Origin of the sequence: Paenibacillus sp. AN1007, assembly GCF_040702995.1 — a bacterium.
Taxonomy (GTDB): Bacteria; Bacillota; Bacilli; order Paenibacillales; family Paenibacillaceae; genus Paenibacillus.
Window position 1 is genome coordinate 3533402 of record NZ_CP159992.1, and the last position, 230686, is coordinate 3764087.

Genomic DNA, 230686 nt, shown 5'->3' on the forward strand with positions numbered 1-230686 from the left:
GCACCTATATCTCGTGACACACCAAAACGTTCCGCCGTATTAATCGTAGCCATCTGGAATGCGGTTACCGGTTTCACGCCCTGCGAGATCGCCAATCGGACCACAAAGTCCATATGGCCTTCCTTCAGCAAAGATTCCGAGCTGCGGTCATCTGTCACCAGCATCATCCGGCGGGTATCCAGCCCAAGCTCTGTGCAGGCTTTGATTGTCTCCGCTACATCATGCCAGGCTGAGCCTTGGCGCATCTTCGCATACATGCCAAGCCGCAGCCGTTCCACCACATCTTCTTTAGTCACACATTCATGATCTCCAGTGACACCGCTCGCCGCATATGCAGGCAGACGCCAGTCATCCGATGCCCAAGTAAAATGTCCATCTGCCACTTTCCCCGCGCGAAGCGTCGCTTGAATCTCTCCGATCATCGTTTCATCTCCGTATACCACTCCCGGGAAGTTCATCACTTCGCCCAGACCAATCATGTCCGGTCCCCATGAAAGTGCCTCCGCGACTTCTTTGGGACCAATATAAGCTCCTGTCGTCTCCAGACCCGGGTGGGTGGAAGGCACACACGACGCCACCTGCATATAGGCAGCCATAGGCGTCGTGCGAGCTTCATCCAGCATAAGCCGCAGTCCTGGAAGTCCAAGCACATTCGAAATTTCATGCGGATCAAAGAATCCACCTGTCGTTCCGGATGGCAGTACAGCTCTTGCGAACTCCGACACCTTCATCTGCGTGCTCTCGATATGACAATGACCATCAAGCAATCCCGGCGCTATATACTTCCCTTGGGCCTCGATAATCCGGGTGTGTTCTCCGATGGTATGGCTCACGTCTCTGCCGACATATGCAATTCGTGACCCCTGCACGGCTACAGACATATCCGGCAAAATTTCGCCCGATATCACGTTCACCAGTGTCCCGCCCCGAATCACCAAAGTTGCCTTCATATCTCCCCGGGCTGTAGCGACCAGATCGGGAACGCAATCGGCCAAATGCGGCCGTTCAAAAGCTGTTTTGTTCAAATTAACTGCCTCCTCCATAGAGTCACCTGTTTTTCTCTCTTCAGATTTTTTGTTTCTCCTTCATGTAACGCTCCTAAAAAACAGATAATGTAACGCTCCAAAAAATTAGATTGTTACGATTATATGAGTCTGAGCTTCACGTGTAAAGAAAAATCACATTGATTGTATATGAAGACAATGAAATCAACCTGTTTTATCAATATTGACTAATTTGTGTATGCTTATTTCACAAACAGCTATATAAGACTTTTCTCTCTACAGCATGCACAAAAAATAAGCCAGTCAGAAGTTTGAATTCTGACTGGCCATACAGCAGGCTTATTCCACGTGAGAGGCAGGTATGCTGCTCATCTCATACCACTCTCCTGATTGTGAAGTAATAAACGGACTTGGTGCACCCAAAGAGTACACATGCAGCAGATGCATCGCCCGGGTACAGGCCGTATAGAACAGTTTGCGCTCCTGCTCACGGGAGTACGTCTGAGCTGACCCGTTATAGATCAAAACGGCATCAAACTCTACACCTTTAGCCAAATAGGCCGGAATAACATGAACGCCCTGTTCAAAAGCAAGTGTCGTTTTTTTGATAAGTTTGGGAGCGGTTTTCAGCTTTTGACTCAGCACGGCATGTACCTCTCTGCTCTCCTCAGCCGTCTTGCAGATTACCGCTGCAGACTCGTATCCCTCTTCAATCAGATGATTGAGATCGGCGGTGATTTGGTCGAAATGCTGTTCCAGATCTGCGGTCACGATAACTTGGGGTTTCTCTCCATTTCGGTTGAACGGGATAATCTTCTCTCCACTCGGAACCATGCCGCGCGTAAACTCAACAATCTCCATCGTAGAGCGATAACTGCGCGTCAGTTCAATCACCTCGGTATTTTCCGGTCCATACAGATCACTTAACGGTCCGGTCCCGCTGAGAACAGAGGAATGCGCATAAATCGCCTGATTAAAATCACCAAGTGCCGTAATCTTCGCGTGTGGGAACAACCTCTTCATAAAGGCCAGCTGAAATGCAGAATAATCCTGCGCTTCATCGATAATGACATGACGGATGCTTGAATTAATATGGAAGCCCAGCAGCAGTTCGCGCAGATACAGATACGGTGTAATATCCTCATAGGCCAGCTCTTGAAGCTTTAGTCTGCGCAGCGTCATCGTCGAGATTTCTTCCCAATGCGCAGGCAGGGGCTCTCTGTCCAGCAGACGAACCATCTGCGTCTGATCTTCGAACAGGTTCGCGTACAACTGGCGGATATCCACAAACCGCAGGGATTTGATCCATTTACGCAAAGGCTTGAGGCGGTCACTGACCACCATCCGGGCCAAAATCTCTCTTTCCTGCTGGAAATCGTCAAACGTATGTGATTTCCCTTTTTGTTTGCGTTTTAACCGTTGGTACGCACGCTGTAGATCCTCGGGTTCCATCAGATCCAGCTGCTGGTCGACCCAAGGTGCGTTAAGTTCGCCTTTACCAAATGCGGACAGCTCCTTCAGCAGCCAATCCCGCAGCATTTCGAGTCGGCTCACCAGTTTGACAGATGATCCGAAACTGTAGAATTTCTCCGCCATCGCTTCCGCATCCACAATGGCCTTCCCCTGAAAGCGTACCGGCTTGAACTTCATGCCGCCGGAAAGCATGTTTTCCTTGTAGCGGGTAATAACCTTCAGAAAGGATGCAGAAGACTTGAATCGTATGCTGGACATACGCGCATCGTAACCAGGTTCTTCGGTCCCTGTCAGCACATATTCGAGCTGGATAAAGGGGTCCTCAAGCTGGTATTCTCGTCCCAATCGACGTTCCAGATATTCCTGAAACGTCGTCTGCAGCATATTCTCTTCCCCAAGCTCGGGCAGTACCGTCGACACGTAGCTGTTAAACATCGGATTCGGTGAAAAAAGAACCATCTGATCCGCCTGCAGATGCTCGCGGTATTTATAGAGAAGATAAGCCACCCGCTGGAGAGCGGCAGAGGTTTTGCCGCTGCCAGCCGCGCCCTGCACAATCAGCATCCGTGTCCGGTCATTACGGATAATGCGATTCTGCTCCTTCTGAATGGTTGCCACAATACTTTTCATCTGTGCATCAGACGTACGGCTTAGCACAGCCTGCAGCAGCTGATCTCCAATCGTTACTCCTGTATCAAACATAAAACGGATACGGCCATCCCGAATGACGAACTGACGTTTCATCTCGATCTCGCCGCTGATTTCACCACTTGGTGTACGATAGGAGATGGGTCCTGGCGCACCGTCATAATAGAGGTTGGAGATGGGTGCGCGCCAGTCGTAGATCAGAAAGGACTCCTCTTTCTCATCCAGCAAGGACGCAATGCCCAGATAGATGCGTTCTGCATCGGGATACCCGTCCTCCTTAAAATCGATGCGGCCAAAATATGGCGAATGATGCAGTCGTTTCATTTTATCCAGAGCCGCGGCTGTATTCAGATGACTTCGTTCGCGGTCGGACAGCACCTGCGACTGCTGCCGCATACTCGTTGATGTCTCCCCGACATCATCTGCTTCACTGAAGTTCATCGTAACCTCATCCCAGAACTCTTTTCTCATCTCCACAACTTCGCCCCGGAAGGACCCTACTTCTTGTTCCAGTTCGGCGATTTTGCGCTCAATCTGATCCGTAACGGTATTAACCCGCTCCTGTTCCTTGTTCCACTGCTGATCTGTACTCATATGCTGTGTGCCCCTCTTTCCCCGGATTGTGTCCTCCAATATCCATTTGACAAGCCCGAAAAGGCAATGGTATAATTATTAGAAAGTAAACATTTTAATTTCATGTTAATTAATCCTAATTTTAAGAAAACCATTTTATATTCTACCAGTGACAGCGTCCCGATGCAAGCGGAGACGTTATTTGTTGTTTCCCCTAATGCTGCTTCTCTTGAAAAAACATAAGCTGTAATACCAATTACTAATGATGTGCACAAAATATCCCCATGACTGATCAATCTTCTGCCCTCTCCGGTTCTCCGCAGCGCATGAGTTCAGCTAATGCAGTATTACCCCTTTTTTCAATTTCCCGCTACTTCTTCAGATCCTCAATTGCTGCAGCCCAGCGTGCCAATGCTCCGTTTGTATCCTTCAATTGAAATGTAATACCTGACGTAATTTCCGCATAGGGTGCCTGATCGACACGAATATGAAGGATATTACATTCGTACCGATCCCGCGGGTGAACAGCGTCTGCTAACTCCGGCAGCAGACGGACCTCCAGCCGAACATGCAGTAAACGCTGTCCATGCACTGCAATTAACGCAGCCTTGCCCGTTTCCATCATGTTCATACTTGTCTGCGTACCCTGCCAGAGTGCCAATCGAAGGCGGCTCGGGCTCATGGCAACCACTTCGCCCATGCTGACCATGGCCAGATGCGGCCACTGCCCATCCGTTACCGTCAGCAGCTGCATCGCCTCATGCTGCTTGCTCTCCAGATTGCTTCCACTAAACCATTCCAACAGCGCTGCATCCAGCTGATCCATCTCCATCTCTTCTATCCCTCAATTCATTCAGAATTCAGTATCATTGTCATTCAGCATTGTGAAAATACATCATCGAGTCAAATATACGAACAGCCCGGACGCTGCTGTCCGGGCTTGGTTGTTCCTCTATTGTAGCTGATTTCAGAAGCTAAGGCCATTTGAGCCAGTTTAAAATATTGTCCTGGGACTCTTTGTCCTCACTCGAAGTGTGTACATGGTCTGCAAGCCGGTTCAGCCGTTCGAGCTGATAACCGTAATCGTATATTGCCGCGGCTACAATGGATAACCTTAACATGCCGTCCTTGTCAATATCAAACTGGGTAATGGCCTGTTCCATGAAAAAGTCATTTTCCGTTACAAACTGCGCAGCCTCTTCGCCATTCGGTTTTAACTTGTCTTCGAATTTGAGCAGTGCATGTTCATGAAACTTGATGACCCGTTCCAGATGGGTGTCAAAGAACATATCCATGTCCGGTGTCCGCTGTGCCTGAAAGTAATGACGTTCGACTGAATCCAGTACATCGTACCCCTTTTGCAGACTTAACAGCATCTGCTTATATACGACCATCTGACGGGTTTCACTGAATTTGGCACGTTTCATCTTCTTCTGCTCTTCTTCAAACAGGTGGTATTTGTCAGATAGAGACTTGATGGACCCGCCAAGATTGTTCTTCTCTTCCCGGAAAACAACCTCTTTAATCTCATCCGAGATCGACGTGCGGAGCAGCAGCGACATGCCGTTGAACACACTCTGGATCTGCTTCACGAACTGTACTTTGGGCTTGGGAGGAAACACAGAGATGTTGATCAGGAAAGCGGATATGATGCCTACAAGTGTAAGCAGGAAACGGTTAAGCGCAAAATGCCAATCCCCTGAAGCTTCCATAATCGATACCACCGTGACCAGTGTCAGACCCACCGTCTCACCCATATTTAATTTAAGACAGATCATAATAACCAGCACAATAATCAAGCCTACCGCGATGGGTTCATTGGACAATACCATGCCGCCCAGCAAAGCTACAATCGCGCCAAGCGTGGTCGTCTGCAGCTGATCGAGGAAATACTTCCAAGAACGATAGATGGAAGGCTGCATGGCAAATATCGCTGCGATGGCAGCAGGCACAGGAGATTGCGGATTCAAGAACAGACTGCTCAGATATAAAGCCAGCGTGACCGCTATACCTGTCTTAAGAACACGTGCTCCAAATGACACGGCATCTCCCTCCTTTTATGCGACCTGTTCGTTTACCTTTGATGATAATCATGTTCATTATTACCCCATATTTCTTTTTTTACCTGAATGAGTTCAGGAGAACGATTCATTGTACCATGAGAGCTTACGCCTTTGCTATCCCAGTTCCAAGATCCCACCCATATGCAGACAAATCTTGGGCCTAGGCCCATCTTCGCTGCTGCTCAAAAGCAGTAAGCGATTCAGTATTCGACATCTGCGGTATGTACAGCGGTTCTAAAAAAGCACCCCGCCCCGGTACAGGGGCGAAATGCTCCAAAATGATTTTAATTCAGGGATATTACGGAATACCGCGGTCTAACCATCCACGCTTTCCCATTCCCTCTTGAACTGCTCCACAAACTGCACCATATAATCATGACGCTGCTGAGCGAGCTGTTTGCCATAGGAAGTATTCATCAGATCTTTAAGTTTGAATAGCTTTTCGTAAAAATGATTGATCGTTGTGCTGCGCCCATTCCGATATTCCTCACGGGTCATCTGCTCCCGCGGCGGTAAGGAAGGATCATACATTTCACGCCCACGGGCCCCCGAAAATGCAAATGTACGGGCAATGCCGATGGCTCCCAGCGCATCCAGCCGATCCGCATCCTGCACCACCTGAGCTTCCAGCGAGCAAACTGCAGCACGTTGGCCGCCAGCATAGGAGATCGTGCTGATAATGTTCACTACCGCTTCCCGCATTTCAGGCGCCAGCGGCTGGGTATCCAGCCAGGCATGCAGCTTAGCCATACCGGCCTCCAGACTGTCATTCAGCTTCTCATCCGGCACGTCATGCAGCAGTGCAGCCAGTTCACAGATGAACAGGTCTGCGCCCATCTGATGAGCCAAGCGGACCGCTAGAGCAGTGACACGTTCAATATGGGACCAGTCATGCCCGTCGGAATGCCGGGATGCTTCTTGCTGCACAAAGGCACGAGCGGCGCATAGAACAGCTTCGTGAGTCGTGCTGCCGTCCCGGTTCACCTGCTCTTGTTCAGCTGGCGGGCCGTCAGCAGCTTGTGTGCCTTCGGCTTCCATAGATCGACGCGATGATTCCGATGACATCAGGACTCTCCGCCTTCACGTGGTTGTTCACGCGGTATACGTCTCGCCACACCTGTCCGGACTGCTGCTTCAATGACACGACTGCGCATTGATTTGACCACCTTATCGTTAAACACACTCGGGATAATGTAATAACGTGTACGCTCTTCATCCGAGATAGACGAGGCTATTGCCTGGGCTGCCTGCCAGTTTCATCTCTTCGTTGATTTCGGATGCACGGCAGTCCAGCACAGCTCTGAACATGCCAGGGAAACAGAGCACGTTATTAATCTGGTTTGGATAATCCGAACGTCCCGTCGCCATAACGGCAACTATATCTTCAACCAGAGCCGGCATGACCTCGGGCACCGGATTAGCCATCGCAAATACAATCGGATTGTCCGCCATTGTCTGCACATCTTCACGGGTCAACAGATTGCCGCGCGACAGGCCGATAAATACATCTGCTCCCCGAATAACTTCGCGCAGTGAACCTGTCTCCAGATCGGGATTAGTGCGTGACGCATATTCCGTCCATACTTCATTGTCGTACGAATTCGTGCGTACGATGGCGCCCTCACGATCCACCCCGATGAGCCGCTTCGCACCTGCAGATAACAAAATATTGCTGCATGCCACACCCGCTGCACCGATACCGCACACAACAATCTTTACATTATCAATGGATTTGCCAACCAGCTTGAGGGCATTAATCAAACCCGCATATAATACGACGGCCGTCCCATGCTGATCATCATGAAATACCGGAATATCCAGTTCTTCATTTAACCTGCGTTCAATCTCGAAACAGCGCGGAGAAGAAATATCCTCCAGATTAATGCCGCCAAACGCAGGTGATATCGCTTTCACTGTTCGAATGATCTCTTCAGTATCCTGCGTATCCAGACAGATCGGGAACGCATCCACGCCAGCGAACTGCTTGAACAGCATCGCTTTACCTTCCATCACCGGCATCGCGGCACGCGGACCGATATTACCGAGTCCAAGCACTGCACTGCCATCAGAAATAACGGCTACTGTGTTTCTTTTGATCGTGAGTGAAAAAGCTTTGCCCGGCTCCTCTGAAATGGCCGAACATACCCGAGCCACATCCGGCGTGTACACACGCGAGAGGTCTTCCCGGTTATGAATCGGCGTCTTGGGTGTCACTTCGATCTTACCGCCGAGGTGAAGCAGAAATGTACGATCCGATACGTTAACGATGGATACACCTTTGAGCTGGCGCACCCCTTCTATAATTTTGCTGTTATCCTGTGAATCGGTGACTGCGACCGTCAAGTCGCGCACGCTGACATCCTGATTGGTCGAAATGACGTCGATGGCAATGATGTCTCCTCCAGCTTCCGAGATGGCTGAAGCCACTTCGCCAAACTTGATATCTTTCGTTGTCATTTCCAGCCGAATAATAATGCTGTTGCCGTCCAGATTTCTCTGATTCATCTCAATTCCTCCCAGACAATGAAAGTCTTAAGTTGACAAGTTACGTGTTTGTCTTCGCTGCGCGGACACGATTATCCTTTATCTTGTCCAAAAAAGGCTCTCAAGCCCCATGTAGAACAAAATAAAAAGACTGCCCCGGCACCCTTTCCAAGGCCCAGGACAATCTATTTTACGGTGTCTCTATGTGCAGCATTCGTTTGTTCATCGAAATCACGTTCAACCTCATGTTTCCAGAGAACTCAAGTGCCCCATTCATATCTCTAGTCTATACTTACTTGCGATTGGCAGCTCTGCGCAGCACACGAATATCGTATGGATGCAGGTTCAAGACCGATTCAACCGCCTCTCCGCTTAACACATCGGTGTATGAATGACCGTCCAGCTGCACCTGTTTTTCGTGCTCCGTATAGTTCTGTACGAATACATAGTCGGAATCACCGTCCGTACGTACATGTGCGGTAGTTCCTGCACTCAGTTCTGACTTGAGTCCACGTTCCAGATCCAGTTCTGCAATCAGCTTGCCATAAAAATCATTATAAAATGGTGCTTTCATCCGCGCTGCCATATAGTATGCTTTTCCTGAACCAAGTTCGTTCACGGTTAAAGCTGGACGTCCCGCATAGAAATCAGAACGATATACCGCAAGAGATTTAGCACCTTCCAAATGAATCAGGTCGCAGAGCTCAATGGCATCATATTCTGTAGTGAGTCCAAGTTCATTGCCCTGCGCTGGAATAATTCCGTTCAGTTCACGATCATGCAGACCGTCGATCTCCTCGGACCAGATGCCGAGCGTTTTGCGAAGCGGACCCGGGAATCCACCGAGGAAACACAGATCATTCTCGTTCACAATGCCAGACCAGTAGGTTGCCACAAATGTACCGCCCTGCTCGACAAACTTCTCGATCCGTTCGCCTACCCCTTCCCGAACGAGGTAAAGCATCGGCGCCACTAACACTTTGTACTTGGACAGATCAGCTTCCATATCGATGACATCGACCGCTACACCCTTTTTCCAGAACGCTTCGTAGTGAGCTTCTACGGTCTGCTCATATTTCACCCCGATGTTACGCGGTCCCTGGGAGTCGTTCACGGCCCAGCGGTTCTCCCAATCGAAGATGATAGCCACTTCAGCCGGAACGGAAGTACCCACGATATCCTCCATGCTCTGCAGCGCTGTGCCTACATCGGTCACATCCTGGAACACACGTGTATGTTCTGTTCCTACATGGTCAACCACTGCACCATGCAGCTTTTCACTGGAACCACGGCTCTTTCTCCATTGGAAGTACTGTACACTATCTGACCCATGGGCTACCGCCTGCAAGGAGGACAAGAGATGCATGCCCGGACGCTTCAGTTTGCTAACATCCTGCCAGTTGGTTGAGCTTGGTGTGCTCTCCATCAGCAGGAAGGGCTGACCGCCTTTGATGGAACGTACAATATCATGCATCATGGCAATGCGTGATGCCTGTCTCGCATCGTCCGCTGCATCATGCCACGTCGGATAACTGTCCCAAGAGAGGAAATCGAGAATGTCAGCAAACTTCCAATAGTTTAATCCGCCGTAGAACTCCATCAGATTGGTCGTTACAGGCAAATTCGGATTTTTGGCTTTAAGCGGTTTCGTCTCATGTACAATGAAGTCAGCGGTCTGATCGGTGACGAAACGACGCCAGTCCAGATTCATCGCATGCACTTGTGTTTCACCGTGTGGTGCCGGCGATTCAACCTGACTCCAGTCCGTTACCGTATGACTCCAGAAGGTCGTCCACCAAGCATGATTCAGCTCATCTAAAGTTTTGTACTTGTTTTGAACCCAGCCGCGGAAAGCTTCCTGACAATAATCACAGTGACAATCGCCGCCGAACTCATTCGAGATATGCCAGCCGATCACAGCCGGGTGATCGGAATAACGCTCTGCCAGTTTGCTGTTCATTGCGGTTACTTTCTCCCGGTAAACAGGTGAGGTGTAACAATGGTTGTGACGGAATCCATGAAGATTGCGGACCCGATTCTCGGAGACACGCAGCACTTCCGGATATTTTGCCGACATCCATGCAGGTCGCGCACCACTTGGTGTTGCCAGGAATGCATAGATTCCGTTTGCCGCAAAACGATCCAGCACCTGATCCAGCCATTCAAACGTATAAACCCCTTCTTCCGGCTCAAGGGATACCCAGGAGAAGATACCGATGGACATCACATTACATTTCGCCAGTTTCATCAAACGAATATCTTCTTCCAGCACTTCCGGGTAACGGAGCCACTGCTCCGGGTTGTAGTCAGCACCATGCAGCATGTGCGGGGCTTTGGAACTTACGGGTGGAAATTTAAATGTCATTTTGAGAACTCCCTTGCTGTTGAATTCCATTTATTTGTTTCATTCATTATTTATACGTATGTCTTGTTGTCCAGCTCTTGTACGGAAGCTAAGGCTTTAAATGACTCCAGCTTGCGTCCTTTAAAATCAAACATCGTCAGGTTACCCCAGTTATTCGGGTGTCCTACAGACCATTCTTCTTTACTCGGAATCCACGCAGGCTCCCAGTAATAGAAACCATGTCCCAGATCGCCGGGAACTTCACGAATAATCTGCAGCATATCCTTCAGGTACTTCGTCTGTCCTTCCACTGTTGCAGGATATCCTGGCAGCAGCATATCCTCCTGATTCATAATCCACTCGATACCTTCGGGCTGCTCCAGCGTCCATGGGTATGCCGTTTCCACCACATTGATCGGTTTGCCGTAGCGTTTGGCCAGATCATTCAGATTGTCACGCAGGGCGTCCAGTGTTCCATGCCACCAAGGGTAATAAGAAAGACCAATCACGTCAAACTCGACGCCAAGCGCTTCAAAGCGATCATAAAATTTACGACTTTCGACATTGTCACCGCCGCGATCAATATGAATCATAATCTGAATGGAAGGATCAACCGACTTGACTGCCGCAATGCCATACTTCACAAGTCCGGCAAAACGCTGCCACTGCTCGTCCGTATCATGCTCTTCACCGCCGACACGACCCTCGTCCCATAACATACCTGGTGTAATCTCATTCCCGACCTGAACCATATCCGGCAGCGCATCGTGTTCTTTCAGTGTTCGAAGTACGTCTGCGGTATATGTGCATACGGCCAGTTTGAGCTGTTCATAGGACAGATTCTCCCAAGCTTTTGGTTTCCACTGATTAGCCGGATCGGCCCAGCGGTCAGAGTAATGGAAATCGAGCAGGAACTGCAATCCCTGTGCCTTGATTCGTTTCGCCACTTCTACGGTGCGCTCCAGATTACAGTATCCGCCGACAGGATCATTCCAGATGCGAAGACGGATGGCGTTGGTATCATTCAGTTTGAGAATGGTGAGCAGATCTTCTTCCCTGCCGTCTGCATCACGATATGTTCCCCCATGCTGTTCAATCTCGTCCATAAATGAAACATCCATGCCAAGAATGAATGGTTGTTTGGTTGATTGATTCAAAAATATCAGCCTCCAGTTATTAGGGATTCAGGCTCAGCCTTTAACTGAGCCCAGTGTCATACCTTTTACAAAGAAGCGCTGCAGGAATGGATACACAATGAGGATCGGTGCACTTCCGATAAAGATTTGGGCTGCACGTACCGTCGTTTGCGAGATCGTTGCCACTTCCTGCGGATTCATCGCCATCGTACTCATGTCACGTTTGATAATAACCGTCTGCATGAACGTTGCAAGTGGATAATCCTTCGCATTGTTCATATACAGCAGTCCGTCAAACCAGGAATTCCAGTGGAACACCATGCTGAACAGTGCAATGGTTGCAATGGAAGGCATGGAGATTGGCAGGAAAATGCTGAACAGCGTTCTGAAGTGGTTAGCTCCGTCAATCAATGCCGCTTCCTCCAGCTCTTTCGGAATACCGCGGAAGAAGTTCAGCATCAGGATGACCAGGAACGTGTTGACTGCACCTGGAAGTACCAGCACCCAGAAGGAATCCATCAGACCGATCTTCTGAATGACCATGTAGAATGGAACCAAACCGCCGTTGAAAATCATGCTGAATACGAAAATCCAGGAATACACGGTTCTGCCTTTGAATTCACTGTTTTCCTTGGACAGCGGATATGCCGCCAGGAAAGTAATAAGAAGCGTAATGCCTGTACCAATGACGGTACGCAGCAGTGAAATCCAGAGTGAGTTCAAGAAGATCGGATTGTTCATCGTTTTTTTGTAAGCTTCAAGGGAGAAACCTACCGGCCAGAGACTGACCAGATTGGCATCGGCTGCAGCTTTATTACTGAACGATACAGCCAGGACGTGAATCATCGGTACAATACACATGATGGCAATCAGAATGAGAAAACTGATATTGATGACGTTAAATATGCGGTATGATGGTGATTTATGATACATCGTAGTCCCTTCCTTCTCTGTTCATTCGGTTAGAATATGCGGTATCCGGCGTATTTTTTGGCCAGGCTGTACGATACGAGGATCAGGACCATACTGATGACGGATTTGAATAATCCGATTGCGGTTGCAAAGCCCATCTCTCCATTTTCCAGCGCCGAGCGATATACGAATGTATCAATGATGTCTCCCGTTTGATATACGAGCGGGTTGTACAAGTTGAAAATCTGGTCGAATCCGGCATTCAGTACGTTACCCAGAGCCAGCGTTCCCACAACCATCAACATAGGTACAAGCGACGGAATCGTAATATGAAGCGTTTGCTTCCAGCGGTTGGCTCCATCAATCTCTGCAGCTTCATACAATGCCGGGTTAATGCCAGCAAGAGCTGCCAGGAAAACAATCATGTTATAGCCGAATTCCTTCCACACATCCGTCACAATGATCGTCTGTCGGAACAAGCTGTTATCCCCAAGGAAGAAGTAAGGTCCAAGGCCAAAAGTACCGAGCACCCGATTCACCAGACCTCCTGTTGAGAGCAGATCAAGCAAAATTCCGCCCAAGATAACCCAAGACAAGAAGTGAGGCAGATATACCAGTGTCTGGATCGTGCGCTGAATCGCCATCTTGCGAACCTCATTGAGCAGGATCGCAAACACAAACGGGACGAACAGATTAAAAATCAGTTTGAGCACAGCAATGATCAGGGTGTTCCAGATGACCTGCAGGCTGTCCTCACGTTCGAATAAATATCTAAAGTTATCAAGCCCGACCCAATCCGAGCCGCTGATGCCAAGCCATGGTTTATAGTCCTGGAATGCCATAACGATTCCGCCCATAGGCACATAACTGAAAATAATCAGGAAAATGATGGCTGGCAACAGCATTACGTGGAATGGCCAAGTTCGTTTTAAAGTTCTCATGATTGCTCCCCCTGTAATTCTTCCTACTCAAGTACTCCCTGAGCGGCTTATAAGCAAATTATATCAACCTTCCCGCACCTCCAAACAGCGCATAAAAGCAATATAAATGGCACAAAAGCAACTACTTTGAACATGCATTGGAAAGAGGCACACTCAGGGCATTCAAGCCGCTGTTCACTGCATTTTTTTTTCATTCTGTAACGTTAGAAAACACAAAAAACGCACAGACTTGTATCGTCTATGCGTCTCTCTTGCTTTACCCTTTTCACTTGCGTAAATCGATTATTTTTTCACGCCGTCATACCACTCGTTCACTTCCTGAGTGATCTGATCGCCGCCGCCGGATTTCCATGTTTGAACAAATGTATCAAACGCATCGACCGGACTCTTGCCATAGATAATTTCATTAAACGTTTGGTTCTCGATTTTGTTGAGATAATCCAGCTTGGATTTCATCGTTTTGGTCGTAGGACCTGTGAACATGTTTTTGAAAGAGATATCTTTCTGTTCAAGCAGCACTTTCGCTGCGGCAGGTGTCTCTTTACCATAATTCGCGGCAACATCTTTTTCCAGCTTGGTTTCTGGCTCTTTGCCATTGGCCAGATTCAGCAAGGCTTTCATCTGTGCGTCCGGAATACGGGCGCCATCACGCACAAGCAAATAACGTACTACGTTGACATACCCGCCCTCAATGTCTTCATACCGTTTTTGTTTTCCGTTTGCATCTAATTCATAGTCATAGCCTTCAAACAGACCGTTATCATATTCACTTCCTGGTTTCGGATCTGCATAATTATCAAACAGATAGTTTTGATACGTAAAGAATGCTTCTGGATGTTCCATGTCTTTCTTGATCAAAGTAACACCATTGACAAATGCTGTACCATGGCGCATCGCTTTACCATCAGGGCCACCCGGGATCTCAATCGGTTTCCAAACTGCACCTGGGACATTTTTCACCGTATCGTTCAGCGGCCATCCGCTCATCCAGTATGGACCTGGAATAATGCCGGCTGTACCTGCAACTGCTGGCTCAGCCGTTTTGTTTTCATCCCACAGTGCTGCTTCTTGTGGAATATAACCTTTGGTCAGCCATTCATTCAGCTTGCTCAAACCTTGTTTCATACCAGGATTGATGGAACCATACTCCAGCTTGCCGTCTTCACCTACGTTCCATTGCTGCGGTAAGGCACCATATGCGCCAAAGATCCACGATGGATCTCCCATCCATGTGTTCATGGATTTCTTGAAACCAATGCTGAGTGGTGTGACCTTGTCTGGAGCCAATCCATCCGGATTTTTATTTTTGAACGCTTCCATTACGGCTTCGAGCTCGTCAATGGTTTTAGGTGCTTTCAGATTCAGCTTGTCCAGCCAGTCCTGACGAATCCAGAGCAAATAATCGTTGTTGTACGCGTAATCCAGTACCGGAATACCCATTCTTTTGCCGTCACGGCTGTATTGATTCCAGACTTCAGGATCCTGCTCCATCGCTTTTTTCCATGTGTCTGAAGCATATTTGTCGAACAACGGTCCTACTTCCTGATACATGCCAGAGTCAATCAAGTCTTGAGCTACGAGATTGTCTGGTTGACCAATCGTAACGATGTCAGGCATTTCCTGACCGGAGGACATGGCCAAACGAATTTTGGTTGCAAATGCACTGTTTGTATCGGTAACAGACCAAAGGGATTTGATATCAATACCGAATTTGTCCTTCGCCCATTTGGTAGCGACGTTATTTTCCATAGATTCGCCATTTTTAAATTTCAGTTCCGGGTCAATCCCCCATGCTGTTGTAATCGTTACTGCCGGATCATACTTTTCCTTGTATTCATTTTGGGACCCGGATGCACTTGGTTCGGCACCCTCTTTGCTCCCACTACCTCCTGAACATCCTGCAAGAACGACGGTCAGACAGAGCGTCGTAGCGAGAAGCGACAAGAATCTCTTTTTCGTCGATTGCGCTCTCATGTTGTTCCCCCTTAAATCGTTTTGGTTACCCTTTCATTATAGGCCTGTCTGACACATCAGCCTATGATACGAAATCAAGATTTCTGCACCTTTACCAACCTAAATACTCGAATCATGCTGCATTTATGTCTGATCCCGGAATTCATTCGGTGTCATACCATAATGTTTTTTGAACATTTTGCTAAAATATTGCGGATTTTGATACCCCAGTTCGCTCGTAATCTCGTATATTTTTTTATTGGTATGTTTGAGCAGATACAGTGCGCGCTCCATACGCATGCGAATCATATAGTCTCCCAGACCTTCTCCGGTCTCTGCTTTATAAATTTTAGACAGATACACCGGATGTAAATAAACTTTGTCTGCAATCATCTTTACGGAAAGGTCCTGCCCTGTGTCCCGGGTTACAAGTTCCTGCACCTGTTTGATTACATGTCTGCGACTTTGTACCCCCTCCTGATCCGACTGTTCCTCCTGCAGCTTCGCCAGCATGTCCATCGCCCAGCGCCGCAGCTTCACCGGAGATTGAATCAGCTGATGCGCCAGCACCAGATCGAAACCCGCATGATCAATCTCATGCACCAGATGTCCTTGTTTGTGAGCGATATACATAAAAGCATTCGTAACTGACAAGTACATTTCATACGCATGCTCTCTGGACAAACATACCTTCTCCACCCCGTCAAAGACTGTATTCAACTTCAGTGCCGCGGCATCCCACTGTTTGGTCTCCAGTAATTGAGGTAAAACAGGTGGTTTATACAGCTCCTCAAGTGCACGTGCAGCATCATTATCGGGGCGTTTGCCGAGGGTCTGCTCCATATCGATGTATAGAATCTGGTGTTCGCCCGGTCCAGATAGAACAAGAGATCCCAGACTTTTACGATACACGGTAGTCAGGTCGCTGAATGGAAACGGAGGTGTAATCACCATGGACAGATCACCTTGCAGAAAACGGACCACATGCTCGCGGAATGTCTCTGCAGCACCTTTTAAAGTGACATGATCCATACGGGAGCCTTCAGCTGGCTCCTGATTTTGCAGAAACATAACGAGACAATCATGTGGTCCACGGCCGAACCAGACATTGTAATGCTCTCCGAGCACTTCCTCTGCAATATTGCCCACAGCAAAATCCATCAAATCCAGTGACTGCTGATCCATTCCCGAGAATCGTCCCGCCAGACGAATCAGCATCATCGCAGCTGGCCGTTCAGGTTCCATATGAAGCTCATACTCCTTCAACTGCTCCCGAAGAGCTTTAGGCGTTATCTCCCGGCCAAGCAGTACATCATGCATCAGAATCTCCCGCAAAATTTTGTAATCGGACTTACGGCTGTACAAGAGCCGATGATACTTGTCAAACTCATCCCATTCATCACGCACGGAGGTAATCGCCGCAGATACGGAACTCATAAACTCATCATCGTTAACCGGCTTCAAAATATAATCCGCTGCATGCAGCTGAATCGCTTTTTTGGCATAATCAAAGTCACTGTGCCCGGTCAGTAAAATACATCGCACGTGCGGCCAGCGCCGATTCACCTCGGCAATCAGATCAAGGCCTGTCATTCCAGGCATACGAATATCTGTCACAACAATATCAACCGCATTCTCCTCCATAATTGCCAGAGCTTCCTTACCCGATGCAGCTCGCAGTACAGTGGATACTCCAAGTTCCCCCCAAGGAATCGTTAGCTCTAGGCTTTCCGTTACATACGTTTCATCATCAACAAGCAGGATATCGATCAATTGAATCCCTCCCCATTTCCGCTTCGTAAAATTAAATTCTGCATGTACACAGGAACTTACATATGATTACTTTTCTTGTTCCGCAGAGCGCTCCTCTTCTACCGGCCACGACAGAACTACACGAACTCCGCCCAGTTCCGATTCGGTAATGTGAATGCCGCCCTTCTCCCCGTACTTCAGCTGAAGTCTCTGATTCACGTTCCACAATCCGCAGCCCATCTCCTGATCCATCGAACCTGTAAGTTTGATCATCAGCGCTTCACGTGCCGCTTGTGTCATCCCTTGACCATCATTTTCAACAATCAGAAGCATTTGTCCATCCCGTTTCTCCCCGGACACTCTGATCTCCCCAGCTTCTGCGTCCGCTTCGATTCCATGGATGACCGCATTTTCAACCAAAGGCTGTACGATCAGCGGCGGCACTTCAATGTGCAGCATCTCCTCTGGCAGATCAAGCGTATAATGGATACGCTCCATGCGCATTCGCTGAATCTCCAAATAGTTGGTTACAAATTCGATCTCCTCGGATAAAGGAACCAGATCCCGCTCCTGCCTTGTTGTATATCTGTAGTACCTTGACAGATTGTGGGACATAGCCACAACGGCATCCACTCGCTTCAACTTCGCCATACTCGTAATGAACGAGAAACAGTTATAGAAGAAATGCGGGTTAATCTGTGACTGCAGCTGCTTTAACCGGGCTTCCCGAACATGAATCTGCTCCAGATATACGTGCTCAAACAACTGCTGAATTTTTTCCACCATGGAATTGAAGCGCTCGGACAGGAAGCTGAACTCATTGCGCCCTTTCGGCTGAATTCGTACCGAGTAATCCTCCTGCTTCAACCGCTGGAAACCGCGAATCAACTGTTTTACAGGCACCTGAACCTGCACATATAACAGATACGCAGCAACACAGCTCATCAGCAGCAGACAGATCATGGCTGAATAAAACAGGATATTCGACTGATGGATCGGTTTCAGGATATCCGACAGCGGCATGTAATCTACGAGATACCAGCCGGTTGTACTGGATTTCACGGAATTGACCATGTATGGCTCTCCGTCGATGTTTACCGTGCGGTTTTCTACGTCCTGCAATTTACGGCTGGATAATTCTTTAATCAGTTGATCTGTCAAAGAATGGTCTGATGTCCGATTGTAAATCACACCTGTTTCTTCACGAAAATAGAACGGGTCATGCCTGCCGTCCCCTTTAAATTTATCCAGCATATCCCGGATATTATCACTGTCAAACTCAAGCTTGATAATCGTTTCCGCATTTTCGGCAGGGTTCTCGATTCCATACGGAGATACCGTAATCCAGCTGAACATAAAACGTTCCTGCTGCCTATCCTTGACTTTGTGAACATCCCAGCCTGAAATGATATTTTGTTTTAACGCCTGCTTGTCATACGTGCGGGCATCCCGTTCCGAGATCACTCTGCCCAGTGATGGGGAATACAGATATAACTTGGTTTCCCAATTGGATGAGCTTTCTTGAATACTCAGCTTATTCTGAATTCGTTTGACCAGATTGATCGCATCCAGATCGAAATAGCTGCTCTCCGCGAATATGCGCCGGAAGCTGGCAATATCGGGGTCATGGATCAGCAGATTGGGCCATGAGGATAACAGCTCGATATGGGTATTGACCTGGTTTTGAAAGAACTCAAGCTGATTACTGTTTGAACGGTTAAGCTCGGCCCGCAGTACAGCTGTTGTTTTATGATTAGAGTACCAGTATAGGAGCACTACGGGAATCAGCATGATTAGAATTAAAATGACCATTTTGGAAAACAGATTTGTCCGGTATGACATGGAAGTTCATCTCGCTTCATCTAGATTTTGTCGTGACATTAATTGTAGTCATGCCAGCTGTAAATACAATCTATTTCTTGAACATGAGCTGCACTGCCCACTTAGATGCTTTAAAAAGTCAGAACTCCCCACTATTTATCGTAAGCGTGATCAACGCTGCGGAAAAGGAGATAATAGCAAGTTTTCAGCACTAAATTCAACTTCTGCGCATGAAAAAAGCCGGGGGCAGCCGGCTCTGTTCGTATATACCAATTTGACCATTCATTGTTTCTTCCTACAGATGATTCACGATACTGCTCTATGTACTTGAATCTAAAGTCTGTATCCGCCTACTATGGAATATCATAATCAAATACGGTATTGGTTCCATCCACCGCCACATCAAGTACGATATCATTCAGATTCCCACTAACCTGCAGCGGACAAGCTGCCATACCGGAAAATTCAAGTTTTCCTGTGAATGTCTTCCGGGGTTCAATCCGGATCGGTATCGCCTGCAGCTCAACCGACTGTAAGGATGCAGAAAGCGGATCATCCTGTTTACGATAACTTCCGGCCAAATCAGGCTTAACCATGGCGGCGACCGCCGAACTGCTGTAATTTTTCAGCGTCAGTTTACAGGTTGCCAGTGCTTGTCCATTCGATGAAACATCGTAAGTACACGAGCTGTCATTCTGCATATAAGATATACTGCTCATGCCCGTAGATCCCCATTTCACCACGTACATCAGCTTGTCTGTCATATAAGAATAACTGAATATGATGATCAGAACAGCAATCCATAACGTTCTTGCCATAAGCGGGAACTTGTGCATCATCTCCTTGCGTGTAAGGTAATATCCACAGGCCAGCATGCCAAGTCCAAAGTAGATCGTGATATGTACACCGCTTAAATAGGATGTTGTATACGGCGAAATGCCAATGGATAACAGCAGCGAATCGCCTACTGAAAAACCGAGATGATGTTTAAAGGTAAAGATGATCGCAAACAGCAGTAAAGTCCCAGAGAATGCAAGTCTGATTCTCCTCACGCAAACACCTCCTAATCAGCCACCTGATTATATCATATTTTTCCTATTTTTGATTTACAATCCAAACACAAAAAAAAGACGTTACCGTTTTAACGGTAACGTCCTTTATGATCTAATGAATGCAGTCCATGTTATTTTTTCGCCAGGAATGCATCCAGCTGCTCCTGTTTGGCCGCGATAATTTTATCGATGCCTGCTGCTTTTAATTTTTCCAGATATTTCGGAATCATTTCATTCGGGTCAACAGCACCCGAGGTCATCCCCGGCTTGAACTGTTTATTGACGTTATTTACAGCCGCAATTTCATTTTTAACCGACTGGCTGTTGAAGGTGAAACCAAGGGCAGGCGATTTCACGCCTTTGGCATTAAACTCTTTGAACTTCTCCCATTTCTGCGGATCTTCGTTATCCCACAGATAGTTCAGGAACTGGTTACCGAGCTGCCACTGTGCACCCGGATTGTAGGTACGGCTGTTGGCATCGACACCATCAGGCAGTTTGATGATATTATCCTGTCCTTCAACCTTCACATAGTGTTTACCCTCAATACCAAAGTTCAGCAGATTGTTGATCTCTTTGTCAGAGTGAAGCAGATTAATGACCTGCATCGCTTTTTCTGGCTGTTCAGAAGAACGGGAGATCGCAAGCATTGCACCCGATGCATCTCCTGTTGTAATCGTTGGACTGGTCATCTCAATTTGCGTGAGTGGGTGTCCTACATACCCTTCTTCTTCCTTGTCTTTACCTGGCTTCATACCATCGGTCCACATAAAGGCTTTTCCGGCTTTCGCCTGGTCTTTCGGGAATACGTTGGATGTTGCTGCATCACTGTTAATATAACCTGCTTGATACCATTTACGCGCAAGCTCGGCCGCTTCTTTGAATTCCGGTGTTTCCACTTCATTCAGCACGGTTGTCTCACCTGCTGTCTTAGAGATCACACCCGGTACAGAGGCATCACCGAGCCCCAGTCCACCGCATTGATTTTGATCGTGGCTCCAATCTTGGGCTCCATCTTTTTGTTAATCTCCGCTTCCACAAGTGCAACATCCTTCTGAGGTGTGCCCGGGTAGAATAAGGAAACCTCGTAAGGTTTTTCAGTATTGCCTGCATTCGGTGTACTGCCTTCGGCCCCCGGCGATGCTGTGCCCCCCTTGTCGGACGAACAGCCAGCAAGTACCAGAGCTAATGTCATGGCTGCCGCTGTCATACGTGACCATACCTTTAACGATTGAACCAATTGAACCCCTCCTGTTCATATGATGGACCCTTTACCGTTTAACCCCAATTCCAAATAAACGGTAAGCATTTCTATATATGCCCTTTCGTCTACCTCGGGTTGACCTTCCCCGCTCCCTAACCGGCTGGGTTATCCCTTCACAGCACCTACGGTCAGACCTTTGATGAAGTAACGCTGGAAGAATGGATATGCCAGTACGATTGGACCTATACCGACGACGGCCATCGCCATCTGCAGCGTTTTGTTCGGCAGATTAAGAATTCCGCCCTGTGACGAGATCTGTGAAGAAACGTTGGAGTTGGTTGTTAAATATTGAATATCGAGCAGCGTCCGGTACATAAGGTACTGAAGGCTGATCGTCCGGTTATCGGAAATAAAAATCATACTAAGATACCAGTCATTCCAATAGTTCAGCGTACTAAACAGGGCGACGGTTGCCATAACAGGCAGCGAAAGCGGTAATACAATCCGCAAAAACGTTTTCAACTCACCTGCTCCATCAATGCGTGCCGATTCCAGAATGGATACCGGAATAGAGTTGGCAAAGAAGGTACGCATGACCAGTACGAAGAACGGTGATAACAGCAGTGGTAATATAAGGGCAAAAATCGAGTTTTTCAAATCCAGCACGTTGACATAGACCAGATACCAGGGAACAAGTCCCCCGTTAAACAGCATCGTGAAGAAGATGAAAAAAGCGAACCAGCCGCGGTACGGCAAATCTCTCCGCGAAAGCGGATAGGCATAGAGCGCGGTCAGCGCAACACTCGTGATTGTACCTACGACAGTAACAATGATTGAGATTCCATACGAGTGAATGATCTGATCCATATCTTTGAACAGGAATTCATAGGCCGTGAGGCTGAATTTCTCCGGGATCAGCTTGTAACCATTCGCAATAACGGTTGTCTCGTCCGAGAAAGAGATGGCGAAGACCAGTATGATTGGCACGATACAGGCAATGGCGTAGAAGAGAAACATAAAGTGAATAACACCAGCGGAACGCCGGGATACAGCTAAGGGGTCACGTGTTTTCAAAACTGACTTGCCTCCTCTCAAAATAATGCATTATCTTTGTCAATCCGTCTGACGATGGTATTGGACACCAGCACCAGTACGAAGCCGACAATCGCTTGGTATAGACCTGCTGCAGATGACATCCCGATATCTCCACCGATAAGGAATGTTCGATATACATACGTATCAAGTACGTTGGTTACAGGGAACAGCGCGCCTGATTCCAGCGGGACCTGATAGAACAAGCTGAAGTCTGCATAGAAAATACGACCAATCTGTAGCAGTGTCATAATGACAATCAGCGGAATCAGAAACGGAATCGTAATAAAACGAATCTGATGCCACTTCGATGCACCATCCAGCACAGCTGCCTCATAGTACTCTTCGTCAATGCCCACAACAGCGGCCAGATAAATGACGGCATAATAACCGATATTTTTCCATGTATTCACGAGCGGCAGGATGTACGGCCAATACTTCGGTTCAGAGTACCAGTCAATTGGCTGACCTCCGAACATTTGCAGAATCGTTGAGTTCATAAATCCCGAATCCTTACCGAGGAAAGCGAGTACAAGATAACTAACTACGATCATCGATAAAAAATAAGGCAGGAGCATCAGCGACTGATACAGTTTGGACATCGCTTTGTTTTTGACTTCGTTGAGCAGAATAGCGAGACCCACACCGACAAGCAGATTGAGTGCAATAAACACGGTGTTGTATGCAAGCGTGTTTCGTGTAATCTCCCATGCATCGCTGGTGGAGAACAGGTACTTAAAGTTGTCCCACCCACTCCACGGGCTTCCCCATATTCCGTCCGCGTAGTTTACATTTTTGAATGCGATCAGAACGCCGAACATCGGCATATAATTGTTTACCAGCAGAAACAGAATGCCTGGCAGAAACATCAGGTAAAGCACCTTGTATTTGCCAAGATTGTGCAGCACGGACTTGCGTTTTCGAATTGTGCCTTCCGGTATCTCCGATATTCGTACGCCCTTACCCGCTTGGGGTTGTGTCTTCATAACGTGTTCTCCCTCACTCCTCTTGAATTCTTCCTCAGGATGAAGCTCCGTTGCGCCTCCTGTGGTTCAAGTATACGGCGGGGCGATCAAGTCCTCTATCTGCTGTGGTGACCTGTTCAATGATCAAATTATGACTTTTGTTCCATAAACAGCATACAAAAGGCGCAGCATGCTGCGCCTGATTACACGGTTCTGGATTGTTTGCGAAACTCCTGAGGGGTGATGCCGGTACATTTTTTGAACATTTTCGTAAAATGGGAGTAATTATAGTAACCGACCTTGCCTGCGATATCCGTCACCTTGACGGTGGATTGAGACAAAAGCGTTTTGGCCATGGCTACTCTGCGCTGCAGAATAAATTCGGATAAAGACATGCCTTTCTCCTTACGAAACAAACGGGACAGATAAGCAGGGTTAAATCCGGCAAACGCAGCCAGTTCCTCACGCATCAGCTCTTCGCCGATATGGTTTTCGATGTAAATACACAGCTGATCCACAATCGACATCGGATTCTGATCATTCGGGTACAGTACCGGAATGACACGATCAATGAGATCGAGTGTCCACTGCTTCAACTGCGGAAGCGATCTTGTAACCATGGCTTCTTCGGGCTCTCGCTCTCCCGGGTACAGGCTGCGGATCGACACATTATTCTGATGCAGCAGCGGATAGACTACGTGCAGCATCGCATGATAGTAAAGACGCAGCATCTCCGGGGACAGTCCTTCCTGGGCAGCAAGAAGCTCGAAGATTTCATGCACACGTTCGCGCAGATCATCTACTTTACCGGTCTCAAAAAGAACGGACAGTTCCGAGAACCACGGAATGGGTAAAAAGCGATCTTCATGATGCCGCTCACGCTCATCATAAACAAATACCTCTTCCAGTTCCTTAATGTTCCGCCGCTCCATGTCCATAAGGTCATTCAGCATGCCCTGCAGTTCGGTCACGGCTACCGGCGCCCCTACGTAACAGGACAAACGGCAGTAGAAGTAGGTGCCGCATTCCTGAATGTACCGTTCACAACGCTGCTCCGCCTCTCGGGCAGTGAGAATGACACCGTCCTGTTCGTAGGCCAGTACAATATTCAATCCGCTGTGGTCCTGAAACACTTCACCCGATTTGTCCCCCAGCAGTACTTCCTTGGCCGCATTACGGAGTGCGTATTCCAGCACCTCTTCGTCGCGCAGATTAAATTCACGGACCCATTCCTCCACCGATATGACGATAGGCAGTACGCGTGCCTTGGGATCAATCTCTGCACCATACAGTTCTGCAAGTTCCTGCAGCCGCTGCGGAGTTAGCGTGCTCCGCTGGGATACTGCATCCTTCCAGAATCGTTCGGTCAGCAGCGGTTTATGTGTTTTCCAACGTTTGTATACGATTTCGTAAACTTCATTCGTCCGTGTGCGCTGTTCCCCATCCCTGATCTTCTCCAAAGCTCGTGCAACTACTTTCAGCAGCTGGTCTGCAGGGGCCGGTTTCAACAAATAATCAAAACTGTTCAATTTGATAGCTGTCTGAGCATAATCGAACAGGGCGTGCCCCGTCAGAAAAATAGTCAGGATGGCTGGGTCATGCTTTAATACCCAGCTCTGCAGGTCCAACCCGGTCTCCCCAGGCATCTCGATGTCACAGATCAGAATGTCGATGGCATGTGTACGGATAACCTGTCTTGCCTCTTCGACATCACACGCACCAAACACCTGATCGATTCCGGCTGCCTTCCAGTCTACACCCTCCAGCATGGCCTGTAAGGCGTACACTTCATCATCCACGATCAACAGGTTCCGCATGAGTTCCTCCTTCTTGCTCTTCAGTCTGAGCAGGCAGATAAACGCTTACTGCAGCGCCTCCTTCTGGTCTATTCTCAAATATTAACCCGGCCTCATGACCATACTTTACGAGCAGGCGATGGGCAACATTCCATATTCCAATGTGCTGTCCCCCGGGGTCTTTGGCGTACTGCCCCTGCTGCAGCTGCTCCAGCATCCCGGGTTCGAATCCGACGCCGTTGTCCGTAATCTGAAGCCGAAGCACACCTTCACCCGTCAGGCCGCCCGAAGGTTCAGTGAGATGTGCGGTAATACGAATCACAAACGGCTGCATTCTGCGTTGAAAACCATGGATAATTGCATTTTCCACAAAAGGCTGAATCGTCAGCGGCGGCAGCACATAATGTCCGGCATTAGGACTGATATCCAGTTCGAAATCCAGCTTGCTCGGAAAACGAAGCTTCTGAATTTCCAGATAGTGCCGAATATGTTCCGTCTCTTCGTTCAGCGTAATCACACGTTTGCCGGCTCGTAAACTGGATCTGAAATAGTCAGCCAGATGACCTGCCATCTGCTGCACCAGTTCATGCTTTTGCAGAGAAGCCAAGCTGTGGATAATGTTCAGAGAATTAAGATAAAAGTGAGGGTTAATCTGCATCTGCAGCTGCTTGAACTCTGCCTCACGCGTACGCAGCTGCTCCTCATATACATCAATCTTCAGGTGCTGAATTTCCTGAATCATCTGATTGAAGCTGCGTGTTACAAACTCCAGTTCGGACGAGGATGGTGCCTCCAGCGTTACATCCAGTTCACCCCGACTAACTCTTCTCATCCCCCGAATCAAAGCATTCATCGGCCGAAACAGCAGCTGCCTCAGGAAGAACAGCGCCGTAATCAAGATGACAGCCGCCCCGATGGGAAGCAGCCTGATGATCTGCTGAAAAAACGGCAGGTTGCGCATCATATCTTCCTCTGGCAGTAATACGACGTAGTTCATCTCCGACATCGCAGAAGGAATGCCTACCATCAGATATTGACGAGCCTGCCTGCCAGGTTCAGAGATCACCTGATACGGGCTCTCCAACCCGGTCAAATGATCGGCCGCCAGCTTGATCTGCCCCGCGTTTAACGTAGAATCGGATAAAGCTCTGCCATCGGGTGTAACGATAACCGCTCCACCTCTGTCTCCCGATTCCGTAAACTGCTGTGAGTCATTCAGCGCATTCATATTGACCAGTGCACCGGCATAAAACTGCTGATTAATGCGCACCGTTTTCACAAGCGCATTAAACGATCCTCCGCGCACAATGCTCCATTCCGGCTTCTGAATATCTCCTTCCAGCTGACGCATCTGGGCAGGCATGTTGCGCTGTACCACGGATTTTTTAATATCATAATTGCCCGCGGTCGCCAGCAGCAGGTCATCATTCACAGCATCATACAAATAAAAAGAGTCGATAAGATTGTAGAAACCGATATCGGTCATAAATTTATTCATGATGCGCTGTTTGGCAATGATATAGTCTCCGCTTCCGTATTGAAGAAAAAACAGAGAGATAATATCAGGGTCACGCTCGCCCAAACTGTATAAATATCGATTCGTTTCCTGTAATACTCGCTCATTTTGTTCCACGTTTTTGGCGAGATGATTCATATTGGTAAGGGATACCTTATCCCGGACAACCTTCATAGCGTACACATTGTTGTAGTACAGCAGCAAAAATAGAGGAAGCATGATCAGTGTAAGTCCCACAATAAATTTAAAACGCAATGAACGGATCAGGTTCATAGATTACCGTCCTTTTGATTCAGACTGAGCTGCATTTTCTAATTTCTCCCTGAAGATGGCATGTATATTGTAATCACCTCTGTTTGACGCTGTCTATCAGGTTCGGTGACTCCCGGATATGTGTTCTTGTGACTTGATGCAAATCATATGCTCCCGCGACGTGCATGCCAGCATTTAATCATAATAATTCTCCGAATGTAAAAAAAATCCTGCTGTATATGTTGAACCAAAGACAAAGACGCTCACACCAAGTATGCGAAAGACAGAATAAGAATAATCTTTCAATCGCTGCGGCTCCTTGAACACCCGGGCTTGACATGCATAGGATATATCACGCCCGGGTCGGTGACCAGGGATATAGGGAGGCTGTCATCATGATGAATATTCAACTCGTCCCGCTGCATTATGTATATCTGGCATTTATTGTCCTGATTATCGCTGTTATGGTGCGGCGCAGAGATACCACAATCATCTGTGTCGCAGGCATTATGACCGTTGGACTGCTGGCAGCGGAAACGTTAAGCGGGTCGGTCGCCGGAATCTTCAACAGTTTTATCTACGCAGCGAAAGAATTATTAAGTACAATCTTTATCATTTCAATTATTGTTGCGATGAGCCGCGTTCTGATCCGAACAGGAATTAATGAAGTCATGGTCGCACCCCTCACCCGATTTATTCGTACGCCCTCAGCCGCATTCTGGGGTATAGGACTGATTATGATGGTGGTATCCTTATTTTTCTGGCCTTCTCCGGCAGTTGCATTGATTGGAGCCGTGCTTTTGCCTGCAGCCGTTCGTGTGGGTTTACCTCCGATTGGAGCCGCTATCGCCATGAATCTGTTTGGACACGGCATTGCCCTGTCAGGGGATTACATCATTCAAGGTGCTCCGAAACTTACAGCCGATGCAGCAGGCCTTCCCGTTACGTCGGTGATGGCTGCCAGTGTTCCTCTCGTCATCGTCATGGGTACGGTATCTACCCTTACCGCATTCTGGATGCTTCGCAAAGAAATGAAATCCACCCAAGGGAAGGTACAGGATTCTGTGCAGCAGCAGTCAGCATCTGAGTCACAATCAGAAACAAATGAATCTGCACCCTTCCAAGCGATGCCTCTTCGTCTGAGAAAAACATTCGCTCTGCTCATTCCGTTGTTATTCGCACTGGACGTTGTACTGATGTTTGTGCTTGACCTGCAGGGCGGGGACGCTACCGCACTAATCGGGGGAACCGCGGTTGTTATTCTGATTGCCGTTTCTATTACTGCACACCTCCTTAGCGGATCAGAGGAAACGACCCATTATCTCATTGAGGGATTTCAATTCGGATTCAAAGTATTTGGTCCAGTCATTCCGATTGCCGCATTCTTTTATCTTGGAGACGCTGCCATTACCGAGTTATTTGTAAACCCGCTTCCTGAAGGATCCCATGGCATCGTCAATGATCTCGGAGTGGCGCTTGCGGGGCTTGTGCCTTTGAATGACACCGTGGGGGCTGTTACCATGACTGTTACCGGAGCCGTGACAGGTATGGACGGCTCCGGATTTTCAGGAATTTCACTGGTTGGCTCCACGGCTTCCATGTTTGCCGGAACAGCAGGCTCTGCCCCGATGCTTACCGCACTTGGCCAAGTAGCCGCAATCTGGGTCGGCGGCGGAACGTTAATTCCGTGGGCGTTGATTCCAGCGGCAGCCATCTGCGGGGTCAGCCCGTTTGAACTGGCACGGCGCAATCTGAAACCGGTGATTCTTGGATTAATCGTAACTACCATAGCGGCTATTTTTCTCCTCTAAATGTGACGCGTGATCGAGACCAATCTCGCAGCAGACGTTGGGCATCCTGCTGACGCGAATTAACCGTCGACACATGTGCCATCACCACTGCAGTGGTATCCAGCCTGCCGCTTAACCTCATTGCGGACTATGGCCTGCGGATACCACATGTTTCACTCGGCCGACTTGCCCGCTTGTTAATCTCACTTTAATCCCATGAGGATGTGTTGGCGAATTGGTTAACAAGTCCTTAACGATTCCTCTCGTCAGTTTACCAGAAGATTGATCCTGCTTCAGTACGATATCGACCTCCAAACCAGGTCTGATGTCTGCTCTCTTTTGTCCATTCAACTTATTCACCTTCTCTTTATAGAAATCTCAGCAATGCAGCATCTGCCATTACATGAACGGTATGCAGCATGTTCTACACCTACGGCATTATCTATTCTAGACGTTTGAGCTGCAAAACAAAAGACTGCATCATACATGCAGATGCCCTGCAGCGGATCATGCCAAACAACCGCAGTCCGGCATTGCATCAAGGACCTGCGGTTGGAAATGGCATGACGGCATACGAGCGACTACTGCGGATCGATCCAGCCATACTTCAATAATGAAGAGATTGAAACTTACCTCCCCAGTGTTAAGGATGGCATTACGGCAGTGAAGAGGATAAACCATCCTTCGCAGCTTCACGGGCTTTCACCGCAAGAAGTTCCGATACCGTCACAAACTGATATCCCTGCTCCTGTAGTTTGGGAAGGATTGTTTTTAGCGCTTCAATGGTATGAGATTTGCCATCTACTTTGTCATGAAACAGAACAATATCACCATTGCGTGCATTATGCAGCACCTTCTTCGTAATGGCAGACACACCAGGTAAAGCCCAGTCCCGAGTGTCCTGATGCCAAGACCATAAAACAATGGTGTATCCTTTTTGCTTGGCCGCCTGAATTACCATATCGTTATAGTACCCTCCAGGAGGTCTGAACAGCATCGGGCGATGTGCACCTGCAGCTTCGATTGAAGCTTCTGCCGCTTCCATATCTTTCATGTACTTGTCTGCTGCTGTTGAGCGAACGGCATACGTATGGGCATACGTATGATTGGCAATCTCATGTCCTTCGAGCTGCTCCTGTCTGACGAGATCAGGATACTTTTCTGCCCATTTGCCGAGCACAAAAAAAGTTCCCTTAGCGTGGTATTGTTTCAACACAGCCAAAATCTGGGGAGTCTGCACAGGGTCTGGCCCATCATCAAAGGTCAGGGCGATTAATTTGTCCTGTGTAGGGACTTCCCATACGATCTCTCCCCGCTCTTCATAATACTGGCGATTCTTCTGCACGGGCTTGGCATACGCTGAACTCGCTGCACTGCTCTGCAGCATCACAGCCAGTATAAATAATGCGATGAATCGGGTTGCTTTCAGGTTCATGTCGTATCCTCACTTTGATTTTCATACGTCAAACTCTCCATTAGCATTGCCCGATTCGTGCAAACTCATGAATGACCGAATTAATCGTTTTTCAAAGCCGTCGCCTCCACATCATTGATGTAACGACGCAGCTTTGCCGCCGTATCCCGGGTAATTTCGCCGTTCTCATATAATTGCTGTACCGTATTGCGCTGCTCTTGAATCGCAACCATCTGAAGCTCCAGTTTATCCTGATCAAACGGATCTTCCGTCTTGTCCTGATTCCAGGCACGCAGTTTTGCGATTACTCGCTCATATTTGGCGATAACGGCAAGGGCAGCGGCACGGTTGGTATCATTCATCTGTGCGCGGATGGCTTTGATCGCTGCCTGTGATGTGCGCAGCTTTACTTTACGGAACAGTTCTGCATTCTCAAGCATAAACGGCTGCTCTTGTTTCCTCGAGCCGTTCGTGAACAGCTGGCTCAGCATACGCATAATCTCTTTCAACGAGTCGAGAAGCTGTGTATTGGTTCGGTTGGACAGCATCATCTCCTTGCGGTCGAGCCAGTGATCACATTTAAAAGCCGCTTCAGGCCCAAGAGCATTTTCAGCCTGCATCGTTTCTATCTCTCTGCGCTCGGCTCGGGTGGCCATCAGATTTATGGCTGTTTCCTGTTTTTGCATCACTTTACGATTATCCGCAGTAAACTGTCCTGTCACTTGTTTGATATATTTGGACAAGTCGGATACAACGGCCAATGCGGCAGCTTTATTTTCATCATTCATCTCGGATTTGACAGCTCGAATGGCAGCATTCAACATAATGTCCTGGGCTCTGCGTTCCGACTTCTTCGGTGTATTCTCATCTGAAGTTTTCCCGTCTCCTTTAGCCAACACGGGCAGCAGGACACTTGCAGCAATCAGAGAGAACAGAATAACACCCGCCGCCAAAAAAATAATTAGATCGCGCTCAGGAAACGGTGATCCGTCCTGAAGCACGTATGGAATTGAAAATGCCCCAGCCAGCGTTACCGCACCTCTCACTCCCGAAAGAGATAGAATTGTAATTTCCTTGAAGCGAGGTTTCCCGATAGCGGACTTGGCCCGCAGCCATTCATTACCCTGCCAGAACAAATAAATCCACAAAAAACGAAGCAGGACAAGCAGCAGTGAAATCAGCACAACATACCCAAGCACTTCAAAGTTATTAAATGACACATTGACAAAGATCGTACTCAGTACATCGGGTACCTGCACGCCAAGAATAACAAACACGAGACCGTTCAAAAGAAATAAAATTACGGACCAAGTGCTCGCAGACACCACCTGCATCTTGAGCTGGACCGATTCTGCACGGTCACGTTCAACCGCATGAATAATTCCGCCTGCAACTACCGCCAGGATGCCGGAAACTCCAATCTCTTCACTTACCAGATAGATTACGAATGGTGTCAGAATCTGCAGCAGCATATGAATGGTGACATCCTCCATACCAAGCCTGCGAATCCAGACTCCGAGACGGATAAAAAGGAAGGACATCAATGCACCCGCGAGCAGACCTCCTACAGCAATGATGATGAAACTAACCGATGCTTGAGCCAGTGAAAAAACGCCAGTCACCGCAGCAGCGATTGCAAATTTAAAAGCCACAAGGCCTGAAGCGTCATTCATCAATGCTTCGCCTTCCAGAAGTCTATGTATGCTTTTGGGCAGATGCACACGTCCGGCCATGGCTCCTACAGCCACTGCATCTGTCGGAGACAGGATAGCCGCGAGCGCAAATGCAGCAGGCAGCGGAATCGTCGGAATCAGCCAATGTATGGCATAACCAGCCACTGCAACGGTAACAAATACCAGCCCGAGCGCAAGCAGAAGAATGGGTGCACGCAGGTTCCACAGTTCATTTCTTGGCGTTCTTTTGCCATCGTTATACAGCAGAGGAGCAATGAATAACACAAAAAACAATTCGGGATTAAGGGGCAGATGGACGCCAGCAGGCAGCAGTGCAATGAGTACGCCTAGTGCAATCTGTATAAGCGGAACGGGAATAAAAGGTACGAAACGGTTCAGCACGTTGGATAAACCGATCAGACCCAGCAAAACAAGTACGGTTATAAATAACTCCATGATGACATTCCTTTCCGCTGCTAAAGTTACGAATGCTTTTTCATGAACTTTATTCTAACAAAAACATACATGACTATAACAATGTTTTCATATTCATATTTATTCTCATTTACCCATTTCAACAGCACTGATACGCATGTGCCGAAACATTTTTGATTGATGTTATATATAAGATGTACAATATGTTGAGGACCATACTCTGTCAGAAAGGAACGTTCAATTATGGCTTTTGGAATTAAACGACAGGAACTCGCAGCGTGGAAGGAACAAGTCGCCCGCGGCGAGATCGCTTTTCTCACTCATTTCTGGATCGATTCCCGTTTTCCAGGCATGACCAGCGTTACCAAAGTAGGCTGTGCAGATCTGAATCGTTTGGAACAATGGTGCCGCGAACACGGACTTGACCCCCGTTATATTCATCGAAGACAACCCTTCCCTCATTTTGATTTAATGGGCAGCAGACAGAAAGACATCCTAATGCAGGAAGGCCTGAGCGACCATGTATCCCGTTTTCACCTGTAATGCTGCTGAACGCGCAAAACGCCAGTCTTCACGGTTCATACCCGGTATCGGGATGAAACATGAGGACTGACGTCTTCAGATGTCATATCCAATTTAAATTTTTTATGCACTAACGATACGTCTGCTCTAGTGATCTCATTTTTTCCAGCAGCTTCATTTCTATTTTTTTGAGCATACCCAGCATTAACTGCTGCTCCTCCTCCGTAAGCGCTTGTAACAGCTCCCAAGTCATACGACCGCGGTTGACATTTAGCGCCGTGGCTAACTGCTCGCCCTCTTCTGTTAAAGACAGCCACACAATTCTGCGATCTTCCTCGCTGCGTTCCCGCTGAATCAGATTTTCACTTTCAAGCTGATTAAGAACGATCGTTGTTGCCCCGGATGACAGACTAAGCTGACGCGCTACATCGACAGCCATGCAGCGCTTTTCACGCAGGATCATACCCAATATATGGCTTTTTGTTGGATTCAGCTTACAGTTGGTTTCCGATTTTTGCTGCTGGTCCAATACTTTATTTTTATATCTGAAGAAGGCCTCCAACAATTGATCGACGTTTGCCAATTGCGAGTTTCGCTCCGTATTCGGGCTCATATATGTTCCTCCTGCCTTTCATCGTAACCTGCCTTATATTGTAACATATTTACACACATTTGGTTGTGAAAAAAAGAGAGCTGCAGTTGGAAGCTGTTTCTCCGATCATTCACATTAAAAATTACATATCAGCCTATTGTATATGTACAGCTGTTTGATTATAATAACGTATATCCTTTTAAGTTACTTTTAGTTACTTAATTATTTAAATAAATCTGTTGTAATAAAGTAAACTTTTTTTCTATCGTTATAGCTTTACCACTATACTGCAGGGGAATAATGAACATGAACTCAATAAAATCTTATCAAGCATCGGACGCCAGCGATACAGATGTCTGTATCGTCGGGGCAGGCCCCGGAGGCGCATTGCTTTCATATTTACTAAACCGGAAAGGCATTTCCTCACTGCTCATCGAACGGCAGCCGCATCTTCATAAATCGTTCCGCGGTGAGCTGCTGAACGCAGACGGCGAAGCCATCTTGAACAAGCACGGCTTGTATGCTCCGATTCAACAGCGCGGGGTACTGCCGCTGGAGCAGATACAATATTGGGAAGAAGGCAGCATCATCCATACGATTCATCCTGATGTAAACAAAGGGGAGAATCATGTCGGTATACACGTCCCGCAGGACCACCTTCTTGAAGCTATTACAGCTCAAACCGAAGGCTTGAGTCCGCTGCATCAGGTCCGGTTTAATACGGTCATGACCGGTCTGCTTCGAGACAAAAGCGGCAGGGTTGCTGGTATTAATGTACGGCAGAAGGGTGTTCCTGCCTCCATTCGAGCATCAGTCGTTATTGGTGCAGATGGCAGATATTCAGCAGTTCGCAAACATGCGGGTCTTGTACCCGATATCCGCAAGCACGGTTACGATCTGTTATGGGCACGCATCCCTGCACCAGCGGGATGGGAACCCGCTGTACGCATGGCTGGTATGGATGGGCAGCAGCTGGCCCTGTTTTCGCAATACGGCGGTTATGTTCAGATCGGATGGAATATTCCCGAGGGCGGGTATGCCAAACTGCGTGAAATGCCCTTTGCTCCCTTCGTAGGCAAACTGGTATCTGCCTTCCCTTGTCTTGCCGACGCTGTCGCTGCGCATATTCAGAACTGGAGTGACTTTGTACTGCTGTCCGTAGAGAGCAGTTATAGTTCCCGATGGGCGGAGGATAACGTCGTGCTTATCGGCGATGCTGCTCATACGATGACCCCGACAGGTGCCTTTGGACTGAATGCTGCGCTTGAGGATGCCGATGTCCTCTCTGAACTGCTGCTTCAGATGGCAGAGGGCCGTTTCGAATCTGCCGAGGTGCTGCAGCAGCTGCAGGCCATCCGCGGCCCGAAAGTACAGCAGCAGTTGGCTCGGCAAGTTGAGATGGAATCTTCTTTTCGGCAGCGTTATGAATCCTTCCGTTAAAGAGATGGGTATTCTGATTTCCTTTTAAAGATTTCACGCGCTCCGGGTGCTCACTGACATAATGACATAAGAAAGCCATGCCCCTAACAGAGGCATGGCTTTCTTGCTGCTTGCGGTTACAAGTGATCTGTTCATACAGGGGATACACAGCATACAGAAGCTTCATTCATGTTCATTCAGAATCACGACGCTGATCTTCCTTCTTAAATGCCTGTTCCTGATGCATCTCATAAGAGGGGTCGGATGACCGATTAGCGTGCTCATATACAATTCTCTCCAGATTGCTGACCCGGTGAAACATTTGTCTGGTTTTATAAATAACGTAGGTTATACCGATGATGAACAGCACGGCAATCACAAGAAACACGATCATTCCAGGAAAAAACACAAAAGACATGAATGTACATCCTCCTCTCTATGGTCATGTTTCCTTGTCCCGAATACACAATCGTATATTACTCTACGTAAATAAAACACAGGGGTTTCAAGCCTCGCCGCCATTCATCGCACTTACGCGAAGCTGTGTGAAAGGCAAAGCCTGCATCTCTGGATGACGGAGTGTTACCGTTCGGCTCTCTCCCGGGAGTAGATCAAAATAGTTATCACTGAAGCGAATTCGGCCCATAGGCAGTTCCAGCTTCACCATACGTGCAATGGCATCACACGCCGTGACGGTAACGGATTGTTCCTCTTCATTCACGTGAACACTGAGCTGAGTAGGCGGCAGCAGGACATCCTTAGGATCACGCAAAAAGTAACGATTCACGGGTGCAGCAAACCCCTCGGAAACCAGCTCCACCATTACCTCTTCGGGGCGTCTTGCACCCAGAATATCCGCTTCATCCACTGATACAGTGCACAATGAAGACTGCGGCTGCACCTTAACCCCATGTGCGCTGGAGTGCAGCACTTCTCCATGCAGATCATATATATTCAGCCGAAGTTGGCCGCTAATTTCATCTTGTGTATCGTTAACGATCCATAAGTCCAGCGGTTCTCCCGGCTCATGGTCCAGCGACATCAGGACCGGATGGAAGAACGTCTTGGCATAATAATAGGAAGCTTTAGGCAGCAGTTCATAATCAATCATCGACCAGCTTGTCCCCGGCCAGCTGTCGTTCAGCTGCCACACAAGCGCACCACGGTTACGATGATTGATCCGCCTGAAATGTTCAATACCATAGCGTAGGCCCTCTGCCTGAGTCAGCATGGAGAAGTTCATGTATTCCTGTATATTTTGCGGGAGGCCCGTATAACCTTCCATCAGCAGCATGCCTTTCTGGTGATTCGTATCTTTGTTCCGATAAGCCATCTCGGGGCTGCCCCAGTAAAACTGGTCTGCAGGCATATTTTTCTCCAATGTATACCGGTTGGCCGAAGCATGCATACCAAACTCACTGCTGAACAGAGCTTCATCTTTTTTATAATTTTTAAATGTGACTCCTTCAATGCTGTAATCCAGAATCGGTACTTCTCCGTATTTTCTCGGGTATACCGACCCGTGCCACACCTGCCAGTTATGACGATCCCCGGTGTCCGGATCATTCGCATCCTGTCCGTGACTTTCGCCATAAGGCGAGGATGGCCAGTACGGACGGGACGGATCAAGCTGCTCCAGCAGCTCCGGGATCAGTTCGTGATAGATCAATTCCCCATAGAATGGGCTGGTGATATCACCGCTTGCGGTTTTCATGTCATACAGCCAGTCAATCTCATTGTTGCCGCACCAGAGGGCCAGGGAAGCCCGGCTCCGCAGTCGAAGTACATTATTTGTGACCTCCTGCCGCACCAGATCCATAAAATCACGGTTAAAATCCGGAAACAGTGCATTGGCAAACGCAAAATCCTGCCAAACGAGCACACCTTGACGATCACACTCATCGTAAAATACGTCCTTCTCATAGATGCCGCCTGCCCACACACGCAGCATGTTCATATGTGCCTCCACGGACAGCTCAACCAGCTCTCTGTACCGTGAATTCGGGATGGTGCCAATCAGTTGATCCGCAGGTATCCAGTTCGCCCCTTTAGCATATATTTGGACACCGTTCAGGATAAAAGCAAAACGGTTCTCCCCCTGCTCATTGTTAAGCGCCAGCTCCAGTGTCCGTATACCAAAGGGCTGACGGTATTGATCTAAAGCCTGCCCGTCCGCATAGAGCGTAACCTCCAGTGTGTACAAGTAAGGCTCGCCCAGATCATGAGTCCACCATAAGCGAGGTTCGGAAACATGTAACACCGCATCCGTTTCCCCATCGGCCACAGGCCATGAATCGGCTCCTGCCACGGTGTCACCACGGTCGTTCAAGAGTCGAATATCACAAGTCATAACGACAGGTTGTGTACGCTTTTGCCTGTCGCGATAAGACAGCACAGAGCGCACAGCAGCCGTTATATGGACTTGAGCCTGTTCCTTGCTTATCCGTTCGGTCCGGGCATAGACATTCTCCAGCTTCGCAACCGTGCTGCGCTCCAGGCGTACCGCCCCCCAAATCCCCACGGTAACCATGCGCGGCCCCCAATCCCAGCCAAAATTCATCGCGGCTTTGCGCAGCCACGGACGTTCTTTGGTATACGAGGACCAGTCAAACAGCTCTTTGTCGCGGTGATGTAGATGGAGTGGGTCGAACCGAACCGCAATCGCATTCCAGCCATTTCGCACGACACGAGTCACATCAAACGTATGCGACATCAGCATATTAGCCGTTGTACCGATCTCATGACCATTTACATAGATCGAAGCAAACGTGTCCAGCCCTTCAAATACCAGCTCAATATGTTCCTCCGATGAGGCGTCCACATCTGTAAGGTTAAAGGTAGTACGGTACCACCACTCCTTCTGCTCGATCCAGCGGCTCTTGGCATCGTTATGCCCGAAATAAGGCGGATCGATAATGCCGCGCGCTGCAAGTGCTCCATGAACATCTCCAGGCACGGCTGCCCCGATCCAAAACCGGTCATCCAGTGCGGCTGCTGCAGCATCCATCGCCCCCTTTTCCCCAACCTCGTAATGCTGTATCCTCCATTGTCCTGACAAATCCTGACTTGAACGTCGAACGTTCACCATATCCCCTCGCTCCTCTCACCTAGCTGCCTGAAGATTTAAATACGAGTGCCTGTTCCCGGTATTCACTGGGGGTCTTGCCTGTATGCTTTTTGAAAAGTCTGCTGAAGTATTTCACATCGTCGTATCCGCTGACGGCTGCAATCTCACTCACTTTGGCTGGTGACACGGCGAGCATATCCATCGCTCGTCGAATTCGCATATCCGTGACAAAGTCTCCAAAGGTCACGCCCATTTCTTTTTTAAACAGCTCACTGAGGTGTCCCGGATGCAGATGAATCTGCCCAGCCACCTGCTGCAGACTGATATCCTGTGTGAGTGAAGATTCAATATAACCAATCGCCTTTTGCACATGTGCAGCCTGCCCCTGTCCCAAGCGGCTGTGATACGTATGCATCAGATCGTATAAATGGTGAAAAAGCTCATCACCCAGCGCCGCAGCATCCTTATCCGGCTCCGGCGTCCATGGCTTAAGCCGTGCAGGCTGTTCACGTCCAATAGCCTGCAGCGTTCGAGCGAACCAGCGGTGCCCGGCGATGAGAGCTGAGTGCAGACAGGCCGTATACGATCCGGGTGTAACATCAGATTCGGCAATCAAACTTGTAACGAGTTCACGAGTCCATACCGTCAGTGTGACGGGATCATTGTCCATCAGCAAACGGCCAAGTACCGTTTCCTCCTCCTGAGTCAGCACGGTCTTGCCGCCCTGCCGGTCGCTGATCTGCTCATACCGCCACACTTTGGCATTTGTGAGTCCGCGATAACGATAGGCCGCCAGCGCGGTCTGATAGCTGTGGTGAAGCTCAACAGATTTTTGAACAGGCTCACCCGCAGCAGCACGAAGGGAACATTTCAACCACTGTTCCACTCGGTTAATCCCATCCTCAAGCCTGTATCCACTTCTGTCCAGTGCTGCGGCATAAGGCAGTATACAGACAATATGCTGCTTCTCAACCTGTGCCACAGCGTCAGGCAGGACATCTTCGAGCATATTTTGCACAGCAAATCGAGCAGCGCATCCGAGGCTCGGTTCCAGCCTGATGCCTGAATCAGGACAACCTGTCTGCTTATGGATCGTTCACGGCAGCTCTCCTCCCGCATGGATGAGAAGATGTCCGCCTGATCTGTATCAAACTCCAAAAAAGCAGGACAGACACCAGACTCGGTATTGCCTTCAATTACCCAGCTCGCAAACAGCCTTTCCCGGTTCTCGCGTAACTGCTTTCCCTCTTGGGACTTCGCTGCCCAGCGTTCTGTAATTCTGCTCTTGGCCTGCAGCACGGTTTTGATAATCTCTTCCGGTTTACTCGTTTTGAGCAGATAGTCCGTAACCCCGTTACGAATAGCCTGCTGGGCGTAACTGAAATCATCATAACCTGATAAAATAATGACCTCCAGCTCCGGTAACAGATCCAGTGCTGCTTCTGCCAGTTCCAGCCCTGATCTGCCATTCATTCGAATATCCGTCATCAGGATATGTGGACGCTCTTCGCTTAAGCGTGACCAAGCTTCCTCTGCCGAAGCAGCAGGATGCAGCAGCTCGATACCAAGTTCGTGCCAGGCAATGACACTGGCGAGTCCTGTACGTATAATGACTTCGTCATCAACAATTAATAATCTCATGGCGATTCCTCCAGGATTGGTATGGAGAACGAAATCCGGGTGCCCTCGCCCTCTCTGCTGTGAACTTCAAGCAGCGCATCCCTTCCATAATGAAGCAGCAGCCGTTCATTCACATTGCGAAGACCATAGCCTCCTGCAGACAGAGGGTGTTCCAGCCGCTCTCCGTGTAAAGGACGATCAGATGAAATTAAACCGCTCTCATCTTCAGGAATCAGGCCTGCCTGCAGCTGCTTCAGCTTGTCCGCCGTCATCCCTGCCCCGTCGTCCAGCACCAGTACGTTCATTCGCTTGTACACATGATCCTTCTGAATCATTATGGTGATCGTGCCCTGATTCCCCGCCTTCTGAATCCCGTGAATCATTGCATTCTCCACCAAGGGCTGCAGCAGCAGTTTCAGCATCATTTGCTGCTCCAATGCAGGGTCAACAATGTAATGAAGCACAAACTGATCCGGGAAACGGATGGACTGCACCCGTACATAATGACGGATATGCGCGATTTCCTGCGCAACCGGGCAGTAATCCTGTCCCTGGTTCAGACTGATTCGCAGAAAATCACTCAGTCCCTCCACCATATCTGCAATTCGGTTTTCTTTGGACATCAGTGCAATCCAATGAATGGAGGAGAGTGTGTTATACAGAAAATGAGGATTGATCTGTGCTTGAAGCACACGCAGGTCTGCTTCTTTTTTGCGTGCTTCACCACGAATGATCTCTTCCTTCAGCATATCGATATGCGCACCAAGCAGATTGTAGCTCTCGCCGAGCTTGCCAATCTCGTCATCACTTTCCGATCGAAATAAGGGCAGTGGACGCTTTGGGTCTATTCGTGAGAGATGCCTGGTTAACAAAAGCAGCGGTCTCGTGATTCTGCGAACCGTAAACCAGACCAGGCCGCCGCTGATCAGGGCAGACAGGGCAACTGCAATAACAGTCAAAATCAAAATATAGCTATTCTCAGACCGGTATTGTTCGTAAGGAACCGTGCCAACCAGCATCCAACCCGTCAATTTCTCGGGATAATACAGCACGGTACGCCGCTGCTCTCCCTCGCCATACGTTGTCGTGCCCCCGCTTCCCTTCTGAATACGTGTCAAAAGTCCAGGTTCGATGTCAGACATATGAAGTCCGAGTCTGGACTTGTTCATGGAGGATAATATCTCTCCGGCGGTTCCGATCAGTTCCAGTCTGCCTTCACCCTTGCCCAATCCCAGTGCGGGCCAACCTTTCGAGATTACTTTTTCATCCAGACTGATCGCCAGCCAGCCCAGCGTGCGATAATCGTGAATGCTGCGGATTGGCCGAATTAACGTAATCACATTTTGAATGCCCGCATAATTTCGAACGGAATACACTCCCGTCCACCGTTTATCTGTTTCTCTACCGGTACTTTGGCCGGAAAAAGGCCCATAAAAGAGATCTGCGCCATCCGGCTCATACCAGGCAGCCGTTGAAAGGGCAGCGTCAAAACGCCCGGGGTAAATCGCAATGTTGGCGATATATTTTTTGGATGCGGCCAAGTTGGTCATTCTGCCCAAAATGTCTATACGATCGAGTTCATGATCCTCATTACGGCTCAGATACTGCTGTATATCCCGTTCTCCGATCAGGAAGATTGATAAATTTTCGGCATCCTGGAGCATATAGCGAAGGTTCGCCTCGACCTGCTTTAGCGTATCCATCCCCGATAATTTTGTTTTCTCCTCGGTAATCCGTGAAGAGAATAGAAAAGCAAATACTCCAAGTGCCAGCAGCGGCACAATCATTGAAGCTGTCACAACAATGGACAGCTTACGCTGCAGTGAAGATGTAAGCCAGCGAACCAACTCGGTTCCTCCTTTGGATGCGCTTTCGCTTACCCTTTGACTGCACCTGCTGTCATCCCCTTCATGACCTGTTCCTGAAAAATCAGATATACAATAATCGTTGGAATGACAGACAAGGTCATGGCAGCAAGTGTTAAACCATAATCGGTCTGATATCCGTCTGCAAAATTTGCAATGGCAAGCGGTAACGTTTTCAATCCGGTTTTATTGATAAATACAAGGGCAAAAGAAAAGTCATTCCACGCATGCAGAAAACTTAATATGGTCACGGTTGAAAGTGCAGGCAGCGACATGGGAAGCATGATCCGGGTGAAGAGCCCCCAAAGACCCGTTCCATCCATAAATGCCGCTTCTTCAATGTCACGGGGAATGCTGACCAGATAAGCTGTTAGCACAAAAATTGCCGTAGGCAGTGCAAACGCAGTATACGGCAGAATCAATGCCCAATACGTATTAAGCAGGGACATTTGTTTCATCAAAATAAATAACGGAACGAGCGTGCTGTGAATCGGAATAAGCATGCCTACAACGAAAAAGGTCATGATTAGTCCTTTCCAGCGAAACTGAAATCGTGCCAGTATGAACGAAGCCAGGGCTGCGATAAACAGTGTCAAGATTAGTGATCCAATCGATACCGTTAGCGAATTGCCAAAGGCAGTTCCAAGCTTCGAACTCTGCCAGGCATTCGTGAAATTGGCCGCATTCCAGTGAGCTGGTAGACCGAAGGGCCTGCTGTAGAAATCCTCATTTGTTTTGAATGCACTGATGACGAGCCAATAAAACGGATACAATGTTAAAATACCATAGACCGTCAGCAGCGTCCAAACGAATCCGCTGCGAATCCGGCGAACGGTATGTCCTGTGCGGCCTCGTGGTGCTGGCATAGGTACTGGTGTTCCTCGCATGAGCTTACTCCTTTCTATCGGTTCTCTTTGCGTTTGCGGCTGGTCACCCACTGGCTTGTTCCGATGAGCAGCAGGGAAATCAGAACAATCGTTGTCGAGATTGCACTGCCGAACCCATATCGGTATGTTGTAAAAGTCGAATTGTACATATATGTTGCCAGCAGCTCCGTCGCATGGGCAGGACCGCCTTTGGTCATGATGTAAACCAGATCAAAGGACTTTAGACTGCCGGAAATACACAATATAATGGCGACCTGAACCGTGCCCCATATCATCGGAAGGGAGATGGAAACCAATTTGCGTATTCCCGATGCGCCGTCTATTTTGGCCGCGTCATGGATTTCACCCGGGATGTTCTGCAGCGCAGAGATGAAGATAATCAGATAAAGTCCTACAAAACTCCAGAGGAGCGGCGGTACGAGTGAAAATATAGCGATCTTTGCATCCGAGAGCCACTGCAGCTTCCAGCTCTCCAGTCCCAGCGCATCCAGCAGGAAGTTAAGAATGCCGATCTGCGGATGATAGATGTACTGCCAGATCATCCCGATCACAACCGTAGACAAGACCATCGGCAAAAATACAGCCGAGCGTAAAAATCGCTGCAGCGGGCTGCTTTTATGCAGCATTACCGCCAGCATGAGCGCAAGTGGAATCTGGCCAAAAACCGAAGCCAGCACAAAAATCACATTATTTTTCAGAGCGCGCCAGAAGATTGTATCGTTCCAGATTTCTACATAGTTGTTCAAACCGATATACGTGGATGCTCCAATGCCCGACCAGTTGAAGAAGCCGTAGTACGCGGACCATACAACCGGCACAAACACAAACAATGCATAGATGATCACGGCTGGGGCCAGCCCCAGCATAATAAAACGCCGACTTCGCAATGCGTTCAATCTGTTCACTTCCCCTCTATTAGAAAACCCCTCCCCTGCCGGGAAGGGGAACGAACCTGTATTCGCAATAAGCATCCAGCACCGTCTATTGTTTCATCGCACCAGCTTGCGCTGCCTGAATTCGGCCTGCAATGTCTTCCGCTTTGCCGCCCATCAGCAGCTCCTGCAGACCGTTATTAATCACCTCAACCGTGGCTGACCCTAATTTGGAATCGTATACCGGCGTGATTTTCACTTCCTGCATCAGATCATACAGTTCCACAAACAGTGGATGTGCTTTCGTTTTATCAAGTTCAATCTTGTAACTGACCAGTGTGCTGCTGTCCAGCGTAGCTTTCTGACCATCCGGCCCAGCCAGTGCATAGAACAGCTCCATTGCAGCCTCTTTCTGAGCACCGCTTAGCTTTTTACTTACGCCAAGACCTGTTCCAACGACGCCTGACGTTGTTCTTGGCTCACCCTTGCCGCCTTCGATAGGAGGCAGAATCGTAATATGCGTACTGTTCAGCACCTCTTCCGGCGCATTGTTGACAAGGTTCGCAAGGGCCCATCCGCCATTCATCACCATCGCTGTTTTTCCTTGAAAATACAGCTGCATCATCTGCGTTTCATCGATGCTGTTAAATCCGTCCTGGAAAGCCTTGATACTGCCAAGCTCCTGCATTTTCTTCAACGCTTCGATAAATTCCGGGTCTGTGAAGCTTGCCCCATCCTGAGCCGCCGCTTTCAAAAACCAGTCTGTACCCGTCACCCGGTCAGCCAGCGTACTGAAAATAGTAGACTGAGCGACCCAGTTCGTTTTGTTGCCGAGAGCCATCGGGATGATTCCTTTTTCGTTAAACGAAGCGACCGCCTTCTCCAGTTCAGCCCAGGTTCCAGGCACCTTCACATTATGCTCTTTGAACAATGCTTCGTTGTAATAAATAAAAGAACTCGGTGCGAGATTCATCGGAACGGAATAAATATTTCCATCTACCGTATATCCATCCAGCGCATTTGGAATAAAATTGTCTTTCCATTCCGGCTTCGCATCCAGTTCCGCGTTGATTGGCTGTAACAGATCCCCTTTTACAAACTCTTTCGTCATCGCATCCGGCCACATCACAAAGAGATCCGGCATCTCATTTGCAGCAGCAACTGTACGCAGTCTTGTTTTCAGCCCATCCGTCGGCAGTCCTTCATCTACCACTTCGATGTCCGGATGCGCCGTGCGGAAATCTTCGATAATCTGGCGCATCGCCACTGCCTTGGCATCCTGCCCGGTCCAGTTATGCCAGATCGTCACCGCGACTTTGTCTCCACCGCCACCTGCTTCGGATGAATCACCACTTGTGCACCCTGCAAGAATTACAGTGAACAAGGTCAATGCCAGTACGCCTGCAAGCCATCTTTTCAACATTTTTATACTCCCCCTTGAGCATCGGATACCTGTAATTGTAAATGGTAACGCTATCATGATGGAAGGTGACGATCCGCGGATACAGGGGTGAATAATATCGGCTTCCCGCCGCACATCACAAAAAAAGCCCCCACCAGGAACATGTCAACAAGTTAAAAATCTACTCGATAACATTGCCCCAGCAAGAGCTATTCTACAAATGAAAGTAAGCTTATGAATATAACCATGCCGCATGATTAATGGAAGAAGAGATAAATAATTAGATGAGTTCATTGAGTCAGCTCGTCTGCTTGGCAGATCAATCTGTTATTGAAGACTGCTCTTTACAAGTGCTGCAAAAGCTTCAGAACCTTCGGCGGTGAGATGCACCCCGTCTTTCTCAAAATATTCGTCATGACCTTCACTTGCCTGATTCCAGTCGATCAAGGAAACGTTACTGTAACTGGAGGCAGCATCGTTCAGTGCCTTGTTGACTACCCGTTCCCAAGGTCGCGGTACACGTACGGTGACCAGATATACCCGGGTTTTATCCTTCAATCCATCAAGTACAGCATTTAAATTTCTGGAATTAAACGAACCATTCGTTCCGAGCTCCAGCACTACTTGGCTGCCCATTCGGTGATTACGCTTCAGACCTTTCAGAACATCCCCGGCCTGCCACATCTGGCGGCCAACATGGCCATCGACATAGACCCGGGATATGTTCTGTTCCAAATAAGGTTTGGCGTCCAGTATAACCGAATCTCCGATAATCGTATATTCGACTTTTCCATCCTGTATGACAGGTACTGACGGCTCATCTTTTTTGCCTGAATCCGATGCATTACCTGCAGGATTACCTTGCTTGGAACCGGAGGAATCTTGTGAATTCGAATCCGGTTTGTTCCCGGCTGAGCCATCCTGATCTCCGTTATCGCTGGGTGAATCACCTGGCTCAGGTGATTTCGAACCTGCTGCAGAACCAGTTTCCGGCTTGCTGCCTGCATCTGTTTTACCCTCAGACCCTGATTGGGCTTCTCCTTGGGTATCGTTATTCTTTTCTCCAGAATCTGAAGGTTTGGTTGTGATCGGCATCACATTCTGTCCCTGTTCCTCAGCCGTTTGATCTCCGTTTAATACGGTAGACATGGATACTGAATGGGAATCTGAATTAGCTGCTGCAGGAAGCACCGTCTGTGACACGGTATAACACAACAACAGAACTGTCATTAACAGACCTGTTCGTTTCCACCAGACATGACGGGGAATAAGGGAGGTCCGCCCTCTGCCCCATAACTTGGAAAAGGAATGACGGAATCCGTTATGCCGAATTGGATTTTCAATATATTTCAGCGACATGGAGGCAAGTACGATTGTCGCAATCACCTGCAGCAGCATGCGCACAGGATGTGCACCCCCGGTATCTACAGCTGGACTGGTCAGTACAATAACCGGATAATGCCATAGATACAGCCCGTACGAACGTTCACCGATCCAGCGCAGAGGTTTTGCACCAATCATACGTGCCAGCATGGATGAAGGGTGAGCAAGTACAGCTACGAGAACAGCAGCAGCTGCCGCCTGCAGCACCATCCCCCCCTGATACAGAAAGGAATCATACTCACTCGTGTTCAACATCATATAGATCAGCACTGCAAGAGCAGCAAGTCCAGTTCCATCCAGTACGAGCCGATTCAACCCGGACAGTGTGCTCGGCAGCTTACGGCTGGGCCAGACTACAGCTAATGCAGCACCCGCAAGCAGCGCGAATGCACGGGTGTCAGTTCCATAATATACTCGGCTTGGGTCCAGATCCGGATTATACATGATGGCCATTGCGCCAGCAGACAGTTCAGCCGCCACCACAATAAAGACGACCAGCCATCCTTTCCTCTTGAACAGCACAATGGCTGCAATCAGCAGCAGAGGCCAGACCAGATAAAACTGCTCCTCCACGGCCAGGGACCAGAAATGTCCAAAAGGAGATGGCGGACCGAAACTTTCAAAATAGGAAACATGGTGAAAGATATACCACCAATTGCTTATGTACGCAACACCGGACACGATATCCCCTCGCAGTGAAGCAAGCCGGGAGGAGTCTGTGCACAGCAGCCAGAGCATGACTACCGATGTCATGGTCAGCATACCAGGCAGCAGGCGTCTAAACCGCCTTAACCAAAAATCACCTAGTGCGATGCGCCCGTGCTCACGCCACTGAGATAATAAAATATCCGTAATCAGATAGCCGGACAGAACAAAAAATATACCTACACCGAGCAGACCGCCCGGAATAAAATCCAAGTTCAGATGATAAGCGATTACGCCGATTACCGCGATGGCCCGCAAGCCATCCAGCCCGTTCATATGTCTCTTCGTATTCACTGATTGTGACATGTGCGCCCCTCCTTGCTGCTGCGAGTCCACATCCATGGAGATCGGGGCATCCTGAATCTTTCAATCGTTCTGGTTGTTATTGACATACGTGCTGCACCTTCCATCTTTCATTTACAACATAAAGAAGACGAACTGCCTATAGATTTAGTTGTATAGATTATGAATTAACTATATTTATTCGCGTAATCACGATAACATTTAGCATTATACCCCTAAGAGTATCTCTACAATTTACAAGAATAGTTACAGACCCGTTTAAGGGATGTAACCTTTCCTGCCAGCATAACCAGCTGTAAAATCATACTCTATATTCAATGTTTAATATAGTGCTTTGGCTCGGCTGGACAAAATTACCTGAGGCCTGAAGGAATACAATATTGCCTGCACTCCGGCTCTCTTGAATAACCCGTTAAATCGAAAAAAGCTGCCGACTTGCTCAGCAGCCACTATCCATTATAAACCGATCCGGAACCGGATTGAAAGTTTTGCTCATAATTGCTTCTTCCAGCCTAGGACTCTGGAGGTGGAACGGATGAACCATTTCTTGTAAACGATTTTCAACATCAGGGCATGGAATCCAGCTTCCGCCTGTGAATCATAAAAAGAAATCCACCTGCTGCAGCAGCACCATATACGATTGGTGGAATGGTTACCCATAGCTTATAAAGTGCAGTCTGTGAATCATAATTAACCAGTACATTTATCGTATCATTTAGAGGAGGCAGCAGTACGATCAATGATTTGAATCCCTCTGGCAAAACATGTTCTATACCTTGAACTGAAAGTGTAATAACAATGAGAACGCTGAGCATTAAAAAAGACATAACACGAGAACGAATAAACTTGGAACTAAACCAGCAGGTCAAAGCGACTGCGAGCCACGATGAAACCATATGATAGATCAGGGACATGCCTAACTCTTCCATACTCGGGTTTCGATCAAACTTCTGAAACAGGGCTGGATAAAGAACGGCATAAATCGCCATAGGAATCGTAAAAAGCCAGCCATACAGCAATTTTGAAAGATAAAGTTTGACTAGACTGCCGCTGTGCAGTACAGTCACCGCTTCCTGATTTGTCGTTTCAATATCAATCAACGTATAACAAATCACAGCAGCAATAATAAATATAAATGTTGTGGAAAATGCATAACTAGCCATGACCGGGTTAGGAACGACACTATACACGAATAGGATACCCATAAAGAAAACAAAAACAGGCGGACCATAGCGATAAGAGCGCATGAAACAGGTATGTACATAGGATATGATTGAGATCATAAGCTCAGTTCCAGTTCCTTTCTTGTTAAGCTGACAATCTCTCCGCCTTTATTGATAAATTCGGGTAAAAATCCACGATAATCTTCATACATCAAGGTCAGGACCAGATGCCCGCTTTCACTGCTTTTATATGTAATGTCCGGGAAGAATTCAAGTAGGTGATCCATGATGTCCCGATCTATCATCCCTTCTAGTTCAAAATACACAGCCTTCTGTTCTGCAGAAATGCTTCTATTCTCCTCACTTAGTCTCCCTTGACGGATCCAATACGTGTTACTTTCCAATTGACCTGCTAATAAAGGATCATGAACAGCTGCCAAAATGGATGTCCCTTCATCTTTAATTTTCTTCAGAGAATGAACCAAATGCCCGGTGGATTCTTTATCCAAGCCCGAGAAAGGTTCGTCCAATACGAGAATATCCGGCGTCTTCATCATCGCCTGCATTAGATTTGTTTTTTGCAGCATTCCTTTTGAAAATTGACTCATCTTTACATGCTCATTTTGTTCCAGATTAAAAAAAACATGCAGCTCCCTGATGCGATCTTTCAGCTCTCTTTTAGGAATGTCAGATATTCTTCCCATGTGAGTTAAATACTCCGTCGAAGTCATTCTTAGTTTTGATAATCGGTCAGGTGTATATCCAATCACGATATCGGAATGCTTAAGCAGTCTCTGTCCGGACGTTAATGGAATTAGTCCACTTACCATTCGGAGCATCGTACTTTTTCCGGATCCATTGCCTCCTCTTACAATATTACATTCCCCTTGACGAATCGTGAGCGAAATATCTGTTAAAATCTCTCGACTACCATATTTCTTAGAAGCTTCTTTTAATGTTAGCAGCGCCTCCATGTTTCTATTTCACCACCTTGCAAAAATGAATACAAATATAGATTAACACAATAATACAAAATAAGTTATATAATGTATTTGATAGATTTAATCCTTCAGCCATTTCCTGCAAAGAAAAAGACGGGAGCATGAACACATGCTGCCGCGTCTTGGTAAATGGTCATACTTTATTGTATTGTCGATGCGTTGTTCGATGTTTTGTCCGATGTTTTGTTCGATGCTTAATTTGATGTTAAATCAAGCTCAGTTACACCTGCTGTACCCGCAGGTACCGCAAGTTTTGCAGCCCTCAATATTGATCAGGGACGCCGACCCGCATGATGGACATAAGTCAATCGATTTGTTAAAAGTATGCTGCTCCTCACCCACCGTGTCGTTTGAATATGAACTTGGTGTCTTTGTGCTGTGCAGTACTTCCTTCATTTCGTCCTTTTTCTCGTGCGGCGTTTCGACTGCATCTTCCGTGCGCTGCGCCTCATTCGTCTGCACATGGCTTTCCAGCGCTTTGGCCACGGCATCTGCAATGGATTCCACCCGATTCGCTCCGAAGCCAATCGCTCCTGAACCGCCGATGCCCTTTAGATGTTTGATCAACAGTTCCACCTTATGACCGTGATCTCCATATCTCAGGAATAGAGAACATACCCGGCCCAACGCCTCAGCCATAGCAAACACGTCCGAGCCTGCCTTGCCCACGTTAAGGAAAATCTCACCTGGTGTTCCGTCCAGATCATTAATCGTAATATAAGCCATACCAAATGGCGTATTGATCTTATACGTTGCTCCGCGCAGCACCTGCGGACGACGTTTGTACTGTTTGTCGACGACACCTGCAGCTTGCTCTGGCGAGACGGACGTCCTTGTACTCTGATCCATTGGCACCGAACGGGCTGCCGAGATAAGCTCAGCTGCCCGGTTTCTAAAGTCCTCTTTGTCCATCCCGATTTGGCTTGTTTTCTCATCTGTGTTCATGGAGTCTATTTTCTCGGCAGCCTCCGCGTTCTGGTCCACCGCCAAGGTTTCTTCTTTTTTGGACGTGGACAACACCTGCACATCCCTGCTGCCATCCCGGTAGATTGTTACCCCTTTACAGCCTAATTCAAAGGCCAGCTCATACAGCTTTGCGGTATCTTCTACCGTAAAATCAGCCGGACAATTCGCCGTTTTCGAGATCGAACTATCTACCCACTTCTGGATGGCGGCCTGAACGCGAATATGATTTTCAGCCGAGAGGTCCATCGCTGTGACATAATAATCTGGGAGAGGTTCACCGGGATGCTGCTCCAGCCAGTTCTGGGCAATCGGTACAAACTGCTCATCGTAACCGAGGCGGCTCTGACGGAAATATTTAAAGGCAAAATACGGCTCAATGCCGGTGGACGTGCCCACCATCGTTCCGGTGCTGCCCGTAGGTGCCTGAGTAATCAGCGTCACGTTACGAATCCCTTTGTCACGGATCGCCTCTTCAACCTCAGGGTACACTGCGGTCATCTGTTTCATGAATCCGCTTTGCAAGTAAGGTTCAATCTCAAACGCAGGAAACGCTCCTTTCTCTGCAGCCATCTCCGCCGAGGCCAGGTAAGCCTCTTTAGCCATGAATCCGTACAGTTTATCGAGAAAATCAAGCGACTCTGGGCTGCCATAACGGATACGAAGCTTAATCATCAGCTCCGCCAGTCCCATCGTGCCGAGGCCCACGCGGCGTTCACGCTGTTGATTTAACCGGTTTTCTTCAAAATGATACGGCGTCGCATCAATGACATTGTCCAGGAACCTGGCCGAGATGCGTATTGTTTCCGCCAGCTCATCCCACGCCACATCTCGATTCATTTCATCATAAAATTTGGACAGGTTGATCGCCGACAAGTTACATACTCCCCAACCTGGAAGGCCCTGTTCTCCACAGTTATGAGCCACAATTCCACCAGCAAGCAGGGAATGTGTAACTGGCTCTGTAATATCATATACCGTGACGTATTCTCCTTTTTCCAACGTTTTAACTCTCGACATAAACTTTTCCGGCTTATTTGACGGTTTTGCAATTCGCTCCAGAGCCTGTTGTTTCCTCGCAGCATAGTTAAAACCTATTTTTTCTTTGAAGCAAAGAAGATTGTTACCCGAGATAATTAACTCACAGTCTCCTTTACTCCGGTAATTCCTACATTTCCCACCTTTTGTCGTGTAATCAAATAAAAATTGTGGAGATTCAGTTCGAGCATAAATAGAACTATTAATTCCATAATTCAATAGCAGCAGCTGAACACCCTGAAGCAGCTTTTTGGAAGTGGAAGTTAAGCTTACTGAATGATGCGCTTCATCTCTTTCATATACTGCAGCATCCGCGCTAAACAAAGCCTGTAAAAATGCTGTCACCGTTTTTTTCGAAGAAGTAAATATCAATTCGGGTACCTCTTTCTCCGGTCCTTCTGATAAAGTCACCCCGATATCTGCCAGTTGCGAAACCAAGTGTTTCCTCCGCCAGCAGACCTGCTTTGTTCCATTTGTTCTTTGACCAATCTCTGCCCTTATTCCTGAAATTTTCTCGCCGGCATCAACAAGATGTGCTATAACCTCTTCATCATCAGCTCCGAAAACCATACCTACTGTCCCACGGGCAGAAACCCATCCATTACCGACGTACCATCCTAGAAATAATCCCCCTTCTGCTCCTAGTCGATCGTCCTCTGCAAATCTGCCTTCTCCTGACTGAATATACACATCGTCTTCGGAATTGAGGTTTTTGGCTTGTTTCCATCCGGATTTGGTGTACAGCTGATGCTCGGGAGTCACACTGATTTCAATTCCATTTTGTAAATGTATGGTAAGGGTCTCTTTCTTTCCCGTTGGAAACACGACTGCTGGTGTCATATGCAATCCAGGTATTTCATATGAATGACCACCAACAACATCGGCCTGTTTAATAAGCCGATGATCCGTCCCTACCAAAAAGGACTCTCCTGCTGTTCTTTTATACAGATCTTCAATGGTTATAAGCCCATATTGAGTCGTTATTCTTGTCTTAGGGTGGAAACACGGATTCGTACATATGATTGGATTGAAATACCAGCTGTTGGACATCTGGTTGTAGTATTCCATGAATACTACGCCAGGCTCCGCTGATTTCCACGCCGATTCAATAATGGTATGCCATATTTTGCGTGCTTTCACTGTACGGTATGGGACGATCTCATGGCCTGTTTCCTTCCATTTAGACAGATCGCCATCCCACACCGTGTCATAATCCGGATCACGGGTATCGGGAAAAACTAGCTCCCAATCATCGTCCTGCTTCACGGCTTCCATAAATGCATTGCTCACGCAGACGGACAGGTTGGCATTGGTCACCTGCCCCATCGTTTGTTTAACTGTAATAAAATCAAGCACATCCGGGTGCCAGTCATTCATCATCAGCATGAGCGCACCGCGGCGACTGCCGCCCTGTTCAATTAGCCCTGTCGTATAGCTGAACAATCCACCCCAGGATACAGATCCGCTGGACGAGCCATTAACCCCTTTCACCACAGCCCGCCGAGGACGAAGTGAAGACAGATTAATACCTACACCTCCGCCGCGCGCCATAATCTCGGTCATTTCGGTTAATGTCTTCATAATGCCGCTGCGGCTGTCCTGTGGAGAAGGAATGACATAACAGTTAAAGAGCGTCAGCTCATCACTGGCCCCTGCACCAGCAGCAATACGGCCACCAGGAACCAGTTTCCAATCGTCCAGCACCGCACGAAACTTCATCTCCCAATATGTCCGCTTCTCAGGGGTTGATTCAACGGAAGCGATAGCTTTCGCCAATCGATCCCACATTTCTTCCGGTGTCTTCTCTATAGTAAGTGTCAGTTTCTCGACATCCGTTTCTACAATTACATCGCTTCGTGTCCGTACTTTGACATGCGGCCCCTGTCGTTCCACAATCTCCCCGACTTCCTTCATTGGAAACTTGGGATCATCCTTCGTTAAAACAAGCACAACATCCCCGACTTTTGCATGATGCGGATCAGCGTCTTTCCATGCGTAACGATCCAGAAATATCTTTTCGCTGAGTCCTTCCAGCTTGTGCAGCGGCTTCATGTTGTTTGTAACAGCATGCGGCTTATTCTCCTGATTATCTTCTGGATGAACCATTTGTGTGTTGGATGTCATGGTTACACGCAGCCTCCCCGGAATAAATATTTCCACTGACAACGTTCTTCTCCTGCGAATAAAATATGAAAAATCACTACATATAGTGATATAAACCTATTATAGTGCACCATATATTGATTTTCCATCGAATTTCCATTATAAACTCTTTTGATCATGGTGCTGTACTCAACTAATTTCTCTAAATCCTCACGTTATCTCTTACGAATGTTGTGCAATTTACAGGACGATCTGATCCGTCTGATCGATAACATTCTCCGCAGCAAACGGAATTCCAATATGAGTTATGAACTGCCTCTCCTTCGTCCATACTATTACCTACGAATAAAACGTCATCTATATTTTGAATGAGCTTTTCACACGAGCTGCTTCGACGGCTTATGTCAAAGTGAAGTTCAACATCCATAGAATGGCAGGGGAGGTCCGCATCATGAACCGGAAAAATCCGCAGCATACCAATCAACCTGCAGCCGAGTTACCTGTACCTCTTGAGTTTGATCGCAGCTGGCTGACGCAGCTGGAATCGCGATTAGATAAAGGCGGCCCTTGGGGAGACTATCGGCTCTTTCAACTGGGCATTCAGGCTGAAGAAACGAATCTGATTCCTAACTTTGACGAAATTCAATGTCTAAAGCACCTGCAGGGTCTTACTCCACTTCCTCACCAAATGGATACAGCACGTAAAGTATTATTTGAAATGTCTGGCCGAGCCATTCTCGCCGACGAAGTCGGTCTGGGCAAAACAATCGAAGCCGGTCTTATCCTGAAAGAATATATGGTCCGTGGTCTGGTATCCAAAGTATTAATCCTTGTGCCCGCCTCTCTCGTACTGCAGTGGGTACGTGAACTGAATTCAAAGTTTGGCATTCCTGCAGTTGCTCAGAAAAAGGCCTACTCCTGGCAAAACGAGGTCGTCGTTGCATCGATGGATACAGCCAAACGTGACCCGCATAAGGATATGCTGCTCAGTATCGACTACGACATGATCATCATTGATGAAGCTCATAAACTCAAAAATAAAAAGACAACCAACTATCAATTCATGCTGCAGTTACGCAAAAAATACTGCCTGCTGCTCACCGCTACGCCGGTGCAGAACGATATGAGTGAGCTCTTCAATCTGATCAACCTGCTGAAGCCTGGTCAACTGGGTCGTCAAGGCGATTTTGCAGCCAACTTTGTCGTCGATAAGCGGGTTCCCAAAAATCAGGAACAGCTCAAGGATGAGCTGTCCAAAGTCATGATTCGCAACAGACGCGGCGAAGGTCCGGTGCAGTTCACAAAGCGTAATGTTTCGAACGTGGATCTGCGCCTCTCCCCGGAAGAACAGGCACTCTATGACGGGGTCACCTCGTTTGTTAAAGACCAGTACCAGGAGGCGGGCGGCAATCTCAGCAGCATGCTCTCCCTCGTAACCCTGCAGCGTGAAGTCTGCAGCAGCCGGGATGCGGTGTTCGTGACACTGGTGAATCTATCGAAAAAGCTTCCGCTTGATTCTCCGCTCCGGGATAAAATCTGGGAGCTTGTAGCACATATCAAAGCGATAAAAGAAAATACAAAAGCCGAGAAAACGATGGAACTGATTCGTAATATGAATGAGAAAGTCATTATTTTCACGGAATACCGGGCAACGCAGGAGTATCTGTTGAACTATTTTCGCAATAACGGACTTACTGCCGTTCCTTATCGAGGCGGGATGAACCGTGGCAAAAAAGACTGGATGATGGACCTCTTCCGTGGTCGTGTACAAGCGATGATTGCCACGGAAGCAGGTGGCGAAGGGATTAACCTGCAGTTCTGTCATCACATGATTAACTTTGATCTGCCTTGGAACCCGATGCGGGTCGAGCAGCGAATTGGCCGGGTCCATCGCCTTGGGCAGCAGAATGACGTTAATATTTTCAACCTGTCCACCAAAGGTACCATTGAGGAACATATTCTGAACTTGCTGCATGAGAAAATTAATATGTTTGAGATGGTCATCGGCGGGCTGGATGTTATTCTTGAGCGGCTGGAGCAAAAGGAATCGATTGAAAAAAGCCTGTACAAGATCATGCTGGAATCCCAGAACGAAGAGGATCTTCGCAGCAAAATGGACTCACTGGGGCAGTCACTGCATACGATTCGGCGCGAGGTTGCGGATGAGGTACCTCTAATAACCAAACTTGATCTTGGAAAAGGAGGCCGCTGACACCATGACGATGTCACCACATGAGATTCAGGCTTATGTCCTGACCTATCTTGAAGCACTGGATTGTCAGATCATGGAGCGCTCACCTGCCCATGTGACCGTTAAGCTCTCTCCGGAAGCCGACAAGGCATTAACCAATCGCCCTTACTATTGGGGGTTTGTGGAGCGTGTAGGCGTGGAGCCGGAGACGATGTCTTTTACGTTTGTTTTTGACCCGGAGGCCTATCAGCAGATGATGGAAGCTGCGGTAGCGAAGACCAAGGCCGCACAGCCCGCTCCATCTTCAGCTGAGACAAATTCCAATGCTCCCACAGAAACGATTCTCGGGCGTTATTTTGGCATCACACCCTCCATGCCGCAGCTCGGTCCCGGACGAATTTTACGGGAAGATGTCGTATATGGCAGCCGCAGGCTGCAGCAGATTTTTGCCGCGGCCCGTGAAGGCGGTGCCTTTGTCAATCTATTCGAACAGGCTGCGAAACGCCAAATTCGGGCCTCGGTTCCAGCCGTATATGAACCTTGGCTGGGCGTTTGTTTCAAAGTTGAGTTTGCCTGCGATCTGAAACGGGAAGAATTACACTTCCTCGGCATTTCATTACGCTCAGGTGAGATTATCGAGAACTTCGGCAGCAAGCTGAACCGGAGGGATCTCAGTCCAAGGCTGGCCGAGAACATGCATGCACAGGCACCCAAAATTTCGCTGGTCGATGCAGGCGCTGCACTTGAACTGCATCTGACCCGACACTTAAGCCAGCTGGACTATGGCTGGGCGGCCAAAGCCAAGGAACGGCTGCGAGCTCGAACTGGATGTTGTCGATGCCTATTACGAAGCCGTACTGCGTGAGGATATGCCCGAGGTTGCTGAAGCTGAAACGGAGAAGGAGAAGGAGAAGGATCGTGCACCATCCTCTGCAAACCGTACAAGTGCCCGCCGATCCGCCAATGTCCAAGCAGCCCCCTCGCCTTCGGCCGTTCCCTCTGTGAATAATCGAGTGCGCAGTGTACTGAAACCGGTCACTGCTGATGCGGAACTGGCGGCCGAACCTGCTGTTGAACAGACAGATGAAAGTACTGACTCCGAGCAGGAAAAAGCAAAACAAGCCGTTATCGACCGTGAAGCAGTGAAACTGCAGTATGAAACACGGCGGACCGAGATGATCTGGCAGTACGAACCCAAAGTGAAGGTTACAGCCATCAGCAGCGGCATGTTTCACTTAAGATAGACGAAGACACTACTTTTCCTGCAAATGCTGGCAAAAGTAGTGTTTATTCATTATGGGCGGAACGACAGGTTGCAGCATCCTTTGCATGTTCTCTCCTCTACAATGAAATCAGGAAGAAGGTGTTCATGTTGAAAAAAAATTCTGCCAGAGAACGGACCAGCATGCAGAAACGCATGCACGTTTTCCTGAGCGTGCTCATTGTCTTCGCCACCTTTTCGTTCTGGCCAACAGCTCACGCAGCCGTACCGGCAAACACTGCAGCACCCCTCGCTGTAGAGCAGTATGCACAGCTGCAGGCCAATGCACTCGGCACGTCCGATCCGGACTGGCTTGCAGCCAAGCTGGAATATTTCCCTTTGGGGCCCGGAACCCACGGCTGGCTTGTGTATGCGAGCGTACAAAACAAGCAGATCGGATATATGATTATCTCCATAACTGAACAAGGACAGCTCATCCTCAGCGAATATGGCCATGGAGAACAATCCCTGTACAATAACGAATTGCTCGGACAAGCCTTGGAACGACAGCATATAAATCTGAAAACACTGCAGAACGGCGGCTGGAAAGTTACTCGTCATTATGCTCCTCCTTTGCTGGCGTATTGGAAGGTGGCACGAGCGAATCATATGGATATGTATATTGATGCTTCTAACGGGGATCTGCTGCCAAACGCTGCGTTGGAACATTTGGAGACAAGCAGTTTATCAGAGCACGACAGCCTGAACAAATATCCGAATTCGCCTATCTATGCTGCTAAATCAACGTTTACGACAAGTTCTGTGCATGTACGGGAGCCATTCGACCCATCGCTTCAGCTGACATGGCTGACTTCAGAACCGCTGCGGATCTCTCAAGTCCAAGCACAAATTGTGGGAAGCAGTTCAGGTGCACTCGTTTTCGCAGCAGAAGAACTCAATCTATTCTATGGTGGTCCTCTGCCGGTAAGTGGACACCAACTTTGGCACGCAGAAACTTCACCTGAAAAAGGGTCGGATAACCTCATTAGTCCCGGTTCGAACTCGAACTCAGGTTCAGACTCCGATTTGAACTCAGACTCAGGTGCTGCTTTTTATGTCGGTCTGGGTGGTTCTAACTCAATTGAGCGATATGTACCCCTTAGGCAGCTGCTGCGAGACGGTGGTTTTTATATGACCAGGCCGTAAATTGCAGCACCCAGCTTCTTTTGCGAAACCATGAACTCTAAAGAACTCTAATCTCCTGCCAAACACAATCCGATATACTTTTTCCTTGCTTACCCACCGTCAAACACAAACATCCACAAAAAGACGCGTTCCTTTCTTTAAGGAATGCGTCTTTTTGTATCTTTTAATAGACAATCCAGGTTTACACAGTTACCTTGATCTGTTTTTCTTTTTGCGGACCCACAGCGATACAGCAAAGGGAATCATGCCAAACCACTTCATCGTCCAGGGTTCTTTCTTTCTGCTCTGCTCTCTCCGTTCTTTCCGCTCATCTTTAGGGGTGTCAATATAATGCACCACACGCTGTGTAATGTATTTGACAAGCTCATCACTTTTAGCCATACTGCAGCCTCCTTTGTTCCGCACAAATTCAGATGAAGCAGCGTTACTACTATTGTGCGCTGGAGGGGATTAATCTAAACAATTTTTTTGTGCATTGGTGTATGAAATTAACAAAAATGCACAGTCTAATGCCAAAGGTATCCACCCCGTCCCTGATCTGCTTCAAATCCCTATTTCCATGAAGGAGTGTACATTTTCATGTATAATCTGCTTGTCTTGACAGCGGCTCTGTTAATCAACTTTCTTTGTGTTCCCGCTATGCCTTCTGCTTCAGCAGCCATTCACACAGATCCTTCTGTCTACCAGCCCTCGATTATGCCTATGACAGATGGGGATGCATATCGCTCCAGCCATCACGCTTTTGCAGCACCCGTCATTTTGCTTGACGTTGGACATGGAGGCATTGACGGCGGCACGACTGAAGCAGGCGTTCTGGAGAAAGACATCAATTTGGCGATCAGTCAAAAAATATATCTGCTGCTTCGCAGCAAAGGTTATGCCGTCATCATTAACCGTCTCGGCGACTACGCACTCAGTGATGAGAACAGGTGGTTGAACAGCCGCTCACGTCATGTCAGGGATCTCGCTCAGCGCAAAAGTCTCAGTGAAGAAGTGAGTACGGATATTGTCGTCAGCATTCATGCCAACTGGAGTCCACGTTCGGCCACGCACGGACCTGTCGTTCTTCATCAAAAAGAAGGCCGAAGCTATCTGCTGGCACAATCCATTCAGGATACCATGAACCGCTTATACGGCACGCATCGTGAAGTCGTGTGGGGTAAGCCCTTTTACATGCTGAATTACGTGAAGCAGCCGGCAGTTATTGTGGAAACCGGCTTTTTAAGCAATCCAGCAGATCGGGCCAAAATCAGTAATCCGTTAGAACAAAAACGAATTGCCCAGTCTATTGCTGATGGGATCATTTATTACCTGTCGGTAGTGTAGGCGCTGCCTGCCAGTGCCACACATCCCGTACCAGATCTCCAATACCCACGAACTGCACCTGATGCTGCAAACGTGAGACGGACTCACAAATAACGGCTGAGGTGTTCAACCCCGTATGACCGACGTGCCCAATGACAACACAGCTTTTCTTATCTACGGCGCGTTGAACAGCCAGATCGAACTGCTTCCGAATATGTGCTTTTGAATTATGATCATCCAGAAATATGTCGTTTCCAACGGGCGGCATATTTTTGGTCTGAGCAAGCTCGCCCGCAACAGATCGAAAGTTAGTGCGGCTGTCGACAAAGAACAACCCACGTTCCCGGCATACATCCAGCACAATGGACATGATGCGTTTATCCGAAGTGATTTTGGAACCCATATGATTGTTCATACCAATGGCGTAGGGCACATCATCAATCGCCTTCTCCACTCGTTCCCGAACCTGTTCGTCTGTCAGATTGGAAGTGATCGCCCCTGGACCAAGCCATTCCGGTCTTCCCTTTTTAGGTTCCATCGGCATGTGTACAATCACATCCATCCCTTTTTTATGCGCTGCGACCGCATCTTGTTTCGTTGTTTGCAAAAAAGGCATCACGGCTACGGTCAGCTTCACCGGCATATCCAGAATCTCCGCCGTCCCCTTCATATCATTGCCAACATCATCAATGATGATGGCTATTCGATTGGGCTGAGGTGCTGTACTTGTCTCCGGCTGGGCCAAAGCCCCCCTTTCCCCTAACGCTCCGGCAGCACTTAAAATACATAGGAAGACCAAACATCGAAATCCCATTCCAACTGAAAAGCGGCGTCCTTTATTCTTACGCATCATCTTCTGATCCTCCTCCATACTTGGTGTTCTCATTGTTTGATTACTTGGGCACTTCTATGTAAGCTCGCACTCCCAATTCATTCTAAAAAAAATCTGAACAGAAAAAGTCTCCATCAGAGCTGAATCCAATACTTGTTAAACTCTTTTTACATATTCAACCCATCCAATAAGGGATGCTGCTTCTTTCATCTTCTCAGGTCACTTTAATGCAAAAAAAGCGATTTTTTTACAAATAACTGCAATTTGCAGGGTATTTTTTGTCCAAGCTATATGGTAAAATTTTCAAATCAAGACCAAGCACACAGTTTATGTGACGGAGGGGTGTGATGCGCGATACCATTTGCTGCCAAGCGGGCATTTTTATGTTTTTCTTGATCAGCTGTTGATGCAGTACTCAATCCGAGGGAGGGTAAAGTATGAAGATGAGATTGAAATGGAAAAAGTCAGTTAATATTTTGCTTGCCTGTTTAACCGCATTACCCCTGATGTTGACGCCGACGAACGTATCTGCAGCCAGTGATGCCAACATCAACTTGGCTTCAGAAAAGCAGCTCATCAAAGGTTTTGGCGGTATAAATCATCCAGTCTGGATTGGTGACCTTACACCGGCTCAACGTGAAACCGCTTTCGGAAATGATCAGAACCAGCTTGGGTTCTCTATTCTCCGAATCTCCGTCGATCCGAACCCCAATAACTGGGCTCTAGAAGTCCCAACAGCCAAGCGCGCAATCGAGAAAGGTGCGATTGTATTTGCATCACCTTGGAATCCTCCGAGCAGCATGGTGGAAACTTTCAATCGCAACGGCGATACCAATGCCAAGAGACTGAGATATGACAAATACGGTGCGTATGCTCAGCATTTGAATGACTTTGTAACCTTTATGAAAAATAACGGCGTGAACCTGTACGCGATCTCCGTGCAGAACGAGCCGGATTACGCTCACGACTGGACGTGGTGGACCCCGCAGGAAATCCTTCGTTTTATGAAGGAAAATGCAGGCAGTATTCAAGGTACCAAAGTTATGGCCCCTGAATCTTTCCAATACTTGAAAAATATATCTGACCCTATCCTGAATGATCCGCAGGCACTCGCCAATATGGACATCTTGGGAGCTCATACGTATGGAACGCAGTTCAAAGATTTCCCATACCCGCTCTTTAAGCAAAAAGGAGCCGGTAAAGAGCTGTGGATGACAGAAGTCTATTATCCAAACAGTGACAACAACTCCGCTGACCGCTGGCCAGAAGCGTTGGACGTATCGTACCATATGCACAATGCAATGGTTGAAGGCGACTTCCAAGCTTATGTATGGTGGTATATCCGCAGACAATATAGTCCGATGAAGGAAGATGGAACGATCAGCAAGCGTGGTTATAACATGGCTCATTTCTCCAAATTTGTTCGCCCTGGATATGTCAGAGTAGATGCTTCCAAAAACCCGGATACCAATACCTTTGTATCTGCCTATAAAGGCGATAACAAAGTCGTGATCGTAGCCATCAACCGCGGTACTTCGTCTGCAAACCAACGATTTGTACTGCAGAATGGTAATGCTTCCACCGTTTCTTCATATGTTACGGACAGCAGCCGTAATCTGGCGAGCCTTGCACCGATTAACGTTTCCAATGGCGCATTCACCGCGCAGCTTCCAGCACGGAGTGTGACTACATTTGTTGCTAACCTCACTGGTGGCGGCGGGAATGTAGGCACAGGTACCACTTATGAGGCTGAAACAGGAACAACGCTTACCGATGCAGTGATTGAGAACCTGTACCCAGGTTTCTCCGGTTCCGGTTACGTGAACTTTAACGCGTATACAGGTTCCGCAATTCAATGGAATGAAATCAACAACACGATTACCGGCACTAAAAATGTCAAGTTCCGTTATGCTCTGGAAAGTGGTACAAGAAACCTAGACATTTATGTTAACGGCACCAAAGTAATCAGCAACCAACCCTTTGAGGCAACAGGGAGCTGGTCAACCTGGGGTGAGAAAACCATTCAAGTGCCTATGAATTCAGGTACAAATACCCTTCGAATCGTAACCACAGGTTCAGAAGGACCCAATATTGATAACATCACGGTTACTGCTGCATTATAATCTTCATCCTAATATTGGTCTGCTTCATGCTCTACATCTTTCTATCATGGCAAAAAGTGGCCAAGCCCCGTTTCTGCAGTAGCTCGGATCGATGTGTGAACGAGCATCGCGCAGCTGCAGGACGGGCTCCCCTCATCGAATGACTGGCTTATGACCAAAAAGATTAAAAAAGCTCCTTCAGGACATGTCCTGAAGGAGCTTTTTTAATCTGATGCGGTCGAGAGGACTCGAACCTCCACGGGGGGTTAGCCCACACGGACCTGAACCGTGCGCGTCTGCCAATTCCGCCACGACCGCATATTCTAGTCTCACCAATTATTATCGGCGACAAGAAATAATATATCATGCGAGATCCATTATGTCAACACTTAAAACATCTAACAGGTTCGAACCAGATCTTAAGATCTGGTTCGAACCTGTTAGACTCTTCTTATACTCTTCCTTCAGAATGTAAATTCAATAAAACAAGCTTAAGAAGATTCCAAAAAACAGGTTACTACAGCTTGGAAGGCCAGCTGCCATACCAAGCATAACCTCCTCTTCTTTCCTTCTCGATCTCACTCAGCTTATATTTCACAATCCCGTCACGACCAACAAAAATAGGTCTGTCCGTACCAAGCTCATAGAAACGAGCCCAGATTGGTGAAGCGCTGGAATCCGCAATAATCCGGCTGTCTCCGTTCCCTCTCTCATATCGGTATCCTGTAATCTTCACTTTGTTAAACCAGGCTTCAGCGCCTTTAATGGATGCCGTTATTCTGGCATTGGGTGGTCTTGTCTTCAGAAACTTGACGATGTTTACACTCTCAGCAGCCGTTAGCGAAGGCACTTCGTAACTTCTTCCGCCTGCTGGTCTCAGCGTACTGGAATCATGCTGCTGACCCCAAACCGTCAATTTCCCGCCGGATGACACCTGCGTGTTCAAAATGGCGTCAACCCCTTTAGATACCGCATTTTTACTGCGATTCGCAAGTGAAGTATCGATAAAAGAAAAGTCCCCTTTCCGGCCTGCAACTTCATCGAGCATGAACATCACATTAATCATCGCGTCATCATTGTAAGTAATATGCTTATGATAGCCGGAGCTTTGATAGATTTGCGGCCAGCCGCCGTTGGAATACTGCATGTTAAGCAAAAAATTTATGCCCTTAATGGCTGCAGCCGAGTAACGCGGATCTTTATTTTTCTTGAATTCCTTCGCAAGTCTTCTAATCTCGGAGTATGTAGCTTTATTATCGATCGTTGATTTGGCCCATTCACCTGATGTCTGACCGTAATCTTTTCTCCAACCTCCGTCCGGGCGCTGATTTTTCAAAATATCAGACAAACTTGCGGTTGTGCCTGATGCATCAGCTGCGGATACGGATGCTGCAGGAAGAACGACCATTCCTGCTGTGGAAAAAACCATGGAACATGCGAGTACAAACGTCATCCACTTTTTGGCTTTCACAAAACATCACACTCCCAATTCATAAATTTTCCGTGCATTCTGGCTTACAACGGAATTATAAATCCCATTGTAAGCAATTTAAATACAAAATTTGTATGTATTTAATAAACTCATCATATGCAGCATCTCTTTCTTTGTCAATGTATGCGGCAGCATACGCTTATTAACTTCATTTCACCGGAACGGAATATTGCTTTTAACTCTTGACAAACTTGTTTATTATCCATTCTTACACCGATGAAACATTAATGACTATTTTGTAATCTTTAGTAGTCTGTTTTAAACATAATTCCGACTAAATTCGATAATTCCGCTAACATTGAGCCGCAAAGAAGACGTTAAAACAGGTTTGACAATTACGCATTTATGCAATATAGTTTCAAATAGTTACAAAAACTTAATTATTCATTTGCCGAGTTTCAGGATTGAAAACGGGGGAACCATTTTGGGTGAATTATTCTTATACATAGGAAATATAGGGAACCTTCTACCGAACCCTTAGCTAACTCCGTAGGCATCGAAGGGAGAACATTGATTTTGAAAAAACTGATTATCTCCATTTTTGGAGCTGCTGTACTATTTACATCTGGGGCAACAACCACTGAGGCAAGCACAATAAATACCGTAGTTAACAATATGACAGGCATCCCGTACAAATGGGGCGGCACAACGATGGCCGGTTTCGATTGTTCCGGGTTTATGAGATATCTTTTTAATAAATACAGCATTGAACTGCCGCGCACGTCACAGCAGCAGGCCAAAGCGGGGACACCCGTTTCCAAAGCAGGAATTCGCACAGGCGATCTGGTATTTTTTAACACAACCGGCAGAGGGATTTCACATACAGGGGTATACATTGGCGGAGGTCAATTCGCACATGCTTCCAGCAGCAAAGGTGTCAGCATCACCAAGCTCTCGAACCCTTATTTCAATGATCGTTATGTGACGGCAAGACGGGTAACAGGTCAGTTTATGTACAACAAAATGATCGGAAAATTATAAGATCACCCTATTCTGCAATACAAAAAAGGAGACACCGGTTCATTCCGGAGTCTCCTTTTCTTTTCCTTGTAAAGGGATCAAACGAACGAACTAATGCAGGGCCTTCTGCACCCGCATTGCTCCTTGTGACAAGGCATGACCGCCCCCTACAGCTCCAGCGACAGCTACAGTCTCCATAATCTCCTGATCCGTCGCTCCCTTGGAACGAGCCTCTTCTACATGATAGAACGTGCACACTTCATTATTGGCAAACAAACCGATGCCCAGTGCAATCAGCTGCTTTGTTTTGGCATCGAGCACACCGGGCTGAAAACACTCCCCCGTAAACTCGTGGTACGATTTCACCACGTCTGGGAGTACATCGCTTAAAGCGCCAATCTGATCCTTATAAGCATGAACTTTATCATTCATTAATGTCATGGCTTGCAGCACATCCTTTCGGCTGTAAATACAGCGAATTTTTCCACTGTACCTATGTTCTCTCGACTATGCCGCAATTATGCCATTCCACGATGGTAAATCCAAACATTTAATCATTCGCTCAGAACACTTTGGCGAGGTTCACTGAACAACTGGTAACGATAACGGCGATCCAGCTTCACCACACGGCGGTTCTGACGACGAATCAGCACCTGCTCATCATCCCAGGCAACGACGATGCCTGTCACATCATTCGACTCCAGTTCATCTCGCACAACTCTTACTTTCTCCCCTGATAAACGCAGGGCATCCAACTCTGTATCACTAATCATGTCCAGAACTCCTATATTCAAATTACCTTACAAAAAGAGACCTAAATGAAAAGTCATTTAGGTCTCACGTGACTGTATTGGACTGTCATGTCATTCGAAGAAAATGTCCCGACTGAGAGTTACCGCTGCGCGTGCTCTTTGCTGTCGTTCTTCTCGAACCAAAAATCTAGCACTTTGGCGGACATCACACGTTCTTCAAGGTACTCCACTTGGTGCGGTGTAAATTGTTCTTTCCAAGAGAAGGACAACTCTTCACACAAGCCTACAATCGTCAGTAATTCTGACCAGGCAACATAGCGTTTGTACCAGAAAAATTGAGGATGTTCAATCATATAGGGATAAAGGTCATCGAATTCCGTATGTTTACAATCCAGGGCACGTTCAAAATGAACTTTCGATTCCGCCAGCTTATCAATAAAAAATTGTTCCGTTGCCGGTTGGTTCCCCATGGTGCTGCCTCCTCTCCCTAACATACCCCCATTATAAAGGAAATCTACGGCCATGCAAAGCCATAGTTCAAAAATTAGGTCCTATTTTCTTCAAAAAGTCACATTTCATTATCGTCGAACTGCACCGTGCCATTGTTCAGCGAACGAATGCGTACAAGTGCTTCCACCGGAATGCCCTGCTCCCGAATCGTACGTGCACCAGCCTGGAAGCACTTCTCAACCACAACACCGAATCCAACCAGTTCCGCGCCAGAACGCTCGATAATCTTGATGACACCGCGGGCAGCGTCTCCATTGGCAATAATATCATCAATGAACAAAATACGGTCATTCTCATGAATGTATTCGCGAGATACCATGATGTCCGTTACGATTCCTTTCGTAAAGGATGGTACACGTTCGCAGTAGGCGTCAGGATCGGCCAGAAGCGTTTTTTTGCGGCGAGCAAATACCAAAGGAACCCCCAATTCATGCGCTGCGGCAAAGGCAACCGGAATCCCCGAAGATTCAACCGTAATTACCCGGGTTACCCCGCTTTCGCGAAACCGTGCAGCAAACTCCCGTCCCATTTCCATGGTTAATGCAGGATCGATTTGATGGTTCAAAAGCCCGTCCAGCTTCAAAACCTGATCCGATATGACGACACCTTCTTGTAAAATTCGTTGTTTTAATACGTCCATGATTTGACCTCCCAGCCTATCCTATGAGGTTTAAAGTATCATATATCCTGCTGCAAGTTCAAGCGAAATCAGGCACATGTCCATATCCCATCCATATTTTAGAATTGTAACTTATGCTGCTGTCATGACTTTAATAGGTCAAGCATAACTTGTACTATGGTACCCGCATGTCCAATCAATCAAGGGACCTGAAAGGGGTAACACATGAAACAGGCATTCCGGGTACTGCAGATTGCATTTACTTACATCGGAACCGTTGTCGGAGCCGGCTTCGCCACAGGGCAGGAGATACTGCAGTTTTTTACCCAGTATGGCAAGTGGGCCACAATCACCATCGGTTTGTCCACCATGCTCTTTGTCTGGCTCGGCACTAAAATGATGCTTATTGCGCATGATACGGGTTCCCGGTCATATGAAGACCTGAACAAACATCTGTTTGGCCACAAAGCTGGTAAATGGGTTACGTGGATAACGCTTATCGTTCTGATCGGGGTCAATAGTGTCATGCTTGCCGGAGCAGGCTCTGTTTTTATGGAGCATCTTGGTTTACATTATCAAACAGGGTTAATCATTACACTGGTTGGCACTTATCTGCTTCTGGGACGGGGCATGCAGGCTATTCTGCAAATGAACAGTATTGTCGTGCCCATGATGCTCCTGCTGTCCCTGCTTATGATTTTTAGTACGGTCCATCACCCTGGTGCACTGCGTTTTCTCACCCTGACAACCGACAGCAATCCCCTTCAGGTATGGATATCCCCACTGCTCTACACCGCATTTAACCTTGCTCTCGCTCAAGCGGTACTTGTTCCTGTTGGCAACCAGATCCGTCATCGCAATACATTAAAATGGGGCGGAATTGCAGGCGGAATCGGCGTAGGTTTTATGCTGATGGCAGCTCATTTTGCCATGTCGGCGCAGATGCCCGGCATCGTCCAGTTCGAGATCCCGATGGGCAGCCTTGCCTTTCAATTAGGATGGATTGTGCAGTCGGTATATGTCACGCTTATTTTTATGGAAATTTTCACGACGTTTGTGGCCGACATTTATGGTATGACCCTGCAGCTCAGACAGCATATTAACGTTCATCCCCGATTAATTACGCTCGTCATTATGATGCTGTGTTACTCCTTGAGCCAATTCGGCTTCAGTTCCCTTCTGTCCATCCTCTATCCGATTTTCGGATGTATGGCCCTCTTTTGGGCGGGCAAACTGATTATGGATCGCTGGGGCACATTACGTGGACGAAATACACCTAACTGATGGCGTCGAGGCCGTTTTAAGCCGATATGTTTATGTTATAATTACAATGATCCATGACTCTTGAAAAAGGACTGTTGTTATGAAAAAAACAGACAAGTTCGCCTCCTGAATTCGCTCTAACAAAAATTTAGGAGGCACATGAAAATGAAATTTAACAAAATCGATTTTGATGACTGGAATAGAACTGAGATCTTTCATCACTATATGAACCAAAATACGAGTTTTAGCTTAACGAAAGAAATGGATATCGGTGTATTATATCGGCTGATAAAACAAAAAAAATATCGATTCTATCCTGCTTTTATCTTCTTAGTCACCCAGGTTATTAATTCACACCAAGCTTTTCGGACGGGTTACAATAAGGAAGGATCTGTAGGGTATTGGGATAAACTAGAACCGCTTTATACGATTTTTGATCAGACATCCGAATCATTCTCTGCGATTTGCACTGAGGTAACCCATGATTTCAACACATTTCACCTGGCTTACCTTGATGATACGGAAAAGTATAGCGGTTCCGGCAAATTATTCCCCAAAACACCTATGCCTGAAAATATGTTTTCTCTTTCGATCCTTCCATGGACATCGTTTACTGGATTCAACTTGAATATTAACAACAACAACCGTTACCTTCTGCCCATTGTTACAGCAGGAAAATTTGAGAATAAAAACGATTCCATATACTTACCGTTATCATTACAAGTGCATCACTCCGTTTGTGATGGTTACCACGCAGCATTATTTATGAATGCTGTTCAGGAACTGGCGTTAAAACCGCATGATTGGATGCGGTAAAATTTCTTATATGTACAAAAAGCCGCTGTATCGCTACAGCGGCATGTTTCATAGTTCTGCTATACTCAGGCCTGTGCCTCAAATTGCAGATACATCTTTTTTAATTCATTCACTGATCTGCCGAGAGAGTAATGAGTCTTCGCTTTCTCACAAGCTGAACGAGCCAGTTCATAGCGGAATGCGGGGTCAAGCATCACTTTTTCAAGAGCATCAGCCAAGGCAGATGGATCTTCGGGTGGTACGAGCAGCCCGTTAATTCCATCTTCAATCTGTTCAGGGATTCCTCCCACATCTGTACCTATAAGAGCCAGGCAGCTCAATGCTGCTTCAGCAAACACTGAACCAAAGGCTTCTGCTCGTGATGGCAGTACAAACACATCAAAGAACGGCATAAATTCCTCAGGATGAAGCGTATATCCATAGAATATCGTCTCGTTGTAAATTCCCAGACGCTGTGCCAGCTCCTCCAAATCAGGTCGAATCGGGCCGTCACCGATAATATGAAGCACGTAATCATGACCTCTGTCCTTCAGTTCCGCACATGCCTTGAATAAAATATCCAAACCTTTAGCGGGAACAAGACGGCACACCGTGACCAGCTGCGGAACTGCATTTTCGTGAGGGATCGGCTTGAAGCGTTTCTCGTCAAAACCATTCGGGATAATTCCGATTTGGTCGGGATGTTTCACATAGGGACTCAAATATCGCCGGAATGAATCCGATACTGTCAACAGCCGTTCTGCGCGATGTTCCAGTTCCCCATAGATGGCAAGCAGGAACTGATGCTCCAATCCGTTTGGCTCAATCCGGCTGTTAAGAATAAGTTCTCGTTCGTAACTGGAGTGAATCGTTTGAATCAGCGGAGTTTCAGGAAAAACGGATTTCATTGCAAGTCCTGCAATAGGATGATGCGCATGAATCAGATCATAGGGCTTCTGAATACGAAGCTTGGTCCACCACAGGTAGTCGCGATACGTCTGTATATATTTCTGAACCACAGGACTATCTCCGTAGACGGTCCAATCAAACGTCTCAAAATGTACTTCCTCCCGGCCTTTATTACGAATACGTTTCGGCAAAGAAAACAGATCCATTTCCCATCTCGGGCTCGCAAACCTCTCCTGCAGGTATGGAATCATAGAGGATACACCTCCGGGCTGCTCCGGAGGAAAGAATAGAGCCTGTAACAATTTCAACGTCATTATCCCCCTCTCCAGCTTGATTTCTCTTCTTCTACATTCATTTATGATATATCAGAACATATGTTCAGTAAAGCGCGCTGGGTTTCCCACCTCAGTACTTCATAGGAAAAAATGTATTTTCATGCATTTTACTGTATACCATCACTGTTCATTATGACATAGAAAAGCTCGAACATCTACCATTTTGCTGTATGAATTACGAAGTCGTATATACAACATATTCAGCGAACGTTTCATGCAGAAGTCCATTATTTATATTACATACTCTTCTTGGCTGCAGGCAGATTATGGTCGTTATATCATTAAAGCCGGGCAAGCTTGTCAGCTTCCGGCTTCTTGTTTATTACATTTTATAACTAAAAATTCCATATTCTCTACAACTCAATCGATTTCTCGTAAATGCTGAATCCATCCTGCCCACCTGCATAACTGAAACCATTTCTTGCATAAAAGGCATTTAACGTCACGTTGTCAGCCCCGCAATCCAGTCGAACGAGAGACTTTTTTTCGAATTGTATCCCGCTGCTGGACCATTCCAAAATGGATTGCCCCAGACCTGTTCGAGCATACTTTCTTCGAATGGCCAGACGATGCAGATAAAGTGCTCCATCCTCGGCATGGGCCTTATCTCCCCACAGCTTGTGATCCCATGGACTTGGCTTCTGCATAAGAATGACCATTCCCGCGATCTCCGCCTCCTTTTTAAAAACAAATACATCGCCCCGCCGAATGGCGGAAGGTGTATCATGGGAATCCTGCCCTTGAAGCAGAGCATTCCATTGGGAGGAGCCCTGACTTTTCAGCCATGAAGCAGTTTCAACAAGCAGAGAGCGCACCTCTTCCGTATCCTCCGGCTGTGCCTGCACAGCTTGGAATCCGTTATTTATGTATTGGCTGCGTATTGTGAATGAATGCGTCATCATGCCCCTCCTTGTTCCATACTAAAGTATACGAAATTAACTAATCGTACTATACCGGGAAATCCATTTTTCGTCAAAATCAAATGAATAATCTATTCATAAAGTAATAAAAAAAGAAGGATAAAAGGCTGCCGCCTCTTACCCTTCCATTCTGGCTTCATCAATAATCTGATTGCGATACAGCATGGTGAGATGCAGCGAGTCAAATTCTATCTCTTTGTTCAACTCCCGCATCAGCACGTCCACCAGCGCTTTTCGCTGCACACTTGTACCAGGCACATCATAATCCATATAACCTGTCAAATCCGAGTATGACGTATCAATGGTCGCTGTACCTACCGGAAGTCCCCCACGCTCTTGAATGAACAGATCATATATTCTAAACTCCCTGTCCCTGCTGCTGAGCATGACATAACCCGCTTCTTCCGCATCTTCCAGTTCCGTATCTTCCAGATCCGTGAATGCAGCGTTTGGATCGAGCATTCTCTCATCTTCAACTTCTTCGTTGTCTTCATCACTGTCGTCCAGCAGCTCTTCGGAAAAATCACGATGCACCCACTCCAAAGTCTGCAGCTCATTCCCCTGATGCCACATTCGAATCGTGATTGTATCAATGATCTCCTCGTCCAGTTCTCTTACAAGCAGCTCTGCTGCAGCTTCCTGTATCGTTTCATCAGGTTCATCGTACCAGTGAATTTCTCCCCGTGCATCCGCTCCATACTGTTTTAGCGCGGCTTCTGCCAATTCTTCTCCCTCAGCATCATTGAACACATAGGTGGATATGTTACGACCGGCACTTACCATCTCCATCTCCAGCAGATGTTCGCGGTCTTCGTATGTAAAAGACTCATCCTGGAATGCAGGAATCACATTCGCACCTTCTGGCAGTGCATCATCGTAACGGATTTCGTCATACTCCCGATGATCTTCAGCAGATGCTGTACTCTGGGAAGACCACGCAGCCTGTTCATCCATATCCGATGGCTGCAGGACAGAATGCAGCGTGCCGCAGCTCACCAAAACTTCATAGTAAGATGAAGCTACCGCATCTGAAAGCGAACGGACATAAGCATGAACCTTGTCTATGATGATCTGTTCATCCGCATCTTCTATAGATTCCTGTTCCAACTGAAGGCTGCCCAAAAGACGTTCCCCTTCCCTGTATACAAGCAAGAGGGAACCTGCATATCGGTCATCCACCATAATATCCTGCACTTCACCATTTGCGGTGCGCAGATCCGTCATTATATCGATCTGTTTCATTGCCAGTCCTCCTCATTCCTAACGTATTCTCCTAGGATGTCCATGGAGACAATAGTTTATGAGGTGCTGTGCATTTTCGCAGGTCCAATACTTCGATATTCGTAGATCAGGCAGCAGGAAGAAGAAGGCGTTATACCGACAAAATATATTTATGAATAGCGTGCGCCACCCCTTCATCATTGTTGGACAAGGTCACTTCATCCGACGCTGCTTTCACCTCTTCAGGAGAGTTATCCATTGCGATTCCTTTTCCGGCAAACGTCAGCATCGTAATATCATTAAAATAGTTGCCAATCGCCATAATTTCGGAAGACGCAATACCTCTGGAATCTGCAAGCCTTTTGAGTGCTGCTCCTTTGGAAGCTTCAGGATGCATCAAATCAATGAAAAAATCACCACTGCGCGTCATATAATACGGCAGATTCCATGAAGACCATTCACGCTGAACCATATCCATCTGCTCGATTGGGCCAAACGCTGTAAACTTGGCAAGCGGTTCGTTCATATCTGCCCATCGCGGAAGCTTGAGCGGCTCGGCCAGAAAATTGTAGTACATCTGCCTTACCTGCAGCTCCAAACCTTCGGGTTGATCCACATAAAGTCCAAAGGCCGTATTAATATCAAAGTGCACACCATTCTCACGGCAGTACGTCATAATAGGGTCAAGCCCCTGGGTATCCAATGAAAATTGATGAATGACTTCCCGTGTCTCCACCTGCGCAGTAACTGCCCCGTTGTGAGTAATGACATAACCATCCAGCCCCATCTGTTTCATAAAAGGGATCGTATTTCCCGGGCCGCGGCCTGAACAGAGTACAATTTCGGCTCCTTGGCGCGAAGCCTGAATTAATGTTTCCTGTGTCCGTTCGGTCAGCTCGTGATGATCATTCAGTAATGTTCCGTCTACATCCAGCGCAATCAATTTGTACGTCATATGATATTCATTCCCATCTGTGTTTTTAGTTGGCTGCACCATGCTGCTGTAAACAAGTCAACTCAGCTGCAGTTAACTCGCGGTAGCTTCCCATCGCGAGATCAGAAGGCAGCTTTAATTCCCCCATCGCTGCACGTTTCAAGTAGATCACACGTTTATCGACAGCCTGGAACATGCGTTTCACTTGGTGAAATTTGCCTTCATGGATGACAAGCGATATCCGTGATACCGTGCCTGCTTCTGTTTCATCGTACCCAAGCACCGTCAATTCGGCCGGCATCGTCTCGTAACCATCATCAAGTCGTACTCCAGCCGCGAAACGCTTCACGTCCTCTTCATCCACTCTCCCCAGCACGTTTGCTTCATACGTTTTGGGGACATGCTTGCGAGGGGATAACAGGTCATGGGCAAGGGAACCGTCATTTGTCAAAATAAGAAGTCCCTCCGTATCCTTGTCCAGCCGCCCCACCGGAAACGGTTGAAAGATCCGGTCTTCCCTGCGCAGCAGATCCAGCACCGTTTTATCACGAGCATCTTCCGTGGCTGATACGACGCCCGGCGGCTTGTGCAGCATCAGATAGATCATTTCCCGGTAAATAATGCGCTCACCATCCGCTTCGATGATTTGATTTTCCGGATTAACCTGGATTCCACTGTCTTTTACCGCCCTGCCATCCACATAAATACGCCCCTGCTTCACCATTTTCTTGAGCTCGCTTCGTGTCCCTACACCCATATGGCTCAATATTTTGTCCAGGCGCTGCGTTTGTTTTCCTTTCCCACTCATATCGATGTCCACCTCCATCCCGCAGGATATTCATTCTTTAACACACCATCCAGCCATTTCCCCCAGCCAGCTGCATATCCATCAATACATACAAGAACATAACCCTTAGGGGCTGTTTCCGGGTGTACGTTAAGCCGCTGCTGCTCGATGTTCAGCGTTTCCCCTTTCAGGTATCTCACCGCTTCTCCGTCAGCAGAGGACAGATTTACGCTTCGCTGCGCCTCTGCTGCGTGCAGAGCGCAGGCCAGCGGATGAGAAGGCACAAATCGTCCATTCCTGATCGTGCCCATGAACCACCCGGGCCGAACAACCTTTAATCCTTCCAGACGATTAGCGCCTACTGCCGACTGGTACACCCGATCTCCATAGCATACCGTTTCCCCTTCAAGCTGCATATCCAGGTTATCTTTTATAAATTGACTGTACACCGTCAGCGGATCAGCTGCATTCGGATCAGCACCTCGTCCCTGTCCGCGTTCAGACCTTCGTCCTCCTGCCTCTTTTCCTTTCCTGCCAGGTTTACCCGCATGTTTGCCCGCACGAGTGCTTCTGTCACTGCCTTCTCTTGATTCTACTCGTAACAAACGTTCCTTTTTACGATCGGCTTTGGTTATGGGAAGCGAAGCCGATCGTAAAAAGGAACGATCCTCACTTGATTCATGCAGCAGCGCAGACTCATGCTCGTTTTGTCCAGCAGCATACCTTTCTTCATCACCTTCTTTATCGGACTCTTTCTTAAATTCATCAATACGTTTTTCGGAGCATCCTGTGCCAAGTTCAGTTACTTCACGATGTTTTAACACGGCAACGTAATGACCTTCTCCTTCTAACTTATGGGGCCACAATCGGGCTGTGCCGCGTGTCTGATCCAGTACTTCTTCTGTTTCGGCAGCCTTGATCGGCAGCATCTTGCGCACCCACTCCGGACGGCCCGCGGCAAAACCGGCTGTATTCGGAATATGCACCACCGCAAAGTCCCGATTCATCTTCAGAAACTCCGCAATCATCGCCTCATTTTCCTCCGGCGCAAAGGTGCAGGTCGAATAAACAATTGTACCTCCCGGAGCCAGAAGACGCGCTGCCGTTTCCAGAATATCCCGCTGCATCAGCACACATTTCTCCACGGAGTGATGTTCCCATGATTTCACCATGTCTTCGTCTTTGCGGAACATCCCTTCGCCTGAGCAGGGTGCATCAATTAGAATTTTATCAAAGTAATGGGGAAATGCATCCGCAATGCGCCCCGGAGACTCGTTCAGCACTACTGCATTTCTCACGCCATACAGCTCGACGTTTTTGGCAAGTGCTTTGGTCCGCTCGGCATGAATGTCGTTTGTGACAAGCACACCCCTGCCCTGCAGCTTGGCGGCGATTTGAGTGGATTTCCCCCCAGGAGCCGCACATAAGTCAAGCACGCGGTCTCCCGGTTGTACTTTCAACTGTTCAACGGGTGCCATCGCACTCGGTTCCTGAATGTAATACAAACCTGCATGATAATAAGGATGCAGACCAGGCTTCACCCCGTGAGATACATAAAATCCGGTTTCGCACCACGCAATGGGTCTCAATTCAAAAGGAGCAATGTCTTCAAATTGTTCCTTTGATATTTTCAGTGTATTTACTCGAAGTCCGGCATGCGGTGATTGTTCATACGATTTCATAAAAGATTCAAATTCTTCGCCAAGCAGACATTGCATCCGCTCTGCAAAACCCAAAGGCAGCTGTACAGCCATAGTTCCACTCATCCTATCCTGTTAAAATGACATATTGCTCTATGTTATCATATCCTGATTTTGCTTGCCTATCCTATCATGTGTATTCCACTACAGCGTGTAATGTAGTATAATGCTAATAGACTGTTTTATGAGCAAAAATTCGGTTGTTTATGCATATTACCCCAGCCTTGATTTTTGCCTCAACGATATCTTGATATGAATAATGGGGGATGAACAATGAATTCCAAGAAGAAAAAGAAGAGCGCCTCAATCCTAATATTTCTCGGTATTTTAGTCGTCTTGCTTGCTGCGCTTGTTCTCGTAAACCAACAGTCCAAAAAACAGATGGATAGTGTGAAAAACGCATATGGCATTGCCGCTTCCAAGCTTAATCCGGCTACACGGGAACTGCTTGATGATCCTAACTATCAACAAATTATTCTGCCAGCTGACTTGAAAGCCAGAATAGATAATAAGGACAGCTTCTTTGTTTATTTCTTCGCTTCCGACTGCTCGCACTGCCGTGCAACGACACCGCAGTTAATGCCGCTTGTGGACAGTGAGGGTATTAAGCTTCCGCAGTTTAACCTGCGTGAGTTTGAATCCGGCTGGACAGATTACAACATTGAATTCACACCAACATTGGTCTATTACCAGGACGGCGTGGAGAAAGACCGGATGGTTGGCGGTCTGAAAGAGAATGGAAGCGACAACGGTTATTCACTAGACGATTATAAGCAGTTTTTTGAAAAGTACAAAACCAGTGCGGCGCCTTCTAAAAGTTGAACCGCACTAACCAAAAACACCCCGATAATTCCTTCATTGGAATTGTCGGGGTGTTTTGTATACAAGACATAGGATACGTCATCCTAATTATTTGCATGTTTATTCGTATTCTCAGGGTCGTTCACTGAAGCAGCCTGCTGCAGCGCCTTCATTTTCTCTTCATATATCCGTCCTCTGGTCGGACTTCGCCGCTGCGGTACATTGGGCTTCAACTCCAGCGATCTGTTCTGCACCAATTGGGTAAGCGCACTATCCTCAATGGCGATGGACAAATCCCGATATTCGAGCAAACTCCATTCATTTTGCCGCAGCTCCCTAACGAGTTCACGAACATCCTCTCTCAGCTCTCCGAGCCGGATTCCGAGAACAACGTCTGGAAACGAAGCCAGCAAGTCGAGTGAACTCTGCAGCATCATGAGACCTCCGCGATAATTACCGTTTCTGTAATGATAGAGTCCCACCGCAATCTGCAGCAGTCCTTTATACAGCGGGTCACGGTCACATTCGAGCCACAGCTCCTCGAGCACCTCATGGCACTCAAAATAGTCCTGATCCCGATTAAAATAAATCAAATAATCAATGTAGAGCGGTTCATAGCTGCTCATCGGGATTTTCGCCCTTTCTGGCGTTGTTCAGAAGTTTCTTCACATCATCCAGCAGCACCTTAAGACCCTCCATATCATTCCGTTCCCAGCAGTCATTGAATCGTCGCTGTGCTTCAATCGCCTCATGAACGAGATGATAGAAATACAGCTGTTGAATGATGCTGAGTGTTCTAGACACAATATTAGAGTCATCCTCGAACGCCTTTTGTGCCTCCAAAATCTGCAGGCGAATCGCTGACATCTCATTATCCAGAACGAATGCAGCCTCTGCCGTTTTCTTCAATCTTGCTCTCATATCATCCGGAAGGCTTTCCCGGTATTTATAGCTTAAGGAATGTTCAATCGTTGCCCAGAAATTCATCGCCAGCGTCCGAATCTGAATTTCGGCAAGCACCTTTTTCTGACCCAAGGCTGTTTGTACCGGATACTCAATAATCATATGGAAACTGCGATAACCACTCTCTTTGAAGTTAGTAATATAATCTTTTTCAATAAGGACTGTCAGATCCTTCCTTGCCCTGATATATTCGGCAACCCGGCGAATATCATCGACGAACTGACACATGATCCGAATACCAGCAATATCCTCGATGCCTGTTTCCACATCATCCAGCGCCACATTGAGGCGTCTTGATTTTTCCAGAATGCTGGAGATTTTTTTGACACGGCCAGTAACGAATTCTATCGGGGCATACTCTTCCCGTTTCTTTAGTTCGGCCCGCATCGTCTTGAACTTGACCTTCAATTCCTCTACCGCTTGTTCATAAGGAAGTAAAAATGTACCCCAGTCTCTACCGTCCATGGTTAAGCCTCCTGTCTCTATAGCATCCCCTGTTCTTATCCATTATACATGATGTTTGCCGGGGGGAAGAGTCCCGATCCATAATACACTCTTCCTTGCTTCTATCATTCCAGTTCTGGGGATTTTATCGCTGCTTAACGGTGATCGGCACCGACAGCCTCTGAAATATGACTGTAACCGTCCCTCCGCAGTAATTCGCGCAGTCCCGCGTGAATGCGGCGGTTGACCTCTGGCCCTTCATAGATCAGAGCAGTATAGATTTCCACCAGACTTGCCCCGGCTTTAATTTTCTCATAAGCATCCTCACTTGTAAAAATACCGCCTGAGCCAATAATGGGAAGCCTGCCCTCTGTCTGTTTGTAAACCTGGCGAATAATCTCGGTTGAACGCTCACGCAGCGGCCTGCCGCTCAGCCCGCCTGTTTCCTTCGCATGCTGGTGCGAAAGACCTTCACGGCTGATCGTTGTATTCGTTGCAATAATACCCGACACCCCGCTTGCAGCAATCGTACTAACCATATACTCAAGTTCCTGATCATTGACGTCAGGCGCTATTTTGACAAGTACAGATTTGGCTGTTCCGCCAGCCTGAGCCTGTTGACTGTTCATCTCGCTCATCACGGCAGCAAGCAGTTCCTTTAATTCATTCCCATGCTGCAGATTACGCAGATCCGGCGTATTTGGTGAACTGATGTTCACTACAAACAGGTCAGCATAATTATATAACGCCCGAATGCACTTCGCATAATCCAGATGAGCTTCCTCATTTGGAGTTACTTTGTTTTTGCCGATATTAACCGCGACGGGAATCGGTCTTTCCTGAAGACGCGCAAGCTCGCCTGCCATTGCTTCTGCCCCCAGATTATTGAAGCCCATTCGGTTCACCAGGGCCTCATCTGGCGGCAAACGGAACAGACGCGGCTGTTCATTACCGGACTGTGCCAGAGGTGTTACCGTGCCCACTTCCATAAATCCGAATCCGATGGAGGAAAAGCCGGTTACAGCCTGTCCGTTCTTGTCCAGACCTGCAGCAAGACCAACCGGTGTAGGAAAATGACAACCGAACATATCGACTGCCAGATCCGGGGTTTCACGGACACCGTAAATCACACGCAGCCCGGACGGAACCGGACGGACCCTGCCCACACCACTAAGACCACCGATGATCAGATGATGGGCCTGTTCCGGGTCCATTTTGAACAATAAAGGTTTAGCAAGACTTTTGTATAACAAATCACTCACTCCGTTCTAGTCCGGTACGCCATATAGCCGCTCCCCGTCTCTTATATGTAAAAAACCTACACATAAGTCTAGCCGTTTCTTACTCAAAAAGAAAGACATTTGCGCATAGACAAACAAATTTCAAATCAGGCCTTATATACATAAGAAATCAACCCACCTACTGGAAATAACGATCTGAATTCTTTACAATGAGAGCAGGGTTACCTAGACCAGTTCGATACATATTAAGGAGGAAAAAACATGGCTCAGAAACGTAAACCGCCTGCACTGCAGCAAAAGAAAGAAGAAGTTAATCGCAAAGCCATCATATGGACAGCAGCCAGTGTTGGCGGCTTGATCATTATTATTGGTGCTCTGATTATTATTGCCAATATGTAGATGATGCAGCAGGACTAACCGAAATCCCTGCACATCTGACCTCGGCAAAACGGAAAATGGATGGACATGCCGAAATGCGCAGGATGAATTGCAGAACTAGTTTAACCAGTGATATGTCTTGTTAGGATTGTTCTGCTGGGGAACCAGTTTGTACGTATACCGCTGTTCGGTTTTTGGCACAGACGTAAGCTCTGGCAGCAGATCCTTACCGATGCGCACCGGAGTCCCCTGCGGAGCGAGAGCGAACAGTTCCTCTACATCCGCTTTGCGCATTCTCACACATCCAAGGGACTCGTCCAGTCCGATGCTATCAGGCTCATTAGTCCCGTGGATGGCATAATTCGTATTCGAAAGCTGCATACCTCGACTGCCAAACTCTCCATTGGAACGGCCATTCGGATTCACAACCTTGTCCGTAATGACGTACGAACCCTCAGGCGTCCGCTCTCCCCCAAGACCGACTTCATACATTCGAACGATCGTATCACCGCTAATCAGAGCGAGCCTGTGTTTACTCTTGTCTATGACCATCTCAAATGGTTTATCCAAAAACGGTTGCCCGCCAAGTGTATCAGCAAACGGAGACTCTTTGGCTTCGGGCGAGTCGGAAGTTTGCGTTTTCCCTTTCCCCCCGGAACTTCCGTCTTTCACTTGAACCTTATTCTGATGCACTGCCAACAGCTGCGGAAACATCTCGCTCATCTCGGCTGAAGTTTCTCCTAGAATGTTGTTAGGAAAAGGCTGTGCAAGGGCTGTAACACTCTTCGGCCACGTTTTGTTCTGTTTATGATAAGAGATGATTGCACTCGATAAAGCCGCTGCAGCTTCTTGTCTGGCTGTCCAGGCAAGGGCCATTCGTTTGATTTTGGAAGATACTTCAGGAGGTTTGCAGCTGCATTGTTCAGCATCATAACTCTGAGCCGTAAGCCTGCCTTTGGGGTTTGTCTGCATAATGTATTTCACCGGCATGTCCCGCTTCCAGACAGACCATGCATCCGCTGTCTGCATGCCTAGTACAGCCGTGGTTGTAACGCCAGCACCCGAACCGGACCATGCGGCAGCAAGTGCTGCACCTCCATCATTGCCCCCACCTAAGGCCGCCGCAGTGAACACACTGCTCTCCAATGAACCTGCTTTTGCTTCCTGCTTCTCGTCTACAGACTGCGCCTCCGGTGTGTCATTCTCTGGCTCCAAAGCTTCGGACAGGGCGTGGGAAGCCTTCATATTCGCTCCAGGGGCATCCGCTGGCGGCAGACCCGCTAACAGCAGAAGCATCAGCAGCGTCAGCCCCATTTTACGCCTGCGCCTCTTTTTCTCCTTTTGCTCCGACATCTCTACCAGCTTCTCCTGGTAATCCATCCATATATCCGCAGGAGCTTTACTGCGTTCAAAGGCTTCATACACTTCGCCCGCTTGCTGGAAACAATAATTGGCCTTTGCTTCCTGTCCTTCGCCCAAATACTCTTTGCCAAGCAGGTACCATGCCATTTTATTATCCGGATGTTTTTTGACATATGACCTCAGATCCGTATTCTGCATCTAATCCTCCACTTTTCCGCCTTGAACTTATAGAATGTTATATCGGCATCCAAGGGCAAAAAATGCATAGGACTTCAGCACCTGGTACTAATCATCCAGATCAAAAGAAAAAGCACATCTCATGTCTCCAGGACAAAAATGTGCTTTAATGTATATTATTTAAGAAAAGATTAACCTTCTTTATTAAAAGGCTCGTCCGCTACTTTAATCGAATCTGTAGGGCATCCATCGCAAGCATCCTGCATATCGTCGAACAAATCGTCAGGAATAGCTTTGATCCCTTGGTTAGCATCACCATCAAAAATGACTTCTGCCAAACCTTCATCGTCATAATCATAGATATCTGGAGCTGTCGCTCCACAAGCGCCACATGCGATGCATGTGTCTTTTTCGACCCAAGTATATTTACTCATTATACAATCTCTCCTCCTAGGATTCACCACGAACCGTGTTTTTATCTAGAAACATATTAATACAAAGTTAGAATAATTACAAATCAAATTACAGCAACCACAAATTTATATTATCCCTATTTAGTCCAAACTTTGCAAGTTATCTTTTTGCAATGACGTTCCCCTTACCTTATGGTTGCGAAGTAATGTGGAAGGATCATCGCCCAGCATGCCTGCAGTCACGACAGCATTCTCACCAAACTTATCCCGCAACTGGTCCATAATTCGAATCAAACTTTCCTTTTTCGGCTTTTGCTCATACTCGAACAAATCCAGCTGCACAGCCGATTCCTCACGCGGAATTAAATTTTGCAGCGTGATTCCAAGCATTCGTACTGGTTTTCCATTTCCCCAGTGTTTTGCAAAGAGCTGACAGGACTCACGATATATCACCGCAGCATCCTCTGTGGGAATATCCATCATTCTTGACCTCGTGATCGTTTTCATGTCTGGAGTACGAATCGTAATCTGAATGCCTTGACTCAGCATTTCGTGCTTGCGCAATCTACGAGCGACCTGATCACTGATGTTCAAAAATACCCGGTGGATATCATTCATCTCAGAGACATCAGCTGGCAGTGTCGTCGTATGGCCAATGGATTTATTGGCTTCACGCTCAGCCACTACAGGAGAGTGATGAATGCCGTTCGCCGAATTTTTGAGCCATGTTCCATTAATGCCGAATAAGTCTGTCAGCATTTTCTCATCGGATTTCGCCAGCTGTCCGATTGTATCAATGCCCAGCTTTTTAAGCTTCTCAGCCGTTTTTTTACCAATACCAAACATCTCGTTACACGGTCTGTGCCATAAAATATGCGGTACATCTCTCATTCGTAAAATCGATATACCGTTCGGTTTTTTCAGATCCGAAGCCATTTTGGCAAGCAGTTTGTTCGGCGCAATCCCAATGGAACAAGGCAGGCCAAGCTCATCCCGGATTCTCCGCTGCATCTGTTCTGCAATCTCGATGGGTGTACCGAATTGTTTCGAACCCGTAATATCCAGATAACACTCATCAATCGAGGTCGCTTCCAGCTGAGGAGTATAACTATAGGCAATTTGCATAAAAGCTCTCGAGTACTGCCGATATAGGTGAAAGTCTGGACGGATGACGATGAGATCAGGACATTTTTTCATCGCCTGCTGCACAACCATGCCTGTCGATATGCCTCTGCTCCGGGCTGTATACGAACATGTCACGATAACCCCTTTGCGAAGCTCACTGCTTCCGGCAACCGCCGTCGCCTTCCCTCTGTATAACTCCGGCTCTTCTGCTTCATGAACCGAACAGTAGAATGCATTCATGTCCACATGCAGAATCACTCGGCCAGCTGCCGGATAATACCCACTTACATCCATTGGAGGATTGCCGTCTGAAGACTTCACGCCCCCCACCCTTTCTACCCTCAAGATATTAAACCTGAGCGTTAACCCGCTGCATACATCGATATACTCATGTGTATCTTGGGCATTTCTCACTTCTCAAGTTATAAAGCCCCAAGTGTACAGCATCTATACATTATATCAAAATCGATATGTAAATTCATTGCAGATGGAGTTCTTACAATCGGGAATATCTTATTTTCATCTTCTACTGTTATTGCGAAAAATCGCCCTTAGAACCAGACCAATGCCCACAAGAAAGACAACTGCAATTAGAACATTCTCCCATACGATGGTCATCCGAATCCCCTTCCTTCCATATATATAACGTTTCATTCATAAAAAAATTTAACCTTTAATAAGGATACCATAAGAAGCCTGTTCAGCCTCCATCATGCTTCTCTTACACTTCATTCTGCAAATGTTTACGTTAACCTGCGAATTCGATGTAGCATTTGGCTATAATGGTGTTATAATAATTCATTATACAAATTCACGATTTTGGGACAAATCCATCATACCAGTTTAACACAGTGTAGCGGTGCTTCATCGAAGGGTTTATCCATTAACGTCCTTACCAGCTTCTCAACTACTCCATCAAAAACTGATAAAAAAGCGCTTTACCTTAAAGGAGGATCTTCATGTCAAAGGCCATTTCCATCTTCGACACGACTTTACGTGACGGCACACAGGGAGAGGGGGTCAGCTTGTCCGCAGATGACAAACTCAAAATTGCCAAAAAGCTGGATGATCTCGGTGCTCATTATATTGAAGGCGGAATTCCCGGCAGCAACACCAAGGATATTGAGTTTTTCAAAAGGGTCAAGGAACTGAATCTGAACGCCAAGGTTGCTGCATTCGGAAGCACTCGCCGTAAAGGAAGTATCGCCAGTGAAGATGCCAATCTGAAGCGAATAATTGAATCCGGGGCACAGGCTGCTACGCTGGTCGGAAAATCATGGGATTTCCATGTGCATACCGCACTGCAGACCACACTTGAAGAAAACCTATCCATGATCTATGATTCGATCGCCTACCTGAAGCAGAACGGCATGGAAGTCATCTTTGATGCCGAGCACTTCTTCGATGGATTCAAGCATAATCCCGAGTATGCACAAGCTGTCATGACTAAGGCCCATGAAGCCGGAGCGGATTGGCTTGTCATGTGTGACACCAACGGCGGAACGATGCCGCACGAAGTTCATGAGATCGTATCCAGTCTGCATCGGACACTCCCTCATGCACATCTCGGTATTCATACCCATAATGACTGTGAACTGGCTGTCGCTAACACCCTTAGCGCTGTACAAGCCGGGGCTCGTCAGGTTCAAGGCACGATGAACGGTTATGGAGAACGCTGCGGCAACGCCAATCTTGCTTCCATTATTCCAAACCTGCAGCTGAAGCTTGGTTACGAATGTGTGTCTGAGGATTCCATGAAACAGCTCACCAATGTCGCCCGTTACATCAGCGAGATTGCGAATGTGAATATGCCAATAAACCAACCTTATGTCGGCAATGCTGCATTTGCTCACAAAGGGGGAATTCACGTATCCGCTATCCTGCGGGATGCGCGGACTTATGAACATATCGTACCTGAACTGGTCGGCAATAAACAGCGCGTGCTTGTCTCCGAGCTGGCGGGTCAGAGCAATATCGTGTCCAAAGCACAGGAACTGGGACTGGAGTTTGATCCAAGCAGTGCGAACTCACGTCAAATCATCGAAAAAATCAAGGATCTGGAGCATCAAGGTTATCAATTCGAAGGTGCTGACGCATCACTGGAATTGTTAATTCGTGAAGCTAACGGAGATATGAAAGAACTGTTCACATTCGAATCGTTCAAAATGCTAGTAGAAAAAACGGCTGGCAAATCCGTTGTATCTGAAGCTTTTGTCAAACTTAATGTTGCAGGTACAAGTGTATATACCGCAGCAGAAGGAAACGGCCCGGTCAATGCGCTGGATAACGCACTCCGGAAAGCACTAGTACAGTACTTCCCTTCGCTCGCTCATATGCATTTGTCAGACTACAAAGTACGTGTACTGGATGAGAAGGATGCCACAGCAGCCAAAGTTCGAGTATTGATTGAATCCAAAAATACGGAAAATACCTGGAATACGGTTGGCGTATCCGAGAACGTTATTGAAGCAAGCTGGGAAGCACTTGTTCACAGCTTCAGGTATGCCCTGCTTCAGGAAAATATACAGAACGCACCGGATTCCCTTTCAGTTCCCACTCACGGGTTAATCAATCACTAGAAATCCAGCCATGCTGCCTGTTATTTCCCGGAAAATATAAAAAGCTTCTGCAGCCATAATCCATGGGGCAGAAGCTTTTTATATTACATGAGAACGAACGAAATTATAGGGTGTGTCTTGAAACCTACTGCAGTGTAGTTTCTATCCTCTTTTTGCCAACCGCTGCGTCACTTTCCATTGATGTGCACCTGTACGCCTGCGGTAAACTTCCTTGAGCGGAACGAAAGTTCAGTAAATCGGGCTTCCTTCAGCGTTTTCAAACACATCCTAGTTTGCGATCAGCTTTTTGATTTTTTTCTCCAGCTCTTTTTCAGGCAGTATCCCCAGTACGACCTCTTGAATGACTCCGCGCGAATCAATCAGTACATTTGTGGGAAAGGCTACCCCGTTATATTGGGCATACACCGTTCCTTTTTCGTCCAGCGGGATTGGAAATGTCAGCTTGTACTTATCCACAAACGCTTTCGCATCCCTAAGCTTGTCATATGAGGTGACATTCACACCATACAGATCCAGCTTATCTTTATATTTTAGCGCCAAATGGTTTAGTTCAGGAGCTTCCTGCTTGCAGGGCTCACACCAAGACGCCCAGAAGCTCACAAAGGTCGCCTTCTCTTTTGCCCCACCCACACTGTAAGTTCTCCCATCCAATCCTGTCAGCGAGAATGGCGGAGCCAGCAAGCCTGCCTTAGGACCCGTTTCTGTAGGCAGGGGCTCCTCCTGCTTGAAAACAGCAGCAATACCATTGTCCGCATTTTGAGCCAAAGCAATCCCAACAAGCAGGACGACTCCAAGCAGTATGTATATGTTACGTTTCATCATTCGCCACCCTCTTTGTTCATTCATAATGTCTCCACTTGTTTTTCAGCATTTCTTTATCATATTGTACCCTTTTCCCTTAAAATTTTACAATCCGGATGGAACAAAATAAAATGAAAAAGGACTCCTGCATCAGCAGGAGCCAAAGAGAGAGGGGTGAATACATGTGGCAGCACTTCATGGGCAGCAAAATACCCTAATGCTTCCCCGCTCGGTGGAACAGGAAATGTTCAGGCACATGCATCTTTCACTGCCGCAGGAAGCCTGCGGGGTTGTGCTGGGTGAATCCGCAGCGGGCGGCATACGAATCAGTCGGTTTCAGCCCATTCGTAACGTAGCGCCTGACCCGCTGCATCACTTCTTCCTGGATCAAACGGAATGGATCCAATGTTTTTTCTCTGAACTCACTATCGTTGGCATTTTTCACACTCACCCGCGCACACTGCCCATTCCTTCGCAAGAGGACCTGCAGGACCTCCCCAACTTTGCCGGAATGTTACAGACCTATTTAATCGGCGCACCTGATCCTTCAATTACACCTACAGGCGAAGCGGCACTCCATATGGTACTGAACGCTTATGAAATTAAATCGCAGGGAAAAATACCAGGCAGCAGCGCTGCTTCTTCATCCTTCTACAGCTTGGTACCCATGCTCCTATGCGTGACTTAACCGCGCATAGAGATCACCCAATGTCTCAATGTTTTTACGCTGCATATCCTTGAGATAACAGGACCATAACTGCGCTGTCATCTTGGCATCTTCAAGCGCATGGTGCCGCCCATAGATCGGAATACCTCTGGATTCGAGCAGTTCATCCAGACCATATCCCTGTCTCGTCGGTTCAAGCCAGCGGGCAAGCATCATCGTATCAATTAAACGATGAGTCAGCCTGACCTTGGATGTGCGCCATAACGCTGCGTTAAGGAAGGCCCGGTCATGCGCACTCGCATGGGCAACCAGCACATTTCCGCCAACAAAGGACATGAAATCGTGCAGCCCTTCAAGCAGCGTTGGAGCTTCTTCCGTCATCTGCTGTGTAATGCCTGTAAGTTCTGTAATATGCTCGGGTACTGCCGTTTTGGACTGCACCACCGTGTAAAACGATTCCTCTTCCAGTAGAGCACCGCCTCGAATACGTACCGCCCCAAAGGACAGAATCTCATCTCCATGCTGGGGAGAGAACCCCGTGGTTTCCAAGTCAAAAACAACTGCATCCAATTCGTTTAGAGGTGTATGCAGCACTTCTGGCCTGCGCTGCTCCCTCATCATGGAACGGATAAACGCCATATGCTGCGCCGTAGGGGCTCCCATAATGGAAGCGATAGCGGAAGGAACCCCTCCCTGTCGCAGCGAATTCCAAAATCCAGTACTGCCCCTTGCCGGCTCTCTCATGGACGTCTCCTTTCTGCAAAACGCAGCTGTCGCTGCAGAGCACGATGCACTCGCTTGACTAGTCCCAGTGTCTCTCTCAGATCATAATGGATCCGTTTCTGCTTCATCTGTTTCTCATCCAGAAAACCACTGCTCTGCTGCAGGTCCTGCCGGATGACAACAGGCGTGCTGCGGCGAAGCTTCAAAGCAGACATAAACGCGCGCTGGCACGCATCCATTAACGGGAATGGCACTGCTTCAAGCGAAGACAGTCTCTCCATTCGTTTTATCGTTGATGATTCCTGAACTCCGTGCTGCGAGCGCCAAAAACCTGACACTGTTGACCAGCGGAATATAGAGACCGTATTTTATATCAAATCCCCCGGCATGTTCACCAAACCGTTCTGTAACAACACGACCCAGTATGTTCAACGTCGCTTTATGTTTCACCGTATTACGAAGCACCGCATCGGAGAGCCCCGGCATCCGGCGGAACTGTTCGTAGAAACTCGCAAACCATTCTTCTGCCAGATCAGCCTCCCCTGCAATACAGCGCATATCGGAAGCAATGATCAGGTTGCGCACTGGCTCCCAGTTCAGATCAGAGCTCCACTCAAACAGCTGCTCTTTCCAGGATGCCAGCGTTTTACGCCAGAGCGGCTCCGAGCACATCACCTTGCCTTCACACTTGGCATAACCCAGTTCTTCCAAAAGATCAGTTATACGTTTTCCCAGTTCAGCAAAATACTCCTCTTTTCCTTCGTGCGGAGCATCACTGATAATCATGCCATTATCCTGATCACTCCATAATGTCGCCTCTTCCCTGCCGGAGCTTCCGAATACGATAAAGGCATAGGGGACGGGAGGCTGGCCAAAGCCCTCCTCTACCATCCCCTGAATGCATAACTCTACTGCTTTCCGTGCAATGCGGTCATGCAGTTCATTTACCGTCTCGTACCATTCTACCAGCGACAAGGAAGCGGACAGTGATTTCTGGAGCTCTCTCTGGAGGATGACGCGTGTCTGGCGCAGTTCATATGCAGAAGCCGCACCATCGATCCCTTGATAAGACCAGGAATGGTTTGTTATGGAGATAGGTTCCATCATATCCAGCCTCCTTGAAGCAATTTCAATCATGATTCACCTCAGGAGCTGAACGTACCGCCCGATTTGGATTCTGCATGCTTCATTTGCTCAGGATATCCATACGTACCGTGTTCACTAAGGTCGAGACCCATCGTTTCTTCTTCTTCAGTAACTCGAATGCCCATGACAGCTTTCATGCCCCCGAGAATAATGAAGGACATCACAAGAACGAAAGCAAATGCACCTACAAGACCTAACAACTGCACGCCCAGTTGGTGGAACCCACCGCCATAGAACAGTCCCGCTTGACCAACGCCTACTTTCTCGGCAAGTTCAGGTGTAGCGAACAAACCTGTGGAGATGGCCCCCCACATACCAGCGATACCGTGTACAGAGAACGCATAGATCGGATCATCAATGCCTTTACGATCAAAATATTGAGCCGTGAAGAATGTAATGATACCTGCAAGTGCACCGATAACCAGAGCTGCCCAAGGTTCTACAAAAGCACATGCCCCAGTAATCGCTACGAGTGCCGCAAGCACCCCGTTCAGCATGCTCGGGATATCTGATTTTCCAAGAACTGCCCAGGAGATCAACAGAGCAGCAACACCACCCGCCGCAGCAGCCACGTTGGTAGTCAGCGCCACATAACCGAAGAATCCTTCGCCCATGGCAGACAGCGTACTACCTGGATTGAAACCGAACCAGCCGATCCAGAGGATAATGACCCCGAGTACGGAATATACTTGGTTGTGACCTGGAATGATGTTAGGTTTACCGTCTTTGTTGTATTTGCCGATCCGAGGTTTCAGCAGGATAGTAGCTACCAGCGCAGCCGTTGCACCTGTCAAGTGGACAACGGTAGAACCTGCGAAGTCCTGCATACCCAGTTCTGCAAGCCAGCCGCCGCCCCATACCCAGTGAGCAACTACCGGATACATAATAATGGTGTACAGTGTACCAAACACAATATATACGCTCATCTTTGCACGTTCTGCCATACCCCCGCAGGCAATAGCCAGGGAAACAGCCGCAAATGCAAGGTGGAATACAAATTTAATCGTTAGCGGAACATCGGAGAAAGCGAGTGATTCGAAGGAAGCTGCCATGTTGTCTCCACTCATGAAGAAACCGGTTGTTCCAAAGAATCCGTTCCCGTTACCGAAACCTAGGCCGAAACCAAGCGCCCAGAATGCAATGACTGAAATGCCCAATGTCAAAATCGTCTTACCCGCAATGTGACCTGCATTTTTCATTCGTGTTGAGCCCGCTTCAAGGAGTGCAAACCCACCCTGCATAAAGAACACCAGCACTACAGCCAGGAACGTAAAAGCCGAGTTCAGGCCGCTTTGAAGTTCAATATTACTTGGACCCTCCGCAGCTGCGAATGCACTTACCGGAAAAGCTAATAAAGTAAGCATTGCTAACATTGAAACCAACCATTTCTTTCTCATGTACCCCACTCCCTCTTATGTTATGTTTATTAACATATCGTGAAACTCTTAATGTCATTATAAGCAGAAGTGAGGAAAGTTGACAAGAGTATTTTCATCATTTTCCTAAATATTTTATGGGAATAAAGTCTTACGTCTTTTTCTTGCACTTAAGTACATAATCACATGCTTTGAGCACATAGATATAGAAAAGAAGCAAGCTGCCCATCAAAGCATAACGTTTGACTGTACGGTTCATGATCATGTATCATACTTATTAGTAAGAATAATTGAGCGCGTTCCGTGTGAAGCGCTTGAGGAAACCACATTTCCCTACATTTGAACTTGCAAGCGAGGTGAATATCATTGGGGATATGAAACTTTTTCGAATTGGCGAACTCGCCAAAACAGCTGGTGTAAGCGAACGGACCATTGACTACTACACAAAACTCGGGTTAATTGCTCCCGAAGAGCGCACACAGAAAAATTATCGCCTCTATAGTCATGAAACCTTAACCAGACTCGAACGTATTGTACAGATGAAACAAGAGAAGTATAGTCTCGAAGAGATCAAACAATCTCTTGAAAAGTGGCGTCTGGTCAGCACAGAAGAACAAGTAGCAAGCAAACTGACATCACTTGAACTTCATGTGCAGCAGCTTGAGCGAGAAGTCAATGAACTGAAACCGCTGCTTGGAGAGATGAAACCTGTACAAGCACGCAAGATGATGGCAGGACTGCTCACCAAAAGCGCCGGTACGATGGAGGCATTAAAAATCTTGCTTGAGAACACCATGATGTAGCTTATTAAGAAAGCGGAGGAATGGATATGAGTTTTAATAACGGTATGTTCGTATTGATTATCATCGCCTTTTTGCTCTCTCTATGGGCGCAATTTCGCGTTAAAGGTACGTTTAGACGCTGGTCAGAAGTACCCAATCAGAATGGGATGACAGGTTACGATGCAGCCCGCCATATGCTTGATGCCAACGGCCTGCATGATGTGCCGATTGAACCCGTTCGCGGTTCCCTCTCCGACCATTACGATCCAATTAACCGGGTTGTACGTTTGTCAGAGCCTGTATATTACGAAAGGTCCATCTCAGCCCTATCCGTTGCCTGTCACGAAGTAGGCCATGCCATTCAACATAAGGAAAGTTACCCTATGCTGGCTTTGCGTCACCGGATTTTTCCCATCGTCAACTTCGCTTCCGGGCTCGCACCATTCTTGTTGATCGCAGGTTTTCTCTTTAACGCCATGAACCTGGTTGGAATCGGTATTATCTTCTTCTCGGTTACCGTTGCTTTCCAACTGATCACTCTGCCAGTCGAGTTCAACGCCAGCAATCGGGCAAGAGAGATTATGGTATCAGAAGGTTATATTCGTAATGATGAAGAAAAAGGGGTAGCCAAAGTATTGAACGCAGCAGCTTTGACTTATGTTGCCGCTGCATTGATCTCCCTTCTTGAACTGATTCGTTACATCGGAATCTTTAACAGCCGCGATTAATCATCCCGACTTTTTGAATCACTGCATAAATAAAGAAACAATACCCCCTCCATTATTTGGAGGGGGTATTGTTTTGCTGTAAACCAAAGTAATGAAGCAAAAACGAGCGGAAGGACTGAGCAACGAGAGGAAGTTTATCATCAGCTCGATGGATCAGTCCAATCGTTCTGGTTACTTTAGGATGCGAAATCGCCACATGAGCCGGTCGCAGCGGATTCGTCTGAAATAAGGCCATCTCCGGCAGCAGGCTGACCCCCATGCCCGCGGCAACCAAACCACGGATCGTGTCCGTCTCTTCGCCTTCAAACGCAATTTTCGGCGTAAATCCGGCCTCCAGACAGGCGTGCCATACAATCGGACGCAGCGAATAACCTTTGCTGAAGAGCACAAACTTATCATCCTTTAACTGCTCCAGCGCGATCTTTTCTTCTCCTGCTAGGGGATGATTCGGCGGTAAGATAGCATGCAGTTCCTCGGTAAGCACAACATCACCGGCTACCTGATCATGCTTTTCCGGAAAAGGGGAAATAAACGCTAAATCCACCTCAGCTGATAATACATCTCTGATCAGTGTCGGATACATCCCCTGCTTGAATCTGAATTTCACATTGGGATACTTTTGACGAAAAGCAGCTACTACCGATGGAATCAGATGAATGCCCAGACTATGCGGAAAACCGATCCGAATTTCCCCATGTTCCGGGTCAAGAAACTCATGTACCTCACCAACGGCTTTATCGAGATCCTTCAGAATGCCTTCAACCCGCTTGCAAAAGAGCTGCCCTACCGCAGTTAACTGCAGATTCCGTCCTTTTTGCATAAAAAGATCGACACCCAGTTCCTCTTCCAGCTGATGGATCTGCCTGCTGACCGCAGATTGTGCCACGTGCAGCTCTTCAGCCGCCTGTGTGACATGCTCCTTCTGGGCCACCTTAAGAAAATAATGCAACTGTCTTAATTCCACTTGCTCTGATCGCTCCAATCTGTTATACCCTACTATATCTTTGCCCGAACTCCATCTTGAGAACGCTCCAACTATTTCTTAAGCATTCGGGGTTTCCACAAGCGAATGATCAAACCATAAATAAAGAATCCCCCGATCAAACCGCCCAAATGGGCCATCCAGTTTACGTTTGACACTGCGAAGGAGAAAATAATCCCGAACAGCAGCAGTGTGTACAGCGTTTTGCGAGAGGTTTCATCCATAATCGTACGCTGGAACAAGGCTACGTAGAGAAATGCCCCATACACTGCATAGATTGCACCTGATGCTCCTACAGAAATCGTAATCTCGCCAGCCGAATTGTACCAAGCCACAGCAAGAAGGTTACCTACCACGCCTCCCCCGAGATAAAGAACACCGTACCTCAACGATCCAAGAAGCCGCTCCATCGGCGGAGCAAATACAATAAGCGCAAAACTGTTAAACAGGAGATGGCCAAAGCCAGCATGCAGAAAGATGGAAGTCACGTAACGCCACCAATCCTGAGCGAACAATTCATAGTTCGTCAGCGCGCCATACTTGAGCAGCACCAAACTGTTTGTCGAACCGCCATTGAAAGTTAACACGAAAAACATAACAACATTTGCAATCAAAAGAATCGACGTCAAAGGGAAGTACTTCAAATAACTTTTCCAATTTTCATAACGGATAAATATCATAGACTTTTTGCTTTCACTCCACCCTGTTAAGATCAAACCTTCTTTTCGAAACCAAGGAATGGTACATGTCCAGATTGGACAATGCCTTTCATAAAAGATTATAATGGATTTTGGCACGGATCACCAATTTATAAGGAGGAACATTATTTATGGCACAAGAACGCAAAGGCGCAGCCACGTTTAAAGGCAACCCTATCACATTGATCGGACCCGAACTGAAAGCGGGCGATCAAGCACCTGACTTCACTGTGAGCAAAAACTTGATTGAAGATGCATCCTTGAAAGACTTCGCAGGCAAAATCAAATTAATCAGCGTTGTTCCTTCTCTGGACACTGGCGTATGTGATGCACAGACTCGCCGCTTCAATGTTGAAGCTGCTGATCTCGGAGAGAACGTCGTTGTTCTGACCGTCAGCGTAGACCTTCCATTCGCACAAGAACGTTGGTGCGGTGCAGCAGGTGTCGACCGCGTGATCACGCTATCCGACTACAAAACACGCTCCTTTGGCGAGAACTATGGCGTTCTGATCAAAGAGTTCCAACTTGATATGCGTTCTATTTTTGTTTTGGATGCCGAAGACAAAATTACATATGTGGAGTATCTGCCTGAAATGACGGACTCCCCTAACTTCGAGCAGGCCATTGCTGCCGTAAAAGCTTTGCTCTAAAACAAGTTTTATATGCGCAGAATAAAAGCGAGGAAGGTCATCCTTCTCTCGCTTTTTTATCCTATCCGTTATTTCACTCGTTCACCTTATACTTGCTCAGTTTCTTATCCAGTACGGAGAATAAGTTCATAATTGTACGGTAGTTTGAACCAAGATCCCCCAGCGATCCGCGGGAAGCAGAATACATATCCACTGCGCTCCGCACAGGACTTACTGAAATGATAGAAACGGTGATATCCATTGTGCGTCCAAACGTTGTGCGTTTCTCCAGTATAATCTCACCCACCGAATGCACTTCGTGCAGCACTTTATAACCCGGAATTTTTTTTAGTGTTGAAGACACTTCTTCCCAGGCTTTATCTTTTGATAAATTGTAATACCGTGTTTTTAATTTGGGATCCTTGGCTCGATCGCTGGTTCCCTCCATACTTCGGATGATACCGACGAGCGTTCTCTTTAAGGTCAAGACCCTTCCTCCTTTGAGTGTAACCGTTCCATTTATGTATTCTAGTGTAACATTGTTCAAGTAGTAACAAAAGGGTAAGCATCATATTTAACAAAAATACATCTGTTCAACTGAACGTCAACACTGCTGCTTCAACGCCCTTTCTCGGAACTGTCCATAAATCAACATAAAAACACCCTAACTTCCTTGGTAAGAAGGAAAAGTCAGGGTGCTGTACATCATAAAAATTTAGAAACCCGCCTATGCCGTCCGGCTACATTGTCTTATGAACCTGCTTGGCAGGTGGGTGACTGCAAAAATGCGTTTGAAGTCCCCATGTCGTATAGACAGGGCTTTTCAGCAACACTTTGTGTTAATCTCCCGAAGACATCATCATTGGTTCAAAACAACGAATAACCGAAACGTACATCGCAGGATGTACAATTATTATATCCCTAACTGTGTAAAAAGTAAATGCCATACAGCCATGTTTTATTTATGCTGTGTAAATTCTTTATTGCCAGCAGGTTCAGAAACTTTCGCCTCTTCCTCATCATCAGCTGATTTCTCAGCCTGCGCTGCCGCCTCTTCTTCTTCCTTCTGCAGCTGCATCTTTTGCATCTGCTCCTGCATCTTGTTGTAAGTTGCATAGAAGTTAAAGAACGCAAACCAGGCCACAATACTCATAATGAAAAAGATGAACAATACCGGGTACCGCAATCCGAAATAGAACAGCAGCCCGCTGCCCAGCAGTGTGGAAAACACACGGAAAGGTCGAATCAGCGTCAGCAAAACTGCATTTTTGATAATGAGTCCGATCGACATGTGATAGTGCACGACCATCGAGAAGAAGTTAAACAAGGACACAAACAGCAGCAGGAGCAGCACGAGCATAATAATTCCGACAAGCTGCATGTTGCGGAACTGCGTCATATATACCGTATAATCCAGATACATAATAGCGAACAGCAGTGTGTAAAAAATACCCCCGATTAAACTTTGTTTGTAGTTTTCCTTGTAACCTGTGAAGAACGTACGGAAAATGGGTACATCTGTATCTCCCATATTCCATTTACGAACAACCGTGAACAAAGCTGACGTCGCCGGAAACAGTGTAAGCGGTGCCACAATGGCTATAGCCCAGTTCATTTGTAATGATTCGTTGGCGAGGTTCTGCTGCATCACGAGCAGTTTCATGATCATGAAAAACAAGAACGGCGACGAACAGATCGCCCACAAGAGATTGCTTGCGGCCAGTCTCGTAATCCATTCTGTCAGCCGGTAAAGCCCGCCCATAGCTCCTTTAAATTCCAAACATTTCTCCTCCTCCGTACCTTGCGTGTAACCTGAAGTCTAATATTAATATACCTTATTATATAGAGGAAAAGCCAGCACTTCCCGAAAGAAGATCACTCGAAACAACCCGGGTGAATCTAATAAATGGAAAGTCTATGAACATTTACAAAGTAAAAAAGATGGAGCAGCTTCCTGCCCCATCCTTATTACATGTTAGCCTTATTCGAAAGAGTTGTCTCTTGCCGGACGACGTCCTTCATTGCTGCTCGGACGCGGTTTGCGGTCACGATTGTAGCCGCCTTCTCTGCTTCCGCTTCCGCCGCTGTTGCGGTCACGGTTATAACCGCCACGTCCGCCTCCGCCGCTGTTGCGATCACGGTTGTAACCACCTCCGCCTCCGCCACTGCGGTTGCCGCTGTAACCTGATGGTTTACGTCCGCCGGAGCGAACATCTGGTCTGCGGCGTTTAGCACGGATTGGATCTTCAGGAGTCAGATCAACCTGAGCGTCTTTTTTGTCGCCTGTCAGAAGTTTCAGAGCTGCGGACAGCAATTGTACGGAATCGTACTGCTCCAGCATCTGAATGGCAATTCCTTTGTATTCATTGAGCTCACCGGATTGAACGATCTCGAGGAGACGTTCAGCTGTAACACGTTGTTTTCCTTCAACCGCTTCTGCCATTGTTGGCAGTGGTTTACGCGGAATACGGTGACGTGTTACACGCTCGATGAAGTGCAGGTGATCAATCTCACGCGGTGTTACGAAAGACCATGCAGCACCCTCTTTACCCGCACGACCTGTACGGCCAATACGGTGAACATAACTTTCAGGATCTTGCGGAAGGTCAAAGTTCACAACGTGGGTTACGCCGGATACGTCGAGACCACGAGCTGCTACGTCTGTTGCAACGAGTACATCAATGCTGCCGTCACGGAACTTACGCATTACCGTATCACGTTGATTTTGAGACAAGTCACCATGCAGACCGTCAGCTGAATATCCACGTTTTTGCAAAGCTTCAGCCAATTCATCAACACGACGCTTTGTACGTCCAAATACGATAGCCAGTTCTGGGGATTCCATATCCAGCAAACGGCTGAGAGCTTCGAATTTTTGACGCTCAGGAACTTCGATATAAGCCTGATCGATCAACGGAGCGCTGACTTGTTTAGGGATAACAGAAACGTGTTCTGGATTAGTCAAGAATTGTTGAGCCAATTTTTGAATGTTAGGAGGCATTGTTGCAGAGAACAGCATCGTTTGACGTTCGTCCGGAACTTGTTTCAGGATGGATTGAATATCCTCCATGAATCCCATGTCGAGCATTTCATCTGCTTCGTCCAATACAACAGTTTGTACATCATCAAGTTTGATTGTTTTGCGGTTGATGTGGTCAAGGAGACGTCCTGGCGTACCGATGATAATCTGTGGTTTTCTTTTCAATGCACGAATCTGGCGTACGATATCTTGTCCGCCGTAGATTGGCAGGGAGCGCAGACCTTTGAAGCGAGTAAGTTTTTCGATCTCTTCAGCGACTTGGATCGCAAGTTCACGTGTAGGTGCCATAATGAGGGCGCGGATTTTATCATCCGTCTTGGAGATTTTGCTGATCAACGGAATACCGAATGCTGCTGTTTTACCTGTACCTGTCTGAGCTTGACCGATCAAATCTCTTCCTTCGAGTGCAAAAGGGATTGATTTGGATTGAATCGGTGTTGCTTCTTCAAACCCGAGCTCAGTGATGGCCTGCAGCACCAGTGGTTCAAGATTGAAATCTGAGAAATTTAAATTTGTCAAAATTATTCATACTCCTTTTATATGGTGGACATGGTGGACAATCCACTTTGTTGTCTGTATTCTTAAGTAGCGTTAATATTTATAGGGTATCCCAATGGGACGAATTATTTTCACGAACGAACATAATTCCATGAATGGGTCCCCAACATAAGACTAAAACTACAATCATGCGTTTGAAACATTTCAAATTTTAGCTTTCGATTTGGGAAAAGTTTCCTACTCAAGAATATCCACAAATCATTATATCATAAAACTATTCTAGATTACCAGCAATCTGGTTTTAAATAAAAATGAGGTGATTAAATTGCCCAAAATAATTTGGCACTCTTTAGTGATCATTTTGGGTGCTGCAGCGATTGCCTGCGGCTTTAACTGGTTTTTGGTTCCCCATCAGCTTCTGAGCGGCGGAGTATCCGGAATTTCCATGCTATTAGGATACTTTACCAATCTGAATCTTAGTATAATGTATTTTGTTCTTAACATTCCTCTGCTCATTGCAGGTTGGTTTATTCTTGGACGACGTTTCATTATATTGAGCATTGTATCGGTAGCAGCCACATCCTGGTTTATTGGCCTGCTGCCTGTTTCTGTTGTCGCAACCGACCCATTGTTAAGCTGTGTGTTCGGCGGTGTACTGGTCGGGATCGGTACAGGCGTGTCTTTCCGGGTTGGCGGCTCTACGGGAGGGTTGGATATTGTCGGTTCTATATTCACAAGGAATCGTGACTTCCCGATCGGTACGGTTATGGCAGGGATGAATGGAGCCATCATCCTCCTTGCCGGTTATCTTAATAATAACTGGAACATCGCGCTCGCTTCCATGGTTTCAATCTATGTCACAGGGAAAGTGCTGGATCTTATTCACATCAGTCACGTTAAGGTCACCTTGTACATCATTACGAATGAGACTGAAGCGATGCTCAAAAAACTGCTCAGCCGCCCTCGCGGGGTTACTAAAATTAAAACCCAAGGGGCATACACCGACATAGAAAAGGATATGTTAATGACTGTGACAACACGTTATGAACTGGTTGAGATTAAACGAATCATCAAAGAAACCGATCCAAAGGCATTCGTTAACATTGTGGAAACCGTTGGAGTTATGGGCTCCTTCCGCCGCAGCTAGACACATGCCCGTTAACAATTCACAAGTTTGTGGTATAATAATGGTGCACCGCTCTTAAATATGTTGTATAGCAGGTTCATGACCTTTACTTTTCACAAGCCATATGCTTTCCCGATTCGCGCCGAATGACTTACCATTTTGGAATTCGAGTAGGAAAGGGTGATTATTGTGGATATGGAAACGGTAAAACTGTTTGAAATTGTCAACAAATGGTGCCCGGAAATGCTCCCTTTCTTGAAACCGAATGAACTCGACTCGCTGATTGTGCTCCGGGATGGGCTGGGCATCCTGGAACAGGGAGATGCAATGGAAATCGTTCAGTACAGTATTTGCGAGCATCAGAATGATGTGTATATTCAATAATTTTTTCAGATTGATCACGCCGCTTCTAGACGAGGATTCCCTTCGTCGGGAAGCGGTTTTTTATTTTTTCCACATGTTTCATAAAAGGAGGATTATGGTTAAAAGCCCAGAGGCTTTGCTGTATAATTTTATCAAAGAATTCACATGAAGGAGTGGTAAATATATGAATATACTGTGGGCTCTATTCGCTTTTGCCTTTGGCAGCTTCGGTGCTCCATCTGCAGTACAGGATCAGGCCGGTCATCCCCCTCCGGGTTCGCTCAGCAGCAGTTTAAACACGGCTATCATTCAATCGCAGCAGGATCAGGTCATCGTCGACGCTGACAACCCTCCCGCCAAAGTGGATCCCCAGCCCGATGCACCGGTTGTTAAAGGAATATACGTCACAGCGTACAGCGCGGGTGGCGCACGAATGAAGCAGCTCCTTGAGCTGACCGATCAGACTGAGCTGAATGCAATGGTCATTGATATCAAAGACGATCTTGGATACATAACCTACCCTTCTGAAAATAAAGCGCTGAACACAATGGGCGAAACCAAATCCTTCATCCGTGACATGGATGCTTTGATGAAAAGGCTGGAGAAACACGACGTTTATCCCATTGCACGCATCGTGGTGTTTAAAGATACGATTCTAGCCAAAAAGAATCCTGAGCTCTCCTTCCAAAACAAGGACGGCTCCGTTTGGGCCAACGGCAAAGGAGACAGCTTCGTGAACCCATACAGCAAGGAAGTTTGGGATTATAACGTTGAAATCGCCAAGGAAGCTGCGAAGCTTGGTTTCAAAGAAATTCAGTTTGACTACGTTCGATTTCCCGAGGGTTTCGAGACACGTGCGGACAAACTGAAATATACCCAGACCGACCAATCACGAGTGGACGTAGTCGCCGAATTTGTGCAGTATGCACGTAAAGAACTTGCACCACTTGGCGTTCGCGTCTCGGTAGATATCTTTGGTTATGCAGCCTCCGTACCGGCAGCCGAAGGAATCGGGCAGGACTTTGTGAAAATTTCGGAGAACGTCGATGTCATCTCGCCTATGGTATATCCCAGTCATTATTCAACCGGCTGGTATGGCGTGAAGGACCCTGACAAAGATCCCTACACTACCATTAAAGGTTCTATGAAGGACACTCATAAGAAACTGGACCCTACGAAAGAACTCAAACCGGTTATTCGCCCATGGATTCAAGACTTCACTGCAAGCTGGCTGGGCAGCGGACATTATATAAAATACGGCAAAAAGCAGATAGAGGAACAGATTCGAGCCATGAAAGAAATGGATGTGGACGAGTATCTGCTGTGGAATGCATCTAACCGTTACACGCCCGGAGTACAGTACAAATAATCGCACTTATAATTATGGTTACTATTATAGTAGAGTTCATTTCACTTCAAGCATCAAACCCAGGATAATATTACTGCTGCAGCCTCGTCCCGTTTGTAACGGAACGAGGTTTTTTAACCGCTCGACATCCTTCCATCCCTTAGGTGGAACCCTCTCCTTCCAACTGGACTATTCAAAACCGTAAAAATCCTCTACAATTAATAGCTGTCTGATGTGACATCAGCATGATAACGATATAGATCGCGAGGCAGTTTCTGTGAATATGACCACAACGAGTTTTGCGCAAAAAATCAAACAGTTTTTGATTATATTTTTGCCTATCTTCACCACTCAGATTGCCCTTTCGGCCATGTCTTTTTTCGATACGAATATGTCCGGAAAGTTCTCCCCCGCTGACCTTGCAGGCGTGGCAATCGGAACAAGTCTGTGGATGCCTGTGCAAACCGGTCTAAGCGGAATTTTGATGGGGATCACACCTGTCGTCTCTCATCTGCTCGGCTCCCGTCGCCACGATCAGATTGGACACAGCGTGATTCAGGCTCTTTATCTTGGTTTTGCCGTCGGCTTGATCGTGCTTGGTGCTGGCGCGCTTCTCCTGGGCCCTATTTTAAAAGGAATGCCGCTGGAGCCGCATGTTGCAAATGTTGCTTTTTACTTTTTGTGCGCACTCGCTTTCGGCATTATGCCGCTGTTCGGCTACACGGTGCTGCGCAGCTTCATGGACTCGCTTGGCCAGACACGAACCACTATGCTGATCACGCTGGTTTCCCTGCCCGTTAATATTTTACTGAATTATCTGCTGATCTTTGGACGCTGGGGCTTTCCTCAACTAGGAGGGGTTGGCGCAGGTGCAGCCACAGCTTTTACATACTGGCTTATTTTTCTGATCAGCCTCTTTTTCGCCCATCGAATGGAGCCTTTTGCCCAGTACGGGATTTTCCGCCAATGGTCACGGATCTCTTTTAGCAAATGGAAGGAACTGCTGGTCATCGGGGTTCCCATCGGGTTTGCAACCTTCTTTGAAACGTCCATCTTCGCCGCAGTTACTTTGCTGATGAGCCGATTCGATACAGTTACAATTGCCGCACATCAGGCAGCACTGAACTTTGCCTCGACGCTCTATATGTTACCTGTGAGCATCTGCATGGCACTCACTATTCTGGTCGGTTTTGAAAATGGGGCCGGACGACTCAAAGATGCCAAACAGTATAGTCTGATAGGCATCGGCGGCGCTGCCTTACTTTCTCTACTTACAGCCGTTGTCCTGCTCGTGTTCGGAGAACAGATTGCAGGTGTTTACTCTAATGAACAGGAAGTCATTACGCTGACGCAGCATTTCCTGATCTATGCGATTTTCTTCCAGATCTCAGATGCAATTGCTACTCCGACACAGGGAGCACTGCGCGGATATAAGGATGTGAATCCAGCGCTTCTGATTACTTTTATTGCGTACTGGATTATTGGTCTTCCCGTTGGATACTTCACAGCAACCTACACGTCACTGGGGGCCTTTGGATACTGGGTTGGTCTTATTGCCGGACTTGCCGTTGGAGCCACTGCGCTCCTGTGGAGGCTTTTCAGGGTACAGAAAAAGCTCGAGCTCATACGTAAGCTTTCTCTATCCTGACTTCTCATTTTTGATTATGCTGGGAAGGTACATCCTGTCAAAACCAAAAAAGCACACCCCGTTTGATGCGGGGTTGTGCTTTTTTGGTTAGAAGAATTATTGAGACAAGCGCTGCGCAAGCTCGTACGTTTCCATATCGAACACTTTTTTCGTATTTACGACTTTATCAATGTCCGTTAGAACGAGCTCGCCTTTAATGATGCCGCACCCTTTGTCCGTTTCGCCAGCAATCAGGCTTCGAACAGCAAAGTCGCCCAAGCGGCTTGCCAGGTTGCGGTCAAACGGTGTTGGTGTACCCCCACGCTGAATGTGTCCAAGAACGGTAACACGCGGTTCATACGTCGGGCAGCGTTCCATTAATTCTTTTGCTACATCTTCCCCTTTACCAACACCTTCAGCAACGATGATGATACTGTGACGCTTGCCATGTGCAAAGTTAGCTTTCATCCGCTCAGCTACCTCATCCATGTCAAATGGTACTTCCGGCACCAAAATCGTTTCCGCTCCCGAAGCAAGTCCGGCATGCAGCGCAATATCACCGCAGTGACGACCCATAACCTCGACGATGGAAGAACGTTCATGCGAAGACATCGTGTCACGCAGTTTGTTTACTGCATCAACCACGACGCTTACCGATGTATCAAAGCCGATGGTGTAATCAGTGAATGAGATGTCATTGTCAATCGTCCCTGGCAGACCCATGGTATTAATGCCAAGCTTGCTCAGTTTGTTCGCTCCGTGATAAGAACCGTCTCCTCCGATGACAATGAGACCATCAATACCGCGCGCCCGCAAAATATCTGCTCCTTTTTGCTGGCCTTCAGCGGTATAAAACTCTTTACAACGTGCAGATTGCAGAACGGTTCCCCCGCGCTGGATAATATCCCCTACACTCCGCAAATCCATTGGGAAAATGTCATTGTTCAAAAGCCCTTGATATCCGCGCTGAATACCAAACACTTCTAATCCGTGAAATAGTCCGCTGCGAACAACCGCACGAACGGCTGCGTTCATCCCCTGGGAATCACCACCGCTTGTTAAAACTGCGATTTTTTTTACTGCTGTCATGATGTTTCTTCCTCCTCTAGTTTCACTTCAGGCACCGCAATTACACGCCTGACTTACATATGCTTTCGTATCCAGCGGCTGAAAATGAAGAAAAACACGCGTGTAACCGGACTGTTCTTCATCAGACGTTTGGACACAATGCGAACTTCCTGCTGTTCGCTGACTTTGGGATCAGACAGGTAAATGGCTATTAGTCCTTCAATGATCATCCGGTGAAACGCAGTTCCCGGAATCTTCTGCACATCACTGCGAGCCATTTCCACAATAAAAGCAATTCGGTCCAGCATCATCTCTTCATTCTCGTAGTAATTGCAGAAATTGAGATCCCCTCCAACACGATCCTCATCCTGATCGATTAAATAATCGAGCATGATATGTAATGCGCATACGTGCGGGAAATAGGCAGTGTGAATTGAAACCGCCTGCTCTTCGGTCAGCTGATCATCACTTGCAGCGAGGAACAGCATAAATACACCCAGTGTAGAGCCAGTAGCAGCGGCAAATTCGTTCCAACGAAACTGAGGTGTGCGGTGACGATGCTCCGACCACCATTCGAGCAAGGCCGTTTCTCTCAGTTCCGGTTTGATGTGCTTATATACCTGCAGGTCCGTGTATAGGCCTGCCAGATCCTGTATTTGGGGCTTGGCTGACGCATATCCCGGCAGCTGACGGGTCAACTCCTGACATGTCGTCACCAGATTCCGCAGATATCCACCGTCATCCTGATCCTCACGGAGTTCATAGTAATTGACGGGCACAGCTTCGGGATCTACCGCATCAAGCATAGATTGATGAAGCAGACGAAAATCATCCGGGTCCATCGAAGTGCTGCGGTCACACAGATTGTCCAAATAATCACTTATGGTTTGATATGAAACGATCAGCGGAATAAGAATGTGCCTGTTCGGCATATCTGCCAAAGCATAGACAGTTCCACCCTCACAGTGGAATTGTTTATCTCTTAGACTGGCAAGGGCTTGCGTACGCAATTCCTCATTGGGAATCGTCTCGGCCTGAGCACGCCACGCATCCAATGCCTTACGCGTTTCCGGAATGGTGTATTTGTACACCCCTCTCATCAATGCCAGCGGTCCTCGCGGGTACTGATGACGTTTTCGATTTGATTGGCTCAAAATAAATGTGCCTCCACTTTGGTTGAATACGTATTAGAGCGATTTTAACCATTCCTATTATAATATGATCCCCTTAATTGTACAAATGATATGCCGCATAAACCGCGTAAAAAATCGCATCGCCACCTAAAGCTTTATGTTATACTATGCATATTTCTATCCATCAAAGGAGTCGTTGACATGTCGTCAGGTGAACCACTTTCGTGGAGACGGTTATTTTCTTTTTTTGTGCCGCTTGGCATCTCCGCCTCTCTCGTAACAATATCGCACGTGATTATCAACAGCACCCTGGCACGTTCTGCCCATCCCGAGACTGTTATTGCAAGTTATGCCATAGCCGGAAGTCTGCTGACCCTCACGGAGCGTCCCTCCACCCTGCTGCGCCAAACCTGTTCTGCGCTGGTTCGTGACCGCCTCTCTTTTCAGGCTTTGACATTTGTGACCAAAATATTTTTGGCCTGTGTGCTTCTGATCGGATTCCTTATTGTTTACTCTCCCGTTGGTACCGGGGTGTTTAAATATTTATTTGGCGTAAGCCCGGACCTGCTCGGTAAAGTCATCGACGTATATGAGATTCTGATGTATGTCAGTATTTTTTCAGTCATCCGTAATATCTATCAGGGCATTATTATCACAAATAACCGAACCAAATGGCTCACCATCGGGATGATATTTCGCTTGGCAGGTATGTATGGTCTATCCCTGTATTTCATCTATACAGACAGCATTAACAGCGGTCGTGTAGGCGCTATCATCTTTGCTGCAGGAATGATGATTGAAGCGCTTGTCAGCTATTTGGAGGGCAGCAGCATTATGCGCAAAATGCCAGCCAAACTCGAAGAACATCCTGTGGAGAACAAAAGCGATGTATACCGTTTTTATAAACCACTGCTGCTATCGAGCTTTGTAGCCCTTTTTATCGGACCTGTGATTAACATCGTGCTCGGCAAAACAACCGGGATTGCACTCGCAATCTCTTCCTTTGCTGTAGCCAGCAGTCTGATGCAGCTCATGCTGAGCTTTTTTACCTATATTCATCAGATCGTGCTCAACTTCTATCTAATTGATGCCAAACTCGTTAAAAAGTTCGCGCTTGTTACAGGTTTTATTCCGTTCGCTATGACTGTAACCATTGCGTACACGCCACTGGGGCCATGGGTATTCGAAAATATCATGAGCGTTCAAGGCCAGCTGCTGGAGCAAAGTCTCTGGACCCTCCGCGCGTTTGTGCTCTTCCCGCTGATCTCTCCTTTTCTGGATTTCAGTAATGGTCTAATTCTGCTCCGTGGTCAGACCAAGACGATGTTTCGTTCGCAAAGCGCGAATGCCATCTGCACCATTATTGTGCTGCTTATTCTGGTCAGCATTTTCCCGGCATGGAACGGCATAATCGGGGCAGCCGCCCAATCGCTGGGTCTGCTCGCAGAGCTGGTTATTGTATGGCTCGTGATCCGGCGCACGCAAAAAGAACCAACGATGTCTGTACCGCCTTCTCGCGGTTCTTCATCCCTGAAAGGCTAATCGTTCTCTGAATACCTGAATCGAATTCAAGATTGGAGTCTCTCATCATGAAATCAAGTTATACCGCCCGGCCAGATCAGAACTGGCTTCGGGCACTGATGTTTACCATCTTCGGCTCAACCGCATTGGTGGTATCCTACTTCCAGCTCTACTTCAGTCACCTTGGCTTTAGTGCCGCCGAGATTGGTTATCTGTACGGCATTGGTCCACTCATCTCCGTGTTCTCCAATATGTTCTGGAGTATGGCCAGCGACAAATACAAAACGGTACGAAAAGTAATGATCATACTGCTTGGCGGTCAATTCATTACCGGTGTCCTGCTTGCCAATGCATCATCGTTTGGCGAAGTATTTGTTCTGGTGACCCTATTTTACTTTTTCTATTATCCAGTCTATCCGCTTTCCGATACGATGGCGATTACAACGGCAAACAAATACGGCCGCAACTTCACCTCTATTCGGGTGTTCGGTTCGATTGGGTACGCTTTTTTCGCACTCAGCATTGGTTATGTTCTTGGCTCGTTTGGCTCCCAATGGACGATGTGGATCTGCATCAGTCTTGCCGCTGTAACTTTACTGATCAGCTTTCAATTGCGGGATCAGCCGTCGGGAGGCGGCAGCAGAATGGAATTATCGGGATTGTGGGCCATTCTGAAGCGAAGAGATGTTCTTACCTTCTTCGCCTGTGTGTTTCTGCTCGCCATGGGACATCGAATGAACGAAGCATTTCTGACGATTACCCTGAAAGACTTGGGCGCCAGTGAAGGATTGATCGGCTGGTCCCTGCTCATCTCCTCTGTGAGTGAAATCCCGATATTTTTGCTCCTTAGCAAGTATGGAAACAAGTATAAAGAGCTTCCGCTTCTGGCTTTTGCAGCCCTTATGTATACGATTCGTTTACTGTTTATGTCCGTCTCGCATACCCCCACTGCGGTTGTTCTTATACAGACGATGCACAGCGTAACCTTCGGTATCTTCTACGTCACCGCAGTTCGTTATATCACCCGGCTGGTCCCGGACGATTACCGTGCAACAGGCATGGCTCTGTTCACCATTGTCTGGTCGAGCGCATCCGGACTTCTGAGCGGAACCTTGGGTGGATTACTGCTGGAGCATACTGGACGTCAGACGTTTTATCTTACAGCAATGGCTTTTGCCATGGCAGCCCTGATCGGGTTTGGTATCAAACTGCTGCGTACACTAACCCATCGTTCGTCCTAGGTTTGGAAAGCCAAAAAAAGCACAGTCTCCGTTATGGGGACTGTGCTTGTGTTTGTTATATTCAGCTATAATCGATCATTTATAAGAAGTCCGTGCAAAACGGAAAAATCTTACAATTTAGTTACGTTAGCTGCTTGAGGACCACGGTTTCCATCAGTGATTTCGAATTCTACCGCTTGACCTTCTTCCAATGTTTTGAAGCCGTCGCCTTGGATTGCGGAGAAATGTACGAATACGTCCTCGCCGCCTTCAACTGAAATAAAGCCATAGCCTTTTTCTGCGTTAAACCATTTAACTGTACCTTTCAAATGAACAACCTCCTAAAAATATCGCCATCTATGGCGAATAACCTCATTATACTGTATGGGCTTCCATTTTGCAATTTATCTTTTCCGTAAATGATGAAAAAATTTGCTTTGCATCACAGGGTACGGTATCATTTTACCAAAACCGTTAGTTTGGAGACTACCTATGATAAAAAAACACGAAATATACAAAACAGACAAGTGGAATATGATGACTGTAGAAGTGCAAGGAAAGTATCTCGTTCTGCGGGAAATTTCCGAAGAATGGGGCGAAGAATGCCACACCTTCCTCAGCCGCCCTGCGTTAATGCACTGGGCTGAGCGTCGCTTTCCAAAGGAGGATTTCGAGAATCGCGAAGAGGAATGGCGTGCGCTGATGGCAGCCTTCAAGGGAGTTTAATCGATGCAGCTTGATTCAGGCAATGTTGTTATCTTTATTATCCTTGCCTTCGCACTCGGTTTTTCGCTCATTCTGGGACGTAATTCTGTCCCGGATCGTCTAAGAAGGGGAATGGCTCTGATCGCTACGCTGCTCGTCTGCTTCGCCTTTTTTCTAATCGTATATTACCTTTATAACATGGGAGCCTGATACAAACACTGGACGTGTCTGTAAGCAAATCAAGGCACTCAAATATTTCGGCTGTGCCCAGGTCATACTATACGAAGTTATTGGGAATGAATTGTTCTGAGTTACTCGTATGGTAAGGAGGAAGGCCGTTGAAATATGTGAAATCGTTGTCCGTTCTACTGGCTATTAGTCTGATCCCTTCGTCTCCTGCCGCACAAGCACAGGAGACGAAGGCGGCTATGCCCATATTTTCTGCACATAATCAAAGGAGGATTCCCATGAGTAAACTATTAAAACGTTCCGAAGTGCCTGCCGAGCATACTTGGAAACTGGAAGATTTATTTGCCGATCAGAAGGCTTGGGATCAGGAATATGAAGAAGTATCTTCTATGACGAAAAAAGCCTCCGAGTTTCAAGGCAAACTTCATCAGCCCGAGGCCCTTAGAGCATGCTTTGAATACGAAGACGAGATCAGTCTGAAGCTTGAACGACTTTTTGTATATGCCCGTATGCATCAAGATGAAGACACAGCTAACCCTACATATCAAAGCCTGTCCCAAAAAGCCCAGAAACTGGGTGTACGGGTAGGTGAAGCCCTTTCCTTTGTAACACCCGAGATTCTTTCTTTGCCAGATGCAGAACTTGACACACTTATCCAAAATGAAAAGCTCGCCGCTTATACCTTCACGCTGGAAGAGATGAAACGGGAAAAAGCCCATGTGTTAAGTCAGGCTGAAGAAGCCCTGCTTGCACAGGTCGGGAATCTGTCCCAAGCTCCTCAGACGATCTTCAGTATGCTGAACAATGCAGATCTCAAGTTTCCTCGTATCCAGGATGAACATGGTAATGAAGTCGAACTGACACACGGCAGCTACATTCAGTTTTTGGAAAATCCAAACCGCGAGGTTCGCGAACGTGCGTTCAAAGCCGTATACGAAACCTACGCGAAGCAGAAAAACACCATTGCAGCAGCATTAAATGCCAATGTGACTAAAAACATGTTTTACGCTAACGTACGGAAATACCCTTCCGTGATGGAGATGTCCCTCTACGGTGACAATATCCCGACCGATGTATATACCAACTTGGTAGACACGATTCATGAGAGTCTCCCGCTTCTTCACCGTTATATGGATCTTCGCAAAAAGCTGCTCGGTGTAGATCAGCTGCATATGTATGATTTGTTCGCTCCACTTGTGGATGAATATAAAATGGACATCACATATGACGAGGCTAAAAAGACGGTGAAGGAAGGTTTGGCACCGCTCGGCAAAGATTACGCAGACGCACTTCAGTCCGGCTACGATAATCGCTGGATCGACGTGTACGAAAATGAAAATAAACGCTCCGGCGCATATGCCTGGGGTGCTTACGGCACTCACCCTTATGTGCTGCTTAACCATAAGGACAATCTGAACAGCATGTTTACCCTCGCACATGAGATGGGACACGCGCTCCATTCCTATTATTCAGATACAACACTTCCGTATCGGGATGCGCAGTACACCATTTTCCTGGCTGAAGTTGCTTCAACTACAAATGAGGCACTGCTTATGGATTACATGCTGAATAAGTCCACTGATCCGAAGGAAAAACTGTACCTGCTTACGTATTACGCAGACCAGTTCCGGACTACGGTATTCCGTCAGACCATGTTTGCCGAGTTCGAGAAAATTATTCATGAGCGCGCAGAACAGGGCGAAGCCCTTACACCGCAGCTCCTGTCTGAAATTTACTATGATTTGAACGTGCAGTACCATGGCAAAAATATGGTCGTGGACAAAGATATCGAGATGGAATGGGCGCGTATTCCCCACTTCTACAACAGCTTCTATGTGTACAAATATGCTACAGGTTTCTCGGCAGCAACCAGCTTCTCCAAACAGATTCTAGAGGAGGGGCAGCCGGCGGTGGATCGCTATCTCGGATTCCTGAAAAGCGGCGGCAGTGACTACTCCATCAACATTTTGAAAAAAGCAGGTGTGGATATGTCTACGCCGCAGCCTATTCGTGAAGCGATGAGTGTATTCAAGGAATTAATCGAGCAGATGGAACAGCTAACCAAATAGGGCTGTGATCTCCTGTAATTAATATCCCTTGCCCCGGGCGGGCAGGGGATTTTATAATCAAGCAAGATGCAGTCTGCCTGAAAAAGGGTAATGCATCCTAGTTCGCAATTGTTCAACAACAAGGAGGCAGCATCATGAAAATGCAATGGGCGCTGATTGCAGGTCTTGTTTTTGCACTGCTCACAGGTATTTTCGCAGTCATTAATGTAGATTCTGTTCAGGTTAATCTGCTGTTTAATACCGTTCGGGTTCCCTTAATTTTACTCATTCTGGGCTGTACATTGATTGGTGGAATTATCGTAGGCTCATACGGAATTTTCCGTCAGTACCGACTGCAGCGTGAGAATAAACGTCTGCATCTGCGTGTATCTGAACTTGAAGCTGCTGCAGCCAGCGCGGCCGCACCTGTTTCGTACACCGACATGGATGCTGTTGGTTCAAACGAACCTGGACAAGACAACGAGCTGCACAATGACTCCATTCAGAGTCAACCCAAAGGAAACACTACAGGTACGTTGTAGAGAAATTGGACACAGCCTGCTGGCGGATCAGAATGGACATGCATTCTACCCCAGGCAGGCTGTATTCTTTTGGAAAACGGCGCCTGCAGGACCAAGGAGGAATATAACGATGAGTTTTACCATTAATGAATCTTACGTTCTATCATTTTTGAAAACACTACTTGATACACCAAGTCCCAGCGGGTACACGCACCACATCATTGAGATGATCCGCAAAGAAGCTGAAGCCCTGAACATCTCCTGTGAACTGAACAACAAAGGCGGAGCTGTACTCACCCTGCCCGGCGAAGACCCTTCCAAGACCATTGCACTAAGTGCGCATGTAGACACGCTCGGTGCCATGGTACGGTCCATTACCTCTTCCGGTACGTTAAAGCTGACCTCTGTCGGTGGTTTTACGATGCACAGCATCGAGAATGAATACTGCTCCATTCACACGAGAGACGGCAAGGTGTACACGGGAACGATTCTTTCCCTGCATCCGTCCGTACACGTATATCCTGATGCTCGTACGTTTGAGCGCTCTGAAAATCACATGGAAGTTCGTATCGATGAAATGGTCGCTTCCAAAGAGGATGTGCTGAAGCTGGGCATCCGTGTCGGTGACTTTATCTCTTTTGATGCCCGGGCTGTCATTACACCAAGCGGGTATATCAAATCTCGCCATCTGGATGATAAAGCAAGCGTGGCTGCCCTGTTTGGTATTCTTGAATCCGCACATCGCGAAGGCTGGAAGCCTGTACATAACGTTTCACTGCTGATCTCAAACTATGAAGAAGTTGGACATGGGGCTGCCTATATTCCGGCAGAAATCAGTGAGATGATCGCCGTGGACATGGGTGCTATGGGAGATGACCTCAGCTGTAAAGAAACCGATGTATCCATATGTGCCAAAGACTCTTCCGGTCCTTATGATTACGATATGACCAGCCGACTTATTGAGCTGGCTGAGCAGGCTGGTATGGATTACGCTGTCGATATTTACCCTCAATATGGCTCAGACGGCAGTGCAGCTTTGCGTGGTGGTAACAACATTCGCGCGGCTTTGATTGGCCCTGGAGTCCATGCCTCCCATTCTATGGAGCGAACTCATCAAAATGCGGTCATGAATACAGCACGACTGCTTGCCGCATACATTACTACAAAGTAAGGTACTCAATTCAAAGGATAAAAGGACACATCTTCTTTGCACACGAACACCGTGTGTAAAAGGATGTGTCCTTTATTGTTGAGCCAGGAACGAAGCGGATGATCATCCGTCAGGCATGCTCAACATACTCATGATATTGACGTTCCTGAATTTCAAGACGTTTTTCGTGATCTGAAATTTCACGTCGAAGTACGTGTATCGTTTGACGAACCATACTAAGTCCATGTTTCACCTGTTTTTCGGCACTGCGAATTTTGTCCTGAACCATCCAATCCACGAAAAAGTTATCGAAGAAATAGTCGGCAAACGACAATAAACCACCCAGATTCAAATCCGCGCTGACTGCCATCTCTACATCTTCCAGCTCCTTCTGAAAACGCCGCAAACGTTTGCCCGCATCCATAATCGCTGCTTGAGCATCATCCATACGACTGCGCTTGATATGCGTCGATATTGCTCCTCCGCCCATCATGTCATAAATGCCCCAATTGCCTGCCGATTCCAAAGCTTTCTCTGCACGTTCAAGTGCGTACAGCAGATACTCGCCTTCTCGGAGAGCTTCATGAAGCTCCTGCATCTCACTCGCCAGATGTTCACGTTCTTCGGCCAGATGCTGCAGTTCCAGATCCTGCTTAAGCAAGAGCTGCTCTTTCCTGCCCCATAATACCTTATAGTCACTCTCCCAGAACTGATAATTGCGCTGTCTCTGAAGTTCCATCTCCACTTGTACCCGCTGTTCCTGTACATCCTGCAGCATACGGTAAGCCGTATCATACGCCGCCTTGCTCTCCAGCAGTTCGAGCTCTTCTTTCTCCAGTCGTTCGCTCTTTCTTCCGATCAGATCATAGAAAAAGGAGGCAAGACTCATGCCGTTCAGCCGATCAACATCATTCTGTTCCTTTTGCAGGGCAGCCCTGCACTGCTCCACTTTCTCTTCCCACTGCTGATCCTCTTCTTGAAGCTTATGAAGACGCTTCTTCCACTTCTCATAAATTCTGCCTTTCTCTTTAAGGACAGCAAGCTGCTCATTCATTTCTTTATTCATCAATACGGCGTTTCTCTCCCTTCGGTGGAACCGTTTATTAATACAACGTATTGAGTTTTGATTACGTTTCATATTTATTCCCTAATCCAGATGGCTCTTCCATATCTGAAACCAAAACGCCCTCTCTTCAAAGCAGCAGGCTGCCGCTTTGAAGAGAGGGCGATGTTATGGATTTCGTCTATATTCGAGTCAGGATTTACTCTGCTCAATCTGTTCTGCTAGCTCATTCAGTATGGTCCAGCGCTCCATCAATTCATCCAGATGACGCTCAGCCTCAGCCTGCTCCGCCATTAATTCCTGCAGTCGTGCCGAATCACTGAAGGCTTCTTCCATCTCCTTGTTGATTCGGGACAGATTCGCTTCGGCCTTCTCGATGTTTTCATCGATCTGATCATATTCACGCTGCTCCTTGAAGCTGAACTTCAATTTGGGTTTTGCGGGAACTGCTGCGGGAGCTTCAGAACTTTTCACGATGGACGATTTCTTGACAGATCCAGCACTGCTTTCCTGATTTCCAGCGGCATTTTTCAGCATCCATTCTGCGTATTCGCTGTAATCTCCGACATGTACACGGATCGCACCGTTCCCCTCAAATGCCAATACTTTGTCTACTGTCCGGTCCAGGAAGTACCGATCATGGGATACAACAAACACTACACCCGGAAAATCATCCAGATAGTCTTCAAGTACAGCAAGCGTCTGAATATCCAGATCATTCGTAGGCTCATCCAGCAGCAGCACATTCGGAGCCGCCATCAGAATTCGAAGCAGATACAGACGGCGTTTTTCTCCGCCAGACAGCCGGGCAATCGGCGTCCATTGTGCTGTCGGATTAAATAAAAAACGTTCAAGCATCTGCGATGCCGTAATGAGTGAACCATCTGCCGTTTTGACATTCTCAGCCACTTCCTTGATGTACTCGATTACACGCATCGTCTCATCCATCTCCTGATGCTCTTGTGTGAAGTAACCGAGGTTTACCGTTGGCCCCAACACAACCTCACCAGCGTCGGGCTGCAATCGTCCCGAAATCATCTGCAGTAAGGTAGACTTACCGCTGCCATTCGGGCCCACGATGCCCACCCGGTCGCCAGGGACTGCAATATAGCTGAGATCGTCGATCAGCTTGCGACCCTCGATCGATTTGGAGAGATTTTCAATCTCCAATATCTTCTTACCTAAACGTGTGGAACCAACAGACACTTCCAGCGAGCCAGAACGCTGAACCCCCTGCTGATCTCTGAGTTGTTCAAAGCGATCGATTCTCGCTTTTTGTTTGGTTGTCCGCGCTTTGGCGCCCCGGCGAATCCACGCAAGTTCGGTCCGAAGCAGGTTTTGGCGCTTTTGTTCCGACGCCGACTCCCGTTCTTCACGTTCAGCCTTTAGTTCCAGGAAACGCGTATAATTCGCTTCATACCGGAACAATCGTCCGTGATCCAGTTCCAGCATGACATTGGCAACCCGATCCAGGAAGTACCGGTCATGCGTAATCATCAGCAGTGCACCGCGGCGCTTCTGCAGGTACTGCTCCAGCCAAACAACGGAATCATTATCGATATGGTTCGTCGGCTCATCCAGAATGAGCAGTTCACAAGGATGAATCAACGCCGAAGCAAGTGCAACCCTTTTTCGCTGTCCACCTGACAAAGTGCCCATAAGCGCATCGAATTGCTGTATGCCCAGCTTGGATAATATACTCTTCGCTTCACTTTCCATCTGCCAGAGCTGGAGATGCTCCATCTGTTGGTTCAGATGCATCAGGCGTTCATTCAGCGAGTTGTCCGAAGGGTGTAATTCCAGCAGCTCCATCGTTTCCGTGTATTCGCGTACCGTTTTCATCTCGGCACTATCACCCTCAAACACCTGCTGCAGCACCGTATTGTTCGGATTGAATTCCGGATTCTGCGCCAAAAACTGCACTCGCACATCATTACCAATCGAGATTTGTCCCTCATCTGCGGGCTCCAAACCTGCTATAACTCGCAAAAACGTGGATTTCCCGGTACCGTTCACACCCACTACGCCGATTTTATCCTGATCCGCCATACCAAAGGAAGCATCCTTAAACAGGATTTTCTCGCCATAACTTTTTGCAATCTGTTCTACCGTCATTATATTCATTGCCCGTTACCCACACTTCTCTATTATTTGAAATGCTCTGTCTCGCGTCTCCTAACTGCTTATACTCGCAGAAAGGAACGACATCCGTCTAAAAACAACGCCGCCGCAAAAGCGATTCGTTTGTTCAGATCCTGCTCATTAAAATCCGGATTCAGCATGATATCCATCTTCAGCCGATCCAGAATACCGATATACGCTTCTGCCAGCAGCACAGGCTCTGGGACGCCTGCACTTTCAAGAACCTTACATACCATGCTCATATAGTCGTTCATAAAAGCTTTCATAAACTTCATCAAATCCGGATCATTGTTGGGTGCCATAAAAAACAACTTGGTATGATTGCGGCGTTCATAATAATAAGTAAGATGTGTCTTTGCTATGGCGCCAAGTTTGTCGCCCGTATTCTCATGTGATTGCAGCGCATAGTCCAGACGGCTGATAAAGCTGTTGCAGTCCCGTTTGGATACCGCGACAAACAATTGTTCCTTGCTTTTAAAATATAAATAAATCGTGCCCTTTGCAATGCCAGCCTCATCCGCAATATCGGACATTTTGGTTTCGTAGAAACCCTTCGACCCGAAAATGCCATAAGCCGCATCCAAAATAGCCTCCGATTTGTCTCCCTGTACCATATTCAACCTGTATTCCCTCCCTATAGCGCGAAAATGATGCCTAACCCTATGGCCGTACATCCGCCGATCACAGAACTCAGTACGTTGACCAGATCATTACTCATCCAGGACCAGCCTCGAACCTGTTTTGTTGGCTCACCACAGTGTTCATGAACTTCGACCTCTCGTCCGCATACGGTGCAGCGATACATCTTCTGCACGGATGCACCAAGATAGGAATCCGCGAAAGCACCTGCCAGCCCGCTGATCAACCCAACCAGAATCCAGCCGAACCAGCCTGATTGTTCTATTCCGCTAAACCATGTGAAGACAAACGCCCCCGTACCAATCACAGCACCACCCAAGGCCGCTGCGAAGCTCCCTAACAGTGAAACTCCACCCGAGGCTCCCGGAGTCAACACTTTCCATGTAAGTACAGAACGAGGCGGCTTGCGGCTGAGACTTCCAATCTCCGTTGCCCAGGTGTCTGAGGTGACCGTTCCCATTACTCCGATAAAAGCATACAACCACGCCGGATGTGGAATAAACCAGTTAGCCAAACATAACAGCATCCCTATGCCGCCATTAGCCATAACTTGACCGGCATCCCGATTACCTGTCTTGGCATAAGACTTTTCCATCTCCTGCTTCCGATCTTTGCGAAACCGGGAAAGCAGCGTTGACGTGATGAAAAATAACAAAAGCGTGCCAAACCAGAGCAGATTGCCTGCCCCGTAATATATCGTACCCATCAAGATGGCTGCGGCACATCCAGACAGGGTTAGCGATTTTTTTGCATAAGCGGCCCCGGCCACCAGCGAAGCGCATACAGCGCCAATTATCCAATCCATAAACTCTCCTCCATGTGACACTCATACCGTGCACATGACGTTTTATATTTTTGAAAGTTAATTATACCACGGTTTGAGGCCAATGCCGAAACTGAACATGCAGCCAGGCCAAACCTTATATACTTTTAAGCTTCGCTTCAGGTTCACGGGTTACAATAAAGTTAGCTCATACAACCAGAACAGCTGCGATTCAGTTCGTACACAACGATAGAAACGAGGAACATGACGATGAATATGAAGAGAGTTTTTATACTGGGCACAATGATGATTACGATGTCTTTTGCCGGGTCTGCGTGGAGCAAAACAACCATCTCTCCCATTCCCGAGCCCAAATGGTCCATTGTTGATCTGAATAACAGCAGAGAGAATGAGGGCGACGAACTGCTTGCTGCACTGAACCAAGCTTCAGAGGAGGAACTGAAGGAGAAACTGTATCAAGGACACTCACTGCGAACGATTGCGGAGAGCAGCGGCGGGAATTACGCCAAAGCCATTGCCATTCAGATCAAACAGCTCCAGGCACAGCTGGATGAACGTCTTGCCAGCGGAAGCATCAGTTCCGAGCAGCACGCCCTTCAGTCCATGGAAATCGCAGGACTCATTACAGCCAGTGCAGATAAAGCCTATATCTAAGCAAGCCTTGGCTGGAATTATTTTTGAAATTGAGATTTTTCAAGGCAGCGCAATGCAAAAAGGAGCGTATTCACGCCCCCTCCGCTCACGTTAATCGATCCTGATATGAGTTTTTGCTTAACCCCTTGCAGGCGCTCTCGTTAATGGGTTACTCCGCTGCCTTGATTGTACATGCCCCTATCGGTTCTGAGCCCCATGACAGTTCAAGCACATCTCCAACCTGTGCGGCACCCACACCCTCGGGCGTACCCGTGAAAATAATATCTCCCGGCCCCAGGCCATAATGATGACCTACATAATCCACGATGTCCTGAAGGCTGAAAATCATATTAACTATATTGCCACGCTGAACCTGAACACCGTTCTTCGTCAGAGTAAAGTCCTTTTCGAGCAGCGCTGCTGCTCCGGGAAATGTCTGAAAAGATGTGACGGGCGCAGCGTTTTTAAATCCTTTCGCAGCCGTCCACGGGTGCCCTTTTTTCTTAATCACCGTCTGTACATCTCGCAGCGTAAAATCAATACCGAACGCATACGCATCCACCAGCTCATCTACCTGCACTCCGGACTCATAGTCCCGACCAATACGAATCACCAATTCAGTCTCATAATGAACCTCACCCTTGTCAGCTGGCAGTTCCAATGCTTCTCCGTTCAGAGGCACAACAGCATGAGAAGGTTTCATAAAAATCATCGGTTCTTCCGGTACTGCATTGCCAAGCTCCTCGGCATGAAGTTTATAATTGCGTCCTACACAATATACATTGCGAATATTAGTCAACATAGATCTGCAACCACCTTTACTGGATTCAATGTTTCGTCTTGTGCTGCGCTTGGGTTAAGGTCTGAAAAAGCGGCTGCTCGTCTCCTGGAATGCCTCTTCCCAAACATCAGGCCGATTCGTACAAATCATTACGTCTGGATCAATGGCAGCCAGCTTCTTCATAACTGCTTTGTCATCCACTGTCCAGGCCATCACTCGAATGCCTGCAGCATTCATTTCGCTCATGAGCGCTTTGTCCACATTGGTGTACCCGAGTGAGAGGAATGTGCAGTGCATTTGTTTCAGTGCTGCAAGCAGATCAGCAGGTTTAGCATCAATGATGAGGCCCGTTTGCAATTCCGGGGCAAGCTTCTTCACCTCAACCAGCGCTGCTGGTTCAAAGGAAGTAATAACGACATCATGCTGCATATGTCTTTTGCGGAGCTCATGAATTACGGCTGCAGGCAGGCCTGGATACATGTCCCCTTGTGTTTTCAGTTCAATATTTAACCGAACTTTGCCGCATGTACGATCCAGAACTTCGCTGAGGGAAGGAATACGCTCACCTGTGTAGTTCTTGCCTTTCCATGATCCTGCATCCAGCAGTTTCAGCGCAGCCCAGTCCGTATCCTTCACTCGTCCCCTGCCATTCGTCGTACGTTCCAACGTGAAATCGTGGATGACTACAGGCACACCGTCTCGTGATAACTGCACATCCAGCTCCAGCCATTGAACTTCCGGTCTTTCCATCGCCATACTAAATGCTGCCATCGTGTTCTCCGGTGCAGTGGAAGAAAACCCACGATGGGCTACACACAGATTGTTCATGATCATCTCTCCTCAGCAGTGTTTTCTTAGTTAGGTACCGCAGTTCCATCCGCGTTAACCCGAACGCCTGGCGACAGCTTCGCCATCTGTTCCAGCAGAAGCCGGTTTGCATCATCAAGCATGGGCACAGCCTGCCCAAGTGCAGCCTCGTACGGAATTACTTTCATGCTGCATGCTGCATCCCGGCTGCAGCTCGCCTGAAATACAGCTGTTTTCCAGGTTTCTTCATTCGTTGATCTCGTGAAAATAAAATTCCCTGTACTATAGGCAATCCATTTTCCCTTGTAGTACTCAAGCCCTTGCAAAACATGAGGGTGACCGCCGATGACCAGATCAGCACCGGCATCCACAAACGCATGGGCAAGCCGCGTTTGATCCGCATTCGGCGTACTTACACGTTCCACTCCCCAGTGGACAGCAACGATGACCAGGTCAGCTTTCTTCTTTGCCTCCTGTATCGCTGCTGCTGCTCTCGTTGGATCATAAGCTTCCGCCACACCAGCCCGATTACCGTCTGCCTTCCAGCTCGCTACCGGAACAACCCGACTGAAACCAAGCAGCGCGATCTTCATGCCTTTACGTTCGAAATAAGCAGGCTCGTAGGCCTCTTCAGCATTCATTCCTGCACCGGTATGAGCAATCCCATAATCCTTGAGATAACTCAGGGTATCCACCAGACCCTCTACACCTTGGTCCAGAATGTGATTGTTAGCCAAGTTAACGGCATCAAATCCTGCGGCCGCCATAGCTTGCAAAGCTTTGGGCGAGGATTTATAGACGTACGTTTTGTCCGCTGCGCTCGTACCGCCGTGGGTTACAGGGGTCTCCAGATTACCGATTGTCAGATCATCATCCTGAAACATGCTGCCCAGCTTGGCAAACGGATAGTTATAGCCGTTCTTCTCCAGCAGCTCTGCCACTTTACCGGAAAATTGAATATCACCTACAAAATGAATCGTGACGTTCTTGGACGGATCCGATGTTGGAGTTGTTCCTTTGTGATCCGCCTTCCCCGAGTTCCCTTGTTCCGAGTTTGCAGGTTTGGTTCCCGCAGCGGGTTTTTCGGCGCCTGTCCCCGGTGTTTCTCCTGCACCTTCTTCAGTACGATCTCCGGTATTATTGTCCGATGCTGCATCCGTCTTCTCATCAGCCGGGACGGAATTCTCATCCGACTTGTCGGCCGGTTCATCCTCTGGCATGGTTAAAGCATCCCCGCCCTGATTATCGATTTTCGATGGTGGCTCCTGCTGCACAACCTCTTGACTGGCAGGCTGTTCAGGCTGCTGGACACGTGTGTTTAGCATATAAAATACGCCGATAAGACCAATCGATGCAATCAATATGACATTGATGATTCTGATCTTTATATTACGGGTCCGCCTTACTTTTTTCTTCACTGAGCTTCGCTGTGATCTTGGGGGATACATAAGCAACTCCTCTTCTGTACAAAAGTTCCATATGCATACCATTATATCAAGCATATTCTGGATGTACACTTTTCCTTTTAAACTGCTTATCAGGATAAAAAAACAGCCGCCGCATCATTCAACACAAAAAAAGAAGCCGTCTCTTCTGTACATCCTGCTACAGTGAAGACGGCGAATATATACGATCTATGATTCACTTCGCGGTGAGCTGCGCAGCGGCCTGCACGGACATTTCTTTTGCTTGTCTGATACAATCCGGCAGCCCTACCCCTTCATATCCGGCTCCCGCGATGTAAACACCCGGAATTTTATCTCCAAGCTCTTGGCGAAGGTTGGCAAGCTGCTGCAGATGGCCGACAGGATACTGCGGCATTGATTTTCGCAATCTTGTAATCTCGGAGAAAATCGGTGCGGCTTGAATGCCCATCGTTTCTCTCAGATCTTTCATCACCAGCTCCGTAAGCGCCTCATCGGGAAGCTCCACATTCTGCTCATCCCCTGAACGGCCAACGTAACAGCGAAGCAGGACTTTGTCGTCCGGGCTGGTATGAAGCCATTTGGTCGATGTCCACGTGCAGGCCGTAATGTTGCGGCCTTCTTTTCGCGGCACCAGGAACCCTGAACCGTCGAAGACATGTTCCACTTCTTTTTTCTCAAAAGCCAGTACGACATTAGCAACAGATACATAATTGATTGCATCCAGCGCTGATGTATCCACATGTGGTTTTAACAGCCCAGAAGCCACATAGGTCGGCACGGTGATTACAACGTCATCTGCCTCCAAAAGTTGTCCGTTATCGAGTTCAACATGATATCTCGCATCCTGAGAGTTCAGACGCTGTAATGATACGGCTGCCGTATTCAGGCGCTGGTCCACATCATGCAGCTCGTGAACAAGTGCATGCACAAGACTCTGCAGCCCCTGGCGGAAGTTCAAAAACGCGCTGCGTTTGGTCCCCGTATGCGTTTCGGTTGGCTTGCGCCCAGTCATCATGCCCCGGATCAGACTGCCGTAATCCCGCTCTACCTCTCCAAACTGCGGAAAGGTCGCCTGCAGGCTAAGTCTCCGCATATCTCCTGCATAAATACCCGCAAGAAGCGGTTCGGTTAGATTCTCCAGCACTTCTGTGCCCAGCCTGCGCTCGATCATATAACCAAGAGATTCATCCTCGGTAGTACGCTTCGGCGGAATAACAAAATCCATCAGCGCCCGCAGCTTGCCTGCCGGCGAGACAAGCCCGCTTTTCAGAAAAGGCTTCAGCTCTGTCGGAATACCAAGCACCAGACCAGCTGGCATTGGGTGAAGCTTGCCGCGCTGCATAATGTATGTTTTCTTGGACTCCGGGTTCTGGCTGACCAGTTCATGATCCATCTCCAGTTCCTTCGCCAGGTCAATCATCGCCGTTTTGCGAGCAAGGAAGGAATCCGGTCCCTTCTCGATTACAAATCCGTCCCGGTGCAGCGTTTCAATCATACCGCCCATGGACGAGCTTTTCTCAAGCAGCGTGATTGCAGGTTCAACTCCAGCTTCCCTGTAATGTTTGCGAATATAAAATGCTGCGCTGAGGCCCGTCAGGCCCCCGCCAACAATAACAATACGGCGTTTCTTGTCTTCCATTAGTTATCAGACCCTTGCTGCCATTGGCTTATGATAGAGTCACTCAACGTCTCCATATACAAAGGATCACTATTAAGCGAGTCGATACGCATCAAACGCATATCCATTTCTTTCGCGATCGCTTTGGCTTCAATGTCGAGATCATACAGCACTTCCAGATGATCCGATACAAAGCCGATCGGTGCCACGAGTACATCCTCCACCTGTTCACGCGAAAGCTCCTGAAGTGTGTCCAGAATATCCGGGCCGAGCCACGGCTCAGCTGTTCGTCCCGCACTCTGCCAAGTAAACTGCCAGTTGGTAATCCCTACACGCGAAGCGATAGCTTCAGAAGTCTCCAGCAGTTGGTTCGGGTACGGGTCACCCATATCCACAATGCGTGCCGGCAGACTGTGAGCACTGAACAGCACCTTCACATCCCCGCGTTTCGCTCCCGCTTCCTCGAAAGCGTCCAGCTTCGCACTCACACGTGCAGAAAGAGCCTGAATCAGCTTCGGATGCAGATGATAGCTTTCGATAAAGGACATCTGAATGCCAAGTTCTTCGGCTTTCTCCCGTGCACGCTTGATGTAACTGCCCACACTCATCGTTGAGAAATGGGGGGCAAGCACTATGCCAATGGCGGTCTGGATACCGTCCTTTGCCATCTGCTCCACGCCATCCTCAATAAAAGGATATGCATGCTTCAATCCCTGGTAACAGCGGAACTCAGTGCCATTCCGGCGCTGATCCTGCTGCAGCGTCTCCTGAAGAGTTTTCACCTGGTTGTCCGTGTTTTCCCGCAGCGGGAAAACACCGCCAACAATCGCTTCGTACCGATCCGTCAGCTCTTTTAGCTGTTCAGGCTCCGGCGGACGGCCTCTACGGATATGTGTGTAATACGCTTCAACACTTTCCATATTCTCAGGTGTGCCATACGACATCACCAAAACACCTACAGTATTAGTCATTGCTTACCGTCACTCCCGTCTTCAAGGCTTCTGCTGAATACTCATGAATATAAGCGGTTAACTCTTTTAATTTATCAAGAGAAGCTTCGGGGAACAAGCCATGTCCCAGATTGAAAATATACCCCGGCTCCTTGATCCCATCATTAATAATCGCTTTTGCCTGTTCTTTGATTAAATCCATTGGCCCAGTCAGGATATACGGATCAAGGTTGCCCTGCACGGCGAATTTACCGCCCAGACGTCTGCGTCCTTCTGAAATGGAAACTCTCCAATCCAGCCCAATGACATTCGCCTGCAGATCCTGCAGGGTTGGCAGCAGTTCACCTGAAGCCACGCCGGGGAAATATATTTTCGGTACATTCAAATCGGACAATTCGGTAAAGATACGAGTAATCGTTGGCAGCACATACGTTTTGAAGTCTTTGGGAGAGAGAGCACCCACCCAGCTGTCAAACAGTTGAAATGCCTTACCGCCATTTGCGATATGGGCACGGATATATGTAATGACCATATCACCAAGCTTCTGCATCAGTTTGTGCCATAATTCCGGCTCACTGTACATCATCGTTTTAGTCCGGATATACCCTTTTGAAGGCTGACCTTCAATGAGGTAGCTCGCAATCGTGAACGGAGCACCTGCAAATGTAATCAGAGGCACGTCAAGTTCTTTGTCCAGAATACGAATCGTTTCCAAAATATGCGAAAGGTCTCCCTCCACGTCAATGGGACGAAGACGTTCCACATCTGCTGCCGAACGTATCGGATTATCAATAACCGGACCTATATTTTTCACAATGTCAAAATCAATACCCAGCGAAGCAACCGGATTCATAATATCGGAATACAAAATAGCCGCATCCACACCCAGTTTGCGCACAGGCATTAGTGTAACTTCAGCCGCCAGTTCAGGCTGCTGGCATATTTCAAGCAAGGAATACTTTTCTTTAATTTTGCGGTATTCGGGATCGTAACGTCCAGCCTGGCGCATATACCATACCGGCACACGGTCTACCTGCTGTTTAAAACTTGCCCGAATCAGACGATCGTTATAGCTCATGTAAGAAGCCTCCAATAGTTTTTGGACTCATAACTACCATTATGCCCTTTTTAAACAGCCGTAACAACCTTATGGAGATGTGTTCCAAGTGACAATACTATGACATTCGTTACACCCTCCGTCCATATGCCATTTGTGATATAATGAAAGAATCGACTTTTTTGAGAATTACAGAAAATCTTCGAAAGGAAGTGAAAGCACTTTGAAAACGTGGAAAGTCAACCTCATTGTGCTTTGGTTCGGACAGTTTCTGGTCAACGCGGGAATGACCATGATTACCCCGTTTCTATCTCTATTTCTTGCCAGGGATCTGGGTGTTGTGGGAGAACATGAGATTGGCATTTGGGCCGGATTCATTTTTGCCGCCAATTTCCTTACCTCTTTTTTATTTCAGCCGCTCTGGGGCAAGCTGTCCGATAAATACGGACGAAAAATTATGCTGCTTCGCTCCGGGTTCGGGATGGCTGTTGTCATTGCGCTGATGGGTCTTGCACAGAACCCTTGGCAGCTGCTGCTGCTGCGTCTGCTTAACGGGACCATCTCCGGTTTTAACCCGGCTGCCGTCGCCCTGATCTCAGGCACAACACCGAAGGACCGTATGGGTTTTGCCATGGGAATCAGCCAGTCCGGTCAAGTGGCAGGCACCATTCTGGGGCCGCTCATTGGCGGACTGCTTGCGGATGCCGTAGGATTCCGTCCCATTTTCTATATCACAGGCGGACTCATCTTTGCAGCTTCCATGCTGGCGATGTTCTTGGTTCGAGAGCAGTTCGACCGGCAAAAAGCCGCAAAACTTCCGGATCAATCGGTCTTGTCGGGGTTGAAGGAGCTCAGCAAATCACCTCAGCTTCCCGCACTCTTCGCTGTGACGTTCCTGCTGCAGTTTGCGATGATCAGCCCAATGTCTCTCCTGCCTCTCTATGTGCAGAAACTGCACGGGACGGCAGTAAATGTCGCTTTCTGGGCGGGGATGGTTGGCGCTGTCACAGGTTTATCCAATATGGCGATGTCGCCGGTGCTTGGAAAACTTAGCGATCGGATCGGCTCACACAGAGTGCTGACCTTTTCCCTGATCGGAACCGGAATTATGCTTATACCGCAGGCTTTTGTTCAAACCGTATGGCAGCTCATTCTCGTCCGTTTTGTCATGGGAGTATTTATGGGCGGACTGCTCCCGAGTGTGAATGCTTTGATTCGCGGTTATACACCTGATAGCATGATCAGCCGGGCCTTCAGCTTTAACACAAGCACACTGGCGCTCGGCAACATGCTCGGCGCAGTCATCGGCGGCTTCATGGCCGGGTTCATCGGCATTGAGGGACTGTTTATCGTTTCGGGCGGATTACTGCTGCTGAATATGGTTTGGGTTCGATTCAAGCTGTACAAAAAACCCGTTCGTGCAGGAGAACCATGAGGCTGACATTTGTCTGATCAAGAGACACTGCAGGAAAGTGTAAGGATTCAAATAAAGATGCAATAAAGGCATGATACGCAGCAAAAGCCGCTCAGCCCCATCCGGGGTTGAAGCGGCTTTTCTTATACATAAGCTTCGATATTTATTTCATGAAACAAAATACAGCATCGGGAAACGGGAAACGGAGCCGCCTCTAATGTCGTTCGCGAAACTGTATCGGGTATTCCTTCACTCCAAAAACAAAAGCGCTTTGAATCGGCTCCAAACCGGTTTCGGGAACCAGCTGTATATGTTCCATACGTTGAAGAAGCGTGTGCAGGGCAGCTCTTGCTTCCAGACGAGCCAATGGTGCACCGAGACAGAAATGGATGCCAAACCCGAATCCCATATGTCGATTCGGTTTGCGTTCCGGCACAAACGTATCAGCCTGGTCAAACTGTGCAGGGTCACGATTCGCTGCCCCAACCCAGGATATAACCTGATCTCCCGCCTGAATCGTTTGTCCGTGCAGTTCCACCGTTTCCCGTGCCACACGCCCAATCGCTACAATTGGCGGATAATACCTCAATGTTTCTTCTACGGCGCCAGCCACGCGATCCGGGTGCTCCCGCAGCTCCTTTTGCAATTCAGGTTGTTCAGAGAGGACACGCACTGCATTGGCGATCAGATTGGTTGTGGTTTCGTTTCCCGCAACCAGCAGGAGAATACAGAAATTAATTACTTCTTCTTCTGTTAACTTCTGCCCCTCGATCTCGGCTGCCAGCAGCAGGGAGATCAGATCATCCTGCGGCTCTACCCGGCGCTGTTCCATGATATCTGTAAAATAGGCATATAACTCCTGTATGTTCTGCTGCTTCTCTCTGGCCATCTCCTGAAAGGCCTCTTCGCTATCATCGCGTGCGCCTTTCACCAGTACATCAGACCAAAGCTTGAAATCTCGGCGGTCTGCAGCGGGAACCCCAATCAGTTCGGCAATAACAATGACAGGCAGCGGAGCTGCGAGGTCATCAATCAGATTCATCCTTGAACTTGATAGGTGATCAGCCAGCAGTTCATCGGTAATTTGCTGAATGCGCGGCGCCAAAGCTTCAATAGCTTTGGGAGTAAACGCCTGATTGACCAGATCGCGGAGCTGCTTGTGCTTTGGAGGATCTGTCGTTAGAATGCTGGTGTTCGCCCGGTTGCGCTCGGATGAGAACAGCTTGGGATTTTTCAACACATACTGCACATCTTCATACCGAAACACATCCCAGCATTCGCGGTGCTCGTCATATCGGACTGGAGTGTTCTCACGAAGTTCTGCATACACCTGGAAGGGAGATAATTGCCGCTCCTTGCTGTGCAGTTCCCGAATTGGAATATAATTGGCGTACTTTCGGGGTGCTTGTTTCATCGTGCTTCCTCCAATCAATAATATATATTTTTTTACATATAAGTTCTTCTTCATTATATACACAACTGGATTGTAATTCCAATAAAAACAGCATAAATAAGTCCCATGGCCCAACCTCTGCTCCAAACTACCCTGAATTTGTCGAATAAACATAAATGTTATATTTAATGACACAAAAAATGATTTTAGAGTATTAAAACAATATTAACCTTTTGTATACCTCTCCAAAACAAACGGATTTTTCTAAAAAGATCTCTCAAATTTCTTATAAAACAGCGTTTTTTCTCTGTAAAACTTCGAATGTAACCGCTATTTCTATTAAAATTTAAATTTGTAAAGTTATCTAACATATAATACACTCATTTCAATCTACATACATAAAAAAGAGATTACCTCACACAAAACTCACTTGAAGGAGCGTGTCAGCATGACAAAACTATCTAACCTTCGTCCTTGGGCCGTTTGGAGCACGGCAGCACTCGCACTCACACTCTCTCTCTCACCTATCGGAACCTATACCGCTCAAGCCGCAGCCGTAGAGGTGAAAGGCACTACAGGCGCTGTTCAGAACGCACCCACCACGCCTGCACGGAACACAGCGATCCCTCCCTTACCGGAAACTTCCAAACTTTCCTCCCTTCCTAATGTACTTGTCATTGGTACGGGCGGAACGATTGCCGGGCAATCCGAGGATGCTACCAGCTTCCAAAATTACAAGGCAGGCACGCTGCTCATTGCTGACATGGTTAAAGATTTACCGGACAAGCAAAAAATTGCAGATGTAAGCACACTGCAGTTCGGCAATTCCGGATCAGGCTCCTATACGATGGCCGACCTCTACGACCTATCTCGAACGGTAGATCAAGCGCTCGCCCAGTATGACAGTGTCGTGGTAACGACAGGTACTGACACGATGGAGGAGATTGCCTATTTCCTCGACTTGACGGTTCAAAGCGATAAACCTGTTGTCATCACAGGCTCAATGCGGCCATGGACGGTAATCGGTTCCGATGCTCAGGCCAATCTGTACAACGCCATCAAACTGGCAGGCAGCGGCCGGACTAAATCATTCGGTACCGTATTGATGCTCAATGATACAATCCAGCTCGCTCGAGGTGTAACGAAAACGAATGATTACCGAACGGACACCTTTGAAACGCCTATGCTCGGTGCTGTCGGTTATATCGACGAAGAAAACATCCGGATCTACCGCGCCCCTGCACGCGCCATGAAACCCGGCGGTACAATGAAACCTGCATTCGATCTTGGCAAAATCTCCAAAACCGACTTGGCGAAAGTAGAGATTGTAATCTCCTACCAAGAAGCAGGTGGCGGAGCGATTGAAGGCTTTGTGAAAAACGGAGTGAAGGGGATCGTCACCTCCGGCACAGGCGCAGGCGGCATCTCCAGAGCGATGGGTCAAGCCCGTACTAAAGCGATTGAAGAAGGCGTTATTTTCGTAACGACAACCCGGACAGGTTCTGGGAGTGTATATGGCGGGGGTAAGGGCATCATTGCCGGGGATAACCTCAGTCCGCAGCAAGCACGCATTCTATTAATGCTCGGATTATCCTTCAGTAGTGATTTTAATACGATCAAACAATGGTTTGAGACCTATGGCACACCAGAGGTATAAGCACTTATTTATTGTTAAATCCGCTTTATAAACAAAGAGATGAACCTTTTCCACCAAGAAAGGGTTCATCTCTTTTTCAAATTCAATTTAAAATATTTAATCAATGAATAGACAATCAAACAAAACAGAAAGGTAACTAATACGATATACACCGGCATAATTAAAATCGGAGTGTAAACATTCAGAAAATGAAATGCAAAACCCAACATGAGCAGCAGAGAAACAAATACAAAGAATGATCTCAAAGCAGCACCTCCATATATTAAAATTATAAGTTATAAAACGTAATATTTCATGTATCACTCCCCGTTGTTTAAGAGGTCAAATTTTCAGGAAAATCAAGTCGATTAAAAAAACTTCGCTCAGCGTCTCATCGCCTTCCAAAAAAAGATCGGCAAATCAGACTCCTGCGAAGTTTTCACATTCTTATTACTTATTTCACCCAAGCGAGTGCAAGTCCGTCATAGTCCGGCAGCATGGTCGTGATGAGACGCGGGTCACTCGCCATCTGTTCATTGAAACGACGAACAGCAAGCACGGCTGGACCCTGCTTGTCCGGGTTAAGCGTACGCCCTCGCAGAAAACAGTTGTCTCCTACAATGACTGCCCCTGGACGCGCAAGGCGAATTGCATAATCCAAATAGACTGGATAATTTTCTTTATCTGCGTCAATAAAGAAGAAATCGAAGGTCCGCCCTTCCTGCGCCAGCTGCTCAAGGCTGTCTGCTGCAGGTCCGATCCGGTACTGCACTTGGCTGCCAAAGCCACCTTCCTCCAGATGTCCGCGAGCCATTGCTGCGTACTCTTCTTTCAATTCAAGGGAAGTCAACGTTCCCCCTTCGCTTAAACCACGGGCCAGGCAGATGCCGCTGTATCCGCCAAGCACACCGATTTCGAGCACCGCCTCAGCCTTCGAGGTTTTGGCGAGGAAGGTCAGCAGACGGCCGTATGCCGCCGCCACTGAAACCTCAGGCATTCCGTTCGCTCGAATGGCTTCTTTTACTTTTAACAAGAGCTCATCCTCTTGAAACAATTGATTTACATATTCGTCAGGGGTGAGATTCACCACGTAGTTCCTCCTTGCACACTTGGACTGCGTTCCATAGAAATGCTTTTAGACAGCTTTCCGCATAAATGCTCCTGGATCGCTTTTCTTATGGATGCCAATGTTTTATAATGAATGTTTGTTATCCAACACAAAGCAGCAATGAATACTGTATTCCCTGCATTGAATTCTTTGCAGTATAGACCGCATTACTCATTGTAAGTTTTTTCACGGAATGCGGCAAGGCCGCACCGTTACAATATCGCTGTCAGAGGGAGATCCCGCTGCAGCCCGAAATGGAGTTGAATGTATTCACATGGCTCGATTGCAATTGATTGCAACCTCTGCGATGGGACTTGAGGCCGTTGTTGCCCGGGAACTGAAACAGCTGGGGTATGACGACGTCAAGGTCGATAACGGCCGGGTATTTTTCACAGGAGATTATATTGACATTTGCCGCTGTAACCTGTGGCTGAGAAGTTCTGACCGCGTGCTGGTTAATATGGGCGAGTTCCCTGCAACCACCTTTGATGAATTGTTTGAAGGCACCAAAGCACTGCCTTGGGAAGAGTGGATTCCTGCAGACGGTGAATTTCCTGTAGAAGGCCGTTCCCAGAAGTCCCAGCTCAGCAGCGTGCCTGCATCTCAAGGGATCGTCAAAAAGGCGATTGTCGAAAAGCTGAAGCTGACACACCACACCGAATGGTTCCCCGAAAACGGTGCACGTTATGTCGTCGAAGTCATTCTTTTGAATGACCGCGCGCTCATTACACTCGATACGACAGGACCAGGGCTTCACAAACGCGGATACCGCAAACTCGTTACCGAGGCGCCGCTCAAAGAAACACTGGCAGCTGCCCTGATTCAGCTCAGCCGCTGGAATGTATCCCGCCCGTTCTACGATCCCTGCTGCGGTTCAGGCACCATGCTGATTGAAGCAGCCATGATCGGCTGGAATATCGCGCCGGGGCTTCGCCGCACGTTTAACTCCGAGAATTGGGATGTGATCCCTACCGAGCTGTGGGAACAAGCGCGCGAGGAAGCATTCGATGCTGTACGTGACGATGTGCCGCTGCAGATTTCGGGCAGTGACATCGATCCCGAAGCGATTGAAGTTGCGCAGGCAGCAATCAAAAGTGCAGGCTTCGCCAAAGATATTGAAGTCAGCGTACTGCCAGCCCACCGGGCCAGACCCCAAGGGGAGTATGGCGTTATTATTACCAATCCGCCGTACGGCGAGCGCCTGAGTGAAGAAAAAGAAGTGCAGAAGCTGCTCCGTTCCCTCGGACGCTCTTATCTGGAAATGCCGACATGGTCGTTTTTTGCAATCACTTCTACCAAAGCATTTGAAGAGTATTTCGGGCATAAAGCGGACAAGCGCCGCAAGCTGTTCAACGGACGGATTGAAACTCAGTATTATCAATACTTAGGGCCGCTGCCTCCGCGCAGCAAAACACCGCAAGCTTAATAGACTTATGGGAAAGAAACGCTCTGACCTTTATGGTGGAGCGTTTTTTGGTTTTATTTGAGATCGTCAATTTTTATGCAGCGCAGCTTATCTCTATGAACACAGATTTTAGTAGACAGAATGACATGATGAGCATAGTTGAAATGCCAAGCGGTCACGCTATAATATATGAAGCCCTGTTTTACATGCCGTTAACAAAACATTTTCAGTCGATTTTATTATTACATTACGAAGTAAGGGGGAATCTCCATGGTTGTTACTCAGCCTATGCGCAGCTCCAGAACACGCGGGCTTCTGCATCATCCACTGATGCTCTATATCATTTTCACCATACTTATTCTGCTCAAACTAATGCTGCTGCATCATAATCTGCATGCGTACAACATTACAATGGGCCTACTCGACAAAGTCATTGCTGTGGGCTCACTGCTGCTCTTGTCCTTCTGGGTCTGGTGGCTGCCGCGCCGAGGTATGATTGCAGCACTTGCAATCCTTCACCTGTTCCTCACTGCACTCATCTATTCAGATATGGTCTATTATCGTTACTTTCAAGATTTCCTTACGGTCCCGGTGCTGTTACAGGCAGGACAGGTAGACGCACTTGGTGACAGCATTGCCTCCTTGATCTATGCACGTGATTTTTGGTTTTTTGCCGATTTACTGATCGTAATTCCATTCGCAGCCATCATGCTGTTCAGCAGACGTTACCGTTCGGGTCAAACATCAGGCATGTACACAAGCACGTATAACGGAAGTTATGGAAGGTACAGCTCCGTTTCTTCCTCCAATCGTAAAAAACGCCTTCGCCGCCGCCTGCTCGCAGGCGTCACAGCCCTTGTTCTCGGACTGGGTATCGGTGCGGGCCCGATCTATTTTTACAGCAAAACCTGGGCCAAAGGTCTGTTTGATAACAACTGGTGGAATGTATCCATGTACAACGTAACCGGCCTGCTCGCTTTTCACGGCTATGATGTGTACTCTTATGTTAAAGACAATATCGGTTCTGGCCCCGTGGCCGATCCAGCCGATGTACAGCAGGTTAAAGCTTATTTTGAAGAGCGACAGCAGTCGAATGCAGCACAGCACGATCAAGCCTTATATGGGAAATACAAAGGCAGCAATGTCATTATCGTGCAGGGCGAAGCCTTTATGAATTTTATGATCGGACAGAGCATTGGTGGGCAGGATATTACACCGCATTTTAACGAATTGATGAAGGAAAGCCAGTATTACAGCCACTTCTATCACCAGACCGGGCAGGGCAGAACATCCGATGCGGATTTTGGCGCCAATATCTCGCTTCACCCTCTTTCTGCAGGATCGGCGTTTGTACGTTATGCGGACCATACATATGACTCACTGCCTTCCATTTTGAAGGATCAGGGTTACAGCACCAACGTATTTCACGCCTACGAGAGCGGCTTCTGGAACCGGTATACAATGTATCAGAATATGAAATATGACAAGTTCTACAGTAAAAACGATTTTGTAGAGGATGACCCGCTTGGTTGGTCTTTGTCTGATGCATCCTTTTTCCGGCAGTCCGTCGAGAAAATGAGCAGTGAGGCGAAGGAGCCTTTTTATTCATTCCTTATCACTCTCAGCAGCCATCACCCCTACTCTCTGCCTAAAGACAAGCAACAGCTGGATGTGGGTGAGTTTCAAGGTACGATGTTCGGAAACTACCTGCAGTCTGTTCATTATGTAGATGCCGCACTGGGCGGTATGGTGGAGGATTTAAAAAATCGGGGATTATGGGAAAACACCATCTTTATGTTCTATGGGGACCATGACAGCTCCATTAAAGACCAACCCCTATATGAAAAATTTCTCGGCCGTTCCCTGAACGATCTGGATATGGCACAAATCATGAATGAAGTCCCACTGCTGGTACATTTACCAGACGGAGCTGAAGCAGGCGTATTTGAAAAACCATCCGGGCAGCTGGATATTACACCGTCGGTGCTGCATTTGCTGGGGATATCGGATGACTCCTACTATCATATGGGAAACAACGTGTATGGTGGGTTGGAGCGCATGGTCGTGCTGCGTAACGGATCATTCACTGATGGAAGGATGTTCTATATTCCGTCGGATGATTACATTTACGCGAACGGAACTTGTTATGACCTGTCTGCTCACGAAAAGACGGAAATAAACGCCTGCAAAGCCGGTTACGAAACGGCCTCGAAGCGCCTGCATGTTTCCGATACGCTGATTACCTATGATTTGATTCGTCAATTCCGGGAAGACAAATGACGATTAACATAAGCCTCATCATACAAACCATTTATTAAAAAGGGGAAGATCTTAACATGTCATCCAGTATCCATTCACATGAAATAGAACAACAATTATTTGATGCTGCAGCCGCGTTCGTCAAACAGCGTTACCCTCAAGGATGGGGCGGGGCCGGTGCAGTCTACACGGATGCCGGTTCTCTGCTGATCAGTGTCGCTCCAGAGGTCATTAACGACGCCGTGCATCTATGTATGGAGACCGGGGCCTATCTGGAGGCGCATAAATTAAACGAGCGCGTAACCCACTCCCTCTGCATCGCACGTGATGATGAGAACTCCGCATTTAAAGTGCTCACGCCTTGCGGAATCTGTCAAGAGCGCCTCTTTTATTGGGGCGAGCAAGTTAAAGCGGCGGTATATGACCCGTCGGGACAGCTTATTTTCAAAACGTTGAATGAACTCCAGCCTGATCATTGGTCCAAAGCTTATCGAGATCAACAGGATTAACTTGCGATTATTTGAAAGTGGCTTTATAATTGTAACTAAAATAGTTTCAATTTAGAACTTATGGAGGTTTTATAACCAATGAATATTGAAGTATGGTCAGACTACATGTGCCCCTTCTGTTATATTGGCAAACGCCGTCTGGAAAATGTATTGGAAAAATTCCCTCACCGGGACGAAGTGCAGCTGCAGTTCAAAAGCTTTGAGCTCGATCCCAATGCCGAAGTAAACAGCGGTAAGAGCAATACGGACTATCTTTCTTCCAAGTACAACATCAGCGAGGAACAGGCTCGGGGCATGAACGCACAGATGAATGCCAATGCTCGTACGGCAGGACTTGAATATAACATTGATGCGATGATTCCTACGAATTCCTTCGCCGCTCACCGTTTGACTCACTGGGCAGATACTCAGGGTAAAGCACTTGAACTCAGTGAACGTTTGTTCCAAGCCATTTTTATTGAGGGCAAGCACGCAGGAGACCCTCAAGTACTTGCTGATCTTGCGCAGGAAGTTGGCCTGGATCGTGAAGCCGCGGCTGCCGTTCTGTCCAGTGACCAATTCACCGAGAACGTACGTGCTGACCAGGCAGAAGGTGCACAGCTCGGAATCCGGGGCGTGCCATTCTTCGTACTGGATCGCAAATTCGCTGTTTCCGGCGCACAGCCTGACGATGTGTTTCTGGACGCCCTGCAAAAAGCGTGGGATGATCGTTCTCCGTTTACCATCGTTGAATCCAGTGATACAGAAGCTGATGACAGTGGTATATGCACAGACGAAGGCTGCGAGGTTCCGCAAAATAAACCAAAGCAATAACAACAATTCCAAAAAAGCAGAGGATTATGGCGATGCCCATGACCCTCTGCTTTTTTCTTGTTTTCAATTATCATTTCAACTATCTCTTTGTTTTCCTTTAGCTGCTGCTTCCAATAACCTTTTAATTGCCTTCAGGTTACCCTTCATTCCGTTTGACTTGTCTTCCAGATACCTTTTTTAATGACTTTTGCTTTATCGTGTCACATTCATCCGCAGAAGTTATCCTCACTTCGCACTTGGAAAATCACCAAATCAGAACAAAACGGAGAAGCGAAGCCCTCCGTTTTGCTGCTGCCCCTCATCTTTCGAAGCTCTTTGTCCAAGTGCCTCTCCGATAAAACGCTGCTGCGGAGGGGACGAAATCGATTCTGCAGAAGCGGAGCGTTCGCCTTTGTCTTCGGATTTCAAACCTCTAAGAACTTCAATCGAGGAAATCCGAAGACAACAGCGATCGAAAGAACGATTCGTCACTGGAGCCTTCGCCAACGTCCCTACTTAAAAACGATTCGTCACCGGAGCCTTCGCTAACGCTCAACGTCAATACTTATCGGATTCGGAAAATAGCTTCGCCTCTTAATCCCAAAATAACTGGTCCGGATGCGGCCCTGTCCGTTTGTCTGCATCGAGCGCGTCAATCTGTCTCAACTCGTCCGGGGTCAGCTCAAAATCAAAAATATCCGCATTTTCGCGAATTCGTTCAGGAGTTACCGATTTCGGAATCGTAACAATCTGATTCTGGATATCCCAGCGCAGAATGACCTGTGCTGGCGTTTTGCCATACTTCTGGGCTAGACCCTTCAGGGTGGAATCCTGATTCAGCTTACCTTTCATAATCGGGCTCCATGCCTCCAGCTGAATGCCCTGTGCACCGCAAAAATCCTGCAGCTCCTGTTGAATCAGACCTGGATGCAGCTCCACCTGATTCACCGCGGGCACGGTGCCGCCTTCATCTATAATATCGCGCAAATGGTGCACCTGAAAGTTACTCACACCGATCGCACGTACACTTCCCTCGCTATAAAGTCGTTCAAACGCTCTCCACGTCTCTTTGTATTGGTCACGGCCAGGCCAGTGAATCAAGTATAGATCGATAACATTCAAACCAAGTGCCTTCTGACTGGCTTCAAAAGCTCTAAGTGCTGCATCATAACCTTGATCATCATTCCAGAGTTTCGTCGTTACAAACAATTCATTACGAGCTACACCACTGCTGGCAATCGCTTGTCCAACTTCCTCCTCATTTCCATAGATTGACGCAGTATCTATGCTTCGATAACCTACTTCCAAAGCAGTCTCTACCGCCTGCTGCACTTCTTTCCCCTTCGCTTTATAAGTCCCGAGTCCAAGCCATGGCATCGTCACTCCGTTGTTCAGAATTGTACAATCGGTAATATGTTTTGTCATCCTGTACCTCCCGTATTGATTTTTGCCTGCTCACTGGTCTATTAACCTTCTGACAAATTTTAAAGCGTGATTCAAGTATAAATCTACCCATTCACTCCTATCGAACCGCATCAGACGCTTTGAAAACAAACCAAAAAACCTGCAGGCAATCACTGCCTGCAGGTTCATGTGTAACAGGAACGCTTTACCGCTTCCCCTGCCTGTGCTGATTCTGGACCGAACTCAATCTCTTCTTCTCCTCAATGAACATTTCCTGTGCCAGTTCAAAACCCTGGCCTCCCAAAGACAGCTCTGCCTGCTTCATAGCCTGCTCGGTATGTGCGAGCCGCTGTTCTGCCTGTACAATGGTCTGCAGATTCGGATGAGACATCGCCTGGGAAACAGCATAATGGAGCTTGTTCACCGCATTTTGCGCCTGAGATACAGTTGTACCTGCTTGCAAACTGGAATCATAACGCTTTGGCATGAGTTATTCCTCCTCGGAATCATATTCCTGTTACCTTGTTAGCATGGGTTCTACAAGTCAGCCTTATTCTATTTTTGAAAATTTGTTCAAACTTTCTTCACTGCCAATACGTTAACAACAGTGATGGGTTTAATAAAAGGAGGAATGCCGCCATGACCACAAAGGGAGTTCGTCTGAGCTTGATAACCGTGTCAGTTCTGTTCATTGTACTGCTCTCATTTTTCATATTCTGGGCACTGCGCCCCTCAAACTCCACATACGCGATTACAGGGTATACCTCATCCGCTCTGTACCAAGATATTCCCGTCCCCGCCAACGCCGAACTCATTGAATCCAAAGCATACTCCGATCACCCCACACTCGCCTTTAGCGAAACCTATGAATTAAAACATATCGGTGGTGAACAGGGACTCTATCCGCCCGTTGATTATTTTCAAAAGCTGCATGACTCCGGTTGGGTAGAACAGAATGAAGAACGAATGGGCCATGTGCATATGCTGAACAAAGGTGACGTCAAGATTGCCATCGAAATCCGAGAGAACACTTTCCAAATCTACTTGCTCCATTCGGATGAAGATATCAATCAAATTAGAGGCTGAAAAATAGAAGCACAACGCAAAAAGAGCGGCCTAAGCCCCTCCTTCGCCCGATAAGAACACTTCACCTACTGCTGTAGTTCCAGTAATTCCAGCAAATCCTGTTGATTTGTTTAATTGAAGTTTATTTGATAAACTTCGAAACCTTCGCCAGCACTTCTTCTTCCGAAGGTGCACTGATATAGCGGCCGTTAACGAAAACAAAAGCACGCTTTGCACAAGGGCCGCAGTAAGATTTACAACCGATCTTCACCTCTGTGCCTGGAGCCATCTTCTCAAGCTTAGGCACAATCGACTTCAATCGGATATGATTACATTTTTCGCATACACGGATATCGTTAGCCATGATTTCCCCTTCTTCGCTCCCTTAGTGGTCGCCGTGGTTGCCTTTGGAGGGATTTGTAATGACAAATCCTTCTTGCGGCAAGTAGAGGTAATCAATTTTCACGCCATCCAGCATAGGCTGTCCGTTTTCCAAAATGACATCAATGTCTTTATCCGTAGAAACAACCGTGTCATTATCTCCAGGTGTATCCAGATCAAGTCCGTAGTGGGCATGATCTCCATGTGCATGGGTAATCACAACACGCAGTTTTTTGCCTTCGTTCTCCGGCTTGTCCAGTTCAAGCTTCAGCACTTTCGCTGCATTACGAGTAATTTTGCAGTTCATTCGATTCATCTCCTATATTGTCATTGCTGGTTCCAACAATTTCAGCATTCAATTAGACTTCAGCATCTATTGTAAAGAAAGTTGCAGCTAATCGCAATAACATTGATGCGAAAACGACATGAAGTCATATTTTCGACACGACCTCAGGATCCGGCCTTTTCCGTCAGCACTGGATATTTGCGTTCAGCTCGGCCGACAAACCAATTCATCAGAATCAGAGTGACCCCGATATCATCAACAGGCATAAATGGCATCGCATCAGGAAGCACCCAGTACAGCAGTGCCGGAATAATGAACAACAGTTTTTCTCCTATAGGAATCTGCGGGGCTTTAAGCAGACGTGGAAGTCTCTTGAACACGTGAGCCCACCGCTGAAACGACAACAGTTTTCTCCATTTCATCACATGAACCCCCTTGAGACTCAGCTTTGACCTAAAATGATACGAAACGAGCGCCGCTCCAGCGCCCGTTCCAGTTATACGTCCGAAATCCAGATTCGTTTCACGCCTGGCCCGAAACTCCACCTTCACGTTCCTTATGAGATAACAATGCTGCCAACAGCATGCCCACTTCTACGCAGATATCATTAAACTGCTCTACGGGCAGCGGATTTACTCCCAGACCTACCTCGACGGTGAAACCCGGCCTGCCAAACGTTTCAATGAACCAATCTTTATACCCTGCATCACTGCCCCCAAGTTTCACTGCTTTATATCCCGACGCTTTGGCCAATTTGCGCGACAACGGTGCACTCTCTCTCGGCTCCAGGTCCCGGTAGTTCCAATAGATTTCTTGACCTTGGCTGTGTAGGGATACAACCGCGGCGAAAGCATGCTCCTGCGTCCAACTCGCCAGCGCCTGCGCCTCCGGTTCCGTCAGCGGAGCCGTTCCGGCATAATCCCGCGGACCGGGTGACAGAATTCCTCTGCGCGCTGCCTCTTCGTCCCAATGCGCGGGAAATTGATCGTTGAGGTCAACACCTCTGATATTCGCTTTCCAGTGTGTAAAGTGTGAACGACCGCCATTCCACTCCAGCAATTGAGAAGCATAGATGTGATGATTCACTACACCTTCTTGGACTAACTCTACACCGTCAGGATTCACCATAGGCACTGCCCACAAGGTCGTCTCCTCCATCCAGCGTTCCGGATCAAAATTGTGCCAAAGCGAATGCGAGTGATACGCTTCGGCGTATTCTTCAATAAATCTCATCAGAACAGGAGTGGTAAGCCATTCATTCGCGTGAACCGATGCATTAACGTGAATATGCCGTGCCCCCTGCCCAATCCGCACGTATGGCAGCGTTTTCCCCATCACACTCGTACCAATGGACCCCGACTCAACACAAGAATAACGCGTTTCTAATCGCTGTATATCCCTCAATAATTCACGGTATCCATATTCACCTTCGATGTTCACCATCGATTTTACGTCAGCGTCAGGAATATCAATGCAGCAGCCGCCCCAGTCCGTCATCTTGGCGATTTCGGGATTTTTCTCGCGAAGCTGGTTTTCCGTTAAACCGAAACGCTGCGCTGTTTCCCGCACCGTCTCTCCCGGCGGCACGGCATATCTTCGTCCTGTCCCCGGCATCACACGCAGCATCTGACCCTTGAGCAGATATGGTTGTGCCGCGGCTTCCGGATTCAGTGCACAGAGAAGCTCTTTGGTCATCCGATATGCCGAAGCAATCCGCGGCAGCGTGTCTCCTGTTTTCACGATAATCCACTGCAGTTCCATGTTGTTCTCCCTTCCACAGAGCCTAATCTCCCCGCTCGGTTCTCATCTGATGATCGTGTCTGTAATATACGTATGCTGGCCCGGTTGTCCGTCATGTGACATGGTTCGCAGACTTCTTTATTTCGATGGTCTGATCGCCAAGACAGAACACAAACTGCACCGTCTATCGGGGAAATAAGAAAAACCCGGACCTGTACAGATCCGGGAAAACCAATGCGAATGGGAAAATAACATTCATATCACTTTAGCATAAGAATACCTACATCTTAGGAATTACTGCATCATAACAGTCATTACTGTTATTAAGGGTGCAGCAAGCTGCCGTTATTTACGATTATTCCGGTAACTGTGTAACCTGCCAGACGACAGGTGTTTTGGAGATTTGTTCTCCCAACCACTGCTTCGTAATATTTTGAAACATACGCGGATCACCAGTACAGAAAAATTGATGTACAGGCGTTTCATCCCCACTTGCCAGCTTGCGTTTATCATATAATATGGTGCTGATTTCCCTCGCCGTTTCATCGGCTGAGCTGATAAGCTTCACGTCCTGCCCCATCACGTCCTGAATCGTCTCCATCAGAAACGGATAATGCGTGCATCCAAGAATCAGGCAGTCAATAGGCTGTCCTTTAATATCTCCCAGCGCCTGATCCACCGTATGTGTTGTATGTTCGGACCGAAATTCCCCCTGCTCCACCAGCGGTACAAGCGCAGGACATGCCTGACTGACCACATCCACATATGGAGACAGCTGCTTGAGCGCCGACGTATAAGCACCACTCCCAATCGTGCCTACCGTGCCAATCACACCAATTCTGCCGGTGCGCGTCGCCATAATGGCTGCCCTTGCCCCCGGATGGATAACACCGATGACAGGGACATTCACCTTGGCACGAATATATTCCAGCGCAGCGGCTGTCGCGGTATTGCAGGCAATCACGATCACTTTCGGATTGAACTGGATCAAAAAATCAACGATTTGCTCCGTAAATTGTTTCACTTGTTCGGACGAACGGGGTCCGTACGGTGTCCGGGCAGTGTCCCCAAAATAAATGATCTTTTCCCGCGGGAGCTGACGCATCACTTCCTTCGCAACCGTCAATCCCCCTACACCGGAGTCTAATATAGCAATAGCTTGCTGCACGAACACACCGCTTCCTTCTTCATTAAATTCATTCTGATGATCATATATCAAAAGAGCTTTCTACCTACCCTATGAAATTTCCGGCAAAAAGGTACCTACATCTTACCCGATTTCATCGCTGTGTTCAAATTTAAATCCGCGAACCCACGCTGTCATGCAGGACATAGGCACACAACAAAGCAGGCTTTCCACCGCATAGGGGAAAGCCTGCTGATAAGCCTGGCTGCTTATTTATCGTCTTTGGACTCATCCGCAGCAAGCTTTATAATGCTGCCAGGAGCCTGCCCTTCAGGCAGTGGAGCAGCAGCTTCATGCCGCACTTCATGCTGCACTTGATCCTGATTCAGCTCTTTTGCTTGATTTGTATCCGTAACAGCAGCGGAAATTCGAATCTCTTTGCCATCGGAGGAGCAGCGCCAGGACTGAATATCCTTAAAGACTACATCCGCGGTTTCCTTTACTTTGGATACGATCTGTGAGCTCTGCTCTCCTACTTTCAAGGCGAGTTCCTGCCCTTTGTCTGACACCTGACGAGCCCCTTCGGAAATATCCTGACGCAGTTCACGTCCTGATTTTGGCGCAAGCAGCAGTGCAGTGACCGAACCAACTACCGAGCCAATTAAAGCACCCCATAACAAGCCTTTGTTCGAATCTTTCATGATCCATCTCTCCCTTGAATTGAATTAGACATCGGTTTATGAATCAGTGGTATTGTCTGCTCATCTGGGCCAATGCCTACGCTGTTGATGCATTATAAGCATGATGGGCTTGACCTGACACACTTGATTGAAAAAAAACGGAACAAAGTTAGCGTTGTCTTAGGATGCCCACCACAAGCCCGATTCACCGAGTCGTCTGAGGTACAGGCACAGCATGTTCTTCCCCCGGATTCAGGTCTACAACATATCGCCCTGGTGCAATTAAAGCAGCCTGATGCTCACAGCGCCAGCGCCGTCCGCCGGATGAGCCTAATGTCTGACCATCCTGCAGTATATCTCCCTGATCAAATATGTAATACGCGGCTCCCAGCAGCGTCTGAGCCACCGTATCGGGGTCAAGTCCGGTAAAGTGACACTGCACATCAGGCACGCCAAGCGCAGATAAACCTACCGTGTCCATGAGAAGTCCCCGCTGCTGCTCCGTACCGCCAGCTTGGTACATCCGCACATTCATCGCTGCGTACAGATGCTCCTCACGCTCTTGGGATTGGATATAAGCATCAGGTTCAACCAGCTTGTCACTGCCATACCAGTAAAGGGCGTCACATTGTACAGCGTCCAATACAGCGAGCACTGTTTTTTGGAACAAATCCAGACGCTGTTTACGCGGCATAGCGGCAGTAAACATATCATGAATACGAATGGAATAACGAGCTGAAGCGACAGCTTGTCCTGCCTCAGGCCAATGCCACGCCTGCTGCACAGCTCCTGCAAAACGTGTACGCTCCTTCATTTCATGGACCGGAAGAAAACAAGTCTGGGCAGGAATGCTGCCTTCCTGAAAAGCAACCTTATGCTCCATATGGTAGAAAACAAACATATCCTGAGCTCCCTGCTCCTGCTCATCCTTCTTCACATCAAGCCGTCCCTGTCCCGTCCTTTTGACGAGAGCCTCCTGCAGCACATACTGATTCACATCGGGCCGTTCGTTGAACAGAAACTCCACCATATACACCGGGTGGAAACCCGAAACAGCCTCACCACTTTCGTGATTTCCTTGATCTATTCCTTTTGAATCTGATTCTTTTTCCATACATCTTCCCTCATTCCTTACTCTGTCCCTTGGCCTTCATTTCCTTGAAAAGGACCAAGTTCTTGTTCCACATAAATGCTCACTTGTCCAGCAAAATGCTCCAGTATATCCGGCAAAGTCTCGCTCAGTGGATGCAGTGCTGTCCGCTGCCAGCTGTAATAATCCTGGACAAGCGGTTTGCGCAAAGTGACAAGCTGACGCAATGTTTCATATGTGGAGTCATCAAACACTTTTTCTTCATAGTTAATTTGAATGATATCATCATAACTGCTTGCATCTCTCATAATGAAACCGTCAATGAGATAACTCCCCACATCGGTTACAATTTCGATCGCAAGATGCAGGCAGCGCTCCTGTACCATCCCTAACACCAGACCGCCATCCCAGTCCTGCACAGCCCGGCGAAGCCCTTCGGCCACCTCTGGTACGGCGTCAAGCCGGCGAGCGATCTGCTCCCTGTTCACGTAATACATTGATTCACTTCCCGTTCAGTGAGTTATCGATTTCGTTTGCCTCTGCGCTTAAGCCAGAAGATCATGACAGGGCAGGCGATCAGAAACACGACAAAAATATATAAAAATTCCATAACGTCTCTTAAATCGCTCATGAAGACTCCCCTTCAATCTCTAATAAAATGTGTAACGGATCAGATCACATAATCAACCGCAATGGATTGTTCTCTGACTTCATTCATATACTTGATGACATCCTGATGGAGCGGATGAACTTGATACGCCTGAAGATCCTCCAGTGAAGCAAACTCCGCCGTCAGTGAAATGTCGAAAGATCTGTCCGAACGCAGCACATCGATACCTACCTCAAGCGAAATCAGAACATCGATTTTGCCTTCCAGATTACGAAGAACCTGGGCAGCGGCCTCAATGCTTTCTGCGGAACGATCTTTCATTTTGAACAGAACAATATGCTTAATCATCTGGGCTAACACCTCGTTTAGATTAATAACTGCAGTCAATTACAATGTTTCGTGTATCCAAAATATATCATATCGCCGTCTATTACGAAAGGATGGTTGTATGCGTTTCCTGAACAGGAATAGATAAAGAAGGTATTCGGCTAATCTTTCTTTGTTTCAGGCAGCGGATCGGGCGTCTTTTTTTCCTTGGCCATGCTCTCCCCTTCATCCTGCCCCGTCTGCACATCTTCTGCCTGTGGAATCGTGCTGGCAGCTGTCTGCTGAGGCTTGGTCCATTCCCGGTCAGGCAGACTGCCCTGTTCCTCCTGTTTCTTAAGCACCGCTATTGCCTGTCTGAGTTTGTCGGGCAGCGGGAGCCCGATTTTGGCGTAATTCTCTGTGATGGAGATTAATTCATTCACCAGATAAAAGTAGATCGCCCCGCCTTTAATGATATCCGTTCCCATAATCAGATCAATTCGGTGAGCAAGCAGCACCACGGTCAGCATCAGCCCTTTACGCGCAAGCCCCCAGAAACCGATATTGCTGTTCAATCCCGTTCCCGTTCTAACAGCCGCCGCCAAACCCGTAACATAATCAACAGCCATAGCGATAGCAAGCAGACTTAGCAGCTGATCCCATCCGCCAAAAGCAAACGTCACAACTGCTCCCGAAATGGCAGTAAATGAACTCACCGCTGGACTCATGCTTCTCACCTCTCCCATATTTTTTAAAATTTGAACACCCTACAATATATGTGAGAATGAGAGATTGTGACAGGCCACCTGCCTTGCTGAACCTGCGGATTTATCATTTCAGATTTGTGCACGTTTCAGAATAAAATCCAATGGGGAAATTCACCAAAATCGGCTGAATTTCTAGACAGAAACAGCATGATACCAGCAAAAATCACACAAAAGTTCTAAAGACCTATAATTGGGTAATTAGAACCAAATAAATTGTGATTCCGTACAAATCATTCCATCATTTTTAGTGAATCATTGTAATCTAGGAATATACTAGGATGCGAATAGCGCGAGGTCTAGTTCATAGTTCCCTCTTTGATGTAGAATGACGCACAACCGGTTTTCAAACCAGTCATTGCGGCACTTGAAAGTACCCCTTTATTTATTGTAGTATTTGGTTAAAAAAATCGGAGGAAATATGCCTAATCAACCAGAACAACATTCCATCCAGGCGTGGTCTCTGATCAACCGTAAATATTTGGGAAAAGGTGTCCGTGTTAAACGGTTCCGTAAACCGACACGCTGTCAAATCCGCAATCGTGTTCTTCTTGCCGTGCTGATGGCCAACGATATTAAATTGTCTCAGCTCGCCGAAGACCTCTCGATCTCCTCACGCAGCGTAAGCGCGTGGGTGTACGAAGGGCGAATACCCGGCAGTACCAATCTGGACAAGACCTGCCAGCTGCTTGGCTACCCGCGGCACATTCTTTTCAATGAAGAGGTCGTGCGCAGCAGTCCGGTGATCTGTCAACCCGAGCCTTCCCGCTTTATGAAGCGGACGGTAACCCGCTCACCCGTGAGTAACCGTATTCTAACCGGCTTGTGTATGGTCCATGATTTGTCGGTGACAGATGTCAGCCACTGGATCGGGGTTCATCCCGGCACTTTCCGCAAATGGCTGCATCAGGGAACGCTGCCTTCTGCCGCGTTTCAGGAACAAGCGGAGCAATTTTTCCGCATTCCGAAGACGATTCTGTTCGCAGATGTCATTCTTAAAGATCGTCGGAATCCCTAACAAAGCGAACAGTCAAAAGGCTCTGCGCTCCTTAATCGGAGGCAGAGCCTATTTTAGTTTTAATGCTTTTTTATGAATAATTCACCTGCATTCTCGGCAAAATGAAAGAACAAAACGAGCGGAAGCTGACGTGTAACAATACCCACAGATGAAAAACCACTTAACCGCTCCATACCCTACTTTATAAGTGCAGGTGAAAAGATGAAATCCTCTACCCAATTGGGAGCTGCCCTCGGCTTTCTCGCGGGAACAACCTTCGGCAGCGGCATTGCTTTTTTACTTCGTTTCGAGCCGGTACCGTTAATGCTCTGCGTTACATTATGCGGTCTGACCGGCATGCTGACGGGTCTGCTGACCGTCACTGTACGGAATAGGCGCAGCCGCCTCCAAGAGCGCTAGGCACTGCTGTATGAGCTGGGAATCAGCTGCATGGGAAGTCCTCTTGTTCTGCTTGCATCCGTTGTTATGTTGAGAAAAGAAAAAGGTTTGTACGCCGTCTATTGGACGGTGTACAAACCTTTTTCTTTAGATGCGGTCGAGAGGACTCGAACCTCCACGGGGGGTTAGCCCACACGGACCTGAACCGTGCGCGTCTGCCAATTCCGCCACGACCGCGTATTATGTATCTTCTCATCCTGGATGAAAAGCACCTACGGTGAATCAATTCCTTGTTTTACCGTAATTCAGAGTATACATGTTTCTAATATATTATGCAACAGCTTTTTTCTGATGTTAACAGATACGTTATGTAAACCGATGCCGCTCTCGTTCAATTCAAACAGACAGAAGCAGACCCTTCTGTCCCTTGGGTCTGCCTCTGCGCTTTCTATTTTTCCACTGTCTGTATGACAACCGTTCGGTTACGGCCCTCTTCCTTGGCCAGATAAAGCGCATTATCCGCCAAATGAAACAACTCGGCTTCAGATCGGGCATGCATTGGAAACTCTGCAATACCTGCCGATAGGGTAACTGAACGCTCAACAGCAAGCACACTTTCCTCGACGGAAATCCGGATTCGCTCTGCCGCCTCATATGCCATCTTTGAATCGTAATCTCGAAGCAGCACGACAAACTCTTCCCCGCCAAAGCGGAAAGAGACATCTTCAGGCCGGACGGATATCTGGATCAGCTTGGCGATCTGTTTCAGGACCTCATCCCCCGTAGAATGACCATATGTATCATTAATTAACTTAAAGCGGTCAATATCGAGAACAACAATGGAAAAAGGAGTCTCATCCTGAATCCATTCCTGTATAACAGTCTCAAATGTTCTGCGGTTATTCAAGCCGGTTAACACGTCTGTTCTTGCATCATATACTAATTGATCTGTCTTGTTCCTGAAACTTGCCATTGCCCCGATCATTGTCCGTGTAAGCAGATCAGCTTCCCTGTTCCAGTGCGGTTTCACAATCGGCAGCTCTACTCTTCCTTTATCCACCTGCTGCACGAGATCAGCCAGAAACACAAAAGGCTGCACAAGCTTGCGGGCCACCCGCAGTACAATCAGGGTTAACAGGATGAACGGTACGGCAATGTACAGCAGAAGCAGACCAATCTGACGGTTCAACTGATCATACACCATTTGTGTCGGTGATACGACGACAACTCCCCAATCGGTTGCCGGAACCTTGTAATATCCTGCAAGCGTGCTTGTCCCTTCCAGATTGGTATACTTCTCTTGTCCTGTCTGGTTATTCATCAATTTCTGGACCACTATGTTTTTACTAATATTCTCGCCGATCCGGCTGACATTGGGGTGAAACAGCAGTGCTCCCTTATGGTCAACGATAAAAAAGTACGATCCATTACTGGTCTTCAGTTGACTTCCAAAGGACAAATCCAGTATATTATTCTCCTGCAAATAGATACTTCCGCTTATTAGACCTTTGTAGTCTCCCTTGTTATCAACAATCGGTTCACTCAGAAAAACGATTCTGCGATTCGTTCGCGGAGTCAGGTACGCATCCGATAAGTATGTAGATTTTGCTTTGATCGCCGCTTTGGCTGCTTCAGAGCTGACATGTTTACCGACGCTCACCTGGGAATACGGTGACCTCGATAGGACAAGCCCTGTCTTATCAGCCAGAACTACAGCATTGAAATAATCACTGCTGTTGTGGATCAAATCCAGTGTGGTATTCAGTTTGTCTTTGTCATTGTAATCGACATCTTTAAAATACGCAGCCCCGTACCTCAAGCTCCTCTGCATCGATTCAAAAAGGGAGTCCAGCGTTTGGCTCATCTGTACCGCATTTGCATAATTAAGCTTGAGCGAGTTGTTAATAAGAGCCTGTTTCTGGGTAGTATATGAGGTAATCACCATAATGGTCAGTGTCATCAGGACCGAAATCGTGACTAACCCTCCAAGTAATGCGGTAAGGCTAATTTTTTTAAATGTTCTGACTTTTCTGCGTAATCTGGATAACTTTTTATTTGCGATCATTTTGCTTCCCCCGGATTTTCATAAAAAGGCATATCCATATCATCATATATTAAAGTTGTTAAGAAACAATGAAGAGAACAAGATATCTTAACAATAATTTATAGGATTGACGAAATCATGACAAAATATCGTCTATGGAAATGCCTTGTTTATTTATCCCCCTCCCCACTCATCCTTCAATGATATAACCTTCCTCCAGAATCTGCTCTACAAAACCTGCCATATACCTCAGCTGAACATCAATGGGGCGCTGACTGCCCATCAAAATCCGGTTCTGGACTTCATTGGCCTCGGCTGGAAGCGCAAAAGCGCGTGTATTGGGAAATTCCCTGGCAAGGGTTGTATAGATAGCATTCACCAATGTATCCTTCCCTGAACGTCCAAACACATTAAGCAGCACCGCACCGCCTGCACGCAGTTTGTCTTTTACCATACGGAAGAAGGAAGCATTCGTAAACTGCTCCGGCGTTCCGGCTGCTGTGAATGCATCAATAATGATATAATCGTATACCCCCGCCTGCTCCCGTTCCAACAGTTCCCGACCATCACCAACCAGCACCGGTGAGCCCTGATATCCAAAGAAGTGCTGGCTGATATCCACAACCTCCGCATCCAGTTCCGCCACCTTGACTTGTCGATCTGACAGGTAAGAAGAAATCGTACCAATGCCCTGTCCCACCACAAATACTCGATTAAAATGCGGATCATTTCGTTCCATTAGATGCAGCATAGCTCGCGGATACTCCAGTACAATTCTGGAAGGCTGCTCCAGATCGATCGCCCCCTGAACCGCATCATCCGAGAACTGCAGCACACGGAAGTGTCCGATTTCCCCATAAAGTCTTTTGGTTTCGTAAACGGTCAACTCATGCTGTTCACTTTTATTCCGGTATAATACTTTCAATTTCCTGCTCCTTTCGGGTAAATCATCAGAACTGCGAATCAATGCTGCAGGCCAATAGCCTCGTGTAATGCCTGGACATAAGCAACGCCGAGATTCGACAGGGACGTGCTCTTATGACAGATCCATCCTACATTTATCGATTCTTCACATTCGAGCGGAACCGGAATAATCTCGTTGCCGTTCAGATCGGCGCTGAGTACACCTGTAGATATGGTATACCCGTTTAGACCAATCAGCAGATTAAACAGCGTTGCCCTGTCATTCACCTGAATGCTTTTCGGATGTGATAACGTACTCAGAATCTCTTCCGAAAAATGAAAGGAATTATACTCCCCCTGGTCAAAGGACAGATAAGGGTAATCTTGGAGCTGTTCGATAGCTACAGATTCCTGTTTGGCGAGCGGATTATTCACACTGATGAAGATATGTGGTTTGGCAGTAAACAAACTTGTAAATACAAGTCCAGCATCTTTCAACAGCTTGTTGATGACCTTGGCGTTGAACTCGTTCAAATAGAGAATGCCGATCTCACTGCGAAGGCTTTTCACATCTTGAATAATCTCATACGTTTTGGTTTCCCGAAGTGCAAGTTCATATTCATCATGGCCATACTGCTGAACAAGCCGCACAAAAGCATTCACTGCAAAAGCATAGTGCTGGGTTGATACCGAGAAATGCTGCGGAGACGGCTTTGCATTCAGATACCGATTTTCCAGTAATTCGGCCTGCTCTACGACCTGACGTGCATAGCTCAGAAACTCCACACCTTCCTTGGAGAGCGTGATGCCTTTGTTGGTACGTTCAAAAATGGTAATGCGCAGCTCCTGCTCCAAATCGCGGATTGCGTTGGACAAGCTCGGTTGGGAGATAAAAAGCCGTTTGGCTGCTTCATTCATCGATCCGTGTGTGGCAACCTCGATTACATATTTAAGCTGTTGTAATGTCATAACTCTGTCCCCTTTTTCCTCATCCATTGTACTTGAGACATCTCTTCCTTTTATCCAGAAAATGTGTTTTGTTTCTCTAATCCTGTCAGCTTGTTCTGTCCCGATAACTGACATCTTTCCGGAAACATACTGCGCTGCGCAAGTTTATCCTCAATAAAATCAACAACCTGCTGCAGCGAACGGATCTGCACCTGTACCTTTTTCTGATAATTGATCAGCATCTCCCGCTCTTCCGGGTAATCATTCAAATCCGACTCCAAAGACATCTGCAGAAATGGCTTCATCTCCTCCAGCGACATGCCCGTTTTCTTCAGGCAGGTGATCAGAAGCATCGTCTGGATATCCTGCTCGGAATAGATCCGGTGCTGGCTGGCTTTGCGCTCCGCCCGAGGCAGCAGTCCTATTTTCTCATAATAACGAATCGTATCTTTGGATAGTCCCGACCGTTCAGATGTTTCATGAATGGAGAACATGGTTTGTCCGCTCATCATTACGCCTCCCGATACATACTTCTCATTATCATACAACTTGGAGCTGGCTCCAAGTCAAGCCAAAAATCCAACCCTTGACTTGGAGTCGACTCCAAATTGTAGAATGGCCTCTCCTGCAGATCGATCGGCAATAACGATATGTTCTACTCATGCATAACCGATCGATTTTGACATGCATGAATATATTAGGAGGTCATGATGATGAACCATGTTAACCCGCTTCGTACTGCCGTAATTACAGGCTCCACTTCAGGAATCGGCCTGGAGCTTACAAGAAAGCTTCTAACAGACCAATGGCGGATTATCGGTCTTAATCGCTCGCCCTTTCCTGCAGATGATCCCGAAATCCAGACCGCATTAAACTCGGGGCAGCTAATATCCGTTCAGGCCCGTCTGACGAATTATGCCAGCCTCCGCACTGCACTTGAACAGATTCGAGCCCAGACAGATACCATTGATATTCTCTTCAACAATGCGGGAGGCAGCACACCCACTCTTCAATATTCGGATCAGGGACTGGAGCTGCACTTCGAGCTTCAAACCGTGGTGCCTTATATTATTTACCGGGAGCTTTACGATCTGCTCCGCCATGGGGGGATGAAAACCGTAGTAAACACCTCGACAACCTCTTTTCGTATGATGAGGGCGTTTGACCTTGGCATCTTGGAGCGGCCTGTCTCATTTAGAAAGCTATTTGGTCCATACGCAGCATCCAAGCTCGCCCTCTCATTATGGACTCGCGAGGCTGCTTCCACTACTGCGGCAGATGGGATTCGGCTTCTTAGTGCAGATCCGGGTGGAAACAATACGCTAAAAAGCAGCAAGGCTTCTGGTCTGCCCTTCTATATCAGACCTGTGATGAAATTATTCTTTGCTCATCCAAGTCGCGGCGCATCACTGCTCCATGACGCAGCACTTGGGACAGTAAGGCATGAATCTGGTGTATTTCTTGTTAAAAACAAGGAAGCTTCTCTTCCATTCATGGAACAGGGTGCTTCTGTGCTTCAACGGGTGCATGAAATCTATGAGCAGAAGTATTTAGGTACTCAAGATGATCTATAAAAAGGCTGTAAATCCCGATCATTAGAATCGTAATTCCGGTTCCAGACTTGACCCTAATCGGTCAGGTCTGTTGGTCTTTGTCCTTCATATTTTCCAAGCCTGCGCTCATAGGAGTTAAACATAAGAAAAAAGCCGTGTCACATGGACGCAGCGAAAATCGGAAGGAGACATAACAGGATGAGTAAACCAAAACAACCCAGTGGTCAGCCATTCATTATACCACAGCCTATTCGCAGTGACGGCGCAGGCGGTCCGGATTACGGACCAAGAGATGTAATGAGAGACAAGCAAAATCCCGACATGCTTGTACCGCCCAAGACAGATAACGGACTGCTGCCCAACCTGAGAATGTCTTTCTCGGATACACATATGCAGCTCAATCATGGCGGCTGGTCACGTGAGATTACGGTGCGTGATCTGCCCATCGCCACTACGCTTGCAGGAGTCAACATGAGTCTTACTCCGGGCGGTGTCCGTGAACTGCACTGGCATCAGCAATCCGAATGGGCCTATATGATCTGGGGAACGGCCAGAATCACTGCAGTAGATCAGAATGGGAGAAATTTCATCGCCGATGTTGGCCCGGGCGATCTCTGGTTTTTCCCCAAAGGTCTGCCTCATTCGATCCAAGGTTTGGAGAACGGGTGTGAATTTTTGTTGGTATTTGATGACGGCAGCTTCTCGGATCTGAACACCCTATCGATCTCTGATTGGTTTGCTCACACACCGCCTGAAGTATTATCCATGAATTTCGGTGTGCCAGAATCAGCCTTTCAGTCCATGCCGAAGGAACAGGTATATATTTTTCAAGATAACGTACCTGGTTCACTTGAGAGTCAGGAGATTCAATCTCCCTACGGAACGGTTCCACTTCCTTTTTCCTATCGTTTATTAGCACAGGAGCCCTTAATTACACCTGGGGGGAGTGTGCGCATCGTAGATTCCACCAACTTTCCCATCTCCACAACTGTCGCAGCAGCCCTCGTCGAGATCAAACCCGGAGCAATGCGTGAACTTCACTGGCATCCGAATGCCGATGAATGGCAGTACTATTTGACAGGGGAAGGCAGAATGACCGTCTTTGGTGGCAATGGCAGCGCACGTACCTTCGATTATCGGGCTGGAGATGTCGGGTATGTTCCTATAGCCATGGGGCACTATATACAAAATACCGGTGAGAACACGTTATGGTTTTTGGAAATCTTCCGAAGTGATCGTTTTGAGGACGTCTCACTCAATCAGTGGATGGCTTTAACGCCCCGTGACCTCGTGCGAGACAATCTGAATGCACCACCGGAACTGCTGGATGCACTGCGTAAAGTGAAATGGCCTGTCGTATAAAATAGTATAAACCTATATCATCCACTCCGAATTGGGGTAAAGGTGAGAGAACCCACAATAACGAAGGAGGAATATGAAGATGAAAGCCGTAACGTTCCAGGGCATCAAGGATATTCAAGTGAAACAGGTCGAGGATCCGGCACTGCAGCAGAAGGATGATATTATCGTTCGTATTACTTCAACCGCAATCTGTGGATCGGATTTGCATATTTATCAGGGAGCGCTGCCTGCCGCCAAAGACTATGTCATCGGTCATGAACCGATGGGCATTGTGGAAGAGGTTGGACCTGAGGTTACACGGGTGAAAAAAGGAGACCGGGTCGTACTGCCTTTTAATATTGCCTGCGGGCAGTGCTTCTATTGTAATCATGATATGGAGAGCCAGTGTGACCATTCCAATAGAAATCCTGATATTCACACTGGAGGCTATTTTGGTTTCACCGAGCGATACGGTGGCCACCCCGGCGGACAGGCCGAACTGCTGCGTGTGCCTTACGGCAACTTCACCCCCTTTGTCATTCCGGAGTCCTGCGAGCTGCAGGATGAGGCACTGCTGTTTCTATCCGACGTACTGCCAACGGCATACTGGAGCGTCGAAAATGCTGGCGTGAAGCCAGGAGATACGGTCACTGTGCTTGGGAGCGGCCCGATTGGGCTGATGACGCAGAAGTTCGCCTGGATGAAGGGTGCCAAACGGGTGATCGCCGTTGATCGTCTGCCCTATCGACTGGAGAAGGCCAAGCGAATGAATGATGCAGAGGTCTTTAACTTTGAAGAGTACGACGATATGGGCGAGCACATCCGCGAGATGACCCAGGGTGGAACAGATATTGTCATTGACTGTGTAGGCATGGATGGCAAAAAAACGATGCTGGAAGAGATCGGCCAGAAGCTGAAACTACATGGCGGGGCGCTGAGTGCCATCGAAATCGGCATGAAAGCAGTACGCAAGTTTGGAACGATCCAGCTTACAGGGGTGTACGGCTCTTCCTACAATATGTTCCCTCTGGGAAATCTGTTTGAACGCAATATCAACATCAAAATGGGACAAGCTCCTGTTATTCATTACATGCCTGAACTGTTCCGCAAAATTACAGCAGGAGAATTTGACCCAACCGAAATTATTTCACACCGCTTATCCCTGGATAACGCAAGCGAAGCTTACCGAATCTTTAACGATCACGAAGATGAATGCACCAAGGTAATTTTAAAACCTTGATTCTTAAAGGCAGTCTTACCTTTGACAGGGTAGGCCTGCCTTTTTTGCACCGTTTGAGTACCTGAATATTGCCCCGTTTCCCCTTCAAAGCCAAAAAAAGCATCCCTCCAATCATTTTCGCTGGAGAGATGCTGCAGGCGGATTACCAAACCCGTGCTGATGTTATACGATCATTTGATAATCCAATTGTATATTTTATTATTTAACAAGCTCAGGTGACTTCTTCCACAATCCCAGAATGAGACCCGAGATCACAGAACCAATAACAACCGCGAGCAGGAACAGCAGGGTGTGGTTAGCCAGAAGTGCTACAAAGACCCCACCGTGCGGAGCTGGTACGTTGATATTCCAGAGCTGCGTAAGACCACCGGCTGCTGCAGAACCAATAATACAAGAAGTCAGTACACGAAGCGGATCAGCCGCTGCAAAAGGAATCGCACCTTCTGTGATGAACGACAGCCCCAGTACATAGTTAGTCAAACCGGATTTGCGTTCCTGCTCCGTGAATTTGGATTTAAAGAACGTTGTTGCAAGCGCAATTGCCAGAGGCGGTGCCATACCGCCTGCCATAACTGCCGCCATCCATGCTCCGTCTGTGTTGCCGCTGGATGTAAATACGCCAATCGCAAATGTATAGGCAGCTTTGTTGAACGGACCGCCCATATCGATGGCCATCATGCCGCCGAGCAGCACGCCGAGCAGTACTTTATTACCTGTTCCCAGATTGCCGAGTGCATCCACAAGCCATGTGTTCAGGGAACCGAAGATTGGATCGAAAATGTAATAACTGATTGTACCGACGATCAGCAGACCCAGTACCGGATAGAGCAGGATCGGTTTCAAACCGTCAATTGCTTTTGGCAGCCCCTTCAGTGCCTTACGCAGACCAATAACGACATAACCTGCGAGGAAACCGGCAGCGAGACCACCAAGGAAACCGGCATTAGAGCTTACAGCCATCAAACCACCGACCATACCCGGCATCAGGGCTGGACGATCACCGATACTCATCGCAATAAATCCGGCAAGTACTGGAATCAGGAAATGGAACGCACCTGTTCCTCCGCCAATGGTTTGCAGCAACTGTACAATCGGATTGTCAGGACTCGCAAGCTGTTCAATCAAGAAGGAGATGGCGAGCAGGATACCCCCACCAACAACGAATGGCAGCATATGTGAAATACCGTTCATCAAATCTTTGTAAATTTTACTTCCGACGCTTATTTTATGATCGCTGGTGCCTTCATGCTTCGCAATTCCACCTTGGCTGCGATAGATTGGGGCATCCCCGTTAACCGCCTTGCGGATCAGTTCTTCGGATTTGCGGATACCGTCACTTACCGGTCTTTGCAGCACAGGCTTGCCGTCAAAGCGGGCCATTTCGACATTTTTGTCTGCAGCAATGATAACCCCTTTAGCGCGAGCAATCTCGTCAGCTGTCAATACATTCTGTGCGCCTTCGGAACCGTTCGTTTCCACACGAATATTAATTCCCATTTCCTGTGCTTTTTTCTTGAGCGCATCCTCAGCCATAAATGTATGCGCAATACCTGTCGGACAGGCGGTAACAGCAACAACAAAATCTTCAGAATTGGCATTACCCACAAGGACACCTGCGCTGTTTTTCACGTTGTCAGCACCATTTGCAGCCGAAGATGCCTGCGCTTCTCTCTCCAGCTTTGCTTTTTCTTTGGCTGCTTCCTTGGCTGCAGCTTCCTCCTGCTTGGCGTCGAACAAGGCACTCACTTCTTGAGGCGTATTTGTGTTCATCAATTCAGCGATGAAATCGCTATCAACCAGCAGCCTTGAAAGAGCCGCAAGTGTGCGAAGATGTGTATTCCCGGCGCCTTCCGGAGCCGCAATCATGAAGAAAATATGAGCAGGCTGATCATCCAGCGCTTCAAAATCCAGACCTTTTTTGCTTTTGGCGAAGACAACCGTTGGTTCGTTTACCGCTTTCGTCTTCGCGTGAGGCATAGCAATCCCGCCGCCAATACCTGTGCTGGATTCCGCTTCTCTTTTGTAAATCATTTCTTTGAACAGCACCGGATCGTTGATGCGTCCACTCCGATTCAAACTTGCAATCAGTTCGTCGATCGCCTCATCTTTGGTCGTCGCTTGCAGATCCATAATCATCGTTTCCTGGATCATCAAGTCAGTGATTTTCATCTTGGAACACTCCCTTAAGTTCGGTCGGCCTGCGCAGCAGGCCTCATATAAATTCATATCAGTACGGATGCTGTTAAACTTATCCAAAAGAAGACAGGCATGCCGTTTTTAAAGTGTTGTAATTGTAACCTGATCACGCAATGCTTCAATAAGCTCTCGTGCGGCAAGGTCATCCGAGAAGGCGGTTGCGCTGCCCGATGCTACTCCGGTGCGGAATGCTTCCAGCAGGTCTCCGTGCAGTACATACGTGCCTACAAACCCGCCAATCATCGAATCGCCAGCACCAACTGAATTTTTCACCTTGCCTTTAGGTACGGTTGCATGATAGACATTAGTCTTCGTGATAAACAATGCTCCTTCTCCAGCCATGGAGATCAATACATGTTTGGCACCTGCTTCAAGCAGTTTACGTCCGTAGGACACCAATTCCTCACGTGTCTCAATGGTTACGCCAAACAATTCGGCTAGTTCATGATGGTTTGGTTTGACCAACAGCGGCTTGTGAACGAGTGCTTCCATTAGTGCAGACCCTGTGGTATCAATGACGAACTCGGCTTCCGTCTGCTTGCAGACTTGAATGAGACGATCATAGAAATCTGAACCAAGTGACGGTGGAACACTGCCAGATAGAATGACAATATCTCCTTTTTGCAAAGAAGACAGTTTAAGCAGCAGCTGTTCTGCCTCATCCGCACGGATTGCCGGCCCCAGGCCGTTAATTTCGGTTTCGTCCCCATGCTTGAGCTTGATGTTAATGCGGGTATCGTCTGCAATGGTGACAAAATCGGTCTGGATCGCATCTTCCTGCAGCTTGTCGTTAATAAAACGTCCGGTGAATCCACCCAAAAATCCGATAGCCGTATTGGCCGCTCCAAGTTGATTCAAAATCCGGGAAACGTTAATGCCTTTACCTCCAGGCAGTTTCAAGTCCCGGTTCATGCGGTTTAATCCGCCCAGTTTCAGATCGTCCACTTCTACGATGTAATCGATGGACGGGTTGAGTGTTATCGTATATATCATCGCTATCCCTCAATTATTTTAGTTTTCCGGGTGACTACCGCTCGCCAATGTTCTGGCATTCGCTCCGTAATCAGATCTGCCTCCTCCAAATCAAACAATTTGGCAAAAGTAATATCCCCGATTTTGCTGGAATCAGCCAGCACATAGGATTTCCCCGACAATTGATGTGCACGCCTCTTAATCAAGGCTTCCTCCGGATCAGGCGTTGTATACCCCATCTCGGGGTCCACACCGTTACTTCCGAGAAAACATTTATCAAATCGAAAATTGTCCATGTTCTGCAGCGCAATGCTGCCAATGACTGCTTTGGTATGAATTTTCATCATGCCGCCTAATAAATAACTGCGAATTCGCTTGCTTACAAGCGCCTCGACATGGGAGAGTCCATTGGTGACCACCGTTACATCTTTAGCTTCGATAAAAGGGATCATGGCCAGTGTTGTCGTGCCGGCATCTAGGTAAATACATTCACCATTCTGAATTTCCTGTGCGGCCAACCGGGCGATAACGGTTTTCTGTTGAATGTTTTTGAACGTTTTTTCTTCCATACCTGGCTCTAACGTTTTTTCATTCACCAGTGAAGCGCCACCATGGATACGTTTGAGCATCTGACGGCTTTCCAGATCAATCAAATCTCTTCTAATCGTGGATTCAGAAACTCCGAGCACATCAACAAGCTCCTGCAGTTTCACAATTCCCTGTAAATGTAAGCGCTCTACAATTGCAGCATATCGTTCTTCAGTCAGCATATTCATTCCTCCAACTGCTTCTATAGTATCATAAATCCCGTAAAAAACAATCATTTTCATTCAAAATAATTTAAAAACCTTCAAATTCTTTCACTTCTCGTCTAAATTTCTTGTCCAAATGTCCCGATCACCCGTTTCTCTACACGCAACTGATAATCTAGTTCCTATTGTGGAGAGGTGAATCTTCTATGTCAGTCCTGACGAACAAAAGGCGGAAACCGTGTGAGCCCTATCGATCGAAGACAAGGGCAGTTCAACGTTACGGCTGGATTTCATCCAACTGGAGTGGTTACGTAAAGAGAAAATCCCGTCAAGCCTACCGGCGAATTTCCGCAGAGTGGACTGTTCCTTATGTTTTTCCTAGCTCGCGCACCTCATATTCATCTGCATGGATAGGTATTGACGGTTTTACAAACAACGATCTTATTCAAACAGGCACAGCTCATGATTGGATTCAGGGCAGACCCGTATATTATGCCTGGTGGGAAATCCTGCCGGATACAGAAACGATCATTCATCAACCGGTAAATGCCGGTGACTGCATGCGCGGTATCATTACCAAAATAACCCGCCACACCTGGTGCATCCACCTGAGCAATCTCACCAAAGGCTGGACTTTTCGCACCGTTCAGCGTTATTCAGGTCCTCAATCCTCCGCCGAATGGATTGTTGAAGCTCCTTCCATTGGCGGTTCCCCTGCCCTGATACCTAGACTCAGTCCGATTTCTTTTCGAATGTGCCGTCTTAATGGCCGCCCTCCGGCCTTCAGCACCAAAGATAAAGGCATTATGGTCCAGAACCAGCGTGTCTTGTCAGTTCCCTGGCCTCCCAATTCGTGCAGAGACGGGTTTGTTGTGCGGCGTGTTCGCTAAGTCTTGTTTGGATCATATAACTGAAAAATCCTGCAGCCGCCGACGTTTCTGACGCCGGTGCTGCAGGATTTTGGCCATGCCGGGACGGCGTCCTGCTGTAGTAACTCAGTGCTTCCTACGATAATAGCCCGATGCTTTCTTTTATAGTGACTCAGGCCTCAATTATCTAAGCTCTGTATTCCCGATATCTGGTTTAGGTTTGAGCCATCTACCTTCTTCGTTAATAAAGGCTCCCTTGAACCTTCCCATCTCCAGCTGTTCAATCAGCTTTTCTTCATCCGTTGTCAAAATCTCAGCTAACTGTTCAACGGTATAATAATCCGCCAGATTGTAATCAAGCAGAATAGGCACAGCAGTATCGTATAATTCGCGGATCATATTCTCGAAAGAATGGCGTCCCAGATTCGTCATCTTCTGATAAACCTGCAGCGGCTGGGAAACTAAAGTACGAAACGATTTGTCCTCCAGATTCATCCACAATGTGCTGCATGCCTGAACACTCATATAATTCTGGTCTACATCGTAAAACTGCATTTCCTCAATCTTCATGTATTTCTCTTGAAAAGCCACAATTTTAATTAAGGGCACATCACGTAATCGTGATGCTTTTTTCAGGTGGGCCCTGAACTGCTCATAATTCATCTCTTTATTTTGTTTCGCCTGCTCCATTTATAGATCCCTGCCTTTAACATGTTCCAAACGACATCTTACAACAAATCCTCATAGAACGAAAGAAGCATTGGTAAAAAACAAAGACGCACAGCATAATCTGCTGCACGAAGGACAATACCATGATTATATTTTTTCGCGTTTCGACCAAGCGGCCGTGAACTCTGGTTCATTGTACTCATAGAACTCGCGCAGGATTTGCTCCCGGTCGTCGAGGAACAGTTGATCGGCTATTCCTGTGACCAGCTTGGGTACAGCCCCTTTAGTTCCCGATATGGCCGAGGCAGATAAACCGCAGCTTGCCAGCGCTGAATAATTAAATACGAATAGTCCATGCAGCAGCGCCTTTCCCTGCTCGCTTTTACTAGTCATAGCAAATCCGGGACTTAAATACGGATGTGCATCAATCTGTTCGTTTCGGAGTTCGGGCGGCGCTTCATAACAATCCTTCCAGCGGGCAATATGCTCTTCCACAAGTCGAAGTTCAGGACGGAGCGCAGGATCACTGACCAGACCTGTACTAATGATCAGAAAATCAAATGTATACACACCATGTGCGGTTCGTATCTTCGCAGCCTGACCCGCGGCTTCTGCACCAAGCCATGGAGAGTTCAGGTGAAGCTCAAATCCCGGCCAGGAGGCCGCGCGGTTAAACGTGTCATTGGTTGGCGGCTGATTGAATTGAAAAAAGTGGGAAATCACCTGATACTTATCCGCAGCAGGCAGTGCATGAAACCGCTCGATCATGCCAGACTGTTCCATCTGGCGAATCGGATTCACCTGCGGCAGCTGTGCACGCCGCACAAAAACGTGAGCCTCGGCCACTCCCGAGGCAAACGCGTGATTTGCATTGTCAAAAGCCGACGCCCCGCCGCCGAGCACAGCAACCTTTTTCCCTTTTAACCGTTCAAAATCAATCTCTTCCGACGTATGTGCATACAGCTGTCGCGGCAGATGATCAGCGATGAGCGATGGAATATGCCACCGCCCGCCTCCTTGAATGCCAGTTGCAAGCACCACTTTCCGAGCAAGGATGACGTTCCCGCGATGCCCCTTCCCGGTTACATGCAGTCGATAAATTCCATCTTGGGCAGGTTCGATCAGGTCTAACTTCACTTCATTTCGTACAGGCAGACCCAACACTTCACGATACCAACGCAAATAGTTCATCCAGTCCCCGCGCGGTATTTTGTCCATTTCCTTCCATCCCTCTATTCCTGCCTGAGCCTCCCACCACGAACGAAACGTCAGTGAGGGAACCCCCAGGTCAATGGAAGTCAGATGTTTCGGTGTCCGCAGCGTAACCATACGCGCATACGTGTCCCACGGTCCTTCTTGTCCAGCAGCATTTTCGTCAATGATGAGAATATTGGAGATCCGTTCACGAAGAAGCCCGAATGCAGCCCCAAGCCCGCTCTGTCCTCCGCCTGCAATAACGACATCATACACATGTCCTTCTGCATGCTCTCTTGCACGAACCCAGTTGGCACCGCCAAAACATAAATACGCCAAATCATGCTTTACACGTTCATTTAATGCTTCGAGGCCCATACTTCATCAACCCTTTCATGATCTATCCAGAAAACAGGCTTCGGTGCATCGTGCATTGAGCATCCGGGTGTTCTTCTGCAGTACCCGAATCGAATTAGCGCTATTATATGAGTTCAGAGCAGGCATTGGAAGCAGGCGTACACTTTATTGTTACGCATGCTAAAAAACATAAATGTACTTGTTCATTTACACGAAAGTGAAGTGAACATAGTCGATAATTCAGCACGATCTAATGTACATAGAAGAAACAAATGTGCTGAACCACTGATCTGTACTATTTCAGCAGCATACGCAGTCGCTCTGCTGTATCCAGCTTTGGACAACTGCTGCAGTAACCATGGGCAGCGCTGTCCCCCTTACCAACCTGATAAGCTAAACAGCAGTACGGACGAATTAGAAACGTCGGTCCCTGCCACTCCGGATGTTCAAAACACTGGAGCCGAGCAGCAAAAGAATTTTCTTTCGTCGGAGCCAGCCATACGCCTGCATCATGGTGTATGAGAGCTAATCGCTCATCCGTTTTCCATATGGCTTGATCTCCGGTCATTCGTAAAATCAGCTGCTGCACATTATGGGCGACCAATGCATTCATTACCCTGATGTTTGCACCCGTGGCCGCAGCAGCAGATTGGAAAATCCGGATCAAATGCTGCTGCAAACGGTCTCGAATCCAACGGATCTCTGTGCTGCGCTGCACTAAAAAATGACCAGATGAGCCCATGTCCCCCCCACTCTTCAGTTCCAAACCCGGATGCAGCCTTCTCTCCACGCGGGTCTCATAGCGCATACCGCCTGTGCCGTTTAATTCAAATCGGATGACATCCTCTCCGGTGTTCAGGAGAGTATCATACAGACTGCAGGCCGAAATTACAGCCATTACCCAGACGGAATATCGTTTGGCGAAAAGGGTGCCTACAGCGATACTTCCGGCCCCTCCAAGCTCCAGTCCTTGTTGTCTCGCTTGTTCACTCAAGATCAGGTCTCTCTTCTCCTCGTGCAGCAGATCACTTACACTGAAAGCATATTCCGAAGCTTCATCTGCTTCTATAATGCTCGTTACGAAAAAAGATTCCAGTACGGCCAGCATCTCTGAACGCTCTTTCCCTGAATAATGAGTCATCTATTGAATCATACCTTTAATTTCACGGATGATTTCGGTTCGTCCGATGGCTCCCCATCCTTTAAACAGCCAGAAGGAATCTGTCTGATAAACCTGATTTGTCCGAACTGCCGGGACATTTTTCCAAAGGGAGCTATCATGCATTTTGCTTAAATAATCCTGGGCGTTGGGGTCCACTTCAAGCACAATAAAATCCGCATCAATATCGGATATTTTTTCCATAGACAAATCTTCACGTTGTTCCGCAGGTGTCACGGCAGCAGGTACAAAGCCAAGATCATGATATAAAAGTGTATTGGTTGGATGGCCTTTTTCGGCATAAATCTGCAGATTCTTCTCCCTCACTCGCAGGTAAGCCAGTTTTTTCTGATTCAGCTGTTCCATTTTTGCTTTGAGTTGATCTGCCTGCTTCTCTACTTCGGCAATCTTTTCCTTAGCCAGCTCTACCTTGTTATACATCCCGGCAATGGTCAGTAAATCCCGAGTCCAATATGTCGTACCGTCTTCATACTCCATCCAATCTGTACCCAATACAATAGTCGGGGCGATTTTCTCCAACTGGTCATATGAATTTTCGGCTGTTCGACTCTCAATAACGATGACATCCGGATCAATCTGAACAATCGCTTCTAGGTTAGGACTATCTGCCGAGCCTACCGTTGGAACACCCTGCAGCTGATCTGCAAGATAAGGCAGGTAATCTCCGCCATAACGAACCTCTACATTAACACCTGCAGGTTTCTCCCCGATGGTAAGCATATGATCGATATAAGCGGCAGATAACACAACCATTCGCTCAATTTTTTGCGGCAAAACCGCAGTCCCTTTTAGATGCTTTACCGTCTGCACTTCTTTTTCTTCTACTGCGGTGTTTTGTTTCACAGAGGTGCCATTTGCTGATTCTGTCGTAGTCCTGCCGCATGCCGCCAGAACAAGCATGAACAGGAACAACAGGACCATATAAGCTGTTTTCTTTCTTATCATTTATCGTCATTCTCCTTTTCACTTAATAATAATAATCATTATCATTATGGTAGAAAAAAAGGAACGAGCTTTCCATGGATCATTTCACTCTCTTTCCTTGTAAAATATCAACGTACACGAACGCCAAGTTGATCTGCTGCATAACGCATCGCCATTAAACGCCCGGTTGGGCCTAACGTTCTAAAGAAAATATCTCCTGCATTATAAATATGCCCTTCCTGCACAGCCTTAGATGACAACCACCCTGCTGAATGCTGCAGTCGCTCGAATTGAATGCGTGCTTCTTCCGTCGGGTCCACCATAATAAAAACATGATCCACATTGAACAGCTGTACGTTGTCGTTGTTCATCTCTACCGCCCACTGCTCTTTCGGGTAATGCTCAGGCATCTGAAATCCCAAATCTTCATACAGCAGTGCACCAGTCTGGTTATGGAGACCGTACATTCGGCAAAACCCGGAGGACACCCGGATAAACATGGCCGTCTGCTTCCCCCATTTGGATTGAATGCCTGCTTGAAGAATCCGGCTTAATTCCGCATGCTGTTCAATCCAGCGGACAGCGTGTTCACTGCGGCCCATGATGTCAGCCATATACAGCAGACTGTCTCCAACTTGGTTGCTGTGTTTAAGAACAGCTGTTGGAGCAATATGATGCATCCATTCATTCGGCTGCATCCGGTCACTCGTTATGATCAGATCTGGCTGCAATCTCTTCAGCTTGTCATAGTTTTGACCGAAACTGTCCAGAATAAGGACTTGCGAATAATCGGCTGCGCCTGCAGTCATACGGATAGGATGAGCCACTCTCTGAACATAAGATAAAGCAGATACAGGCTTTAACCCCAGTGTTGCAACAACATCATCCAGCCCATAGTACAGAGCTGCAATACGGCTGACTTTATTCTTCATATACAATGTAGGAGCAACACCTTCATTTTTCTTAAACACCCTGCTGAAGTAGTGCTCGTCCCTGTACCCAACCTGCTCCGCAATTCTCTTGATTTTGTCTGTAGAAAACAAAAGCTGTTTGGCCTTCGCCATCCGCTGCTGCAAAATATAATCCATCGGTGTCATTTCGAATTGTCGTTTGAACGTTCTTATAAAGTGATTCACACTAAGTCCCGCCAGGCGGGCCATCTCTTCGATTCGAATTTCCTTCATATAATGCTGTGTCATATAATCCACTGCCAAATCTATGCCAGCTTGAGGTTTGGAAGCCTGTCTCACACAGGTCAGCAAGCGAATCAGCAGCTGATGTAAAAGATACTTCCTGTCCAGATTGCCGGATTCCGCTGCAGCATAATTTTTATAGAAGAATCGATCCATCATTTCCCGAAGTTCACGAGTATTCGAAGAAAATTGGAGCCTGCCTGTAACAGGAAAATCAAAACCTTTCGCCTGCCAAACATTACGTATTCGAACAAGCTCCACACCGGAAAATAAAATGATCTGATATCGAAGAGGGCCGTCCATATTCACCTGTAATTCCACATGCATGCCTGGGCTCAGCATAAACCAATCGTCAGGGGACAGCGTATGCATAACGTTATCGATGGTTAAAGTCCCTGTACCACGCATTACTCGACATAGGGCGAATCTTTTCCATACCCTGTATTGGACTTCCCCTGAAATGCCATCGTAATCGCAGATGTGCACAGAAGAAAGGTACAGCTGTTCCAGTCTTTTAATCCATTCATTACTTCTTCCCATAGTAACTCCCTTTCCTTAGCCGTAAGCCCTAATTCTCACCAATATAACAACTGCCTTGTACAGTTAATGGGATTCTGATGCATTTTTGATTTTTATTATAGATTAAATGATAATAATTCTCAATTAAATACTAACCGAGTTAAATCCCCCCTCTACGGATAACCTATAATAATAAGCACTTCATCAAAATTACTTCGTGATCAGGACATGCAAAAAAAAGATTTGTTACTTTCTGTCATCCTGTTGCATTATCATAAACAGCATGTTATATTAATTGAGCCATCAATGATTGAGGCATCAAATATTGATCCATCAACGATTGAGAGCAGCCACAAAATCATGAGGCAATGGCATTGTATACTGGCAACTTTAATTATTTGTTAACATACGCCGTTGTTGATTCAGATTCACCCGGGAGGTCTAGTCATGACACGTATGGTTTCCAAAGAAGAGCAGATCATCAATCTGCTGAACATGCTGGGGAACAGAATCAGTCCCAAGTTTGAACGCTGTACCGGGATCAGTTCCTCTCGCTTTGAGATTCTGCATGAGCTGGATCAGGTTGACGAGATCAATCAGTCCATGCTTCAGAAAATCATTAATATCGACAGTGCTGCAATTACCCGCCACCTGAAACAGCTTGAAGCTGACCAGATGGTTACGAGACGCAAAAATCCCGAGGATAATCGGGTGACCTTTGTTCGTCTGACGGATCATGGGCGGAAACAGATCGAAGGATATAAAGCGGAGAAAACGAATTATATCCATCAGATTCTGGACGGTTTCAGTGAAGATGAGATTCATGCGCTCGCCGATTTCTTGGAACGTATGCAAAACAATTTTTAAACCATATATAGAGGAGAGATTTCCATGACTACAACACAAAGCAAATTCCAAAAAACAAATGATTTTAACGAAATTACTTACGGTCGTCGTTCGGTTAAATTGTATGATGCTGATGTAAAAATCAGTCGTGAAGAAATGACTGAAATTCTGGCAGAAGCTTCCCGCGCTCCATCTTCTGTGAATATGCAGCCTTGGCGTTTCCTGGTTGTAGATACACCTGAAGGCAAAGAAAAGCTCGCACCTCTTGCACGCTTCAACCAAAATCAAGTGCTGACTTCTGCCGCGGTGATTGGTGTATTCATCGACATGAACAATGGCGAGTACCTGGAAGAAATTTTTGGTAAAGCAGTCGAGCATGGATTTATGCCTAAAGAAGTTGCAGAGCAGCAGGTAAAAGTGGTTAAACCTTATTACGACAATATGCCTGCTTCCGATCTGCGTGATGTCAACCTGATTGACGCTGGACTGGTATCCATGCAGTTAATGCTTGCTGCTCGTGCTCACGGGTATGATACCAACCCGATTGGCGGTTACGAAAAAGCTCAAATCGCTGAAACGTTCGGTATGGACAAAGATCGTTATCAACCCGTTATGCTGATCTCGATCGGTAAATCCGCTAAAGAAGGACACCCGTCATACCGTCTGCCGGTTGATACCATTACTACTTGGGCTTAAGTATAAAAGGTTAGGTTATACCGTTATAAATATCAGACATCACATGTGTCATTTTCACACCCACTACTTACAAACACGGAGGTTTTCACTATGATTATCATTCATGCTCATCTGCAAGTACAAGCCGCTCAAGAAGAAGCTTTTTTGGCTGCTGCCAAAGAATTGATTGCAGCTACACGTGAGGAAGAAGGCAACATCAGCTATGATCTCGTGAAAAGCACAGAACGTGAGCAAAGCTACACGATGATCGAGCTGTGGAAAGACGAAGCAGCAACGGCTGCTCACAACTCAAGTGCTCATTTCCAAGCGTTTGTTCAACAGGCTGCAGCATTCATGGCTGCTCCGATGAACGTTGAAGTTTTCGCTGGAGAAGCTGTTAAACAATAACAGCAGCAAGGATTCAATATCCAAAAAGAGCCGTTCGGGGATCATCTCAAGATGATTCTCGAACTTTTTTTCGTTTCCCTTGGTCAGATTGAAAGTGGTACAATGGTGAGGCTGCATACATAATACGTTTGGAGGTATACGCTGATGAATATGAAAAAAGGATTGTTTTCAGGTTTCCTGGCTCTCGCCTTAACTTCCTCTCTTCTCGTCTCCACTAATGTAAGCGCAAACAATTATGCCGAAAGTCGCTCTCCTCTCTCCTATTCCCTCGTAACTAAAGGTTATGATTGGGGCCCGGGAGTGTACAAGATCATTTTAGACACAGGCACAGCCATTCAAGGAGATACCCTTAACAAAGACTCGTTTAAAGTTCTTGCTGAACGAAGTTATCCTGCGATTCATATGCAAACGCAGCAAAAGTATAGTGGATCAGACAGCAGCAGCAGGACCATTGAAGATGCTTACCTCTCAGACAAAGATGGCCATAGAAGTTCCAAGCCCACGGGTCAGTATATTACGCTCGAGATGAGAGTGCATCCTGATTTGGTCACAGCGAGCCCATTTACATTTGATCTTCAAACGTTCACCAACCGTTATGCAGACCTGCAGTATACTATTATTCAGCAAAAATCACTTCAGGATCATACAGGCAGCAGCGTTGACCATTTAACTACACGACCAGACACGCCGCATACCGTTATCGAACAAGGTGTAGATATGCTTGATACATCTGGTAAATTCAGCTACAAGGACCCCAAGTTTGGTCAGATCCATCTGACCTATGCCTCTTATTTGCCCGAAACCAGCAAGAAAAAACCGCTGATCATCTGGCTGCATGGTGCCGGTGAAGGGGGAACCGATCCAAGGATTGCCCTGCTGGGTAATAAAGTAACGGCCTTGGCCGATAAATCCATTCAGAACTATTTCGGTGATGCTGCTGTATTGGTTCCGCAGACACCAACATTCTGGATGAACGACGGAACCGGACAGTATACCAAAGACGGAAAAAGTATGTATACCCAGTCTTTAACCGCATTGATCAAACAGTATGTAAAGCAGTATTCATCTGATATTGATACGGACCGCATTTACATCGGAGGCTGCTCTAATGGCGGATTTATGACCCTGAACATGCTGCTCGCGAATCCGGATTATTTCGCAGCCGCATATCCTTCCGCAGAAGCATACGAGGATTCCTTGTTATCCAAACAGGATATCGCCAAGCTGAAGAATATCCCCATCTGGTTCACAGCTGCAGGGGCTGATCAGACGGTAGATACCTCCAGAACTTCAACAGCTACCTACAAACGATTGATTGCGGCAGGAGCCAAAAATGTTCATTATTCCTATTTCGATAAGGTGTTGGATATGAGCGGTCTATATACCAAAGGGAACGGTGATCATGCTCCATACGAATACAATGGGCACTGGTCCTGGATTCCGGTTCTAAATAATGACATTTCCAAAGACTTCAACGGTAAACCTGTGAAAATCAAGGGGAAAGCCGTAACGCTTATGGAGTGGCTCGCGAACCAAAAGAAATAATTTATAGGGAGAGTCAGTCCGGGAGCCGCAGTTAGCGGCTCCTTTTCTATGAATTCCATTTTTCAACTGCATCATTTTCATGCATCTTATTTCAGACCGCGTGCCGGCGGAATGCTCTGCGGATTGTTAAACACGTTTTGGGGATCGTACTTCGCTTTGACTCTGCGTAATCTGGCGTAGTTTGCCCCGTAATATACAGGTCCTGAACGTTTAATCCCTTGATCCGGTACGTTAATGTATGACCCAACAATATAAGGTTGTAATTTTTTGCGGGTGTTACGCACGATCGCTATATTTTTAGCGGCCTGAGACGGTTTGGTCCATGAGCTGTTCCATTCGACGTAGAACTTCGCTTTGCGCCAGTAAAATGCGGTTGACTTAGGAGATTTACGGCTGACGGCACCACCCCAGTTCAGGAAAAAGAATCCGGCAGTCTCTCCTTCTACATGTTCCAGAAACTCTCGCATGGATTTGATTGCCTGATCCGGGAACGTTTTTCGGCCAAAGCCAGAGGAGAACTGGTTGCTGTATCTTTGGGTCAGCACGGGGTCAGGAGGCAGCAGAAACGTAACGGCTTCCGTGTACGGGACGGAGCGGATGATCGTCTGTGAAGGTGTTCCCGTACTCGTGAGCGGCCTTAACAGCCGGAGCGCTTCTGTTTTGGACCCCAGAAAAAGTCCTTCCATGCTTACATTGCCGCCCTTTTTAGGCCCAATGGACAGTTCGCTCCCCAGACGGGTATCCACTGATGGAGCCCATTTTTGCCACACTTTCAGCACCTTCTCGAATTGAGCCCATGGCCACGTAATCCGATATACCGTCGCTCTCGCTGGCGCACGACGAACTTTGAATTTGTAGCGGGTATACACGCCAAAGTTACCTCCGCCCCCGCCCTGCGATGCCCAGAAGAGATCTGCGCTGCTTTTTTTGCTCGCACGAATGATCTTTCCGTTCGCATCGACCATCTCAAATTCCAGCAGATTATCACTGATCAAACCAATGGTCCGCTGAAGTGGTCCGATGCCGCCTCCTAGAGTAATACCTCCTATTCCAACCGTAGGGCTGTCACCAAATGGCGCGATAAATCCCTGACGTGCAAGTGTATGCGCAATTCTCCCCACCCGGTTCCCTGCCCCAACAACTACCGTGCCTGCTGCTTTGTTGAGCTTGATGGTGTTCAGATCACTTACATCAATGACGATACCCCCGTTCACCTGTGACAGGTTAACCTCAAGCGCGTGTCTCCCGCTTCGCGGCCGGATCGGTACATTGTTTTCACGAGCCCATTTGATGGCATTGGAGACATCCTTCGTTTTTTGAGCAAAAACGAAAACTTTTGGATACCTGTCGGTATGAGGGTCCCAGTTTTTACGTGCCGCTTCATAGCCCGGGTCTCCTTTAAAGATTACACGTCCGGTAAGTTTGGTCGTTTGTTTTGGTTTAGTTTTTGTTGTCACACGTCCCACTCCCTGCATTATGGATGGTTTTACAGCTCTTTTGCATTAGGCATTGTATACTGTATGACCGACATGCGCGGAGGGAATGGGCTGTAGGCTGTCCGGTAAGCAAAAAAATCCCCCAAGCTGATAGACAACCTGGAGGAAAAAACTATTCATTGTAATAACGAGGCATTCGGAACTTTTAAAGCGATTGGATATTCGCCAAACCAGCTGCCTCCATGTAAACTACTCGCTGACCTGCTCAATTTTGATGAGCCTGCGCGGTTCTTGTTCCTTTTCACCATACCAGACGAGCACATCTGCAAACAGATCCATGATGCGAATAAAGCTTTTTTTGTCCGCCTCCGTAATCTGATCGGCCAGCTTAAAGATATCATCGAAACACAGCTCGCGGACAAATGTCGTATATTTCGTGTATACCTCGCGGCCTTTGGCTGAAGGTTTGACGTAAATATCTTTGCGATTCCCGCTCAAATGATATTTTTCAAGCAGCCCTTTTTCGGTCAGGTTTTTCACGTTTTTGGAAAATGTACTGCGGCTTACGCCCAAACGGGCGGCCATCTCGGACATCTTCTCTTCCTGATCTTCTGCTTCCAGAATATACTCAAGCGTCTGAATCTGGGAAGCAGAGAACGTCATATCGGTTCCATAGCTTCGCTGCAGTTTGTAGGTGTTGGAATAAGCATTGCCATACTTGATAATCTTCTCGACAAGCTCCCGATGGTCACCCATCCAATCTAATTTCATGCGTAATCCCTTTCGTCTTCGAATTCTCTCTCTATTACTCTACTGAAATCAGATTCGTTTTTCAATCCATGAGATCGCTTCTTCAATCACTTCGTCCCGTGCCGTTTCATTAAAGATTTCATGCATGAGATGTGCATAGATTTTCAGCGTTTTATCCGTCGAAGCGATATCGCCGTAAAAATCACGGGAATCCTTTTCACTGACCAGCCCATCATTCGCTCCATGCAGTACAAGCACCGGATCGACAAACTGCTTCGCATGTTCTTTAAGCCATTCCACTCCATAACCCAGGCTGTTAAATAAATCTACAGAAATCTGTTTCTCTACCAACGGGTCATTCGCGTAAGCGGATACAACTTCAGGATCGCTGCAAACTCCGCTGCCAAGTTCATTTGGAAAATACGTGCCTGAAGGCAGAGCCATCGGCAGCTCTCCGACCACCTTTGTATTAAAACGGGTAAGTGCACCCGATAAAACGATGCCCTTCACTTTACCCGGGTATTTCGTGCCGAACGATGAAGAAGCAAAGCCGCCCATACTATGTCCGATAATATACAGCGGTGTATCGCCGCTCTCCTGCAGTGCCGTCTCCACGACAGCGTTCACATCATCGATCAGATGATGAAAGTCACTGTAAAATGTGCGCGGTCCTTCCGATCTGGCATGACCTCGATGGTCAAAACGGTATACGTTAAATCCACGATGATTCAGCTTCTCTGTCAAATAATCATAGCGGCTGGCATGCTCAGCCAATCCATGCACGATAACTACAGCTGCCTTCGCATGTTCTACCGTATCCTTACTGAAATAAAGCTGTGTACCATCAAAGGATTTGATCGTTGTCTCCATTTTAGTCATCTTTATCCCGTCCTTTTTGTGGTGTCCAGGCGCAAGCCCGAAAGATCATTTCCTTAAGGCTTTACCAAGAACACGTGATATAATGTCCATCAAAAATAATATTGTTTCTTACGGAAACAATATACCATCCGATCTATGCTCTTGTCCACAAAAAAATCAAGCGCTTTCAAAAGCTTTAATTAGCTCTTATAAGACTTCACAAAATATAAAAAAACCGCCAAACACTTGAAACACATTGTGCTTAGCGGTTTAGTGCTTATAAACCTTTCATTTCTTCAACAGCCGTTTTACCAGCAATCCGTCCAAATGTGAAGATATCGGTCAAGGCGTTACCGCCTAAACGATTGCCTGCATGTATACCTCCCGCTACTTCGCCGGCAGCATACAGATGGGCAATAGGTTGGCCGTTCTCATCCAGAACACGAGTTTTCGTGTCAATCTTGATACCGCCCATCGTGTGGTGAACTGCAGGCTTCCTAGGTGTAGCATAAAACGGAGCCTTCTCGACTTTCAAGCTAAATGTATCTTTATGGAACTCTGGGTCAAAGCCCGCATCCACATAAGAGTTATACTTATCAATGGTCGTTCTGAGAACTTGAGGGTCCATATTTACTTTCAATGCCAGTTCTTCAATCGTATCCGCTCTAAACAGAGTACCTGCTTCTACCTGCCGATCAATCTTCTCCTGGCTTGTATTCGCTGCGGTTTTCTTGATCTCATCATCAGCAATCAGGTAAAATAAACTGCCCTGCTCAATAGCCGCTTTGGTTAAAACATCTCGACCCGAAAATTCATTTACAAATCGTTCTCCCTTTTTGTTAACAATTACAAAGTTCTCAGGGGGTACCTGCAGCCCGCTGAAGAGTTCGCCCGTTTCCGGGTCAGCGACTGGCATCATTTGAGTGAAACCCATGCCTGTCAGTGCTGCTCCTGCACTTTTGCCAAGCGATATGCCGTCACCCGTCATCGCGTAGGAATTCGTCGTTTTGATATCATCGTCAATGTGGCTCCAGTATGTGTTATATTCCTTAAGCATTTGTGTATTTGCACCAAAACCGCCGCTTGCAAGTACAACTGCTTTGGCATGCACGGTGATTTTTTGACCATTAACACCCGCAGCGATTACACCTGTAATTTTCCCATCTTCAATGATCAGCTGTTTGACAGGCGTATCTGTAATAATGTTTCCGCCATTCTCTTCTACATATTGGCTGAGTGCGATGATAAATGCAGAACCATAACTTTTCACCGGTTTATGACCGCGCCGCCAAAGGGCACCCACTGGAGCAAATACAATACTTTTATCATATTCAACCCCGATATCCTCAAGCCAATGTACACTTTCCAGAGCGTTGTCCGTAAGGACTTTGACCAGATCGTATTGTCCGTAGATTGTGCTGCCATTCAAGTCGGTTCGTTTGCCGCCAAAATAGGTTTGCATTCTGTGAAGCAGTGGTGAATCAAACAAATGTGCCTTTTGTGTGCCGAACTTTTCCTGATACGCTGTAAACTCCGCTTTCAGAGCATGGAAATCATCTATATATTCGGGATGGATCAAGCTCTCGTCCGTACTTAATAAATTCTCAATCGTCTGTCTTTCCCCCGGATTCTCGTTAAACTGCTGCTGCCACTCGGGATCTGCCGCATTGACAGGCCCGCCTGAACGGATCGTGTTTCCGCCCACAGCCGGATATTTCTCAAGAACAATCGCACTCGCGCCTTGCTGTAAAGCTACAGCAGCAGCACTTAAACCGGCACCGCCCCCACCTACAACCACCACATCACAAGTGTATTCCTCGTCTTCTCTCATCTGGCTGCTGGCAGGTTTTGGACGTCTTTTCAGAATGTCAGGGTTCACTCCGGCAAGCTTAACCGCCTTGGCTACACCATCAATGACAGCATTACTGGTCTCAGAAGCACCTGAAAGTGCATCCACATTCAACGTCTGGCCTTCGATGATTTTATTCGGAATTCGTACAAAAACGACATCGGCGATGCCTTCGGTTTCCCCCTTCGCATCAATATCAATGCTTTCGATACGAGTTTCACTAAAGGATACTTTCATGGGAAGCTTGCCGCTGTGACCAATGGCATTGACCTCATATACACCCGGATTATAGGTGAACTCCTCTTCCTGATTGAGCTGATTGGAAATTTTGGCAAAACGAAGGAAGCGCAGGAAACATACCTCCAGGAAATCGATCGTTCCTTCTTGATTCAGATTGCCTGACTCGTCAAACGCTTTATGTGCACTTCCAAGCAAAAACTCATACCCTGGCATCACGTTAGCTTCAACACCCGGAGCATCCAGAATTTGACGAAGATGCAGCTGCGCACGCGAGGAGCCTTGTGTTCCCTGTGACGCACCAATAATCATCACGGGTTTACCCGCAAGCGGATGCAGCTCAAAGCTCAACCATTCAAGCACACTCTTAAGGGATGAAGGAATGGAATGGTTATATTCAGGAGTTGCAATAATAACTCCGTCACTTGCGATAATTTTCTCATTAAATGTTTGTATGATTTCACTGTTCGTTTGGTTATCGGATTGATTAAACATTGGTACGTCCGCGATTTCAAGAATTTCAATGGCTGCTCTGGACTCAAAATGTTTTTTCATAAACTGAAGCAGCATGCGATTATACGATTTCTTTGCATTTGTGCCTACGATCGCTATGATTTTCATTGTAGTTAGCCCCCTACTCCTGCCAGGAGAATTTTTTCGTTTTTTTCTTCAACGTCCTTTTGGAAAGCAGCTCCGTAGTGATCTCTGTAAACAGAACAAACTCCCTGAAAATCTCCTCAAGCTCCGCTACTTTCTCAGCACTGATCAGACTGCCGCTGTTATCAAATGCACTCTGTGATTTCCCCAAAAGGAATTCGCTGCTGGGCATTAATCTTGCACCAAGCTCAGGTGAATCCAGAATTTGTCTGAGATGTGCCTGGGCTCTGGAAGAACCCAGTGAGCCGTGTGAAGCACCTACGATCATAACAGGTTTGTTCTTCAAGGTTTGAGTTGTGTAGCTGATCCATTCCAGCGCACTTTTCAGAACGGCAGGGATGGCATGATCATACTCCGGAGTGGCAATAATCACGCCTTCAGCTTTGGTGATTCGATCCGAAAGGTCTTTTACCTGCTCGGGAATGTCAACCTCAGCATCCTCTATATCCTCTTTTTCAATGAATGCGGGCAAATCCTTAATTTCATATAAATCAATTTTGGCTTCATTCGAGAAATGTTTTTGCATAAATTGGAGCAGCATGCGGTTCGTGGATACATCCGAATTCGTGCCTACGATAGCTAAATAATTCATCATAATCCCCCTTCTGTCATTCAGAAATGATGTTCGTACATGTCAGACTCGTTCTTTCGGCATAACTCTATCATATCAGAGGTGAAATGATCTAATAGTTATTCATTGCAGTTTGATAACCAATTTGTTATAATCAGCTCAAATTCAAAGTTTGTTATTTTTTTCACAAAGGGTGAGGGACATGTCTAAGTTAGAATCTCAGGATATCTTATGTTACATCGACAGCCTCCTGAAATACAGTAATTACAGCAAAGCCGCCCAGTCACTTTATATTTCGCAGCCCTACCTGACAAAGGTGATTAAAAAAGTGGAAAGTCAGTTGAATTGTGAACTGATCACTCGCAGCAGGCTGCCCTATCGACTAACCGAGCAGGGAAAAATATATTATCAGTATTTGACTTCACTTGAGCACAGCTACGCGAAACTGGTGAGAGAAATCTCATATGTATCGGATATCGGCAGCAGGATACTGCGAATCGGGATTCTTCCGAGCCTCGGTTCTTATTTAACGCCTCTTTTTTTACCTGATTTTTTAAAGCTTCATCCTGCTTATAAAATAAACCTTGTAGAGGATATACCTGAAAAAAATGAGAAGCGTCTCCAAAATCATGAGCTCGACTTCTGGATCGGACAAAATTCGAGCAGCATATCTCCGAACCTGAACTCCGTTAGTTGGGGCAGACACCGTTACCGGGCTGTTATTCCGCGCTGCTCTGAACTATACCGGAACAATGCTGCAGTCATTCCAGAGGGGACTTTTGATATCAGCACCATTTTGCGTCAAAAGCTCATTCTAACGTCTAAAGGTTCTGCCATCCGTAAACAGATCGATCAATTGTTAAGTGTGTACAAAATCCAGCCCAGCATCGTGATGGAAAGCAATGAGATTCGCACCGTATTAAAGCTTGCAAAGCATAATATGGGCGTAACGATTGTTCCTGAAAGTGTGCATATCGATGAGTGTGCCTCGGAATACAACATCTATCCGATCCCGATCGATAAGATGAGTCTGGATTATTTTATAGCACATCATGGGGAAAGAAAACTGTCCGGTGATGATCATGATCTCATCCATACCTTTCTCAATCACGGGCAGCAATGTGCGGTGTAGGAGGCTGTCATGAATACTTTTACGAAAACAATCCCGCTTATGGGAACTAAAATATCCCTTTATATCAAAGGGACAGATGCTGAAGGGCTTGCCGGGGAAGCCGCGAATATGCTGTTCCGCTATGAGAACGTGTTTAGTGCCAACAGTGATCATTCACAGCTTGCTGTGCTTAAAAGAGAAGCCGCAGCCGATCCTCTCAAAGTGGACAAGGAATTGTATGATCTTATCAAAATAGGTAAGGAACACAGTATGAACGAAGGTTCTTTTCTGAATATTGCCATAGGTCCCTTGATTAAATTATGGAGAATTGGTTTTCGCGAAGCACATGTGCCAGAGGATGCCGCGATCAAGAAGGTTCTGGAGCTGTTGAATCCTGAAAACATTCAGCTTGATGATGAGCAGCAAACCGTGCATTTATTAAAAAAAGGCATGGAGATCGACCTTGGAGCTATCGCTAAAGGTTATTTCGCGGATCAGGTTATGGCATTTTTCAAGAAAAATGGAGCTGATGCCGCAATGGTCGATATGGGCGGGAACGTACTCGTTCATGGCGATTCCCCTTCCGGGTCCAGTCACTGGAATGTTGGCATACAGAACCCCTTTTTGCCCAGAGGAAACGCAGCAGCACTCGTCAGCATCAGAGAACAATCCGTCGTAACCTCAGGCATATATGAGCGCGTTTTAGAAAAGAATGGACAGCAGTACCATCATATATTCAGCAGTACAACGGGCTATCCCATCGAATGTAATGTCGCTTCATTAACCATTATTGCGGATAAATCGCTGGACTGCGACATCTATACGACAGAATTGTTCGGGTTCGATGCGGCCTCTATTATTCATAAAGTAAATCAAATGAAGCATATTGAGGCTGCCGTCATCACGACCGATGGAAATCTGGCCTTCACCGACAATCTAAAGGGGAGAATCCATCCCGTATCAAGTTAAGATGATGCGAAAACTTTCAGGCGAACGCTTCGCTTTCTCAGGTTTTTTTCTATCCTTTCCGTTTCTGAATCTTAGATTCGGAGATTACATATACAGGACCTAAAATATCTATTTTACCGTCCTTTACACGAATAGCACTTTCCTGTTCTGCCGCATAAACATCCATCTCTTCAGATAGCGGAAACAGGTAACCTTCAACAAACGTATCGTAGCTGCGTCCAGCATGAGATTCATAGGCAAAATGATCAAAGCCCAACCCCTCATATATCGTAGTTGTTTCATCCTCAGGGGTAATATCATTCGAAGATATCCATTTTGCAGCCATATTTAATGCACCTGCACTTGCACCGATGATAATGGCATTACTGTTCTTAATCATATCGGCTAGTTCATATTCCGCCAAAAACTCATGCTGCTGCACAGGATCTCCCCCACACAGAAAAATGACAGAGGCTTTCTGAATGAGCTGCTGAGCCTTTTCTTTCGGAATACGGTAATCAATGAAATGATATTCAACAAAATGGAGGTTTGCCTGAGTTAACCATGTCCATTCTGTAATATCCTCAAAGTTCACCTGCTCATCTTCATCATCAGACGGCTGAGCGCTAATCATCACAAGCGATTTCCTATCTGCAATATCCTCCTGCAATCGTTCGACCAGTTTCTCTGGAAAAAAATCATTAAACCAACTGAAATAATAGTGAGTACTCAAACTGTATTACCTCCATATGTATAAATTTATGAGCTTTTATTCTCTATCTAAAAGATAGAACTTGAGGACATCATTTAAACGAAAATCAATATCATTTACAGTTAGCTTAACGTTTTAGTGAAAGTGACTCTATGGTAATCCGTTCTAAAAAAATCCCTTTCGTAAGCTGCCAATTCAAATCCGATATTGTTATAAAATTGGATTGTATCTTCATTTCCAACATGACCTAGTGTGTAAAGAATAATTTCTTTCTCATTCATTTTTTTTATTGTTTCTAAAATCGTATTGATCAAAGCCGCACCAATCCCCTGCCGCTGGGCCCCCTTCTTTACCACTACTCCCACGATCTCGTATAATCCTAACTCTTCATTATATAAATAACCTGCATGACCAATGGTTTCATCATTATCACCAATCGCAACGTAGTATCCTTCTGCATCGTTTTCTTCCCTCGGAACTAAAAACTTTGACCAACGTACAGGATATTGATCAATGATAAACGTAGGAAATTGTAGAGGATATTCACTCATTATTTTTTCTATGTTAATTTGGTCTTTATGTTCCAGCAGACGAATATGCACATGGATCCCCCCGTTTCAAGCCATCTTCCAATCATATTCCATAAGCTCTGCAGTTTTTACAGCTCTATCTTCGCCTAATAATTTTTCTACAACATACAGCGCAGCATCCATACCAGCAGATATGCCCGCGGATAATACAATTTTCCCATTATCGACATAGCGGGCCTCTTCCATGATTTCAGTAGAAGCAGGTACAATATGCCTTAATTCGTCCATAGCTAAGCGATTGGTTGTCACTTTTAAACCATCTAATAATTGGGCTTTTGCTAAAATCAAGGCTCCAGTACAGACAGACAAAATGACCTCTACATCATTTGATATCTCTCGAATCCAATTCGTAACCGTTTCATTATTCATTTCTTTTCTTGAACCCCAACCTCCAGGAATCACCAATATATCGGGATTAGGGCAATTATCAATAGTATACGCTGGATTGATGCTTAGACCTCCCAAGGTTTGGATCGGACCGTTATTTTCCGCGACAGTGTAAACATTGAAATCCTGCCCCCTGTTACTTCCTGAGATAAAGACTTCGTACGGTCCTGCAAAATCCAAAGGTTCAACCTGTTCAAAAATGAATATAGCTGCATTTCTTGCTCGTTTTATCTGTTCCATCGTCTTCATCTCCCATAAAATAAATAAAAGTATCCGGTCTAAGACCAGATACTTCGCCCAGGCGTACGGCATATGAAATATGTGCTTCCTCGTGGTTCTCCACGTTACGCCAGTTACACATACCAAATATTTACTTCATTATAATCTGAACATTTAGACGACTACAAGTATTTTCTGTACTGATCATATAACAGCTTTACACAAAGGATAATTATCTTGTAACGGATGGAATAATAAAGTCACGAATGATTGATCTTGGATTCTTCCAATTTCGTGCAGCAACCTTTGCCGTGATAACAACGACTATATCCAGTTCAGGAACACAACAAATGTATTGGCCTCCCGCACCTGCTGCAAAAAAAACCTTATGACCTCTTTCCTCGCTTATCCACCAATGATATCCGTACGTTCCGATTGACTCCGACCCACCACTTTTTTCACTGGTAGAATCTTTAACCCAAGAAGAAGAAATGATCTGTTTATTATCCCAAACTCCGTTATTCAGATATAAATATCCTAGCTTCGCCATATCCCGTGATAATAACTTTAAGTCACATGCTCCATATGGAATTCCCTTAGGGTCAGTGAGCCAAGTTCTCTTTCGAATACCAAGAGGAGAAAAAAGGTGTTTGTCAGCAAATTGTTCAACTTCTTGATTCGTTACTTTAGCTACTATGGCAGATAATAAATGTGAATCCGGACTTTTATACTGAAAGCTCCCCTTTAAGGCAGGGTTAACAGGTAGTCTTAAGATAAAATCGACCCAGTCATTACTGCGAATCAATCGATCTGTCATTCTTTCAACTAACCAACGATCGGTTTGCCAATAAAAACCTGAACACATTGTCAACAATTGCTCAATAGAGGTTTGTCCCGCTAAAGAAGTTCGATCAGAAATGTATTCAGTGAATATATCCCCTAATTTCTCATCAACACCAGATAGATATTTTTCATGAATTGCAATTCCAACTAATGTCGAAGTGAAACTTTTGGTCACAGACCTCATATCCATTAAGTCTTTCTCATTAAATCCATTAAAGTACCGTTCATTAACAATAAAACCATCTCTAATTACAAGCAAACTGTTTACATTACTAAAGTTCTCGAGAATGTAATTATTAGCTTTTGCAAGAATATCTTCATTCATTTCTTTCTCTTCTGGGGCGGAAGTCTGCCAATCATCCGTTGGCCAATAGCTTCGTGGTATTGATTTGTATTCTTTAGAATCTTGCATGATCTCTCCCTAATTCATAATTTTAGATATTTCGAGATTATCGATTCCTTATTATTCATTAGATCCCAGGGTGATCCTTGAGCAATTACATATCCCCCCTTGTCTCCACCTCCGGGTCCCAGTTCAATAATCCAATCACAGAATGACAGGAACTCTGGATCATGTTCTATAACGATGACCGTGTTCCCTTTTTGAGTTAAATCTTCTACTAATAACATTAATTTAGAAATATCTGAATAACCTAGGCCAGTAGTTGGTTCGTCAAGAACATAGAGCATATTTGATTTTCGAATATGACCCAGTTCTTTCGCCAGTTTTACTCTCTGAGCTTCACCGCCACTTAGAGAAGGAGTTGGCTGCCCTAACTTCAAATAGCCCATTCCTACACGCTCAAGAGTATGTAACATATGCACAATCGATCGATCATTTTTAAATATTTTTGCAGCATCCGTTATTGAAGAATTTAGAATATCGAATATATTGTTATCTTCATATTTCACTTCCAGAATTTCAGTTTTGTATCTTCTGCCATTGCATTCAGAACATTCGCGAGTAACCTCGCCTATTAATTGTACGGTTCCCTCACCCTTACATTTTTCACATTGTCCATCAGAAGAATTAAATGAAAAGTGTCCGGGACTGTAACCTCTCTCCGCAGCCAAAGGCTGTGAAGCAAATACCAAACGTATTTTATCCCATATTCCAATATAGCTTGCAGGGATAGATGTTTTATGTCTTCCAATTGGGGACTGAGATACGGCAATACAGCCTTTCAACTCCCCATATCCCTCTAGTTCACAGCTTATTAATTCACTACAACCTTCAGAGTCGTTTTCATCATCATTAATATCTGTTGACTTTTTAAAACGCTGTTTTAAAAGGGGAACCAATGTATCTGATATCAAGGAACTCTTTCCACTGCCAGACACCCCCGTAACACCTATTAGCAAACCTAAGGGGATATTAACCGTAAAATTTTTAAGATTATGAACACTTACATTCTTAAGCGTAAGTTTTGGCGTAATATCGGTAACTCTTCGATAGTGGTTCTCTTCTTTTCTTGGCAAATCATATTGCTTTGATAAATATTTTCCTGTAATCGATTGTGTTGCTTGTAACATATCTTCGACGGAGCCTTGAAAAACAACTCCCCCCCCTTTTTCACCAGCTTGTGGTCCAAGTTCCAACACATAATCCGCAGCCTTAATCATCATAGGATCATGTTCTACTACAATAACGGTGTTCCCCGCTTGTTGTATTCCCCTTAATTTATGAATAATCAATTCCTTCTCAATTTCATGAAGACCAGAAGTGGGTTCATCGAAAATATAGGTTAACGAATCAAAGGCAGACTCGATGTGATACATGAGAAAAAGTCGCTGAATCTCCCCTCCGCTTAAAGATGGTAAACTTCTATTTATCGATAGATGAGACAAGCCCAGTTCAATAAGAAGATGAAGTCGTCTAATAATTAGGTTTATAATCGCTTTACCGTTCGAAGATATCTGTCCTGATTGTATAGTATCGCTTAAAAAAGCTTTAAGCTCATGGATACTCATGTTCCCTAAATGACCGATATGCTTGGCATTTATAGTCACTCTGCGAGCTTCTTCTCCAATTCGAAACCCCATACAAATTGGGCAAGTTACTCTTGAACAAAATTGAGTTTCTCCTACGCTTCGTGCTCGAACCGTAGAACTCATTCTTCTTTGTATACAAGGTAACAGACCTTCAAATACATCATGCATTCCATAATAAATGAATTGTTGAGCTTCATCAGAAAGACGACAAAATGGCAGTGTAAGGTCTATATTATTGATGTTTGCAAAGTTACTAAGTTGAGCTAGTAGTGACTTCCCAAAAAAACCTAAACCTCTGCATATTTCTAGTACATTTTTATTTTTATTTGGTACAATCTTATCTCTCATTAATTCGAAACTATATCCTCGACCTCGACAATCTAAACACATTCCGAGTCCTGTATTAAAAGAAAAATAGGGAGGAGTTAGTCTGCTTTCCTGAATCCCACACTTCTCACAATATAGATTGTAATCAAGTGTAGTATTGCATCTTGAGCAAGTCATTTGCCCTTCAAGTGAGAAGAGTTGTCCCAATAATTGACTGATATATGTACGTGTTCCTACTACGCTACGTGGATTCGATTGCCGAATAATTCTTTGTTCAACTGAAATCGTTGGTGACAGACCCGTAATCTCGTCAAAGTGGTCTTCTTGATTGGTTTGTCCAAAAAAGCCGATCGATTGAAGGTAACGATTACGTCCTTCCTCATAGAGGATATCAAAAGCAAATGTCGATTTCCCTGACCCACTGACTCCTGTCACTACAGTGAGCTTCCCTTTTGGAATGGTTACGTTTATATTTTTCAGATTATGTTTTCGGGCATTCCTAACCTCTATAAATTTCATTTTTAATCAGTCCTAGTATAGAGTATTTTTCATTCATTGTACTGCTCTTTTGATGAATAATACAACCCGCCAAACACTCTGAAATCCTTGTGTTTAGCGGGTTGTTTAGTATGGAGCCTTTAATCAAATTCAATTCATAGCCACTGACCTATTTTTAACAAGCCTACATCAAACTCCATAAATTATAGATCATCATTGCTGCTTCGTCACGGTTAGCCGTTTTCTTCGGTGCAAACTCATCATTACCTACACCGTTTATGATGCCTGCTCCCTGTATTGTCTCTACCGCTTGCTTCGCATAGTTTGCGATGTTTGCTTTATCCTTGAAAGCTATAGCTTCATGATCTGGTAATTTTAGTTGCTTCATTTGGATCGCTTTGTATACCATAACGGCCATATCTTCTCGCGTAATGTTCTCATGAACTCCGAAACGACCATCTGGTTTCCCGTTCACAATCCCCAGCTTCTGCGCGATTGCGATATTTCGATAGTACCATTCTCCTTGCTCCACATCACTAAAGCTTGCTGCTGCGCTCTCATCCGATAACTCCAGCACATTCATCAGCATGGTGATGAATGCTGCTCTTGTCACCTGACCTTTCGGGTTAAACTCGCCGTCGCCTATACCCTTTACAACGCCTCTTGCTCTCAATGCCGAGATCGCATCTTTCGCCCAGCCCTGGGTCACATCCTGAAAGCTCGCTGTAACATACGCTGCCGTATATTTACTTAGAATCGTTGGTTTGAACTCTACTTGACCTGTCCCTGCATTGTATCTACCATTCATCACGACTCTCAGCTCTCCGTTGCCCTTTACATCGTATACGATGATGTTGTTTGGATTCTCAGAAGCCTTCAGCGTATATGGCAATGCAATCACGAGATCATCTCTACCATCAAAAGCCGTAAGCTTCGTACCATCTATCTTTAGCTTGATATCATATACGACCTCACCATTCATCCTAGCTTCTGTGCCAGCTGGCAGTTGATTAGACGATATTTTCTTGATCGACAATCCTAACGTTTTCCCTGCGCTTATTTCTGTTCCAAGCCGTTCGGTAGCCAACGTTACGACTGCTGATCCTGTGTTAATCTCGATGTGACCTACCTTAGAAGTTGCACTTGTTAAGCGGGGATCTACCGCTAGCTCAACGATTAGCTCGTTCAAGCTTTGATCTCCTTCAAGTTGTACCTGTAGCTTATCACCTGTCGTTTGATCAAGTGCACGCTTCACCGTATCAGGACTTAGCTTCACTATAGAAGCACCGTTCTCATTAACAACTGGCTTAATGTTTATCTGACCGTTGTCCATCACCACTGGTTCACTTCCACCTGTAGAAGCTGGCGGTACTGTATGTGCAGGGATGTTACCGCCACTACCACCGCCACCATCTCCATTACCACTGCTTGGTGCTTGTGGTGTTCCCGATACCACAACCCCTGCCGATTCTTGCCCCGCTAAGTTTACCGTAGTAATACGGAATTCATAACGCGTGCCATTTGCAAGTTCTGTGATTTCATAACTGCTAGCCACATGATTCAGCGTTACCGTCTTAAACTCTGTATTTCCATGACCTGTAATCTTAATTGCGACTAGATCGCTTGCAGGATTACTCCATTTCAAAGTCAGCTTCTGATTACCCGCTATTACGCTTGTTCCGGTCACTTCTTCTGGCGCAGTCGGTTCAACCAGTGGTGTCACCGTTACTGTAGCGTTGGATGATATACCACCATCTACTGTAGTTACTGTAATGCTTGCTGTTCCTGGTGCCACCGCTGTTACTCGACCTGTCGCACTTACAGTCGCTACAGCTGGATTACTTGAGCTCCATTTTACTTCCTTTTTCGTTGCATTTGCCGGTGTGATCGTAGCTGTCAATTGCCCTGATTGACCTTCTACGATGGACAATGTCGTTTTGTCCAAGCTAATTCCGCTAACAGATACGTTCTTCCCACTGAGTGCATCATACTCACTTTGTGTAATCGGAATGACCGTTCCGTGACGTGGACTAGCTGGTAAGTTGTAGTTCGAAGATAATGTCCAGACACCTGATGCAAGATTGGTTGTCTCGAATGGAATATAACCTCTTCCACCAAACTCATCTACGAATAAATACCACTTCTCTTCTGTATTCGATTTGAAGATCGTCGGTCCCTCAACCCATTTCATGTTACCCACACCTTGATTAAGCATTTTGAAGGTTGGATCTAAGATCGAGTCACCCATCTCTTGGAAAATCATCTTGCCAAATGGAGCAATAGCTCCGTTGTCTCGTTCATCCTTCGTAAAACGATACACTTTACCATCATGTTCAATCATTGTGGTGTCAATGATGGAATACCCATAATCCAAATATACTTTCGGTTCAGTAAACGTATAGAAATCTCTTGTCTTGCTATACATCATTTGTTGATAAGCGTTACCGGTATGGGATGCATCATCAAACATTCTTGATGCCCAAAATACGATATATTCACCTGTTGTCTTGTCGTACATGATTTCTGGTGCCCAGGTATTACCGGCTTCTTCCGGTGCAACCTCTACCATGCGTTGATCTGTCCAGTTGACGAGATCATTCGATTCCCACACCATAATGGAACGGCTGCCCCATGTCTGTGCTTTGCCCCAGTCACCATTGCCGTTAATTTTCAGATCGGTGGCGATCATGTAGAACTTGTCGCCTTCAGGCGAACGAATAATGAATGGATCACGTACTCCCTTCTCCCCTAAGGCAGAGGTCAGTACAGGTTTACCCTCATTCAATTCTCGCCAGTTTAACGGATCATTACCTTCACTTAGTGCAAAGTAAATTTGCTCACCCGTTGAAGTACCTTCCCCAGTAAAATAGGTGAAGAAGTATCCTGCATATTTTTCATCGGCAGGCCGTTCCTTGACCTTGGCAATAAACTCCTTCGTAGTGGATGCTGAATTTAATGTAATTGCAGCTGTGAGCTTCACGTCTACATCTCCACTACCATGTGCAGGACGCTGCACTTCACCAGTCACTGAAACGACGTTTGGTTGAACGGAAGACCAAGTAATCGTTGATCCATATAATCCAGATGACGGTAAGGAGAGATGACCTCTTACATCCTGAATGTTATGAACAACTAGTGCCGCTTTTGCTTCATCTACAGCATTGGCATCGCTCGGCAATGCTTTAACCATCAACGTAAAGGTTTTGATTTTTGTCTCTGTACCATCTGTAAATACCGCTGTTAACGTTACAACTTGATCGCCAGCTGCGTTATCTGGTCTAGTCACGACACCTGTAGTTGAGATCACATTGCTCTTATCCGTTGTCCAGCTTATTGTTGTGCCATACGCACCAGCTGTTGGCAAAGTTACATTACTTGTAATCGAATCTTTGGATGTATTCGAAGCAAGCAGATCATTGATCGTTAATTTATCTGTCGCACCCGATACAAGCATGCCCTTCATCGAAGCAATCTTCCGATCCGCACGAGCCTTAAGGGTTGTAATATCTGCTGCCGTCATAGCACCATCATAGATTTGGAAGTCTGCAATCAACCCACCGAAGTATGGATCAGCTACATAAAATGACTTCCCGATGGTTCCACTGCTGCCTGAAGTATTTTTTATTTGTTCTAGCGTCATTCCATTCGTTGAGCCTGATGCAACAGCAACACCATCAATATAAATGGTTAGTGTACCATCCTTGCCTGAAACAACAGTCGTTACTACTTTCCATTCATTATTCTTTAAGCCTGTGGTCGAAGTTGAGGACTCATTATTCCAGGCATTCGTCGCGATGCCTAAACGCGCTAGACCGTTAGCGTTATAACGTGGTGTGAAATACGTATAGTGCGTATTATCGTTTGTTCTTCCTAATGCATACAACCACTCCGCAGCGTTGTTACCGCTCCAATTCACAATCGATGAAACGGTGATATCCGTTAATCCGTCGAGAATTCCTTGTGGCAGCTCTACATAGGAGTCTGCTCTCCCCCCATTAAAGCTCAGCACACCAGCATCTTCCGTACGAATCCATTCTGCCTTAGAGGGATTCACCCATTTTCCGTTGAATTTTCCGGTTTGGTCAATAACCGTTGCAGTCGCACGATCGATATCATTCATATCGTAGTGTAGAATGAGCTCAGCCCCGGATGGCTGCTCTACTGGAGGAGTAACGTCTTCATCCGCTAATGCTGCAATCTCTTGACCAGATAATGCACGATTATAAATACGGAAGTCATCCAATTTACCATCAAACAAACGATCAGAGCTATTTCTCGATTTACCAATATAATTCATCGTTGTTTCCAGTAACATTCTGGGCTCAACATTAAATGTCGAGCTGCGTTTAACCTCATGCCCATTCAGATAGAGTACTGCCTCAAATTCATCCATAGTAATGGCAATATGCTGCCAAGTCTTCGTTGGTAATAATCCAGCATTTCGCAATGCATATTTATAATCTGCTCCGAGTCTCGTGCTGTCATTGCTAAATTTCTCTGTAAAAGGGGTTACGACAGCGAACTCCAGACTACCTGTATCGCCTTGAGTACTCAAGTACATGGTGTTGCGGTTAACCTGTCTGCCTGTTTCGGAAGCAAAATCAAATATTCTCTGATTGGCTTGATTTTTGTTCATTTGAACCCATGTAGAGAACGTAGCCTTCTCCAGATTCAAAGATTGAATCAGGTTATCGGGCAGTTTCACATATCCTGTTGACCCATTAAGCTCTAGCGAAGCACCCGTTTTACCGATACGATCCTCTTCATTAATGGCTGCTCCACCTACCAGTGTTGCGTGATGGCCATTCCCCGAAATATCGTCCAACGTTGTACCATTCACAGTATTTGCATCAAATGAGTAATGTACAACCGGGTCTGTTGATGGTGCCGGTCCCTTCGAAGCATACTTGTCTTGCAAAGTATCATACTCCACACGCGAGATTGGAATCACCGTTCCGTGCCTTGGTCCTGGCGGAAGTGCATATTGATCACTGCTTAATACATTATTAATATATTGCTTGCTGCTATCCAGATCTGTTGTATATCGTACATGATAAGGCCATGAATCCAGGAACAGATACCACTTGTCTTGATGAATATCCTTAAATATCGTTTGTCCTTCGTTGTTTCCATTTTTTCCGATCAAGCCAAGTTTGTTATCACGTGTACCCGGAACAGCGTCGTATTGAAGGCCATTGGCAGCAAAACCGTCCTTGTCATAGTAGAAATTTGGTGCTTTCTCCACATACACTTTGGTATTGACTTCTGATTTGGTAAATCGATACAACATATCGTTATGCTCAATAAACGTCGTATCAATGGTTGGAAGTGACTCATCAATCATGACCTTTGGCTCTGAAAAGTTATAGAAATCTCGTGTTGCTGCATAATACATCACATTATACTGACCTGCGGGTCTCCCGTTATAATCACCGTATGTCTCTGTATTTTTCATTGATGAAGCCCAAAATACGATATACTCTCCGGTTGCAGGATCATAGATCGCTTCTGGCGCCCACGTATTTCCTCCTGTCTTGGGAGCAACCTTGACCATTCGCTGCTCGCTCCAGTTAACGAGATCCTCCGACTCCCAGATCATCATGTAATGGCTACCCGTAATTTGAGCCTGGTCGAAATTGGTGCTCTCACCCATTTTCAAATCGGTTGCCAGCATATAAAATTTATCACCTTCTGCTGAACGAATAACGAATGGATCACGAAGTCCCTTTTCACCCATATTCGATTGAAGGATCGACTTCCCATTATTGAGCGCTTTCCAGTACAATGGATCTTCTGCTGTAGCGAAGGAGATTTCTTCACCACCCTCATATTCACCTGTAAAGTAAGCAAAGAAGTACGCATCAAGCTGTACTGGCGCAGCTGCTTTTTTCACGGTAAGGTCAAATGTTCGCTCTTTAGAAGCTGAGCCATTTGTAATTGTAGCTGTTAACGAAACGGACATATCCGCAGCTTGACGGTTTACCCAGCCCAGCTGTGCAGCATCACCGGCCGCTTCAGCCGTGCCTTTAACAACGGTAGGTCTGCTAGATGTCCACGTAATGGTGGAGCCTTGTTCTCCTGTAGTGACAAGACGTAAGTTGCCTTTAACGTTATCCGCATTGTAGATCTCTAATTGTTCAGCATCCAGATCAACCTTCTGCTGGTCATCGAATTGCTTCAAGATCGTAACAGGGAATACAGCCGATGTAGATACGCCTTGATACGTTAAAACAGCCGTAAGTTCTGCTTGAACATCACTTGCTTGAGCATTTGGACGTTCTACAGCGCCGCTGTTAGAAATAACTGCAGGCTGACTGGAACTCCAGGTGATACTCACGCCGTTTTTACCGCTTGTCGGTAAGGTAACATTTTTCGTTATTTTATCTGCACTCTGATCTGCCTCGTCCAAGTAACTATCTATGCTAAGTTGATTCGCTGCATCATCAACTGTAAGCTGACGTATTTGAGAGATGTGAGTTACGGCTTCTTGTTGATATAACTCGCCCACTTCTTGCTCCGTCAATGCCCTATTATATACTCGGAAATCAGCTACGCTTCCTTGAAAATATGGATCGTTCGTAAAGATTGATTTACCGATGAAACCGGAGAACATAGAATTCGGATTAATGATGTCTGACAGCTTTAGTCCGTTCGCATTACCTGAAGCAGCCTTTACGCCATCCACGAATAATGTGATCCTGCTGCTGGCTTCGGAGAAGGACACCGTTACATGCTTCCACTGTCCGGCGATTAGGTTGGAGTTTGCACTGCCTGTAACTAACGCTTCGTTCGGCCAGCCATTTTTAGATATACCCGCAGCAATCATATTGCCCGATCCACTTCCGTGACGTGGGGTTACGAAAAAATATTTGTTCGTTTCCGGTGTTAACACCGTACCCAAACCGAAAATCCAGCGATTCGTACCATCATTCGTCCAGTTCACGATGGAAGATACGGTAATCTCATTCAGGCCTTGTAATAGATCCATTCCATTGGAGCCCTTAGGAATCTCAACATATCCACTATTGGATGTAGAACTTCCTCCATTGAAGGAAATAAAACCAACCTCACGGTTAGAAATGAATTGTCCATTGTTTGGATTTTTAAATATCCCATCAAATGTAACTTGCTTGTTGGCGATATCCTTCAGTACGAGTTGACCCTCTACCTCTGCAGTTGTTTTCATGTTGTAATGAAGAAGCAAATCATCATTTAGCGACTTATCTTGAACCGTAATGGTAATGGATGATTCAGCCACATAGCCTCCATCCTCCGTTTGTACCGTAATGGTAGCTGTACCTTCACTAACCGCTGTAACGTTACCCACCGAATCGACATTTGCTGCACTGGAATCACTAGATGTCCAGATAACTCTTTTATTGGTCGCATTGAATGGTGAAATTGCAGCAACTAATGTCTCGCTGTCCCCCACGGATAAACGAAGTGTAGGTTTATTAAGCGAAACCCCCTTAACGGCGATCTGCTCAATAGAGCTATCCTCAGGTAATAAGGTGACGATAAACTCCTTCGCTGCTTGGTTCCCACCCAAAGAAATGGTTGCCGTTAAGGTCACTTGCTGCTCCGTTTCTCGTAAGAATACTTCTCCCGTTGGACTAATCGCACTCTCATCGCTGGAAGTCCACGAGATCACTGCACCATACTTATCGGCAGAAGGAAGTTCAAGCGATTCTGTAACGGCGGATAGGTCCCCTAACGTCAGTTCTTTTTTACTTTGTTGTATTTGCTTTTCATCGAGCGATTGTTCATATACTCCAGCGATATCTTCACTACGTAGTGCCTCTCCGTAAATTCTTAAATCCTGAAAGCTGCCCGCAAAAGCAGCATCCGCTAAATAATTGGAGCGACCGATATAAGCTTGCAAATCCGTGCCAAAGCTTGCTGTTGTTTTCTCTTTTGGGACGGTTCCTATACTTACTCCGTTAATATAACCTGTAATAGAGCTTTCTGTGATAACCGTTGTATAGTGAACCCATTGACCTTCATACTGTGTCGTAGAAGGGCCTGATACGCCTACCTCCGTCGTCCAAGGCTGGTCCACATTATCGTGATCTGTAAATACGGACTTAAAATCCCCACTGGGATTCGATGGATTAAACAGCCAGTAATTCGTTGGCAGTTGATTTTCAGCTGCTGGCGTACCGTAAAATAATGCTGCGTGGTTCCCGCGTCCAGCGTTACTCTTCATCCATACAGAAATCGTTGTATTTTCTTGATGATCAAACAAGCCCGTAGGAAGCTGCACATAGTTCGCATTGCTATCTGTCCCTCCAGGCAGAGTAAGACCATCGGCATACGTAATGTCGCCTACAGCCGCTCCATGCTTGCCATTACCTGATGTATCCAATACATCTTCAAGCAATGGATAATGCGCCAACATCGTTGGTGTAATTGGGTCAGCTGAAGCTTGATTACTAAATGGCATATCCAAACTAAAACAGCAGCTGAAGGTCAACAGTAAAACCAAAGTGATGTTTGTCATTCGCTTTCGCATAGCATTCTTCCCCTCATTGAATATTAGAAGCACACAAAACCATAGCTCGCTTTCAAACCAAGACCCCTTCACTCAAGAAACTAGAGGACCACCCTGAAATGAATACGCTTACATTCCTCCTCATATTACGTGTTCAGAGATCTCAATTCAATGTACTATCTTGTTAATAACGTGAACTTTTTTATTTCAATTTGAAATTTTGACGTGGACTGAAGCGTTGTCCCTATACCTAAAATCAATCGTTTTTATTCCAATATATACTCTGCATTGAAATTAAAGGATTTAACACCAGATAAACATAATATATATAGTTGGGCGCTTGTTAATTTGATAACGCTTCCAAATACGGATGCGAGTGAACCATGAGCACACCGAATCAAAAAATAAGGAGGATTGTATCTATGCCAAAACGATTTAGAAAAATGCTCGGGTTTCTTTGCTGCTTGGTCATGGTGGTCACGCTAATGCCTACGAGCTACGCTGCCGACAATGACAACATCGAGGACGCAGCCGCAGCGAATGAAACAAAGGCCGCCATGTTTGGAACCCCTGAACTCGGGTCAAACGACCCCCTCTGGAGCCAAACCATGGAACATCACATCAACAAAAGCACTGTCCCCACCGACCCAAGACCTCATGCCACAGGTACAGCCAGAATCCTTTGGGACCATGACTACCTGTATGCCCGCGTAGTTGTGAATGACAGTAATCTATATCAGGGAGCTGGCGGAGACCACCGATACGACAGTCTGGAGTTTTATGTTGGTGATGGAAGCAGCGGCTCGAACCAATGGCGTGTCAGCGCGACGGGAGTGTTTTCAGGGCAGGCCGCTCCAGGCAGAGCTGCATGGACCCAGATTACAGATACCGGATACATTGTGGAAATGAGAATACCCAAAAGAGATTTGATCTTACAGGAGGGAAATCTTACCTTCGAGGTGTACATCAATAACTCGACAGAAAAGGGCGCTGACCGCTATGAAGTCGTTTCCTGCTTTGGAATTCCGGACGCGGCTTATACCAGCTCTGATTCATTTACAGACAGCCTGCAGCTCATCTCAGCCACCGAATTGGACACCAGATTTTCAATCACTGCCACAGCGGGACCGGGCGGCCGAATAACGTCAGTTCCACCCGGCGATGTGCTTAGAGTAGATCAGGACTCTGATAAAGAAATTACGTTTACCCCCGATTCCGGTAAAGTTGTGGATACGGTAACGGTAGACGGCGAGATCGTGCCCCTATCTGCTGGCACTTATACCTTTACGAATATTGAGGCAGACCATACCATTCATGTGACCTTCAAAAACGATCCGGACGCAAGCATACTTCCTTTTATCGTATGGAATGACAACTTCGCCAGTGGCGAGTACACAACGGCTGTTATCATTGATTTAGGCGAGGGGAAAGCAGCGTTAGGCTCCGAGCTTCGTCCAGACTTATTTGCCCTGTCGGTAAGAAACACGACCCTGAACGGCGAAGCGGTGACCCTTGAAGGACCACGCAAGATCACAAGGGTTTACGCTAATGATGAACCGAAGGTACGCGGCTATGTGGGGCCGGTAAGCAATTCACCAGATTATCGGGACGGACTGGCGAGCGGCCGTTACATCGTCGTTGAGTCTGAGTTTTATTCAGAGAGCGGCGGCAATACAACACTGGATGGCAGCAGTAACTCGACAAAGCAGGTTTACACCCTCAGCCAAAAGGGTCAGATCGTACTGACAGAGGGGAATCCACTTCACAACGTGGTTTTTGAGCAAGAAAAGGTTGTGAATCCAATCCTTGATAAGTTCGCAACATTCACGGATCATTCGGTCAATCGCTCGCTCTACCTTCATAAGGATGAGGACGGTAACGTGATGAAAGGATTGCCGCTGTATGTGTACACCCACGGCATGTCACGCGGCGGCACAAACGCTGCGGCAGACCAAAAAGCGGCCATGAAATCCGCCAATGGATCGGTCGCCCTAATGAAAAAAATGGCACAGAATCCCGAAAAGTACGCCAGCCACATCCTGAATATTTCCTATAATGGCGTTTCTGTTCCCTCCACACAGAATGTGAAGAAGGTCATCGACGCCCTGATCGCCAGCGGCGAAGTAGATCCTAACCGTGTTTACGCAGCAGGCTTCTCCTGGGGCGGACAGTATACGAACAACTTAGTTAACAGCTACCCTGGCTTCTTCGCTGCCGCCGCACCTATGGCCCCGGTAAGCGGTTCACCGAACGCTGCGGCTAACGACGCTCACAACACCCTGGCCTATTGGATGTTTTTAAATGCTCATAATGTTGGAGGCTACCAGACTAACCTCAATAATTTCATCAATACCAATATGCCGAAAATGATTAACGCGAGAGCTTCACGCTTCGAAAGTAATGAGGTACTTACGTGGCCTTACAATCAATTTGATCAGCCGAATCTAAGACCGAATCCTGCCAACACACCTGTTCTGGCGGATTATATAGCGCATGAAGTCGAAGCGGCTGTTCTCTACAACGAGATAACGATGGGGACTTGGAGCATCGCTCCCACGGCGCAGTCATCCAACTTGCCTGCTTGGAACAACGATTACACCGATGTCTTTGATTGGATGTTTGCGCAGCGAAAACCGGTCGTACCCGGTGCGCCGAGCGGATTCAACTAAACAATATCTAACCTAAAGTGGCCCACTAAAGAATCATTTTAGAAAAAGTCCTTACTTTACTCCCCATAAGAAGACAGATTTAAGAAGCAATCCAGCAAAAAACGCCATCACATTTAAGTGATGGCGTTTCTCTTTGGAATGGAGCTGTCACTGAATTGAACTCATTAACTCGTAGAAATATTGAGGTTCATTCGTTTTGTTAAGATGATACCATGCATCTAATGTTTCTGGCGCAAATACATCCAGTGCTCTAAAAATATGAACAGAAAACTCAAGTGGAGCTGCTCCGGAAGCAGTAATCAGTTTTCCATCGGTAACAGCCGATTCCGATATGTAATATTCTTCGCCCGTGTAAGACGGACAAATCATTTTAAGATACGTCAGATCATTGCTTGTATGCGAGCGGGAATCTAACAAGCCTGCTTGAGCAAGTCCTATGGAGGCCCCGCAAATCGCCCCGAGTACAATCCCTTCCTGTAAACACATCTCGGCAATTTGTAATATGGGCTTATGAACAGCCTCTGCCCATGTATTTCCGCCAGGTAGTATCAGTGCATCTGCGCTTGTAATGCTGCACTCATCCACTTGAATGTCGGGTGTTATTTTCAATCCGCCCATTGTAGTTACTGGAGCTTTATCTATCCCAACGGTGACTATTTGTGCTGAAGCCAGCCCCTTTCTAAAGTATCTTCCTGAGTTAAGCTCGGCCGTCAAATAACCGATTTCCCAATCGGACATGGTGTCAAAAACATAAAGATATACTGTTCTTTTCATTTTAATTTCTCCCCTTTTTTTATCTATCAAGGACTACAGTCCATCGGTAATCAATGACTATCTCATTATAAAACAGCTTCACTGACATCCGCTGTCAGTGAAGCTGTTATTGTTGATAATATTCCATTAACTCTGATGCAATTGCAGCAAGTCTGTCTTTCACACTCTGGGGTTCAAGTATTCGAATGGATTTACCATAGGATAGAAGAAAATACGGGACAGCATTATGAATGGATTTTTCCTCGAATAAAAAGACGGCTTGATTGGACGTCCGCTCTTGCAGATGATGTCCTAAAAACCAGTGCATGTTTAGTTCATCCAACGCCTCCGGCCTGCCTTCGATCCTTAAAGAAATTAACCCTTCCTTCCCCATAAGATCAGGTAACAGGTTTTTCATAAAAAATTCACGGCTAGAAAAAGCTTCAGGACGCTTAAAAATGAGTTGAGTACGCTTGATTCGTAAAATCCGATCTACCCGAAAACTTCGTATTTCATTCCTTAGATGGCAGAACGCAACCGTATACCATCTATTATTCCAGTAAACGATTCCATACGGATCTATCATCCTGTTCTTTGGCTTCTTTTCATGGTTTGTACGGTAATCCATCTCTACAGTGATTTCGTTTTCTACAGCATGCTCCAATTCCGCTAATATGAGCTGACTCGAAGGGCTGAGCATGCGGTTTATCACTTCAAATCCAGCTAACCCTTGGTTTAGCATACTCTCCTGCTGCTCATTCGAATACATTTTCAACTTGGATGTCGCATTCTCTAATGTCTCACTCAACGGGTATCCAGCTTCTTTTGCAAAAACAGCAGCATGAAGGAGTGTCTTCTTTTCTTCCATATCAAACAGCAGCGGTGATCTGATAAAATGATGCAGCAGACTATATCCACCATGATGACCTGCGTCGGATATGATAGGCACGCCGCTAGAACATAATGCATCAATATAGCGATAAACGGTTCTGATATTCACTTCTAACTTTTCGGATATTTGTTTTGCAGTCCACTTCTCTCCCGAATTCAGCATCCATAGAATGGCTAACATATTATCATTTTTCGGCATAACATCCCCCTCAACCGTTCCATCATATTTGGGATTCCACATGCGTCTACTGCCTGCAGTCCGCATGATTTCACCAAGAATAACACGATCAGACAGTACAAGACTTAATACACCCATCTTGAATAGAAACCATTAATTCAAACAAAAAAAACGGCATTTCTGCCGTTTCTCGTTAAACTCTTATGGAGCCTAGGGGGATCGAACCCCTGACCTCATCGCTGCCAGCGATGCGCTCTCCCAGCTGAGCTAAGGCCCCAGGATATGATGTTACATCTTGTCCAGCACTGTTACAAAACATTTTTACAGGCGACTTCTATATCATATAAAATCCCTTCTCGACTGTCAATACCCTTCTGAAGCACCGAAATCTATGGAGAAGAACATTCATGTTACGGGCACACACGGCATATACCAGATGCAGCCCCGGATTGCTCTTCTCCCTTTCCCCACGCCGCTAGTCCTCCAGATCTTCTTTGGACAGCAGTGATTTCAGTTCTTTCATAAACATGTTGATGTCTTTGAATTGACGATACACCGAAGCGAAGCGCACATAAGCTACTTCATCCACCGGAAACAGCTGCTCCATTAACAGCTCACCAATCTGGCGGCTCTCTACCTCAGCTTCGGCTGTGTTCCGCAGCGATTTCTCCACTTCAGATACCATCATCTCCAGCGTTTCCACGGATACCGGACGCTTCTCACAGGCACGAATCAATCCACGGAGGATTTTGTCGCGACTGAACTCTTCACGGCTGCCATCCTTTTTAATGACGATCAACGGTGTTTCTTCGATCATTTCAAAGGTTGTAAATCTTCTCGCGCACTGCTCGCATTCTCGGCGGCGGCGGATGGATTTGGATTCATTCGCTGGTCTGGAGTCCAGCACTTTGGTACCCAGATAACCACAATAAGGACATTTCAACTTCAATCACTTCCCACGTTTTCTTTTTTCCACATATTCCCTGAGCATATCTTGTTATGAAAATCGCACTCGCGACACATAATACTTTTACCAACCCGCGAGGAGGTGAACAGCAATGGCACAAAGCAACGGTAACTCCAACAACTTGGTTGTAACTAAAGCTTCCGCAGCTCTGGAGCAAATGAAATATGAAGTAGCTCAAGAACTCGGAATCAGCATCCCACAAGATGGATACCAAGGTAACATGACTTCTTACGAGAACGGTTCGATCGGTGGATACATCACGAAGCGTCTGGTAACAATTGCAGAACAGCAATTGGCAGGTCAATACCAATAATTATCTGCATCGTAATACGTTACACAGAGGAGCATGGAGCGGCCGGTACACCACCGGTCTGCTCCGTGCTTCTCCTTATCTTTTGACAAGCAATCGCTCTAGAACGTGTCGTAGATCTTCACATACTGATTATAATAGTAAATAACCCGTTGTACATAGTGGCGTGTTTCGCCAAAAGGAATATCCTTCACCGTTTCGATTGTGCCATCCCATACACCATTTTTCAACCAGCTGCTGACCTTCCCCGGTCCGGCATTATAGGCTGCAATCATCACAATTTCGTTGCCGTTAAACTGGTCTGACAGGTTTCGCAGGTACCATGTGCCCAGCTGAATATTCCGCTCAGGTTCATGTTTTAATTCTTCCAGCGAAGTGGGTGGAATTTTCGCCTGCTCCAAAATCCAATTTGCCGTATCCGGCATGAGCTGCATTAATCCGATTGCACCGCGCTTGGATTCTTTGCTCGTTTTGAAATTGGTCTCTACCCTGATAATGGAAGCAATCAGAAATGGATCAACCTCATAGCTTTGAGACTGTGCCCGAATCTCTTCCTTATATTCAATGGGATAAAACCAGGCCATCCAGTTCGTATTTAGAAATAACACAAGTACAAAGGAAACAAACATAATCAGCAGTACACGTTTTTTACGCAATATTTTCATAACAGACCCTTATGCGTTAAAAATGATTCAAGCTGCTTCTCTGTCTGGGACCATGAACCGCTGTTATCAATGACAATATCTGCACGCTCTCTTTTGCGTTCAATATCCATCTGTGCGGCAATTCGTGCTTCAGCATCAGCCTTGATCATCTGATCGCGGTTCATCAGCCGCTCCAGCTGTACAGCTCGGGGTACATAAACGACCATAATTTCCGTAAAACCATCCTCAAGCCCCGACTCGTACAGCAGCGGAATATCCGACACCACCAGCTTGTCCGGATGTTTCAATTCGTATGCAGCCGCTCTCTCACGCATTTCCTTCCGGATCGCCGGATGAGTAATGGCCTCAAGCGCTTTTCGTTCCTCAGGGTGCTGAAAAACAATGCTCCCCAACTTTTTCCGATCCAGCGTTCCATCCTCATGCAGTATATCTTGTCCAAACCGCTGAACAGCGGCAGCCAAAACGGGATGCCCAGGCTCCATGACTTCCCGGGCGATAACATCTGCATCGATGAGCAGTGCTCCCTTACTGGCGAGATAGGCGGAAACACTGCTTTTGCCTGTCGCGATTCCGCCCGTTAAGCCTATATTCATCGTCTCACCTCATAACAGCTTTATTACTCCTCAAAACAACTTGAATATTCCCATAATCATTAACAGCAGGGCCGGCAGAATCGAAAGCTTCTGCATCCAGCGCTGTGCTGCAAATCGAAGTCCTACATGCATACCGAGCGACAGAAACGCACCGCTGAACAACGCAATGACCAGAGCCGTCCACAGCGTAGGAAAACCGAGCAATGCCGCTCCAAGCCCAGCACCGAACGCATCTAGTGACAGCGCAATCCCCAGCCACATCGCTTCCTGCGCAGAGATACTTCCTGAGTTATCGATATCCGCCTTCGAAGGGCTGCGCAGAATCTGTATGACCACGCCAAGTTTACGCAATTCCAATGTAAATACCATGCGCTCCACCGATCCATCCGTTGGAGAAGGCTGCACTTCCAGAACCATTAATTGATTCCTGCCTCTGGCTGCAAGCCCAGGATCCGCTGCTGCATTTTCCTGAAGCAGTCTCTCCTTCGACACCGCACTCTCCGCTTCCTCACGTTCTTTGCCTCGTCTAAGAATCAACTGCAGTAGAGACCACGCACCGATCACAATCAGAATGACAGCTCCAACAACGGAAGCTGCGCCCGGTGTCACGACATGGGACAATAACACCCCTACCTGCATGGACAAAGCGATAACCAATCCCGAACAAAGTGAAATAATAGCAATAGATAAGAGCGGAATCTTGGTCCTCCGAAGCCCGTATGTAATTCCAACTCCGAAACCATCTAAACTCACTGCAAAAGCAAGCGCCAGTAATGAAATAAAATGATGCAGCACCCCGGATTCCTCCCCTGTGCGGTACGTGCCAACTGATGATGTCAGTATGGGTATATGCCCGCTTATTTCTGCCATATCAGTATATGGAGGGAGGAATCCAAGGGTGCTATGATTTCATCATTTCATTCATTCAGTTGAAGTTGGAGAGTGGAGATGGCTGACATTTCGGGCAAAAATGCGTCCCGCGTCCACCTACGACACTTTTTTCAATCAACGTGCCGCAGGTGTGGCATGGCTCCGCTTTGCGGCCATAGATTTTCAGCTGATGCTGGAACATGCCCATCTCGCCCTGCCCGTTAACATATGACTTGATGGAAGAGCCTCCTGCATTCACAGCATCCTGCAGCGTAGCCACGATCGCTTCATGAAGCACCGTTAACTGTGCTTCGGTTAATGTCTTTGCAATCGTCTCGGGATGAATACCTGCGCGGAAGAGAGCCTCGTCCACATAAATATTCCCGATGCCTACAACATATGCCTGATTCAGCAGGACCGCTTTGATTTTGGTTGTGCGTTGGCCCACCGCAGCACGGAACGCATCCACGGTAAAAGCCTCATCCAGCGGCTCAAGCCCAAGCTTCATTAGAGGTTTGGATACCAGTTCCTCCCCTGCGGTGAACAGATGCATCGTTCCAAACTGACGTACATCCTTGTAACGCAATTCGGTGCCATCAGTGAAGTGGAAGATGACATGGGTATGTTTCTCTACCTCTTCATTCTGATGGTACACACCGTAACGTCCTTCCATCCGCAGATGGGAGACCAGCACAAGCCCGTCCAGCAAAATACGTAAAAACTTGCCCCGGCGCTCAACACCAATCACGGTATGTCCTGCCAGTTCCAATGCAAATGCTTCTATATCGTCAGGCCGCTGAATAATCCGCGGCAAATGAACGGTAACATGATCAATCGTTTTGCCTACAATAAGCTGATTCAAAGTTCTTCTGACTGTTTCGACTTCCGGTAGTTCCGGCATGATGTTCTCACCTCCATTATATTATAACGGAAGATGACGCTCAGCGGGACCCCTTCTTATCTATTTTGCCTCGTACCAGTTCTCACCAAAGCTAACTTCTGCTTTCAGAGGTACCGACAGCGGAAGCGCTTTTTCCATCACCGAAGGCACAAGCTCCTTCATCAGCTCCAGTTCATCCGCCGGCACTTCAAACACAAGCTCATCGTGTACCTGAAGCAGCATGCGGCTCTGAAGCTTGCGTTCACGCAGCGCCTCGTCCATCTGGACCATGGCCAGCTTGATGATATCGGCTGCCGTTCCCTGGATCGGTGTGTTCATCGCTGTGCGTTCCGCGAAGGATCGCAGATTAAAGTTGCTTGCGTTGATCTCAGGCAAATAACGACGGCGTTCCAGCATCGTTTTCACATAACCGTCCCGGCGTGCAACCTTCACGATATCATCCATATAACGGCGCACACCTTGGAATATTTCAAAATACTGATCGATAAACTGTGCCGCTTCTTTCCGCGTAATATTCAAGTTTTGGGAAAGACCGTAATCACTAATTCCGTATACGATCCCGAAGTTAACCGCCTTGGCGGAACGGCGCATGTCGCTATCCACTTCCTCCGGCTTGACGCCAAATACATCGGAAGCAGTTTTCGTATGGATATCCATATCATGTACAAAAGCTTCCTTGAGACGTTCATCATCTGAAATATGAGCCAGCACACGCAGCTCAATCTGGGAGTAGTCGGCTGCCAGAATAGACCAGCCCGGCTCGGACGGTACAAATACCTTCCGAATTTTGCGTCCTTCCTCCATACGGATCGGTATATTCTGCAAGTTCGGGAACTGACTGCTCAGGCGTCCAGTTGCAGCAATCGTCTGGCGATAGAACGTATGCACCTTGCCATCCCGGTCCGATATCTCTTTGAGCAGACCTTCCACATATGTCGACTGCAGCTTGGCGAGCTGACGATACTGCAGAATATGCTGCACCACATCATTATAAGGAGCCAGCTTCTCAAGTACTTCAGCATCGGTGGAGTAGCCGGTTTTCGTTTTCTTCACCACAGGCAGCCCCAGCTTATCAAACAAAATCTCACCCAGCTGTCTCGGTGAATTCAGATTAAACTCGGTACCAGACAGCTTGTAGATTTCAGCCATCAGTCTGCCAATCTGTTCTTCAAACTCGCTGCCGAGCGCCTGCAGGTCAGCAGTATTGGCCTTGATTCCCTGCTTCTCCATGTCGGCGAGAATACGGGACAATGGCATCTCCAGCTCGTGAAACAGGGAATTCATCTCGTCGCTTTCCAATGCCTGCTCCTGAAGCGGGATAATTGCGGCCAGCGCAGCAGCTTTCCGGCACAGGAAATCGCCTAGAACATCCGCCTCCGGAACTTTGTATTTAGCTCCTTTACCCAGAACGGTATCGTCTTCCGCCAGGGAAGGTAACCCATACTTGGACGTCAGCCCGCTGATCGTCTGATTGGACTCCGTTGGGTCAAGCAGATAGGCGGCCAGCTGCACATCAAAAGCCGCACCAGCAAATTCAATGCCATGCGCATGCAGAGCCAAATCTACGCGATGCAGATCATATCCACGCTTCGGCTGGTCTGCACTTGCGAGCCACTCCCGTACAGGGGCGGCTGCATTGGACTGCAGCAGTTCTGGCGATATAAATGTATATTGCTCCCCTGCACCTAAAGCAAGCCCAACTAACTTCGCCTGATGCGGATTGTCCCCATGTGTTTCCACATGAAGTACATCGATCGAACCCAGTATATCAATCAGTTCAGCTATGTTTTCTTCTGTCGCAATTGTGGATTCAACTGCTGCAGCCGGAACAGCCTCCTGCTCGGAGGCAATGCTGCCGCTGAAAGACAAACGCTCCAGCAAAGATTTAAATTCCAGCTTAGCGAGCGCCGGTCCCGCACTTGCTTCCTTCAGTCCATCAAACTGCATATCTTCCCATGTCTGTTCCAGCGGAACCTCGCGATGAATCGTCGCCAGCTGTTTGCTCATGCGAGCATCCTCCGCGTGAGCTTCAATCTTCTCCTTCATCTTGCCTTTCAGCTCGCCTGTGCCGTTCAGCACCTCTTCCACCGATCCGAACTGGTGCAGCAGCTTTAAGGCAGTCTTCTCTCCCACACCCGGAATGCCCGGGATATTATCGGAAGCATCGCCCATCAGACCTTTCAGATCAATAATCTGCAGTGGCGTCAGGCCGTAACGTTCCTTGATCTGGGCAGGATCATACAGCTCAATCTCGGTAACCCCTTTGCGCGTTAATCCGATATGCACATGCTCGGAAGCAAGCTGCAGCATATCTTTGTCACCCGATACAACGAGCACCTGTCTGCCTGCTTCATCCGCACGTTTCGTCAGCGTTCCGATGATATCATCTGCTTCGTAACCTGCCAGTTCAAACTGTGCAATCCCCATTCCCTGCAGCAGTTCTTTGAGCAGTGGAAACTGTTCGGACAGCTCAGGTGGTGTTTTCTCCCGTCCACCTTTGTATTCCTGATATCCTTCATGACGGAACGTCACTTTGCCCGCATCAAACGCCACCATCACATGTGTAGGCTTGTGTTCCTCCAGCAATCGCAGCAGCATCGTCGTAAAGCCGTATACCGCGTTGGTGTGCAGACCTTTCGAATTCGTCAGGGGTGGCATTGCAAAAAATGCCCGATAAATAATGCTATTTCCATCTATAAGAATAAACTTGTCCATTCCAGCACCTCGCGTATCATATGGTCAGACTGTACTTATCATACCTACTCCCATGATACCATACCCGCCACTTACATCAAAAAACTGCACACCCCTTTTCCACCACTTTTCTTCCGCAAAAAAAGAACTTCCTTCCCAGTCAGCCTGTGCACAGGCCAGCCGGAAGAAAGTTCCCCTCATTTCGATCAATATGATCTTATCTGATATGTCTGTTATTCCTTGCTTGTGCAGCAGGGCCTGCCCAGAACAACTTATTGGTTCAGGTCCGGACGCTGACCCGTAACCAGATACACCGTGCTCTCGCCAATGTTCGTCGCATGGTCACCAATACGCTCAATGTAACGTCCTACCATCATCAGCAGCATAGCCTGTGACGCCTGTGTCGGATGATCGCTCATCAGCGTATAGAGATCCCGAATCATATTGCTGTACAGCTGATCGACCTGGTCATCGGTTTGTGCCATTTTATAAGCCAGATCCGTGTTTTCCTTGAGATACGATTCAATGGACTCATCAATCATGGATTTCACAACTTCGGCCATCCGCGGAATATCCACGAGCGGCTTAATCAGCTCTTGTCCTTCCATCCGAAGAGTCACTTTAGCCACATCCAGGGCCAGATCGCCCATACGTTCCAAGTCGCTGGAGATTTTGAAGGCTACAATAATGCGTCTTAAATCCTTAGCCACCGGCTGCTGCGTAATGATCAGCTTTGAACCCAGCTCCATAATTTTGTCTTCAAGGGCATTGAGATTCGCGTCATTTTTGATGATGACTTGAGCTTTCTCCGCATCCATTGTCTGTAAACTCTCAATCGCACCATCCAGGGCCTCTCCTACATGTTCACCCATCTGTTTAAGCAGGGTGCGCAGCTCTTCCAGCTCCTGATCAAATTCTTTTCTGCGAATCATAGGTTTCAAGTCCTCCTTCTCCATCATCTCCGGGTAAGCCGGGATCGTTCCTGTTCAGCTCGCCTTAACCGAACCTGCCGGAGATATAATCCTCGGTCCGGGAATCTTGCGGTGTGGAGAATAACGTCTCCGTATCAGCTGCCTCCACCACTTCACCATTCAGAAAAAACACGGTACGTCCAGATACACGCGCAGCCTGGTGCATGTTATGTGTAACCATCACGATGGTATATTTATGATGCAGCTCTTTGACCAATTCCTCGATTTTCAGCGTGGAGATCGGGTCCAGCGCCGAAGTCGCCTCGTCCATCAGCAGCACATCCGGCTGTACAGCGAGTGCACGTGCAATGCACAGACGCTGCTGCTGTCCGCCAGACAGACTTAATGCCGATTTTTTCAGGACATCCTTCACCTCATCCCACAGTGCCGCATGAACCAGACTCTGTTCTACGAGTTTATCCAGTTCTGCCTTTTGGGTTACACCGTGCAGACGCGGTCCGTACGCTACGTTATCATAGATGGATTTGGGAAACGGATTCGGCTGCTGAAATACCATGCCTACCCGTTTGCGCAGCGTCTCCACTTCAATCTCGTTACTATAGATATCCGAACCGTTCAGCATAACTTGTCCTTCCACACGAACACCCGGAATCATGTCATTCATCCGGTTCAATGTGCGGAGCAGTGTAGATTTACCGCAGCCTGAAGGTCCGATAAACGCCGTAACGGTTTTCTCCGGCAGATCCATCGATATATTTTTAAGCGCGTGATGCGTGTCGTAGTATAGATTAAGCCGATCAATGTGAATGAGGTCTTTCATAGATGCTCACTTCTCCTTCGCTGCAGGGATCATTGGATTCCCTTTACGTTGAGACCGGCAGCCATCCGGCATGCGAATCGGCTCGGTCATCTTTAATATCCTACCTTAACATTGTAAAAACAGTACCACCTTCATGTTAACGGAATGTAAAAACACCTGAAGAAGACCCAGGCCGCCGTAAGTCCCAGGTCTACTTGCTGTTTGACATTGTTATGCCGCTGCACCAGTCTGCCATTTCCTCTAGACGTGCTGCAAATCATGTTCATAATCATTGCGCAGTCATTACCTGCAGCTTCAGGCGAATATTCTCCGCGATCTTCCCAGCTTCCCCGCCTTCAGCAGCGATAGTTTCGACGATACAGGATAATGCATGTACCGCATGGTTCAGCGTACCGAAAGCAGCTGCTCCTTCCTGCACATACACCGCACTCTCATCGATCTCGGTCCCGCTTGCCTGAATCAGAGATACCGTCTGCTGGGTTAAGCTTTCAATCTCCTGAAGCAGGGAGGACATGTTCTCAGCGACTTCGCGCGTTTGTTTTGCAAGCGCCCGGATTTCTCCGGCAACAATCTGGAATCCCCGTCCATATTCTCCGGCGTGAGCAGCCTCAATCGACGCATTTAGTGCCAGCAGCCCGCTCTGATCGGCCAACGTCCGAATGGAACGTGCCATTCCTGCACCCGTTTTGATGGATTCAAGCATCTGACTGGCATGTCTGCCCTGATCCCCCATATGTTCATGAACCCGACGATAGGATGACTCGACCTGATGGAGACGGCTTTCTCCTTCATTGGATAATACAATAACCTGTCCGGCTTCCCGTACGGTCTCATTAGCCGCCTGAACCAGCTTGGTTACGGCTTGGTGAATACGGGAAATCTCCTGTCCGCTCTCTGTCACTGTACGTATGCGATCTGTGGATGCGGCCTGCTGCAGCTTCCGGGAGATGGACATCACATCACGCATGGTCAGTACCCCGAGCAAGCGATCCTGCTCCGTTACGAGCAGGCAGTCATAGAAGTGCTCCTCATCCCGCCGCAGCGCGGCATCAATAATGGCTGCTGGTTCCGTATGTATATCCACAATAACTGGTGACGCGTTGGCAGCATTCGTAATCGGTTTACGATAAAATAAATCTGCGGCAAATCTTCCGTTAAGCAAACGATATAAAGTTTCCCGCATCAATAATCCTGTCGGCTTCATATATTCATCACACAATACAATGCACGGATGCTCACGGCCGTCACTCAGCATAGCTGCTGCTTCTCCACAGGTCGTATCCGCTCTGGCCGCTGGTACCTCGCGGCAGTATTCATATAAAGAAACGATGTTCTCATCCCTGATATCATTTGTCGATGTTTCCCATTGCATTTCAGATACAATAGAGCATTGTTCCTGCTCCTGCTCTTGATCTTTTTTTTGTATATCATCCAGAATTTCAGGTCTTTCCTCTAACAGCATGGGCATAATTACGTATTCTCCTTTACGTGTTAACTCCGCCCTAAGGTGGGATTATAGGTACAAAGTATCACTTGGATAATTTTATCCTACTCCCTATTGATAAAGAAAAATCTCCCTTTATGTAAAATGAACGTAAAAATAAAACTCCCCGATCATTTAGCTAGAATGATGGGGAGTTTTTCTTTTGACAACCAATTTATAACCTACACCGCGAATCGAATCAATGTGGACCGATTCGGGATCAAGCTCCAGCTTTTTGCGTAATGAACTTACGTGTACATCTACGGTCCGCTGACCTCCAATATAATCAAAACCCCAGACGGCGTTCATCAAGTCATCCCGGGTCAGTACAACTCCTGGTTTCTTGGCGAGATATAACAGAACCTCGAACTCTTTCGGACGCAGGCTGATCGATTGTCCGCCCAAAGTCACTTCATATTTCAAAGGATAAATTTCAAGTTCACCTAGAATAATGCGCGAACCGTCTTTATCCTCAGGCTGCGGCAGATCTTCACCATTGGAATAACGTCTGAGTACCGCATCTACCCTTGCCAGAAGCTCGGATACCCCAAAAGGTTTCGTAATGTAATCATCCGCACCCGATTTCAGCCCCTGCACAACCTCGGCTTCACCGTTCTTGGCCGTAAGGATAATTACCGGTGTACTCACCCCTTGAACGCGCAGTTTATTCAGAATATCCAGACCATTCATGCCCGGGAGCATCAGATCCAGTAAAATCAAATCGAAATCCTGGGACAACGCCCGGTCATATCCTGCTGACCCATGGTCCTCTGCCGTTACGTCATACCCTTCCTGTGTCAGGTTGTACGTAAGTAATCTCGATAATGTCGGTTCATCTTCTATAACCAGCAAACGCTGCGCCATGATACCCCTTCTCTCTTCATAGGTTGTCTGTTGCCACAACACTTTTTCTATCATAGCACTTATTTGTTAACGCTGTGTAAAGCTAATGACTCATTTTACATTTTGCTCCTATACGCCTACGTTTTTTTCTTATTGAAGTAAACTATAATTCTTTTTTGACCGAAGTAAACTAGATTTCTTCCTCCTGGATCAATGGCAGCATGACCCGGAATGTGCTTCCCATACCCAGCTCACTTTCAACTGACAATTTGCCATGATGCAGCTCGACCAGGTGTTTTACAATGGAAAGTCCCAGACCTGTGCCTCCGGAATTACGGGATCTGCCTTTGTCTACCCGGTAGAATCGTTCGAAGATGCGCGGCAAATCTTTTTTCGGTATACCAATCCCGGTATCGGACACCGCAAAAATAACCTGTTCTTCCTCACTCGTCTGATCCATCTTCACCTGAAGTTTTACTCTTCCGCCCTCCGGTGTATAGTTGATGCCATTGGATAACAAATTAATGAAAATTTGCTTCATCTTATCCTCATCCGCTTCGATATACAGTTCCTCCGGCACGTTCATTTCCAGGCGAATCTGCTTTTTCTCTGCAACCTTGGACAGAGTTCCCAGCACCATTTCAAAAAAGGACTGCACATGCACCGGCGAACATTCCAAAGGTGCACGTTTCGATTCAATCTTGGACAGCTCCAGAATATCTCCAATCAACCGGTTTAACCGATCACCTTCGTCATAGATAATCTGCAGGAAAGAACGTTCCGTTTCTTTATCCTGCACACCGCCACTGAGCAGCGTTTCAGCAAACCCCTTCACCGCTGCCACAGGTGTTTTCAGCTCATGAGAGACGTTAGCCACAAACTCGCTGCGCATCGACTCCAATCTGCGAATCGCTGTGACATCCTGCAGCAGGAATAACATCCCGCGATATCCGCCATTGTCTTCCGACATGGGTACACCATCCAGACGAATTAACCGTTCTTCGGGATTAAATATGCTTACTTCTTCATGCATACGCTCCTGAACAGCAACACTCTCTTCAATCGTACGTGTCAGCTCGTAATGCCGTTTGAGTTCCGTATAAGGTTTGCCAGTGACTTTCATCGCCTGTATGCCAAGCATGCGCTCTGCTTCCCGATTGACCAAAGCAATCGATTGTGCGGCATCAATCATGACGATCCCGCCGGTCATATTCGCCAAGACACTTTGAAGCAGTGCTTCATTGTCTCGAATCGTTTTGAGCTGGGACTGCAGACTGTCTGCCATGCCGTTAATCGCCAGACCGAGCTGGCCGATCTCATCCCGGCGCGTCACCTTCACTCGGGCATCGTACTCCAGTTTCGTAATCCGATGTGCAACTTTGGTGATATGCTCAATCGGTGAAGTTAATCCCCGTGCTACCCGGTAACTGACAAATGCCACAATCAGGAAAAGCAGTCCGAGTGCGGCAAACATAATCATCCAACCGCGTTGAAGTCCTTGATCCACCGCCTGCAGACTCATGGACAGCCGAATATATCCGTCGAATTTGCCGCTTGGCATTTCAATCATGTCACTTTGGTCGGAATTTACAGGCAGCGCTACATACAGCATGTCCTGTCCCAACGTCTCGCTGTATCGGATGGACTGCCCAAAGCTCCCCTCCACAGCCGTCCGGATCTCTTCACGATTCTGGTGATTATCCATCGCTGCCGGGTCACTTTCGGAATCACCGATGACGATCCCATCTTTGTTGATAAACGTTACCCGCGAGTCTGTCAGACGATCCAGTTCAAGAGCCCGATCCGAGTAATATTTGCGCGTCTCTGCGGACGTCGGATCGGAAGCATCATGAAATGGAAACGTTGCTTTCAGCAAGTTAATCTCGCGCACCATCGTCTGCTCCAATGCGGCAATGTGCGTCGTTTTGAAAACTCTGCCCATCGTATATCCGGCCACAATAACGGACAGGCCAATCAGCACCATCATAATCAGGGCCAGGCGAATGCGAAACGGTCTCATTAATCTCTTCCTTCTGGTATATTTTAATAAAGGTGAACACTTCGTTTTTTCAGGTTTTTCTGTCCTCTCCGTTCATATGTAATGAATAAAATTCATTCAAATGATGAAAAAACAATGATTTATTAATTTAGTTCAGTGCGGTCACCGCGTGTTGTTGGATGTGAAATGACCAGGAATTCTACGTCTTGTTCACTTTGATTTTGCATTTGATGCGGCGCTCCCGGCGGGATTTCTATGCCTTCATGTGCTTCCAGCACATATGTTTCTCCGTCAAGCTCCATACACGCCTCACCACTGAGGATAAAAAAGAATTGGCGGCTCTTTGTATGTACATGTCTTGTCTCTGCCGTGCCTGCAGGAATGCGCTCATGAATGACACTGAGAGTCTCACCTTGAACCAGATGCCAGCCATCACACTGAGCTCCCCATATATAGTGCGGTGCTTCTTGTTTGCTTATTTTCATATGAGCGCCTCCCGAATATGTTATCCGGTCTATCATATCACATATGATCAGATATCTTCCCATGTAAGACAGCGAATAGCAGAACAGCGTTCATCCCTTATTCCATGTTTCAAGGGCCATACCTTGTATAAAATATCATAGATATATCAACGCAGATACAGACTTATGTAAATCATCTATTATCCTGCTTCCAGCTCTTCTCTCAACTCCGCCTCTTATTTTTTAAAAAAGGGAATGACAAAAAGACAGAACGCTGCTGCATGTAAGCGTTCTGTCTTCTGCATCAGCCCAGTCACTGCATCTGTTCAGCAGTTTCTTTGGACTTGCGGCCTAACCGTTCACCACTTCGCCGCCGTTCACATGCATAACCTGTCCGCTGACATAGGACGAGTCATCGGAAGCAAGATATACATAGGCTGGTGCCAATTCATCCGGCTGACCTGGGCGTTTCATTGGCTGTGACGCACCAAATTCACTAACTTTCTTCTCATCAAATGTTGAAGGAATTAACGGTGTCCAGATTGGGCCGGGAGCTACGGCATTTACACGGATACCTTTCTCGATCAGATTCATGGATAGTGAGCGGGTGAATGAGGTAATTGCCCCTTTGGTAGACGAATAATCCAGCAGGGTTGGGCTTCCACGATAAGCGGTAATGGATGTTGTATTAATAATCGTGCTGCCCTGTTTTAAGTGAGGCAGTGCTGCCTGTGTCACGTAAAACATGCCGAAAATATTCGTACGGAACGTTTTTTCCAGCTGCTCTGGCGTAATATCCTCCAGATGCTGCTGCGGATGCTGTTCTGCCGCATTGTTTACAACGATATCGAGTTTACCAAGTTCATCCACCGTCTGCTGCACACTTTTCTTGGCAAAGTTCACATCGCCGATGTCACCTGCGATCAGAATACATTTGCGGCCTTCCTGCTCCACCTGACGTTTCGTTTCTTTCGCATCCTCATGCTCACTCAAATATACAATCGCCACATCGGCGCCTTCTTTCGCATACGTAACGGCAACAGCTCGTCCAATCCCGCTGTCCCCTCCTGTAATTAAGGCCACCTTGTCCAGCAATTTGCCGGCCGCTTTGTACTGCGGTTTCTCAAATTCCGGTTTAGGGGTCATTTCGGACTCGATCCCTGGACGCTGATCCTGATGCTGTGCAGGCATCGTTTTTTGATTTTGCTGGGTTGTGTTCGACATTATACATTCTCCTTTCGAAATGAACATGCTGAAATGAAAAAGACTCGGACCTGAGCAGCATTCTTCCTTATCTTTCGTTCGTCATAAGTCTCATTCTGTAGGATGGCATGAACCGACTAGAATATTCTTCTGCAGTTTGGAAACCAGATCATCCATAAGCTGCTTCTAATCGTTATTTACCACTTTAATGGAAAACTAAACGATAGAATCTTTACAAGGTTAGATTATGGTCAAAATCATGAATGTTCCGTTTTTTTTCAATTCCACCTTTTTCATGCTTCAAAGTGTATTCCTAAGCAGGTGGGGCTGATGTACAATGGAAAATATACTCGACGATTATATTCTAAATTGACATGGAGATCTGAACATGGAATCGCATATTAATTCATACATTACACTTGTGACCACTTCAGCAGTATTGAATCTGTTCCTGTGTATGTATACCTATTTCAGAAGAGCTCATTTTCCAAATGCCAGCATTTTTATACTATACACCGCCTCCTTGTCGGTCTATACCTTCGGCTACGCCATTGGCCTTGCCAGCAATACGCTCGAACAGATGAAGTTCTGGAATATCGTACAGTACATCGGTATGCCGGTCTCTGCCCCGCTCGGTCTGATTTTGATGATTCGATACACTGGAAGGAAATTATCCAAATGGCTGACGTCAGCGCTGTTCATCATTCCTTCCATAACCGTTCTCCTGGTTACTACGAATGATTGGCATCACCTTTATTACAAAAGAGTGTGGCTGCGTGAGGACAGCACAATTCCTGTCATGGCAATGGATATCGGGCAGTGGTATGTCGTGCACGGTGCATTTACATTTTCTTGTTTGTTATGTGCCGGCCTTATTTTAATTGCACAATGGCGGCACACCAAAAAAATGTATCGTCGGCAGCTGCTTACATTAATTGTTTCACAGATTATTCCGATGGTTGCGGCATTTGTATACTTAATCGGCGTGACTCCGCTTGGTCTGGACCCTGTGCCTGTACTGATGTGTGTTACATCGTCTATGTATATTTGGGCTATTCTTTCCTCCAGGCTGCTGACCATTGTGCCCATCGCCAAAGAGAGCATTTTCGAAAGCATGCGTGAAGGAGTTATTGTGCTGGACAGCTCGTATCGTCTCGTGGACTTCAATAAGTCCCTGCGGCTGATGCTGCCTGAGATCGAAACAACGATGATTGGACAACCTCTGAATGACATCTGGCTTAAGCTCGCAGGAGAAACTTTTCCTGTTGAATACGGACGGGAAGGACTGCAGACCGACCTTTACTGGCAGCTGGACGGTGAAACGGTCTGTTACCAAGTCAGGACGTCGTATGTGTTCAATCACAATGCTGAAGTTGTAGGCATTCTTATTATGGTCATCGATATTACCGAACAGCGCTTTTTACAAGAACAGCTGAAGCAGCTTGCTTATTTCGATGGTTTGACTAAGATATACAATCGGACTCAATTTTTGAACAAAGGAAGGGAACTGCTTCAGGAGGCACAGCTCAGCCTTAAACCCATCTCATTTATACTCTTCGATATCGATCACTTCAAACGGATCAACGACACCTACGGACATGATGCGGGGGACCAAGCCTTGATTCACGTCGTATCTGTGTGTAATCGCTATCTGAGCAGCGATATGTTGTTTGCCCGTTACGGTGGAGAAGAGTTTGTGATCGCCCTGCCAAACATGACTCTTGTGGAAGCTCATGGTCTCGCAGAACAGCTGCGAATCGCATTACTGCATCAACCGCTGGATCTGCAAAATGAGTCCATTACACTGACATCCAGCTTCGGGGTGGCTCAGTGCAGTCATGAATCGGATACATTGGAATCTTTGCTGCATAATGCCGACCATGCCCTGTATGAGTCCAAACGGGATGGGCGAAATGCGGTGCGGGTACATGCCGAGACTGTCAGTCAGCATTGATTCTGTGAGGTGCAGGCGGTTTAGGCAGGTTCAAAGAGTCAAAGAGATATTCTCCACTGCAGCAAGGTTTGGAAGGCACAACAAACAGACAGCCCCTTCAGGCTGTCTGTTTGTTGTACTGTCTGTTTCGTTGTTTGATTAAGAACTGCTGGTACGCCTGCTCCGTAAAATATTGAACTAACTTCATATTTGCGGAGCTGCACACTTATCTGCTTCATTGACTAGGCTTGTCCACTTATCCTTACGAGTGCAAACGCTTCAGCTTAAATTAACAATGAAGCAGCCTACGCACAAACAACCTCACTGCTTCACTTTGAAAACAGCTCTTAAGCTTGCTTTCAGTCAGCTTCTTAGAAAATTTGTCTTTCCACCATCAGATACACCATAATAAGCAGGAATACCGCAAGCAGCGTGCTGAACATACGGATTTTGCTTTGATATGGAGTTACATCCTTATTATTTTTCACACCTTCTGCGGCAAGACGCAGCGGTTTCCCCATAATTCCGCCAATCGCTGCAATAGCCAGAAGCAGCACCACAACAACAGCCATCCAGATATGGGAGTAATCACCCTTGGTCATCAGATAACCACCTGTAAGAAGCTGGATAACAAGTGCATACTGCGCAATTTTGTTCAACGAACGAAGTGACGCGAATGCTCCCTCCTGTGCTGGCAAGCTTAATGTGCGAATTTTGCCGACCACGAAAGGCAGGATCAGATAGAATCCCATGGCCAGTGCTCCGACGATATGGAGCAGATACATAATCATTGTCAAAATTTTCAACCTCCTCAACATTTTCGCTGTGCTGTATATCACATTTTATTATACTGGGGAACTTATCCAAAGAAAAGAAAACCTCCGCGTTTACGGAGGTTTTCTTATTTTCCTTGTTCAAAAAGTCTTCAAACTTAAATATTAACGATCGAAATGACATTTCGTACCGAGTCTGCAGACGTATCAAGCGCTGCTTTCTCTTCGGCAGTCAGCTCCAGTTCGAAGATCTTCTCGATGCCGCTGCCGCCCAAGATGGTCGGCACACCCAGAAACAAATCATTATATCCGTACTCGCCTTCAAGATAAGCAATGACTGGAATAATGCGTTTCTTGTCTTTCAAGATGGCCTCGGTCATCTGAACCAGTGAAGCCGCCGGAGCGTAATAAGCACTGCCGTTACCCAGCAGGTTCACAATCTCACCACCGCCTACGCGGGTACGCTGCACAATCGCTTCAATGCGATCTGCCGGGATCAGGGTATCGATCGGAATACCGCCAACACTCGAATAACGAACGAGCGGTACCATATCGTCACCGTGACCACCAAGTACAAAGCCGCGTACATCCTCTACCGATACATTCAACTCCTGCGCAATAAACGTGCAGTAACGGGCCGTATCAAGCACACCCGATTGTCCAATCACGCGGTTTTTCGGAAAACCGAGCGTCTGATACGCTGCATATGTCATGGCATCCACCGGGTTGCTTAGAATAATGACAATAGAATCAGGGCAATATGTTTTCACATTTTCACACACAGACTTCACGATACCTGCATTCGTATTCACCAGATCATCACGGCTCATGCCCGGCTTGCGGGCAATGCCGGCGGTAATGATCACAATGTCCGAACCGGCTGTATCCTCGTAGTTGGAAGTTCCGACGATATGACTGTCGAACCCTTGCACAGGACTTGCCTCCAGCAGATCGAGTGCTTTACCCTTGGTCGGATTCTCCAGTTGAGGAATATCAACCAGTACAACATCCCCGAGTTCCTTCTGGGCAAGCATCAGTGCAGTTGTGGCACCGGTAAAGCCGGCACCAACGACTGTGATTTTTTTGCGCTGAATAGTCACGATTCACATCTCCCCTTACAGGTTTTTGTTACAGGTTGCTAATGATTTGATCAGCGAATTCGGAACATTTCACTTCTGTTGCGCCGTCCATCAGACGTGCAAAGTCATAGGTTACCGTTTTATTGTTGATGGATGTTTCCATGCCTTTGTAGATCAGGTTAGCCGCTTCCTGCCAGCCCAAGTGCTCAAGCAGCATTACGCCGGACAGAATTACGGAACCAGGGTTCACGACATCTTTATCTGCGTATTTAGGTGCAGTACCGTGTGTTGCTTCGAAGATAGCATGTCCAGTTACATAGTTGATGTTCGCACCAGGTGCGATACCAATTCCGCCAACTTGTGCTGCGAGAGCATCGGACAGATAGTCACCGTTCAGGTTCAATGTAGCGATAACATCAAATTCACCCGGACGAGTCAATACTTGCTGCAGCGCGATATCAGCAATTGCATCTTTTACGATGATTTTGCCAGCATCTTCAGCTGCTTTTTGAGCTGCATTAGCTGCATCTGTACCGTCTTTTTCTTTGATCACATCGTATTGTGCCCAAGTGAATACTTTGTCGCCAAATTCTGCTTCAGCCACTTCGTAACCCCAGTTTTTGAAGGCACCTTCAGTGAATTTCATGATATTACCTTTGTGTACCAAAGTAACGGTCTTGCGGTTATGGTCAACAGCATATTGTACCGCTGCACGAACCAAACGTTTCGAACCTTCCTCAGATACAGGTTTGATACCGATACCGGAAGTTTCAGGGAAACGAATTTTGTTAACACCCATCTCCTGCTGCAGGAACTGGATCACTTTTTTCACTTCCGCAGAACCTTCAGCGTACTCGATACCTGCATAGATGTCCTCTGTGTTTTCACGGAAAATAACCATGTCAACCAGCTCAGGACGCTTAACCGGAGAAGGTACACCATTGAAATAACGTACAGGACGCAGGCAAGTGTACAGGTCAAGTTCTTGACGCAGTGCCACGTTCAGGGAACGGATACCGCCGCCGATTGGCGTAGTCAGAGGTCCTTTGATGGCTACGATGTACTCACGAATCGCTTCGAGCGTATCGTTCGGCAGCCACTCTCCGTATGTATTGAATGCTTTTTCACCAGCAAACACTTCATACCAAGCAATTTTTTTAGTACCGTTATATGCTTTCTCTACCGCTGCATCCAGAACGCGTACAGATGCTTTCCAGATGTCACGGCCTGTACCGTCACCTTCGATAAATGGAATGATTGGATTATTAGGTACTTGAAGCGTACCGTTGTCAATTTGAATTTTTTCGCCTTCAGTTGGGAGTGCAAATTTTTCCAATTTCATAATTACAATTCCTCCTAAGTTTTGGTTTCACAGTATGAAGCATACCACATTTTTGCAGGAAGGAAGGGCTGTCTCTACTCGGCAGTACAGCCTCATATTCACAAGCCCCTCACCTCATCTATATGATTATACTGTTTTTGCTGTCGTTTAGCGAAGATCGATAGAAACATACTTTTGATCCGTTGGACCTGTGTACTCGGCACGCGGACGAATAATGCGGTTATCTGCAAGCTGCTCCAGAATGTGCGCTGTCCAACCGGACACACGGCTGATCGCAAAGATCGGTGTGAACAATTCCTGATCAATCTTCAGCTGCGTATACACCGAAGCGGAATAGAAGTCGACATTCGGCTTCAATCCTTTTTGACCTGTCACGATTTCCTCAATCTTCACGGACATCTCATACAAACGGGTATCGTTGTTCATCTCACCCAGTTCTTTGGACATCTTCTGCAAATGCTTCGCACGCGGGTCACCGTTCTTGTACACGCGGTGTCCAAAGCCCATGATTTTCTCACGGTTATTCAATTTCTCCTGAATAGCCGCTTCCAGACGATCCGGTGTACCGATCTCGTCCAGCATTTTCATAACAGCTTCGTTTGCACCACCATGCAGCGGCCCTTTGAGTGCACCGATCGCAGAAGTTACGCCTGAGTAAATATCAGACAGGGTCGCTACCGTAACGCGGGCAGCAAATGTTGAAGCATTCAGCTCGTGATCCGCATGCAGAACAAGTGCCTGATCAAGTGCTTTTACCGCCGTTTCGGACGGTTCTTCTCCTGTCATCATGTATAAAAAGTTCTCAGCGATGGAAGCGCCTTCTTTTGGAGCGACAGGCTCCTGCCCCTTACGAATACGTGAGATCGCCGCTACAATGGTTGGCAATTGCGCCTGCAGCTTCACTGCTTTGTTTTCGTTCGCGGCTTCTGTCATCTCGTCGGCTTGCTCATCATAGAGCGCAAGTGCGGAGACTGCAGAGCGTAGAGCTGCCATCGTGCTGATGTTTTTTGGATACAACTTGATTTGGGCGATCAATTCGCTTGGAATCGGCGCGTAATCGCTCAGACTTTTACGAAGTGACTTCAATTCATCTGCTGTTGGCAACTTGCCAAACCAGAGCAGATAAGCAACTTCTTCAAAACTCGCATGTTCAGCCAAATCATCGATATCGTATCCACGGTATGTAAGCACACCGTCTACAATAGAGCTGATCGAAGAGGTTGTTGCAACGATACCTTCCAGACCTTTGGTAGCTGTCATATTACATCTCTCCTTTAATAAGCGAAATCAGGAATCATTCTAAGTCATATCAGTGCCGAAATGCACCTAACCTCTTTTGTAAACCGTTTCATTTTAAAAATGACCTAAGTTGTCAAAATTCGGTTTTCTTATCTGTCAATCGGTATTTACTTATATCATCATACTGGATTTTGTCGTTTATGTGAACATGATGAGAGTTCATTCGCACATCAAACATATTTATCGGAGTGATAAAGCATTTTTGAAAACCTTTACACAAGCAGGGTTTACATTTAATGTGTATTCAACAATTCATTCGGCAGCCCTAGTGGATTGCTATAATTAGGCAGCTTCAGGCATACGCTAGGCAGACGATCCTCCATAAACCATACGGTGTACTGCTGCAGCAAGTTCGTTTTGCGTTTCAAAAGCTTACGATTGCTCTATATTAATTAAGATAAGCTCTTGACTGAATAAAGGAGAGTTGATAATTGGATCGAATCATTCTCAAACGTCTGCTTCGCGGTCTATGGGTTATTATCGCTGCCCTTCTGATCGCCGCAGCCATATATCTGCTGTTCCCGCTGTTATATCCTTTTGTCATTGCCTGGATTATTGCTTATGCCATGAATCCGCTCGTGAAACTGCTCCAGAACAGACTCCGTTTCCCGCGCTGGCTTGCAGTCACCTTGTCACTGATATTATATTTTGGTGCAATTGCTGTCATCTTGTCTGCTGCCGTCACCCGCATGGTTAAGGAAGTCATCTCGCTTACCACCAGCTTCGATCTGCATGTAGACGAAATCAAAGAAACGTTTGTACGCTGGACACAGAACGATACCATTCAAAGTTTGATTACGCAGATTAACGATTTCTACAAAGAAAACCCGAACTATCAAGAAACCATTAACAGCAATATCAGCAAAACAACGGAGACCGTCGGAACAGCGGTAAGTGACCTTGTCACTGGTTTTTTCAACCTGATTCTAAACCTGCTGACCTCCCTGCCTAATATGGGTGCAGTTCTCATCGTGGTGCTGTTATCTACATTCTTCATTAGCAAAAGCTGGACACGGCACAGCATAACGGTCTCCGGCTGGGTTCCGTCCGCTGTTCGCAAACCGATCTCTGATATCTGGAATGATCTCCAAAAAGCACTCTTTGGTTATGCACGCGCACAGCTTATCATGATCTCGATTACAGCTCTTTTCGTCATGATTGGACTGCTGATCCTGCAGGTCAACTCCGCCTTCACAATCGCACTGCTCATCGGTCTGGTCGATCTGCTTCCTTATCTCGGGGTTGGGCTGATTATGGTGCCTTGGGCTGCATATTTGTTCATGAACGGAGATCTCTACCTCGGCATCGGCATTAGTGTCATCTATCTCATCCTGCTCATTGCCCGGCAGATCATTGAACCGAAGGTCCTTGCCAGCAGTGTTGGCCTTGACCCTCTTGCTACGTTAGTGGGTATGTTTGTTGGTTTGAAGCTGTTTGGAGTGCTCGGCCTGATTATCGGTCCGGTGAGTCTGGTTATCCTAGACGCTTTTAACCGCGCTAATGTGCTGCGCGATTTGAGAACCTACATCATCAACGGCAGAGTCCGATGAGGGCCAATGAGCCTGATTCAGGGTTTAGACATGTTTCGGTAATACGCAGACTGCGCCAAAAAAGCTCCGTTCCAGTAAAACAGATCTGCGGAACGGAGCTTTTGGTGTGAAGATGCATGTTCTCTAATACCAGAGATTCATGCTTGGAGTTCGTGCATGACTTCTAAACATGCATTTTATAGATGCATCAATGTTCACTTCGGACGCCGATAAAACGTAATGCTGCCATTTCTCATCTTTTTTTCCAACCAGCCCAGGAAGAACAGCCGGTATACCGGACGTGTTAACGGAAAAACCAATGTAAAACCGATCAGATCGGTCACAAAACCAGGTATTAACAGCAGGAAACCACCGACAAATACAAAAAGACCATCGACCATTTTACGGCCAGGCACCTTACCACGTTCCATCTCCATCTTGGCATCCATTAATACCTTTCGCCCTTCAAACTGCAGCATGGCTATACCAATCAAGGACGTGAGTATCATGAGAAGCAGTGTTTTTCCGGCCCCGATCCAGTCACTCATCAGAATGAAACCAAACAACTCAATGACCGGAATAATTAATAGTAATGCCCACATCCATTTTCGCATTGATAGGTTACTCCTTTCCTGAAAGCCACACTTTTGCGAGCACGCTGTAAAGCTCAGGAGCTGTTTTATCCAGCCTGACTGGCTTCCAGTCTGTATTCACCCATACATGCTGGGTAGAACCGGTCACCAATCGTTCACCCGGAAGAGATTCGTTATGAGACCATACCCGCTCCCCGGCGTTGAGCGGAACATCAGGTGCTTCAGCCATACGTCTTATGTCATACTCGTAACTCAAACGCAGGCCGCTAAAGGCGGCAATTCGAGTAAAGATGATAATCTCGTCATCATACCGTGCAGGTTTGTGATACTTCACATCCAACCCGGTTACAGGAAGCAGTAATCCCTGTTCCTCCATTTTACGATATGTATACCCCATTTGGCGAATCATCTCCGTACGGCCGATCTCAAACCAGTTCAGGTAGTTCGCATGGTAGACAACTCCCATCTGATCGCTTTCCTGATAACGCACACGTAGACGGGCCGTATACCAGTCACCACTGCTCTCTTTTTGCACCTAATCCGCCTCCTTAGCTCTACCATTCATACGCATGAAGTCGCAGAATCGTGTCATGAAGATGGAAAAAAAGCAACGGGACATCAAGCCCCATTGCTTCTCTCCTGTTACTTTCCAAAACACTCGAACTTAAGCGTTGTTCGGGATTTGGCTTACTTTGATCAGGTTCGTAGAACCCGAACGGCCCAGAGGTACACCCGCTGTAATCACAACCAGGTCTCCTTCTTTGACCAGACCGGATTTCACGCCGCCTTCAATTGCGTTTTCAAACAAAGCATCCGTAGAATCAACCAGTCTACCTTTAACTGGTGTCACACCCCAAGCAAGTGCCAGACGACGGGACGTTCTGTCTTCTGTCGTCACGGCAATGATCGGCGCTTCTGGACGGTATTTAGAGATCATACGCGCCGTATGTCCGGATTCCGTGGAAGTAATGATCGCTTTTGCGTTCAAATCTTGAGCGGAAAGAGCAACGGATTGGCTGATCGCTTCGGTTACAGTCGTTTGCTGTGCAACACGTTGTTTCAAGTACAGCTCTTGGTAAGGCAGAGCGGATTCCGCTTTTTCAGCAATACGGGACATGGTCAGCACAGATTCCACCGGGTATTTACCAGCAGCTGTCTCACCAGACAGCATGATTGCGTCTGTGCCGTCAAAGATCGCATTTGCTACGTCACTTGCTTCTGCACGAGTCGGACGCGGGTTGCGCTGCATGGAATCCAGCATTTGTGTAGCTGTAATAACCGGCTTACCTGCAACGTTACATTTTTCGATCATGCGTTTCTGTACTAGCGGTACTTCTTCAGCAGGAATCTCTACACCCAGGTCTCCACGAGCAACCATCAGGCCGTCAGACACTTCAAGGATTTCGTCCAGATTGTCAACACCTTGCTGGTTTTCAATTTTGGAGATGATTTGAATGTGACCTGCGTTGTGTTTCTCAAGCAATTCACGAATTTCAAGAACGTCGCTGGCTTTACGTACAAAAGAAGCCGCGATGAAATCGATTCCCTGCTCAATACCAAACACGATATCGTTAGCGTCTTTTTCAGTGATACCCGGCAGCGAGATCGCAACACCCGGTACGTTAACACCTTTTTTGCTTTTGATTGTACCGCCGTTAACGATACGGCATTTGATTTCAGTGCCCTGCACTTCTACCACAGTCAGTCCGATCAGACCGTCGTCGATCAAAATGGTCGATCCAGCTTCAACATCCTTAGGAAGGTCTGCATACGTAATGGAAAGACGATCTTTGGTTCCCAGAATTTCTTCTGTAGTCAAAGTGATGTACTCATCCTGTACCAGTTCAATCGGCTCCACTTCGAGTTTACCTGTCCGAATTTCCGGTCCTTTGGTGTCCAGCAGGATTGCTACGGTTTTGTTCAGCTCTTCACATGCTTGGCGAATCGCTACGATCCGTCCGCCGTGCTCATCGAAATCACCGTGGGAGAAGTTCAGACGGGCTACGTTCATGCCAGCCATAATCAGTTTCTTGGTATTCTCCAGGGATTCACTGGATGGACCAATCGTACATACAATTTTCGTTTTGCGCATTTTGGGTTTCCTCCGATTTTAAAGGTCTATCTTTATATCTCTATTTTTCTTTTTCCAACTATTTAATTTACTATACTTTCGATCATTTGTATAGGAAATTCGTCACATTATTCTGCATTTCCCGACAAATTTCTCACAGGCTCTGCTTGGAGCGGCTGTTCTGATGCTTCTACCTGAAGGGAATCTGACCCCGTTTGTGACGCTGCTTCGTCCATAGACTCGCTCTCTACCGCAGATTCTGCCGCAGGGGCTGGTGCTTCAAACGTCACGGAACCGATTTTGCGGAATTTTTCATAACGATCCTGTTTCAGCTGTTCTGCACTCCATCCCTGCATCTCATGCAGATGTCGAACAAGAGCTTCAGAAATTGCTGATGCAGCTCCATCATAGTCCCGGTGGGCCCCGCCGCGCGGTTCAGGAATAATCTCTTCGATGACTTCCATCTCCAGCAGGTCTTTCGCTGTAATTTTCATCGCTTCCGCTGCCTGATCTGCCTTGGATGCATCTTTCCAAAGAATCGAAGCCGCGCCATTAGGAGAAATCGCCGAATAAATAGCATGTTCAAGCATGAGCACCCGGTTACCTACAGCCATAGCCAGTGCACCGCCGCTTCCACCTTCGCCGATGACAACAACGATGACAGGAACCGAGAGTTTGGCCATCTCCATCAGGTTCCGGGCAATCGCTTCCGATTGTCCTCTCTCTTCTGCAGTATTACCCGGATACGCTCCTTTAGTATCAACAAACGTAATAATCGGACGTCCAAATTTGTCTGCCTGTTTCATCAGACGCAGCCCTTTACGGAAACCTTCGGGATGAGCACTCCCAAAGAAGCGAGCGATGTTATCCTTCGTATCTTTTCCGCGCTGCTGTCCGATAACCGTTACAGTTTGTCCATTCAGCTTGGCAAGTCCGCCAATAACCGCGAGATCGTCGCCAAACATACGATCACCGTGCAGTTCGATAAAGTCAGTGAAGATCAGCTGGATCAAATCCAGGGCGGTTGGACGCTGCTGGTGACGAGCCAAATGCATTTTTTGAGCTGCCGTAATCCCTGTGTAAATCTCTTCTTCCAGTCTATGATAACGTTCCTCCAGACGGGCGATCTCTTCGGTAAAATCGATCCCTTTTTCCTGTCCGAACTGAACGAGTTCTTCAATTTTTTTGCGCATCTCAATCAGAGGCGCTTCATATGGCAAACCACCCGCCATTTAGACCCCTCCCTTTTCACTGTGCATATCGAGAAGCTTGCCAAGGGTTGTCCGAAGTTCTTTCCGGTGAACAACCATATCCAGCTGACCATGCTGGAGGTTGAATTCTGCGGTTTGGAAATCATCCGGCAGCTTCTGACGAATAGTCTGTTCAATAACAATTCTGCCTGCAAAACCGAATACAGCGCCAGGTTCAGCGATAATAATATCGCCAAGGCTCGCGAAACTAGCCGAGACTCCGCCTGTCGTCGGATCGGTAATAACGGAAATGTAAAGCCCGCCCTGTTCGTCCAAACGGGCCAAAGCTGCACTTGTTTTCGCCATCTGCATCAGACTCAGGATGCTCTCCTGCATCCGAGCGCCGCCAGAAGTAGAGAAAATAATCAAAGGAAGTTTCTTCTCTATGGCATGTTCAACCGCACGGGTAATCTTCTCCCCTACAACGGAGCCCATGCTGCCTGTGAAGAAATCAAAGCTCATCACAGCGACAACGACAGGCAGCCCTTCAATCGTGCCTTCTCCTGTAATTACGGCTTCCTTTAAACCCGATTTCAGGCGCTGCTGCTCCAGTTTGTTACTGTATCCCGGAAAGCCGAGCGGGTCTACCGATACCATATCGGCATCATGCTCAACAAAACCGTCTTCGTCCAAAACCATCGCAATACGTTCCATCGCATTGAGGCGCATATGGTATCCGCACGCAGGACATACCTTCAGGTTTTTCTCCAATTCCTTGCTATATTGAATCGTGCCGCATTTGCTGCACTTGTTCATCAGCCCTTCGGGAATTTCACGTTTTGGGCGCTCCACGGCTTCCTGACGTTCACCTGGAACCGCACGCTCGGAAGGTATGGTAGCGTACTTCCGTTTCTTTTGGAATATATCTTTGAACACAACTACACCTCTCCAGCCATTGATTTGATGGCCGCAGTTTGCAGTCGGCTGCATACAACAGCCTGATCTGCATGCTGCGGTGAACCGCTTACGCTTATAACTCATGCAATGCCGTAGAACCTGCCCGACATCCACAACAAAAAAAGCCGTCGGCACAAGGCAAAAATCAGCGGTTTCTCTCCGCACAATTGATGCAGCCTGCAATAACCGATTAACAAAAAAAGAAGGAAGGACAGCAGCATACACACATGCAAGTCGATTCCTCTCTCCGCTTCCGCGGTCAGTCCCTTATGTACCGATGGTACTTTTTTGTCATCTGCCAAGGCACTTCAATATCGAGTGAATCAGGAATGCAAAATAGAATTTAACACTTCCTGAACCTCTTCCAACTCCCCAGAAGGGACGCGAATCTCATATTGCTGCTTGGATAAACTGATGGGACGGGTCTGTACCAGAAAACCTTCTTCCGAAAGCTTGGTCTTGATCTTGTCCGCAACCTTTGCTGTCGGCGCAATGTAAATCACCGTCCACATGCCATGTCCGCCCCCTAAGCTAATGTTCAGAGCCCGTATATTGGACTAATGATACCATACCTCCGTTTTTTTCTGCAAGGAAGGGTTGGGGACCTTTAGGGAGAAAATCGGATTATTCGAGACATTGGTCCGTATCCGGCAGGCTAGATGGTTATAGGAATGTGATTTAATTCGCAGACATAATTAAAAGGGAAGGAACCCTGCGGGGCAGCCACGGCCGCCCCTGATTCTCTTGGGCAGGTTGATAGGATAACCGCTAAATACTGAGCTTAATTACTGTATTTTACAGGTCGGAGGGGTATTTCTTGGCTTTAATATTTTTGTGAGCAATCCGGGCAGAGGCTCGAGCCGCAAGACCTGCGACCAGATCATCCAGAAAGACGTGAACAGCCGAATTGTGTTCATTCAGATCATGAATAACGCCTATTTTTTCTTTGTCAAGGTAACCAAAACTGGTTAAACCAATCATGCCATACACATGGGTTATCCCCAAAGCCAGAGTCTCGTCCACTCCGTACAGGGACTCATCTGCTTCCATAATAGCCTGCAACGGCTGAGGCAGAAGCTTTTTTTCAGCCAGTTCGTCAAGTGCAATGCCGGTATACAGCGTATACTGTACCTCTCTTTTTTGCAAAACGGATTTTACGCTGGTTACACAGTCGTCCATGGTCAGTTCCGGGTGGTACCCCTTTTGCAGACGATATACAATTGCTGCGATGGCATCAATCTGTACACCCCGCCGAGCCAGCATGGCTTCCACGATCTCATATGACATATCTCGACCTCCCGCATCAATCCCCCGAGGACCTCAAGGTCCTACGGTGTTCTCAAGTGTATGCAGCAGTCTCCCAAAATGTTCATAAAATGTGTGAATGTACACCTTCAAGCCGAATCAACTGGTTCTGTTACCGTATCTATTCCATCAAGTGCAGGTAAAAAAGAATGTCCGCCGTTCCAGATCATGAACGGCGGACATCCGGGCTGAAGGCGGGGGCATCACCTGCTTCAGCTCTTATTTGATTTTGACTGTCCCTTCACCGAGCATCTTCTCCATTTCGGAGAACAGTGCCGGTGAAGGTTTGATCCGGTAGGCGTCGCTCAGGGCGAGCAGCTTCTGATGCTGCTCGTAGAAGAGCACGGTCGCCACCGGGCCGGGATGCTGCTGAAGCAGCTCTTTGAGACGCACCAGCAGCTCGGGTTTTTCGGCCTGCGGGGTGAGCTTCACGAACACCCGCTGCTCGGCCCCGCGCGGCGTGCTGCCCGGCCCCGCGCTGCCAGCCGCAGGCGCTGCACTGCGCGTGCGTGCGCCAGCTGCGGCGGTGCCTGTACCTGCCCCGCTGCGCAGCGCAGCAGGCCCTGGGCTTCCGCCTGTGCTGCTGCGCTGCGCTGCGGCTCCCGCGCCCACCGGCCGCTGCGGCGAAGCCGCCTGCGCCGGACGCGAAGCGCTGCCGCTGCCGGGCCTGCCGCGGCGCTCGCGGCTGCGCAGCTGCTGTTCCAGTGCCGCCGATGTCAGCGGCGCCACTTCCTCAGCCAGCAGCTTGAACCCTTCGTCCTGCTGCTGCACCTTGGCCCGCACGACAAGCAGTTCACCTTTCCCGACATGCTGCTGGCTTCGCCGCCATACCTCGGGAAAGAGAACCACTTCACAGCGTTCGACTTGGTCTTCCAGCTCCATGAACGCCATAGATTTGCCCTGTTTCGTCGTAATCGACTTCACAGACACCACCATACCTGCGGCGACGGCCATCGTATCGTCAGCCGCCTCCGTCAATTCCATGATCCGGTCAGCTCCACTCGATCCTAGTAGATCTTCGTAATCATCCAGTGGATGACCGGACAGATACAGACCGAGCAGTTCACGTTCCAGCTCCAACTGCTGGCTCGCCGAGAACGGCGGGATTTCAGGATATTCAATCTCCCAGTTGGGCGTCTCAACAAAATCAAACAGCTGAATCTGCAGATCCTCACGTTCCTTGCGCCATTTCAGGGCTGCTTCTACCGTCTCATCCAGCATAGCCAGCAGCTGCGCACGGTGACCGGGCAGACTGTCAAACGCACCTGCCTGAATCAGCGATTCAATAACACGTTTGTTGCACACCCTCAGATCTACTCGCCGACAAAAATCGAGCAAGCTGTCGAAAGGTTTTTCCTGCCTTACAGCCATAATGCTTTCCATAGCCTGCGTACCCACATTTTTCACGGCAGCGAGCCCAAAACGAATTGCTCCGGAAGACAATAAGATATCGGCCTGATCTCCGCCTCCTGCCGCATTCGCAGCAGCGGCATCCTGACCATTTTCAGAAAGTAATTCAGTTTCCTCATGCTGCTTCTGTCCATGGGTCTGATCGTGGTTCTGCTTATGCACGTCATCCTGCTCCTGATGGGCCTGCACTTTGTCGGAGGCAGAAACGCTTACCAGACCCGGGTCTGACGGGTGCTTCGACGCTTTGGAGTCAGGCAAAGTCGACGACGTCTGCCAACCGTCTCCGTTCCCTTCATTTACGCTGACAAATACATCATCCCGCATAAATTCGCCATCATTCGGCATGGGTCCAGGATCATCCGGTAAAGGTGCCTCACCATACTCAGCATGTTCATCATCATTAAGATTGGAGACACCGTAACTCGTTTCGTGCCCTTCCGCAGACCTTTCTCCAGTCCCTGTTTCCACACCCTCAGCGCCGTTCTGGTTATCTTTCTCCGTCTTACCTGATCTGCCGCTTTCACCCATCTCGTTCACAGCAGACAAGCCAAAAACAGGTGTAAATAAAATGCCGCTCTCATTCACATCTGGCGGAAGCACATCAATCTGCATGTGACGGCATTCGACAACATATTCTGCAACCTTCCGATGGCTGCCCATAACAGCGGTAAGCATAGAGGCCATGAAATGAACGGGATAATGCGCCTTCAGATATGCAGTTTGGAATGCAAGTACACCATATGCCGCTGCGTGAGCACGCGGAAAGCCGTAATTGGCAAATTTGACGATCATATCGTAAACAAGATCCGCTTCAGCTTCGCTGTATCCCTGTTTCAGACTGCCCTGAACAAAGTGGCCTCGTTCCAGATCGAGTACTTCTCTTTTTTTCTTGGAAACGGCTCGACGAAGCAAATCCGCTTCTCCCAGAGAAAAACCTGCCATACGGGATGCGATCTGCATGATCTGCTCCTGATAGACGATAATACCGTACGTATCTTTCAGAATTGGTTCCAGATCACCGTGTGGATAATCCACTTCAATCTGCCCGTGTTTGCCTTGAATATACTTCGAAATAAACTCCATCGGACCTGGACGATACAGCGCCAGTACGGAAATAATATCTTCAAACACACTTGGCTTCATTTCCTTCAACACCCGGCGCATACCTGCTGACTCCAACTGGAATACACCCATCGTATCGCCGCGTCCCAGCATCTCATAAGTGAGTGAGTCATCGTCAGCAATTCGTGCGAAGTCGGGGATTGCTTCACGCTCCCCTATCCAGCGCAGACAGCGTTCTATAATGGAGAGGGTGCGTAGGCCGAGAAAGTCCATCTTAAGCAGCCCGATCGATTCCAGATTTTCCATGGAGTACTGCGTCAAAGCTGTTCCTTCGCTGCCTTCCTGCAGTGGAACGGCATCCGTCAGCGGATCTCGTGAAATGACGACACCCGCAGCATGCGTGGAAGCATGACGAGGCATGCCTTCCACTTTCATTGCCATATCGAGAAGCTCACGTGTCTTGGGTTTGGTCTCATACAGCGCCTTCAGCTCCGGCGCAGCTTCCATTGCTCGTTCAATGTTAATGCCCAGCTGTGCAGGAATCAGTTTCGCAGCCTTGTCCACTTCCCCATAGGGCACATTCAGCGCCCGCCCAACATCTCGCACTGCAGCCCGGGCTGCCATTGTTCCAAACGTAATAATCTGGGCAACATGGGCTTTGCCGTATTTCTCTGCCACGTAATCAATAACCTCGTCACGCCGCTCATCACTGAAGTCGATATCAATATCGGGCATCGATATCCGCTCAGGATTCAGAAATCGTTCGAAGAGCAGATTATATTTCATCGGGTCAACATCCGTGATACGCAGTGTATACGCAACGAGACTGCCTGCAGATGAGCCCCGTCCGGGGCCCGTCACAATGCCCTGACTATGGGCATAAGCGATAAAATCCCACACGATCAGGAAATAATCCGAGAACCCCATACTGTCGATAACGCGCAGCTCATAGTCCAGCCGCTGCTCCAGCTCTGCTCGAAGCGCTGCGTCATTCCAGCGGTCCGTCTCTGCGTAACGTGCGGTCATGCCCTCTTGACACAGCTGACGCAAATATGCGGATGGTGTCAAGCCATCAGGCATCGGTCGGTATTCGGGCAAAATGGATTTGCCGAATTCCAGCTTCAGCTCGCAGGCATCCGCAATACGCACCGTATTAGCAACAGCCTCCGGCACATGAGGGAACAGACGAGCCATTTGTTCTCCGCTCTTCAAATACAGCTGGTTCGTTCCGATCCGCAAACGCGTTTCATCATCTACTGTTTTGCCTGTACCGATACAGATCAGCACATCCTGCAGTTCTGCATCCTCTTCAGACAGATAATGGGCGTCATTTGTCGCCACAAGCGGGATTTCCAGCTCTGCTGCCAGCTTGATCAGCTGGGGGTTGACTCTTTTTTGCTCCGCCAGCCCGTGATCCTGCAGTTCCAGATAAAAGTCGGGTCCAAAAATATGTTTGTAACGCATCGCTGCACGGCGCGCCTCTTCTTCACGTCCATGCAGCAGATGCTGAGGTACTTCCCCACCCAGGCAGGCGCTCAAGCAGATGATGCCCTCATGATGCGCAGCCAGACTTTCCATATCAATACGCGGTTTGTAATGAAAGCCCTCCAGATGCCCTATCGAGCTCAGCTTCATTAAATTCCGGTAACCTGTCATATTCTTTGCCAGCAAAATCAAATGGTAGATTGGCTGGTCTTTGCGGCTTCCCCGTTCTTTGCGGGAACCTGCCGTCATGTATGCCTCGCAGCCGATAATCGGTTTAATTCCACGTTCCATGCAGGCTTTATAAAATGGGATTGCACCGTACATCACGCCATGATCGGTCAGTGCAAGTGTCGTCATTCCCAGATCAGCGGCTTTATCCACGAGATCCGGAATACGCGCAGCGCCGTCCAGCAAACTGTATTCACTGTGAACATGCAAATGCACAAAAGAACTCATGTTTTAACTTCCTTTCCCCGCTTACAGTGGCAGCACGCTGCACCTCAGCAGTGTGCTGCCCTAATGTACGTATAACGAATAATTCGAAATAAGACTAACATGCGTCTATATGAATGATTTCAGCTCGAATTTAAATCTCTCACATTATAAAAAGAGTTTATTATTCTATTTTATCATAACGCCAGGGGGCTCGCCCATACAATAGAAGTACAAGCTGCTCTCCCTGCTGCTCATCCAAGACAGGAGGTGTGCGGCTGGGTCTGAAAGGGGTGTTTCCAGTGAGCACTTTTTTGTCCAAAGCCATCCTTGATTTTTTTATTGCATTTGGAATTGTGTTGGGCGGTGCAATGCTCGGAGGTATAGGTGCGGTCATTTCTCTCCAGCCTCCCACACAAACCATGCTCGATATTTCCGGCAAGATCAAAATATGGGCTCTTGCTGCCGCTGTGGGTGGTACGATCGATCCGATGCGTGTGATTGAGAGCAATTTTCTGGATGGCAATCTGTCACCGGCAGTCAAACAAATCCTGTATCTGATCTCGGCCTTTATGGGGGCACATATGGGAACGGAACTGGTGAAATGGGTGTGCGGAGGGGGCCGGAGTTAATATGATCCGTGATGACCCTGCATGAGGCTGCCTCCCTTCTCCCGTTACCGTCCCCTGATGCGCATGACTGCCGTATTTGTGCTCGGAATAATCACTGGATGTGTCGTGTACAATGGTGTATTTCACCTCAGTTACAACAAGCTGTGGCTGAACAATCAGGAGCTGCAGCTGCAGCTGCACCAGAACGAGGAGGATATCAAAACACTGAAAAAATACAGCAAACGCCAAACGGTCATCAAGGAAATCAAAGTCCGTGCAGAAGAGTCTGATCGAGGTCCGGACGAGGCCTCTCTGAAACTGATGCTGCAAAAACTCGGGGATGAACTCGAGGTTCTGCGGGGAAGAGATGTATTCAACATTGACGAATACAGCAAAATGACACGCATCATGCTTAACCAAAAAATTTATAAGGTCAGGGAAAAAGAGTATTCCGTGCAGGTCAAGACGATGCTTGTCATGGAAGGTGTCCTGCAGGTTTGGGTACAGATTCGGATGCACGTTCCGGCATAGACCTGGGAAAACTATAAAAAAACTGCCCTTGTCTGCATGTGCACATGCTACAATAAGGGCAGTATATGTTTCTCAGAAAAGGAGCTGCTTCTGCGTGTTGATTGAAGTATTCAAGTATGTTCTCATCGCCCTCTTCGCGATTGCGATGATCTGTTCTGCAGTGAACAGCATCCGTTCACGCCGGACCTCTGACAAAAATGATGCAGGCTTATATCGTTCCTGGACAAATATCTGGATGGGGTGCATGCTCGTCATTCTCTCCTTGATCCTGATGTTTGTGTTCACAGGCTCTACACTTTCGGTCGTTGTGGAAGCGCTTTTCCTGGTGATGGGGGCCTACAACGTGTTTGCCGGAATTCGGAACCGCAGTTATTACGCCAGGCTCAGACAGCATTCCGGAGATATCCCTGCATAGCGTCTTCCCATTCAGGTGATCTGGATAATCCAAATCCAACCAAAAAGAGAGCGCCTCCGAATTATAGGGTGGATAAGACAAGCCGTGTGCATTCAACATTTTAACGATGAATGCGTATGCTGCGCTGTGGATTTCTCACAGCAGATCAACGGTCCGTCTGACACCAGATCGGGATGCTCTCTTTTTCTATGCGCTCTGTACTTCACCATATTCGCCTTATATGTGAAGTATTATTATTAACCTATGCATGATCTATGGACTGAAGGGTCATGACTGCTTTACATACCACACTGCCCTCCCGAGAGATGACAATATCCATTTTGCATGTCCGTCGGCTCGTCTCCAGAATCATGGGGCGCACCATAATCTGATCCTCAATCTGCACCGGACGGACAAAATAAGTCGTTACATTATCAACCACATGGTCGTTGCCGGTGACGTCCCAAGCTGCTCTTCTTGCTGCTTGTGTCATGACATTCAGCAGCACACCTTCCGAGATCGTACCGAGATCCGTAGCCATCTGGGGGATGATAAAACCATGGAACAGCAGTTCATTCTGCTCTCCGCGTTCCTCGGCAAATCCATTCCAGATCAAATGATCAAATGTCTCGCCAAGCTGGGGCTGCTTCTGAGCATCCCGCATAGCCTGCAGCACTTCCTTGCGTGTGACGGAAGCAATCAGCTTGCGGTTGCGGTCCACAATCGGCAGAAAGTCGATCCCTTCCCAGGTCATGATCTGCGCAGCAGAAGCAAGAGACGTTTGCAGGGAAGCGGTGACCGGGCGGCGGATTACACATTTTTCAATGCTTTGATCAGCCTGCAGCTCACTAACATCCTTCAAACTTACGATCCCGATGACCCGGTTCCACTCATCTACAACTGGGAAACGATGCTCTCCGGTCTCCGACACCAGCGTATGAAAGTCTGCGGCAGAACTCGTTACTTTGAGTACCTGCAGCCGAGGTTTTTGCCCGATGATATCCTCTACGAGCATGATTTTTTTCTTAATCAGCCGGTCAAAAATGGCTCGGTTAATCATCGAAGCTACGGTAAACGTATCATGTCTGGAAGATATAATAGGCAGTCCAAGCTCATCAGCCTTCAGCCTCACGTCTCTGCTTGTGCCAAAGCCGCCGGTAATCAACACACCAGCCCCCTGCTCCAGTGCGAGTGAATGTGCATCCTCCCTGTTACCAACAATCAGCAGACTTCCAGCATCAATGTAACGAGCCATCGCCTGTTCTTTCATCGCCCCGATCACATACTTGTGCAGCGGCTTCGGCAGCCCCTCGTTCCCTCCCAGCACATGCCCTTCTACAATGGTGACAACATCGGCAAAAGTCAGCTGCTCCGACATGCCTCGAGGTCTTTTTTCAATTCGCACGGTTCCAATTCTCTCTTTGGTTACAACCAGTCCGAAATTCTCCGCCTCTTTGACCGCGCGATAAGCAGTTCCTTCACTTACGCCCAATTCACGCGCGAGTCCGCGCACCGAAATTTTGCTGCCTACCTTCAACTGTTCAATATGCTGGAGAAGCTGTTCATGCTTCGTGACGTTTTCTTCCTGTCCGTCCATCTGTACCACCCCCAAGGTTGCATCTGTACTATACTGTATCTATTATAACACGATTATAGGAAATTAACCCCATCCCTGCCCCAGACCTGAATCTTCAGAAAACACAATGCGCCTGCTTACAAATAAAGACCGAAATCCTTATTGATCCAGGATTTCGGTCTTATTCCGGTGCAGTCCATGACTCATATTACGCTGGACTCATTCCGTTCCTGCTTGTCCAGCAGTTTCATCTCCCACTGCCGCAGCTTCGCCCGGCGCACAGCTTCCAGCGCACGTTTCTTCTCTTCATCCACACCAAGAATGAAATGCAGATGAGCACCTACGATTAACAGGGAAAACAGCACCCATACGATGCCAAAAATATTAACCCAGTCCATTCCGCCCGCAAAGGATATGCGTGGAAGTGCAATCACCAACATTGACAGTGCAATCAGCAGATAGATCACATGTTTTGTTTTTTTCAACCTCTTCACTATTCACAGCTCCTTCGTTCCATATATAGCTAGTCTATGAACGATTCAGAGGGAATATGAGAGGATCAGAGAAAAAAACCGGACAGATTAGTGCTTATCGAGCTAATCCCTTAGGCTTCAGCTCCGCCGTACAAATGAGCCAGGCTGTCAGCGATAATTTTGTTTACATCCTCGATAATTACACTAAGGCGGCGCTCTGCATCAAACAGGCGGCGGATGTTCAGGTTCAGACTCAATACCTCGAAGAGCTTCTCCATTTTTTCCATCTCGTCCGGTGCCGGCATATCTCCGCTCATCATGCGCTGCTGCAGTTCCATCTGCTGGTTGCGGAAGTTATCCAGCATCGCTTTGGCCTCCGGATCAGCCTCAATCAATTTCATCGCAGAGGTAATCTCTTCCACCTCTCCGCTTTCTCTCAGTGCTTTTGCCAGATCATTGGCTTTGTCATAAATATTCACTATAATTCCTCCTCTAATTGTTGTTCTTCCGTGCCGGAACACGCAGTGTATGTT

General features: G+C 47.2%; 203 protein-coding genes, 3 tRNA genes, 1 other RNA gene, 2 pseudogenes and 2 riboswitches (1 of these 211 only partly in view). Of the genes and pseudogenes, 58 read left to right on the plus strand and 151 right to left on the minus strand.

Going from position 1 to position 230686, the window contains the following annotated elements; translation table 11 throughout:
• From ABXS70_RS15620 to ABXS70_RS15715, 20 genes and pseudogenes are all read right to left on the minus strand, one after another.
• Positions 1-1043 carry the 5' portion of an adenine deaminase C-terminal domain-containing protein gene (locus tag ABXS70_RS15620; RefSeq protein WP_342555378.1) on the minus strand. The gene continues 808 nt to the left of window position 1, outside the view, so only the first 1043 of its 1851 coding nucleotides appear in the window; its start codon is at positions 1041-1043; its stop codon lies beyond the left edge, outside the window.
• A gap of 300 nt (positions 1044-1343) precedes the next feature.
• Positions 1344-3719 carry an RNA polymerase recycling motor HelD gene (helD, locus tag ABXS70_RS15625; protein WP_366289020.1) on the minus strand — a complete coding sequence of 792 codons (2376 nt, stop codon included), beginning with the start codon at positions 3717-3719 and terminating at the stop codon, positions 1344-1346.
• Positions 3720-4068: 349 nt separating this feature from the next.
• A complete protein-coding gene (locus ABXS70_RS15630; protein ID WP_366289023.1) occupies positions 4069-4530 on the minus strand; it encodes a pyridoxamine 5'-phosphate oxidase family protein in 462 nt (153 codons plus the stop codon).
• 142 nt (positions 4531-4672) lie between these two features.
• Complete coding sequence (locus tag ABXS70_RS15635) at positions 4673-5740, minus strand: aromatic acid exporter family protein (protein ID WP_342555375.1); 1068 nt, start codon at positions 5738-5740, stop codon at positions 4673-4675.
• Between the two features lie 336 nt (positions 5741-6076).
• Complete coding sequence (locus ABXS70_RS15640; RefSeq protein WP_366289026.1) at positions 6077-6826, minus strand: HD domain-containing protein; 750 nt, start codon at positions 6824-6826, stop codon at positions 6077-6079.
• Positions 6826-8266, minus strand: a pseudogene (locus ABXS70_RS15645) (NAD-dependent malic enzyme). Before ABXS70_RS15645 ends, ABXS70_RS15640 begins: the two are co-directional and overlap by 1 nt.
• A 271-nt stretch (positions 8267-8537) precedes the next feature.
• Positions 8538-10610: a beta-galactosidase gene (locus ABXS70_RS15650; RefSeq protein ID WP_366289029.1), complete on the minus strand. Its 2073-nt coding sequence runs from the start codon at positions 10608-10610 to the stop codon at positions 8538-8540.
• 50 nt (positions 10611-10660) lie between these two features.
• The gene (locus ABXS70_RS15655) at positions 10661-11746 is read right to left on the minus strand and encodes an arabinogalactan endo-1,4-beta-galactosidase (RefSeq protein ID WP_342555371.1); all 1086 of its coding nucleotides are present in this window, start codon (positions 11744-11746) and stop codon (positions 10661-10663) included.
• Positions 11747-11779: 33 nt separating this feature from the next.
• Positions 11780-12658 carry a carbohydrate ABC transporter permease gene (locus ABXS70_RS15660; RefSeq protein ID WP_342555370.1) on the minus strand — a complete coding sequence of 293 codons (879 nt, stop codon included), beginning with the start codon at positions 12656-12658 and terminating at the stop codon, positions 11780-11782.
• Positions 12659-12687: 29 nt separating this feature from the next.
• Complete coding sequence (locus ABXS70_RS15665; RefSeq protein WP_342555369.1) at positions 12688-13578, minus strand: ABC transporter permease subunit; 891 nt, start codon at positions 13576-13578, stop codon at positions 12688-12690.
• Between the two features lie 282 nt (positions 13579-13860).
• A complete protein-coding gene (locus ABXS70_RS15670) occupies positions 13861-15552 on the minus strand; it encodes an extracellular solute-binding protein (protein ID WP_342555368.1) in 1692 nt (563 codons plus the stop codon).
• A gap of 123 nt (positions 15553-15675) precedes the next feature.
• A complete protein-coding gene (locus ABXS70_RS15675; RefSeq protein ID WP_366289034.1) occupies positions 15676-17304 on the minus strand; it encodes a response regulator in 1629 nt (542 codons plus the stop codon).
• A gap of 66 nt (positions 17305-17370) precedes the next feature.
• Positions 17371-19125, minus strand: a complete 1755-nt coding sequence (locus tag ABXS70_RS15680) for a histidine kinase (RefSeq protein ID WP_342555366.1) — start codon at positions 19123-19125, stop codon at positions 17371-17373.
• Positions 19126-19457: 332 nt separating this feature from the next.
• Positions 19458-20156, minus strand: a complete 699-nt coding sequence (locus ABXS70_RS15685; RefSeq protein WP_342555365.1) for a hypothetical protein — start codon at positions 20154-20156, stop codon at positions 19458-19460.
• Between the two features lie 131 nt (positions 20157-20287).
• Positions 20288-21067 carry an ABC transporter substrate-binding protein gene (locus tag ABXS70_RS15690; RefSeq protein WP_366289038.1) on the minus strand — a complete coding sequence of 260 codons (780 nt, stop codon included), beginning with the start codon at positions 21065-21067 and terminating at the stop codon, positions 20288-20290.
• 26 nt (positions 21068-21093) lie between these two features.
• Entirely contained in the window at positions 21094-21396 is a 303-nt protein-coding gene (locus tag ABXS70_RS15695; protein ID WP_366289041.1) for a hypothetical protein, read from the minus strand.
• Positions 21397-21525: 129 nt separating this feature from the next.
• The gene (locus tag ABXS70_RS15700) at positions 21526-22434 is read right to left on the minus strand and encodes a carbohydrate ABC transporter permease (protein ID WP_342555363.1); all 909 of its coding nucleotides are present in this window, start codon (positions 22432-22434) and stop codon (positions 21526-21528) included.
• 17 nt (positions 22435-22451) lie between these two features.
• The gene (locus ABXS70_RS15705) at positions 22452-23438 is read right to left on the minus strand and encodes an ABC transporter permease subunit (RefSeq protein ID WP_342555362.1); all 987 of its coding nucleotides are present in this window, start codon (positions 23436-23438) and stop codon (positions 22452-22454) included.
• A 182-nt stretch (positions 23439-23620) separates the two neighbouring features.
• Positions 23621-25234: a helix-turn-helix domain-containing protein gene (locus ABXS70_RS15710; RefSeq protein ID WP_342555361.1), complete on the minus strand. Its 1614-nt coding sequence runs from the start codon at positions 25232-25234 to the stop codon at positions 23621-23623.
• On the minus strand, positions 25209-27002 hold the full coding sequence (locus tag ABXS70_RS15715) for a sensor histidine kinase (RefSeq protein WP_342555360.1): 1794 nt from the start codon (positions 27000-27002) through the stop codon (positions 25209-25211). Before ABXS70_RS15715 ends, ABXS70_RS15710 begins: the two co-directional genes overlap by 26 nt.
• Before the next feature lie 377 nt (positions 27003-27379).
• Here ABXS70_RS15715 and ABXS70_RS15720 point away from each other — a divergent pair, with 377 nt between their 5' ends.
• A complete protein-coding gene (locus ABXS70_RS15720; RefSeq protein WP_342556296.1) occupies positions 27380-28792 on the plus strand; it encodes a hypothetical protein in 1413 nt (470 codons plus the stop codon).
• A gap of 117 nt (positions 28793-28909) precedes the next feature.
• Here ABXS70_RS15720 and ABXS70_RS15725 read toward each other — a convergent pair whose 3' ends face one another.
• Entirely contained in the window at positions 28910-29122 is a 213-nt protein-coding gene (locus ABXS70_RS15725) for a YwbE family protein (RefSeq protein ID WP_342555359.1), read from the minus strand.
• 68 nt (positions 29123-29190) lie between these two features.
• Here ABXS70_RS15725 and ABXS70_RS15730 point away from each other — a divergent pair, with 68 nt between their 5' ends.
• Positions 29191-29385 carry a hypothetical protein gene (locus tag ABXS70_RS15730; protein WP_342555358.1) on the plus strand — a complete coding sequence of 65 codons (195 nt, stop codon included), beginning with the start codon at positions 29191-29193 and terminating at the stop codon, positions 29383-29385.
• Between the two features lie 41 nt (positions 29386-29426).
• On the opposite strand, the gene ABXS70_RS15735 is transcribed toward ABXS70_RS15730, so the two are convergent.
• On the minus strand, positions 29427-30206 hold the full coding sequence (locus tag ABXS70_RS15735) for a polysaccharide deacetylase family protein (protein WP_342555357.1): 780 nt from the start codon (positions 30204-30206) through the stop codon (positions 29427-29429).
• An 80-nt stretch (positions 30207-30286) separates the two neighbouring features.
• Positions 30287-32314: a Na+/H+ antiporter gene (locus tag ABXS70_RS15740; protein WP_342555356.1), complete on the minus strand. Its 2028-nt coding sequence runs from the start codon at positions 32312-32314 to the stop codon at positions 30287-30289.
• Positions 32315-32536: 222 nt separating this feature from the next.
• Between ABXS70_RS15740 and ABXS70_RS15745 the strand changes: the two genes are divergently transcribed.
• Entirely contained in the window at positions 32537-32836 is a 300-nt protein-coding gene (locus tag ABXS70_RS15745) for a hypothetical protein (protein WP_342555355.1), read from the plus strand.
• A 109-nt stretch (positions 32837-32945) separates the two neighbouring features.
• On the opposite strand, the gene ABXS70_RS15750 is transcribed toward ABXS70_RS15745, so the two are convergent.
• Positions 32946-33428 carry a MarR family transcriptional regulator gene (locus tag ABXS70_RS15750; RefSeq protein ID WP_366289048.1) on the minus strand — a complete coding sequence of 161 codons (483 nt, stop codon included), beginning with the start codon at positions 33426-33428 and terminating at the stop codon, positions 32946-32948.
• Positions 33429-33713: 285 nt separating this feature from the next.
• Here ABXS70_RS15750 and ABXS70_RS15755 point away from each other — a divergent pair, with 285 nt between their 5' ends.
• Entirely contained in the window at positions 33714-34847 is a 1134-nt protein-coding gene (locus ABXS70_RS15755) for an FAD-dependent monooxygenase (protein WP_342555353.1), read from the plus strand.
• 172 nt (positions 34848-35019) lie between these two features.
• On the opposite strand, the gene ABXS70_RS15760 is transcribed toward ABXS70_RS15755, so the two are convergent.
• The 12 genes from ABXS70_RS15760 to ABXS70_RS15815 form a co-directional block, all read right to left on the minus strand.
• On the minus strand, positions 35020-35244 hold the full coding sequence (locus ABXS70_RS15760) for a hypothetical protein (protein ID WP_366289051.1): 225 nt from the start codon (positions 35242-35244) through the stop codon (positions 35020-35022).
• 87 nt (positions 35245-35331) lie between these two features.
• Positions 35332-37914 carry a glycoside hydrolase family 2 protein gene (locus ABXS70_RS15765; protein ID WP_366289054.1) on the minus strand — a complete coding sequence of 861 codons (2583 nt, stop codon included), beginning with the start codon at positions 37912-37914 and terminating at the stop codon, positions 35332-35334.
• Positions 37915-37933: 19 nt separating this feature from the next.
• Entirely contained in the window at positions 37934-38875 is a 942-nt protein-coding gene (locus ABXS70_RS15770; protein WP_366296664.1) for an AraC family transcriptional regulator, read from the minus strand.
• Complete coding sequence (locus ABXS70_RS15775; protein ID WP_366289057.1) at positions 38764-39534, minus strand: response regulator; 771 nt, start codon at positions 39532-39534, stop codon at positions 38764-38766. The genes ABXS70_RS15770 and ABXS70_RS15775 overlap by 112 nt, the downstream gene beginning before the upstream one ends.
• Complete coding sequence (locus tag ABXS70_RS15780) at positions 39531-41360, minus strand: sensor histidine kinase (RefSeq protein ID WP_366289059.1); 1830 nt, start codon at positions 41358-41360, stop codon at positions 39531-39533. The genes ABXS70_RS15775 and ABXS70_RS15780 overlap by 4 nt, the downstream gene beginning before the upstream one ends.
• A 29-nt stretch (positions 41361-41389) precedes the next feature.
• Positions 41390-42265 carry a carbohydrate ABC transporter permease gene (locus ABXS70_RS15785; protein ID WP_342555348.1) on the minus strand — a complete coding sequence of 292 codons (876 nt, stop codon included), beginning with the start codon at positions 42263-42265 and terminating at the stop codon, positions 41390-41392.
• Between the two features lie 14 nt (positions 42266-42279).
• Positions 42280-43161, minus strand: a complete 882-nt coding sequence (locus tag ABXS70_RS15790) for a sugar ABC transporter permease (protein ID WP_342555347.1) — start codon at positions 43159-43161, stop codon at positions 42280-42282.
• A gap of 85 nt (positions 43162-43246) precedes the next feature.
• Complete coding sequence (locus ABXS70_RS15795; RefSeq protein WP_366289064.1) at positions 43247-44560, minus strand: extracellular solute-binding protein; 1314 nt, start codon at positions 44558-44560, stop codon at positions 43247-43249.
• Between the two features lie 306 nt (positions 44561-44866).
• Entirely contained in the window at positions 44867-46933 is a 2067-nt protein-coding gene (locus ABXS70_RS15800; protein ID WP_366289067.1) for an acyltransferase family protein, read from the minus strand.
• 563 nt (positions 46934-47496) lie between these two features.
• Positions 47497-48213: a hypothetical protein gene (locus ABXS70_RS15805; RefSeq protein ID WP_366289070.1), complete on the minus strand. Its 717-nt coding sequence runs from the start codon at positions 48211-48213 to the stop codon at positions 47497-47499.
• On the minus strand, positions 48210-49067 hold the full coding sequence (locus ABXS70_RS15810; RefSeq protein WP_366289073.1) for an ABC transporter ATP-binding protein: 858 nt from the start codon (positions 49065-49067) through the stop codon (positions 48210-48212). The genes ABXS70_RS15805 and ABXS70_RS15810 overlap by 4 nt, the downstream gene beginning before the upstream one ends.
• A 243-nt stretch (positions 49068-49310) precedes the next feature.
• On the minus strand, positions 49311-53147 hold the full coding sequence (locus ABXS70_RS15815) for an LAGLIDADG family homing endonuclease (RefSeq protein ID WP_342556295.1): 3837 nt from the start codon (positions 53145-53147) through the stop codon (positions 49311-49313).
• 502 nt (positions 53148-53649) lie between these two features.
• Between ABXS70_RS15815 and ABXS70_RS15820 the strand changes: the two genes are divergently transcribed.
• The 4 genes from ABXS70_RS15820 (at position 53650) to ABXS70_RS15835 (ending at position 57796) form a co-directional block, all read left to right on the plus strand.
• Positions 53650-55410 carry an SNF2-related protein gene (locus tag ABXS70_RS15820; protein WP_366289076.1) on the plus strand — a complete coding sequence of 587 codons (1761 nt, stop codon included), beginning with the start codon at positions 53650-53652 and terminating at the stop codon, positions 55408-55410.
• Between the two features lie 4 nt (positions 55411-55414).
• Positions 55415-56254, plus strand: coding sequence for a YqhG family protein (locus tag ABXS70_RS15825; protein WP_366289079.1), 840 nt, complete (start codon positions 55415-55417; stop codon positions 56252-56254).
• A gap of 4 nt (positions 56255-56258) precedes the next feature.
• The gene (locus tag ABXS70_RS15830; protein ID WP_366289082.1) at positions 56259-56633 is read left to right on the plus strand and encodes a hypothetical protein; all 375 of its coding nucleotides are present in this window, start codon (positions 56259-56261) and stop codon (positions 56631-56633) included.
• 125 nt (positions 56634-56758) lie between these two features.
• A complete protein-coding gene (locus ABXS70_RS15835) occupies positions 56759-57796 on the plus strand; it encodes a hypothetical protein (RefSeq protein WP_342555340.1) in 1038 nt (345 codons plus the stop codon).
• 189 nt (positions 57797-57985) lie between these two features.
• Here the strand turns inward: ABXS70_RS15835 and ABXS70_RS15840 are convergent, their stop codons facing one another.
• Positions 57986-58177, minus strand: coding sequence for a YqzE family protein (locus tag ABXS70_RS15840; protein WP_342555339.1), 192 nt, complete (start codon positions 58175-58177; stop codon positions 57986-57988).
• Positions 58178-58375: 198 nt separating this feature from the next.
• Between ABXS70_RS15840 and ABXS70_RS15845 the strand changes: the two genes are divergently transcribed.
• A complete protein-coding gene (locus ABXS70_RS15845; protein WP_342555338.1) occupies positions 58376-59122 on the plus strand; it encodes an N-acetylmuramoyl-L-alanine amidase in 747 nt (248 codons plus the stop codon).
• Here the strand turns inward: ABXS70_RS15845 and ABXS70_RS15850 are convergent.
• The gene (locus ABXS70_RS15850; RefSeq protein ID WP_366289086.1) at positions 59097-59954 is read right to left on the minus strand and encodes a divergent polysaccharide deacetylase family protein; all 858 of its coding nucleotides are present in this window, start codon (positions 59952-59954) and stop codon (positions 59097-59099) included. The two genes, ABXS70_RS15845 and ABXS70_RS15850, sit on opposite strands and share 26 nt — an antisense overlap.
• 422 nt (positions 59955-60376) lie before the next feature.
• Between ABXS70_RS15850 and ABXS70_RS15855 the strand changes: the two genes are divergently transcribed.
• Entirely contained in the window at positions 60377-62056 is a 1680-nt protein-coding gene (locus tag ABXS70_RS15855; RefSeq protein ID WP_342556294.1) for a carbohydrate-binding protein, read from the plus strand.
• 212 nt (positions 62057-62268) lie between these two features.
• Here ABXS70_RS15855 and ABXS70_RS15860 read toward each other — a convergent pair.
• Together ABXS70_RS15860 and pelA are read right to left on the minus strand one after the other, a co-directional pair.
• A tRNA-Leu gene (locus ABXS70_RS15860) sits at positions 62269-62353 on the minus strand.
• Positions 62354-62552: 199 nt separating this feature from the next.
• Positions 62553-63506, minus strand: a complete 954-nt coding sequence (pelA, locus tag ABXS70_RS15865; protein ID WP_342555336.1) for a pectate lyase — start codon at positions 63504-63506, stop codon at positions 62553-62555.
• A gap of 400 nt (positions 63507-63906) precedes the next feature.
• Positions 63907-64038: riboswitch (cyclic di-AMP (ydaO/yuaA leader) on the plus strand.
• A gap of 5 nt (positions 64039-64043) precedes the next feature.
• Here pelA and ABXS70_RS15870 point away from each other — a divergent pair.
• Positions 64044-64508: a C40 family peptidase gene (locus tag ABXS70_RS15870; RefSeq protein ID WP_342555335.1), complete on the plus strand. Its 465-nt coding sequence runs from the start codon at positions 64044-64046 to the stop codon at positions 64506-64508.
• Positions 64509-64598: 90 nt separating this feature from the next.
• Here ABXS70_RS15870 and ABXS70_RS15875 read toward each other — a convergent pair whose 3' ends face one another.
• From ABXS70_RS15875 to ABXS70_RS15890, 4 genes are all read right to left on the minus strand, one after another.
• Positions 64599-64928 (minus strand): carboxymuconolactone decarboxylase family protein, encoded by a 330-nt coding sequence (locus ABXS70_RS15875; RefSeq protein ID WP_090924755.1) that lies wholly within the window; start codon positions 64926-64928, stop codon positions 64599-64601.
• A gap of 113 nt (positions 64929-65041) precedes the next feature.
• Positions 65042-65260: a hypothetical protein gene (locus ABXS70_RS15880; RefSeq protein ID WP_342555334.1), complete on the minus strand. Its 219-nt coding sequence runs from the start codon at positions 65258-65260 to the stop codon at positions 65042-65044.
• Between the two features lie 119 nt (positions 65261-65379).
• Entirely contained in the window at positions 65380-65709 is a 330-nt protein-coding gene (locus tag ABXS70_RS15885) for a hypothetical protein (RefSeq protein WP_024629266.1), read from the minus strand.
• 98 nt (positions 65710-65807) lie between these two features.
• Positions 65808-66389, minus strand: coding sequence for a xanthine phosphoribosyltransferase (locus ABXS70_RS15890; RefSeq protein WP_251502829.1), 582 nt, complete (start codon positions 66387-66389; stop codon positions 65808-65810).
• 204 nt (positions 66390-66593) lie between these two features.
• On the opposite strand from ABXS70_RS15890, the gene ABXS70_RS15895 reads away from it, so the two are divergent.
• Both ABXS70_RS15895 and catA read left to right on the plus strand, forming a co-directional pair.
• Positions 66594-67652 (plus strand): hypothetical protein, encoded by a 1059-nt coding sequence (locus ABXS70_RS15895; RefSeq protein ID WP_342555332.1) that lies wholly within the window; start codon positions 66594-66596, stop codon positions 67650-67652.
• Positions 67653-67796: 144 nt separating this feature from the next.
• On the plus strand, positions 67797-68447 hold the full coding sequence (gene catA / locus ABXS70_RS15900; protein WP_342555331.1) for a type A chloramphenicol O-acetyltransferase: 651 nt from the start codon (positions 67797-67799) through the stop codon (positions 68445-68447).
• A gap of 65 nt (positions 68448-68512) precedes the next feature.
• Here the strand turns inward: catA and ABXS70_RS15905 are convergent, their stop codons facing one another.
• From ABXS70_RS15905 to ABXS70_RS15930, 6 genes are all read right to left on the minus strand, one after another.
• Positions 68513-69643 (minus strand): glycosyltransferase family 4 protein, encoded by a 1131-nt coding sequence (locus ABXS70_RS15905; protein ID WP_366289095.1) that lies wholly within the window; start codon positions 69641-69643, stop codon positions 68513-68515.
• 380 nt (positions 69644-70023) lie between these two features.
• A complete protein-coding gene (locus ABXS70_RS15910) occupies positions 70024-70572 on the minus strand; it encodes a GNAT family N-acetyltransferase (protein ID WP_342555329.1) in 549 nt (182 codons plus the stop codon).
• 135 nt (positions 70573-70707) lie between these two features.
• Entirely contained in the window at positions 70708-71832 is a 1125-nt protein-coding gene (locus tag ABXS70_RS15915; protein WP_342555328.1) for a hypothetical protein, read from the minus strand.
• Between the two features lie 130 nt (positions 71833-71962).
• Positions 71963-72766: a Cof-type HAD-IIB family hydrolase gene (locus ABXS70_RS15920; protein WP_342555327.1), complete on the minus strand. Its 804-nt coding sequence runs from the start codon at positions 72764-72766 to the stop codon at positions 71963-71965.
• Between the two features lie 25 nt (positions 72767-72791).
• The gene (locus ABXS70_RS15925) at positions 72792-73553 is read right to left on the minus strand and encodes a pseudouridine synthase (protein WP_342555326.1); all 762 of its coding nucleotides are present in this window, start codon (positions 73551-73553) and stop codon (positions 72792-72794) included.
• Positions 73550-75286: an RsmB/NOP family class I SAM-dependent RNA methyltransferase gene (locus ABXS70_RS15930; protein ID WP_342555325.1), complete on the minus strand. Its 1737-nt coding sequence runs from the start codon at positions 75284-75286 to the stop codon at positions 73550-73552. The genes ABXS70_RS15925 and ABXS70_RS15930 overlap by 4 nt, the downstream gene beginning before the upstream one ends.
• A gap of 219 nt (positions 75287-75505) precedes the next feature.
• Between ABXS70_RS15930 and ABXS70_RS15935 the strand changes: the two genes are divergently transcribed.
• The gene (locus ABXS70_RS15935; RefSeq protein ID WP_342555324.1) at positions 75506-76054 is read left to right on the plus strand and encodes a thioredoxin family protein; all 549 of its coding nucleotides are present in this window, start codon (positions 75506-75508) and stop codon (positions 76052-76054) included.
• A gap of 83 nt (positions 76055-76137) precedes the next feature.
• On the opposite strand, the gene ABXS70_RS15940 is transcribed toward ABXS70_RS15935, so the two are convergent.
• From ABXS70_RS15940 to ABXS70_RS15950, 3 genes are all read right to left on the minus strand, one after another.
• Positions 76138-76659 carry a DUF309 domain-containing protein gene (locus ABXS70_RS15940; protein ID WP_366289102.1) on the minus strand — a complete coding sequence of 174 codons (522 nt, stop codon included), beginning with the start codon at positions 76657-76659 and terminating at the stop codon, positions 76138-76140.
• On the minus strand, positions 76646-77461 hold the full coding sequence (locus ABXS70_RS15945; protein ID WP_342555322.1) for a GTP pyrophosphokinase family protein: 816 nt from the start codon (positions 77459-77461) through the stop codon (positions 76646-76648). Before ABXS70_RS15945 ends, ABXS70_RS15940 begins: the two co-directional genes overlap by 14 nt.
• A 134-nt stretch (positions 77462-77595) precedes the next feature.
• Complete coding sequence (locus ABXS70_RS15950; RefSeq protein WP_366289107.1) at positions 77596-78693, minus strand: quinone-dependent dihydroorotate dehydrogenase; 1098 nt, start codon at positions 78691-78693, stop codon at positions 77596-77598.
• Positions 78694-78942: 249 nt separating this feature from the next.
• Here ABXS70_RS15950 and ABXS70_RS15955 point away from each other — a divergent pair, with 249 nt between their 5' ends.
• Positions 78943-79080 carry a hypothetical protein gene (locus tag ABXS70_RS15955; RefSeq protein WP_342555320.1) on the plus strand — a complete coding sequence of 46 codons (138 nt, stop codon included), beginning with the start codon at positions 78943-78945 and terminating at the stop codon, positions 79078-79080.
• A gap of 96 nt (positions 79081-79176) precedes the next feature.
• Here ABXS70_RS15955 and ABXS70_RS15960 read toward each other — a convergent pair whose 3' ends face one another.
• The 3 genes from ABXS70_RS15960 to ABXS70_RS15970 form a co-directional block, all read right to left on the minus strand.
• Positions 79177-80619, minus strand: coding sequence for a L,D-transpeptidase (locus ABXS70_RS15960; protein ID WP_342555319.1), 1443 nt, complete (start codon positions 80617-80619; stop codon positions 79177-79179).
• A gap of 170 nt (positions 80620-80789) precedes the next feature.
• A complete protein-coding gene (locus ABXS70_RS15965) occupies positions 80790-81032 on the minus strand; it encodes a ferredoxin (protein ID WP_062322102.1) in 243 nt (80 codons plus the stop codon).
• A gap of 120 nt (positions 81033-81152) precedes the next feature.
• Positions 81153-82430: a DNA polymerase IV gene (locus tag ABXS70_RS15970; protein ID WP_366296666.1), complete on the minus strand. Its 1278-nt coding sequence runs from the start codon at positions 82428-82430 to the stop codon at positions 81153-81155.
• A 665-nt stretch (positions 82431-83095) separates the two neighbouring features.
• On the opposite strand from ABXS70_RS15970, the gene cimA reads away from it, so the two are divergent.
• A complete protein-coding gene (gene cimA / locus ABXS70_RS15975; RefSeq protein ID WP_342555318.1) occupies positions 83096-84715 on the plus strand; it encodes a citramalate synthase in 1620 nt (539 codons plus the stop codon).
• A gap of 267 nt (positions 84716-84982) precedes the next feature.
• Here cimA and ABXS70_RS15980 read toward each other — a convergent pair whose 3' ends face one another.
• A complete protein-coding gene (locus tag ABXS70_RS15980; protein ID WP_342555317.1) occupies positions 84983-85537 on the minus strand; it encodes a TlpA disulfide reductase family protein in 555 nt (184 codons plus the stop codon).
• A gap of 163 nt (positions 85538-85700) precedes the next feature.
• On the opposite strand from ABXS70_RS15980, the gene ABXS70_RS15985 reads away from it, so the two are divergent.
• Entirely contained in the window at positions 85701-86204 is a 504-nt protein-coding gene (locus ABXS70_RS15985) for a M67 family metallopeptidase (RefSeq protein WP_342555316.1), read from the plus strand.
• Here the strand turns inward: ABXS70_RS15985 and ABXS70_RS15990 are convergent.
• The 4 genes from ABXS70_RS15990 to ABXS70_RS16005 are packed head-to-tail and all read right to left on the minus strand — an operon-like array spanning position 86190 to position 89449.
• On the minus strand, positions 86190-86927 hold the full coding sequence (locus ABXS70_RS15990; protein WP_342555315.1) for an exonuclease domain-containing protein: 738 nt from the start codon (positions 86925-86927) through the stop codon (positions 86190-86192). The two genes, ABXS70_RS15985 and ABXS70_RS15990, sit on opposite strands and share 15 nt — an antisense overlap.
• Positions 86924-87187, minus strand: a complete 264-nt coding sequence (locus tag ABXS70_RS15995; RefSeq protein WP_366289114.1) for a hypothetical protein — start codon at positions 87185-87187, stop codon at positions 86924-86926. The genes ABXS70_RS15990 and ABXS70_RS15995 overlap by 4 nt, the downstream gene beginning before the upstream one ends.
• Positions 87165-88013 carry a DUF294 nucleotidyltransferase-like domain-containing protein gene (locus tag ABXS70_RS16000; RefSeq protein ID WP_366289117.1) on the minus strand — a complete coding sequence of 283 codons (849 nt, stop codon included), beginning with the start codon at positions 88011-88013 and terminating at the stop codon, positions 87165-87167. The genes ABXS70_RS15995 and ABXS70_RS16000 overlap by 23 nt, the downstream gene beginning before the upstream one ends.
• Before the next feature lie 38 nt (positions 88014-88051).
• Positions 88052-89449, minus strand: coding sequence for an ammonium transporter (locus ABXS70_RS16005; protein WP_342555313.1), 1398 nt, complete (start codon positions 89447-89449; stop codon positions 88052-88054).
• 353 nt (positions 89450-89802) lie between these two features.
• On the opposite strand from ABXS70_RS16005, the gene ABXS70_RS16010 reads away from it, so the two are divergent.
• Positions 89803-90231 carry a MerR family transcriptional regulator gene (locus tag ABXS70_RS16010; protein ID WP_342555312.1) on the plus strand — a complete coding sequence of 143 codons (429 nt, stop codon included), beginning with the start codon at positions 89803-89805 and terminating at the stop codon, positions 90229-90231.
• Between the two features lie 26 nt (positions 90232-90257).
• Positions 90258-90938, plus strand: a complete 681-nt coding sequence (locus tag ABXS70_RS16015; RefSeq protein WP_342555311.1) for a zinc metallopeptidase — start codon at positions 90258-90260, stop codon at positions 90936-90938.
• A gap of 52 nt (positions 90939-90990) precedes the next feature.
• Here ABXS70_RS16015 and ABXS70_RS16020 read toward each other — a convergent pair whose 3' ends face one another.
• Together ABXS70_RS16020 and ABXS70_RS16025 are read right to left on the minus strand one after the other, a co-directional pair.
• Entirely contained in the window at positions 90991-91902 is a 912-nt protein-coding gene (locus tag ABXS70_RS16020; RefSeq protein ID WP_366289121.1) for a LysR family transcriptional regulator, read from the minus strand.
• A 71-nt stretch (positions 91903-91973) separates the two neighbouring features.
• Positions 91974-92600, minus strand: coding sequence for a rhomboid family intramembrane serine protease (locus tag ABXS70_RS16025; RefSeq protein WP_342555309.1), 627 nt, complete (start codon positions 92598-92600; stop codon positions 91974-91976).
• A 149-nt stretch (positions 92601-92749) separates the two neighbouring features.
• Here ABXS70_RS16025 and tpx point away from each other — a divergent pair, with 149 nt between their 5' ends.
• Positions 92750-93268 (plus strand): thiol peroxidase, encoded by a 519-nt coding sequence (tpx, locus tag ABXS70_RS16030; protein WP_342555308.1) that lies wholly within the window; start codon positions 92750-92752, stop codon positions 93266-93268.
• A gap of 73 nt (positions 93269-93341) precedes the next feature.
• Here the strand turns inward: tpx and ABXS70_RS16035 are convergent, their stop codons facing one another.
• The 4 genes from ABXS70_RS16035 to ABXS70_RS16050 all read right to left on the minus strand — a co-directional run bounded on the left by ABXS70_RS16035 (position 93342) and on the right by ABXS70_RS16050 (position 96806).
• Complete coding sequence (locus ABXS70_RS16035) at positions 93342-93734, minus strand: DUF1499 domain-containing protein (protein WP_342555307.1); 393 nt, start codon at positions 93732-93734, stop codon at positions 93342-93344.
• 229 nt (positions 93735-93963) lie between these two features.
• Positions 93964-94154, minus strand: a non-coding RNA gene (gene ssrS, locus ABXS70_RS16040) — 6S RNA.
• A 51-nt stretch (positions 94155-94205) separates the two neighbouring features.
• Complete coding sequence (locus ABXS70_RS16045) at positions 94206-95027, minus strand: DUF624 domain-containing protein (RefSeq protein WP_342555306.1); 822 nt, start codon at positions 95025-95027, stop codon at positions 94206-94208.
• A 201-nt stretch (positions 95028-95228) separates the two neighbouring features.
• Positions 95229-96806 carry a DEAD/DEAH box helicase gene (locus ABXS70_RS16050; RefSeq protein ID WP_342555305.1) on the minus strand — a complete coding sequence of 526 codons (1578 nt, stop codon included), beginning with the start codon at positions 96804-96806 and terminating at the stop codon, positions 95229-95231.
• 304 nt (positions 96807-97110) lie between these two features.
• Here ABXS70_RS16050 and ABXS70_RS16055 point away from each other — a divergent pair, with 304 nt between their 5' ends.
• The 4 genes from ABXS70_RS16055 to ABXS70_RS16070 all read left to right on the plus strand — a co-directional run bounded on the left by ABXS70_RS16055 (position 97111) and on the right by ABXS70_RS16070 (position 101270).
• Positions 97111-97932: a YitT family protein gene (locus ABXS70_RS16055; protein ID WP_342555304.1), complete on the plus strand. Its 822-nt coding sequence runs from the start codon at positions 97111-97113 to the stop codon at positions 97930-97932.
• A 174-nt stretch (positions 97933-98106) separates the two neighbouring features.
• The gene (locus ABXS70_RS16060) at positions 98107-98295 is read left to right on the plus strand and encodes a hypothetical protein (RefSeq protein ID WP_216513268.1); all 189 of its coding nucleotides are present in this window, start codon (positions 98107-98109) and stop codon (positions 98293-98295) included.
• A 163-nt stretch (positions 98296-98458) separates the two neighbouring features.
• Positions 98459-99643 (plus strand): putative glycoside hydrolase, encoded by a 1185-nt coding sequence (locus ABXS70_RS16065; RefSeq protein WP_342555303.1) that lies wholly within the window; start codon positions 98459-98461, stop codon positions 99641-99643.
• Positions 99644-99905: 262 nt separating this feature from the next.
• On the plus strand, positions 99906-101270 hold the full coding sequence (locus tag ABXS70_RS16070) for an MATE family efflux transporter (protein WP_366296668.1): 1365 nt from the start codon (positions 99906-99908) through the stop codon (positions 101268-101270).
• Positions 101271-101366: 96 nt separating this feature from the next.
• Here ABXS70_RS16070 and pfkA read toward each other — a convergent pair whose 3' ends face one another.
• The gene (pfkA, locus tag ABXS70_RS16075) at positions 101367-102338 is read right to left on the minus strand and encodes a 6-phosphofructokinase (protein WP_342555302.1); all 972 of its coding nucleotides are present in this window, start codon (positions 102336-102338) and stop codon (positions 101367-101369) included.
• A 53-nt stretch (positions 102339-102391) separates the two neighbouring features.
• Complete coding sequence (locus ABXS70_RS16080) at positions 102392-103471, minus strand: tetraprenyl-beta-curcumene synthase family protein (protein ID WP_342555301.1); 1080 nt, start codon at positions 103469-103471, stop codon at positions 102392-102394.
• 180 nt (positions 103472-103651) lie between these two features.
• Between ABXS70_RS16080 and ABXS70_RS16085 the strand changes: the two genes are divergently transcribed.
• Together ABXS70_RS16085 and ABXS70_RS16090 are read left to right on the plus strand one after the other, a co-directional pair.
• Positions 103652-104992: a multi antimicrobial extrusion protein MatE gene (locus ABXS70_RS16085; protein ID WP_342555300.1), complete on the plus strand. Its 1341-nt coding sequence runs from the start codon at positions 103652-103654 to the stop codon at positions 104990-104992.
• A gap of 47 nt (positions 104993-105039) precedes the next feature.
• Positions 105040-106212: an MFS transporter gene (locus tag ABXS70_RS16090; protein WP_342555299.1), complete on the plus strand. Its 1173-nt coding sequence runs from the start codon at positions 105040-105042 to the stop codon at positions 106210-106212.
• Positions 106213-106322: 110 nt separating this feature from the next.
• Here ABXS70_RS16090 and ABXS70_RS16095 read toward each other — a convergent pair whose 3' ends face one another.
• The gene (locus ABXS70_RS16095; protein ID WP_056700251.1) at positions 106323-106520 is read right to left on the minus strand and encodes a cold shock domain-containing protein; all 198 of its coding nucleotides are present in this window, start codon (positions 106518-106520) and stop codon (positions 106323-106325) included.
• Between the two features lie 163 nt (positions 106521-106683).
• Between ABXS70_RS16095 and ABXS70_RS16100 the strand changes: the two genes are divergently transcribed.
• From ABXS70_RS16100 to ABXS70_RS16120, 5 genes are all read left to right on the plus strand, one after another.
• Positions 106684-106917, plus strand: coding sequence for a hypothetical protein (locus tag ABXS70_RS16100; protein ID WP_090924721.1), 234 nt, complete (start codon positions 106684-106686; stop codon positions 106915-106917).
• Between the two features lie 3 nt (positions 106918-106920).
• Positions 106921-107106, plus strand: a complete 186-nt coding sequence (locus ABXS70_RS16105; RefSeq protein ID WP_342555298.1) for a hypothetical protein — start codon at positions 106921-106923, stop codon at positions 107104-107106.
• 257 nt (positions 107107-107363) lie between these two features.
• The gene (pepF, locus tag ABXS70_RS16110) at positions 107364-109154 is read left to right on the plus strand and encodes an oligoendopeptidase F (RefSeq protein ID WP_342555297.1); all 1791 of its coding nucleotides are present in this window, start codon (positions 107364-107366) and stop codon (positions 109152-109154) included.
• Positions 109155-109288: 134 nt separating this feature from the next.
• Positions 109289-109675, plus strand: coding sequence for a lipopolysaccharide assembly protein LapA domain-containing protein (locus ABXS70_RS16115; protein WP_366289133.1), 387 nt, complete (start codon positions 109289-109291; stop codon positions 109673-109675).
• Between the two features lie 109 nt (positions 109676-109784).
• On the plus strand, positions 109785-110825 hold the full coding sequence (locus ABXS70_RS16120) for a M42 family metallopeptidase (RefSeq protein WP_366289136.1): 1041 nt from the start codon (positions 109785-109787) through the stop codon (positions 110823-110825).
• Between the two features lie 109 nt (positions 110826-110934).
• On the opposite strand, the gene ABXS70_RS16125 is transcribed toward ABXS70_RS16120, so the two are convergent.
• From ABXS70_RS16125 to ABXS70_RS16140, 4 genes are all read right to left on the minus strand, one after another.
• Entirely contained in the window at positions 110935-111873 is a 939-nt protein-coding gene (locus ABXS70_RS16125) for a hypothetical protein (RefSeq protein ID WP_366289139.1), read from the minus strand.
• A gap of 186 nt (positions 111874-112059) precedes the next feature.
• A complete protein-coding gene (locus ABXS70_RS16130) occupies positions 112060-113991 on the minus strand; it encodes an ABC-F family ATP-binding cassette domain-containing protein (protein ID WP_342555293.1) in 1932 nt (643 codons plus the stop codon).
• Between the two features lie 59 nt (positions 113992-114050).
• Positions 114051-114629 carry a TetR/AcrR family transcriptional regulator gene (locus tag ABXS70_RS16135; protein WP_342555292.1) on the minus strand — a complete coding sequence of 193 codons (579 nt, stop codon included), beginning with the start codon at positions 114627-114629 and terminating at the stop codon, positions 114051-114053.
• A gap of 14 nt (positions 114630-114643) precedes the next feature.
• Positions 114644-115453, minus strand: a complete 810-nt coding sequence (locus ABXS70_RS16140; protein ID WP_366289143.1) for a DUF92 domain-containing protein — start codon at positions 115451-115453, stop codon at positions 114644-114646.
• A 228-nt stretch (positions 115454-115681) separates the two neighbouring features.
• Between ABXS70_RS16140 and ABXS70_RS16145 the strand changes: the two genes are divergently transcribed.
• The gene (locus tag ABXS70_RS16145) at positions 115682-116086 is read left to right on the plus strand and encodes a hypothetical protein (RefSeq protein ID WP_366289146.1); all 405 of its coding nucleotides are present in this window, start codon (positions 115682-115684) and stop codon (positions 116084-116086) included.
• A gap of 148 nt (positions 116087-116234) precedes the next feature.
• Here the strand turns inward: ABXS70_RS16145 and ABXS70_RS16150 are convergent, their stop codons facing one another.
• The 6 genes from ABXS70_RS16150 to hemE all read right to left on the minus strand — a co-directional run bounded on the left by ABXS70_RS16150 (position 116235) and on the right by hemE (position 122726).
• Positions 116235-116867, minus strand: coding sequence for a fumarylacetoacetate hydrolase family protein (locus tag ABXS70_RS16150; RefSeq protein ID WP_342555289.1), 633 nt, complete (start codon positions 116865-116867; stop codon positions 116235-116237).
• A gap of 54 nt (positions 116868-116921) precedes the next feature.
• A complete protein-coding gene (locus ABXS70_RS16155) occupies positions 116922-117674 on the minus strand; it encodes a glycerophosphodiester phosphodiesterase family protein (RefSeq protein ID WP_366289150.1) in 753 nt (250 codons plus the stop codon).
• 26 nt (positions 117675-117700) lie between these two features.
• A complete protein-coding gene (locus ABXS70_RS16160) occupies positions 117701-119101 on the minus strand; it encodes a CapA family protein (RefSeq protein WP_366289153.1) in 1401 nt (466 codons plus the stop codon).
• Positions 119102-119294: 193 nt separating this feature from the next.
• Positions 119295-120719, minus strand: a complete 1425-nt coding sequence (gene hemY, locus ABXS70_RS16165; RefSeq protein ID WP_342555286.1) for a protoporphyrinogen oxidase — start codon at positions 120717-120719, stop codon at positions 119295-119297.
• A complete protein-coding gene (gene hemH / locus ABXS70_RS16170) occupies positions 120719-121669 on the minus strand; it encodes a ferrochelatase (RefSeq protein WP_342555285.1) in 951 nt (316 codons plus the stop codon). The genes hemY and hemH overlap by 1 nt, the downstream gene beginning before the upstream one ends.
• Positions 121662-122726 carry a uroporphyrinogen decarboxylase gene (gene hemE, locus ABXS70_RS16175; protein ID WP_342555284.1) on the minus strand — a complete coding sequence of 355 codons (1065 nt, stop codon included), beginning with the start codon at positions 122724-122726 and terminating at the stop codon, positions 121662-121664. Before hemE ends, hemH begins: the two co-directional genes overlap by 8 nt.
• A 202-nt stretch (positions 122727-122928) precedes the next feature.
• On the opposite strand from hemE, the gene ABXS70_RS16180 reads away from it, so the two are divergent.
• A complete protein-coding gene (locus ABXS70_RS16180) occupies positions 122929-124140 on the plus strand; it encodes an MFS transporter (RefSeq protein ID WP_342555283.1) in 1212 nt (403 codons plus the stop codon).
• A 193-nt stretch (positions 124141-124333) separates the two neighbouring features.
• Here ABXS70_RS16180 and ABXS70_RS16185 read toward each other — a convergent pair whose 3' ends face one another.
• On the minus strand, positions 124334-125533 hold the full coding sequence (locus tag ABXS70_RS16185) for a cytochrome P450 (RefSeq protein ID WP_366289158.1): 1200 nt from the start codon (positions 125531-125533) through the stop codon (positions 124334-124336).
• A 427-nt stretch (positions 125534-125960) separates the two neighbouring features.
• On the opposite strand from ABXS70_RS16185, the gene ABXS70_RS16190 reads away from it, so the two are divergent.
• Positions 125961-127169, plus strand: coding sequence for an asparaginase (locus ABXS70_RS16190; RefSeq protein ID WP_342555281.1), 1209 nt, complete (start codon positions 125961-125963; stop codon positions 127167-127169).
• Between the two features lie 433 nt (positions 127170-127602).
• Here ABXS70_RS16190 and ABXS70_RS16195 read toward each other — a convergent pair whose 3' ends face one another.
• Positions 127603-128235, minus strand: a complete 633-nt coding sequence (locus ABXS70_RS16195) for an O-methyltransferase (protein WP_342555280.1) — start codon at positions 128233-128235, stop codon at positions 127603-127605.
• Positions 128236-128530: 295 nt separating this feature from the next.
• Here ABXS70_RS16195 and ABXS70_RS16200 point away from each other — a divergent pair, with 295 nt between their 5' ends.
• The 4 genes from ABXS70_RS16200 (at position 128531) to ABXS70_RS16215 (ending at position 133242) form a co-directional block, all read left to right on the plus strand.
• Complete coding sequence (locus ABXS70_RS16200; RefSeq protein WP_366289162.1) at positions 128531-129682, plus strand: class I SAM-dependent RNA methyltransferase; 1152 nt, start codon at positions 128531-128533, stop codon at positions 129680-129682.
• A 249-nt stretch (positions 129683-129931) separates the two neighbouring features.
• The gene (locus ABXS70_RS16205; RefSeq protein ID WP_366289165.1) at positions 129932-131941 is read left to right on the plus strand and encodes an LTA synthase family protein; all 2010 of its coding nucleotides are present in this window, start codon (positions 129932-129934) and stop codon (positions 131939-131941) included.
• A gap of 56 nt (positions 131942-131997) precedes the next feature.
• Positions 131998-132429, plus strand: a complete 432-nt coding sequence (locus tag ABXS70_RS16210; protein ID WP_342555277.1) for a cytidine deaminase — start codon at positions 131998-132000, stop codon at positions 132427-132429.
• 78 nt (positions 132430-132507) lie between these two features.
• Entirely contained in the window at positions 132508-133242 is a 735-nt protein-coding gene (locus ABXS70_RS16215) for a DsbA family oxidoreductase (protein ID WP_342555276.1), read from the plus strand.
• Positions 133243-133494: 252 nt separating this feature from the next.
• Here ABXS70_RS16215 and ABXS70_RS16220 read toward each other — a convergent pair whose 3' ends face one another.
• The 3 genes from ABXS70_RS16220 to ABXS70_RS16230 form a co-directional block, all read right to left on the minus strand.
• Positions 133495-133713 (minus strand): hypothetical protein, encoded by a 219-nt coding sequence (locus ABXS70_RS16220; protein ID WP_342555275.1) that lies wholly within the window; start codon positions 133711-133713, stop codon positions 133495-133497.
• A gap of 102 nt (positions 133714-133815) precedes the next feature.
• On the minus strand, positions 133816-134646 hold the full coding sequence (locus ABXS70_RS16225) for an aldo/keto reductase (RefSeq protein ID WP_342555274.1): 831 nt from the start codon (positions 134644-134646) through the stop codon (positions 133816-133818).
• Positions 134647-134830: 184 nt separating this feature from the next.
• Positions 134831-135112 carry a hypothetical protein gene (locus tag ABXS70_RS16230; protein ID WP_342555273.1) on the minus strand — a complete coding sequence of 94 codons (282 nt, stop codon included), beginning with the start codon at positions 135110-135112 and terminating at the stop codon, positions 134831-134833.
• A 152-nt stretch (positions 135113-135264) separates the two neighbouring features.
• On the opposite strand from ABXS70_RS16230, the gene ABXS70_RS16235 reads away from it, so the two are divergent.
• Positions 135265-135711 carry a hypothetical protein gene (locus tag ABXS70_RS16235; protein ID WP_342555272.1) on the plus strand — a complete coding sequence of 149 codons (447 nt, stop codon included), beginning with the start codon at positions 135265-135267 and terminating at the stop codon, positions 135709-135711.
• A gap of 121 nt (positions 135712-135832) precedes the next feature.
• Here the strand turns inward: ABXS70_RS16235 and ABXS70_RS16240 are convergent, their stop codons facing one another.
• The 10 genes and pseudogenes from ABXS70_RS16240 to ABXS70_RS16285 form a co-directional block, all read right to left on the minus strand.
• A complete protein-coding gene (locus tag ABXS70_RS16240; protein ID WP_342555271.1) occupies positions 135833-136054 on the minus strand; it encodes a DUF1450 domain-containing protein in 222 nt (73 codons plus the stop codon).
• 21 nt (positions 136055-136075) lie between these two features.
• The gene (locus ABXS70_RS16245) at positions 136076-136378 is read right to left on the minus strand and encodes an iron-sulfur cluster assembly accessory protein (protein WP_342555270.1); all 303 of its coding nucleotides are present in this window, start codon (positions 136376-136378) and stop codon (positions 136076-136078) included.
• 143 nt (positions 136379-136521) lie between these two features.
• Entirely contained in the window at positions 136522-136779 is a 258-nt protein-coding gene (locus tag ABXS70_RS16250; protein ID WP_342555269.1) for a hypothetical protein, read from the minus strand.
• Positions 136780-136879: 100 nt separating this feature from the next.
• Complete coding sequence (locus ABXS70_RS16255; protein ID WP_342556291.1) at positions 136880-138112, minus strand: M14 family metallopeptidase; 1233 nt, start codon at positions 138110-138112, stop codon at positions 136880-136882.
• Positions 138113-138452: 340 nt separating this feature from the next.
• Positions 138453-139265 carry a glutamate racemase gene (gene racE / locus ABXS70_RS16260; RefSeq protein WP_342556290.1) on the minus strand — a complete coding sequence of 271 codons (813 nt, stop codon included), beginning with the start codon at positions 139263-139265 and terminating at the stop codon, positions 138453-138455.
• Between the two features lie 227 nt (positions 139266-139492).
• A complete protein-coding gene (locus ABXS70_RS16265) occupies positions 139493-139924 on the minus strand; it encodes a YtxH domain-containing protein (RefSeq protein ID WP_342555268.1) in 432 nt (143 codons plus the stop codon).
• A gap of 184 nt (positions 139925-140108) precedes the next feature.
• On the minus strand, positions 140109-141017 hold the full coding sequence (locus ABXS70_RS16270) for a DUF4261 domain-containing protein (RefSeq protein ID WP_342555267.1): 909 nt from the start codon (positions 141015-141017) through the stop codon (positions 140109-140111).
• Positions 141018-141034: 17 nt separating this feature from the next.
• Positions 141035-141490, minus strand: coding sequence for a HepT-like ribonuclease domain-containing protein (locus ABXS70_RS16275; protein ID WP_342555266.1), 456 nt, complete (start codon positions 141488-141490; stop codon positions 141035-141037).
• Positions 141491-141663: 173 nt separating this feature from the next.
• Positions 141664-141951: a Dabb family protein gene (locus tag ABXS70_RS16280; RefSeq protein WP_342555265.1), complete on the minus strand. Its 288-nt coding sequence runs from the start codon at positions 141949-141951 to the stop codon at positions 141664-141666.
• Between the two features lie 302 nt (positions 141952-142253).
• Positions 142254-142655 (minus strand): annotated as a pseudogene (locus tag ABXS70_RS16285) (phage holin family protein); the annotation flags it as partial.
• Between the two features lie 439 nt (positions 142656-143094).
• On the opposite strand from ABXS70_RS16285, the gene ABXS70_RS16290 reads away from it, so the two are divergent.
• Entirely contained in the window at positions 143095-143691 is a 597-nt protein-coding gene (locus ABXS70_RS16290) for a helix-turn-helix transcriptional regulator (RefSeq protein ID WP_342555264.1), read from the plus strand.
• A 201-nt stretch (positions 143692-143892) separates the two neighbouring features.
• The gene (locus ABXS70_RS16295) at positions 143893-144090 is read left to right on the plus strand and encodes a hypothetical protein (RefSeq protein ID WP_342555263.1); all 198 of its coding nucleotides are present in this window, start codon (positions 143893-143895) and stop codon (positions 144088-144090) included.
• 131 nt (positions 144091-144221) lie between these two features.
• On the opposite strand, the gene ABXS70_RS16300 is transcribed toward ABXS70_RS16295, so the two are convergent.
• The 5 genes from ABXS70_RS16300 to ABXS70_RS16320 all read right to left on the minus strand — a co-directional run bounded on the left by ABXS70_RS16300 (position 144222) and on the right by ABXS70_RS16320 (position 148476).
• Positions 144222-144306: transfer RNA gene (locus tag ABXS70_RS16300), tRNA-Leu, on the minus strand.
• A gap of 211 nt (positions 144307-144517) precedes the next feature.
• Complete coding sequence (locus ABXS70_RS16305; RefSeq protein WP_342555262.1) at positions 144518-146134, minus strand: diguanylate cyclase; 1617 nt, start codon at positions 146132-146134, stop codon at positions 144518-144520.
• 169 nt (positions 146135-146303) lie between these two features.
• On the minus strand, positions 146304-147038 hold the full coding sequence (locus tag ABXS70_RS16310; protein ID WP_342555261.1) for a fused MFS/spermidine synthase: 735 nt from the start codon (positions 147036-147038) through the stop codon (positions 146304-146306).
• 38 nt (positions 147039-147076) lie between these two features.
• Positions 147077-147985: a LysR family transcriptional regulator gene (locus ABXS70_RS16315; protein ID WP_342555260.1), complete on the minus strand. Its 909-nt coding sequence runs from the start codon at positions 147983-147985 to the stop codon at positions 147077-147079.
• 50 nt (positions 147986-148035) lie between these two features.
• Entirely contained in the window at positions 148036-148476 is a 441-nt protein-coding gene (locus tag ABXS70_RS16320) for a MerR family transcriptional regulator (RefSeq protein ID WP_342555259.1), read from the minus strand.
• Positions 148477-148671: 195 nt separating this feature from the next.
• Here ABXS70_RS16320 and ABXS70_RS16325 point away from each other — a divergent pair, with 195 nt between their 5' ends.
• The 3 genes from ABXS70_RS16325 (at position 148672) to ABXS70_RS16335 (ending at position 152098) form a co-directional block, all read left to right on the plus strand.
• Positions 148672-149538 (plus strand): SDR family NAD(P)-dependent oxidoreductase, encoded by an 867-nt coding sequence (locus ABXS70_RS16325; protein WP_366289175.1) that lies wholly within the window; start codon positions 148672-148674, stop codon positions 149536-149538.
• Between the two features lie 177 nt (positions 149539-149715).
• A complete protein-coding gene (locus ABXS70_RS16330) occupies positions 149716-150879 on the plus strand; it encodes an oxalate decarboxylase family bicupin (protein WP_342555257.1) in 1164 nt (387 codons plus the stop codon).
• A 79-nt stretch (positions 150880-150958) separates the two neighbouring features.
• Complete coding sequence (locus tag ABXS70_RS16335) at positions 150959-152098, plus strand: zinc-dependent alcohol dehydrogenase (protein WP_342555256.1); 1140 nt, start codon at positions 150959-150961, stop codon at positions 152096-152098.
• Positions 152099-152296: 198 nt separating this feature from the next.
• On the opposite strand, the gene ABXS70_RS16340 is transcribed toward ABXS70_RS16335, so the two are convergent.
• From ABXS70_RS16340 to ABXS70_RS16350, 3 genes are all read right to left on the minus strand, one after another.
• Entirely contained in the window at positions 152297-154267 is a 1971-nt protein-coding gene (locus ABXS70_RS16340; protein WP_342555255.1) for a fructose-specific PTS transporter subunit EIIC, read from the minus strand.
• A 108-nt stretch (positions 154268-154375) separates the two neighbouring features.
• Positions 154376-155287, minus strand: a complete 912-nt coding sequence (gene pfkB, locus ABXS70_RS16345) for a 1-phosphofructokinase (protein ID WP_342555254.1) — start codon at positions 155285-155287, stop codon at positions 154376-154378.
• A gap of 2 nt (positions 155288-155289) precedes the next feature.
• Positions 155290-156036 (minus strand): DeoR/GlpR family DNA-binding transcription regulator, encoded by a 747-nt coding sequence (locus tag ABXS70_RS16350; protein WP_342555253.1) that lies wholly within the window; start codon positions 156034-156036, stop codon positions 155290-155292.
• Between the two features lie 188 nt (positions 156037-156224).
• Between ABXS70_RS16350 and ABXS70_RS16355 the strand changes: the two genes are divergently transcribed.
• Positions 156225-156908 carry a G1 family glutamic endopeptidase gene (locus ABXS70_RS16355; RefSeq protein ID WP_366289182.1) on the plus strand — a complete coding sequence of 228 codons (684 nt, stop codon included), beginning with the start codon at positions 156225-156227 and terminating at the stop codon, positions 156906-156908.
• Between the two features lie 162 nt (positions 156909-157070).
• Here the strand turns inward: ABXS70_RS16355 and ABXS70_RS16360 are convergent, their stop codons facing one another.
• The 5 genes from ABXS70_RS16360 to ABXS70_RS16380 all read right to left on the minus strand — a co-directional run bounded on the left by ABXS70_RS16360 (position 157071) and on the right by ABXS70_RS16380 (position 162944).
• Positions 157071-157577 (minus strand): hypothetical protein, encoded by a 507-nt coding sequence (locus tag ABXS70_RS16360; protein ID WP_366289185.1) that lies wholly within the window; start codon positions 157575-157577, stop codon positions 157071-157073.
• 126 nt (positions 157578-157703) lie between these two features.
• Positions 157704-159128: an NAD(P)/FAD-dependent oxidoreductase gene (locus ABXS70_RS16365; RefSeq protein ID WP_366289188.1), complete on the minus strand. Its 1425-nt coding sequence runs from the start codon at positions 159126-159128 to the stop codon at positions 157704-157706.
• Positions 159129-159402: 274 nt separating this feature from the next.
• Positions 159403-160248 carry a hypothetical protein gene (locus ABXS70_RS16370; protein WP_366289191.1) on the minus strand — a complete coding sequence of 282 codons (846 nt, stop codon included), beginning with the start codon at positions 160246-160248 and terminating at the stop codon, positions 159403-159405.
• Entirely contained in the window at positions 160249-161232 is a 984-nt protein-coding gene (locus tag ABXS70_RS16375; protein ID WP_342555248.1) for an ABC transporter substrate-binding protein, read from the minus strand.
• A 107-nt stretch (positions 161233-161339) separates the two neighbouring features.
• A complete protein-coding gene (locus tag ABXS70_RS16380; protein ID WP_342555247.1) occupies positions 161340-162944 on the minus strand; it encodes an AraC family transcriptional regulator in 1605 nt (534 codons plus the stop codon).
• Positions 162945-163370: 426 nt separating this feature from the next.
• On the opposite strand from ABXS70_RS16380, the gene ABXS70_RS16385 reads away from it, so the two are divergent.
• From ABXS70_RS16385 to ABXS70_RS16400, 4 genes are all read left to right on the plus strand, one after another.
• Positions 163371-163790 (plus strand): MarR family transcriptional regulator, encoded by a 420-nt coding sequence (locus ABXS70_RS16385; protein WP_342555246.1) that lies wholly within the window; start codon positions 163371-163373, stop codon positions 163788-163790.
• A gap of 24 nt (positions 163791-163814) precedes the next feature.
• Positions 163815-164465, plus strand: coding sequence for a nitroreductase family protein (locus tag ABXS70_RS16390; protein WP_342555245.1), 651 nt, complete (start codon positions 163815-163817; stop codon positions 164463-164465).
• A gap of 90 nt (positions 164466-164555) precedes the next feature.
• Positions 164556-164852 carry a putative quinol monooxygenase gene (locus tag ABXS70_RS16395; protein ID WP_366289196.1) on the plus strand — a complete coding sequence of 99 codons (297 nt, stop codon included), beginning with the start codon at positions 164556-164558 and terminating at the stop codon, positions 164850-164852.
• Between the two features lie 144 nt (positions 164853-164996).
• On the plus strand, positions 164997-166397 hold the full coding sequence (locus tag ABXS70_RS16400) for a prolyl oligopeptidase family serine peptidase (RefSeq protein WP_366289199.1): 1401 nt from the start codon (positions 164997-164999) through the stop codon (positions 166395-166397).
• Positions 166398-166483: 86 nt separating this feature from the next.
• On the opposite strand, the gene ABXS70_RS16405 is transcribed toward ABXS70_RS16400, so the two are convergent.
• The 5 genes from ABXS70_RS16405 to ABXS70_RS16425 all read right to left on the minus strand — a co-directional run bounded on the left by ABXS70_RS16405 (position 166484) and on the right by ABXS70_RS16425 (position 172779).
• Positions 166484-167854, minus strand: coding sequence for an FAD-binding oxidoreductase (locus ABXS70_RS16405; protein WP_366289202.1), 1371 nt, complete (start codon positions 167852-167854; stop codon positions 166484-166486).
• 228 nt (positions 167855-168082) lie between these two features.
• Positions 168083-168604, minus strand: a complete 522-nt coding sequence (locus ABXS70_RS16410) for a MarR family winged helix-turn-helix transcriptional regulator (RefSeq protein WP_366289205.1) — start codon at positions 168602-168604, stop codon at positions 168083-168085.
• Between the two features lie 48 nt (positions 168605-168652).
• Positions 168653-169462: a lysophospholipase gene (locus ABXS70_RS16415; RefSeq protein WP_342555240.1), complete on the minus strand. Its 810-nt coding sequence runs from the start codon at positions 169460-169462 to the stop codon at positions 168653-168655.
• 256 nt (positions 169463-169718) lie between these two features.
• Positions 169719-172148 carry a flavocytochrome c gene (locus ABXS70_RS16420; protein WP_366289209.1) on the minus strand — a complete coding sequence of 810 codons (2430 nt, stop codon included), beginning with the start codon at positions 172146-172148 and terminating at the stop codon, positions 169719-169721.
• Between the two features lie 13 nt (positions 172149-172161).
• On the minus strand, positions 172162-172779 hold the full coding sequence (locus ABXS70_RS16425; protein ID WP_342555238.1) for an NADPH-dependent FMN reductase: 618 nt from the start codon (positions 172777-172779) through the stop codon (positions 172162-172164).
• A gap of 178 nt (positions 172780-172957) precedes the next feature.
• Between ABXS70_RS16425 and ABXS70_RS16430 the strand changes: the two genes are divergently transcribed.
• Positions 172958-173887 carry a LysR family transcriptional regulator gene (locus tag ABXS70_RS16430; RefSeq protein WP_366289213.1) on the plus strand — a complete coding sequence of 310 codons (930 nt, stop codon included), beginning with the start codon at positions 172958-172960 and terminating at the stop codon, positions 173885-173887.
• A 9-nt stretch (positions 173888-173896) separates the two neighbouring features.
• On the plus strand, positions 173897-174835 hold the full coding sequence (locus ABXS70_RS16435) for an FAD:protein FMN transferase (protein WP_366289216.1): 939 nt from the start codon (positions 173897-173899) through the stop codon (positions 174833-174835).
• Positions 174836-174884: 49 nt separating this feature from the next.
• On the opposite strand, the gene ABXS70_RS16440 is transcribed toward ABXS70_RS16435, so the two are convergent.
• From ABXS70_RS16440 to ABXS70_RS16465, 6 genes are all read right to left on the minus strand, one after another.
• Positions 174885-175547 carry a Type 1 glutamine amidotransferase-like domain-containing protein gene (locus ABXS70_RS16440; protein WP_366289219.1) on the minus strand — a complete coding sequence of 221 codons (663 nt, stop codon included), beginning with the start codon at positions 175545-175547 and terminating at the stop codon, positions 174885-174887.
• Positions 175548-175648: 101 nt separating this feature from the next.
• Positions 175649-176128: a GNAT family N-acetyltransferase gene (locus tag ABXS70_RS16445; RefSeq protein ID WP_366289222.1), complete on the minus strand. Its 480-nt coding sequence runs from the start codon at positions 176126-176128 to the stop codon at positions 175649-175651.
• 15 nt (positions 176129-176143) lie between these two features.
• Positions 176144-176743 carry a DJ-1/PfpI family protein gene (locus tag ABXS70_RS16450; RefSeq protein ID WP_366289225.1) on the minus strand — a complete coding sequence of 200 codons (600 nt, stop codon included), beginning with the start codon at positions 176741-176743 and terminating at the stop codon, positions 176144-176146.
• Positions 176744-176791: 48 nt separating this feature from the next.
• Positions 176792-176870, minus strand: a riboswitch (ZMP/ZTP riboswitch).
• A gap of 84 nt (positions 176871-176954) precedes the next feature.
• Entirely contained in the window at positions 176955-177977 is a 1023-nt protein-coding gene (locus ABXS70_RS16455) for a serine hydrolase (RefSeq protein WP_342555232.1), read from the minus strand.
• A 14-nt stretch (positions 177978-177991) separates the two neighbouring features.
• Entirely contained in the window at positions 177992-180403 is a 2412-nt protein-coding gene (locus ABXS70_RS16460) for an excinuclease ABC subunit UvrA (protein WP_366289228.1), read from the minus strand.
• 163 nt (positions 180404-180566) lie between these two features.
• On the minus strand, positions 180567-188894 hold the full coding sequence (locus ABXS70_RS16465) for an immunoglobulin-like domain-containing protein (RefSeq protein WP_366289231.1): 8328 nt from the start codon (positions 188892-188894) through the stop codon (positions 180567-180569).
• A 401-nt stretch (positions 188895-189295) separates the two neighbouring features.
• On the opposite strand from ABXS70_RS16465, the gene ABXS70_RS16470 reads away from it, so the two are divergent.
• Positions 189296-191542 carry a sugar-binding protein gene (locus ABXS70_RS16470; protein WP_366289234.1) on the plus strand — a complete coding sequence of 749 codons (2247 nt, stop codon included), beginning with the start codon at positions 189296-189298 and terminating at the stop codon, positions 191540-191542.
• 147 nt (positions 191543-191689) lie between these two features.
• On the opposite strand, the gene ABXS70_RS16475 is transcribed toward ABXS70_RS16470, so the two are convergent.
• From ABXS70_RS16475 to nrdR, 4 genes are all read right to left on the minus strand, one after another.
• Entirely contained in the window at positions 191690-192316 is a 627-nt protein-coding gene (locus ABXS70_RS16475) for a type 1 glutamine amidotransferase family protein (protein WP_366289237.1), read from the minus strand.
• A gap of 106 nt (positions 192317-192422) precedes the next feature.
• The gene (locus ABXS70_RS16480) at positions 192423-193385 is read right to left on the minus strand and encodes a YafY family protein (protein ID WP_366296671.1); all 963 of its coding nucleotides are present in this window, start codon (positions 193383-193385) and stop codon (positions 192423-192425) included.
• A 183-nt stretch (positions 193386-193568) separates the two neighbouring features.
• Positions 193569-193641 (minus strand) — tRNA-Ala (locus tag ABXS70_RS16485).
• 198 nt (positions 193642-193839) lie between these two features.
• On the minus strand, positions 193840-194307 hold the full coding sequence (gene nrdR, locus ABXS70_RS16490) for a transcriptional regulator NrdR (protein WP_090920285.1): 468 nt from the start codon (positions 194305-194307) through the stop codon (positions 193840-193842).
• Between the two features lie 115 nt (positions 194308-194422).
• Here nrdR and ABXS70_RS16495 point away from each other — a divergent pair, with 115 nt between their 5' ends.
• On the plus strand, positions 194423-194644 hold the full coding sequence (locus ABXS70_RS16495) for an alpha/beta-type small acid-soluble spore protein (protein WP_017689472.1): 222 nt from the start codon (positions 194423-194425) through the stop codon (positions 194642-194644).
• A gap of 98 nt (positions 194645-194742) precedes the next feature.
• Here the strand turns inward: ABXS70_RS16495 and ABXS70_RS16500 are convergent, their stop codons facing one another.
• The 12 genes from ABXS70_RS16500 to ABXS70_RS16555 all read right to left on the minus strand — a co-directional run bounded on the left by ABXS70_RS16500 (position 194743) and on the right by ABXS70_RS16555 (position 208129).
• Positions 194743-195306, minus strand: a complete 564-nt coding sequence (locus ABXS70_RS16500; protein WP_366289240.1) for a lytic transglycosylase domain-containing protein — start codon at positions 195304-195306, stop codon at positions 194743-194745.
• Positions 195303-195899 (minus strand): dephospho-CoA kinase, encoded by a 597-nt coding sequence (coaE, locus tag ABXS70_RS16505; RefSeq protein ID WP_366289243.1) that lies wholly within the window; start codon positions 195897-195899, stop codon positions 195303-195305. The genes ABXS70_RS16500 and coaE overlap by 4 nt, the downstream gene beginning before the upstream one ends.
• A 30-nt stretch (positions 195900-195929) precedes the next feature.
• Positions 195930-196694, minus strand: a complete 765-nt coding sequence (locus tag ABXS70_RS16510; RefSeq protein WP_342555216.1) for an MntP/YtaF family protein — start codon at positions 196692-196694, stop codon at positions 195930-195932.
• Positions 196695-196824: 130 nt separating this feature from the next.
• Positions 196825-197670: a DNA-formamidopyrimidine glycosylase gene (gene mutM, locus ABXS70_RS16515; RefSeq protein WP_342555215.1), complete on the minus strand. Its 846-nt coding sequence runs from the start codon at positions 197668-197670 to the stop codon at positions 196825-196827.
• 60 nt (positions 197671-197730) lie between these two features.
• Positions 197731-200385, minus strand: coding sequence for a DNA polymerase I (polA, locus tag ABXS70_RS16520; protein ID WP_366289245.1), 2655 nt, complete (start codon positions 200383-200385; stop codon positions 197731-197733).
• A 251-nt stretch (positions 200386-200636) separates the two neighbouring features.
• Positions 200637-201296, minus strand: a complete 660-nt coding sequence (gene phoU, locus ABXS70_RS16525; RefSeq protein ID WP_342555213.1) for a phosphate signaling complex protein PhoU — start codon at positions 201294-201296, stop codon at positions 200637-200639.
• 64 nt (positions 201297-201360) lie between these two features.
• On the minus strand, positions 201361-202116 hold the full coding sequence (pstB, locus tag ABXS70_RS16530) for a phosphate ABC transporter ATP-binding protein PstB (RefSeq protein WP_342555212.1): 756 nt from the start codon (positions 202114-202116) through the stop codon (positions 201361-201363).
• Between the two features lie 268 nt (positions 202117-202384).
• Positions 202385-203584, minus strand: a complete 1200-nt coding sequence (locus ABXS70_RS16535) for a methyl-accepting chemotaxis protein (RefSeq protein WP_366289249.1) — start codon at positions 203582-203584, stop codon at positions 202385-202387.
• A 150-nt stretch (positions 203585-203734) separates the two neighbouring features.
• Positions 203735-204463: a response regulator transcription factor gene (locus tag ABXS70_RS16540; RefSeq protein WP_342555210.1), complete on the minus strand. Its 729-nt coding sequence runs from the start codon at positions 204461-204463 to the stop codon at positions 203735-203737.
• 169 nt (positions 204464-204632) lie between these two features.
• Positions 204633-206462, minus strand: a complete 1830-nt coding sequence (gene pnpS, locus ABXS70_RS16545) for a two-component system histidine kinase PnpS (protein ID WP_366289252.1) — start codon at positions 206460-206462, stop codon at positions 204633-204635.
• Between the two features lie 122 nt (positions 206463-206584).
• Positions 206585-206926: a cupin domain-containing protein gene (locus tag ABXS70_RS16550; RefSeq protein ID WP_366289254.1), complete on the minus strand. Its 342-nt coding sequence runs from the start codon at positions 206924-206926 to the stop codon at positions 206585-206587.
• Positions 206927-207256: 330 nt separating this feature from the next.
• On the minus strand, positions 207257-208129 hold the full coding sequence (locus tag ABXS70_RS16555; RefSeq protein ID WP_366289257.1) for an SDR family oxidoreductase: 873 nt from the start codon (positions 208127-208129) through the stop codon (positions 207257-207259).
• A 367-nt stretch (positions 208130-208496) separates the two neighbouring features.
• Between ABXS70_RS16555 and ABXS70_RS16560 the strand changes: the two genes are divergently transcribed.
• A complete protein-coding gene (locus ABXS70_RS16560; RefSeq protein WP_366289260.1) occupies positions 208497-210062 on the plus strand; it encodes a histidine kinase N-terminal 7TM domain-containing protein in 1566 nt (521 codons plus the stop codon).
• 350 nt (positions 210063-210412) lie between these two features.
• Here the strand turns inward: ABXS70_RS16560 and ABXS70_RS16565 are convergent, their stop codons facing one another.
• The 5 genes from ABXS70_RS16565 to ABXS70_RS16585 all read right to left on the minus strand — a co-directional run bounded on the left by ABXS70_RS16565 (position 210413) and on the right by ABXS70_RS16585 (position 214902).
• A complete protein-coding gene (locus ABXS70_RS16565) occupies positions 210413-210838 on the minus strand; it encodes a hypothetical protein (RefSeq protein ID WP_342555205.1) in 426 nt (141 codons plus the stop codon).
• A 134-nt stretch (positions 210839-210972) separates the two neighbouring features.
• Positions 210973-211914 carry a malate dehydrogenase gene (mdh, locus tag ABXS70_RS16570; protein WP_366289263.1) on the minus strand — a complete coding sequence of 314 codons (942 nt, stop codon included), beginning with the start codon at positions 211912-211914 and terminating at the stop codon, positions 210973-210975.
• A 28-nt stretch (positions 211915-211942) separates the two neighbouring features.
• Positions 211943-213235 carry an NADP-dependent isocitrate dehydrogenase gene (icd, locus tag ABXS70_RS16575; protein WP_342555203.1) on the minus strand — a complete coding sequence of 431 codons (1293 nt, stop codon included), beginning with the start codon at positions 213233-213235 and terminating at the stop codon, positions 211943-211945.
• Positions 213236-213382: 147 nt separating this feature from the next.
• A complete protein-coding gene (gene citZ, locus ABXS70_RS16580) occupies positions 213383-214495 on the minus strand; it encodes a citrate synthase (protein WP_342555202.1) in 1113 nt (370 codons plus the stop codon).
• Positions 214496-214767: 272 nt separating this feature from the next.
• Positions 214768-214902: a hypothetical protein gene (locus tag ABXS70_RS16585; protein ID WP_366289268.1), complete on the minus strand. Its 135-nt coding sequence runs from the start codon at positions 214900-214902 to the stop codon at positions 214768-214770.
• Positions 214903-214965: 63 nt separating this feature from the next.
• On the opposite strand from ABXS70_RS16585, the gene ytvI reads away from it, so the two are divergent.
• Positions 214966-216084: a sporulation integral membrane protein YtvI gene (gene ytvI, locus ABXS70_RS16590; protein ID WP_342555200.1), complete on the plus strand. Its 1119-nt coding sequence runs from the start codon at positions 214966-214968 to the stop codon at positions 216082-216084.
• A gap of 194 nt (positions 216085-216278) precedes the next feature.
• Here ytvI and ABXS70_RS16595 read toward each other — a convergent pair whose 3' ends face one another.
• From ABXS70_RS16595 to ABXS70_RS16630, 8 genes are all read right to left on the minus strand, one after another.
• Positions 216279-216677: an FxsA family protein gene (locus ABXS70_RS16595; protein WP_342555199.1), complete on the minus strand. Its 399-nt coding sequence runs from the start codon at positions 216675-216677 to the stop codon at positions 216279-216281.
• A gap of 7 nt (positions 216678-216684) precedes the next feature.
• Positions 216685-217191: a thioesterase family protein gene (locus ABXS70_RS16600; RefSeq protein WP_366289272.1), complete on the minus strand. Its 507-nt coding sequence runs from the start codon at positions 217189-217191 to the stop codon at positions 216685-216687.
• Between the two features lie 129 nt (positions 217192-217320).
• Complete coding sequence (gene pyk / locus ABXS70_RS16605; RefSeq protein WP_090920229.1) at positions 217321-218748, minus strand: pyruvate kinase; 1428 nt, start codon at positions 218746-218748, stop codon at positions 217321-217323.
• A gap of 107 nt (positions 218749-218855) precedes the next feature.
• Positions 218856-219959, minus strand: coding sequence for an acetyl-CoA carboxylase carboxyltransferase subunit alpha (locus ABXS70_RS16610; RefSeq protein ID WP_366289276.1), 1104 nt, complete (start codon positions 219957-219959; stop codon positions 218856-218858).
• Positions 219960-220853, minus strand: a complete 894-nt coding sequence (gene accD, locus ABXS70_RS16615) for an acetyl-CoA carboxylase, carboxyltransferase subunit beta (RefSeq protein WP_342555196.1) — start codon at positions 220851-220853, stop codon at positions 219960-219962.
• Between the two features lie 344 nt (positions 220854-221197).
• Positions 221198-221386 carry a glutamate decarboxylase gene (locus ABXS70_RS16620; protein WP_090920220.1) on the minus strand — a complete coding sequence of 63 codons (189 nt, stop codon included), beginning with the start codon at positions 221384-221386 and terminating at the stop codon, positions 221198-221200.
• A 283-nt stretch (positions 221387-221669) separates the two neighbouring features.
• Complete coding sequence (locus ABXS70_RS16625; protein WP_366289279.1) at positions 221670-222161, minus strand: phosphatidylglycerophosphatase A; 492 nt, start codon at positions 222159-222161, stop codon at positions 221670-221672.
• Between the two features lie 237 nt (positions 222162-222398).
• Complete coding sequence (locus ABXS70_RS16630; protein WP_366289282.1) at positions 222399-226592, minus strand: DNA polymerase III subunit alpha; 4194 nt, start codon at positions 226590-226592, stop codon at positions 222399-222401.
• 278 nt (positions 226593-226870) lie between these two features.
• On the opposite strand from ABXS70_RS16630, the gene ABXS70_RS16635 reads away from it, so the two are divergent.
• From ABXS70_RS16635 to ABXS70_RS16645, 3 genes are all read left to right on the plus strand, one after another.
• A complete protein-coding gene (locus tag ABXS70_RS16635; RefSeq protein WP_342555192.1) occupies positions 226871-227200 on the plus strand; it encodes a YtrH family sporulation protein in 330 nt (109 codons plus the stop codon).
• A 21-nt stretch (positions 227201-227221) separates the two neighbouring features.
• Positions 227222-227710: a hypothetical protein gene (locus tag ABXS70_RS16640; RefSeq protein ID WP_342555191.1), complete on the plus strand. Its 489-nt coding sequence runs from the start codon at positions 227222-227224 to the stop codon at positions 227708-227710.
• Positions 227711-227804: 94 nt separating this feature from the next.
• Positions 227805-228125, plus strand: coding sequence for a YtpI family protein (locus tag ABXS70_RS16645; protein WP_342555190.1), 321 nt, complete (start codon positions 227805-227807; stop codon positions 228123-228125).
• Positions 228126-228366: 241 nt separating this feature from the next.
• On the opposite strand, the gene ABXS70_RS16650 is transcribed toward ABXS70_RS16645, so the two are convergent.
• From ABXS70_RS16650 to ABXS70_RS16660, 3 genes are all read right to left on the minus strand, one after another.
• On the minus strand, positions 228367-229701 hold the full coding sequence (locus ABXS70_RS16650) for a DRTGG domain-containing protein (protein WP_366289287.1): 1335 nt from the start codon (positions 229699-229701) through the stop codon (positions 228367-228369).
• Positions 229702-229883: 182 nt separating this feature from the next.
• Positions 229884-230174 carry a hypothetical protein gene (locus ABXS70_RS16655; protein ID WP_342555188.1) on the minus strand — a complete coding sequence of 97 codons (291 nt, stop codon included), beginning with the start codon at positions 230172-230174 and terminating at the stop codon, positions 229884-229886.
• Positions 230175-230284: 110 nt separating this feature from the next.
• Positions 230285-230632, minus strand: coding sequence for a YlbF family regulator (locus tag ABXS70_RS16660; protein ID WP_342555187.1), 348 nt, complete (start codon positions 230630-230632; stop codon positions 230285-230287).
• Between the last annotated feature and the right edge of the window lie 54 nt (positions 230633-230686).

Bases quoted from the DNA above. Each gene is read 5' to 3' on its own strand.
- ABXS70_RS16320 (WP_342555259.1), bottom strand. From the start codon at position 148,476: ATGATGAGCGGACAAACCATGTTCTCCATTCATGAAACATCTGAACGG.
- ABXS70_RS15640 (WP_366289026.1), bottom strand. From the start codon at position 6,826: ATGTCATCGGAATCATCGCGTCGATCTATGGAAGCCGAAGGCACACAA.
- ABXS70_RS16540 (WP_342555210.1), bottom strand. From the start codon at position 204,463: ATGGCGCAGCGTTTGCTGGTTATAGAAGATGAACCGACATTATCGAGA.
- helD (WP_366289020.1), bottom strand. From the start codon at position 3,719: ATGAGTACAGATCAGCAGTGGAACAAGGAACAGGAGCGGGTTAATACC.
- ABXS70_RS16015 (WP_342555311.1), top strand. From the start codon at position 90,258: ATGAGTTTTAATAACGGTATGTTCGTATTGATTATCATCGCCTTTTTG.
- ABXS70_RS15805 (WP_366289070.1), bottom strand. From the start codon at position 48,213: ATGATCTCAATCATATCCTATGTACATACCTGTTTCATGCGCTCTTAT.
- ABXS70_RS16620 (WP_090920220.1), bottom strand. From the start codon at position 221,386: ATGTGGACGGTGATTTACATTGCGCCGACAGCAAAGGTTGCGGACAAG.
- ABXS70_RS16460 (WP_366289228.1), bottom strand. From the start codon at position 180,403: ATGAAATTTATAGAGGTTAGGAATGCCCGAAAACATAATCTGAAAAAT.
- pfkB (WP_342555254.1), bottom strand. From the start codon at position 155,287: ATGATATATACGATAACACTCAACCCGTCCATCGATTACATCGTAGAA.
- ABXS70_RS16290 (WP_342555264.1), top strand. From the start codon at position 143,095: ATGCCTAATCAACCAGAACAACATTCCATCCAGGCGTGGTCTCTGATC.
- ABXS70_RS15750 (WP_366289048.1), bottom strand. From the start codon at position 33,428: ATGAGCCCGAATACGGAGCGAAACTCGCAATTGGCAAACGTCGATCAA.
- ABXS70_RS15855 (WP_342556294.1), top strand. From the start codon at position 60,377: ATGAGATTGAAATGGAAAAAGTCAGTTAATATTTTGCTTGCCTGTTTA.
- ABXS70_RS15965 (WP_062322102.1), bottom strand. From the start codon at position 81,032: ATGAGTAAATATACTTGGGTCGAAAAAGACACATGCATCGCATGTGGC.
- ABXS70_RS16595 (WP_342555199.1), bottom strand. From the start codon at position 216,677: ATGCGAAAATGGATGTGGGCATTACTATTAATTATTCCGGTCATTGAG.
- ABXS70_RS16630 (WP_366289282.1), bottom strand. From the start codon at position 226,592: ATGAGTTCTTTTGTGCATTTGCATGTTCACAGTGAATACAGTTTGCTG.
- ABXS70_RS16065 (WP_342555303.1), top strand. From the start codon at position 98,459: ATGAATATACTGTGGGCTCTATTCGCTTTTGCCTTTGGCAGCTTCGGT.
- ABXS70_RS16315 (WP_342555260.1), bottom strand. From the start codon at position 147,985: ATGACATTACAACAGCTTAAATATGTAATCGAGGTTGCCACACACGGA.
- ABXS70_RS15795 (WP_366289064.1), bottom strand. From the start codon at position 44,560: ATGTTGAAAAGATGGCTTGCAGGCGTACTGGCATTGACCTTGTTCACT.
- ABXS70_RS15740 (WP_342555356.1), bottom strand. From the start codon at position 32,314: ATGGAGTTATTTATAACCGTACTTGTTTTGCTGGGTCTGATCGGTTTA.
- ABXS70_RS16420 (WP_366289209.1), bottom strand. From the start codon at position 172,148: ATGAAAATCATAGCGATCGTAGGCACAAATGCAAAGAAATCGTATAAT.
- ABXS70_RS15915 (WP_342555328.1), bottom strand. From the start codon at position 71,832: ATGAAACAGATCGATATAATGACGGATCTGCGCACCGCAAATGGTGAA.
- ABXS70_RS15990 (WP_342555315.1), bottom strand. From the start codon at position 86,927: ATGAGAGAGCCGGCAAGGGGCAGTACTGGATTTTGGAATTCGCTGCGA.
- ABXS70_RS16385 (WP_342555246.1), top strand. From the start codon at position 163,371: ATGACACGTATGGTTTCCAAAGAAGAGCAGATCATCAATCTGCTGAAC.
- ABXS70_RS16400 (WP_366289199.1), top strand. From the start codon at position 164,997: ATGAATATGAAAAAAGGATTGTTTTCAGGTTTCCTGGCTCTCGCCTTA.
- ABXS70_RS16235 (WP_342555272.1), top strand. From the start codon at position 135,265: ATGACCACAAAGGGAGTTCGTCTGAGCTTGATAACCGTGTCAGTTCTG.
- pstB (WP_342555212.1), bottom strand. From the start codon at position 202,116: ATGAAAGACCTCATTCACATTGATCGGCTTAATCTATACTACGACACG.
- ABXS70_RS15810 (WP_366289073.1), bottom strand. From the start codon at position 49,067: ATGGAGGCGCTGCTAACATTAAAAGAAGCTTCTAAGAAATATGGTAGT.
- ABXS70_RS16100 (WP_090924721.1), top strand. From the start codon at position 106,684: ATGATAAAAAAACACGAAATATACAAAACAGACAAGTGGAATATGATG.
- ABXS70_RS15850 (WP_366289086.1), bottom strand. From the start codon at position 59,954: ATGATGCGTAAGAATAAAGGACGCCGCTTTTCAGTTGGAATGGGATTT.
- ABXS70_RS15745 (WP_342555355.1), top strand. From the start codon at position 32,537: ATGGCTTTTGGAATTAAACGACAGGAACTCGCAGCGTGGAAGGAACAA.
- ABXS70_RS15960 (WP_342555319.1), bottom strand. From the start codon at position 80,619: ATGCAGAATACGGATCTGAGGTCATATGTCAAAAAACATCCGGATAAT.
- ABXS70_RS16105 (WP_342555298.1), top strand. From the start codon at position 106,921: ATGCAGCTTGATTCAGGCAATGTTGTTATCTTTATTATCCTTGCCTTC.
- ABXS70_RS15935 (WP_342555324.1), top strand. From the start codon at position 75,506: ATGAATTCCAAGAAGAAAAAGAAGAGCGCCTCAATCCTAATATTTCTC.
- ABXS70_RS16090 (WP_342555299.1), top strand. From the start codon at position 105,040: ATGAAATCAAGTTATACCGCCCGGCCAGATCAGAACTGGCTTCGGGCA.
- ABXS70_RS15705 (WP_342555362.1), bottom strand. From the start codon at position 23,438: ATGAAGACACAACCCCAAGCGGGTAAGGGCGTACGAATATCGGAGATA.
- ABXS70_RS15760 (WP_366289051.1), bottom strand. From the start codon at position 35,244: ATGTCTTTTGTGTTTTTTCCTGGAATGATCGTGTTTCTTGTGATTGCC.
- ABXS70_RS16140 (WP_366289143.1), bottom strand. From the start codon at position 115,453: ATGGATTGGATAATTGGCGCTGTATGCGCTTCGCTGGTGGCCGGGGCC.
- coaE (WP_366289243.1), bottom strand. From the start codon at position 195,899: ATGAATATAGGCTTAACGGGCGGAATCGCGACAGGCAAAAGCAGTGTT.
- ABXS70_RS16390 (WP_342555245.1), top strand. From the start codon at position 163,815: ATGACTACAACACAAAGCAAATTCCAAAAAACAAATGATTTTAACGAA.
- ABXS70_RS16265 (WP_342555268.1), bottom strand. From the start codon at position 139,924: ATGAAAGATTCGAACAAAGGCTTGTTATGGGGTGCTTTAATTGGCTCG.
- ABXS70_RS16550 (WP_366289254.1), bottom strand. From the start codon at position 206,926: ATGAAAATAAGCAAACAAGAAGCACCGCACTATATATGGGGAGCTCAG.
- ABXS70_RS15885 (WP_024629266.1), bottom strand. From the start codon at position 65,709: ATGGGGAACCAACCGGCAACGGAACAATTTTTTATTGATAAGCTGGCG.
- ABXS70_RS16415 (WP_342555240.1), bottom strand. From the start codon at position 169,462: ATGACTAAAATGGAGACAACGATCAAATCCTTTGATGGTACACAGCTT.
- ABXS70_RS16130 (WP_342555293.1), bottom strand. From the start codon at position 113,991: ATGAATATAATGACGGTAGAACAGATTGCAAAAAGTTATGGCGAGAAA.
- ABXS70_RS16000 (WP_366289117.1), bottom strand. From the start codon at position 88,013: ATGATGGAACCTATCTCCATAACAAACCATTCCTGGTCTTATCAAGGG.
- phoU (WP_342555213.1), bottom strand. From the start codon at position 201,296: ATGATTCGCAGAAAAGAATTTGATCAGGAGCTGGAAGAGCTGCGCACC.
- ABXS70_RS15945 (WP_342555322.1), bottom strand. From the start codon at position 77,461: ATGGACGGTAGAGACTGGGGTACATTTTTACTTCCTTATGAACAAGCG.
- ABXS70_RS15680 (WP_342555366.1), bottom strand. From the start codon at position 19,125: ATGTCATACCGGACAAATCTGTTTTCCAAAATGGTCATTTTAATTCTA.
- ABXS70_RS15735 (WP_342555357.1), bottom strand. From the start codon at position 30,206: ATGAACCTGAAAGCAACCCGATTCATCGCATTATTTATACTGGCTGTG.
- ABXS70_RS16435 (WP_366289216.1), top strand. From the start codon at position 173,897: ATGAATACTTTTACGAAAACAATCCCGCTTATGGGAACTAAAATATCC.
- ABXS70_RS16085 (WP_342555300.1), top strand. From the start codon at position 103,652: ATGTCGTCAGGTGAACCACTTTCGTGGAGACGGTTATTTTCTTTTTTT.
- ABXS70_RS15775 (WP_366289057.1), bottom strand. From the start codon at position 39,534: ATGAGATTATTAATTGTTGATGACGAAGTCATTATACGTACAGGACTC.
- ABXS70_RS16155 (WP_366289150.1), bottom strand. From the start codon at position 117,674: ATGAACAATCTGTGTGTAGCCCATCGTGGGTTTTCTTCCACTGCACCG.
- ABXS70_RS16430 (WP_366289213.1), top strand. From the start codon at position 172,958: ATGTCTAAGTTAGAATCTCAGGATATCTTATGTTACATCGACAGCCTC.
- ABXS70_RS15820 (WP_366289076.1), top strand. From the start codon at position 53,650: ATGAACCGGAAAAATCCGCAGCATACCAATCAACCTGCAGCCGAGTTA.
- ABXS70_RS16330 (WP_342555257.1), top strand. From the start codon at position 149,716: ATGAGTAAACCAAAACAACCCAGTGGTCAGCCATTCATTATACCACAG.
- ABXS70_RS16025 (WP_342555309.1), bottom strand. From the start codon at position 92,600: ATGATATTTATCCGTTATGAAAATTGGAAAAGTTATTTGAAGTACTTC.
- ABXS70_RS16360 (WP_366289185.1), bottom strand. From the start codon at position 157,577: ATGGAGCAGGCGAAACAAAATAAAGAGATGAATTATGAGCAGTTCAGG.
- ABXS70_RS16410 (WP_366289205.1), bottom strand. From the start codon at position 168,604: ATGAAATTAGATTGGATGGGTGACCATCGGGAGCTTGTCGAGAAGATT.
- cimA (WP_342555318.1), top strand. From the start codon at position 83,096: ATGTCAAAGGCCATTTCCATCTTCGACACGACTTTACGTGACGGCACA.
- ABXS70_RS16325 (WP_366289175.1), top strand. From the start codon at position 148,672: ATGATGATGAACCATGTTAACCCGCTTCGTACTGCCGTAATTACAGGC.
- ABXS70_RS15995 (WP_366289114.1), bottom strand. From the start codon at position 87,187: ATGGAGAGACTGTCTTCGCTTGAAGCAGTGCCATTCCCGTTAATGGAT.
- ABXS70_RS16010 (WP_342555312.1), top strand. From the start codon at position 89,803: ATGAAACTTTTTCGAATTGGCGAACTCGCCAAAACAGCTGGTGTAAGC.
- ABXS70_RS16280 (WP_342555265.1), bottom strand. From the start codon at position 141,951: ATGATTAAGCATATTGTTCTGTTCAAAATGAAAGATCGTTCCGCAGAA.
- ABXS70_RS16465 (WP_366289231.1), bottom strand. From the start codon at position 188,894: ATGCGAAAGCGAATGACAAACATCACTTTGGTTTTACTGTTGACCTTC.
- tpx (WP_342555308.1), top strand. From the start codon at position 92,750: ATGGCACAAGAACGCAAAGGCGCAGCCACGTTTAAAGGCAACCCTATC.
- ABXS70_RS16475 (WP_366289237.1), bottom strand. From the start codon at position 192,316: ATGAAAAGAACAGTATATCTTTATGTTTTTGACACCATGTCCGATTGG.
- ABXS70_RS16480 (WP_366296671.1), bottom strand. From the start codon at position 193,385: ATGCCGAAAAATGATAATATGTTAGCCATTCTATGGATGCTGAATTCG.
- ABXS70_RS16230 (WP_342555273.1), bottom strand. From the start codon at position 135,112: ATGCCAAAGCGTTATGATTCCAGTTTGCAAGCAGGTACAACTGTATCT.
- ABXS70_RS16365 (WP_366289188.1), bottom strand. From the start codon at position 159,128: ATGGGCCTCGAAGCATTAAATGAACGTGTAAAGCATGATTTGGCGTAT.
- ABXS70_RS15755 (WP_342555353.1), top strand. From the start codon at position 33,714: ATGAACTCAATAAAATCTTATCAAGCATCGGACGCCAGCGATACAGAT.
- ABXS70_RS15970 (WP_366296666.1), bottom strand. From the start codon at position 82,430: ATGGATGTAAGTGGGTATTATCCGGCAGCTGGCCGAGTGATTCTGCAT.
- ABXS70_RS15910 (WP_342555329.1), bottom strand. From the start codon at position 70,572: ATGATGACGCATTCATTCACAATACGCAGCCAATACATAAATAACGGA.
- ABXS70_RS15785 (WP_342555348.1), bottom strand. From the start codon at position 42,265: ATGCGAGGAACACCAGTACCTATGCCAGCACCACGAGGCCGCACAGGA.
- ABXS70_RS16450 (WP_366289225.1), bottom strand. From the start codon at position 176,743: ATGGAACAGATAAAACGAGCAAGAAATGCAGCTATATTCATTTTTGAA.
- ABXS70_RS15730 (WP_342555358.1), top strand. From the start codon at position 29,191: ATGTTCTACACCTACGGCATTATCTATTCTAGACGTTTGAGCTGCAAA.
- ABXS70_RS16425 (WP_342555238.1), bottom strand. From the start codon at position 172,779: ATGATGAATTATTTAGCTATCGTAGGCACGAATTCGGATGTATCCACG.
- ABXS70_RS16495 (WP_017689472.1), top strand. From the start codon at position 194,423: ATGGCACAAAGCAACGGTAACTCCAACAACTTGGTTGTAACTAAAGCT.
- ABXS70_RS16185 (WP_366289158.1), bottom strand. From the start codon at position 125,533: ATGAAACAAGCACCCCGAAAGTACGCCAATTATATTCCAATTCGGGAA.
- ABXS70_RS15955 (WP_342555320.1), top strand. From the start codon at position 78,943: ATGGCTCAGAAACGTAAACCGCCTGCACTGCAGCAAAAGAAAGAAGAA.
- ABXS70_RS16555 (WP_366289257.1), bottom strand. From the start codon at position 208,129: ATGTCGAACACAACCCAGCAAAATCAAAAAACGATGCCTGCACAGCAT.
- ABXS70_RS15630 (WP_366289023.1), bottom strand. From the start codon at position 4,530: ATGGAGATGGATCAGCTGGATGCAGCGCTGTTGGAATGGTTTAGTGGA.
- polA (WP_366289245.1), bottom strand. From the start codon at position 200,385: ATGGACAAGTTTATTCTTATAGATGGAAATAGCATTATTTATCGGGCA.
- ABXS70_RS15800 (WP_366289067.1), bottom strand. From the start codon at position 46,933: ATGTCACAATCAGTGAATACGAAGAGACATATGAACGGGCTGGATGGC.
- ABXS70_RS15715 (WP_342555360.1), bottom strand. From the start codon at position 27,002: ATGAACCTGATCCGTTCATTGCGTTTTAAATTTATTGTGGGACTTACA.
- ABXS70_RS15720 (WP_342556296.1), top strand. From the start codon at position 27,380: ATGAATATTCAACTCGTCCCGCTGCATTATGTATATCTGGCATTTATT.
- mutM (WP_342555215.1), bottom strand. From the start codon at position 197,670: ATGCCGGAACTACCGGAAGTCGAAACAGTCAGAAGAACTTTGAATCAG.
- ABXS70_RS15920 (WP_342555327.1), bottom strand. From the start codon at position 72,766: ATGACGTACAAATTGATTGCGCTGGATGTAGACGGAACATTACTGAAT.
- ABXS70_RS16160 (WP_366289153.1), bottom strand. From the start codon at position 119,101: ATGTATCCCCCAAGATCACAGCGAAGCTCAGTGAAGAAAAAAGTAAGG.
- pepF (WP_342555297.1), top strand. From the start codon at position 107,364: ATGAGTAAACTATTAAAACGTTCCGAAGTGCCTGCCGAGCATACTTGG.
- ABXS70_RS15930 (WP_342555325.1), bottom strand. From the start codon at position 75,286: ATGGCTGTACAGCTGCCTTTGGGTTTTGCAGAGCGGATGCAATGTCTG.
- ABXS70_RS16340 (WP_342555255.1), bottom strand. From the start codon at position 154,267: ATGAAAATCACTGACTTGATGATCCAGGAAACGATGATTATGGATCTG.
- ABXS70_RS15890 (WP_251502829.1), bottom strand. From the start codon at position 66,389: ATGGACGTATTAAAACAACGAATTTTACAAGAAGGTGTCGTCATATCG.
- citZ (WP_342555202.1), bottom strand. From the start codon at position 214,495: ATGACAGCTACCAAAGGTCTGGAAGGTATCGTTGCAACAACCTCTTCG.
- ABXS70_RS16640 (WP_342555191.1), top strand. From the start codon at position 227,222: ATGAGGCTGCCTCCCTTCTCCCGTTACCGTCCCCTGATGCGCATGACT.
- ABXS70_RS16470 (WP_366289234.1), top strand. From the start codon at position 189,296: ATGCCAAAACGATTTAGAAAAATGCTCGGGTTTCTTTGCTGCTTGGTC.
- ABXS70_RS15845 (WP_342555338.1), top strand. From the start codon at position 58,376: ATGTATAATCTGCTTGTCTTGACAGCGGCTCTGTTAATCAACTTTCTT.
- ABXS70_RS16295 (WP_342555263.1), top strand. From the start codon at position 143,893: ATGAAATCCTCTACCCAATTGGGAGCTGCCCTCGGCTTTCTCGCGGGA.
- ABXS70_RS16370 (WP_366289191.1), bottom strand. From the start codon at position 160,248: ATGACTCATTATTCAGGGAAAGAGCGTTCAGAGATGCTGGCCGTACTG.
- ABXS70_RS16145 (WP_366289146.1), top strand. From the start codon at position 115,682: ATGAATATGAAGAGAGTTTTTATACTGGGCACAATGATGATTACGATG.
- ABXS70_RS16305 (WP_342555262.1), bottom strand. From the start codon at position 146,134: ATGATCGCAAATAAAAAGTTATCCAGATTACGCAGAAAAGTCAGAACA.
- ABXS70_RS15710 (WP_342555361.1), bottom strand. From the start codon at position 25,234: ATGCGGAACCTGTTGATCGTGGATGATGAAGTGTACGCCTTACAGGCC.
- ABXS70_RS15825 (WP_366289079.1), top strand. From the start codon at position 55,415: ATGACGATGTCACCACATGAGATTCAGGCTTATGTCCTGACCTATCTT.
- ABXS70_RS16150 (WP_342555289.1), bottom strand. From the start codon at position 116,867: ATGTTGACTAATATTCGCAATGTATATTGTGTAGGACGCAATTATAAA.
- ABXS70_RS16625 (WP_366289279.1), bottom strand. From the start codon at position 222,161: ATGTCATATGAGATCGTGGAAGCCATGCTGGCTCGGCGGGGTGTACAG.
- ABXS70_RS15895 (WP_342555332.1), top strand. From the start codon at position 66,594: ATGAAACAGGCATTCCGGGTACTGCAGATTGCATTTACTTACATCGGA.
- ABXS70_RS15670 (WP_342555368.1), bottom strand. From the start codon at position 15,552: ATGAGAGCGCAATCGACGAAAAAGAGATTCTTGTCGCTTCTCGCTACG.
- ABXS70_RS16210 (WP_342555277.1), top strand. From the start codon at position 131,998: ATGTCATCCAGTATCCATTCACATGAAATAGAACAACAATTATTTGAT.
- ABXS70_RS15665 (WP_342555369.1), bottom strand. From the start codon at position 13,578: ATGAGAACTTTAAAACGAACTTGGCCATTCCACGTAATGCTGTTGCCA.
- ABXS70_RS15650 (WP_366289029.1), bottom strand. From the start codon at position 10,610: ATGACATTTAAATTTCCACCCGTAAGTTCCAAAGCCCCGCACATGCTG.
- ABXS70_RS16245 (WP_342555270.1), bottom strand. From the start codon at position 136,378: ATGAACTGCAAAATTACTCGTAATGCAGCGAAAGTGCTGAAGCTTGAA.
- ABXS70_RS16275 (WP_342555266.1), bottom strand. From the start codon at position 141,490: ATGTATTACGTGAACAGGGAGCAGATCGCTCGCCGGCTTGACGCCGTA.
- ABXS70_RS16270 (WP_342555267.1), bottom strand. From the start codon at position 141,017: ATGGAAAAAGAATCAGATTCAAAAGGAATAGATCAAGGAAATCACGAA.
- ABXS70_RS16335 (WP_342555256.1), top strand. From the start codon at position 150,959: ATGAAAGCCGTAACGTTCCAGGGCATCAAGGATATTCAAGTGAAACAG.
- ABXS70_RS16060 (WP_216513268.1), top strand. From the start codon at position 98,107: ATGGAAACGGTAAAACTGTTTGAAATTGTCAACAAATGGTGCCCGGAA.
- ABXS70_RS16240 (WP_342555271.1), bottom strand. From the start codon at position 136,054: ATGGCTAACGATATCCGTGTATGCGAAAAATGTAATCATATCCGATTG.
- ABXS70_RS16205 (WP_366289165.1), top strand. From the start codon at position 129,932: ATGGTTGTTACTCAGCCTATGCGCAGCTCCAGAACACGCGGGCTTCTG.
- ABXS70_RS15835 (WP_342555340.1), top strand. From the start codon at position 56,759: ATGTTGAAAAAAAATTCTGCCAGAGAACGGACCAGCATGCAGAAACGC.
- ABXS70_RS16190 (WP_342555281.1), top strand. From the start codon at position 125,961: ATGACAAAACTATCTAACCTTCGTCCTTGGGCCGTTTGGAGCACGGCA.
- ABXS70_RS16455 (WP_342555232.1), bottom strand. From the start codon at position 177,977: ATGCAAGATTCTAAAGAATACAAATCAATACCACGAAGCTATTGGCCA.
- pyk (WP_090920229.1), bottom strand. From the start codon at position 218,748: ATGCGCAAAACGAAAATTGTATGTACGATTGGTCCATCCAGTGAATCC.
- hemY (WP_342555286.1), bottom strand. From the start codon at position 120,719: ATGGAAGACAAGAAACGCCGTATTGTTATTGTTGGCGGGGGCCTGACG.
- ABXS70_RS16215 (WP_342555276.1), top strand. From the start codon at position 132,508: ATGAATATTGAAGTATGGTCAGACTACATGTGCCCCTTCTGTTATATT.
- ABXS70_RS16560 (WP_366289260.1), top strand. From the start codon at position 208,497: ATGGAATCGCATATTAATTCATACATTACACTTGTGACCACTTCAGCA.
- ABXS70_RS16250 (WP_342555269.1), bottom strand. From the start codon at position 136,779: ATGAAATGGAGAAAACTGTTGTCGTTTCAGCGGTGGGCTCACGTGTTC.
- pfkA (WP_342555302.1), bottom strand. From the start codon at position 102,338: ATGACAGCAGTAAAAAAAATCGCAGTTTTAACAAGCGGTGGTGATTCC.
- ABXS70_RS16395 (WP_366289196.1), top strand. From the start codon at position 164,556: ATGATTATCATTCATGCTCATCTGCAAGTACAAGCCGCTCAAGAAGAA.
- ABXS70_RS16355 (WP_366289182.1), top strand. From the start codon at position 156,225: ATGTCAGTCCTGACGAACAAAAGGCGGAAACCGTGTGAGCCCTATCGA.
- ABXS70_RS16610 (WP_366289276.1), bottom strand. From the start codon at position 219,959: ATGGCGGGTGGTTTGCCATATGAAGCGCCTCTGATTGAGATGCGCAAA.
- ABXS70_RS16350 (WP_342555253.1), bottom strand. From the start codon at position 156,036: ATGCTGACTGAAGAACGATATGCTGCAATTGTAGAGCGCTTACATTTA.
- ABXS70_RS16650 (WP_366289287.1), bottom strand. From the start codon at position 229,701: ATGGACGGACAGGAAGAAAACGTCACGAAGCATGAACAGCTTCTCCAG.
- ABXS70_RS16120 (WP_366289136.1), top strand. From the start codon at position 109,785: ATGAGTTTTACCATTAATGAATCTTACGTTCTATCATTTTTGAAAACA.
- ABXS70_RS16200 (WP_366289162.1), top strand. From the start codon at position 128,531: ATGGCTCGATTGCAATTGATTGCAACCTCTGCGATGGGACTTGAGGCC.
- ABXS70_RS16375 (WP_342555248.1), bottom strand. From the start codon at position 161,232: ATGATAAGAAAGAAAACAGCTTATATGGTCCTGTTGTTCCTGTTCATG.
- pnpS (WP_366289252.1), bottom strand. From the start codon at position 206,462: ATGAGACCGTTTCGCATTCGCCTGGCCCTGATTATGATGGTGCTGATT.
- ABXS70_RS16070 (WP_366296668.1), top strand. From the start codon at position 99,906: ATGACCACAACGAGTTTTGCGCAAAAAATCAAACAGTTTTTGATTATA.
- ABXS70_RS15815 (WP_342556295.1), bottom strand. From the start codon at position 53,147: ATGAAGCCGCTGCACAAGCTGGAAGGACTCAGCGAAAAGATATTTCTG.
- ABXS70_RS15660 (WP_342555370.1), bottom strand. From the start codon at position 12,658: ATGTATCATAAATCACCATCATACCGCATATTTAACGTCATCAATATC.
- hemE (WP_342555284.1), bottom strand. From the start codon at position 122,726: ATGAGCTATAACGATCGTCTGATTCGGGCAAGTTTTAAACAGCAGGTA.
- ABXS70_RS15940 (WP_366289102.1), bottom strand. From the start codon at position 76,659: ATGAGCAGCTATGAACCGCTCTACATTGATTATTTGATTTATTTTAAT.
- ABXS70_RS16380 (WP_342555247.1), bottom strand. From the start codon at position 162,944: ATGGGAAGAAGTAATGAATGGATTAAAAGACTGGAACAGCTGTACCTT.
- ABXS70_RS15765 (WP_366289054.1), bottom strand. From the start codon at position 37,914: ATGGTGAACGTTCGACGTTCAAGTCAGGATTTGTCAGGACAATGGAGG.
- ABXS70_RS15925 (WP_342555326.1), bottom strand. From the start codon at position 73,553: ATGAGTGGGAAAGGAAAACAAACGCAGCGCCTGGACAAAATATTGAGC.
- ABXS70_RS16225 (WP_342555274.1), bottom strand. From the start codon at position 134,646: ATGACAAAACATATTACCGATTGTACAATTCTGAACAACGGAGTGACG.
- ABXS70_RS16115 (WP_366289133.1), top strand. From the start codon at position 109,289: ATGAAAATGCAATGGGCGCTGATTGCAGGTCTTGTTTTTGCACTGCTC.
- hemH (WP_342555285.1), bottom strand. From the start codon at position 121,669: ATGACTAATACTGTAGGTGTTTTGGTGATGTCGTATGGCACACCTGAG.
- ABXS70_RS16005 (WP_342555313.1), bottom strand. From the start codon at position 89,449: ATGAGAAAGAAATGGTTGGTTTCAATGTTAGCAATGCTTACTTTATTA.
- icd (WP_342555203.1), bottom strand. From the start codon at position 213,235: ATGAAATTGGAAAAATTTGCACTCCCAACTGAAGGCGAAAAAATTCAA.
- ABXS70_RS15880 (WP_342555334.1), bottom strand. From the start codon at position 65,260: ATGATTAGTGATACAGAGTTGGATGCCCTGCGTTTATCAGGGGAGAAA.
- ABXS70_RS15840 (WP_342555339.1), bottom strand. From the start codon at position 58,177: ATGGCTAAAAGTGATGAGCTTGTCAAATACATTACACAGCGTGTGGTG.
- ABXS70_RS16535 (WP_366289249.1), bottom strand. From the start codon at position 203,584: ATGCCCATGCTGTTAGAGGAAAGACCTGAAATTCTGGATGATATACAA.
- ABXS70_RS15830 (WP_366289082.1), top strand. From the start codon at position 56,259: ATGCCCGAGGTTGCTGAAGCTGAAACGGAGAAGGAGAAGGAGAAGGAT.
- ABXS70_RS15980 (WP_342555317.1), bottom strand. From the start codon at position 85,537: ATGATGAAACGTAACATATACATACTGCTTGGAGTCGTCCTGCTTGTT.
- catA (WP_342555331.1), top strand. From the start codon at position 67,797: ATGAAATTTAACAAAATCGATTTTGATGACTGGAATAGAACTGAGATC.
- ABXS70_RS15875 (WP_090924755.1), bottom strand. From the start codon at position 64,928: ATGACATTAATGAATGATAAAGTTCATGCTTATAAGGATCAGATTGGC.
- ABXS70_RS16500 (WP_366289240.1), bottom strand. From the start codon at position 195,306: ATGAAAATATTGCGTAAAAAACGTGTACTGCTGATTATGTTTGTTTCC.